The sequence below is a fragment of the Polynucleobacter sp. UK-Gri1-W3 genome (assembly GCF_018881595.1).
In the GTDB taxonomy this organism is placed as follows: Bacteria; Pseudomonadota; Gammaproteobacteria; order Burkholderiales; family Burkholderiaceae; genus Polynucleobacter.
This window is the reverse complement of sequence record NZ_JACVQA010000002.1, coordinates 56,474-285,771: the sequence shown is the minus strand read 5'-3', so window position 1 is coordinate 285,771 and position 229,298 is coordinate 56,474. Positions and strand designations below refer to the sequence as shown.

The window sequence follows — 229,298 nt, the reverse complement described above, 5'->3', positions numbered from 1 at the left end:
GGTCGAGGCAGAATAGGCGCCATCAATTTTTAGAACTGTTTTGGCCAACTGTTCGCTTGGGCTGAGTATTATTTTTGGTATTTCCATAATTGTCTTTTACAGTTTAGCTAGCTAAAGTACCGTAGCCAAAAAATCACTTCCTCATAAATTTAATTAATAAGTTTTTAACAAAACTCAATTGCGCCTCAGCAGAAGTTTCATTACGCGTTGCAGCTTTAATGATGTCAATTTTCTGACCCTTAAATTCCAACAAGCCAAATTCACTAGGAATCTGCTTGGCTCCCACTTTTGGGTCGTAATCGTGAAAGGTAACCCACACGAAGTCAAAATAGGAGCTAACCTTTTTTAAGGTGTCAAATTTAGTTACAGGCGAATTATTTGATTTGATTTCAATGCCGTGTAATTCAATAGGGCCATCTACATTCATTTGAACTATTGCAATCGCATCGATGTAATAGAATTTAGACTCAGAGATGGCTAAGCGAGCTACCTCGCCCCTTAGAAGTTCAAAGTGAAATGGTTTTGGTGTTTTGAGCCAAGAACCTGCACTTTGAGAGAGGGCAGTAAACACATGCGCTTCTAATAAGCTGTCATGTTGGGCCTTATCTTTTAAATCTACTCTAGGAATAGGCATGCCCATACCCCTAGCTGTTCTTCCCTCAAGAATGGGGCGATAGATTAACCAAGTTTGTCTTAAAGAATCACGCGTAATTGCCGCGGAAATAACCTGGGCGGCTAATTTGATAAAAATATCATTGGGCATGACTCGTTCTAGCTTACCCAAAATTTCTATATTTTCAGGGCTGACCTTGGTGGGGAGTTCATTAAGGAGGGGATTGGTAATCTGATTTTTACTTAAAAGAGGCTGAAGCTCTTGATAGTATTTGCCCGCCCGATAGTAGCGCCAAATGCTACCTTCTTTAAGGCCAATGCTTTGCCCAAATGAAACAAGCCATTCAGTAAAGGAGCGATGACTGGCTTCCCAAAAGTTATTTTCTTCAACTTGTAAAACTATAAGAGCAATTTTTGTCCAGGCGCGAGCATCATCAGCGTTAAGACTTTTAATTGAACTTACAATTGTTTTGGTAATCTCTTGCTTGGACATATATATAGTGGTTTAAAGTAATTAGTTAAGCTTGTAGTCTAGCTCGCTAAAGTATTTATTGTCAAGTTAATAATAGAGATGCAGTGTTTATAAGGCTCGGCGGCGCTTGCACTTTATGGTCTCTCAACTTGCAGCTTATGGGGGGGGCAACTTGCACTTTATGCATGAACCCACAGATTATTTTCATCGACACATCCAAAAGACCTCCATGCCTATATAACTTTAATTTGCACGATAACAATAACAATGTTATCGTGTTTATATTATGTTAATTAATAGAGAATCCATCGCTCGCTACCTCACGAACACCTTGGGGATGGCCGATCTAGAGCTAACCGACTACCCAAAGGCTAAGCAACTACCTTACTTGCTTCAAGACCAGTTTGAGTTTTTGCAGATGAAATTTGCGAACCATTTCGTAATTTTGGCAATTCCAAAAAAGAATATCCCTTTACGTCAAATGAGAGATGCATTGAGGTATTTGCCCAGTGATCAACCACTGGTTATGTGCTTTGAGTCTTTGGCGTCTTATGAAAGGCGCTATTTGATCGAGCAAAAAATTTCATTTTTAGTGCCAGGCAATCAGCTCTATCTTTTGGATTTAGGCATTGATTTGCGTGAATACTTTCACCGTAAGAAACAAGCACCGGTTCGTGCACTCAACCCTGCGACGCAGGCAATGTTGTTATGGTTTTTGCAAAACCATCAATTGACAACGGAGTGGGCTCCCAGTGAGGTTGCAACTACTTTGAAATATACAAGCATGACAGCTTCTAGGGCGGTTGCTGAATTAGTGGAATTGGGGTTGTTCGAGGAATTTAGCCGTGGCCGTCGTAAATATTTGCGAGCTAACGATAGTCATGAGCAAATTTGGCAAAAAGCTAAACCGTATTTAAGAAGTCCCGTGAAGCAGGAGATCTGGACTCGTGAGCCAGTTTACTTGCGCCCGTCAGAAATTTGTTTGGCAGGGATTTCAGCTCTGTCTAAGTTAACTACGATTAATTCCGATCAAGAGACTTGTTATGCTTTGTCTCCTCAGACTTGGCAAGAGATTAAGCGGGACCTTGTCCCTTTGCCTGAAAAAGAGCCGGGGGCTAGCTGTTACCAAATTTGGGCATATGAGCCCAGAATGTACCGAGAAGGTTCAATCTCATCAGGCGCGTCTTGTGTAGATGCCCTTTCACTGTGGTTGAGTTTCAGAGATAGTTCTGACCCCAGAATTGAATTGGCACTAAGTGATCTAGAAAAGGAATTTAGATGGTAAGGGGTTTGGATGTTTTTACACAATGGTTTAAAGAGTTCTCTGAACAATATGTATTGATTGGTGGAACAGCTGCATCCTTGGCTATGAAGGAGTTTGGCGTACCATTTCGAGGGACTAAAGACTTGGATGTGGTGTTGCACTTGGAGGCATTAACGCCGGAGTTTGGCGAGATTTTTTGGAAGTTTTTCGATGCGGGTGGCTACGAAGTTAAGCAAAAGAGTGATGGCAGTCCTCGGTTATATCGCTTTAAGAAGCCAAAGGATGAAAATTTTCCGTGGATGGTAGAGCTATTTTCAAGGTTGCCTGAAGGCGTTGAGTTATTTGAGGGTAGTCGTTTGAGCCCCATTCCCATGGGGGAAGACATTTCGGACATGTCTGCGATTTTGCTCGACCGGGATTATTACGATTTTGTGATGAGTGGGCGCAAGACGCAGGAGGGTCTGACGTGGATTGCTGAAGATCGCTTGATCCCCTTGAAAGCATTGGCTTGGCTCAATTTAACCCGAAGTCAGGAGGCCGGAGCACCTATTCGTCCTGGCGATATTCGCAAACACCTAGACGATGTGGTTAATTTATCCAATCTATTGAGCCCTCAATTGAGGATTAGTTTGGGATATAGAATTTCGGCTGATTTACAGGAGTTCATCGCCAATGTTAATGTAGATGCGTATCCTGATTTTGTTCAAGTTAAAGGGCGTTTGGTCTTGGCTTATGGTCTTGAGTAGGTTATGTACTATTTTGGTTGCTTGAAATCAATATCAGATCAAGAAACATCTGAACGTTAAAATTTATCTTGAGCCGATATTGATATTTTTGCCCTCTATTGCGCAGACTATTGGCTAGAATCTTACTCTTCCCGATCAAGCTCATCTTCTTCAGTCATTAATAAATCAATCTGAGCTTTTAAACGACTTTTATCTGCCTCATGAAATGGTATTGGAATATATAACCATGCCCGCCTTCCACCAGACAATCGTACCGGAATCTTGTCAACATTGATTGGCTCTGAGGACGGCTGAACTGGCTGCTCGGATAAATGGTCGGCAGCTTTTATTTCTACCACCTGCTTTTCAATTGATTCGGCTTGAGGGCATGATGTTTCAACATTGCTATCAATCGATACATTTTCTAGGATTGGATTGCTCACGCTATCAAAGTACCCAGCAAATTCAACTGATTTACGAAAGACCGTTAACGCTGTTTCTGCTGTGTTAGGAGCAAATCCACGTTGAATGAGTTCAAATTTTAAATTGGCATCCGAAGGTAACCCTGAGCTATAACGCTCTAATAACTCAGCGTATAACTGGGGTCGACGTAAAAACCCAATCAGCAAAGAGTGCTTCATGGCTTCATCTGGCGCAAATTTATATGCCTCAACCTCTTTAGTTACCACTAAGAATCCATCCTTTGGGCGACTGAGTAAACCAAGGTAGCGGAGTGAGGCGAGGAGGGTGAGTGCAGCACCATTATTTGCATTCTTATATCCCAGCGCTTGCGCCACTACATCGGTTGGAGCTGGGTGCAATCTTTCTGCCTCATAAATTTGGAACACGCGATCTAACGCTTCATTTAGTGCTACTCCTGGTGCACGAGGACTTCTTTTTTTAATATTTGCTTCCATATAGCTAACCTTCAAATGAGCGTTATTTGCACTGATCTATGTACAAGGTATTTAGTATGAATTAACTTATACTAAAAATATATACTTTTTAACATTCTACATACAAAAAAATAATTTTATATCCTAAATATTAGGCTTTATTGAAAATATGGTGTCAAGTATTCTGCATTCTTGAATTTAGAATGATTGTCTTTTTTGGCTATATTAGGTAGAATTCTAAATTCAAGAATACAGAATACTTAGCTGGAGATACGAATATGCGCTCTAAACAGCCCTTGCTTAAACCCCAAGATTTGGTAGTTGCATTAAAAATTGCTGCAAACCGAGAGCGTAATTTTACCTTTAATCAATTGGCTCTGGAGTTAACGATGCCAATTTCTGAAATCCACGCTGCTTTTCTTAGGGCCGAAAAGTCTCGCCTTGTTTCAAGATCAAACGGGAAAATGGAGTTTATCGGTCCAGCTTTGCGTGAATTTATAGAGTATGGGGTTAAATATGCGTTTCCAGCAGTCATTGGCGCTACTGAGCGCGGTGTACCTACTGGAGTCAATGCAGCGCCACTGAGTCAATATTTTGTGGGGAGCAATGAAGCCCCCTTGGTTTGGCCTGCCCATGAAGGGTCTGTAAGGGGGCAATCTTTGTTACCCCTGCATCCCTCAGTGACTCAAGCGGTTAAAGTAGATTCTGGGCTATACGAATTGCTGGCTCTTGTGGACGCCATTCGTGCTGGCGCCGCTAGGGAACGTGAAATGGCTATCTCTGAAATTGGAAAACGGTTGTGAACCTAAAAAATGATCCCAATATTGCCAACATTGAGCGTATTGCCCAAGCATTAGGCGAACTTCGCAATAGCGTTGTGCTCGTTGGCGGAGCGGTGGTGGGTATTCTCATTACCGATACCAATCGACCGGCGGCACGACCGACTTTGGATGTTGATTTAGTGACAAAGGTATCTGGCCGGGCAGAGTACTACCGAGTGTGCGAGGTTCTGCGCAAAGCAGGCTTTAAGGAGAATGATCAAGTAATCTGCCGCTGGACAAAAGATGGCGTGTTAGTTGACCTTATGCCGACTGACCCCACCATTCTAGGGTTTAGCAACCGCTGGCACGAACTTGCCATGCAAACATCCATTCCCATGACGCTACCTAGTGGTCTGGTTCTGCGACATATTTCGGCGCCACTATTTATTGCAAGTAAGCTTGAATCGTTTCATGATCGTGGCAAGGGCGATTATGCTCATCACGATATTGAAGACATCATTAATTTAGTAGATGGGAAGTCAGATTTGAATAGTGAATTAGCCCAAGCCTCAGCAGAGGTTCAGTTATTCATCCGCGAAGAAATCGAAGATCTGCTACTAGAACCAGACTTTATGGCGCAAATACCATGGCATTTAAATCCAACAGCAACAGAGCAAGACCGCTCAGCCATTATTATTGGGCGACTAAGATCATTAGCGGGCTTGTAAGGCGGGTAAACTATTGAGCGCCCGTTACTATGAGGGCTATTCTCCGCATATTTTGCGGAGAAAGGATCGTTAATCACCGCATGAACTATTCCAGCGCCTAATGTCAGGTCGGTGATATTAGTGCGAGCTCTTATTGTTTGGGTTTTTAAAGTGCTGTGTCCACGCTACTTTCGATTGAGTAAGCAAAGATGATTCAAGAGTAAAAAAAGCGTGTCCACGAACTTTTCAAAAAATAGATTGATTTTAAAAACTTCATAATTCAGAAAATGTATTCAAAACTTTTCGATTTTTTAAAGCGAAAAATTGATTTTTGAAGCGCGTTTTTTGTTCTGAAATCGGAAAATAAACCCAAATCATTTCTCGACCCTGGGTCTTCTAAAACCAATTCTCAGAAATGTGACTTTGCCATGGGTCTATATGGTATATGGCTCAGATGGTAGCTAGGCCTGCTAACACCATAAATACACCCTAAATAAATACATGTATTTAATGTTATACATACGATACAATATCCAAATTGGTGCTTTTTAGGAGAAAAATCATGGCTGTTTCAATTCGGCTTGATCCAGAGATCGAGCAAAGATTAGATCAATTGGTTGCCCAAACCGGTAGGGCTAAATCGTATTATTTGCGTGAGCTTATTGAGGGCGGGTTGGATGACCTTGAGGATTTTTATTTGGCTGACGCAACAATGGAGCGAGTGCGTAGAGGCAGCGAAAAACTATTAGATGCTACCCAGGTAAGGAAAGATCTTGGCCTGGATCATTAAGTACGCGGAGTCTACAAGTAAGCAGCTCAAAAAATTAGATAAGCAAACTGCATTACGCGTAGTTGATTATATGGATGAGCGCGTTGCGGCGTTAGATGACCCACGTTCTTTGGGTAAAAATTTAAAAGGCCCCAAGATAGGTGAATATTGGCGGTACAGAGTGGGCGATATTAGAGTGATCTGCAATATCGTAGACGGACAGATGATGGTCTTAGTGATCGAGATTGGAAATCGTCGTGAAGTCTATAGATGAGTGAAGTTACTTAATGCATCACATCATGGAGTGCATCCAAAAATTTCAGGCACTCAATGAGCAGCTTGAAAATATAAAACAAGAAGTGGTAAAAATCGGCTTAGACTATTACGTTCAGGTTGCAAGGCTAGCAGCCCTGGACTCGATACAAATGAATAGGGCAGCTACAGCCAATTGGAAACGTTGACCTAAAAGACTTAAGCTCGCTAACTCAATGTATCGGGTGCCTGATTCAGGCAAATAGAGTATTTACACCCATTGCCTACTGCTATATACTATTGCTATATACATAGGAGTAAGTGATGACAATAGCGATTACAACGGTGTTTACCAACAATCGAAGCCAGGCAGTCAGAATGCCTGCTGAGGCGCGTTTGCCTGATGAAGTGAAAAAGGTAATCGTGCGTATTCGAGGTCGCGAACGGATCATTACTCCGATTGAAAATACCTGGGATAACTTTTTCCTAAATGGTCCAGCGGTATCTGATGACTTTATGAATGAGCGCGGAATACAAAAACTAGTTGAGAGGGAAAGCTTGTAATGCTCAAGTATTTTCTCGATACCAACATTGTCATTTATGTTCTAAAGCGTAGGCCTAAGGAAGTGCTGGAAATTTTTAATACGAATGCCAGTCGCATGGCGATTTCTAGCATTACCTTATCGGAATTAATTTACGGTGCAGAAAAAAGTTCCAACGGGGATAAAAATTTAGAAGCAATTGAAGAGTTCATCAGTCATCTTGAGGTTTTGCCTTATGACGCAAAAGCATCGCAACAATATGGTCAAATTAAAGCAGCCTTGGAGAAGAAAGGGGAAATCATTGTTGAGAATGATATTCATATTGCAGCCCATGCTATCAGCCAGGGCTTGATGCTGGTTACCAACAATTTGCGAGAGTTTAAAAGAGTTCCAAATCTAGCACTGGAAAATTGGGTATTGTCATTATGAAAATTGAAGAAGCTCAGAATTTGTTTTATGAACTCTTAGATCAATGGACTGCTTATCACAAGGTAGCTGGTGAGCTTAGATCAAAGGTGACCGAAGCATTCACTAATGTAGCAAAAGGTGGCACAGAAAATCCAAGTCTTGAAATATAGACCATCCTTGAGGTGACAGAGGAGTCTGAAAAAAGACTTCAAGAAAAGATGGATGAGATTATGAGCTCGATTGATAGGTAATCCGCCCGCTATGGGGGTAATAGTATTACATCATTGAGCTGCATATTTCTGGTGACCCTATAAAAATCTAAATCTATTTTATTGGATGCATCCACCCTGGCGTTCTAAAACTCACAATTCTCTTATAGAGCCATACATAACTCAAGATGTAGAGAACAAAAAATCCAATCAAAATAGGGGTTGATTGCCACCAAAGAATTGCTGGAACAATAGCGAAGCTGGTGAGGACCCAAAGGTAAGGAGATGTTTTGGCGTTATCAGTAAACCAGTCTGTCTTTTTTGTGCCGCTATGATTTGAGTTGAGAACGCGTCTAAAAATCAACGAATGAAAGTGAATGCCATCTGGCTGCCCAGGACTTTTACCTTGGTGAATTTTTCTTCTGTAGATAGTAAAGAGGGTTTCTAGAATAGGGTAGCCATTGACAAGTAATGCAAACCATGGAGATACGTTGTCATGTCTTGATACCAGCATGATGCTGATGATGGCAATCCAAAAACCAATTAAATAAGCGCCACCATCCCCCAAGAAAACAAGTCCTCTAGGGTAATTCCAAACAAAGAAGCCCAGTATTGCCGCAACCATCATGAAGCTTAAAGAAATCATGAGCGGATCTGCAAGTACATAGCTCATATATCCAAGTGCCATGAGCGTAATCATTCCCACCATGCTAGAAAGGCCATTGAAGCCATCAATGATGTTGTAAGCATTTGACAGTCCAGTAACTGCAAAAACAGTAAATACAATTGCGATTGGCGAAAAGCCCAAGAGGTAATCTATTCCGGGTATATCCAGCTTCGTAATTTGAATGCCTAAAAGATTGATCGCCATGAGCGCGCCTATTGCGGTAAAAAACAGCCTCATACGTACACTAATCTTTTTAGTGAGGTCTTCTGTTAGTCCAATCGCAAATACTGGGATAGCACAAACAAGCAGGGTGATTTCAATAGTGGAATTGGCCTGTACTTGCAGCTTTAGAAGTAACGCAATCAATACGCCCAGGGCTATGCTTACTCCGCCAATTCTGGGAACGGCATTCTTATGAAATTTTTGGGGTCCTGATAAATCAGAGTCTGCAGAAAGATGGCTGTGAAGATGCTCAAAGCGAATAATGAGCAAAGTCGCAATAAAGGATGAAAAGAAGGCGGACAGTAAACTGATCATAGGCTAATTATAAGTTCTAAAATCAATTTTTTTAGATAATTGACGTCAATACTGTTGCTGTAATTATGCAATATCGCTAATAAATATTAAAAATAGACTATTGAGAATGCGAATGGCGTTTAGATTGCGCTTTGTGATCATTGATTTTTTATATTGGTCACGAGCGAATCATCTGTTTCTTTCAAAACAATACGTAATTGGCTGGTAATGAGATATTGAGATTGGTTTACGCTTATTAGCTGAGCAAATTCCAAGGAAGACTTCAATGCTATCAATTGAGTACGTTAATAAAAGAGTGCGCCTATTCCGAATAGAGTTAAGTCCCTTGGTTTTAGCTATTCTTGCACTTGTAATGCTCTTGTGGCAACTCCTCAGTTTCTTGAGAATGATTAAATGATCTTTGCCAGGCGTATCTCATTAAGAATAGATAAACGATTCTGATGAGTGGATGACCAAACAAGTTTTTTGGCAAATTGCTACCTTTGCTATAGCTGCTTTCTGATTACGGTACCAAGCTTAAGAACAAATATTCCAAGAAGATGATGATGTGAACTACGCCTTGTAAGAGGGTAGTTCTACCAATCGCTAGTGTTAGTGCCCCAATAAAGAATGACAAATACATCAGTGTCATATTGAGATCACTGATTCCCAGGCTGAGGGGGAGATTAAAGAAGATCGCAATGGCTGCAACAGTGGGGATGGTTAAACCAATACTGGCCAATGCAGAACCCAGAGCCAAGTTCAAACTACTTTGCAATCGATTGGCCTTGGCTGCTCTAACAGCCGCAAAGCCTTCTGGCATTAATACCAGTAGTGCAATGGCAATGCCCACAATCGTTTTAGGCGCACCAGCAGCAGCAACACCGCGCTCAATGGCTGGACTCAGTAGCTCCGCAAGGCCTACTACGGTAATTAGAGAGAGTATCAGCAGTGCTCCACTAACCGCAGTCTTCATATTGCTAGGTTTGAGAGCATGAAAATTACTATCCGTTTTTTTATCTTCTGCCTTAGGAAGGTAGTAGTCACGATGACTGACTGTCTGGAAGAAGAGAAATGCAATATAAAGAGCAAATGAAGCGATGCCTGCAAATGCTAATTGGCTCTTGGTGAAATCTGGCCCAGGCGTACTCACAGTAACAATTGGCATGACCAAGATAAAGGTTGCAAGAGCAGTTAGTACCGCTAATGCTGAATTCGTCCCTTCATTGCGGAAAGTCATCTCATGATGCGTTAAGCCACCCATAAATATACAGAGGCCAATCACACCATTAATCACAATCATGACAGTGGCGAATACTGCATCTCTGGCAATGAACTCAGATCCTTCATGACCGGCAAGCATCATCGAGATGATGAGGGATACCTCAATAATGGTGACGCTAATCGACAGTATCAGTGTGCCAAATGGCTCACCAGTTTTATGGGCAATCACTTCAGCATGGTGAACGGCTGAGAGAACTGCTCCAATCAGCGTTACGCTCATGAGTGCGATGAACCAAGTTTGACTGAGTAAGTTAGTCATAGGCTGTCTGATCTGATCTTCAAAATAAGGTTAAGCTATCGGTTAAAGCATATTAATGAGAGTGTATAGCCATCTATGAAAGCCATTATCTTGTTTGGGCACGGTGCCCGTGATAACCGCTGGCGCGAGCCTTTTGATCGTTTGGCTGCTTTATGGCAAGAGCAGCATCCCAGCACACCTGTAGAGTTGGCTTTCTTGGAAATGATGCAGCCATCATTAGAGGGGGCGGTGACTTCTTTGGCTGCCGGTGGTGCCACTCAAATTACTGTAGTGCCTGTTTTCTTTGGGCAGGGCGGTCACCTGCGAAATGATTTTCCAGTATTGCTGGAAGAATGCCGAGGTAAATTCCCCAGCATTCAATTAGGCGCTACGCCTGCTGTTGGTGAGGATTTGGCTGTCTTGCAGGCGATTGTCGATTTTGGGGGGCGAAATATAGGGTTGTAATCATTAAAAGTCAGGCCTGTGCTTGAATCCTTAATTGAACGAGAAACATTTAAGTTAAAGGCAGGTAGCGGTGGTGGTGTTTTGAGCTTTGAAGTGTGGGGTTATATCAGTGAGGGTAAAACAGTAGTGACTCGCTATAACCTGGCATATATGAATCGGTTGATTTGCCAAAAAGATAATGGCAGAGTGCTTGGATTTGACAATGCTCATGACTATCACCACAAGCATTACATGGGTAAGGTTACCCCAGTAACTTTTGTAAGCTATAAAAAAACATTAGAACGTTTTGAAAAAGAATGGCAAGAAATTATCAAGGAAGTAAATAAGGATAAAAAATGACAAAGATGATAATTCGTACCGATACGGTTGAAGGTTTCTTTGATCGCGCTAAAAAGGTCGCCCAAAAAAGTGATCGTGGAGAGGCGCTCAAGAAATCGGCCACCTTTTCGTTTGAAGACCCGCAAGAGATGTTTATGGTGCTATCTGAGGCGCGTAGACGTCTAATGCTGGAAGTGATGAATGAGCCCAAAACTATTACGCAATTAAGTCATAAATTGCACCGTGATCGCTCTGCTATCAATAAAGATATTGGACTGTTAGAAAAGATTGGCCTTTTGGTGTCACAAAAGATTAGTAACCCAGGACATGGTATCGAAAAGATGGTTCAAACAGTTGCACCCAAGATTGAAATGATTGCAACTTTAGGTTAACCCTTCTAACTTGCTTTCTGCAGGCATTCATCCATTTTTTCCTCAGTAGTATCTGAGGCCAATGTGCGAGAGGTTCTCAAAGCCTAACCAATTATGATGAGGGCAGGCGATGCGCTATCAAACCATTGATCTGCTTTGCTTGCAGCAAACTGTTGTAAGGTGCTCGTCCATAAACGCTCGCGTGCTATGCCCACTGCTTCCAAGGTTTGTACCGGCGTGTTTTGAATTTTGCGCAAGAAGCATTTAGTTTGTTTGAGGCAATTAGGCCTTAATTAAGACCTTGCTAAATGTAATGATATACATTACAGTGTAATTAGATACATTACAATAAGAGATTGAGTGTTAGAGGTATTAATGATCCAATCTTTTAGTCATCGAGGTTTAGAACTCTTTTTTTCAAAAGGAAGTTACAGGGCAATCCCAGCGCAGCATGCCGCTCGCCTCATTCGCATACTGGATAGACTGGATGCAGCAGTTATTCCTGAGGATATGGATTTGCCGGGTTATCGCTTTCATCAGCTGCAGGGTAAAAGAAAAAAGACTTTTGCTGTACTTGTTTCTGGTAACTGGCGGCTGACATTTAAATTTGATGGTGAAAATGCAGTGTATGTAGATTTGGAGGATTATCACTAATGAAGAAATTAATGAAGAGTTTAAGAAATACAAATCGTAGGCCTACGCATCCCGGAGAAATTCTCCGTGAAGATGTATTGCCGGCTCTTGGCGTTACCCAAGCGGTTCTTGCAAGTCACCTAGGGGTGAGTCGTCTTACTGTTTCAGAGATCCTGCATGAGAAAAGAGGTATTAGCGCAGAAATGGCCGTACGTATCGCGCGAGTGATTGGCGGAACACCTCAGAGTTGGCTGCACATGCAAGAGGCAGTTGATATTTGGGAGGTGGAGCAAAAATTCCAGCAGCATCCAGAATCGGCACCTACTGCCATTACCTTATTGGCACTCGCGGCGTAAAGAGCTTGTATTAAGCTGCTTTGCTCTTTGGAATGGTTGGGGCCACAAAAGTTAAGGTTGAATCGTTTGGCACCTGTTTATAACTCATGTTGCGCCCTGCAAGTGCCTCACCAATCATGATCAGGGCAGGCGATGCGCTATCAAACCATTGATCGGCTTTGCCAGCAGCCAACTCTTCCAAAGTGCTTGTCCATAGGCGCTCACGTGGAGTGCTCACAGCCTCTAATATTTGTACAGGCGTACTGACATTCTGATTGGGGCTTTGTTCGATCAATTGCTGCGCAATACGCGCCGCATCTTTGCGACCCATGTAATACACCAAAGTGTCAGCAGTAGGATTGGAAATGGGCTGCCCTGGGGCGACATTCTCGGCGCCCTGAGCTAAGGTGATAAATGCCACGCTACGGGATACTCCACGCAATGTCAGCGACTGTTGAATGCTGGCTGCACCAGCCAGTGCGGCAGTGATCCCAGGCACAACCTGAATTTCAATCCCAGCGGCTTTGAGAGTCTGGATTTCTTCGTCGGCACGCCCAAACAACATGGGATCGCCACCCTTGAGACGCACAATCACTTGATGTTTCTGGGCGGCATCTACTAAGCGTTTATTAATAAACTGCTGTGCTGAAGATAGCTTGCCGCAACGCTTACCGACTTCGATCTTCTCGGCTTGTGGACATAGTTTCAGCATCTCAGGGTCAACCAAAGCGTCGTAGAAAACAATATCCGCTTGCTCCAATAGTTTGGCGCCACGAACTGTAATGAGATCTACAGCACCAGGACCTGCGCCCACTAAATACACTTTGCCAAGTGTATTGTTGTTATTGGTAGAAGGTTTATTCATGTTCTCTGTTGCCTACGCGCTTAAGGTGGCGCGTTTATCCCGCCAGCTATTTTGAGTAGTGACTGTATACAAATCGAACTGTTTTAAAGCTACATCTAAATTTTGATCAGGGCGTAAAGCAAAGCTATCAAAGCCAACACGAGCACCTTGCAAGAGCTGGTCAATCAATACATCGCCAATAGCGCGGATTTCTCCTTCCCAAGCAAAGCGATTTCTGAGTAGGGCTGCGGTACTAAAACTACGGCCATCTCTAAAGATAGGGAAGTGCGCTGCTACGAGAGGCCAGACCTTTTTACCTGCCTCGATAACATCAGCATGCTTAAGAATGTCATCATCAGTAGCAAACCACACACCAATCTGACCATTCTTAGCCAGTGCCAAGATATCAGCCTCATGATGATGCTCAAGCCACCAAGTAAATGGTACTAATACTTTATGAGCACCATGTTCCAGATCCGGTAGGCCGCCTTCGTCCTGGCTGCCGCCCCACACTTGCCAGTCATTAGAGGCTAAAGCAGGCCTGCCATCTTTTGGAAAGTGCACAATTTCGGAATGGGAGGCGATATTGAGTTGACTCATGCGGCACCTCCTTCAATTGCCTTCTCGGCCTGCCCTTTTTTCTTAGCAGCTTCATTTTTATCTTTGCCTTTATCCTTATAGGCCGCTTCTTTGAATGGAGTAACTCCTAAGCGACGATAGGCCTCGATAAAGGATTCATCTTCATTGCGCTGTGCCACGTAGGTGTTGATCACATTGGTGATGACATCTGGGATTTCATCAGCATAGAAAGAAGGGCCAATTACTTTGCCGATAGAGGCATCGTTGCCTTGCTCGCCACCTAAGGTGATTTGATACCACTCTTCGCCGTCTTTATCGACACCGAGCACGCCAATATTGCCAACGTGATGGTGGCCGCAGGAGTTAATGCATCCAGAGATATTGAGACTAATGTCTCCTAAATCAAATAAGTAATCTAAATCATCAAAGCGCTCTTGAATAGCTTTGGCGATAGGTAAGGATTTAGCATTTGCAAGAGAGCAGAAATCACCACCAGGGCAGGCAATGATGTCAGTCAGTAAACCAACGTTTGGCAGGGCAACCTTTTGCTTTTTGGCCTCTTGCCAGAGTTCATATAACTTAGCTTTCTCAACATCAGCAAGTACCAAGTTTTGTTCATGAGTCGCACGCAATTCACCAAAACTATATTGATCAGAAAGATCGGCAATGGCAATCATTTGCGCAGTGGTGGCATCACCGGGCGCGACCGTACCGTGCGGCTTGAGCGACAGAATCACGCTGGCATAACCAGGCACTTGGTGCGGTTTGACATTACGCTCTAGCCAACGAGCAAATGCTGCTTGCTCAGTTTGGGCGGCAGTATGAATAATTTCTTCGTTACTTAACGTAGGCAATGTTTTGTATGCCGGCTTTGTAAAGTGCTTAGCAACGCGATCCCACTCCGCTTGCGTAAAGTTGTCATCGCTATTTTGAATATGAGCCCACTCGCCTTCAACTTGGCGAGCAAATTCTTCTGGACCCAAGGCTTTTACTAAGATCTTGATGCGGGCTTTATAGAGGTTGTCGCGACGACCAAAGCGGTTATATACACGCAGCAAGGCTGTGAGGTAGCTAGGTAGGACATTCCAAGGAAGCCCTTGCTTAATGAGTGAGCCTAATATTGGCGTCCGACCCATACCACCGCCGGCATAAATATCGGCAGTCAATTCTCCATTATTAACATTCGGATTTTTCTTCAGCTCAATACCGACATCATGACAAAGCAATACAGTGCGATCTTCTTTAGCACCGTTCACTGCAAACTTAAACTTACGTGGCAAGTGTGCAAATTCAGGATGAAGGGTTGACCACTGACGTAGGAGCTCGCAAATCGGACGAGTATCAACATATTCATCCGCAGCTACACCAGCAAAGGCATCACTCGTAATATTGCGAATGCAGTTACCTGAAGTTTGAATAGCATGCATTTCTACTTTGGCAAGTTCAGCCAAAATATCTGGGGTGTCTTCTAGCGTTACCCAGTTGTACTGAATGTTCTGGCGTGTAGTGAAGTGGCCATAACCACGGTCATACTTTTCAGAGATGAGTGCCAAGGTACGTAATTGCTTTGCACTAAATAAACCATAGGGAATGGCAACGCGCAGCATGTATGCATGGCGTTGGTGATATAGGCCATTTTGTAGTCTTAGAGGGCGGAATTCTTCCTCGGCTAAGCTGCCATCCAAACGCCGGGCAACCTGGTCCCTAAATTGGGCAACCCGTTGATCTACAAGGGTTTGGTCGATAGAGTCATATTTATACATAGCCTTCGATTGTCATGTATTTTCAATATTCCTTCAAATACTCAAAAATCTATTCTATATATCCAAAATCATATAAAAGAGCCCAAAATTACATATTTTGTGAAAACTCTGCTTCAATAGCTTCAGAGAAAGCTAAATTCCCAAGAATTGCCATTAACAACAATAAAAAGTGGAGACAGTATGAGAAAAATGCAGGCAACCAGCCTTATTGCTGGTTTATTAGTTAGTGCAAGTCTATTTGCAGCCGATGCATCAAAAGCGCCATTGCCCCTCAGCGCAACCCCGGGGCAAGGATTTAGCCAAGAGGGTCTGAAAAGAATTGATGCTTTCTTTGCTGATCAGATTGCAGCCAACAATATGGCTGGTGCCGTTCTAGCAGTATCCAAAAACGGCAAACTGACTATTTTTAAACCTTACGGGTATTTAGATAAAGAAAACAACAAGCCGATGACTACGGATGCCATTTTCAATTTGGCGTCGATGACTAAGGTTATGGCATCGGTAAGTGCGCTCACTTTTTATGAAGAGGGCAAGCTTCCATTAAATGCGCCGATCTCCAATTGGTTGCCACAATTTAAGGATATGAAAGTCGGTCAAGTTGATGCCGACGGAAAGCTCAATCTAGTTCCTGCAAAAAATCCAATCACTATCCAAGACTTGATGCGCCATACCAATGGTCTTACTTATGGCGGTCGTGGCGCCACTCCAGTTCATAAGACCTATCCAGCTGGATCTGCACCAGCAGCGGTGCAATACACCGCTCAAGAATTTATCGACAAGTTAGCTAGTAATCCCTTGCTCTATGAGCCAGGCACTGCTTGGGACTATGGTTTTGGTCTAGATGTGCTCGGCATTATTGAAGAGAAGATAGCAGGCAAACCCCTGGGTGCAGTAATGCAAGAGCGCATCTGGAATAAGGTCGGAATGCCAAATACCACTTTTGACCTCGCCGAAAAAGATCGTCCTCGTTTAGCGCAACCATTACCATTAGATCCATTGACTGGCAAATCACAGAAGGTCGATATCCATACACAGAAAGTAAAGTTTGATTGCGGTGGTTCATGCGCGTACTCAACGGCTGGTGATTACATTCGCTTTGGTCAAATGTTGCTCAATGGTGGAAGTCTTGATGGCAAGAGAGTGCTAGGACCTCAAACAGTTGCCTTTATGACATCAAACCATCTCAACAAGGACATTAAAAATAATGTGAGCGGCACTGAGCCAGGCCGTATGGGTTATGGATTCGGTTTGGGTGTAGCGGTACGCACTGACAGAGGTCTATCAGCTATCAATGGTAATGTTGGCGACTTCACATGGAATGGCGCCTATGGAACCATCTTCTGGGCTGATCCAAAAGAGCAAATGGTAGTGGTGATGATGGGTGTTGCACCAGGAGAAATTCGCAAGGTGCATCGTGAGCAACTCAATGCTGTTATTTATGGAGCCTTAGAAAAATAACCAACTTGAGAAATCATTGCTTGAGTATGGTATTAGGGGAATTAAGAAGGCTGACATATTGTGCGCAACCACGCATCAATAAAGTCGAATTTTAATTCCCCGCTTTCAAACATGCCGATAATCTTGATATGCAATGTCTTAGGTGTGGCTTTGATGCGAAAGCCGTTTAATCGTAAAAAAGTATCCATGACAGCAAACGCAATTCTTTTGTTGCCATCAACAAAAGGATGGTTAATTGCAAGACTTTCAAACAGTGCGGCTGCTTGACTAATTACATCCTTGTAATACCCAGATTGCGGGCGATTTAGGGCTGATTCAAGCGCGGCAATATCTCTGATGCCTGCTGAACCGCCGAATTGATGTATCAAGACGCCATGCATCAACATGACCTCTTTGGTTGAAAGATAAAACACTACTTAGCAAGCTCTTTATAGAGATCTTCGAATTCTTGAAGGCTTTGAGCAAAGTGTGACATCGCTATGCGGCTATTGATTGAAAAACCTTTTTTATTGAGGTAATCGCGGAAAGCCTCATCCAAGACAGCATGAAACTTACGGCCCTCGGCATCAGCTATCTGGTGCAGGCCATTCAATACATCAGGGCTGGCCTGGGATGAGAATTTGCTTAAATTTAGGTTTCCCATGGGATTTTCCTCGCTTTTCAAGATTATTCTTGAAATTTCATGCAAAATCAAGAAAAGCTAGTTACCAACATTGATTATTTCTAAATATTGTTTCTTAAAGTTTACAAATATTCATAAATGTATATAATGGGAAACATTATGACTATACCTCCCAATAATCAAACTATACAGAATCTACCTGTCCTTGTGCGCTTGGGAGGGCAGATTACCGCTAGAAGAAAGGCCTTGAAAATTCGCGCTCAATCATGTGCTGGGGCGGCTGGTATTTCAAGGGTCACATTGCACCGCATTGAGAGGGGTGAGTCAACCGTCAATATGGGCGCCTATCTGCAGGTATGCGAGGTGCTGGATTTGCATTTGGGCTTAGTACCACTGGGTAATCAAGGGATTGAGGAGTGCGCAAAACAAATTGCGGGCCCTGATACTCCACACCTTCGAATTAAAGACTATCCGCAATTAAAGACATTAGCTTGGCAGTTGGATGAGGAGGGGTATCTAACGGATGCTGAGGCAATATCAATTTATGAGCGGAATAAACGTTTTTTGGATTTGGAGCATCTCGAAAATCATGAAAGAGAGTTAATGCAAAGACTGACTATCAATAGAGGTATGGAGCAGTTGTTTGTTTAAGCGTAAACACCATCAAAACATTGAACATGTTTTGGCTCAGTTAAATCATCATTTATTAAAAGAGCATTGCTGTTACTTTGGTGGCGGCACTGCGATTGCGCTATTACAAGATGAGTACCGTGAGTCCGTAGATATTGATTTTTTAGTTTCTGATGTGAATGGCTATCGAAATCTACGCCAACTTCTGACTGGACCTGATGGTATTCATGCAATTAGCAGCGATGGTAGCGATCTGATACTGGTCCGCGAGCTTAGGGCTGACCAATATGGAATCCGCACAATCATTCAGTCAGGCGAAAGTAAAATCAAATTTGAGATTGTTTTGGAGGGGCGCATTTTATTTGACGACCCCGGCCCCAAAGATCGAATTGGTAATATTTTTACATTAACGAGAGTTGATTTGTTGGCAAGCAAGTTACTAGCTAACTCTGATCGCTGGAATGATGATGCGGTGTTCAGTAGAGATGTAATTGATCTTGTCATGCTTAACCCACGTATTTCAGAGTTAAATGATGCACTTGAAAAATCGTATGCTGCTTATGGAGATAGTATTCATAGGGACCTCCAGAAGGCTATAGATGCTTTGTTATCTCGTGAAGGTAAGCTTGAGAATTCAATGAAAAAATTACAAATAAATTTACCAAGAGCATCGTTATGGCAAAAGCTCGCCGACTTAAAAACAAATCACAATCAATACTTGAATGATCGGCAAAGCTAATTTGTTAAAATCTAAACTCTCGATAGTGCCTATAGAGGTTAGCGATCGATGCAAATCCAAGAACGACAATCAGCACTGCAAATAAGTACTCTGTAGTGAGGTAAGTGAAGATACCCATCTGAATCAATACAGCCGCACCAATAAAGGCTGCAATCGCACCAAATACAACGAGTTCGAAATTAGGGATGAAGGCACCCAAAGTAATTGCAATAAATACCAAGTAAAGGTCAGATACCAATTGATCAGCCGTGACAAAAATACTATTGGTCAGCTCTGGATTGGTAAATTTCCCCAACACGGCAATCACCAAGATGGCAGCTAAGATCGCAAAGTTGAGCTTTGCCTTAAGGAGAATGGTTTTAAGTTGATCGCTCATGCTGATGTTGATATTTTATGAAGCGCTACCGTTAAATACGAGGCTCATGCCAATCCACAAAATAACAAATGCCACTAAAACAGTTGAGCCAATCTTTTTGAGGAAATATTCAAGGGTATCCATATAGGCCTCATCACCTCTACCAAAGTAATGATCAAAGCGTTTCCAGAAAAGACGACCCACAACCAGGGGAAGGAGTATTGCAACGATTCCTAAAATAACAGTGAGTACGTTATCCATAATGATTTTTAATCTCTCTTACTAAATTCATAAATGTAGACCTGTCTCTCATGTTTTAGGGATTTAGGTCCTCTAGCTTTTGAGGGCTAGAAAGTCATACAGAATACAGGGGTTATCGACCAATATCGAATTTCTGAGGCTAGTATCTTGAACCCAAGATCCTAGAAGGTCACATAGATCAGCATCGTGCGGCATTTGCTTCTTGACCATGACGTGCGGCCAATCACTTCCCCAGATTAAGCGATTGGGATTTGCCTTGATGACAGCATCGTTAAATGGACGCATATCCACATAAGGAAGATCGCCATCACAGATACGATAAGGCCCTGTCATCTTGACCCAAGCACGTTGATGCTTCATTAAATCGAGAAGCCCCTGAAATCCCTTATCAGCAACACCATACTTTGCATGGGTATAACCAAAGTGGCCAAACACTAAATCTACCGGAAAATCTTCGAAGGTCTTAGCAAGATCGGGGTATTCATTCACGTGCATCAGTAGCTCTAGATGCCAGCCAAAAGGTTGAATCCGTTTCGCTAGGTTTTTTAGTTGCTCTATTGGGAGCCCAGCTGATTTATCAGCGATATCGACAATATTGCAACGCAGTCCTCTCACTCCGGCCGCATGCAAGTTTGCAAGATCTTGATCCGTTGCTTTATGGGGATCGTTAGAGATAACCGCAACACCTCTCAATTGCTGGGGATTGGATTTCAGCGCAGCAAGCATCGCGCTGTTATCTGTGCCATACACACTAGGCTGCACTAAAACTGCACGATCCACCCCTAACATCTTTAAGAGTGCTTGATAGCTTTCAAGGGTGGCATCAGGCGGTGTATATATGCGCTCTTGTGCATACGGAAATTGCGTAGCAGGACCGCATACATGTGCATGACAGTCCACAGCCCCTGCCGGGAACTGGATCAGGGGTGAGCGTACTTCACTGCTCGGAGCTTGGCATAGAGGCGCCAAATTACTGGGGTTCAATGGCTGCTTCTTTGGCGATCTTTTGATATTTACCCATTTCTTCGCGAACAAACTTTGTAAATTCTGCGGGACTCATTGGGGTTGCCTTGATACCTTTGCTTTCATAGGCATTTTTGACTTCAGGGTCTTGCATTGCTTGATTAATATCTTGATTAATCTTTTTCACAATTGCAGGTGGCGTGGCTGCTGGTGCCCACACACCAAACCACAAACCAATTTCAAAATTGGCATAGCCTTGTTCGGCAACACTCGGAATGTCGGGAACTGCAGCATTGCGAGTTTTGCTGGTGACTCCTAAGGCGCGTAGTTTGCCGCCTTTGAGTTGACCAATGGCAGTATCCAAAGGAGCCATATAAAAAGCGGTGCGCCCAGACATGGTGTCCTGAATAGCTTCAGGCGATCCCTTGTAAGGAACGTGAATGAGTTTGATTCCCATGACTTGATTGAAATATTCAGCAGCAAGGTGGGTTGAACTGCCAACACCAGCAGATGCAAAAGTAATTTCATTAGGTTTGGATTTGGCTGCAATGACAAGTTCGCGAATAGATTGATAGGGACCATCTGCGGCGGTAATCATCACATAAGGTGTTTGTCCCAAAATAGCTACATCAACCAAACTCTTTAGCGGGTCATATGGCAGCTTTTTGTATATTGCTGGATTGGCAGCATAGGAGGCTGATTGAACTAATAGGGTGTATCCATCGGGTTCAGAGTTCACAACCACTCCAGTGCCAATGAGTCCTCCAGCACCAGGCCGGTTTTCAACAATGACGGGCTGTTTCCAGGTCTCAGTGAGGCTTTTGGCTACAACCCGACCTGCAATATCGGCACCTGAGCCTGTAGTTAGAGGCACGATCATTTTTACGGCGCGGTTAGGATAGCTTTGCGCGTTGGCAAGGCTCACCCCAAAAGCAAGGCATAACGCTAGGATAAGATTATTGCGCTTATGGGTGCCTCTCCCGCACTTGGGTGTTGTAAGCATCTTGTCTCCTTAGTATTTTTATAGTTTCGTTGGATAATCTAACATGCTCTGACAAATAGATAAATAGAACTTGAGATAGGGTGGAAATAAATGACTCAAATGCAGGATCAGAAAATCATTAAGGTAAATGGTGTCGATGTTGCCCATCGCTTTGATGGCCCCAAAGACGGCCCCGTTTTACTAGTCGCCAATAGTTTGATGGCTAATGGCAGCATGTGGGATGGTAACGTTCCTGCATTAGCAGATCGCTATCGCGTATTGCGCTATGACAAAAGAGGGCATGGGGGCTCTGGTCTTAGCGCTGGTCCTTACACCATTGCTCAATTAGCGGATGATGCTATCGGATTGCTAGATGCTCTTGGCATTCAGAAAGTGCACTTCATGGGTTTATCGATTGGCGGCATGATCGGTCAGCAGCTAGGAGCTCGCTTTCCTGACCGCATCCTCTCGTTGTCACTTTGTAATACCGCTTCAGAAATGCCACCACGCAGTTTGTGGGAGGAGCGTTTTGAAATTGCGCGCTCACAAGGGATTGCTGGATTGGTAGAAGGCACGATTAAGCGCTGGTTTACCGCTCCATTTATTGAGCGTGCCCCTCAAGAAATTGAGAAGGTGCGCCAAATGATTTTGGGTACCAACGTTGACGGCTATATGGCTTGCGGTAGTGCGGTACGCGATATGGCGCAAAGTACAATGTTGCTTAAGATTAAGACGCCCACCCTAGTGCTGTCAGGGCGTGATGATCCAGCTTGTACAGTTGATCAAGGTATTGTTTTGCATCGCTTAATAGATCGCTCCAAAATGGTGATACTGGAGGAGGCGGCACATTTATCGAATATTGAGCAGCCAGAAGCTTTTAACAACACGGTGCGTCAATTTATAGATTCCGTTGAAGACGCTTTGTAATTGCTTAGCATTATTTAGATTTTATTAACAACATTCATTTAGAAAAAAGGTACCTTTATGGCCGAACTATCAAATGCTCAGATTCAAGAGCTCCGTGCAAAAGTATTGGGTGCAGCAGCAAAAATTCCCGGCGCATTAATTGGCCTTGGAATTTTATTCATCGTATTAGGCATGATTGGCATCGCAGGCCAAACCTTGTTTTCTTTTATCTCGGTTAATGTCTTGGGAATTTTCTTGTTCGCGGGCGGTATTCTCCAAGGTGCGCATGCTCTTAAATCACAAGGTTGGAAAAGCGTAGGTATTCAACTGATATTGGCAGCGCTTTATATTGCTGCAGCGATCTTTACCTGGGCGTTTCCAATTCCAGCGCTTGAGGCAATTACTTTATGGCTAGCTGCAATCTTTTTTGTGACTGGTGTACTGCGCTTGATCTCAGCATTTCAGCATCGTCATTTTCGCGAATGGTTCTGGTTGGTTTTGTCATCAGCAATTTCCATCTTGATGGGCGTTCTCATCATGAACGGCTATCCAGACTCTAGCCTTTGGCTTCCAGGTATGTTGATTGCGATCGAGTTGCTATTGCAAGGTTGGTCATTGTTGTTTATGGGTTTGGCAGCACGCTCACTCACGAAATAACTAACCAAGTAAATAACTAAGTAAATATCTAAGTAAATAACTTAGTAAGCAAATAAGTAAGTAATTTGATCAAGAACAGGAGACCTTCATCATGACAATGAAAAAAACAGATCTCTATAAAAACTTGGCTTTGAAAACTGCGCAGGGAATGAAAAACGCTGCTAAGAATCCTAAGTTGGGTGCAGATGAGAAGGCAAAATCCAAAAAAGAACTAGCAAGCGCCAATCCCTTGCTAGCTTCTCTGATGGGCAAGACTAAGTCTAAGTAGTTGCCTGCTTAGTTATCTGAAATGCGTCAAGGGGCACTCTCCAGTTTTTGTCTTTTGACGCTTATTTTGCTCGTTCCGCAGTATGGGGCGATTGCACAAGTTGCGCCACCTCCGGATTACGATCAAAAGCTCAGTGATGTTGTTGTCAATGCAACGCGTTCAGGTACTCCGCTTGATCAGATGTCCTTAAATACCACCATCCTGACTAAGGAGGTTTTAGAGGCCTCTCCTGACCAAACAATTGACCAAGTACTTAAGAATGTCCCTGGGGTTTTTCTAAATGATGTGCCCTACTATCAAAAAGATCCAACAGGGCAGAGCATTAATGTGCGTGGCTTGGGTTACGGTCGTACCCTTGTCTTAATAGATGGACTACCGGCGAATGATGCCTTCTACGGAACGGTGCAATGGAATTTGGTTCCCATGTCCTCAATTGAATCTGTGGAATTTGTGCGTGGTGGCGTTTCTAGTTTGTGGGGTAACTATGGCATGGGCGGTGTCATTAATATTAATACTAAGACACCCAAAAATAGCTCCCAAGATGTATCTGCTAGCTACGGATCGTTTGCCACTGGCAATGTTGCAGCATCAAAAGATTTAATTGTTTCAGATGCCATGCAGATGCGTTTCTCGGCAGACTATTTCTCGAGCGAAGGTTTTCAGAATTACGCCACGATTTCACCGGGATCGCCAGGTAATATTAAAAATGGCATGGGTACAGATGCCGTCAAGAATTCGAATATCCGCTTACAAAATTACTTCAAGCCCACTCAAGATACGAATGCCTTTTTGAGATTGGGCTACAGCACGATGGCAGATTTAAGTAATAACTATGCGATTGCTCCTAATTTGATTCAGATGGCAGATGTAGCGGGAGGCTCTACTACTAATCTGGATGTCAATAAAAAAGTGCAGGTCAATGTTTACTACCAAGCAACCAATTTCTACAAGCAAACTGCTAACAATTTAGCGGCACCATCGTATAAACCATATATCAATGCCAATTACACGGATCCTTATTCCACGGTAGGTGCATCAGCGCAATATACGCATGATCTAAATTTTGCTGGAATAGACCAATATATCGTAGGGCTTGATGCCAGAAATATTTCCGCATCAAACCAGACGAATAATCTTGTTGCATCAGGAGCTGTGAACTCTGTAAGTTATGCGCAGGGTCAGCAAAACTTTTATGGTTTATTGGGCCAGATTAAATCCAGTGCAAGTGCAATTCCTCTTGAGACAACCCTAGGCGCACGTGTTGATTCCTGGAACAGCCAAACCCCAACTTCATACAACGCTGGCGCCAATGGCATAAACCCTTTGTACCAAGCTATACCTAACCAGAGTAAAACGCAATTGAGTCCATCTTTGGGATTGCTCTATAAGGCAACATCTAATTGGGATTTGCGCGGTGCTGCTTATCAAGCCTTTCATGCACCTAGTATGAATAACACTCTACGCAGTTATGGCAACTCTGTGAGTGGTTACTCTCTAGCAAATCCGAATTTGACGCCTGAAACGATGACGGGTTATGAAGTTGGAACGGACTATCGGTGGAAGAGTGGTTTTGCGCAATTAACTGCTTTTAATAACTACATTCAAAATGCAATTGCCAGTTACAAGATCACCAATGCAAATGCAGCTTTTGCAACTAGTCTATGTGCTGCGGTAGGTATTTCAGGTTGTAGTGCGAGTACGGGTGGCTTCACAAACGTCAGCTACTACACAAACCAGCAAAATTTATTAAGTCGCGGTATTGAGCTGCAGTATCACCACGATGTGAATGCGCAGTGGGCTTTGGATGGTGGTTATAGCTACACCAATACCATCCTGACTTGGAGTGCTACAACTGACCCTATTAATACCCAGGTTGGCGGTGTTCCAAAAAATATGGCTAATGCTGGCATTACTTATTACCCAGTTCCGCAAGCCAGCCTCACCACAACAGTTCGATATGTCGGTAATTCTTGGATGTCTACGGGCTCACTGCCGGTACCTGCTTATGCGGTTGTAGGTATGAGAGCCAACTATCAAGTAACACAGCAGGCCTCTGTTTATGCTTCAGTGGTTAACTTATTTAATCGGCAGTACGTGACATTTAATATCGCCTCTCAAGCATCAGCCTATCAGGCGGGTATGCCGCAAGCAATTACTGTGGGTGCTCGACTTCAGTTTTAAGTTGCTAATTTGTTGCGCTGCAGTAGATTGAATGGGTTAAATTAGATACACAAAAATGCTATAGCATTGCTTTATCCAAAAAATAAACAAAATCATGGGAGATTCAGAATGAAGCACAACACTCTTTACGCGCTAATGTTTGCTGCCGGTATGGCAGTTGTTAGCATTGCGGGCGCGCAGGCTCCGGCCGCTCCACCAGCTAGCGGTATTCCGCCAACCTGGGCCCAAGGTAGAACGGCTGATGGTATGAATCCTTCATTGGCGCCTAATCCTCCTGGTATCTCTGCGATGCCTGCGGATGAGATCCCTGTTAGCAAGCTCAAAGTTCCTGCGGGCTTTAAGGTAGAGCTGTGGGCATCGGGCATGCCTAATGGCCGCTCCATGACTGAGTCTCCAAGTGGCACTGTTTATGTGGGTACTCGCTTTACTGGAAATGTTTATGCGGTAGTGACAAAAGACGGCAAACGCGAAGTGAAGACAATTGCCAAAGGCTTGCATCGTCCTAATGGCGTTGCATTTGTGAACGGCTCACTTTATGTTGCTGAACTATCACGCATTATTCGCTATGACAATATTGAAAAGAACTTAGATAATCCACCGGCACCAGTGGTGGTATTCGATGCACTCCCTAAAGATGAGCCGCATGGTTGGAAGTTCATGACATTAAGCCCTGACGGACAGTATTTGTATTTCCAGATCGGTACGCCAGCTAATATTGTTGTACCGCCAGCTACTCATGCTGCGATAGTACGCTTGAACTTGAAAACTAATATTTTGGAATACGTGGCTACTGGTGTTCGTAATAGCGTTGGCATGGATTTCCAAAAGGGTACGAAAGAGCTTTGGTTTACCAATAATGGCCGTGATTGGGTGGATGAGAGCCTACCAAACGACACCTTAAATCGATTGGCTCATAAAGGGATGAACTTCGGCTATCCGTTCTGCCATCAAGGCGACTTCTTGGATCCTGAGTTCGGTAAGGGCCGTTCATGCGATGAGTTTGATAAGCCAGAAATGAAACTAGGTGCTCACGTTGCTGCTTTGGGTATGCGTTTTTATAACGGCAATATGTTCCCAGCAGAATACAAAGGCAACATTTTTATTGCTGAGCATGGCTCTTGGAATAAAACGAAGAAATCCGGCTATCAAGTGGTACGCGTAGTTTTGGATGGCAAGAACAAACCAGTCAAGCTAGAGCCATTCATTACCGGTTGGCTTGAGGGTGAAAATTTCTGGGGTCGTCCAGTAGATGTCCAAATGCTCAAAGACGGATCGATGCTGGTATCGGATGATGAGACTGGTGCAATCTTCCGCGTGTCATACGGCAAATGAAATTCGTAATTAGTACTAAGGCCATCCTCGTGGTGGCCTTTTTCAATCTCTCTTTTCTGTCGTTAAATGCGTCTGCTGCGCCACCTGATGCTGCTGTAGGTAAAGTCAAAGCACAAAGCTGCTTTGCTTGTCATGGCGAAAATGGGATTGGCATCTCTCCAGAGATTCCGAATCTTGCTGCACAACCGCCCCTCTCAATAACGTATCAACTGATTCAGTTTAGGGGGCAACAGCGTAATGGTGGGGCAATGGCAGCGCTTGCGGCCGGCTTAAGCGACCAGGACATGCGCGATATTGCTGCTTACTATGCTAGCTTGCCTGCGCCGCCTGCAAAATCAGGTAACGCCGATCAAATTGCCAAAGGGCAACAAATCTCTAGTACCCAGTATTGCAACTCCTGTCATGGTCCGCAGTTTCAGGGTCAGAAACACATTGCACGATTGGCTGGGCAATCCAAGGAATACCTCGTTACTCAACTGAAGAATATTCGATCTGGTGCGCGAATTGATATGGATGGCACAATGGGAAGTGCGGCACGTGGCCTCAGCGATGATGATATTGATGCCTTGGCTACATATGCTGCTTCTTTGAAGTAGTTTTAGCAGTCCCTAATTAACTCTTTACTCAATATTCTCATTGCAGTCCAAAAACCATTTTCTTCTCGTCGATTTTTTAAAGACCTTCGCAGCCTTAATCATCATCCTGCATCATTTCTCGAGTTATGGGCAAATTGCAGAAGATGCACGGCTGCTACTCCCGGTGGCAATGACTTGGTTATTTGAGTATGGTCGTTACGCAGTGCAAATCTTTTTAGTGATGGGCGGCTATTTGGCAGCCCAATCATTGACTCGTTCCACTGACCTGAAGAATGTCCGCAATGTGTTGAAGGTAATCTTTAATCGTTACCTGCGATTGTTTGCACCCTATGTAGTAGCGCTGATTCTAACGATTTTGTGTGCCTGGATTGCGCGCTTTTGGGTTCAAGATGAATTTGTTGGTGAATCAGAAACACTGGGGCAGTTCTTAGCCCATTTATTTTTTCTACAAGGGATCTTAGGTTTAGATTCGATTTCTGCTGGCGTTTGGTATGTGGCAATTGATTGGCAGCTTTATGCCATTCTGGCAATCATGTTGAGCATGTTCTCCAGTTTTCGTTCCCTGATATGGATTCTGTTGGTGCTCTGCGTAGCATCCTTACTATTTTTTAATCGCTCTGGTGCTTATGAAAACTATTTCATTTACTTTATGGGAGCTTATGGACTTGGGGTACTGGCACAGCTTTGTAAAAACTATCCTGACCCTAAAGTAAATCGATTTGCCAAAATGATGTTTGTAGGGATTGGTGTAGTTATCGTTATTTCAAGCTTTCACCAATTTTGGCTCAGAAATATATTGGCCTACATAGTCGCCATTGCTCTTATCCTATGGGGGGACTCGGCTTACAAAGATCAGAAGCAAGATCAGAAGCGTCCTCAACATCAGTCTAGAAAACATAAGCTAGTAAATGTCATTCTCTGGGGAAGCAGAAGATCGTACTGCGCTTTCTTGATTCATTTCTCGTTTGTATTGCTGGCAAATACGCTATATATCGCCTGGGGAATGAGTCGTCCTCATGATGGTGTCATGGCGCTTGCTTTGATGTTGGTTGCTGTAGTAGCTAGTTGGTTAGCAGCAACCTATCTTTATCGCTGGGTCGAAGTACCAGCCCGCAAGATTAAACTTTAAAGACCCATATCTTTAAGAACGCGGAAAATTTCGCGGTAGGCCTTAGGTGGCTTGTTTAGTTCTTTCTCGCGACGTGCATTTCGAATTAAAGTGCGCATATTCTGAATATCCATATCGGGATATTGTTCAATCATCTTGGTGAAGGCTTCATCGTTTGCAATGAGTCTATCGCGATAGCTCTCTAAAAAATGTAACTTAGCGGTCTCAGCTTTACTAACACCCTGAATCGCATCCAAACGTTTCTGAATCGCATCTAATTCTTCATCATCCAAAAAACGCATGAGTTTGCCAAGATATTGCTTATGACGACGAATCGCCTCAAAACTCTTAATTTTATTTGTCTCGGCAATAGCGGTTTTAATTGCCTCATCCAAGGGGATGGTCTTTAAGGCGTCGCTACTCAGGGCAGCCAAAACTTCTGCCAATTTCTGGCGCTCTGTCATTTGGCGCTTTAGCTCAGACTTGCTGGGCCCTTCATCAGCCTCAACTAGCTTGGGAGTGCGATTTTTCTCATTAATATGCATACCCTCATTTTAGACTGCTATTTGCAGCGCCTATAGGGATGCCTAATTTGCAAGATTGGTAAATAATAGGCGCTCAGGGCGAGGAATCCTGCGAACCATTGAATAACGCCTTATTAGACGCATACAACATGACTCAAGCAAATATTTACGACTACATCATTATTGGGGCAGGCAGTGCCGGCTGCATGTTGGCAAAGCGTTTAACTGAAAATCCCAACAAGAATGTCTTGTTGATTGAAGCTGGCAAAAACGACAACTACATCTGGATCCATATTCCAGTTGGATACTTGTATTGCATTGATAACCCAAGGGCGGATTGGCGCTTTAAAACGGCTTCTGAAAAAGGCTTGAATGGTCGCTCGTTGTTGTATCCCCGTGGGCGCGTTTTAGGTGGGTGCTCGTCGATTAATGGCATGATTTATATGCGCGGCCAGGCGGGTGATTATGAGTCTTGGGTGCAGGCAACTGGTGATGAGTCTTGGTCTTGGGAAAACGCACTGAAGCGCTACAAATCATTTGAGGATTACCACAGCGCTGCAAATGAGTGGCATGGCAAAAGTGGTGAGTGGACTGTTTCTAAGCAGCGCTTACGTTGGCCCATCATGGACCGATTTAAGGATGCTGCAGTTCAGGCAGGCATTCCGGCTTCAGAGGACTTCAATTGCGGTGACAACTTTGGAGTCGGTTACTTCGATGTGAGCCAACGTGCTGGTTGGCGCTTAAATACTTCCAAAGCTTTTTTAAGGGATGCTGCCAAGCGTAGCAATCTCACTGTGATTACTGAAGCCATAGTGACTAAACTCAAAATTGATCCTGTTACTAAAAATTGTCTTGGGGTTGAGTATTTAAAGAATGGGATTGCTGGCGAAGCGCTTTGTGCAATCGAGCAGGGTGGTGAAGTATTGCTCAGTGCTGGTGCAATTGGTAGCGTGCAAATTCTAGAGCGCTCCGGTGTTGGAGCGTCTGCACATTTAAAGCAATTGGGCATCCCCGTCATTGCTGATCTCCCTGGAGTTGGTGAGAATCTCCAAGACCATCTTCAGTTACGCATGGTTTATAAGGTGAATGGTATTAAGACCTTAAATACCAAAGCCAATACTCTTTGGGGCAAGATGATGATTGGCTTGGAGTATGTGCTCAAGCGTTCCGGACCAATGTCGATGGCACCATCACAACTCGGTGCATTTGCCTTTAGTTCACCAGAACAAAAACGCGCCAATGTGGAATATCACGTACAACCTTTGTCATTAGAAAAGTTTGGTGAAGACTTACATTCGTTTAATGCATTTACTGCGAGTGTCTGTAACTTGCGTCCGACTTCGCGCGGTAGTGTGCACATCAACTCAATTAACCCAGAAGCGCCACCAGTAATTAGCCCCAATTATTTATCAACAGATGAAGACCGTAAGGTAGCAGCAGAATCTTTGCGCCTTACTCGCAAGATTGTGGAACAGGCTGCGTTGGGACCATACACGCCAGAAGAATATAAGCCTGGTGCGCAATATCAAACTGATGCGCAATTAATCAAAGCGGCTGGTGATATAGGAACCACCATCTTTCATCCAGTTGGCACTTGCAAAATGGGTCGTGATGACGACCCCATGGCAGTGCTTGACTCAGAATTACGCGTGAAGGGTATTCATCATCTTCGCGTAGTGGATGCCTCAGCCATGCCAACAATTACCTCGGGTAATACCGCAGCACCTACGATGATGATTGCGCAGCGTGTCGCAGAATTGCTGACGAGTGCCTAAGACTTCGCAGAAGGTTTACTCGCTGCCAGCCAGTCATTTATTGCTGGCACTCGCTATCGTGGCAGTGTGGGGCACGAACTTTGTAGTGATCAAGTTATCGCTTGGCGCATTTCCACCATTTTTATTTGCTGCTCTTCGCTACACCTTTGCCTTTTTGCCTTTAGTGTTTTTTATGCCCAGACCTAAAGTGTCTTGGGTCAATTTGTGTGTATATGGCTTAGCAGTAGGGGTAGGGCAGTTCGGCATTTTGTATTTTGCAATTGACGGTCGCATCTCTCCAGGCCTAGCTTCGCTAGTCATCCAGACGCAGGTATTTTTTACCATCGGCTTTGCAATGTTTTTTGCCAAAGAGCGATTACGTACTTATCAAACGCTTGCAGTACTGGTAGCTATGACTGGTTTAGGAATTATTGCGCTGCACACTGATGCAAGTACTACCTTCCTCGGTTTGGCACTGGTGGTATTTACAGGTTTTTCTTGGGGTGTGGCAAATACAGTCAGTCGCAGGGCAGGTTCTATCAACATGCTTTCCTATGTGGTTTGGGCCAGCGCTTTTGCAATTCCACCTTTATTTGCCATTTCCTTTCTGTTTGAGGGTGGATGGGAGCACATGAATACCTCATTAACCTCAGCGCCTGTAGGGGCATGGGCTGGAGTTCTTTGGCAGTCTTGGGCAAACACCATCTTTGGATACTCGGCTTGGGCCTGGCTACTTTCTAAGCATCCCGCGGCTGTAGTGGCCCCTGCACCCCTATTGGTGCCTATCTTTGGCATGGGGGCAGCCGCTTATTTCTTGGCTGAGCCCTTGCCGCTATGGAAGATCTTGGCGGCAGGCCTGGTCATTGTCGGATTGGTTATTAACCTCTTTTGGCCAAATATTGAACGCAGCCTTAAGAGGCGGCTTTCCTAAGTCCTTGAGGCTAATGTAAAACCCTAATACAAAGCTCTTTTTTTGCCTTTGTATTAACAGTAAGATAACTGTTCATTGTGTTTTACCTATAAAAAAGTATTTATTCATTAGCAATTTTTAGTCATGGAGACTTTATGAACATTCGTCGTCACATTTTTGCAGTAGCAGCTACTGCAATGCTCTCAACCGGTGCTTATGCTGCCGATATCAAGCTTGGTGTTGCAGGTCCATTTACTGGTGGTTCATCCTCAATGGGTGTCAGTATGCGTGACGGTGTTCGCCTTGCTGCAAAAGAAATTAATGCTGCTGGTGGTATCAACGGCAACAAAATCGTTTTGGTTGAGCGCGATGATGAAGCGAAAAACGAGCGCGGAGTACAAATTGCACAAGAATTGATTAACAACGAAAAGGTAGTTGCTACTTTGGGTTACATCAACACTGGTGTTGCATTGGCTTCACAACGCTTCTATCAGGAAGCAAAGATTCCGGTATTTAACAACGTTGCTACTGGCTCTTTAATTACTCATCAGTTCCCAAATGCCGCTGAAAACTATGTTTTCCGTAATGCTGCTGCTGACAATATTCAAGCACCAATGATCGCTAAAGAAGCGGTTGAGAAGCGTGGCTTGAAAAAAGTAGCCATTTTGGCTGACTCAACAAACTACGGCCAGTTAGGCCGCGAGGACTTAGAGAAGGCATTGAAAGGTTACGGCGTAACTCCAGTTGCAACTGAAAAGTTCAATATCGGTGACGTTGATATGACTTCACAATTGCTCAAGGCAAAGAACGCTGGTGCAGATGTAGTTTTGACATACGCAATTGGACCTGAGTTGGCACAAATTGCTAACGGTATGGCGAAGTTGGGTTGGAAAAAACCAATGATTGGCAGCTGGACATTGTCTATGGCTAGCTTTATTGATACAGCAGGTAAAAATGGTGATGGCGCAACAATGCCTGAGACTTTCATTCAACAGCCTGCAACAACTCCAAAGCGCAAAGCTTTCGTTGATGCTTACTTGAAAGACTTCAAACCTAAGAATGGCATCATTGCTTCTCCGGTTTCTGCTGCTCAAGGATATGACTCTGTTTATTTGCTGGCTGCCGCTATCAAGCAGGCAAACAGCACAGAGGGACCAAAGATTTTGGCGGCATTGCAAGATCTGAAGACTCCTGTTGAAGGCGTTGTGATTACTTATAACAAGCCATTCACTGCAACAGACCATGAAGCCATCAAGTCAAAAGACGTAGTGATGGGTGTAGTTGAAAGTGGCCGTGTTCAATTCTTGAATGCTGAGGACGCTACAGCGAAAAAGAAGTAATTTAAGTTCTAGGGCAGGCAATCTAAATCTATTTTGCACTGCAGCATTAGATAAAACAAAACGCCGCCCACAAGCGGCGTTTTGCTTACAATGTTGGATTCGTTAATAAAACAGTTTTTAGAATATTTAGGCCAATAACATGGACATGTTTGCACAAATCCTCTCGAGCGGTATCGCGGTGGGGATGATCTACGCGGTCATCGCCTTCGGTTTCCAGCTCACTTTTGCCACATCTGGCACCTTGAACTTCGGTCAAGGTGAAGCTTTGATGCTTGGCGCTTTGGTAGGTTTAACCTGCGTTGACACTTTTGGCATGAACTACTGGGTAATGATTCCTGTAGTTTGTTTATTCGGCATGATCCAAGGTAGCTTCGTTGAGTTAATTGGTGTGCGTCCTGCAATCAAGATTAAATCCGAATTTGGTTGGATTATGTCCACCATTGCACTCGGTATTATTTTCAAGAATGTAGCTGAAAACATCTGGGGACGCGATGCATTGCCCTTCCCATCACCATTGCCAATGGAGCCAATGAATTTCTTGGGCGCAAATATTCTCCCAATGGAAATTTTGGTTGTAGTTGGTGCATTGGTCATGATGTTGTTGGTGGAGTTCTTTAACCGTAAAACGATTTACGGTAAAGCGGTTGTTGCTACTGCAAACGACCGCGATGCAGCTGGCCTCATGGGCATCAACACTAGCGTAGTCATTACATTCTCTTATGCGCTTTCTTCTTTGACAGCAGCGTTCGCAGGTGTGTTGATTGCACCTCTAACCTTAACTGGTGCGACTATGGGCGGCGCCTTAGGTTTAAAGGCTTTTGCGGTTGCGATTATTGGCGGCTTGTCTAGCGGCCTCGGAATTATTGTTGGTGGTTTGATTCTGGGTATTGTTGAGACAGCAACTGGTTTCTATATTTCTACTGGTTACAAAGATGTTCCAGGTTTGATTTTGTTATTGCTTGTTTTGGCATACAAACCATCTGGTCTCTTCGGCAAATCTGCAATTAAGAAAGTTTAATGATGAAATTGAAGTCTCTATTACCCATATTAATTGCGATTGCGGGGCTATTCGTATTGCCCCTATTTATCCATAATCCTTATTACATTCACTTAGTTGAAACCATTCTGATCTACACCATTTTGTTATTTGGTTTGGATATTGTGGTGGGTTATGTAGGTCAGGTCTCTTTGGGGCACGCAGCCCTTTTTGGCATCGGTTCCTATACCGCGGGTGTTTTGTATTTCCACTTTGGCTTCCCAATTTGGATCAACATTCCAGCCTCCATTATTGTGACTGCGATCTTTGGTGGAATTTTGGCTTTGCCAGCACTGAAGGTAATTGGACCTTACTTGGCGATGGTGACCTTGGCGTTCGGTACGATCGCCCAGATTCTGATTAACGAAATGACTTGGTTGACTGAAGGTCCTTTGGGGATCAAGATTCCTAAGCCTGAGTTGATGGGTGTGCCAATGACCAAAGCAGAGTATTTCTGGTTGGTTTCCATTGTTTTGATTATTTCCCTCATCGTAGTTGACCGTTTTGTGAAGTCTCAAATCGGTCGTGCATTTGAAGCATTGCGCGATTCCCCAATTGCTTGTGACTGTATGGGTGTATCCGTGTATCGCTTTAAGGTGATTGCATTTGTGATTAGCGCTGGCTTTGCTGGTTTGGCTGGTTGCTTGTATGCCTACTCAGAGCAATATATTTCACCAAACACCTATAACAATGAATTGGCTGTTCTGTTCTTGCTCGGCATCATCATGGGCGGACGTAAGTCACGTTTAGGCGCGGTGATTGGCGCTGCCATCATTGTGTTGTTGCCAAAACTACTGGACGATATCTTCTTGTTCCGCATTGTTGCTTCGATTATTGCAATCGTTGTAGTAGCGGGTGCTGCTATGGCCTTGTCTAAGCAGGCAACCACCCCAAGACGTGTTGCAGTTCCTATTGCGGGTGTTGTTGGCTTGGCTGCATTCTCATTCTGGCTCAATAGCATCTCTGACTGGCGCTTGAGTATTTTTGGCTTCATGATTTTGTTAGTGGTTTACTACTTGCAAAACGGTATCGTTGGCTTTACTAAGACCTTCTACCAAACTATCGTTGGTAAAGCTAAAACCACTCGTGGTGGTGATGCTGAAGCGGTGGATGATTCCATCAGCTTTATTAGCACGGTTGCCAATCAAAATACCGGTACTGAACTCCTCAAAGTGGACTCTGTATTGATGCAGTTTGGCGGCTTGAAAGCTTTGAACAACGTTGATCTGAGTATCAAGCGCGGCACTATTCATGGTTTGATCGGCCCTAACGGTTCCGGTAAGAGCACCATGATGAACGTGTTGACTGGTATTTACGTACCCACAGCGGGTAACGTGTTGTACGCTGGTGAAAGCGTGGTTGGTAAGACTTCTTCTGACATTGCCCTATCCGGTATTGCACGTACCTTCCAAAACGTTCAGCTCTTCGGTGAGATGACAGCGATCCAAAATATTTTGGTTGGTCTGCATCACACCTTTAAGTCAAACATGGTGGAAATTGCATTGCATTTGCCACGCTATAAGAAAGAAGAAGCTGAAGCACATGCTCGTGCAATGGCTTTGCTTAAATTCGTTGGTCTTGATGATTTGGCGAATGAAGAAGCTCGTAACTTGCCATATGGTAAGCAGCGTTTGCTTGAAATTGCTCGTGCCTTGGCATTAGATCCTGAGTTACTCTTGTTAGATGAGCCAGCTGCAGGTTTGACAGCTCCTGACATTAAAGAGCTCTTGCGCATTATTCGTAAGATCCGCGATAGCGGTATTACCTTCATCCTGATTGAGCATCACATGGATGTGGTGATGTCAGTTTGCGATACCGTTTCTGTATTGGACTTCGGTCAGAAGATTGCAGAAGGTAAACCAGCTGAAGTTCAGGCAGACGAGAAGGTGATTCATGCCTACTTGGGTACTTAATCACTAGAACATATTGAATCGGTAAATACCATGTTATCTATTAAGAATCTTGAAGCAGGCTACGGCAAAGTAAAAGTCCTCCATGGCATCAATATTGATGTTCCTAAAGGGCAGGTAATTACTTTGATTGGCTCAAACGGTGCTGGTAAAACCACCACCATGCGCGCTATTACTGGCATGATTAAGCCAACGGCTGGCGAAGTCACCTTGGGCGGCGAAAAAATTGATGGTTACGACTCTCATAAAATCGCACGTTTGGGTTTAGCCCACAGTCCTGAAGGTCGCCGTGTGTTTACAACAATGTCTGTAACTGACAATCTGTTGCTTGGCGCATTTCCACGCTTTACAGGTAGCCGTCCTAAAGGCGACATCAAGAACGATCTCGAGAAATCACTCGAAATGTTCCCACGCCTCAAAGAGCGTCGCAATCAGTTGGCCGGAACACTATCGGGTGGTGAGCAGCAGATGTTGGCCATGGCCCGTGCTGTGATGCTGAATCCTGAGATCATTCTCTTGGATGAGCCATCCATGGGTCTTGCACCAATCTTGGTTGAGGAAGTGTTTAAGATCATCTCTAACCTCAAGTCACAAGGCGTAACGATGTTGTTGGTTGAGCAGTTCGCTGCTGCAGCCTTGAATGTAGCGGATTACGGTTATGTACTTGAGAACGGTAAGATTGCTACACACGGACCTGCTGCTAAGCTCAAAGACGACCCAGCTGTGAAAGCAGCTTACTTAGGTGGTGCTGGTGGCCACTAAGTAGCGCATCAAGCAGATCACTAAACTGTAAGTAATAAAAAAGCCCTTAGTAATAAGGGCTTTTTCTATTTCAGTGCAACTTAATTTGAAATTAGCTTAATGGCCTCGCGGATCAGGAGTGCTCGGTAGCCCATATATATTGCTACCAAGGTAAATCCAAATAGAAAAAGCTTGGGAATCAGAGCGCCTTCGGCAACCAATTCGCTATTGAATAAGCCAATTGCTACTATAAAGAAGAATAGGGCGCCTAAGACCAGTACGATCCAATTTTCATTACTAGTGACTTGCTGTGTTTGATTGTTATAGGCAAGAACTTGAAAGGCACTATCTTTCAGATATCCCGACACGGTGATTTGATCGCCTTCAGCAATCTTCATTGGCATTGAAAACTTTGCTTCGATTGCTTTATCGCCCAAGTTAAATTTGGAGATAAAGAAGCGCTTGTAATAGACCGAGGAATGATCATGTGTAGGCTTTTCGGGATTAACGTATTCAAGTAACTCATTATTGAGATTGCTAACGGTCCCAGATATAGAGTTGATAGAGGTGGATAACAAAGAGCTAGATTTAGATATCGACATCAGTAGAGCTCCTAACATGATGAATACAAGAATATAGATAAAAGATGCCAATGGCCTTCTCATAGACTATTAACGCCTTTGAGAATGAGGCTGATAGCCACGACAAACGTCAATACAGAAAAAATTTGTTGCAATCTTGGCCCGCTGAGATTTTTACCAAATCCTCTGCCAATCAGTAAGCCGAGTAGGGCTCCTAATGCAAAAGGCGCTGCAATCACTAGGTCAAGATTTCCGGACATGGCAGAGAAAAGAGTGCCACCCCCCGCAATAATGGCAAGCACACCCAATGATGTAGCAACTATAGAGTTGATGGGTAAATCGGTATAGCGCTTGAGTGCTGGGACAATCACGAATCCACCACCAACGCCTAATAGCCCAGAAAGCAAGCCTGCCAATCCGCCGGAAAACATAAGGGCTCGTGCACAGGGAATGTTCCAAGCTAACTTCCCCCTGGAGGAATCAAGTAAACATGGAGGTGGAGGCTTTCCTTCAAAATCAGGTATGCCATGAATTTCTTTATACGCCTGCCTATAGAGGCGAATGGATACATAGAACAGTGTGCAGCTAAATAGAATTAATAGCGGAGCATTGGGAATGCGTTGTGATGCCCATAATCCTATTGGAGAAAGTATCAGCCCAAACATCGCCATAAATGCAGCAGCTTTGTACCGAAGAATCTTATTTCTTAGCCCTAACAAGGCGCCAACCCCTGCAGAGAGCGCAATTGCTGAGAGGGAAATTGGAGCTGCTTCCGCTACCGGCAAATGCAGGATAAAGACCAGTAAAGGAACTGATAGGATCCCGCCGCCAGCACCGGTTAGGCCCATTAATAAGCCCACAAAAAGACCTAAGCAGGGGCTGATGAAGATTGAGTAGTCCATTGCAATTAATTTTATATTAAGATAATATATAAAAATATATACCATTTACTCCTTTTAGGAATAAATGCGCTATTGCCAAGAAAGGTCTTTGTGAATCCAAGCCCTCATGCTGATGTTAAAGCATTCTTTGATCCAGAAACCTGGACTTTTACCTACGTCGTTTATTCGGGTAAGCAAAGCCCATGCGTAGTCATAGATTCAGTGATGAACTATGACCCTAAATCAGGTCGAACCTCCACAAAATCTGCTGATGAAGTCATTGGCTTTATAAAGAGTGAGCAATTACAGTTAACTTGGGTTTTAGAAACCCACGCTCATGCCGATCATCTAACAGCAGCTCCTTACATTCAAAGTCGGTTGGGTGGAAAGATTGTGATTGGGGATCACATCACTAGTGTACAAAACGTTTTTAAGAGTGTTTTTAATCTAGGTGATCAATTTGCCGTTGATGGCTCTCAATTTGATTATTTATTGCAAGATGGTGAATCGCTTACATTTGGAAACCTCTCCTTAAAAGCGCTGTATGCGCCAGGACATACTCCTGCTTGTATGGCTTATGAGATTGGCGACGCTTTATTTGTTGGAGATACTCTATTTATGCCTGATGTTGGGACAGCGCGTTGCGACTTTCCGGGGGGTAGCGCTCAGGCTTTGTATCGGTCTATTCAGAAAGTATTCAGTTATCCCGATGAGACAAGGTTATACATGTGCCATGACTACCCGCCCACTGAACGTGCTGCGGCTTACTGCACAACAGTTGGGGAGGAAAAGAAGTCCAATATTCATGTGCACACAGGCGTTAGCGAAGAGCAATTTGTGCAAATGCGCAATAAACGTGACGCTACCTTAGATATGCCCAATCTCATACTGCCATCTATTCAGGTTAATATTCGCGCAGGCCATCTTCCTGAGCCAGAGGCCAATGGCAAATCATATTTAAAAATTCCCTTGAACGCTCTTTAATATGACTATTACTAAATCAGAACTTAAAAAAATGCAGGCTTCTGCGGATGAGGCTTGCAAGCTAATGAAAGTTTTGTCTAATAGCGATCGAATGATGTTGTTATGTGAAATCGGGCAGGGTGAAAAATGCGTTAGTGAGCTTGAGGTTGCATTGGATTTGCATCAGCCAACGTTATCCCAGCAATTAACGGTATTACGGAAAGAGAAATTAGTGAAGACACGTAGGGAGGGAAAGCAAATTTATTATTCCCTGGCTAGCGAGGTTGCAGTAGCGGTAATGAGCTTGCTCTACAAATACTATTGCAAAAGGTAGTCATTCAAACATCATCATTTAAGTCATTTTTTAATAAAGTGAGTTCAATATGAATTGCATCAATGCCCTTTAGCTATGAGTACTAAAGACGATGGCTATTAATATCTAGCTTAGTAAATACATGCAGTATAAAAATGGCAAAAAATAGGAGGCCCACTATCCAGTGGGTGTCTATAACTGCATCCCTTATCTCTTGAGGACCGTAATACAGTAGGGCTCCAGAAATAAGTAGTACGGCAAGAAAACCCAACTGACTAAAACCACTCCACCACTGCTTTTTGGACTTGTAGCCCGCCTTGATATGAAAGGGCAGAACTGAGCCTATAGCTAAGGTAGCTAGTATTGCCGCAATTCCATGGGCTGCCAAGATGCTATGCGTACCAAGAGTCGATCTTTGAATTTGGAATTGATGACCTAGTAGATACATGAGGCCTGTAATGGAACAAGTCATTAGGCCGCAGATGACAAAAGTTCTTTGCCAGTTCGGCATCTTTCCAAGGCGACTCATGCTGCAATCCTCAGTGCTTGTGCCGAGAAACGACTAAAGCAGGGGTGATGCTCATCATTGGATAAAGCCAAAACCTTAGTGAGTGCATCTGCATAAACACACTCTTTAGCAAGAATTGAGAATGATCCCGAAACCTCGGCATGCACTTCAGAATAATGCTGAGCTAAGGGATTAATGATGTGACTCTTCTGATGATCTCTTTTTGCAAAGTAAAGACTACTCGTGGCAATAGCCCCATCTTTTAAGGATCCAATTTCAATTAACTCGTCAGGCGTCTCGGGATGGCGAATTTGAATGGGAAATGAGGTATTTCCGAATACCCGCATATCTCCACCAGCATTCACTGAGCCGGATGTGATGCCATCTGATATTAAGACTCTCACCGCCATATCCACTGCAAACCCTTTAGCAATTCCACCAAGATCTAGGCAGACTGGGCGCGAAGACTTTATCAAGTCAGGTGCTAAGAAGTGAATATCTTCAATTCCGCCAAGATCATGATTGGCAAAGGTAATATGTTGCGGCAATAAGCCTGCAGCAACTAAGCGATGACCGATACCGCAATTAAATAGGCCATCGGATTCAAGGTGAACCTCTTTCGCAATTCGAATCACTTGCGCAGTCCATGGATGAATTTCAACTGCTTGTATATGGGCGCGTTGATTGATTTCGCTGAGCTCACTTTTAGGGCTGTGAAATCCCATGAGGTCATGAACATGTTGAATAGCTGTAAAAGCATTATCAATAGCTATATGCCCATCTTCTTGGGTCACGGAGATTTCAACAAATGTTCCAAGGAGGGGTTTACAACGAATCATTTTGCTTTGGATATTTGAGCTGGAGCTATTGATGGGGGGCTATTCTTCAGAGCTAGGTCATATAAAACCGTTATCCGCTTCACACCATCGGTGAGATGCTTGCAGGATAGCGTGGCACCTCCAATATTTTGAATGTCTTGATTAAGCTTAATGGGATCAGATGCACTCTTGCCTACAAACTGTTTGCGCCATTGTGCTTCTGCTACTTCATATCCATAAGACTCAACGTATTCCAAAATCTCTATGCCAGCAACGCTGCCATTGGGGTTGATCGCAACAGCATAGGTAATCATTTCATGCTTTCCAACGACTTCATCAATAACTAGCCAGCTACCATCAGGCGCCTTCCAGATGCGATTACCTTGAAAGGGGTGCCGGATGCTAGAGGCGGAGCGCATCTTTTCTTGTAGATCATCTGTAATGATGATGGGATTTTTTGTGAGTGTTTTGTTGGGGAAAAGGATTTTTTGCGCCTGCTCAGTAGAAACATAAATTTTTGCATGGGCAATGATTGGTGCACTAATCATTGCTATACCAATAAGCGCTAAAGGGTTAGGTTTCCAGATCATCATTTCAATTTAGCTAGTAAGTAATTCATTGGCTTCATTACAAAGCGTTTGGATGTCAGGGTTAACGCCTTTGAGGTTAGAGAGTGTCTCGAACATCATTAATGCTCTCTCTTTGGCTGTTTGGCATTGGGTGGCTTGAAACTTCAACAGGTGAGTCAGAGCTGCAACTAATAGATTCTGAGTTTCCATAAGTTCTTTCGTATAGTTGTTAGAAATTAGTTATTAGTTGAGGGGGAATCCAACTTTGACAATGAATTCATTTACTGAATGACTATCCCAAACGCGTGCGTTAGAGCACTCTGCCTCGCCACCACCCATACAGGTCCCGCCTGCCAGTTGATAGCGCCATGCGCCTGTAACCCACCAGTCTTTGGCTGCGTAGTGCATATTGGGGCCTATAAAAGTAGCTCTTTGTACTTGATTGCGTAAGTTCAACTCTGAATAATCGTTATGAAAGCGCGCCTCAACGCCGGCAGACCATTTAGGGGCGAAACGATAGCTAGCTCCAACTAGAAAATCCAACATCGACTCAGGTACGTTTCCATTCTCAATAAATTTCAAGCGCTCATTTGCAACTACGACGTTACCTGCCAGAATCAAGCGGTCGTCGATAAAATTGGATTGCAACAATAATCTTGCTTCTAATTCATCTTTATTTCTGCCCCATGTTGGTTCGAGATACAGCCCTACACCTACTGGCGAAGTCACTGGATTGGTGATGCGATAGATTGCCTCTAGAGAGCCACCTTCAATCCCACTTTTCTTATAGGCTGTCGATGGATCATGTGAGGAAGGGACTCCATAACCGCCTGTACAAGTTGGTGAGTCTCCACATGCTTCTGGATTGGTGTAATTTTGATTGGCGCTTGTGTAGTAGGAGTTGATATAGCCGGCTACTTGCAGGTCATTAGTCAAACCATATTCCAGCTCGGTCCTGGCAGTTAACGCATCGTAAGTGCCTGCAGCTTGCTGTTGATTGAGTTGTAGTCGCTGCTCAAACTCCACCTTACCCTTGGGCTGCAAATCCAAGGTGTATATCCAGCCAAATGCACCCTCACCAGCGTGAACAAATGAGCAATGAAGTGTGGCTACTAATAAAAGGCTAAAGGCGAGAAGTCTATTAATGGTCAATTTCTTGGTCTCTTAAGGTTGATGGTTAAAAATCTAAATGAGAATGGTTCTCAATGTAACATTAAATGAGAATGATTCTCAAATAGACAAATGACCATTTCCTTAAAAATGGCGAAATCTTTAGGTCTATTCCTCTTTGCTTGTAAGATTTCCCCCCATGAACGCTGAGTCCTTGGAAAAATTGGTCTTAATGAAGATGCCCTTTGGAAAGCATGCGGGCCGAGCATTGGCTGATTTGCCTGGAAACTACCTAGCGTGGTTTGCTCGTGAAGGTTTCCCTAAAGGCGAGCTTGGTGAGCTGTTGGAATTAATGCATACCTTGGACCACAATGGTTTACGTGGACTGTTGGCCCCGATTCAGAGGGCTCATGGCCTGCAAGCGAAATCTAAATTACTTTGAGTGAATGATCAGCGTAACGCGCTTGCGTTCATAAGTCACCATTGGCGAATCAGGCGGACTGCTTTGGATGGAGCTTGCCCTTAGATTCGTTTGAGAGTCAATTTGAGTGGCTATCTGTTTTGCAAGGCTTTCATTTAGATCATACTGAATCTGAATGCTTGCTACCTTGCCTGACTTGATATTGTTGATGATTTCGTTTAGTTTGCTTGGGACGTATTCATCAAAAAAGACGGGATACCATCCACCAAGCAATGGCTTCTGAGCCTTTGTTTTTATTGGTTCTGTCGATATAAGGGGTGGTTTATTGGTATTACCATCCACCGGCAAATGAAAATCAATTCCTGTTTTTTGTACCAACTCTTGATAGGAGATTGGTGCACTCATTCTTGCTTCATTGGTGTTTTCAATCCAATAGCCCCACGCAGTATTTTTATGGGGGTCGTAAACCAGTTTATATAGATAAGTGGGAATGGTGACCTGTCCTCTGCCAATGCTCCCACCATTGCCAACTGATCCTGTAAATACATAAACATCGCCATCAGCTCTTTTGACATAAGCCCTAGTTGGTTCTTCTACGTTTTTAGCCCAGATGCCCTGATTGTTCTGCCTAGCTTGAGGCATCATGTTGGCCAAAGAAAATGATTGAGCCATGGAGCGTTCATTGTTCATATCCCCGGCCGGAGCGTTATGACCGCGGTCATAGCCACTGCCGCGGTAATCTGAGAGCAAAGCTCTTTCCGAAAAAGGTAACCTGGCACCCTCGTAGAACTGGTTAGTTCTACGAGGGTGCGGAGCAGAAAGCTCTTCTTTGTTGAGCTTCTCTACTGTATAGATTGGCTTCTTATCTCGCGGGGAGTAGTAGATTGCAAAACTATCAAAGCAAAGGTCTCGCCCTGCCTGCGGACTGGTTGGTATTTGCTGGGCTGGAAACAGGTCCTTGCAGTCTTCAAAAGCTGCCAGCGCATTGAGAGAGGCGGAAATTGCTAGAAAAGCAAGAAGGCTACGAAGGAATTTCATGGGTTCTCAGTGTATGACCTCTGCCTCAGGTATTGCCATCTTTTGATCGTGAGCTAGCTACAGAGCTAATAAGAATCAGAGGCATCTCGACGTTTTTCTAGAGCTAAGAATCTATTTTTTAACCCAAAGTCTTCGGTAAATAGGGGCTCGCAATAAGCATGGGCTTGCTACTACCCCTAGAAAATAAGACGAGTTAAAGCACTAGATGTACGGTTTTTAGGGCTGATTTTTTGGCCTAAATCGTAAAAAAGTCCCTTTTTGATCAATTTTTTATAGAGTGAAATTAGTAACCCCTAACTTCCATAAGTGATTGATTTAAATGATTTATATATGATTTTTAGGAGGCACCTAAGGGATCTCCCGGATTTCTAGATCAATAAGTTATGGCTTTCACATTCTTTATTCTTGACTTGATATAAGAAACTTCTTAGGATGACCCATGTTTTTAAGATATTGCAATGCAGCATAAAACGGTAGTCTCGTTTTTTGAGGTCTTGCAAACAATGAATGAGTAAATGTTTAACTAACAATTTGAGCGACATGCAGAATGCGCAGCCAACAATGTTGACTGCCAAAGAACTGCTAGCACACGCCATGGCTCCAGTCTATCGAGTCATTAATGGCGTGATCGTTGTTACCGTATTTATGGTCGTAGGTCTTTGGCTCTCAGGTAACGGCACTAATGCCGGTCCTTTTGACTTGGCCCGCATCCTAGTCCCTGATGAAGCTCGTCACATGGTTTGGAGCAATGGCTTTGGCATGCTTAACCAATATAAAGATTCAAGTGAGGCTTCAGTGAACCAAGTTGCCGATACTGAGATCGCTGCGGTTATCTACAGCAAATCTAAAGCGCCATCCACTACTGGTTTAGCGATTGCTAAACAGCAAACAGTTGCTCTGTTGATGCCTTCTGTAGCCCAAATGCAGGTGAAGTCAATCTCACACTTGTCAGATCGCATCCCGGCTTCGAAGATGGATCCTCAGGCTTTGGATAGTAATTTGATGGGCTCTATTCAAAATCAACGTGCGGTTGCAGACTTTTTCGAAAAGAAATACAGCTTAGATCGCGCTAAGATTGAAGAGTATGTATCGAACACCATTTTGATTGCAAAAGAAGTCAACATTGATCCAGTACTTTTATTGGCTGTGATCTCAGTTGAATCTAATTTCAATCCAAACACCAAGAGTCATGCCGGTGCTGAGGGGCTCATGCAAGTAATGACTTCAGTGCATAAAGATAAATATGCCATCTTTGGGGGAACTTCCGAGGCTGCTAAACCGGAAGTCAATATTCGTGTTGGTGCTTATATCCTCAAATACCTTATTGCTACTGCAGGCTCATTGCGTAATGGCTTGAAGTATTACGTTGGCGCTGCCAATGCTGATGATGATGGCGGTTATGCCGACAAGGTTATGGCCGAAAGAAATCGTCTTATCGGCTTATGTCAAAACCGCTCATCTAATCGCTTAACATTAAATGGCAAGGATCTGCGCTCTTAAGTAGCTAAAGTTTTGCTTATTCGCGGAATAGAAATAGCCACCCTAGGGTGGCTTTTGTTTTACTGCTATACCTCAATGTGCCTGAATGCTTAGTTAACGCCGTGTAACTCCACATCGAATACCAGAGTGGCATTTGGAGGAATCACACCACCTGCGCCGCGTGGACCATATCCCATTTCAGAAGGAATGATGAGGGTGCGCTTGCCGCCGATTTTCATGCCAGCTACGCCTTCGTCCCAGCCCTTAATCACATGCCCAGCACCCAAAGGGAAGCTAAACAATTGACCGCGATCTAGTGAGCTATCAAACTTCTGGCCTTTATGATCGGGCGCTTTCTCATCAAAGAGCCAGCCGGTGTAATGCACGTCTACATGGTTGCCTGCCACAGCTTCTTTACCTTCGCCTACAACAGTGTCTATTTTTTTGAGTTCACTCATGATGTTTTCCTATTTCACACAAATTGAGCGGCTAGTATATTCTGAGCTCTATAAATTCTTACGGTAAGCTTGATTTAGCTAAAACGCATGACAAATTATTGGCCCAATTCTGCATATAGCACTCTAGAAATCAGTCCTGATCATCAGTTGTTGGTTACGGATGACTTTTTGCGAACTTATATGGAAAGACCTGAGCTTGCATTAGTTCCTGAATCTTGCTCTATTGAGCGGTCATTACATCAACGACTGACCGAAAACCCCCGAGCTGAAGTGCTTGAAAGTGACATTGTTGGAATGACTGATGAGGATATTCAGGAGAACTATCGGGTTTGGTTGCGTTATCGGTCGCGTTTATTAGCTTCAAGCTCATTAGAAAGCTTTTATATGAGCTTGTTTAAGGGTGAAGGTGTCGATGTCCCGCCTTTATTTATTACTCAGCTTGCTCAGATTTTCATAAGACATATTCTGGGGGATCAAGCCCATCCATTAGAGGTGCGCATGGGCGAACTTTTTTTTAGAACTCAGAAAATCAGCGTTATCGAAGACGGTATTGTGATGGGTGCAGATGAAGAGGCTATTGCACGCAATGCGCAGGCCAGTGATACGGGCAACATCATGGATTTGCTCAAAGGTAAATCCATGACCATACGCTCAGCTGATCTAGATGTCCTCCATGAAGACAATGCGGAAACTTACTGGACTCGAAATGAAGATTTTGATCTAGCGGTTCAGTTGAACTTCGGACATGAACCTATTAATTATTTTTGCCGTGCTTTAGAGAAGTGGATAATGCATTTTCTAGGTGTTAGCGTACGCATTACACCAATGCAGCAAATTACCGATCCTAAGTGGTCATGGCATGTTGGCTTGGATGCAGCAGCTACTGAAATACTAAATAAGCTATATAACAAAGAACTAGTTGAAGCTGACGAGTTACAAAAAGTGATTTGTTTATTCCGTCTGGACTTTATTGATGAGGCTGCTGTAGCCAAGACTCAGGCTGGCAAACCGGTGTATATGGCCATTGCTATGAATGACCAACAGCAACTGAAGTTAAAGCCTCAAAATCTATTATTTAACTTGCCACTAGCAAAAACTTCTTAAGATTTAACATGCAACAATTTGCGCTGTTGGGCGAGCCAGTAAATGGCTAGTCCGCTAACGACCACGGGAATGAGTGATCCCCAATTAAGGATGCTCCAGCCTTGAGATGTGATGAGGGCTCCTGAGCCAAAAGAAGTGAAAGCCATCGTGCCAAAGACACAGAAGTTGATGGCAGCCTGTGCCTTGTCGCGTTCATTGGGTTGATAGGCAGTCATTGCCAAAGAAGTGGCGCCTGTAAATAAAAAGTTCCAGCCCACACCAAGCAAAAATAAAGCGATGAAGAATTGATGAAGATCGGTGCCGGTCAGGGCAATAGCAATGCAAATAAAGTTCAGCACAACTCCGATCCCCATAATCTTTAATACTCCAAATCTTTGGATGAGCGAGCCTGTAAAAAATCCAGGAGCAAACATGCCAATCACATGCCACTCCAAAACTAGCGCAGTGTCAGAAAATGGTAGTCCACAAATTTGCATTGCTAAGGGTGTTGCAGCCATCAGTAGATTCATAACGCCATAGCCCAATGCCGCGCCGATGATGGCAACCATGAAAGCGGGTTGCTGAAGAATAATCTTTAGGGGGCGTTCATCAGTCAGCGCATGCTGGGTCTTAAATTCTTGAGGAAAGTGAATGAACTGCATCACGAAGATGCCGATGAACCCGGCGATGGATAGCGTTAGGTAGGCCCCAAGAAAAGCAGTGTCAAACAGGTCTCGAGTCCAAGATGCCAGATTAGGCCCAATAACCGCGCCAAGAATGCCTCCAGCTAACACCCAAGAGACTGCTTTATCGCGTTGACTGACATCTGTCAGCTCTGCAGCGGCAAAGCGGTAGAGTTGGCCATTAGCGCTGTAATAGCCGGCAATAAAAGTGCCTAAGACCAAAAGCCAGAAGTTCTTGCTCAAGGCAGCATAAGCGCATAACAAAGCAGACAACATTGCCACCAGCAAGCCAAATTGGAAGGAAATCTTGCGCCCAAAGTAGTTTTGGGATTTGGCCACAATCGAAGTAGAAAACGCTCCGCCCACTACATAACCCATAACGGGCAGGGTGGCCATCCAGCTGACTGGCGCTAGACTCAGACCCACCAAGCCATTAATAGCAATAAAAGTGACGTTATTGGTTAGGAACAGCCCCTGACAAATGATCAGCAACACCAGGTTTTTATTGAGTAAAGGATGTTTGCTGGTCATAGCGTGCAGTTTACGGCGAATTGTGTGCTCAAGTTACCTTGGTGGATTCCCTTAAATTGCCCCATATCGGGGGTTTTCAGGTGCAAAACCGCCATTTATGCCAAGTCCGATGATTTAAAATAGAAGACTCGCCTCATTGGCAAAGGTGCGCTAAAAGCGACTTGCTCGATGTGGATTTGAGGGCGACAGGGTAAAAACCTGACTCTGTAATTTTTTCAATATTGAGGAAACATTCATGGCTTCAGAGAAATCAAAGATTATTTATACGCTGACAGATGAGGCGCCGCTTTTGGCCACCTGTGCATTTCTGCCAATTGTTCGTACTTTTACGGCACCTGCTGGCGTAGAGATTGTGACAAGCGACATTTCTGTTGCTGCTCGTATCTTGGCTGAGTTTTCTGATTGCCTTACCCCTGAACAACAGGTACCCGACAACTTAGGCGCGCTGGGTAAGATGACTTTATTACCTGACACCAACATCATTAAGTTGCCAAACATTAGCGCCTCTGTTCCTCAGTTGTTAGCGGCCATTAAAGAGTTGCAAACTAAGGGCTACAAGATCCCCGATTTCCCTGAAGATCCAAAAACCGACGAAGAGAAATCTATCCGTACCCGTTACTCCAAATGTTTGGGTAGCTCGGTTAATCCAGTATTGCGCGAAGGTAACTCTGACCGCCGCGCGCCTCCTGCAGTAAAACGTTACGCTCGTAAAAATCCACACTCCATGGGTGAGTGGAGCCAGGCTTCCCGTACGCACGTATCTCACATGCACGGCGGCGACTTCTACTCAAGTGAGAAGTCAATGACGATGACTAAGGCATGTGATGTAAAGATGGACTTGGTTACCAAGAGTGGCAAGACCATTGTGCTTAAACCAAAAGTCTCTTTATTGGCCGGCGAAATTATCGACAGCATGAACATGAGCAAGAAAGCGCTCTGCGAGTTTTACGAAAAAGAAATCGAAGATGCTTATAAGACTGGCATGATGTTGTCATTGCACGTTAAGGCAACGATGATGAAAGTGTCTCATCCAATCGTATTCGGTCATGCGGTAAAGATTTTCTACAAAGACGCTTTTGAAAAACATGCCAAGTTGTTTGAAGAGTTAGGCGTCAATGCTAACAACGGTATGAGCAGTCTGTATGAAAAGATCAAAACTTTGCCAGAATCTAAACGCGAAGAAATCATTCAAGATTTGCATGCATGTCACGAGCATCGTCCAGCGTTGGCGATGGTGGACTCTGCAAAAGGTATTACCAACCTCCACTCTCCAAGTGATGTGATTGTGGATGCTTCAATGCCTGCGATGATTCGTGTTGGCGGCAAGATGTGGGGTGCCGATGGTCGCTTGCATGACACCAAGGCCGTGATCCCAGAAAGTACTTTTGCCCGTATCTATCAAGAAATGATTAATTTCTGTAAGACGCACGGTAACTTTGATCCAACGACGATGGGTACAGTACCTAACGTAGGTTTGATGGCCCAACAGGCTGAAGAGTATGGTTCACACGATAAGACTTTTGAGATTCCTGAAGCCGGTGTAGCGCGTATTGTTGCTGATGACGGCACAGTATTGCTTGAGCAAAATGTTGAAGAGGGTGATATCTGGCGTATGTGCCAGTGTAAAGATGCGCCAATTCGCGACTGGGTCAAGTTGGCTGTAAATCGTGCTCGCCTTTCAAATACTCCTGCCGTGTTCTGGCTCGATGAGTATCGTCCACACGAAGCCGAGTTGATCAAAAAGGTCAATACCTACCTCAAGGACTATGACCTCAATGGTGTAGATATTCAGATCATGTCTCAGACGCGTGCAATGCGTTACACCTTAGAGCGTGTGATTCGTGGCAAGGATACTATTTCTGTGACTGGTAATATTTTGCGTGACTACCTTACTGACTTGTTCCCAATTATGGAATTGGGTACTAGTGCGAAGATGCTTTCTATCGTGCCTTTGATGGCTGGTGGCGGCTTGTTTGAAACTGGTGCAGGCGGCTCTGCTCCTAAGCACGTTCAACAGTTAGTAGAAGAGAATCACTTGCGTTGGGATTCACTGGGTGAGTTCTTGGCTTTGGCAGTTTCTCTCGAGGATATCGGTGATAAGACGGGTAATAACAAGGTAAAAATCTTGGCACGTACTTTGGATGAAGCTACTGGTAAGTTATTAGACAACAACAAGTCACCTTCACCACGGACTGGTGAGTTGGATAACCGTGGTAGCCAGTTCTACCTGGCAATGTACTGGGCAGAAGCATTGGCTGCTCAATCTGAGGATAAAGAATTACAAGCTTACTTTGCGCCTTTGGCAAAATCGTTGATCGAGAATGAGAAAAAGATTGCTGACGAGCTCAAGGCAGTACAGGGTAAGCCAGCAGATATCGGTGGTTACTTTGTTGCTGATTCAGAGAAGTGCAAAGCAGTAATGCGTCCTAGCGCCACCTTCAATGCCGCTTTGAAAGCAGCAAGAGCGTAATAGGTATAAGCGATAAGTACCTAATTTTATCAATTAGGTTTAGCATCAAAAGGCAAACTTTCGAGTTTGCCTTTTTTATTCATAACCCCCGTTTACATTGTTTGAGTGATGCCAAAACCAAAAGACCTGGTTGAATTGAGTTATCTGAGCGAAGCAGTCTCCGACATGTCTTTTTTGGGTCTGATGCGATTGTTAAAATCTGCGCGTGCCTTCAATCAAAAAAATGGGGTTACTGGCATTCTCTTGTATGACAACCAGCAGTTTGGTCAAATTATGGAGGGTGAGCGTTCTAGTGTGATGCGGGCTTGGAAGCGAATTCAGGAAGATAAGCGTCATCACCGTGTCGAACTCTTGGAAATTCGTGAAATTACTGAGCGCAACTTTCCAGACTGGTTATTGCGCTTTTATGGTGGTGAAACGCTTACTCGAGACTATCCCCATATAGTTGAAATGGTGGGTGGAATGGATAAGCATAGCCTTGCCTTGATGAATAAAATGCGCAATAGCCAGTCTTAAGCAAGAAATTCCCATCGGTAGCAAAATAGGTTTATTACTTTTATCAGGGGGTGCGGCATGCGTTTTATAGACAAAACAATCCTTGCAAGCGATATCACTCCAAAAGAGATTTTTGAAAACCGCCGCGCCATCATCAAAACGGCAGCTGCCGGGGGTTTCGGAATGGCTTTGGCTCCTTGGTTTTCAAGAGGGGCGCTTGCTTCTACTCCCGAAAAATTAGCTGCTGCGCTAAATCCTGCCTTTGCGGATAAAGATGGGCTAACCCCTTATAAATTCGTTACTAGCTACAACAACTTTTACGAATTCGGTACAGACAAGGGGGATCCTGCTGCTTATGCGGAGACTTTGCAAACTCGTCCTTGGACAATATCCATTGAGGGCTTGGTAAAAAAACCAATGACGCTAGATATAGATGCTCTCCTGAAGTTGGCTCCCATGGAAGAGCGCATATATCGGATGCGATGTGTTGAAGGTTGGTCTATGGTCATTCCTTGGGATGGTTATTCACTTTCCAAGTTGATTGCCAAAGTTGAGCCACTGGGATCAGCAAAGTATGTGGAATTTATTTCTCTGGCGGATCGTAAGCAAATGCCAGGGGTCAAAAGCAACATCATCGATTGGCCCTATCGCGAAGGTCTGCGTATGGATGAGGCAATGAATCCATTGACCTTACTCACCTTTGGTTTGTATGGTGAAGTCTTACCTAAGCAAAATGGTGCTCCAGTACGCATTGTGGTGCCTTGGAAGTATGGCTTTAAGAGCGCCAAGTCCATTGTCAAAATTCGCTTCACAGAAGAAATGCCTAAGACTAGCTGGAATCAATTTGATGCACGTGAATACGGGTTCTATTCCAATGTGAACCCTCAGGTAGATCACCCGCGCTGGAGTCAAGCAGTTGAACGTCGCATTGGCGACCCCAAAGGAATGTTTGCGCCTAAGATCAAAACCCAAATGTTTAATGGCTATGGTGAACAAGTAGCCAGCATGTATTCAGGCATGGATCTGAAGAAGTACTATTAGTAATGAAGAAAATTTACTCGGTATTTTTTTGCGTCTGCATTTTAGTTTTTAACTTTTCCGCTTACGGGCAGGCAAACGATGTACCGGTAAAGACGATTCCATCGCTAGATGTACAGCGTTATCTAGGGACTTGGTATGAGATTGCCAAATACCCGAACTGGTTTCAGAAGAAATGCGTCAGTAATACCAAGGCGGTCTATTCGGCTAAGGCTGATGGAACTTTGAAAGTCTTAAATAGCTGCAAAACAGCTGATGGAGAAGTTTCAGAAGCAGAGGGAACAGCTCGTCAGATCGGATCTAAGGATTCTCCAAAACTAGAGGTTCGCTTTGCACCTGCTTGGCTAGCCTTTATTCCAATGGTATGGGGCGATTATTGGGTGATTGATTTGGATCCTCAGTATCAAGTAGCAGTTGTAAGTGATCCACGTCGTGAATACCTTTGGATTCTGTCTAGAACTCCGCAATTAGATAAAAAAGTTTACGAAGATACGCTGCAGCGTTTACACGCGCAGCAGTTTGATACGCGCAAGCTAGAGATCACTTCTCAAGCAAAGTAAATAAGGTATGACAACGCATTTATTACCACCTGGCATCGAAGTATTTGAAAGAGGTTGGCTCTCAGCCAATAATATCTTTCACTTTGGCACTGAGGATGTCTCCTTGGTGGACTCTGGATATTGTGCCCACCAAAACCTCACTGTAGATTTGGTTCGCAACGCTCTGCACAAGCATGGGTTACCAAATTTAAATAAGTTGGTAAACACACATCTTCATTCAGATCACTGTGGAGGCAATGCTGCCTTAGCTAAAGAATTTAATTGCCAGGTATATATCCCTGCTGCCGAAGAGATTGCTGTCAAAAACTGGGACAGCGCCTTATTAAGCTATGACAACCTGGGTCAAGAGTGTCCACAGTTTGTCCATCAGAAGGTGTTAATCCCAGGCGAGGATATCTTGCTGGGGCGATATATTTGGAAAATATTAGCGGCTCCAGGACATGATCCCCATTCGATCATGTTGTATCAGGCCGATCATCGTATTTTGATTTCTGCAGATGCATTGTGGGAAGAAGGCTTCGGGGTCATTTTTCCTGAGCTATGGGGTGAGGCTGGTTTTGAAGAGGTAGCGCAAACTCTAGATTTAATTGAGACATTCCCCGTGAATCTTGTAATACCGGGGCATGGCGCACCGTTTACTGATGTTGCAAAATCACTGGCTACTGCACGATCAAGATTGGATTATTTGGCATCTGATCCAGACCGTAATGCGCGTCATGGCGCTAAAGTATTGTTGAAATACCGCTTATTAGAATGGCGTAGTCGTGATGTTTCTCAGGTAAACGATTGGATTGCCAATACACCCGCACTCATCAGTGCAGCAAAATTACTTAATATGGATATCAATGAGTTTATTCAGTGGCTACCTAAAGCACTCGTGAAATCAGGCGCTGCAAAACTAGAGGATGAGACCTTGATTGATCTTGCCTGATAACTTGCTTTAAAAGCTTAGCGAAACTTTTCCGTAGACAGTCCAGTTGTAGAGTTGATACGTTTGAATAACTTGCTTAGCTCCACCTATGGCTAGTAAAAGATTGTTATTGATACGATGGGTCACCATGGCATCAATTGGTACAAACCAGCCACCACCCGCAGAGTTATAAACAGCGCCATTCTCATCCCAAAAACGAAGCTGGGTACTAGAGCCTAGATTTAGGCCTACTGTTGGATAAAGCTCGAGATGATTATCAAGCGGAGGTAGGCTGGAGCTAGTAGGCGCCTTGCGATTAAAACCCATCATGTATCTGGCTAGAGGTGAAATATCTGAAAGAATATTTTGTCCGCTATCTGCTGGCCTAAAGGATGTGCTTACTTGAGGCCCTGCTAGCCACTGACCTGTATTACCCAGCGGCACAAAAACTCTCGCTCCAACATTTGCAAACCAGTCTGCTTGACCACCCCAAATCGTGAGCATTGCATTATTAGGCGAGAAGGTGCCAGTCGATTGTGCCGGTAGCTGCGGTCCGTAGGTGGCGGTATAGGCAGTGTCTAGTCTCATGGTGCCATGCCAGCTGCCAAGATTTAAAGGGTTGTAATAGCGTAATTTAAGCGTATCAGCATCATTTCCGGCGCCCTGGGAAACGTGGTAGCCCCAGAACTCAAGTATGTGATCTTGCGATCTTTCTTGAGATGCGTTCACAAGCCCTAAAATAAGGGCAGGGGAATATTGCTCGACGGCCCACACTAAAGTGGCGTGTATGCATAAGCAAGCAAATGTCAGTACGCGCAGGAATCCCATATAGGCATTAATATTAAATTACAAACCATCATTTACTAAAGATTTGAAGAGGAAGTATGAAACATACCGTATTAGTTACTGGCGCTACTGCTGGATTTGGTGAGGCGACTGCCCGCCGTTTTTTGGCCAATGGCCATCAGGTTGTTGCTGTTGGTAGAAGGGCGGAGCGTTTGGAGTCTTTAAAAAACTCCTTACCAGCTGAGCAACAGAAAAAACTACTCACGATGGTGGTGGATGTTTGCGACAGTGCTCAAGTCGATGCCCTGGCGAGCGCCCTGCCGGCAGACTTTTCTAAGGTGACTGTATTGGTGAACAATGCTGGCCTAGCTTTAGGGTTAGAACCGGCTCATAAAGCCTTTCTGAGTGATTGGGATCAGATGATTGATACCAACATTAAAGGGCTTGTTCATATGAGTCGTGCATTTTTACCAGGCATGGTGGAGCGCAAGTGTGGTCATGTCATTAATTTAGGTTCTGTGGCTGCAAACTACCCTTACCCAGGTGGTAACGTTTATGGCGGTACCAAAGCATTTGTTAAACAATTTAGTTTGAACTTGCGTGCCGATCTCATTGGCACTCCAGTACGCGTGACATGCATTGAGCCTGGTATGTGTGCTGGTACTGAGTTCTCGAATGTTCGCTTTAAAGGCGATGATGAGAAGGCGGAGAAGGTCTATACCGGCGTTCAGGCTTTAAGTGCTGATGACGTAGCTGAGACTATCTATTGGTCGGCTACCTTACCAAGTCATATTAATATCAATGTCTTAGAGGTAATGCCAGTACAGCAAGCCTTTAATGCATTTAATGTGCACCGTGGCGAGTTTTAAGTTTTAGATTTATTCCACTGATAGAACTTGGGATACACACGCATAACTACGGGACCATCAAAGTCCCAGGATTTGCAGGTGCCCAAGTACAGTGGCGGTTTATCACTATCTGGATCAAAGAAGGCGCCTGGAACAGATTGATAAGCAGCCGTAGCAAGGCTGATTAGAAGCTCGCGCAAATGAGTGCAGCCCTTGATGCCGCCAAGGTGGGTATCTATTGTTTTGCGCCAGCCTTTGCCTATCTGTGACCCAATTAAAGCATCCATTGGTGGAATAGCGGTTGTGCATTCTGCATGAGGTTGGCCATCCATCACAGCTTCAATATCTTTGATGAAAAACTCTTTATCAAGTGTGACTCGCACCCACATGTCATGAAAAGCTTCACCCGGCTGCCAAGTTTTTGCACTCGTTTGAAAAGGGTTCGTTTTGAAGTCTTTAAGGTGCCCCTCGATATCCCAAAGACCATCCTCTCTTGCATACCCGTGAAAAGTAATTTCTCTAGTATGTAAAAGGGATCGGGGTTTTGGTGTGGAGAGCATCGTAATAGCGTCTGTAAATAGCGGGAATACCCAATCATAATGAATTGTAGGAAATAAACGTTCAACTCAGCGCAAACCTCCTCTGTAGTATCCTTTTAAGCATATGGCAAAACCGATCTCCTTAGAAAAAATACTCTTTAGCCAAGGCTTTGGTACGCGTCGCTACTGTAGTGATTTAGTCTATGCCGAGCTCGTGAAGGTCAACGGCGTGTTAGCCGAAGATCCTGAAGAAAGAATTGCCACTGAAAGTCTGATACTCAATATAGAGGGTAAAGACTGGGAGTATCACGAGAAGGCTTACCTTGCTTTTAATAAGCCAGCCAATTACGAGTGCTCACATAAAACGACACACCATCCTAGTGTTTATAGTTTGTTGCCCAGCCCTTTTGTGGAAAGAGGTTTGCAATGCGTAGGTCGTCTTGACTATGACACCACTGGCTTACTTTTGATTTCGGATGATGGTCAATTTATTCATAAGATGACAACTCCCAAGAAAAATATTGGAAAAGTTTATGAGATCACTACGCCCGAGCCAATTACACAAAAACAAATCGATCACTTAATGAATGGTGTCGTGCTTGATGATGATCCTAAGCCTTGCTTTGCTTCGGCATGCAAGCAAATTTCTGATCATGTGCTAGCTATGACAATAGTCGAAGGTCGATATCATCAGGTGAAGCGAATGATGGCTGCTGTTGGCAATCATGTTGCCAAATTGCATCGCACTGAGATTGGGGCTTATCAAATGCCCAGTGATTTGGCTGAAGGTGAATGGCGTTGGCTCTATCCAGAAGATTTAAAACAACTCTCACAAAGCGTTCTTAATTAAAGGTAATTTGTCTTAATGGTTAATAACTTCAATTTAGAGCAAGAAGTACCTCTCTGGTCACTAGATAGGAGTGGTAAAAAGATTGCGCGTGAGTTTGTTTTTGTAGACTTCAAGCAAGCTTTTAGATTTATGACGCTCTGCGCTCAATATGCTGAAGAGATTGGTCATCATCCCGATTGGTCAAACTCTTGGAATAGGGTGATGGTGGAATTGAGCACCCATTCGGCTGGGGCTTTGACTAAATTGGATATTCAGTTGGCAAAGGCAATGGATGCCTTTGCTTCCGAGGTGTAGCGCAACAAATTAGTGCTCGTCTCCTTCATGTTCTTCCTCATTCATGCTCATGAGGATAGTAGCTAACAAGCCATAAACCACTTCGGTGGAGATCATTCCATCTTCATCCAAATCATCAATTAAGTCGTTTAGACGGTCCTCAGTTGGCTCGTTGAGCAAGGTCATTGCACACTCGCACCCATAGTCAAAATCTTCGTCGTTTTGGGTTTGGTTTTCTTCGGTCATATTTATCCTTAATTAAGCACTCAGAATAGCAAATTACAGCGTAATTCGGTAGGGTTTTGCCTTAGGCTCAGACATTTATGTGCGAGCGCAAAAAGCCCAGAATGATTTATAGTCTTTTGAAAAGAAAAACCATAGGAGACGGCATGCAATTAGATATTAATGGTCAGGTTCAGAATATTGATGTGGAGCCGAATATGCCCTTATTGTGGGCTATTCGAGAAGTGGTTGGGCTTACTGGAACCAAATATGGTTGTGGTGTGGCGCAATGTGGTGCCTGTACTGTCTACCTCAATGGTGAGCCAGTACGTTCTTGCTCTATTCCAGTGTCTGCAGTCGGTAAAGCCAAAATTACGACTATTGAAGCACTCTCGAAAAATAGCACGCATCCAGTTCAGCAAGCTTGGATTGCACTGGATGTACCCCAATGTGGGTATTGTCAGTCTGGTCAAATAATGGCTGCGGCCGCTCTCTTAAAAAGAAATCCAAAACCAACCGACGCAGATATTGACAATGCAATGGGTAATCTTTGTCGTTGCGGAACTTATCAGAAGATCCGGGATGGAATTCATGTGGCCTCTGGTCAAAAGAAATTAGTAGATGTTTTGGCGCAGTACAGCGCCACTCCTGCGACTCGTGGTTAAGGAGAAAACATGACAACAAAAAATCAAACTCTTCAATTGGGTAATTTATCCCGCCGTGATTTCATCATCAAGGGAACAATGTTAGGTGGAGGACTTGTGCTGGGTATTGGTGCTCTGCCTGATTTAGCTTTGGCACAGGCAGGTGCAAAGTATGACCCGAATACACCTACACAAGTAGGTGAGGCTGAAGTGAATGCCTGGGTCAGCATCAAGCCAGATGACACTGTTTATATCAGAATTGCCCGCTCAGAGATGGGTCAGGGCACACGTACCGGTCTTGCTCAGTTAGTTACTGAAGAGCTCGAGTGCAATTGGAAGAAAGTCAAAACACAGTCAGCTACTCCAGGCCAAAGTTTGGCACGCAAGCGTGTTTGGGGTGAGCATGGTACTGGTGGAAGTCGTGGCATTCGGATCTCTGAAGACTATGTACGTCGTGGCGCAGCAGCAGCGCGCATTATGTTGATGCAGGCAGCCGCCAATCAGTGGAATGTACCCGTTTCAGAATTGACTGTAGACAAGGGTGTGATCACCCATACACAAACCGGACGTAAAACGACTTACGGTAAGGTAGCTGAGTTGGCTTCAACTTTAACTACGCCTGATCCTAAATCAATCACCCTGAGGGACCCAAGAAATTGGAAAGTGGCTGGACAACCATACGCACGTATAGATACCGCCAATAAGGTCAATGGCTCAAAAGTCTATGGCATTGATTTGCAGTTTCCTGGCATGCTCTGCGCATCCGTAAAAGCTTGCCCAGTCTTTGGTGGCAAATTAGTAAGCTATGACGAAGCCAAGATCAAGGGTATGCGTGGGGTGAAGGGCGTTGTCAAGATTGATGACGGCACCCTTGCGGTAGTGGCTGATACCTGGTGGCATGCAAATATCGCACTGAATGCGTTACCAATCGTTTGGGATGAAGGCAAAGCCGCTAGCGTTTCACAAGACGGCATTAACAAAATGTTGCGTGACGGCTTAGATGAGCAGGGAGACTTCTGGCAGCGTAAAGAAGGTGACGCACCTGCCGCAATTAATAGCGCCTCTAAGAAAGTTGAAGCTATTTATTACACACCTTATCGTGCGCATGTCACGATGGAGCCTATGAATGCTACCGTCAAGATCACAGGCGATCGTGCGGAGGCTTGGGTGCCAACGCAAAATGGCGAGGGCTCACATGCAGCCTTATCTGAGGCAACTGGATTCCCGCTCGCGAATTGCGAAGTATATAAATTAGATTCTGGCTGTGGTCTAGGTCGTCGTGGTTCAACACAAGACTTCACTACTTTTGCTGCCAAAGTGGCGCAAAAATTTCCGGGTGTGCCTGTGAAAGTCATTTGGAGTCGTGAAGAAGATATGACTCACGATTACTACCACCCCATAGCGATGGCAAAGATGACTGCTGGTATAGATGGCACTGGTAATTTAACAGGCATGCATATTAAGGTGGCTGGTCAATCGATTAATGCCACGTTGGCACCACAGGCCATCAAGAATGGTAAAGATGAGCGTCAACTCCAAGGCTTTTATGAGAATGGCCCTGATGCTCAACTAGGCTATACCTTCCCAACACTCTTAACCGAGTATGTGATGAAGAATACGCATGTGCCGGTTGGCCCATGGCGTGGCGTGAATACCAATCAAAATGGTATCTTCATGGAATGCTTTATGGATGAGTGCGCTAACGCAGCCGGTAAGGATCCAGTGAAATTTAGGCAAGCACTCATGCAAAGCCATCCAAAGCATCTAGGTGTTCTCAATGCTGCCGCCAAGAAAGCGGATTGGGATAAGCCATTGCCAGCAGGAACGTATCGAGGTGTTGCTCAGTTCATGGGCTACGCCAGTTACTCTGCATGCGTAGCGGAAGTCACTGTGCAAAACAATGTAGTGAAAGTCACGCGCTTGGTATTTGCCTTAAATTCTGGACATGTTGTTAATCCTTACTTAACTCGAGAACAAATTGAAGGTTCTGTAGCCATGGCATTAGGGGCAATCTTCTTGCCAGAGATCTCTGTGGAAAATGGCCGCATCAAGCAGCAGAATTTGGATACTTACCCACTCCTAAAGCTTTCTGCGACACCAAGGATTGAAACAGTCTTAGTCCCGAGTTTTGATTTTTGGGGTGGGGTAGGTGAGCCAACAATCTGCGTAGTTGGCCCGGCTGTTGCAAATGCTATTTCTGCTGCTATCGGTAGACCGGTGCGAAACTTCCCATTAAGCAAGGAAGGTTTGAGCTTGGCTTAAGTTTTAACCTGATGGCAAGCGATTAATGACCCCATTGATTTTGAATTAATGGGGTCGTTTAATATGTCTTATGAAGTTTATTAAGACAATCGTCTTTTTCCTATCCCTCGCTCCCTTAGCCCGTTTAATCTGGCTAAGCGTTCATGAGGGTTTGGGTGCTAATCCCATTGAATTCATCACCCGTTCAACGGGCACTTGGGCGCTAGTCTTTCTATGCATTACGCTTGCAATGACGCCTTTGCGCTTGATTACGGGCTTGACTACTTGGATCAAGCTGCGTCGGATGTTAGGTCTCTTTTGCTACTTCTACGCCGCTATTCATTTTTCAATCTGGTTTTGGTTGGATCAGAACTTAGATCTTCAATCAATGTGGAGTGATGTCGTCAAGCGGCCCTTTATTACAATGGGCTTTTTGAGCTTGGTGCTACTGACGCCCTTAGCATTAACATCAAATCAGTGGGCAGTACGTCAACTTGGTAGACGTTGGACTTTATTGCACAAGCTTGTGTACGTCATTGCATGTACTGCAATAGTTCACTATTGGTGGCACAAAGCAGGTAAGAACGATTTAGGAACGGTCTCTATTTATGGAGTCATTATTTTTCTATTGCTAATTTTCCGTATCCCAACGGTTAGAAATTTTCTCCAGAGCTACCGAAGTAAATTGACTTAGAGCTCGACGGTATAGCGCACAATAAAGCGGCGCGTTTCGACAAATCCATTCTTGATTTCCATGTCGCGCCCATATTGAAGGCTGATTCTTCCAAATGGGTAATACGCCAATGCGCTTAATAAAAAGCGTTGAGTATTCATGACATTACTTTGATAAGTATTGCCAATCGTGGTGGCGCCACCTGCTACATAAAAGTATGAGGCGCCTAGGGTGTAGATCTGATTGATCTTGTAGATTGGACCAAGCTGCGTAGTTGTTAGTGGCTTTTGATTGAGGGAGGTGTTGTTTGCAGAGAAGCACGCTGCAGCGCACTGACTATTACCCCCGAACCACATCGTATCAACAGCAATCATGCCATCCAGATTTTCAACAATGGGTTGTTGATAGCCCATCTGAATATCAGAGCGATAACGGTTCTCACTCGCATTAAAAACTTGCTGGCTGTTATAGCTACCAGTTGGTGCCGTGAAATAACCCGCTACGCCAAAATATCGCCTTTTTTCTCTATCGGAATATGGCCAGAACGCTGTAGCTAAAGTGAGATCTCCAATGCCGGTACTTGAAGAGTAGGAGGCTAATGATCCTTCGGGCTTAATGGTGCTGTACGGTAATTGAAGATAGGAGATTGCTGGTAAATCTTTCACTGCGTAGCTAGTGCTAACACGAAGAATGGCGCTTTGAGTGCCAATATCTGGGCTGCCAAATGGTTTTCTTGAGACGACTGCACCATTCTTATAAAAAGTACCGCTCTCTGTATTGAGATAGCTGATCATCGCGTGGCTTTTGCCTGGTAGTGGCGCGATAATATCGTTAGGCTGCAAATCAACTGCAAAGGCGGCCGACGGTAGAGTCCATAAAGTGAGTGCCATGAAACGACGTAAATTCACGCAAGTATTGTAATTAATATAAAAAGAAGTGGTATTGCGTACTAACCTACAATGGCTCTTATGAAAACATTCTTCTCGAAATTAAGCCCACTTCTCATATTGGCGGGTGTTTCAGCTTGTACTCAAGCCCCTCCCCAGCCCCCTGGGTCGACAACGTATTCCCCATATTCTCCTCAGCAGATCAAGGAGTTTAATAATCAAACTCTTTCTCCGGTTGAGGGGCCATTTGGCCCAGTGGATCCGAGAGCGGAAGATCTTCGTATAGCCAAAGAACGGGCAGTAGATTCAAAATTTTACAGTCAGCCACAAGGTGAAGAAGAGGCAGAGGCGATCGAGACTCAGTCTGCCGATCCTTATCAAGCTACGAAACCTATTATTACTTTCTAGGCAGGTATTTAGCCAATCATTAGTTCTGGAATAGAGTCCAGCTGTAGTAATTCTTGAGCTTCTTCTGGCGTGGCATTAAGCCATGCATCAAATAGTTCAGGGCGTAATGGAACCACTGTACGTTTTTCATCCTCAGGTTTGTGCATGCGCCGCATTACAGAGTGTTCGCTAGCATTGATGGTGAGCATAGAAAAAGAAACAATGAGCTCACCAGTTTCAGGTTCGGTCCAGGTATCCCATATTGATGCAATCGCCATAGGTTCTTGATTGGCTTGTTTGATGGCGGTACGCACTGCTTTGCCTGACTCATAACAAGGCTCATAAAAAGCATCAGCTAAAGCGAGGGCGTAATGTCGACTTTTCCAGGCGTGCTTATAAGAAGGTTTCTGAGCAACTGTTTCCGCTCTGGCGTTATATGTTTTTCTACCAAAAGCTTCCTCTTTGGCCCAAGACGGCAATAAGCCAAAGCGTGCTAAACCAATGGCAGTACGGTCAGTATTATGGCTTTTGAGAACAATAGGTCCTGGGTAGGTCGGAAAGACATCATGGGCATTAGATGCCGGTAAATCTACATCAAAATGGGTTTTAACCCAATCAGGATTGACGGTAGTGAGGTATTGAATGCACATGATTTAATTTTACTGCTGCTTATGACTGTTTAACCTTGGCCTACTGGTAACATTGAGGCTAAATTTTAGAAAGATACCTTCCCTATGAAACCTTTTGCTTCTGTATTAAATCCAATGGTAGTTCGCTTTATTGCCGCCGGCTTATTGGCGGGCGTGTTTGTAGGCGGCGCCTATGCGCAACAAAGTGGTTTGCCAATTAATGCTGCAGCATCAGTGAATGGCGTCATTATTACCAATGACATGGTAGAGCAAGGCATGAAGGTTGCTATTTCTCAAGGGCAAAAAGATTCTCCAGAGCTGCGCAAAATAGTGATTGAAAAGTTTGTTGAGGTTTTACTGCTTTCTCAACAGGCCGAGAAAGATGGCTTGGCTAATTCTGAGAAGGCGAATAATCAACTCATGATGATTCGTCAAAACTACTTAGCAGACCTTGAGTTGTCTACCTACATGTCTAAAAACCCAATTACTGATGCGGATATCCAGGCTGAATACAACAAGGAGATTGCATCTTTAGGGCCACAAGGCATGATTACAGAATATAAGGTCAGTGATATTGCGGTTGCTAGTGAGGCTGATGCTCAGGCAGCCTTGGCGCGCATTAAGAAAGGCGAGCCGTTTGATAAAGTTGCCAAGAGCGTTTCTTTGGCTCCCAATAAAGTTCAGGGTGGCGCTGTAGGATGGGTTCAGGCTTCGCAGGTAAGCCCTCAATTAGCCTCAGCGTTGACCTCGCTACCTAAGGGCCAAGTTACAGCCCCAATCCAGATGCAGCAAGGCTGGTATCTAATGAAGTTGGAAGATAAAAAATCGAGCAAGCCACCATCATTCGAACAAGCAAAGGCTGCTATTCGTGCTGGTATGACACAAAGAAAGCAATATGAGTTCTTAGGTCAGATTGCAAAAGATGCAAAGATTGTGGTTCAATAAAAAGTAATAGCGGGACCGTGCCCTAGAAAAAAGGACTCCTCGGAGTCCTTTTTTACTTGCGCTCTAAAGTAATAAAACTAAAAGTGATATCACCTTCCGAGCCGGGAGTGCGTTCAATCTCTTTCCAAGAGGCCGGATTAGGCACTTCAAAGAAGGTATCGCCGCCTTTGACATCTAAATCGATTTCAGTAATGTAGAGGCGATCTGTTTTGTCAAAGGCTTGCTTAAATAGTTGTTCGCCACCGATTACAAAAACGCGTGGGAACTCACTTAAGTTCTTCAATGCTTCATCTAAAGATCCTACTAATTCACCACCAGTGGCCTGATAGCCCGCATTACGGCTTACTACGATATTGCGACGTCCAGGCAGAGGACGTCCAATAGATTCCCAGGTCTTGCGACCCATGATGACTGGAAAACCCATAGTAACGCGCTTGAAAAACTGTAAATCAGCAGAAATCTTCCAAGGCATTTGGTTATCGCGACCGATGACGTGATTGCGCGAGCGAGCAACAATCATGGAAATGGCAGGTTGTGTCATAAGGGTTGGGATTCTTAAATAGCTACAGGAGCTTTAATGGGAGGGTGAGATTCATAACCAAGAATTTCGAAGTCTTCAAATTCGTAATCAAATATTGAATCCGGTTTACGCAAAATATTGAGTTTGGGTGGTGGGAAAAAATCGCGCGACAACTGAAGCTCTACTTGTTCAAGATGATTGCTATATAAATGGCAGTCACCGCCGGTCCAAATAAAGTCGCCTACTTCTAAATTGCATTGTTGCGCCATCATATGCGTCAACAATGCATAGCTAGCAATATTAAATGGGACACCCAAGAAAATATCTGCACTGCGTTGATAGAGTTGGCAGGACAACTTGCCATCAGCTACATAAAACTGAAAGAAAGCATGACAAGGCGCTAAAGCCATGCGTGGAATATCCGCTACGTTCCAAGCAGAAACAATAATGCGGCGTGAGTCCGGATTATTCTTGATTGTCTCGACTACTTCTGAGATTTGATCGATGTGTTGACCATTAGGAGCGGGCCATGAACGCCACTGATAGCCATAGATCGGACCTAAATCACCATCCGGTGCAGCCCACTCATTCCAAATAGAAACGCCGCGCTCTTTCAGCCAATTATTGTCGGTGCTGCCCTTGAGGAACCAGAGTAACTCATAAATGATCGACTTGAGATGTAACTTTTTAGTGGTCACCATTGGAAAGCCATCTGCCAAGTTAAAGCGCATCTGGTGCCCAAATACGGATACCGTGCCGGTACCAGTCCTATCGGACTTTTGAACCCCCTTGGCGAGGACTTCTTTCATGAGATCGTGATATTGACGCATATATATTGGCTAAAAGAGGTTATGTATTAACGAATTAGGGATAGCTTACTCGAATGTAGGCGACTTCACTCCTAGGACCTTGTGAAGCTTGGGAGAGGTAGTCGTATATTGCAGTTGAATCTGCTTTTCAGGGTTTAAGTACTCCGCAGCCGCAAAGGCGGCTAGGGCAGCCTCATGAAATCCAGACAAGATGAGCTTTTTCTTACCCGGATAAACATTGATATCGCCAACGGCATAAATTCCGGGGATGCTAGTTTGGAATTTAGCGGTATCAACACAAATTTGTTTACGATCGATATTCAGGCCCCATTCTGCAATTGGCCCTAGTTTAGGAGAGAGTCCATAAAACACTAAAAGATCATCCAACGGGATTTGTTTGGATTCGCCATCAGTATTAGTAAAGGTTATATTGCTAATTTTTTGATCGTTTACTTCGTAATCAGTAACTTGTCCGATCAGAAGTTCCATTTGATGATTAGCACAAAGCTCTCGCATTCTCGCGATAGACTTTGGCGCGGCTTTGAATTCATCGCGACGATGAATTAAGGTAACGCTATCTGCAATTTCAGAAAAATGAATTGCCCAATCTAGAGCTGCATCACCACCGCCGCAAATCACAATTCTTTTATCAGCAAATTGCTCTGGATTTTTTACGTGATAGAAGACTTGCTTGTTGACGTACGCATCAATACCTTCGAGGCTGATGGTGCGTGGCTGGAAAGCGCCCACGCCACCAGCTATAAAGACAGTTTTGCTCAGAAAGTGATTGTCTTGTGAGGTAGCAATCAGAAACCGGCCATCGGCTTGTGGCTCAAGCCTACTAACCTCTTGACCAAGATAAAACTGGGCGCCAAAAGGCTCAATTTGCTTTAATAAGTTATTGGTGAGTTCACGCCCAGTGCATACTGGGATCGCAGGAATATCGTAGATAGGTTTATCTGGATAAAGCTCAATACATTGACCACCAACTTCTGGAAGTGAGTCAATTACATGGGCTTTGATTTCTAGTAAGCCTAATTCAAAAACCTGAAAGAGGCCCACAGGACCGGCACCAATAATTACGGCATCGGTTTCTATGGGCGAGTGCGACACGAATGTATTTAGCTAGAAATTACTTTACTAGCTGGTCGAGTTTATTTTTAACATCTTTCCACTCTTCAGCATCTGGAAGCGCTTCTTTAGACTTGGTAATCGAAGTCCACGAGGGGGATAGATCGGCATTCAATTTAATGAATGCTTGTTGGTCACCAGGTACGTCGTCTTCAGCATAAATTGCATTTACTGGGCACTCAGGTACGCAAACTGCACAGTCAATGCACTCGTCTGGATCGATCACTAAAAAATTGGGGCCTTCGCGAAAGCAGTCAACTGGGCAAACATCAACACAGTCGGTGTATTTGCAACGGATACAGGCTTCGGTAACAACGTAAGTCATGGTGGTTTTGTTTCATGAGCCCCAAAAAGCCGGGTGCTAAGTTATAAAAGCTCAATTTTAGCCGAAATAGCCTATTTTTCAGGCAAAACCCTTTATTTACTTAAGGTAAAGTTCCCACTATGAATACACAGTCCAATTCCCAGGCAGGGATGCAAAAACCGAGAATTTTAGTGGCGAGAGCCATTTTTCCAGAGGCTTTAGCCAAACTGGAGGAATCCTTTGAAGTTCGATCTAATCAGGAGGATCGGATTTTTAGCCCCGAAGAGTTGCAAAAAGAACTCTCTGGTGTTGTAGGGGCTTTAGTGGCAGGTAGCGAAAGAATTGATGCCAATGCCTTAGCCCGTGCCAAGGATTTGAAGGTGGTGGCTAATATCTCTGTGGGGTATAACAATTTTGATATACCGGCAATCACTGCTGCCGGTGTAATGGCAACGAATACGCCAGATGTTCTGACTGATACAACGGCGGACTTTGGCTTTGCCTTGCTTATGGCAACAGCAAGACGGATTACTGAATCCGAACATTGGGTGCGAGCGGGTCATTGGGATAAGTGGTCAATTGTGAATAATCCCCTTGGCATAGATTTACATCACAGTACTATCGGCATTATTGGTATGGGGCGTATTGGTCAAGGTATTGCTAAACGCGCTTTGGGTTTTGGTATGAATGTGATTTATCACAATCGTAGTCATTTATCAGATGCTGATGAAAAAGCGTGCGGTGCAAAGTATGTTTCTAAAGAAGAATTGCTACGCACTGCTGATCATGTTGTCTTGGTCCTGCCTTACAGTGCTGAGAGCCATCATACAATTGGTGCCAAAGAAATTGCCCTCATGAAACCGATGGCAACCCTTATAAACATTGCCCGCGGCGGCATTGTGGATGATGCTGCGCTAGCTCAAGCACTCAGGGATAAAAAAATCTTTGCTGCTGGCCTAGATGTATTCGAAGGTGAGCCTAAGGTACATCCTGAGTTATTGAAATTGAGCAACGTGGTACTTGCTCCGCACATTGCTAGCGCCACAGAAAAAACACGTAGAGCAATGGTAGATTTAGCTGTAGATAATTTACGTGCAGCACTTGATGGCAAAAAACCGCCTAGCCTCATTAATGCAGAAGTTTTTAAAGGCTAGTGGATTACTAAATTCGCTAAGGAGTAAAAAAATAAGGCCGAGGAAAACTCGGCCTTATTACTTATAGCAGCGCTTCGAATTAATATCAATCGCTAAGTTACCTACTCAGCATCAATTTCTTCTGGAAGGTCCCGTAAGGCTAATTCGATACCACCGAATTTTCCAGCAACCCAGTTATAGACTTTGCAGGCAATCCACAACAATCCAAAGCCGAGTAGGGCATTGAGAACAAGCGCTGACAAAACTGTGAATCCGGGGATAGCACCATCACGAATGAAGGCTACAAATAGCGCCAATAAAACTATCGGAAAGGAGAAGCAGAGGTAAACCAAAACTAAGGTTTTGGCGGTATGCATTGGGTCTAGAAAGACGAGTTCTTTTTTGCTAAGTTTCATGATGACGCAATCTTAAAGCAGTCCATCAAAAAGCGCTATATCTACCCAGTCTCCAGCAGCAACACTTCCTTGTTCGTGACCCAGGATGACAAAGCAATTGGCCTCACTCATTGAGCGCAAGATTCCCGCACCTTGGCTACCAGTGAGCCTGACCGTTGGTTTGCCATCAGAACTGCGTCCCAAAATAGCGCGTTGAAATTCTGTACGACCTGGCTTTTTCCGAATGGGCGCTTCAGTAATGGCCTGGGTAAGAGGCGGTTCAGTTTGATTGGCGCCATTCAGCTGCAGAAGGGCTGCTCGAACAAATTGGTAAAAAGTCACCATAACTGCCACCGGATTTCCTGGTAAACCAAAGAAAAGGGTTTTGCGAGGTGATGATTTTCCGGCAACAGGCTTAAGAACACCAAAGGCCATGGGGCGACCTGGACGCATAGCAATTTTCCAAAAGCCGACATCGCCTAACTCTTGCATGATCTGTTTTGTGAAATCTGCTTCACCAACAGATACACCTCCAGAAGAAATCAATACATCTGCTTTGCTCGCTGCTTCAATAAATGCTTGCTTCAAGGAGGCGGGGTCATCGCGCACAATGCCGCAGTCAATGATGTCCAGATTTAAGCGATTGAGTAAACCAGTCAGGCTATAGCGATTGCTGTCATAAATACTGCCCGCATCCAATGCTTGGCCTAACGCACGCAACTCATCGCCTGAAGACAGAATAGCAACCTTGAGTTTGCGTTTGACGGGTAATGAGGCGATACCAAGTGAAGCAGCTAAACCGAGATCAGAGGGGCGCAATAAACGACCGGCCACAATTGAGGGCTTTCCTTTTTGAAGATCCTCGCCACGTAAACGCCTATTCTCACCAGGTTTTAATTGATCCTGCTTGAATGCAATGGTCAACTCATCTTTGGTAGTTGTGAGCTCTTGCGGAATAACAGTATCGCAGCCAGCAGGCATCACCGCGCCAGTCATGATCCTAAGGCATTCTCCCGCACTAATACTGCCTTCATAAGGTTTACCAGCGAGCACTGTACCAACTACTCGTAACTCAATAGTTGCGTCCTTGGTATTGAGGCATTGACCATTAAATGCAAAGCCATCCATTGCAGAATTGTCTGCAGCTGGAACATCGATTGGTGAAAGTAGGTCTACCGCCAGAATTCGATTGATCGCCTGATCCAGCGCAACAGTTTCAGTATCACTAGAATCATTAAGAGCGGTCGCTTCTGCCAGAAGATCGTTGACTAATTGAGTAATTGCCTTACGTGCATCATCTACATGAAGTGATGAAGTCAGGAGAATGGGTTGGTTTGGGGAGTTACTCATGCTGATACTTTTTCTAGCGACTTTAATTCTTCAGGGGTATTTACATTGGCGAAATCTTGAGGGTCTTCAAAAATTACGGTACTGCTTCGTAACTCTTTAAACCAGCGATCAATTTTGAGATCGCCCTTCTGTAAAAAATTAGCGAGAGAGTCTTGTAGATTTGTGTGCATTAAGCAAAATACCGGTTGTGCCCATACTTTGCCATCAGCCTCTCTGCTGGAGGCATAAACTAATTCAAAGTTACCTCGCTCCATCTGCGCACCCAATGCCTCAGCAAGATTATTGGGCAGTAAGGGCGAGTCACACGGTGAGGTAAGGAGATAAGGGGTTTTACAAGCCTTTAGGCCTACAGAGAATCCAGCTAAGGGGCCTGAAAAATCCGGCGTCTCGTCCATGATGACGGGGTATCCATAGCCTGCATACTTTGTAATGTTGCGGTTGGCATTAATGATGATAGATTGTGTCTGATTCTTTAGCTTGGCAATTGCCGATTCAATCAGGGGCTTGTTATGAAAAGGAATTAAACCTTTATCGATACCACCCATACGTTGGGCACGGCCACCAGCAAGTATTAGTCCAGTAATGTCTTTAGTCGAAATCATTAGCCGCCAATATAGGACATTTCAACCTTGCGGTTGCCGGAAGAAAGGTTGGCGGTATGTGAGCCGCGAATTTCTGAATAGTGATCATCGCGAGTTGACCAAGTATTTATGACGGCATTAGCGATTTCTAAATCACTTTTCTCTGAACGCAATAAAGTTTTGAAATCAAATCCTTCATTCGCAAAGAGACAGAGATACATTTGCCCATCGGTTGAGATACGTGCTCTCGAGCATTCGTGACAGAAGGTTTGGGTAACACTGGAGATCACGCCAATCTCACCTGAGCCATCGACATAACGCCAGCGCTGAGCAACTTCGCCAGCATAGTTAGCCTCAACTGGCTCCAGTGGACACATTTCATTAATACGGGAAATGACTTCTTTGGAGGGAAGGACTTGCTCCATATTCCAACCATTCGAACTGCCCACATCCATAAACTCAATAAAACGCAGAATAATTCCGCTGCCTTTGAAGTGTTTGGCCATCGCAACAATCTCATGATCGTTAGTGCCTTTTTTAACCACCATATTGACTTTAATATTCTCAAAGCCAACCTCTTGCGCCGCTTTAATTCCATCGAGGACATCTGCTACTGGGAAGTCGACATCATTCATCTTTTTAAAGATAGCGTCGTCTAGGCCATCAAGGCTGACTGTCAAGCGATGCAGGCCAGCGGCTTTTAATGCAGCAGCCTTTTTGCGTAAGATGCTGCCGTTGGTAGTTAGCGTGAGGTCTAGTGGTTTGCCTGCGGTCGTCTGGATTTTGGTCAGCATCTCAATCAGTACTTCTAAGTTCTTACGCAGCAAAGGCTCGCCACCAGTGAGCCTAATTTTTTCAACGCCTAGTGTGGCAAATATAGAAGTGAGACGAGTAATTTCTTCAAAGCTCAATAACTCTTTGTGAGCCAAGTAAGGGTAGTTTTGGTCGAACACTTCTTTAGGCATGCAATAGTTGCAGCGGAAGTTGCAGCGATCTGTGACGGAGATGCGAAGATCTCTAAGGGTGCGTCCGCGGGTATCTTTGGTGTGACTATGGGGTGTGATCAGCTGCGCGCCAATAGATGGCGACAGGCCTTTGCCTTCGTCAATACGGATGGGAATTACTTTGGGGATTGCTTTTTCAACCATGGTCTCAATTATGGCTGTGAAACGGGGTTTCTGCCAAACCGCCAAGTATCCTTTTGGGATAAAAGGCGGTCTGGAGAAAAAGCTTAAATAAGCGTTAAACCGTTTTTTCTTGGCCGCCGGTTTCAACTAAAACCATAGGACCATCATGAAGGCTAGCAGCCGGTTTGGGTGCTCTACCTAAGTTATGAGCAACAGGCTCCGCCTGAATCTGGTTCTGTGCTTCAGCATGCTTTGAAGAGTCGGTAGCGACCCAGATCATGCCGGCTGATTGCACAACGCTATGCAAAGGGGTTTCTTCAAGCGCCTGGAAGGCAACCTTAGGAAGCTCAGGTGCAGGCTTAGCAATCACTTCTAACTTTGGGGCCGCTACAGCAACAGGCGCTGGAGTGGTTGTAGGTATAGGAGCTGATGTAGGAGCAGAATTTTGCGCAGGGCGATTGGATTGACGTGGAGGACGTGGAGTACGTGGAGTACGCTCTTGCCTTTCTTGTTTCTCTGCAACAGGTTTTGCATTGCCAAAACTATTGACGATGTTCTGAATCGGCATTGAAGAAGATGCGCCGCCCATTCCAACTGGAGGACCTGTAAATGGACTTGCAGATGCTGTCGTTGCTGGTGCATTAGTTGATGTGCTTGCTGCGTCATTACCACCTTCAGTGCGCTCACCACGTTGACCACGACCACGACCTCGACGGTTGCGACCACGACCACGACGCTCTTCACCATCCGCTGCTGGAGCAGTTTCGCTACCGGGAGCTGCTTCAGTTGCAGGTGTTACTGCTGCTGGGTTAGCTTGGCGTTCTGGTTTAGGACCATTTTGATTGCCTTGGTTACCATTGCCGTTACGGTTGTTGCGGTTGCGACTGTTGCCAGTACCTTCTGCTGGGGTGCCTTCAGCCGCATTTGCTACTGGGCGCTCGGTGCGCTCAGTACGTTCACCACGACGGTTGCGTCCACGATTGCGGTCATTACCGCCACCGTTGCGTCCTTGATTGCGACCACGTGGATTACTTGGAGCAGGCTTTTCTTCAACCGCTGGAGAAGATCCAAAGAGGCTCTTAATAAATCCAAAGAAACCACCAGTGCTTTCTACTTTCGCAACTTTTTCAGTGCGTGCAGGGCGTGGTTGGCTAATTGGCGCCGGTTGCGTTGGTGTAATTCCTTTAACTGCTGCCTCTGGACGTACTTTTATGTCAGCATCTTTTTTGCTAACTGTTGTGTCTGTTTCGAGTTCACGAGCAGCTTCTTCTGCCATCACGTAGCTAGCTTTTTGATCATCAAGACGAGGGTCGTCATGACGCAAACGCTCTAGCTTGTAATGTGGAGTTTCTAAATGCTTGTTTGGAACCATCAAGACATTGACTTTGAAGCGAGTTTCAATCTTGATCACTTCAGCGCGTTTTTCATTCAAAAGAAATGCAGCCACTTCGACCGGCACTTGAGTATGAATCGCTGCTGTATTTTCCTTCATTGCTTCTTCTTGGATGATGCGCAGAACTTGCAATGCAGAAGATTCGGTGTCACGAATATGGCCTGTGCCGTTACAACGTGGGCAGGTTACATGGCTACCTTCAGATAATGCCGGGCGCAAGCGCTGACGAGACATTTCCATCAAGCCAAACTTAGAGATCTTGCCCATCTGAACACGAGCGCGGTCATGACGCAGAGCGTCACGTAAGCGATTCTCAACATCTTTCTGAGCTTTGCTCGATTCCATATCAATGAAGTCGATCACAATCAAACCACCTAAGTCACGTAAACGTGCTTGACGGGCGATTTCATCGGCAGCTTCTAAGTTGGTGCGAGTAGCGGTCTCTTCAATATCAGAGCCACGGGTTGCACGTGCCGAGTTGACGTCTACAGAAACCAAGGCTTCAGTGTGGTCGATAACAATTGCGCCGCCAGATGGCAATGGCACAGTGCGTGAATAAGCAGTTTCAATTTGATGCTCAATTTGGAAACGAGAGAACAAAGGCACATCGTCTTGATAGCGCTTTACTCGTGGCAAATTGTCAGGCATCACTACAGACATAAATGCTGCAGCTTGTTCGTAAATGTCATCGGTATCGATGAGAATCTCACCAATATCAGGCTGGAAGTAATCGCGAATCGCGCGAATCACTAAACTTGACTCAAGGTAAATCAACAATGGGGCAGAGTTGCCTTTGGCAGCTTCATCGATCGCTTTCCATAACTGCATGAGGTAACTTAAGTCCCACTGCAATTCAGTAGCGTCACGACCAATACCAGCGGTACGAGCAATGATGCTCATGCCATCTGCCACTTCTAATTGAGCCATCGCTTCGCGGAGTTCTTGGCGGTCTTCACCTTCAATACGGCGGGAAACGCCGCCTCCACGTGGGTTATTCGGCATGAGAACCAAATAACGGCCTGCTAAGGAGACAAAGGATGTGAGGGCTGCCCCTTTTTGGCCGCGCTCTTCTTTTTCTACTTGAACAATGATTTCTTGACCTTCGCGTAAAGCATCCTTAATGGAAGCATTACGGACGTCGATACCTTCTTTAAAGTAACTGCGGGCTACTTCCTTGAATGGCAAGAAGCCATGGCGTTCTTCGCCGTAATTGACAAAGCAGGCCTCAAGGGAAGGTTCAATGCGGGTAATGACACCTTTGTAGATATTGCCTTTGCGTTGTTCACGGCCGGCAGCTTCGATATCGATATCAATGAGTTTTTGACCATCAACGATGGCAACTCGCAACTCTTCTTGTTGAGTTGCATTAAACAACATGCGTTTCATAACACTCTCCTATGGGGGAGGGCGTCGTTGCGCGCTGCGTTAGGGGACAAGTTAGATACCACTTGGGACTAAGCCCAAGGCGGTTTATGAGTGTGGATCATGCAAATCTAGACATTTTTTGCCTAGCTCACCAGCTTAACTGTTGGTTAATTTGGTGCCACACCTGACGATCGCCGCAGAGACCTCCCTTAGGTCATCAATGCAGGCGCGCGCCTGAAAACTGTCTTCTAATCGCGGGTCGCGGCATACGGCACACCAACCCTGCGCCTCATTAAACGGGGGAGGGGCAACCCCGGGAGTCTTTTAAAGGGCGACTCCAAGCTCCACGATTCAAACCTGACTTCAGGTTGGTCTCGGGCCAATAAATTGGCTAGAGCGTTGATTATACGGCACAAGTTGCGTGACAATGGGGTATTGTTGAGTCCCTTGTCGTCCCCCGCCGGGGTCACAAGAGAGATAAATCATGAAATCCGAACCTATTTCCACGCCTTTAAAGGCAAAAATGCCCAATACTTCAGCACCTGCTGCGGTGCACCTTCAGACCATTGGTCCGGAAGAGGCTGGCCAACGCCTGGATAACTACCTATTACGCTGGGCCAAAGGAGTTCCCAAGAGTCACGTTTACCGAATTATTCGATCTGGGGAAGTCCGGGTAAATAAAAAGCGGGCTGAGCCCACAACTCGACTGATTGAGGGTGATGTAGTGCGCGTTCCCCCGGTCCGAATTGCTGAACCGGCCCAAATGGCGGCTGTAAATTCAGCCCAGACCAAATCTCGGGCCCATGGCTATTCGGACAAAATGCCTATTCTTTTTGAGGATGAAGCACTCTTAATAGTGAACAAGCCAGCGGGTTTGGCTGTCCATGGTGGATCAGGTATTGCTCTTGGGGTAATCGAAACCTTAAGGATTACTCGTCCCGAGCTTAAGTTTTTGGAATTAGTGCATCGCCTTGATCGAGATACCTCAGGAGTTTTGCTCTTAGCCAAAAAGCGTAGCGCCTTAGTGGAATTACATCGTCAAATTCGTGAAGGTCAAACCGATAAGCGCTACTTCTTGCTTGCACATGGTGAAATTGTTCAGGGCGCGCAAACCATGCAGCTTAAGTACCCACTTCATAAGTATCTTTTGCCGAATGGTGAGCGTCGAGTTCGGGTTGATCCAAATGGGGTGCCGAGCCATACGGCCCTGCGAGTAACCAAGACACTCAAGCGTGAAGATGCCGCTATCACTTTAGCTGAGGCTCAACTGAAGACAGGACGCACCCACCAAATCCGAGTGCATTTACAAAAACTAGGGCACGCGATTTTGGGCGATGATAAGTATGGATTCGAAGAATTAGATAAATTGATTAAATCAAAACGCTTATATTTGCATGCCCATCTGGCAGGATTTACCCATCCCCGTACTGGTGAAAAGATGCGGATTGAGTCACCATTGCCGCCAGAATTTACCGCCATGATGAAAAACTTTGAACAGTAAAAAGAAGAATGTCTCAAGCCAATAAATTGAATCGACCGTACGACATGATTGTTTGGGATTGGGATGGAACCATTATGGATTCCACGCCAACCATCGTGCATTGCATTCAGCAAGCATGCCGTGATTTAGGCTTTAAAGCACCGGACGACACTTTGGCGAGCTCGGTCATTGGCTTGGGCATTCAGGATTCATTGCGTAGAGCGGTACCTTGGGTTGAGCCGATTCATTTTCAAAAACTCACCGAGCGCTTTCGTTATCACTACTTGGCTAAAGATCATGAGCTTGATTTGTTTGTTGGGATCAGAGAGCTTTTGCAAGAATTGCATGCGCAACAATATTTACTCGCTGTAGCCACAGGTAAATCTCGTGTCGGTTTAGACCGCTCGCTTAAGCATCATGAGATTGGTCATCTCTTTCATGAGACTCGTACTGCAGATGAATCCTTCTCCAAGCCGCATCCAGGGATGTTGTTAGAGTTATCAGATGTGACCCAAGTGCCGACTCGCCGCATGCTGATGATTGGCGATACAACACATGATTTAGATATGGCGGCAAATGCGGGTGTGGATGCAGTGGCAGTAACTTATGGCGCCCATCCCCCGAGCACCCTGAAGGAATCGCCATCACTAGTGCATGTTGATGATGTAGCGCAACTTTCACAATGGCTTAAACATAATTTATAACGTGATTAGCAATACTAAGGAATTCATAGATGGAAAATAATCCAAATCCTCATTGGGAGCGCCAAGCTCTTGAGCATCTCCTTTTGGAGAATTTGAAAGAGACTCGCAAAGCACGTCGTTGGAAAGCAGTATTGCGTGTGCTTACCTTGTTAGTCATTGTGGGTGCGTTGCTGGCGATATTTGATTTTCATCTGCCGGGAAAAGGTATGGGGGTTGAAAAACATACAGCCTTAGTAACTCTCGAAGGAGAAATTTCTTCCAGCTCAATGGCCAATGCAATGGATATCAATTCTTCGTTGCTATCTGCATTTGAGAATGAGAATAGTGCTGGTGTTGTATTGCGCATCAATAGTCCCGGAGGATCTCCTGTGCAGGCTGGCATGATTAATGATGAGATTCATCGTTTGCGTACGCTCTATCCAAAGAAACCCTTTTATGTTGTAGTGGAAGATATTTGCGCATCAGGCGGTTACTACGTTGCGGTGGCTGCGGATCAAATTTTGGTTGATAAAGCCAGCTTAGTGGGATCCATTGGCGTAATCATGGAAGGCTTTGGTTTTACGGGCCTAATGGATAAGCTAGGCGTTACGCGTCGCATGATTACCTCAGGCTCTAACAAGGGCATGATGGATCCGTTCAGCAAAGAAAATCCAAAGCAAGTAGAGATGGTTAAGACCATGATTGATGAGATTCATCAGCAATTTATTGCAGTGGTGAAAGAGGGTCGTGGCGAGCGCTTAAAAGATGTGCCAGATTTATTTTCTGGGCGTATTTGGAATGGCGAGCAAGCCGTCAAGATTGGTTTGGCTGACGGATATGGCACGGTCGACACAGTGGCGCGCGATATCTTTAAGGCGCCTGATATTTTGGACTACACCATGAAAGAAAACTTTGCCGAGCGCGTTGCTAAGCGCTTTGGCGCAGAGGCTGGTGCTGCTGCTGGTAAAGCTTTAGTAAAGACACCAGATCTAAAGTAATTAAGTAAAACTAAAGTATAAAAGGCCTAGGCCAATAGTAGAAATACTGTTGGCCTATTTTGTAATGGAGCACAAGCGGCTTCGTTCGGGTAGCGTTTGCGCCAGTCAGCAATAGATAGCGTGGCGATCATTTCTGATGGCAGACTAAGGTCTACCCCAAGACACAGCAGGCTTTGCGGCGCTAGCGAATTGATACAGGCCATGAGCATAGCGGTGTTGCGATAGGGTGTCTCAATCCAAATTTGAGTCTGTTGTAATTTTCTGGACTCTACCTCTAACTGTTTTAGCCTTGCCGTGCGCTCATGAGTGTCATGAGGAAGATAGCCCTGAAATGCAAAGCGTTGACCATTCAGTCCGCTTGCCATCAAGCCTAGCAAAATAGAGCTGGGGCCAACTAACGGCTTTACTTTGGCGCCGAGCTTATGTGCTGCTAATACTAATTCTGCACCAGGATCTGCAACCCCAGGTACGCCTGCTTCAGACATTAAGCCCATATCATTTCCAGCAAGCAAAGGCTTAAGTAAATCAGCAGGCTTCACCGCATCGCCATACTTGGCATTACGCGCTGCGCCACGCCATTCGCTCATCTGCATTTCTTGAATGGTGCATGCTAATGGTGAAGCGGAATCGATTGCTTTTAATAGTGCCCGCGCCGTCTTGGCATCTTCAACAATCCAGTGTTTTAACTTGGCTGTTTGCGTAATCGTTTCTGATGGAAGCACCCAAGGTAATTGCTCAACACGAGCATCATCACCCAAAGTGTTGGGAACTAAATATAGAGTGCCGAGTTTGCTCATGGAGAACTTCTTTTATTTTTTTATTGCTTAGTTTTTAATGGAATTGCAAACCCGGCATCACGTAATAAGCCAGTTAATGCAATCAACGGCAAACCAATTAAAGCTGTTGGGTCATCACTCTTGATCGACTCTAGCAGGCTGATGCCAAGTCCCTCTGACTTGGCGCTGCCGGCACAATCATAAGGCTCTTCAGCAAGCAGGTAAGCCTCTAGTACGCTATCCGGAAGTTTGCGAAAAGCTACTTCAGTCGGAATGCAAATAGTTGTTTGGATTTCGCCCTTCATCAAACAAAGCGCTGTTTGAAAAGTCACTACTTGACCGCCCATGAGTTGTAACTGGGCTAACGCTCTTTCAAAGTTACCGGGCTTTCCAATCGCTGCACCACAAAGATCGGCAACTTGATCAGAGCCAATCACCCACGCATCTGGAAACTGTTTGGCAACCGCAGCTGCTTTTGCATGCGCAAGGCGCAGGGCTAAATCGAGAGTGCTTTCACCGGTGAGTGGCGTCTCATCTACTTTTGGTGAAACCACTTCAAAAGGAATGCGTAGACGCTCTAAAAGTTCACGACGATATTTGGATGTAGACGCCAGGATAAGAGGTGAGTTTTGGGGCGCATTGTTGGAGGTGCTCATAGTTTGTTGTGCTTTCTGATGCGGCTTCATTTAGACTGATGCTATGAATCGTAATCAAGTTTTACCTCAAGTTGAGCTATCTGCCGAGCCAAGTGCTTTAAAGAAGGTGGATTTTTGTGCTCCCCAATCTTATAAAGGTGCTGGTTTTTTAAGCATGTCAGATATGCCAAGATTGGCTGAGGAGGCTTCAACAGTCAATCCAGCCGATGGCTTTCATTGGTCAGTGAGCACTCATTTTGAGAATTCCCCAGGCAGTGAACCTCACCAAATTCTGGAATTAGGCCTTAAGGGGCGTCTACACCTGGTTTGCCAGCGTTGTTTGCAGGATTGCGCAGTAGATTTAGACGAAAAACGTCGATTTATTCTTGTTTTGACAGATTCCGAAGCCGATGGATACCCGGTGGAGGATGAAGAGCAAGAGCCCCTGGTCATAAATCAGCATTTCAACCTCCTGGAAACCATTGAGGACGAGGTTTTACTGTCATTGCCCCTGATTCCAAAGCATCCAGATGGGTTTTGTGAGCCCCATGCTTCTACCTTTGTGGAAGATGGTGAAGAAGAGGTGTCAAATGAGCGTGAAAATCCCTTTAACATATTGAAAAATATGAAGAAAAACTGAATTTAGGGGTCTAGCATCAGGTGTTGTTTTGAGTATCTTTTGTCAATAAATCAAGCATTTAGGTGCTTTTCCATGCTAGAATATTGCCTTGCTTAGGAGTTCAATATGGCCGTTCAACAAAACAAAAAATCACCTTCCAAACGTGGCATGCACCGTGCGCACGACTTTTTGACCGCACCTGCTACGGCTGTTGAAGCCACAACTGGTGAGGCTCATTTGCGCCACCACATTTCACCTAACGGCTACTATCGTGGTCGTAAAGTTGTTAAAACTAAAAACGACTAATTTTTTAGTCTAAACAGATAGAAGCGGCTCCAGTAAAAGCCGCTTTTTTCTTGGATAAATCACTTGCAGCAATCAATGAGCTTATGAGCGTTACTCTTGCTATTGATGCCATGGGCGGAGATCATGGGGTCGTCGTGACGGTTCCTGCTGCCTGCGATTTTTTAGAAAAACACGCAGATGTGAAGATTACCCTTGTAGGTGATCCCGATTTAATCAAGCAAGTCTTGAGTAAATCTCCCAAAGCTCCTATGGAGCGCATTCAAATTATTACCGCTAGTGAAGTTGTCTTGATGGATGATCCCATTGAGATTGCCCTACGTCGCAAAAAAGACTCTTCTATGCGCGTTGCCATTATGCAAGTGAAGGAGGGCGCTGCCGATGCAGTGATCTCTTCTGGAAACACTGGCGCACTCATGGCGATTTCTCGTTACATTCTAAAGACGCTCGATGGTGTTGACCGTCCCGCAATAGCTACCGCTATCCCTAATGAATTAGGGCTTGGTACGACGATGCTTGATCTGGGCGCTAATGCTGACTGCGAACCGATGCACTTAGTACAGTTTGCCCAGATGGCAAACGTAATGGTGCAAGTGGTAGATGGTAAGCAAAATCCTTCAATTGGCCTTCTCAATATTGGTGAGGAAGTCATTAAAGGCAATGAAGTAGTTAAGCAAACTAGTGAACTACTTCGTCAAACCTCTTTAAACTTTTATGGCAACGTAGAAGGTAACGATATTTTTAAGGGCACGACCGATATTGTTGTCTGCGATGGTTTTGTGGGCAACGTAGTTCTCAAAGCGAGCGAAGGCTTGGCAAAAATGATGAGTGGTTTAATTCGCAAAGAATTTAATCGCTCATGGCTTACCAAGTTAATGGCGATTTGCGCTATGTTGCCATTGCTGAGAGTTCGTAAGCGCGTTGATCATCGTCGTTATAACGGCGCGGTATTGTTAGGTTTGCGTGGTTGCGTGATTAAGAGTCATGGTTCTGCTGATCGCTTCGCCTTTGGCTTTGCTTTAGATCGCGCGTATGAAGCGGCTAAGAATCGCATGGTGGAGCGCATTGCTGCGGCCTTTGTGGTGGAGACAAAAGAATGAGTATCTTTGCAAGAATAGCTGGTACCGGAAGCTATCTTCCGGAGTTACGCTTAACCAATCAGGATTTGGTCGAGCGCCTTGCCAAAACTGGTTTAGAGACTAGTGATGAATGGATTAAAACGCGCAGTGGAATTTCTGCACGCCATTTTGCGGCCGAGAATGAACTTACCAGCGATCTGGCGGTGAAGGCCGCACACGCTGCATTAGCCAGTGCAGGCATGACCTCTGAAGATTTAGACCTCATTATTTTGGCTACTTCTACCCCTGACCATTTAGGCGGCTTTCCAAGCACGGCTTGTGTAGTGCAAGACAAATTGGGCGCACATAATTCTTGCGCAGCCTTTGATGTGCAGGCAGTTTGTGCAGGCTTTACCTACGCACTTGCTATTGCAGATGCATTCATTCGATCTGGCAGCTATAAAAAAGTATTGGTGATTGGCGCTGAGACCTTCTCACGTATTCTCAATTTCGAAGACCGTGGAACTTGCGTCTTGTTTGGTGATGGCGCTGGAGCTGTTGTACTCGAGGCTTCTAAAGAGGCGGGTATTTTGTCTACAGCGCTTCATGCAGACGGTAGTCAACGCGATATTTTGTGCGTTCCTGGACGCGCTGGTAATGGCGAAGTACATGGCTCTCCATTTATGACAATGGATGGTCCGGCGGTATTTAAGTTGGCCGTTAAGGTCTTGGAGCAAGTTGCTCACGAAGCGCTTGAAAAAGCCAATCTCAAGGCCGAGCAAATTGATTGGTTGGTACCGCATCAAGCCAATATTCGCATCATGGAAGGCACTGCCAAGAAGATGGGGATGTCGATGGATAAGGTGATTGTTACCGTGCATGAGCATGGCAATACCTCTGCCGCTTCCATTCCATTGGCATTAGATTCTGGTGTACGCTCTGGGCAGATCAAACGTGGTCAACATCTTTTATTAGAGGGTGTTGGTGGTGGCTTTGCTTGGGGTGCAGTTGCCATCAAGTACTAATGGCAGGTAAAACACCCCCCAACAATCTATTCATTTCTTTAATTATTTAAATTAGCGAATTAATCACATGACATTTGCATTCGTATTCCCTGGTCAAGGCTCTCAATCAGTTGGGATGCTCAATTCGATTGCGCAGCGTCCAGAGGTGCACGCAACATTGCAAGAGGCTTCTGAGGCTTTGGGTGAGGATGTTGCAAAGTTAATTGCAGATGGGCCTGCTGAGGCATTGTCATTAACTACTAATACGCAGCCTTTGATGTTGACTGCTGCCATTGCCTTTTATCGTGCCTGGTTGGCTGCTGGTGGACCCGCTCCTAAAGTGATGGCTGGCCATAGTCTTGGTGAGTACTCTGCCTTAGTTGCGTCAGGCGTCATTTCTTTTAAAGACGCTGTTCCATTGGTACGTTTTCGTGCTGAAGCAATGCAAAATGCGGTACCTGTCGGTACTGGTGGCATGGCCGCTATTCTGGGTTTAGATGATGCAGCGGTAATTCAGGTTTGTGCTGAAGCAAGTGCAGCATCCGGTGGTGTTGTCGAGGCTGTTAATTTCAATGCCCCTGGTCAGGTAGTGATTGCGGGCGCAAGTGACGCTGTTACTAAAGCATGTGAGTTGTTGAAAGCTGCTGGCGCAAAGCGTGCTTTGCCATTGCCAGTATCTGCACCATTCCACTCTTCTTTATTGCAGCCTGCTTCTGAAAAACTCAAAGGCTACTTGGCGAATATTGAATTTAAAGTCCCGACTATTTCAGTTATCAATAACGTGGATGTTGAAATCTTGAATGACCCTGTAGCAATTAAAGATGCATTGGTGCGTCAAGCTGCCAAGCCTGTGCGTTGGCATGAAACTATTCAGGCTATGGCAGGACAAGGTATCACTCAGGTGGTGGAATGTGGTCCTGGCAAAGTATTGGCGAGCCTGACTAAGCGCATTAATGATCAAGTCACTGGTGTGCCAGTGTTTGACGAAGCTAGCTTAAATGAAGTTCTGGCTAGCTTCAAATAAAATCAAGATACATAAATATAGAAAATAGCGGAAGACAAATATGAATCTCGACTTAAGCGGACAAATTGCCTTAGTAACTGGCGCCTCGCGCGGCATCGGTCAAGCGATTGCGGATGAATTAGTGAAGTGTGGCGCCAAGGTGATTGGCACTGCAACATCCGAGAGTGGCGCAAAAGCGATTGATGAACGTTTAAAAGCTTCAGGTGGTGCCGGCAAAATATTGAATGTCACTGCGCCAAATGCTTGCGAAGAAATTATCGATGTGATCGTGAATGAATATGGCGGCATCAATATTTTGGTGAATAACGCTGGTATTACTCGCGATAACTTATCGATGCGCATGAAGTCTGATGAATGGACTGATGTGATTGATACCAACTTAAGCTCTGTCTTTCGTCTTTCTCAAGCGGTGATGCGTCCAATGATGAAGGCTCGTGGTGGTCGCATTATTAATATCACTTCTATTGTTGGTCATATGGGTAATCCTGGTCAGGCAAATTACGCCGCTGCAAAAGCAGGTGTTTCAGGGATGACTCGAGCTTTGGCCCGTGAAATTGGCAGCCGTAATATCACCGTGAATTGCGTTGCACCTGGATTTATTGATACTGATATGACCCGCGCCTTGAGCGAAGAGCAACAAAATGCCCTAAAAGTGAACATTCCTTTAGCGCGTTTAGGCAGTCCTGAGGATGTGGCCCAGGCGGTGGCATTTTTGGCCTCCCCGGCAGCTGGTTACATTACAGGCAATACCCTACACGTCAATGGCGGACTCTATTTAGCCTAACGACAAAGCAAGGATTTGGTCATTTTTAGGCGAATTTGCTAATTCGGTCCGCCAAACTGATAAAATTCTTTCATCGTTTTTTACAACCCCTGGGGAAATTAATGGACAACATCGAACAACGCGTTAAGAAAATCGTCGCTGAGCAATTAGGCGTCGCAGAAGGAGATATCAAAAATGAATCTTCTTTCGTGAACGACTTGGGCGCTGACTCTCTTGACACTGTTGAACTGGTAATGGCTTTGGAAGATGAATTCGGCATCGAAATTCCTGATGAGGAAGCTGAAAAGATCACCACAGTTCAGCTCGCAATCGACTTCGCTACATCAAAAGCTCAGGGTTAATTCCCTAGCCTAGGTATTACTGTGTCAGCATCAAATGGCCGACGCCGGGTAGTAGTCACCGGCCTTGGCCTCATCTCACCTGTTGGTAACTCAGTTGATGTAGCTTGGTCTAATTTGCTCGCGGGCAAATCAGGCATCGCTACCATCACGAAGTTTGACCACACTCCGCTTAGCGTTCATTTCGCTGGAGAGGTGAAAGATTTCAATGTCGAAGAATATGTTTCTGCCAAAGAAGCTCGCCATATGGATACGTTTATCCATTACGGCATCGCTGCTGGTGCACAAGCTATTCGAGACAGTGGTTTAGAGATTACAGAACAAAACGCCGAGCGCGTTGGTGTCATGGTTGGCTCGGGTATTGGTGGCCTGCCAATGATTGAGGAAACAGGCGCTGAGTTATTGGCTCGCGGCCCCCGTCGTATCTCACCATTCTTTGTTCCCGGCTCAATCATCAATATGATTTCTGGGCATCTCAGTATTTTGTTTGGCCTTAAAGGTCCAAACGTTGCTGCTGTAACTGCCTGCACCACTGGTTTGCATAGCATTGGTTTAGCTGCCCGCTTAATTCAGTATGGCGATGCGGATGTCATGGTTGCTGGCGGTGCTGAGTCAACTATTTCTGCTTTAGGTGTTGGTGGCTTTGCTTCAGCAAGAGCGCTTTCTACTCGTAATGACGATCCTGCAACGGCATCACGTCCATGGGACAGAGACCGCGATGGTTTTGTTCTTGGCGAAGGCGCTGGAGTCATAGTGCTTGAAGAATATGAGCATGCCAAAGCACGCGGCGCAAGAATCTACTGCGAATTACTTGGCTTTGGTATGAGTGGTGATGCGTATCACATGACCGCACCAAATATGGATGGTCCACGTCGTTGCATGGTTAATGCAATGCGCGATGCAGGTCTCAATGCTGACCAGATTCAATATATCAATGCTCACGGCACTTCTACACCGTTGGGTGACAAGAACGAAACTGGCGCCATCAAGGCGGCTCTTGGCGATCACGCTAAGAAGACTTTGATTAATTCCACAAAGTCCATGACCGGCCATCTTTTGGGCGGCGCCGGTGGTCTAGAGTCTGTTTTTACAATTTTGGCTCTTCATAATCAAAAATCGCCACCTACTATCAATATCTTCAATCAGGATCCTGAGTGTGACTTGGACTACTGCGCCAACACCGCTAGGGATGTGAAGATTGACCATGCAGTCAAAAACAACTTTGGCTTTGGGGGTACTAACGGTACCTTGATTTTTGGCAAACTGACCTAATATTCTTAATATCTTCATTGTTGGTTTTCACCAAGTAGGTCTATAGCATTATGAAAAAGTACTTAATTGCGCTCTTGGCTATTTTTAGCTTGAGTCAACTTGCGTTCACTCCTTCTGCATTCGCGCAAACTCCTCGAGTCAGCATTCCTGACTTCGCAGATTTGGTTGAACGTGCGAGTCCAGCTGTAGTGAATATTCGTACTACTGAAAAGGTAGCGGTGCAGCAAGCTCAAGGAGGCATTCCTGGAATGCCTGAAGACCAAGCTGAATTCTTCCGCCGTTTCTTTGGTGTGCCAATTCCTGGAATGCCAAGTGGCCCTAAACAGGCGCAACCAAATCCCGGCAAGCCACAAGAGGCGGATCGTGGTGTGGGCTCTGGTTTCATTATTGAATCCAATGGATTAATTTTGACCAATGCTCACGTTGTTGAAGGCGCTACCACTATCTATGTGACTCTGACTGATAAGCGTGAGTTCAAAGCAAAGTTACTCGGTATGGATAAGCGTACTGATGTTGCGGTAGTCAAAATTGAAGCGCGTGATTTACCAAAGCTACCTTTGGGTGATTCATCCAGGGTACGAGTGGGTGAATGGGTGCTAGCGATTGGCTCCCCGTTTGGTCTTGAGAACACGGTGACTGCAGGTATTGTGTCAGCCAAGAGTCGTGACACGGGCGACTACTTACCTTTTATTCAGACTGACGTTGCGGTGAATCCTGGCAACTCTGGCGGTCCGTTATTAAATACTGCTGGTCAAGTGATTGGCATTAATTCGCAAATCTTTAGTCGCTCTGGCGGCTACATGGGAATTTCATTTGCGATACCGATCGATGAGGCAATGCGTGTTGCGGATCAATTGCGCACCAATGGCAAGATGACGCGTGGTCGTATTGGTGTTGCTTTGGGTGAGATGACAAAAGAAGTAGCTGAGAGTTTAGGTTTAGGAAAGCCTCGTGGCGCTTATGTGCGCAATGTTGAACCAGGCGGACCTGCAGCGGCTGGCGGTATTGAAGCAGGCGATGTGATTCTCAGTTTTAATGGTCGCGATATCTCTAAATCAACCGACTTACCAAGAGTGGTTGGTGAAACTAAGCCGGGTAGCTCGGTGCCTGTGCAAGTTTGGCGCAAGGGTGGTACTCGCGACTTAACGGTTACTGTTATAGATGCGGAATCTACTTCAACGGCCAATAAGAAGTCAGAGACACCTGCGGCAAACAGCAATGGTGCCAATACCTTAGGGGTTGCTGTAAGCGAGCTTTCGGATGCCAAAAAGAAGGATTTGAACATCAAGGGCGGCGTTGAAGTGACTGGTTTAGGGGATGGCCCTCTGGCTAAAGCTGGAATTAGGCCTGGAGATGTCATTATTCGGGTTGCGGATGCCGATATCACAAGCGTTAAGCAGTTTGAGGCCTTGGTGAAGGGCTTAGACGCTTATAAGGCTGTTCCGGTCTTTATTCGCCGTGCTGACAGCACTTTGGTAGTTCCTGTAAGGCCTAAATAACCCTATTTTGGCCCTGAAAATGGGGTTTGGCGCTATTTGGGCGCCACCCCATTACAATCACTCTAAGACGACTTTTTGCAGCGCATCATCGTGGTGCGTTCTGACAAGGCGTTTTTTGAATGACCTTTTAAGACGCTATGGATTTAATCCGCAATTTTTCTATCATCGCCCATATCGATCACGGCAAATCGACTCTTGCTGATCGCATTATTCAACTATGTGGTGGCCTCTCCGATCGTGAAATGGAAGCCCAAGTTCTTGACTCAATGGATATTGAGCGTGAGCGCGGCATCACCATTAAGGCGCAAACCGCAGCTTTAAATTACAAGGCCAAAGACGGCAAGATTTACAACATCAATCTCATTGATACCCCGGGCCACGTTGACTTCTCCTATGAAGTAAGTCGTTCATTGTCAGCCTGTGAGGGCGCGCTCTTGGTGGTGGATGCTAGTCAAGGTGTTGAGGCGCAAACAGTTGCGAACTGTTATATGGCTTTGGAGTTGGGCGTTGAGGTTGTGCCAGTACTCAATAAGATTGATTTACCTCAAGCTGACCCTGAGCGCGCTAAAAAAGAAATTGAAGACGTCATTGGCATTGATGCATCTGAAGCCGTTACATGCTCAGCCAAAACAGGCTTGGGTGTTGCTGATGTGATTGAGGAAATGATTGCAAGGGTGCCTCCGCCAAAGGGTAATGCGACAGACCCGTTGCAGGCTTTGATTATTGACTCTTGGTTTGATAACTACGTAGGCGTTGTTATGTTGGTGCGCGTTGTGAATGGCACCTTAAAACCAAAAGAAAAAATTACCTTAATGGCCAATGGCTCAAGCCATTTAGTCGAGCATGTGGGTGTGTTTAGTCCAAAGTCAGTAGACCGTCCAGAGCTATCTGCTGGTCAAGTAGGCTTTGTGATTGCTGGTATTAAAGAGTTAAAAGCAGCCAAGGTAGGCGACACTGTTACACATACCCCTGGACAGCAAGGCAGAGTCCCTGCTTCTGAACCACTTCCTGGTTTTAAAGAGGTAAAGCCACAGGTCTTTGCTGGTTTATATCCAGTAGAAGCGAGTGAATATGATCAATTGCGTGAATCTCTTGAGAAGCTCAAGCTAAATGATGCTTCGCTCTTGTATGAGCCAGAGGTATCTCAGGCTCTTGGATTTGGATTCCGTTGCGGCTTCTTAGGTTTGTTGCACATGGAGATCGTGCAAGAGCGTTTAGAGCGTCAGTACGGCATGAATCTCATCACGACCGCTCCAACGGTAGTGTATCAAGTAGAGCAATCCGACGGCACACTGATGATGGTGGATAACCCGTCGAAGATGCCTGAGGCCAGCAAGATCAATACCATTCTTGAGCCGATTGTGACGGTCAACTTATACATGCCACAAGAGTATGTAGGGGCGATGATTACATTGTGCGTTGGTAAGCGCGGTATTCAGATGGATATGAACTATCTAGGTCGTCAAGTTAAGCTGACTTACGAGCTACCAATGGCTGAGATTGTTTTGGACTTCTTCGACAAAATGAAATCGATCTCACGCGGTTATGCGTCTATGGATTACGAGTTCAAAGAATATCGCTCGGCAGACGTAGTCAAGGTCGACATCCTCATTAATAGTGAGCGGGTTGATGCCCTCTCAGTGATTGTTCATAGAAGCAATAGCCAACATCGTGGGCGCGAAGTAGTTGCCAAGATGCGCGGCATTATTCCTCGTCAAATGTTTGATGTAGCGATTCAGGCGGCAATTGGTAGCAATATCGTTGCGCGTGAAAACGTCAAAGCTTTGCGTAAAAACGTTTTGGCTAAATGCTATGGCGGCGATATTTCACGTAAGCGTAAGTTATTAGAGAAGCAAAAAGAAGGTAAGAAACGTATGAAGCAGGTTGGCAACGTCGAGATTCCACAAGAAGCCTTCTTGGCTATTCTGCAGGTGGAGGATTAATGAACTTTGCTTTAGTCCTCTTCATCTTGGTGATTGTTTCTGGGATCGCTTGGGTTGCTGACAAACTACACTTTGCCCCACAAAGACGTTTGGCCGGTAATGACCGTATGCCTTTATGGCTTGAGTACACGGCAGGGTTCTTTCCAGTTATTTGCGCAGTGTTTGTGTTGCGCTCCTTTATTGCCGAGCCTTTCAAGATTCCTTCTGGCTCAATGATTCCAACATTGCAAATCGGCGATTTCATTTTGGTAAATAAATTTACCTACGGAATACGTTTGCCAGTACTGAATCAAAAGGTAGTTGACTTAGGTTCACCTAAGCGTGGCGATGTGGTGGTATTCCGTTATCCGCGTGATGAATCAGTTGATTACATCAAGCGCGTAGTGGCATTGCCAGGTGATGTAATTACTTATGAAAATAAGCGCCTGACCATTAATGACCAACCACTGCAATATAGTGGTGGCGAGCCTTACCTTGATCCTGAGAATATGCGTTATGCGAAGCGTTTCACAGAAACCTTCCCAGCAGACTTGGGTGGCAATCGTCATGACATCCTCAATGATCCTGATCGTCCAGCTAGCGTATTCCCGACTGAGCGTTTCCCGGGTTCTGAGTTCTGTCAGTACCAACAGTCTGGTGTGACTTGTAAGGTGCCACCAGGGCATTATTTTGCAATGGGTGATAACCGTGACAATAGTGCAGATTCACGTTACTGGGGATTTGTACCCGATAAAAATATCGTTGGCAAAGCCTTCTTTGTTTGGTTGAACCTCGGTAATCTTGGCCGTGTAGGCGGATTCGAGTAAATATCATGAATGCGCGCGCCGTTATCGAAACTGGACCGCTGCAAGAGCGCCTTGGCTACACCTTCAAGAAGCCAGAGTTACTAAATCAAGCCTTGACTCATCGCAGTCATAGCAAGAAAAACAATGAACGCCTTGAATTTCTTGGCGATTCTATTCTGAATTGCGTTGTTGCTGAAATGCTCTATGAGCGTTATTCCGATTTAGATGAAGGCGACCTCTCCCGTGTGCGTGCGAACTTGGTAAAGCAACAGGCTTTATACGAAATCGCGCAAACCTTATCTTTATCCGACTACTTGCGCTTAGGTGAAGGTGAGTTGAAGAGTGGTGGATTTCGGCGCCCCTCAATTCTGGCTGATACCTTAGAAGCAGTGACAGGCGCTATCTTTATGGATGGTGGTTTTGAAGCGGCTAAGGCAAGCTTGCGTAAGCTCTATTCCATTATCTTGGCGCACGTTGATCCCAAAACCTTGGGCAAAGACGACAAAACATTATTACAAGAGTGCCTGCAGGGCTATCAATTGCCTTTACCAACCTATAACGTTACTGGCACTACTGGTGCTGCTCATAACCAGCAGTTTGAGGTTGAGTGTCTAATACCTAGCCATAAGGTGGCAGTCAAAGGTGAGGGCGCTTCACGTCGTGCTGCTGAGCAGGCGGCAGCTAAGTTGGCCTTGATTGCCATGCTCAAAGCATTGCCGCAAGAATCTCGTAAACCCAAGAAGACTCGGTCGGCCAAAAAGAAGGCTGCAAAAAAAGAAGCGACCGAAGAGCAGTTCAATCTTAAGCTGAAGGGCTAATCGTGTTTAGATGCGGCACCATCGCCATTGTTGGGCGTCCTAATATGGGTAAATCAACACTCCTTAATGCATTGGTTGGTCAGAAGATCAGTATTACTTCTCGTAAGGCACAAACTACTCGTCATCGGATTTTGGGTATTCAGAATCGTGAAGAAGCCCAGTTCATTTTTATCGATACACCAGGCTTTCAAACGCGTTTAATAAATACATTAAACAAAGCCTTAAATCGTACGGTGACTACCGCCCTACAAGATGTGAATGTGGCTTGCTTTGTGGTTGAGGCTGGATACTTTGGCGAAGATGACAAGAAGGTATTGAAGTTGTTGCCAGATGACTTACCGGTTGTCTTGGTTCTGAATAAATTAGACCTGTTTAATAGTCGCTTTCAGACGCCATCCGAGCGCGATCTAGCCCTGCTGAGCTTCATTAAAGAAATGGCTCGCCCTTGGTGTGAATTAGGTGGTCACGAAGACCAGAAATGTGAGTTTGCTGAAATCGTACCGATGAGCGCCAAGAGTCCTGGTGATATCGAGAGATTGCTCGATGTGCTGGAAGGTTACTTGCCTGAAGCCGAGGCTGTCTATGATGGCGATACGATCACCGATCGTAGCGAGCGTTTCTTGGCAGCCGAGATTCTGCGTGAAAAAGTATTTCGCTTTACCGGTGAAGAATTGCCTTACACCAGTACGGTAGTGATTGATCAATTTAAGATGGATGGCAAGATGCGTCGTATTGCGGCAACGATTTTGGTTGATCGTGATAGTCATAAGGCGATGATCATTGGGCAAAAGGGTGAGCGCCTTAAAAAGATTTCGACAGATGCCCGCATCGATATGGAAAAGCTCTTTGATGGCAAAGTCTTTTTAGAGACTTGGGTGAAGGTCAAGCGTGGCTGGGCAGACGATCGTGCCGAACTTCGGGCACAAGGGCTGGAATAAGTTCCGATGGCTTCGATTCGTATTGCTGACGAGCCTGCTTTTGTATTGCATAGCATTCCCTATAAAGAGACCAGCTTAATTCTAGATGTGTTTACTCGGCAGTATGGCCGCATGGCTTTAATTGCCAAGGGCGCAAAACGTCCTCACTCAACACTGAGACCTGTATTGCAACGTTTTCAGCCACTACTAGTTTCCTGGAGTGGTAAATCAGAATTGCGCACCCTTACAAAGTCCGAGTGGGTTGGTGGCACACCTTCCTTGGTAGGTGATGCGCTTCTTTGCGGCTTCTATCTCAACGAGTTGCTTGTGAAATTTTTAGCGCGTGAGGATGATTATGAAAGACTCTATGATCGTTACGCCGAGACTATTAACGCGTTATCCAATCTAGAGTTCGAATCCAAGGGTCTAGAAGAGATCCTGCGGCCATTTGAGTTATCGCTATTACAGGAGACGGGCTATGCGGCTGCCTTGGATCATTGTGTTGAAACCAATGAGGCGCCGCTAGCTCAAGAGCAATATGTTTATCAGCCAGAACGTGGGGTGCGTCCTATTCAAGTGGATGATCCCGGGCACTGGCCTGTTCTTACGGGTAAATCTCTTTTGGCGATTGCAGTCGGGGATTTTTCAGATCCAGAGACACTTTCTGAGAGTAAGCAATTGATGCGTTTTCTGCTGGGCTTGCATTTACAGGATCAGGTATTGACTACCCGCCAGATTTTGATTGATTTGAAGAAAATCTAGTAATCTATATAGATGAGCAATTCCCAAGCACCTGAACTAGGTATCAATATTGACCACGTTGCCACTTTGCGTAATGCGCGTGGCACGATCTATCCCGACCCGCTGAGAGCGGCAGCTTTGGCTGAGGAAGCTGGCGCTGATCTCATTACTTTGCATTTGCGTGAGGACCGTCGTCATATTAAAGATGCAGACTTGCTGGCATTGCGCCCACTGATTAAAACCCGCATGAATTTAGAGTGTGCAGTGACGCCCGAGATGATTGATATTGCATGCAAGGTCAAGCCACACGATGTGTGTCTAGTTCCAGAGAAGCGTGAAGAAGTCACGACTGAGGGTGGCTTAGATGTAGTGGGTCACTTTGATGCGGTAAAAGCGGCCACTAAGAAATTAATTGATGCAGGTATTCGGGTATCCCTATTTATTGATCCAGAAGAGAAGCAAATTCAGGCAGCTAAAGAAGTTGGCGCAACCGTAGTGGAATTACATACCGGTCGTTACGCAGATTTATCTGGTGCTGCGCAGGCAACAGAGCTTGAGCGTATTCGAAAGGCTGCTAAATTTGGAAAAAGTATCGGCCTCAGAGTGAATGCTGGCCACGGTTTGCACGAAGGCAATGTGAAACCTATTGCCGCAATAGCCGAATTATCTGAGCTCAATATTGGCCATGCCATTGTTGCCGAAGCTTTATTCAAAGGCTGGCAAAAAGCAATTATCGACATGAAAGCCTTGATGGTTCAGGGTAGAGCAAGCTCTTAAGAGTTGATACACAACATCATTTACATCGCATGATCATCGGCATCGGCACTGACATTCTGCAGATTGAGCGCTTACAGGCAGCTTACGATCGCACTAATGGCCGTTTAGCTGAAAAAATTCTGGGGCCAGACGAGATGCTGGTATTTCAGCATCGCCTTGCCAGAAACCATAAGCGGGGCATTGCATTCTTGGCTACGCGTTTTGCAGCCAAGGAGGCCTTCTCAAAAGCGATTGGCTTGGGAATGAGAATGCCAATGACCTGGCGCTCACTCCAAACTTTGAATGAGCCTAGTGGCAAACCTATCACGTCATACCTGGGTGCCTTGGCGCAATTCATGCAGGAAAAAAATTGGGAAGCTTACGTCACTGTGAGCGATGAACAAGATATGGCAATTGCGCATGTAATTGTCACTCAGAAATCAAGAATAAAACAGAGGAAGAAATGAGTAAGTCCACGATGGCCCCAGGCCCAGTTACCCTAGATGTAGTTGGCCTTGAATTAAATGCTGAAGATCGCCGCCGTATTTTGCATCCGCTGACTGGTGGTGTGATTTTGTTTGGCAGAAACTTCGCCAATCGTCAGCAACTCACCAAGTTAACTGCTGCTATTAAGAAACTTCGCCCCGATGTCCTGATTTCTATTGATCATGAGGGTGGTCGAGTGCAGCGCGCTAAGACCGATGGCTTTACCCATTTGCCTGCGATGCGTAAGCTGGGCGAGCTCTGGGGTGCAAAAAATAAATCCAAGCATTCTGCGGAGTCTGCTGCTATCGCAATGGCTGCAGCAACCGCTTGTGGGTATGTACTCGCCGCTGAGTTACGTGCTTGTGGCGTTGATTTCAGTTTTACTCCAGTTCTGGATTTAGATTTTGGTCGCAGCGGTGTGATTGGCGATCGCTCATTTAGTCGTGATCCACAAATAGTCTTTGCTTTGTCAAAGAGTTTGAATGAGGGTTTACGTCTCGCAGGTATGGCCAACTGTGGCAAGCACTTTCCTGGACATGGTTGGGCTGAAGCAGATTCGCATGTCGCTATTCCGGTGGATGAACGCTCCTTAAAAGAAATCTTGAATGATGATGCCAAGCCTTACGAGTGGTTAGATCTCAGCTTAGCTTCGGTCATGCCAGCCCATGTGATCTATCCAAAGGTAGATAAGAACCCAGCTGGATTTTCAAAGATCTGGCTCCATTCCATCTTGCGTCAAGAGTTGGGCTTTGAAGGCGTGATCTTTAGTGATGACCTTTCCATGGAAGGCGCCAGTGTTGCAGGCTCTGTAGTGAAGGGTGCGGAGATGGCGCTGGAGGCTGGTTGCGATGCGGTTTTAATCTGCAATCGTCCTGACCTTGCTGACCAGCTATTAAGTAAGCTAAAGGTATCAAAAGCTAAGCAAGAAGAGTCAAAAGCGCGTTTAAATAAGCTAATGCCGACAGCGCTTGCATTGGGTTGGAATGAATTACAAAATGAAGCTCAGTACCAGCATGCCAAGGGCTTGCTTGAGCAGTTAAAGCTAATTGCATAAAAAATTATTGTGACAATAAAAAAGCCCGGCATGCCGGGCTTTTTAACTGCTGTAGTTTGCTAGTTACAAATTAGTTAGCGCGGCTACGATATTCACCGGTACGAGTATCGATCTCGATCTTGTCACCAGTATTACAGAACAATGGAACTTGCAATTCATAGCCAGTTGCTAATTTTGCAGTCTTCAATACCTTACCAGAGCTGGTATCGCCTTTAACTGCTGGTTCTGTATAAATGATTTCACGAACCAATGAGTTAGGCATTGCTACTGAGAGTGCCTTACCTTCGTAGAACACCACTTCACATGGCATGCTTTCCTCAAGGTAGTTCAATGCATCACCCATGAACTCAGCTTCAACTTCGTACTGGTTGTATTCAGTATCCATAAATACATACATTGGATCTGCGAAATAAGAGTAAGTACATTCTTTCTTATCGAGAATCACAACATCAAACTTGTCATCCGCTTTGTAAACACCTTCGTTAGGTGCGCCGGTTAACAAATTCTTAAATTTCATTTTCACAACAGAGGAGTTGCGGCCAGAGCGGCTATATTCGGCCTTTAAAACGACCTGAGCATCAGTACCAATCATGACTACGTTACCAACGCGGAGTTCTTGTGCTGTTTTCATCTTGCTATTCCTGGGGGCAGAGCTAACTTTCTGCGGTTTTTATCAAAAACAAGATTGTACCCGCCCGCAAGCCTTTATTGCTTGGGATTAGGCGACAAAGCGGATTAAACGCGCTGGCAAGCCGCCATCGGCTTGTTTTTCAAGTAAATGGGTGCGCCAATGCTTGGCATGAGCATCCCAGGCGCTTAGGTCTTTAAACCATTCACCGGGCATTGCCCAGGTCATGGCGGCAATGGTGGCTAACCTCAGTTCTTGGCTAGTCTCTTCCAGATATAGATCCAGAAATGCTGCTAATTTCACTTCATGGGCGCGATCTTCTTGGGGGTAGATGTGCCAAATAAATGGTTTGCCCGCAAGCTGCGCTCGCACAAAAGAATCTTCTCCTCGCACAATATTGAAGTCGCATTGAGATAACACCCAGTCATAGTCATCCTGAGATACGAATGGCATGGAAAGTAATTGAATATTTTTCGGTAATGAGATCGGTTGCTCACCATAGAGATTTAGCTGTTCCGCATGACCGTGAGCAAGAATGATGTCGACATTCTCGCCAAGACGCCCTAAGTCAGCCAGCCATTTTTTAAGAGGTGCTCCAGGGTAGCAAAAGACACTGATCCGCTTTGCTCCTGGTCGTAATTGAGGCCAGATAGCTTTTAGATCTTTTGGAATATTATTTTCAACGAGATAACCTTCTGCTGGAATGGGGTCGAGTAATAGTCCACCCACCTCGTCTTGAAAACCAGGGAAGAAGAAATATTTCGGAATACCGTGAGATTGAGGTGAGGCCTTGCCATGAAATTCAGCCACCCAAGGCTCTGCACTGAGATACTCCAAATTGAGGATGATGGGCTTGATGGGTGCAATAAAGAGACCGGCCAAATAGCGCTCGGGTAATTCACAGCCAAACGCTTCAATCACAGCACCGGGTATTTGTACTGGATGGCGGGCATTCGTATGGCTAGCCTCCCATGGCTGCAAATCGATTTTTTGCTTAATTGATGGTTCTACTCCTGATGCGAGTAAATTAAGGGTTGGCAGGTCATCGCAAAAAATACGAACCTCTTGCCCATGAATGCTTGATAAGCTTCGGGCTAGACGCCAGCAAACACCGGCATCACCATAGTTATCGACGATTTGGCAGAAAATATCCCAACGCATGTGTAATTCGCTTTTCGAAACCCTTCAGCAGGATGTTAAACGGCTACCCGGATTGCCGGGGGTATATCGCTTTTTTGATGAAGCGGGACATATTCTGTATGTAGGCAAGGCTCGCAACCTTAAAAAGCGTGTCTCTAGTTATTTCCAGCGTACTCAGTTATCACCGCGTATCGAACTGATGGTGGGCAAAATTGCCCGCTATGAGACAACGGTAACACGGACTGAAACTGAAGCCCTCATTCTAGAGAACAATCTCATTAAAGAGTTGGCTCCGCCATTCAATATTTTGTTTCGTGATGACAAGTCTTATCCCTACGTGATGTTAACGGGGAACCAGTTTCCTAGGCTAGCCTCATATCGCGGCAAAGTGGATAAGCGCAATCATTACTTTGGGCCATTTCCGAATAGCTGGGCAGTTCGTAACTCAGTGCAGATCTTGCAGAAGGTATTTCGTCTGAGGACTTGTGAGGATTCTGTATTCAAGAATCGTAGTCGGCCTTGCCTTTTGCATCAGATTCATCGTTGTAGCGCCCCTTGTGTCGGCCGCTTGAGCGTTGAACAGTACGGGCAAGACGTCGCTCAAGCCACTCGATTTTTAAAAGGTGATCACAGCCAGGTGTTATCCGAGCTTGAAAGAGAAATGCACAAGCATAGTGAGGCGATGGAGTTTGAGATGGCAGCAGTATTGCGGGATCGCATCGCAGATCTATCTAGCGTCTTGCAACAGCAGTCGATGGATACCGTTGCTGAAGGTGAGGGTGATGTAGATGTTATTGCCGTAGCGCAAATGGAGGGTATGGTTTGCGTTAATCTGGCCATGATCCGTGGCGGACGTCACTTGGGCGATAGGGCTTATTTCCCTAAAGGATTGCGCTCAACTTCCGGTGAATTGCCATCCCCTGCAGAAATACTGGAAGCTTTTATTACTCAGCATTACTTGGAAGAGCATACGGATGAAACTGCAGCCAACTTAATACCGCCAGTGTTGGTTTTAAATCATGCCTTGCAATCAGCGAGTGATGATCTTACCCAATTGAATGAATCTCCACCCGAAGATTTACATGAGTTACTCAATGCACAAGCTGGAAGGAAAATTACTTTTTTACATCAGCCCCAAGGACAAAGACGTCATTGGCTTGCGATGGCAGAAGGTAATGCGAAGATTGCCTTGACTAAGCGCCTTGTAGAGACGGGTGGACAGTTGGCAAGAGTGCGTGCATTAGCTGATGTATTAAGTCTTGAATTAGAAAGTCTTGAGCAGTTACGTATAGAGTGTTTTGATATTAGCCATACTTCTGGCGAAGCAACCCAAGCATCTTGCGTGGTGTATACCAAAAATGCGATGCAATCGAGTGAGTATCGACGCTTCAATATCAATGACATTACTCCAGGTGATGATTACGCAGCAATGCGTCAAGTGTTGCAGAGACGTTATGCCAATTTCCAAGAGCTGCCATTAGAAAAAATCCCTCAAGTGATTTTGATTGATGGTGGTAAAGGTCAGGTGGAAATGGCTCGTCAGGTCTTATCTGAATTTGGCATGGACATTGGGTTAATTGTGGGGGTAGCTAAGGGTGAAGGTCGTAAAGTTGGACTTGAGACTCTCATCTTTGCAGATGGACGTGAACCATTAGAACTAGGGATTGATAGTGCAGCTTTGCTATTGGTAGCTCAGATAAGAGATGAGGCACATCGCTTTGCTATTACTGGTATGCGAGCTAAACGCGCCAAGGCAAGGACCATCTCTCGTTTAGAGGAGATCGAGGGCATTGGCGCTAAGCGTCGACAAAAGCTGCTTGCTCGCTTTGGCGGCTTAAAAGGTGTCTCTAATGCCAGTATTGAAGAGATTGCCAGTGTGGAAGGTGTCTCATTAACGCTGGCCGAGCAGATATATCGCCAGCTTCACTAGGAGCATTGACCGTTCTTGGTTTATGCTTATCGAATGCCTTTTAATATTCCGATCGCCTTAACCTGGTTACGTGTTGCAGCGATTCCGCTGTTGGTAGTGGTTTTTTATCTTCCCAATTCCTGGCTTACTCCGTTTGAAAAGAATTTGATTGCAGCAATCATCTTTATCTCAGCCGCAATTACCGATTGGTTAGATGGTTTTCTAGCGCGTCGTCTAAAACAAGAATCTGCTTTCGGTCAGTTTTTAGATCCAGTAGCAGATAAGCTCATTGTTGCTGCCGCTTTATTGGTGCTCTTAAATATGGACCGTGTTCAGGTTTGGGTAGCACTCATCATTATTGGTCGCGAAATTACGATTTCTGCATTGCGGGAATGGATGGCCTTATTGGGAGCTGGAAAAAGTGTGGCAGTACATATGGTCGGCAAGCTCAAAACGACCGCTCAGTTAGTAGCTATTCCGTTTTTGCTGCTGAATGACACTTTGTTTGGTTGGCTAAATTGTGCGCTATTAGGTACCTGGTTAATTTGGATTGCCTCCTTTTTAACGCTTTGGTCGATGTTTTATTACATGAAAAAAGCCTTACCGCAGCTCGCTGGAAAAATTGACTAAGCGTCATAAACCCCAGCCAGTTAAGACTTATGGGGCAGTTCAATTCCTTTGTATCTGAGGTTTTGCAAGGAATAATGCTTTCTTGGCGATTGTTTGTTAAACTACCGCCCTGTTATGCGGGAATAGCTCAGCTGGTAGAGCGATACCTTGCCAAGGTATAGGTCGGGAGTTCGAACCTCCTTTCCCGCTCCAAGTTCGATGGGAAGCCCTTAAAAGCTTCCCATTTTTGATTCAAGAGAGTATGGCGCGTTGGCCGAGTGGTTAGGCAGGAGCCTGCAAAGCTTCGTACGGGGGTTCGATTCCCTCACGCGCCTCCAGTAATTTGTCTTGACGAATTAGGTGCATCACCTAAAATACTTTTTAAATATCGTAAGTAAAAAGCGTCCACTACCTCAAACAATTAAAGAACAAATGATCGCAATCCAAACCCTTAAAGTTAGCGCTGTTACATTATTTGTAGCGGCACTCATGGGTGCATGTGCTAGTTCAGGAGATTCTCCTACCGGCACTCCAGCTGAGGTCCAGGAAATTCAGAATCAGCTTTTAGGAGATATGCCCCTGCCTCAGGGTGCAAAGATTGCAGGATCTGATTCGATCATCATTGGAAGTGGTAATCAGTGGGTTGGTAGAGCAGTAGTAAATGCATTGCAAGGCGCAACTGACGTTTACGCTTTTTTTCAATCAGAATATCCAAAGGGTGGTTGGACAATTGTTACTGCTGTTAAGGCAAAAACGAGTATTTTGGTTTTTACAAAAGGTGATAGAACTGCGACAATTGAAGTGGTTGATGGATCACTCGGTGGACCAAAGTCGGTCATCGTCATTACTTCATCACCGAAAAATGCTAACGTAGTTGCTCCCACTCGCAAGTAGTTTGATGAAGCAGCTGTAGTAAATAAAAAAGGCCTCTAACAAGAGGCCTTATGCTTTAGGGGGCGTAGCTTATAGTCCTTCAGCCCTGATTAGGCCAACAGCTTGACCTTCAATCGCAAAGTTTGGTTGACGATCGTCTACCAAAATGTTTTTGAAGTCAGGATTTTCTGCTTGTAGTTCGATGATCATGCCGTTCGCAGTTTTCTTTTGCTGCCAGCGCTTCACGGTGACTTCATCATCAAGACGAGCAACAACAATGTCACCATTGCGAACTTCAGTCGTTTTTCTAACGGCCAAATAATCGCCGTCCAAAATTCCGGCATCGCGCATGCTCATACCTTTTACTTTGAGTAAGTAATCGGCGCCCTTGCTAAATAAGCTTGGATCAATCGGAACATGCTTCTCAATATGTTCTACCGCCATGATTGGTGAACCAGCAGCAACTCTTCCGATCAATGGAAGGGTGAGTTGTTGTAATGCGCCAGAAGGCAAAGAGAGCTGACGATATTTATTGCTGTTGTGCGACTGATTAAATCGTTGCGGAATACGAATGCCGCGTGAAGTTCCTGGCGTTAATTCGATATAACCTTTTTTCGCTAGCGCACGAAGATGTTCTTCGGCCGCATTGGCAGAAGCAAATCCTAATTGAGTGGCAATCTCAGCTCGAGTTGGTGGAAGACCACTCTCATCGATGGCTTTAGTGATCAACTCCAAAATCTCATTCTGACGTGGAGTGAGCTTGGGGAGGGCAGTCAGCCCCTCCGGAAAATCGACTGTGTTTATGTCCATACTGGGATTGTATACAGCAGTATTTGAGAGATCAAGCTATTTAAGAGTGATAATGAGGGATGAGCTCACAACAAGACGCCCCAGAAACTTCACCCCATATCTTGGTTTTGGGTATGGGAGGCACGATTGCTGGCTTGGCATCGAGTCCAGATCAGAATCCTATGCAATATGAGGCTGGTCAGCTTGAGGTAGCCTCATTATTGGCCCACATTCAATCTGCTATCCCCGGCAATGTTAAGTTGGTTTCAAAGCAGGTTGCCAACATCAACAGTCGCAATTTGACTGAGTCCTTGTTAACGCTTTTGGGCGATGCGGTGAGAGAGGCCCTTGCTAATACCTCGGTTAAAGGGGTAGTGGTCACTCACGGAACGGATACGATTGAAGAGACGGGCATCTTTTTGCAGCTGACTTGCGGCAAATATGCTCAAAATTTAGGCAAAAGAGTGATCTTGACGGGCGCGATGTTGCCGGCAAATGCTCCGAAGGCGGATGGTCCGTCCAACTTGCTTGATGCCATTCGTTGGGCTTCTACCCCAATTGATAACTGCCCTGGTGGTATTTATGCAGTTATGGATGGCAGGGCTTGTTTGGCTATGGATCTGGCAAAACGCCACGGTAGCGCTCTCAATGCGCCCATTCAAGCATCTCCAAGTAGCTCGGCTGGTCTGATTAATCCATCCTGGTTATCAGGTGTGAAGGCGGTTCAAGCCCTTTGGACTGAGGATTTGCCAATTCCTAAGGAGGGCGAATGGCCTTGGGTAGAAATATTGACTAGTCATGCTGGCGCCCGTTCAGAAACCATTACTCATTGGTTGAACTCTAAGGTAAAGGGCCTGGTCATTGCTGGTTCTGGCATGGGGGGTTTCCATGACGCATGGAAGGATTCCCTGGTTGCAGCGGTAAAACATGGTATTGCCTTGGTCAGGACTACTAGAACCGGTGCAGGCGAAACCCTGCCAGATTTGCCCGAAAAGGACATCTCCGGATGTTTGGCATCAGGAAGCCTTACTGCCCCCAGAGCTAGAATTGCACTCCAACTGTCTGTGTATGCAGAAAAACAGAATCAGACTGCTGGTAAATCCCTGACTTGGCAGGATTTTTTTGCTAGAATAGCGGTCTTGCCAGTAATTCGGTAAGCGCTGAAAAGCGGCTGTAAAAGTGTTGTAAGCAGTACCTACAATTTGTTACTACCTTGTCACACTGGCGCTGAGTTCACAACCATCAGAACTTAGCAAGACGCCCAGGTGACTCAATCCTTAAGGAGTGTTTGATGCGTCATTATGAAATCGTCTTTATCGTCCATCCGGACCAAAGCGAGCAAGTGCCAGCGATGATCGATCGTTACAAAGCTACATTAGCAGCTGCGGGCGGCAAAATTCATCGTATGGAAGACTGGGGTCGTCGTCAGATGGCTTACATGATCGACAAGCTTGCTAAAGCCCATTACGTTTGCATGAACATTGAGTGCGACCAGAAAACTCTGGAAGAACTCGAGCATGCGTTCAAATTTAACGATGCTGTTTTGCGTCATCTCATCATCAAGACTAAAAAAGCTGAAACAGAGCCTTCAATCATGATGAAAGAAGTGCAACGTGAAGAAGCGCGCAAATCAGCTCAATCCGACGCTCCAGTAGCAGCGGCTTAAGTTAGAAATTTGAAGAGGAATACACAGACTAGAAAACGTATCAGAGAAGCGGAGCGGCGTTGAATCATTTCACCCTCACTGCAATCTTGGTATCTAAAGACGCGATTCGATTTACACCAGCAGGAATACCGGTGATGCATTGCCAGCTAGAACATAGTGGCCAAGCAAACGAGGTAGGAGTGGCAAGGAAAATTCAGATGAACGTTGAAGCCATCACAATCGGTCCGATACAAAAGGATTTAGAGCGAATCGATTTAGGAGCTGAGGCAGTGTTTGAGGGATTCTTAGCACCCAAGACTCTACGTAATCAAAGACTTGTTTTCCACATTACCAATATTCAATTGAAAAATTAAAGAGGAAATCATCATGGCGTTTGGAAAGAAACCCGATTTCAAAAAGAAACCAGCTCAGAACCCATTGTTCAAGCGTAAGCGTTATTGCCGTTTCACTGTTGCTGGCGTAGAACAGATTGATTACAAAGATGTAGACACATTGAAGGACTTCATTGGCGAAAACGCCAAGATCACTCCTGCTCGTTTGACAGGCACAAAAGCTAAGTATCAGCGTCAGTTAGACACTGCTATCAAGCGTGCTCGTTACTTGGCTTTATTGCCATTCTCCGATCAACATAAGAAATAATTGGGAGCCCTCAATGCAAATCATTCTTTTAGAAAAAGTAACTAACCTGGGCAACCTTGGCGACGTAGTTCGCGTTAAAGACGGTTTCGCTCGTAACTTTTTAATCCCACAACGCAAAGCGCGTCGTGCAACTGAAGCAGCGATTGCTGACTTTGCTGTTCGCCGTGCTGAGTTGGAAAAATTAGCCGCTGAGAAATTGGCTGCCGCTGAAGTAGTTGGCGCTAAGCTCAAGGACTTGGTTCTTGAAATTGGTCAAAAAGCGGGTGTTGATGGTCGTTTGTTTGGTTCTGTAACCAATCATGACATCGCTGATGCTTTGAAAGCTAAAGGCTTCACAATTGAGAAGTCTTCAGTTCGCATGCCTACTGGCCCATTGAAAATGGTTGGTGATCATCCTGTAGCGGTTGCTGTTCACACCGACGTAGTTGCAGATATCACTATTCGTGTAGTTGGCGAGCAAGCTTAAGTTTTAGAACTGTAAATAAGCCTCATGGCTGAATCCCGTTCACGTTCCGTTACGCTGAATCCCGGCATGATGGGTTCTGGGGATCCAGTTGTGCAGGCTTTAAAAGTTCCGCCGCATTCTGTAGAAGCCGAGCAATCTTTGCTCGGCGGTCTACTGATCGATAACTCCTCTTGGGATAACCTAGGTGGAGTTTTAAACGATAAAGATTTCTATCGCCCCGAACATGCTTTGATCTACAAAGCAATTGCTCGTTTGGTTGGCGACAATCATCCCGCTGACGTCATTACTGTTCATGATGCAATTAAGTCTGAGCAGGGTGGTGATTTGGTTGGTATTGATTACCTTAATTCATTAGCGCAAAACACACCCAGTGCAGCGAATATTAAAGGCTATGCCGACATTGTTCGTGATCGCAGTATTTTGCGTCGCTTGATCGAGGTTTCAGACAGCATCGTCAATTCTGCATTCGTTCCTGAGGGACGTACTGTTAGAACGCTGTTGGATGAAGCTGAGTCACGCATTCTTCAGATTGGTGAAGAAGGTAGCCGCAAAGCCGACTATCTTGAGATTGAGCCTTTGCTCAAAGCTGTTGTTGCGCGTATTGATGAGCTCTATAACCGCCAAGGCGGTAGTGACATCACCGGTATTGCTACAGGCTTTATTGATTTAGATAAGCAAACTAGTGGTCTGCAAAAAGGTGACTTAGTGATTATTGCCGGAAGACCATCGATGGGAAAAACGGCGATGGCGCTGAACATTGCTGAAAACGTAGCTTTAGCTGAAGGTTTGCCAGTAGTTATATTTTCCATGGAGATGTCGGGTGAGCAATTAGCCGCACGTCTATTGGGTTCAGTAGGGCGCGTTGATCAAAGTCGCATGCGTACTGGTAAGTTACAAGATGATGAGTGGCCACGTGTCACAGATGCTATTGCTCGTTTAAGTAACACCCAAATTCTGATTGATGAGACTGGCTCTTTATCAAGCTTAGAATTGCGTGCACGTGCACGTCGTATTGCCAGAAACTTTGGGGGCACACTTGGTTTAGTGGTGATTGACTATCTGCAGTTGATGAGTGGCTCTGGTTCTGAAAACCGCGCAACCGAGATTTCAGAAATCTCACGCTCACTCAAATCACTCGCAAAAGAATTGCAGTGCCCAGTCGTTGCGCTCTCACAGTTAAATCGTGGTCTTGAGCAGAGACCTAATAAGCGTCCAATCATGTCAGACTTGCGTGAGTCAGGCGCTATTGAGCAAGATGCAGACTTAATTATGTTCATCTATCGTGATGAGGTTTATCACCCAGATACCACTACTGATAAAGGTATAGCTGAGATCATCATCGGCAAGCAGCGTAATGGCCCAATTGGAACTATTCGGGTAAGTTGGCAAGGTCCATATACTAAGTTTGATAACTTAGCGATGGGTTCTGTTGGTTACTCTTCTGGTGGATACGAGCCGTTCTAAGTACAGAAATAAAAAGATAAAGAAAAAGCCTCACAGTGTGAGGCTTTTTTAATGCAGAAATGAATCAGATCATTTCGTGATGCACATAATGAATCTTATTTACCGCCTTCACATTTCTTGATTGAAGCTGCCTTAGCTGCGCCATAGAGTGGCTTGCCATCCTTGCTTACTGCCTTAGCTTCGCAATCATTCGGCTTGGCATCACCCATGCATTTCTTGATTGAAGCATCTTTAGCTGCGCCATAGAGTGGCTTACCTTCTTTGCTTACTGCTTTAGCTTCGCAAGCTGCTTGATCAGCAAAAGCGTAAGTAGGAAGTGAAAAACTCAGTGCAATGCTTAAAGCGATGATGATTTTTTTCATACTCATTCTCCTTGGTGGTGGGGATTATTTCTGTTGCAAATTGGTTTTATCAGTAAACCATTATTCATCATATATAGGGTATTCGCCTAATGGCTAATAGTTTGTAGGTGGGTTACAAAGGAAAATCTTATATCTTTTTGAATTATTTAATAAATTTCTCAGTATTGTCATTTGCATGAAACCATCATATTTGTGTCGAGTCTTTTTATTTGGTACCTTATCCTTTGCGGCAGCTAATGTTTATAGTCAACAAACGTGTGCAAACAGTGTGTCTGCGGATGGAACCATTACCGCGTCTTCTGTAACGTGTACTGCTAATTTCACGGGTCGTTTAGGCGCATCCGGTACGCCCCCTAGTGGTTTTACAAGTGGTGCACCTACGCAAGACAACATTACCGTAAATACTGGTAGTGGTAATACGATCAGTTTGGATTCCGCAATATTTGGTACCAATACTGCCACCATCCTATTAAAAGATAATGCGCGTATTAATGTTGGTGCAAATTCAACTGTCACTAGTCCAAGCAGTGGTGCCGGTGTAAATAACGAAGCTATCTTTGTGAATAATGGAGCAATTATTAATATCGGCGCTGGTGCTACGGTGATTAACTACGCCACTGGTGGTAGTGGACCCCCCACGATTAATGCGGGTAATAACACGATTGAGATGGGTTCAAATAATAACTTAACCATTGAAGCAGGTGCCAAAGTTTATGCGGCTGGCACCTCCGTATCTTCAGAGGCAATCAATCCAACTGGTAGCGGCAATACGATTACCAACTACGGCACCATTCAATCAAAAACGGGTAGTGCCATTTGGTTTCAGACGGCAACTCCTGCTGGTGCGCCTAATATCGTTAACAACTATGGCTCTATCATTTCGGAGCAAGCCAATCAAACAGTGTTTGGTGGCAATGGAAGTGTTAATTTCACAAACCAAACAGGTGCATCTGTTGTCGGAAACGTGGCTTTCTCTAATGGTGTAAATACTGTAACGCTCTATACGGGCTCAAGCATTACGGGCTTTATTAATGGCGGCCCAAGTGGACAAAATACTTTCTATTTAGAGGGTAATGGCGGAAGTACTCTAGTTAAGCAAATCATTAACTTCAGTACCCTGAACAAAAATGGTACTGGCTTTTGGACAATAGATAATCCATTACCTACCAAGATCACTATGAATGTGAATCAAGGTACATTGCAACTGAACGGTGATAACACTGCTTATACAGGGACCGCAGTGATTAATCCTGGAGCTACTTTGCAAGGTGCAGCAGAAGGAGTAGTCGGCTCTACGGGAAACGGCAAGTTAACCAATAATGGCACTATTTCATTTATTGATAGTGGTGCCGGCACTTATTCAGCGCCTATTGTTGGGTCTGGTGCAGTCGCCATGAATGGAGCTGGTTCAATCACGCTTTCTGGCGCCAATACCTATAGCGGTGGTACTGCAATCAATACTGGAACATTGGTTGCTACAAATAATTTATCCATTGGTAGCGGTGTATTGACAATTAATGGCGGTGCTACATTGCAGGCTGCTGCGCCAGTTTCATTTGCTAATTCGGTTGCATTAACCGGTCAGGGCAATATTGATACCAATGGCAACCCCATTGGTTTGTCTGGACCTATCTCAGGCTCTGGTGGTTTTAACAAGGTTGGAGCGGGTGCTTTGATGCTATCAAATACCAATACATACACTGGTGATACCAATATCAATGCCGGTACTGTCATCTTGACTGGCTCCACAACCTCCAATACCAATGTTGCTTCTGGAGCAACATTGCAAGGTAGTGGCGTTATTAATGGGAATCTTACAAATGCTGGTGTGGTTGCTCCCTCATTCAATGGCATCCAAACCAATTTAACAGTGAATGGCAACTACATTGGTAATGGCGGCAACTTTGTTGGTAGCGTATATGCTCCTGCCTCTGCTCCCGTATCCGACACCTTGACTGTCACTGGTAATACCACTGGCTCTACTGGCGTTACCGTAACGGACAAGGGTGGTCTTGGCAATCGCACGGTCGGCAATGGTATACCTGTGATTATTGTGAATGGTACTTCCACATCGAATGCATTTGCTTTAAATCAACGTGTGGCTTCTGGTGTCTACGAGTACAAGCTTTACAAAGGTGATCCTTCAGGCGCAGGTAACTCTTGGTACTTAAGAACTGATAATGCTGGGCAAGCATCCAGCACGTCAACTCCTGCACCAGTCATCACTCCTGCTGCTGGTGAGCGTATTGAGGTTGCGGTATATCCAGCCGTTCCTTCATTGGTGCAGTTGTATGCGCAGACAGCAGTTGACACATTAGATCAACGTCGTGGCGATCTTAACTTGGTTGATCCACAGGGTGGTGCTAAGAAGAGTTCTAATGATTGGGCGCGCATTATTGGTAAGACTGGAGCTTCTACTCCATCCTCTGTAGATAACGGCCCGAAGATGAATTTCAATGCCTATGCTTTGCAGTTGGGTGTAGACGTGTATCAGAATGAAGAGCAGGGTGGCTCTAGATCTTATGTCGGCCCTTACGTCACTATCGGTAGCGCTAATGCCAATACTTCCAGTCAGACAGGCAGTATCTCTACCGGTAGTATTAATGGTATGCAGGCTTACTCATTGGGTTTGTATGGCACCCACTTTGCTGCTAATGGCCTCTATGTAGATGCGCTTGCTCAAGGTACTCGTTACCTCAACGCTGGAGCTGGCTCTGTACAAGGCGCTCAGTTACGCACCCAGGGCTCAGGCTTTACAGGCTCCATTGAAGGTGGCGGTCGTTGGAATGTGGATAAGTTCTTAATTTCTCCGCAAGCGCAAATCGTATATGACGCCATTGGCATGAATAATGCAACCGATGCTTATGGTCAAGTAAACTTTAACAAGAGTGAAATGACTCGTGGCCGCTTAGGTTTATTGGCGGGTCACAAGGATGTTGTTGGTAGCACCCCCATCTTTGCGTATTTGCGTGCTAGCTATTGGAGCATCTTTAATGCAGGCACGAGCACTACTATGGCTTCACTCTATGGCGTCAACCCAATCACTTTCCAGTCACAAGCAAATTCACGCTGGATGACTGTGGATGCTGAATTAAATGCCCGCATCACAAAAGATACCAATTTGTTCTTGAACTTGGCGGTGGATAATTCCTTGGTAGGCACCTATCAAGCTTACTCTGGAAGAATTGGTCTGCAGACTAGGTTCTAGGAAAGCTTGACTTAAGTCTTGTGTGTTTACTGTGGCACCATGCGACGTGCTTCAGTAAATTTAGCTGCCCAATAGGGTGCTGTAATGTAATCTAGGCGCACGGTTCCTCCGGCGCTAGGGGCATGAACAAATCTGCCTTGCCCAACATAAATTCCGGCATGGGAATATTTCTCACCGGTAGTATTGAAGAACACTAAATCGCCCGGAGCAGGAGGTTGGCCCTCAATGCTTCTGCCTTTGGTGCTCATCAGTTGTATGGTGCGCGGGAGTTTGACTCCAGCTGCCTTGTTGTAGACATACACAATCAACCCACTGCAATCAAAACCACCTTTTGGGGTATTTCCACCATACCGATAAGGTACATCTACCAAGCCTACCGCTGCAATGGAAATATCTTCGGTGCCAACACTGGTGTCCTGTTTGAATTGAGAAACTTTTGTAGAGTTTGGTTTGCTGCTGAATGTGCTACATCCGCTCAGGATGAGTAAGCTGCAAATAAAAATGCCGCACCCCAGAAGAGTGCGGCATGAGAGGGATTGCTTAGAGTGCGTCGGCTGCATGATCCGCAAGACGTGAACGCTCACCCCGAGCTAATGTCACATGTCCACCATGACGCCAGCCTTTGAAGCGATCCACCACATAAGTTAAGCCAGAAGAGCCCTCTGTTAAATAAGGCGTATCAATCTGAGCGATATTACCTAAGCAAATAATTTTGGTTCCAGGGCCTGCACGAGTTACCAAGGTCTTCATTTGTTTAGGAGTGAGGTTTTGCGCCTCATCAATGATGACAAACTTACTCACAAAAGTTCTGCCGCGCATAAAGTTCATGCTCTTTACCTTAATGCGTGAACGAATCAACTCTTGAGTTGCAGCGCGACCCCATTCACCGGCGCCACCATCTTCGTTGCGTTGGAGTACTTCAAGGTTATCGTCAAATGCACCCATCCAAGGCTGCATTTTCTCTTCTTCGGTACCTGGGAGGAAGCCAATATCTTCACCGACTGGCACAGTGGCACGAGTAATAATGATTTCGTTATAGCGTTTGCTGTCGAGTACTTGCTCAAGACCAGCGGCTAATGCCAGCAAGGTTTTACCGGTTCCCGCTTGACCTAATAAGGTCACAAAATCTACATCTGGGTTCATGAGCAGGTTCATGGCAAAGTTCTGCTCACGGTTGCGCGCAGTAACACTCCAGACATTATTTTTCTGATGAGAAAAGTCTCTCAATGTTTGCAGGAGAGCAGTCTTGCCATTAATCTCTTTCACCTGTGCGTAAAAGGGTGTAGAGCCATCAGGATTTTCTTGATAAACAAACTGATTGACCAGCATGCTGTGCACAGATGGTCCGGTTACTCTATAGAACATGGTTCCAGATTTGGAGTCAGCCCAGCTTTCCATATCCTTGCCATGTTTTGGCCAAAAATCTGCTGGCAATGACATCACGCCGGCATACATCAGATCACGATCTTCTAATACCTGATCGTTGAAGTAATCCTCCGCAGGCAATCCAAGCGCACGGGCTTTAATACGCATATTGATATCTTTGGATACCAACACCACTTCTTGACCTTTGCGAGTTTTTTGCAATTCACTGACAACTGCCAAAATCATGTTGTCACCCTTACCTTCAGGTAAACCTTCAGGCAATGCTTGTGTAGAGAATTTGGTTTGGAAGAAGAGGCGCCCAGTTACATCTTGGTTGCCCAGCTTATTTAAGGGGATGCCTTCATCCAGGGTGCCGCTAGTTCCAGCAATCAGTTGATCCAGGGATCTGCTAACGGTACGAGCATTGCGGGCTACCTCGGTCATACCCTTTTTATGGTTGTCCAACTCTTCTAGAGTGGTCATTGGCAGATATAGGTCATGTTCGGAGAAACGGAACAAGGAGCTTGGATCATGCATTAATACGTTGGTATCTAGCACGAATAAACTAGGAGGCCCAGTGCGAATAAGCCGTTTAGGTTTTGCTGGTGCAGCCGCTTTGTTCTCGTTACGCTCACTACGCTGATTATGAGTAGGTCGATGATCCGCTTTAATCTTTTCGAGAGCTACTTCTGCTGCAGATAAATCTTCCTCTGCATCATTAGTCCAATCAACAGATTCCACTACCACTGGTTTTGCTTGAGCAGGACGTTTCTTCAAGTCGGGAGTATCTTTGCGACTGAGCTTCACTTGATCAGCAATTTGAGTGGGGATTGGGGGCAGTGGCATGTACTCTCCTAAAAGAAAAAACCGCCAAGCGGAGTGCGTTGACGGTTTATTACGAAACTAGTTGCAGTGGTACTGAAAAAACGAAGGGGGTTGCTCCCCGTACCTGATCTGAGATATTCAGGTTTCTGATTCAAACGGATTGTCAGACTTTCCCGTCGTTTACGGTGCATATGAATCACTTTACCCCAAAATTCGGGGTTTGCAAGCACCTCAGATCAAATTGTTGTAAAAATTATTTAGTAGCTTGAGCCGCTTGTAATACCTCTGTCACATGACCTGGAACCTTAAGGCCGCGCCACTCTTTCACTAACTTGCCTGAGGAGTCAAACAAGAAGGTGCTACGCTCTACGCCGCGGACTTGCTTGCCATACATATTCTTCATCTTCATGACGCCAAAGATCTGACACAGCTTTTCTTCGGTATCAGCTACCAGCTCAAATGGGAGCTCTAGTTTGCTGCGGAAATTGTCATGTGACTTGAGGCTATCCCGGGAAACTCCCACCACCAGGGTATTGGCTTTCGTAAAGGCTTCAATGTTATCCCTAAATTCACCTGACTCAGCAGTACAGCCTGGAGTCATATCCTTTGGATAAAAATACAGAACCAGTTTTTTACCCTTAGCGGATGATGGTGAAAACATCAATCCGGAAGTCGCTGGAATCGCGCACTGTGGCATAGGTTGACCAATGGCTACTGTCATGATGATCCTTTGTTATTTGTCTCTAAGTTTTACTGAATTAGTTGTTTTGAATAATTAAATCACCGCTACGATTGGGTATCTCACCCCAGCTTAGTGGTAGTACAGCTATTTTATCTAGTTGCTTGGTGGCTGCCCAAGATTGATGAAGCTCTCCCATCGTGACAAGGTCGTGGCCTTGATTTAGCCATCCAGCCAATAGCTGTTCGAATGCGGGCAATAGCTTTTGACCTTCTAGTTCAGCGTGTAGCGTGAAGACTTGATCATTTGGATTACTTTGGGTAATCTCCAATAGCTTTTTGACCGCACCAAATTCATCTGCGCCATCGATGCCAATGAGCTCATCAAAGGTGGGGAGTGTAGTCGGGTATTGAACGTGCTTGGCTTTGCCTGAGGGTAAGGCAAGTCGATAAGGCATGAGATTGGGTTCAGCTCTCCCATCGGATGAGTAGGTAATTCCCCACTGATCTAGTTGCTCAAAGGCAGTTGTATTCATTTGCCATCCGGCAGCACCATAAGTGACTGGTGTATGACCAAATATTTCTACAAAACGATCCCAACTTTTTTGCATCATCGCTTTTGTCCAAGCAGCATCTTGATTACGCACTGCGTCTTGCCACGCAACGTGATCCCAGGTATGAATACCTGTCTCATGGCCGGCTTTATCAATTGCGCGCATTTCTGCTGCAGCTTTTTTGCCGATGTCTGGTCCAGGAAGGAGAACGCCGTATAGCAAGGTCTTAATGCCGTAGTGCTCTACAACAGAGGTACGGCTAACTTTCTTCAGAAAACCTGGGCGGAAGACGCGTTTTAAGGCCCAGCCAGTATGGTCAGGCCCAAGACTAAATAGAAAGGTCGCTTTAAGACCAAAACGATCTAGAGTGCGAGCTAGGTTAGGGACACCTTCCTTAGTGCCGCGTAAGGTATCTACATCAACCTTGAGAGCTATCTTAGCCATGTACCTTTGTTTACTTTTACTTATTCTTTGTCAACTAGGGTACGCGCTTTTTCAACATCTTCACGATAGGCTTCGAAAATGTTCTTGAGTGCATCAGTCATGGTTGTAGTTGGCTTCCAACCTAATTCACTCATCGTATTGTCAATTGCGGGAACGCGATTTTGAACGTCTTGATACCCTTCGCCGTAGTAAGCGCCAGAAGTGGTTTCTACAATCTTCACTTCATTAGCAGTCTTTGCGTACTCAGGAATGCTACGAGCAATTTCTAGCATCTGATTCGCTAGTTCGCGAATAGAGTGATTATTTTTTGGATTGCCAATGTTATAGATCTTGCCATTAGCAATGCCATCTTTGTTATCGATGATGCGCATCAAGGCATCAATGCCATCATCAACATAGGTAAAGGCGCGTTTCTGGGCGCCACCGTCAACAACATTGATTGATTCGCCACGAACGATATGACCTAGGAACTGAGTCACTACCCGGGAAGAGCCTTCTTTTGGTGTGTAGATGCTATCTAGACCAGGGCCAATCCAGTTAAACGGGCGAAAGAGGGTAAAGCGCAAGCCTTCCATGCCATAGCCCCAGATTACGCGATCCATGAGTTGTTTTGAGCAGGCGTAGATCCAGCGCGGCTTATTAATTGGGCCGTAAACCATATTCGATTTAGCGGGATCAAATCCGGCATCTTCACACATTCCATAAACTTCGGATGTGGATGGGAATACCAAATGTTTTTTGTATTTGACTGCAGAGCGCACGATGGGGAGATTGGCCTCAAAGTCGAGTTCAAATACTTTGAGTGGTTGCTGTACATAAGTTGCAGGCGTTGCAATCGCAACCAATGGCAGGATGACGTCACATTTACGGATGTGATACTCAACCCATTCTTTATTGATGGTGATGTCACCCTCAAAGAAATGCATGCGTGGATGATTGATTAAGTCACCAAGGCGATCGTTTTGCATATCCATGCCATAGACATCCCAGTCGGTTGTCTCGAGAATGCGCTTGGAAAGGTGGTGTCCAATAAAACCATTAACACCAAGAATGAGTACTTTTTTCATCTTTACTGCCTCGTTTTAATCTAATAAGTGTTGCTGCTCAGTTGCCATTTAATTGCTAGCTGGAAACCATTCCAATACTTCCACTGCTTGATGGTCGCCGCAAATGCCGAATACCCGATTATCAACCACTTGGATGCCACAAACCCCAAGATCGAGATTGACTGGAAATGGCCCTTTTAGGCTGGTGCGGGCCACGATCATGGTCTTGCCATCATGTGCCGTAAAGGCCCCTGGATAAGGGGGCGCAACCGCCCTAACCAGGTCATGGACCCGTTTAGCAGTCTGATTCCAATGAATTTGCCCATCCGCAGGCTTTCTGCCGCCAAAATAACTGCCTTTTTGGAGTTCATTAGGCTGACGAGGAACTATTCCCGTTAACAGGCTGGGCAAGACTTGATCAATCACGCTCACGGCCGCTTGACTGACTTTGCCAAATACCTCGGTAGCGGTTTCGTCTGGGCCGATGCTGACGGCCGCTTGCCCAACAATGTCTCCTGCATCTGGTTTTGCTTCCATCACATGCAAAGTTGCACCAGTCTGCGTTTCACCATGCAGAATTGCCCAATTAACCGGTGCACGTCCACGGTATTTGGGAAGCAGCGAGCCATGCATATTGAGTGCAGCAATTTTTGCGCATTGCAAAATCTGCTCCGGAATCATGAAGCGATAGTAGAAAGAAAAAATATAGTCAGGAGCTAAAGCTTGAAGTTTTGGAATTAAATTTATTAATTCGTTAGCATTAGGAGAGATGTAAGAAATATTCTTTTCTTGGCAAAGTTTTGCAACGCTGCCAAACCATACATTCTCATTGGGATCGTCTTGATGAGTAACAACTAGATCAACCTGAATACCTGCATTAAGAAGTGCTTTGAGGCAGTTGACGCCAACATCGTGATAAGCAAAGACGACTGCGTGCAATTATTTTTTCTCTAAAACGGTTTGCACAACATAGCGAGGACGCTTGCGGATTTGCTGGTAGATGCGACCAATATACTCACCCAATAGACCGAGTCCAAAGAGCATCACGCCAATCAGGAAGAAGGTAAGAGCGAAGAGTGTAAAAACACCCTCAACCTCAGCGCCTAGAACAAAGCGGCGCACTAGCAGGTAGACAAACAAGCTACCAGCAGCAAGTGAGAGAAGCATGCCGAGTATTGAGAAAATCTGCAAGGGCATGACAGAAAATCCAGTTACTAGGTCAAAGTTCAGACGAATCAATTGATACAAACTATATTTAGATTCACCAGCAAAACGCTCTTCATGCTTAACAGTAATCTCTACTGGATTTGCGGAAAAGGTATAAGCCAGCGCTGGAATAAAAGTATTGCTTTCGTCGCATTGACGAACCAGATCAACAATGCGGCGACTATAGCCACGCAACATACAGCCCTGATCAGTCATAGTGATGCGAGTAATATTTTCACGCAAGCGATTCATGGCGCGTGAAGCAAATTTTCTAAAGAAACTATCACGGCGATCGGCGCGAATAGTGCCGACGTAATCATGACCTTTTAAGAGTTGCTCAGTCAGCACATCAATTTCTTCAGGAGGATTTTGTAGGTCCGCATCTAAAGTGATAATGTGTTCGCCTTTGGCGTACTCAAAGCCAGCCATGATCGCCATGTGCTGGCCAAAGTTGCTGTGGAATAAAACAGCACGAGTCACATCGGGACGCAATTCCACTTGCTTAGAAAGAATGCCAGCAGAACGATCTTTACTGCCATCATTTACGAATACGATCTCGTAGCTAATCTTACGTTTGGCAGCCAGGGCATCTAATGCTGGATAGAGGCGATCAAATAGAGCCTTTAATCCGTCCTCCTCGTTGTAAACGGGGATAACAATGCTGAGTGTTGGGTTGGCAACTAAATTTGCAGTCATGACGCAATTTTGCCTGATTCTGTAGGCTTAACCCAAGAACACTAGTTTTTGCGGTATTTCTGCAAAATTCCGACCAATCCACTGGCTATGCGGCCAATATCCTCATCTGCCATTGCGGGAAACAGAGGGAGGGTGAGAATGGATCTGCCAATGCGTTCAGAGATTGGGGTATCGGATGTTTTGTAACCTTGATTTTTATAAAGCGTAAATCCAGTAATTGCAGGGTAATGAACGCCAGTGCCAATACCAAGATCTTTTAACTCGGTCATCACTTGGGCGCGGTCTGTATTTAATTGATCGAGTGGCAAAACAACCTGAAACATATGCCAGTTGCTATCAGTAAAGTTTTCTACTGGGAGTTCCAAGGTCAAGCCCTCTAATCCAGCAGATTTCAATTCAGAGCGAATCGCATCAAAGTATTGACGAGCAAGTGCAGTACGACGCGCTTGATATGTTGGCAACTGCTTGAGTTGCTCAAGGCCAATTACTGCGTTTACATCTGTCAAATTATCTTTGCCGCCTAATACATCAACATCTATACCGTCCATGCCTTGGCGGGTTAATCCCTGGAGGCGGAACTTCTCGGCAAGCTTTGCTTCCTCATTATTGTTGAGGACAAGACAGCCACCCTCAACGGTAGTGAGATTTTTATTGGCCTGAAAGCTAAAGCTCACCAAGTCACCAAAGCTACCAATCTTTTTACCTTGCCATTGAGATCCAAAGGCTTGTGCCGCATCCTCAATCACGCGAAGCTTATGTTGTTTGGCTAGTGCGTAGAGCTGATCCATATCCACAGGTAGACCAGCTAAGTAGACTGGCATGATCGCGCGAGTGTTAGGTGTGATTGCAGCAGCAACTTTATTCAAATCAATGTTGCGTGTTACTGGATCAACATCGACAAATACTGGTTTTGCGCCAACACTTAAGATGACGTTAGAAGTTGCTACCCAAGAAATTGGAGTGGTAATAACTTCATCGCCAGGACCAATACCTGCAACTTGCAATGCAATCTTCATTGTTGCGGTGCCATTTGCAAAACAGCGCACCGGACGATCACCAAAGTACTTACTTAAAGTAGATTCAAACTCCACCAACTTTGGTCCCGATGTCACCCAGCCTGAGCGCAGTACTTCCGAAACAGCATCAATTGTTTCTTGATTAAAGCTGGGGCGTGTAAAGGGGATGAATGTGGGGCTGTTTGACATGATGCTTCTTATATTACTTCACTGCGTTACTGTGTCACGTTCGATGCATCTGGATGTTTCACAATCACTCTACGAGAGTCGCGATCAACTTCCTGCATAGGAAGGTTTTTGGCTTTTAGCGCATCAAATTGCTCTGGAACCATTAAGGCGTAGGCCGTTTGATCTTCTTGCCAGCGGGTAATAAAGGCGTCTAAGGTCGGCATCCAAAGCTCTGGCTCTTGATTGACTCCAAACTCGAGTTCATCAGGAGATTCCACCATGATCATGGTTCTGCCCAAGTAAAAGGGCACTGTGTGATCTAAAAGACGTACTGAATAGAAGTTTACTTTTTCAGGAATGGAGGCTTTTACTCGCTCAACTAAATCGATGCCCGAGACAGCACGACCCAAAGTCTCATGGCCTGTTCCCGCGATGATGGCGCACAGAAAAAATCCACAAGCAAAACTCACAATACTTTGAGTGCCATTACGTTTGCTTTGCCATGCAGCGTATGAGCTAAAACTCACTACTGCAACCAATGCTGCAATAACCCAAAAGGTATATTGCGCATACGCTTCAATTTCATCAGGCCTTGCTTGCTTACCAACCGCATCCAAAAAGAAAAATCCAACGAGACCGAGGATTGCAAATCCAAGGGTCTGTAGTTTCCACGGCAACGCCATAGTGTTGGTGTGGCTAAGTAAGCGATCTAAACGATTGCCAATAATCAAAGCAACTGCAGGGAATACAGGGATGATGTAGCCAGGTAACTTTGAGTGAGACATACTAAAGAATGCAAAGATCACGGCAAACCAACACACTAGTAACCAGCCCGCAGAAAACTCGCGACGGCGCTCACTCCAAGCTTGTGCAAGGGCTCCAGGTAATTGCAGTACCCAAGGCAGTAGGCCAATCAACAGAAGTGGCACGAAGTAATAAATGGGACCTGTTCGGCTATGCGCATCTTGTGTGAAGCGTTGCAGGTGCTCATGAATAAAGAAGAATTCTAAAAATTCAGGATTACGTTGCGCAACCAATAGGAACCAAGGTGCGGTGATTGGTAAGAATAAAATACTTCCGCTCAATATATGCAATCGAGTCCAAATTTTCCAATCCCAAGTGCTAATGGAGTACGCAATAAAAACCATTGCAGGAATTGCTGCGCCAATGACACCCTTGGATAAAGTAGCAAGCCCCATGAAAGCCCAGCAAGCCCACATCCAATTTCGACAACTATCTTTATTACGAGAAGTTTGCGCAAGCAGGAGACTACATAGTGCAGCAACTAAAAAGGCAGATAGGCCCATGTCCAACGAATTGAGGTGGCCACTGATGACCCACATCGGACTTGAGGCCAATACAACTGCTGCTAACCATCCTGCCCTGGCGTTATAAATTCGAGCGCCAGTAAATCCAACCAAAAGAATTGTCAGGAAGCCAGTTAATCCAGTCCACAATCTTGCTTGCCAATCGCCAATACCGAAGGCTTGAAAAGTTGCAGTAGTCGCCCATGCTTGTAACGGCGGTTTTTCAAAATACTTGTAGCCGTTGTAACGAGGTGTAATCCAATCACCAGTGACCAGCATTTCCCGGGCAATTTCTGCGTAGCGTCCTTCATCTGAAGGAATAAGGTGACGGTAGTTAAGTGTGCCAAACCAAAGTAGGGCATAAATGATGACCAACAGCAAAATCTTGCCTGGATGCAGGGCTGAAGACTGCCGAATTTGGCCAAATTGCACTAAACGGGCTCCACAATCAGGGCTAACAAGACCTGACGACCCTCGCCGACCAGGATGTTATAGGTGCGGCAGGCCGCCTGGGAATCCATGATTTCGAAGCCAATTTTGGCGGAAATCAGGGTTTTTAGAAGCTCTGGTTTAGGAAATCGCTGGCGGCTACCGGTCCCAATCAGGACTAATTCTGGTTTTAAATCAACCATTTGGGCGAAATGGCTAGCCTCCAGGTTGTCAAAAGTTTGGGCGGACCAATCGGTGATGGCGCCATCCGAACTCAGTAGGACTGCATGGGCGTAGGGGACCTTATTAATCTCTACGTAGCCATCGCCATAGCCTGTGATCGTATTCGCGCCGGAGTGGGGGTCAGATTGAAGCTTCAAGTGGACTCTCTGTCATAATTATATGGATTATAGCTAGCTGTTTTTTCTCATATTTCAAGAACTTACCCTTAAATTTATTGTGAAACCGATCCTAAAGTCCCAAAAGCTCAATAACGTCTGTTACGACATACGTGGGCCAGTGCTTGAGCTTGCTCAGCGCATGGAGGAAGAGGGCCACAAAATCATCAAATTAAACATTGGAAACGTAGGGGTTTTCGGTTTTGATCCGCCTGAAGAGATTCAGTTGGACATGATTCGCAATTTAAGCAACGCTTCAGCTTATTCTGATTCCAAAGGAATCTTTGCTGCTCGCAAAGCCATCATGCAGTATTGCCAAGAAAAAGGCATCCAAGGCGTAACTTTGGACGATGTCTATACAGGCAATGGCGTTTCTGAACTCATCGTTCTCTCGATGAATGCACTCTTAAATGATGGCGATGAGGTTTTGGTTCCAATGCCAGATTACCCACTATGGACTGCTGCTGTGAGTTTATCGAGTGGCACGCCTGTGCACTATCTTTGTGATGAGTCTAAAGAATGGGCCCCAGACTTAAATGATTTGCGTAAAAAAATTACGCCGCGCACAAAAGCAATTGTGGTGATTAATCCAAACAACCCAACTGGTGCAATTTATTCCAAAGAAGTATTGATGGAGTTAACGCAAATTGCACGCGAACATGGTTTGATTTTGTTTGCTGATGAAATTTACGACAAGATGTTGTATGACGGTGAGAAGCATCTCTCATTAGCCTCTTTATCTACAGATGTAGTCATCATCACCTTCAACGGCCTGTCTAAGAATTACCGCTCATGCGGCTACCGCGCTGGCTGGATGATCGTTTCGGGCGATAAAGAAATGGTTCGCGACTATATCGAGGGCCTCAATATGTTGGCCTCGATGCGCTTATGTGCGAACGTGCCGGGTCAGTATGCAATTCAAACTGCGCTGGGTGGTTATCAAAGCATTGATGACTTAGTGAGTGAGGGTGGTCGCCTTGCAAAGCAACGTGATCTGGCTTGGAAACTCATTACCGATATTCCGGGCGTCACTTGCGTCAAACCAAAATCCGCTTTGTATTTATTTCCAAAACTCGATCCTGAGATCTATCCGATTGAAGATGACCAGCAGTTTGTTGCCGATCTCTTGAAGGAAGAAAAAGTATTGTTAGTGCAGGGCTCTGGTTTTAACTGGGGAAAACCTGATCACTTCCGTGTAGTGTTCTTGCCTCACGAAGATGTGCTGAAGGAAGCTATCAGCCGCCTTGCACGTTTTCTGGAGCGTTATCGTAATAAACACAGCCGTAAGGCATCTTCAACTGCAGCAAAGGCATCATGAAACCGATTCAAGTAGGTCTGTTAGGTATTGGCACCGTTGGTGGTGGCGTATTCACTGTTCTCGAGCGTAACCAGGATGAGATTACCCGTCGTGCTGGGCGTGGTATTCGCATTAATACGGTTGCTGATTTAAATGTAGAGCGCGCTAAGGAGTTGGTTAAGGATCGTGCACAAGTGGTCAATGATGCTCGTGCCGTGATCAATAACCCAGAGATCGACATCGTTGTTGAGTTGATCGGTGGTTATGGCATTGCTAAGGATTTGGTTCTTGAGGCTATTGCTGCTGGTAAGCACGTTGTTACAGCAAATAAGGCATTGATCGCCGTTCACGGCAATGAGATCTTTAAAGCAGCGCATGCTAAAGGGGTAATGGTTGCCTTTGAGGCTGCTGTTGCAGGCGGTATCCCCATTATTAAAGCCTTGCGTGAAGGTTTAACTGCAAACCGTATCGAATGGATTGCCGGCATTATTAACGGTACAACCAATTTCATCTTGTCAGAGATGCGCGATAAAGGTTTGGATTTCGGCACCGTGCTTAAAGAAGCACAACGATTGGGTTACGCAGAAGCGGATCCAACTTTCGATATCGAAGGCGTTGATGCAGCACATAAAGCTACCATCATGAGTGCGATTGCATTTGGTATTCCAATGCAGTTTGAAAAAGCACACATTGAAGGCATTACTAAATTAGATGCGATTGATATTAAATATGCCGAACAATTGGGCTATCGCATTAAGTTACTTGGCATTGCTAAGAAAACTTCATCAGGTGTTGAATTACGCGTGCACCCAACCCTCATTCCTTCCAAGCGTTTGATTGCTAACGTTGAAGGTGCTATGAATGCCGTTCAGGTATTTGGCGATGCTGTAGGCACTACTTTGTATTACGGTAAAGGTGCTGGCTCAGAACCAACGGCCTCAGCAGTGATTGCCGACTTGGTGGACATCACTCGTTTATTAAGTGCTGATGTAGAACATCGTGTACCTTACTTGGCTTTCCAGCCAGATGCTGTGCATGACACGCCAGTATTACCAATTGGCGAGATCACTACTAGCTACTACTTGCGCTTGCGTGTAGCTGATCAGGCTGGGGTGTTAGCGGATATCACAAAGATCTTGGCATCACACGGTGTTTCCATCGATGCGCTCTTACAAAAAGAGGCTGATGAAGGTGAAAGTCAAACTGATTTGGTAGCCCTCACTCATGAGACCAAAGAAAAGAACATGCTTGCCGCAATTAAAGAGATTCAAGCTCTCAAAACTGTCGCTGGTGAAGTAGTGAAGATCCGTTTAGAAAATCTGTCTTAAGTAAAACTTAGCAAAATACATGCGTTACCAATCTACTCGTGGCAATAGTCCACAACAATCATTCTTAGAAATTTTGTTGGGTGGATTGGCGCCTGATGGCGGCTTGTATTTACCTACCCAGTACCCAAAAGTCACCGCAGCGCAATTAGATTCTTGGCGTGGCTTGTCGTATGCCGATCTCGCCTATGAAGTATTGAGTTTGTACTGCGACGATATTCCTGAAGCAGATTTGCGCGCACTCTTGCGAAAAACGTATACAGAGCAGGTTTATTGCAATGGTCGTGCGCAAGACAATGCTAAAGATATTACGCCTTTGCATTGGTTAGGCGAGGAACATGGAACACGAATTGGTCTCTTGAGTCTCTCAAATGGACCAACGTTAGCCTTCAAAGATATGGCCATGCAATTGCTAGGCAATCTTTTTGAGTACGCCCTCAAGAAAAAAGGTCAGCAGCTCAATATTTTGGGTGCCACATCTGGCGATACTGGTAGTGCGGCTGAATACGCGATGCGTGGCAAGGAGGGTGTGAAGGTATTTATGCTTTCACCACGCGGCAAGATGAGCGCCTTTCAGTCAGCGCAAATGTATTCCTTACAGGACCCCAATATTTTTAACTTAGCAGTAGCTGGCGTCTTTGATGACTGCCAGGATATTGTTAAAGCGGTAAGTAATGATCACGCCTTCAAAGCAAAGAGCCAAATAGGTACAGTGAACTCGATTAACTGGGGTCGTGTAGTTGCTCAAGTGGTGTATTACTTCCAGGGTTATCTATTAGCTACTAAATCTAGCTCTGAGAAGGTCTCATTTACCGTCCCTTCCGGCAACTTTGGCAATATCTGCGCTGGTCACGTTGCCCGCATGATGGGTCTGCCGATTGAGCATCTGATTGCTGCCACAAACGAGAATGATGTGCTTGATGAGTTTTTCCGCACCGGCGTCTATCGTGCGCGTAAGTCTGCTGAGACGCTGCATACTTCTAGTCCATCCATGGACATCTCAAAAGCAAGTAACTTCGAGCGTTTCGTATTTGACTTTATGGGTAAAGATGGCAAAGCAACTGCAGCTATGTTCAAGCAGGTTGATGAAGTTGGTGGTTTTGATATCTCGAAAGATATAGTCTTTAAAGAGCTTGGTAAATATGGCTTTCAGTCTGGCCGCAGCACCCATGAGAATCGCCTAGAAACTATTCGTGACATTGATAAACGCTACGGCGTCATGATTGATACGCATACTGCTGATGGCATTAAGGTAGCTCGCGATCATCTGCAGGCTGGTATTCCGATGATTGTGCTCGAGACAGCACTTCCAATTAAGTTTGAAGAAACTATTGAAGTTGCTTTAGGTCGCCCTGCAGAATGTCCGCCTGCTTTCAAAGACATTAAGTCCAAGCCGCAGCGTGTAGAAAATATCGACGCAGATGTAAATCAAGTAAAAGATTTCATCACAACGCATCTCAATTAATGCTCGCCGAGCAATACAAGCCGCTATGACTAAGCCACCGATGTTGACTGCGCAGCAGACTTTAGATCATTTGCTTTCTCATGCTCAAGCAGTCATTGAGAATGAGAAGGTTGCTATGCAGGCCGCTTTAGGTCGCGTGCTCTCTGAAAACGTGAGTAGCTTAGTTGATGTGCCTCCATTGGATAACACCTCGATGGATGGTTATGCCGTGCGCACTGCGGATACTCAAACTGCTGGAAGTATTCTCAAGATTGCTCAACGTATTCCAGCTGGCTCTATGGGCATGCAACTGGAGCCCGGTACTGTTGCCAGAATTTTTACTGGTGCTCCCGTTCCTCCTGGTTCTGATGCAGTGGTAATGCAAGAGGATTGCGCGACAGACAGTGAGACTAATCAAGTAACCATCAATATTGCGCCAACATCAGGTCAGTGGATTCGTCGCAGAGGCGAAGATTTAACAGCTGGCAAAACTTGTTTGACTGCTGGCACATTCTTGCGCCCACAGGAGTTAGGTGTTGCTGCTTCAGCCGGATTGACTCATTTAAACGTTAAGCGTCGGGTAAGGGTGGCAGCATTTTTCACTGGTGATGAGTTGGCGCTTCCAGGTGAGCCCTTAAAACCAGGCGGCATATATAACTCTAATCGCGATACTTTATTGGCTTGTCTCAAGTCTTTAGGTTGTGACGCGACCGATTTAGGCATTGTTCCAGACCGCCTAGATGCAACACGCGCAGCATTGCGTAAGGCCAGTAAAGATCATGATTTGATCATCACTTCCGGCGGTGTTTCAGTTGGTGAAGAAGATCATATTAAGCCGGCAGTTACTGCTGAGGGTAGATTGGATCTGTGGCAGATCGCCATTAAGCCTGGTAAGCCGCTGGCCTTTGGTGCAGTTCGCAAATCAGATGAGCCCAAAGATGGTGAGGCCTGGTTTATTGGTTTGCCAGGTAATCCAGTTTCTAGCTTCGTTACCTTCCTGTTGTTCGTGCGTCCTTTCATTTTGAAGTTGCAGGGGCGCGAAGCCAAGCTTCCTCAATCCTATTTCATGCGCGCTGATTTTGATTGGTTAAAAGCTGATCGTCGCAATGAGTTTTTACGTGTCAAGATTAATGATCAAGGCGGCTTAGATTTATTCCCCAATCAAAGCTCTGGCGTCCTCACAAGCGCCTCTTGGGGTGATGGTTTGTTAGATTGCCCACCAAACCAGCCAATTAAAACTGGTGATCTAGTGAAGTACATCCCTTTTGATGCGCTTCTCAAATAATCGGTTTACGATAAGCTCATGAAACTCGAATTACGATTCTTTGCCTCATTGCGTGAAGCCCTTGGTGTCTCGCAAGAGAGTATCACTATTCCCGCAACAATCAAAACCATTGCCGATCTTAGGTCGCATCTTATCGAGCGCGGTAGCCCTTGGGCTGAGGTCTTAGCAGAAGGTAAAGTATTGCGCTGCGCTTTGCATCAGCATATGGTTGATGCAAGCACTCCATTGCAAGATGGTGCTGAAGTGGCTTTCTTTCCTCCGGTAACTGGAGGCTGATATGCCGATCAAAATCCAAGAAAGTGATTTTGATGTCAGTGAAGAAATAGCCTCACTACGCAAAGGTGACCCACGTGTTGGTGCGGTAGTGACTTTCTTGGGTACCGTCCGCGATATGAATGACGGTAGCCAAGTAAAAGGCATGACGCTTGAGCACTACCCCGGCATGACTGAGAAGGCTTTACAGGAAATTCTGGATCAAGCCAAGGCCCGCTGGGATATTTATCAAACCCTAGTAATTCATCGTGTTGGTCCTTTGTTGCCCGAAGATCAAATCGTGCTGGTAGCGGTCGCTAGTGCACATAGAGGTGAAGCTTTTGCTGCTTGTGAGTTCATTATGGATTACCTCAAAACAGCAGCGCCATTCTGGAAAAAAGAAGACACCCCTGATGGTGCTCGCTGGGTTGATGCCCGTGTAACTGACAATGTTGCAATGGCTCGTTGGAAGTTAAGCTGACTTCACTTTCCTTGATGTATTAAATCCTCATTCGAGGTTTTTATTGGTGCATCAAGCTGCATCAAAATGTGTGCTTCTGCACCATTTCAGGGAATATATTGGTGATTACCCGCAAATTTAGATCAAAATACAACAACAAAAGCAATTAAGAAATTTTGATTCAACAAAACCCTGGAGATTCTCATGACAGCAGCAGCATTGAGCACGGAAAGTGCTAGTAGTAACCCCTTAAAGTCGAAATGGGTGCAATTGGCTTTGGGTGTCATTTGTATGATGTCCATTTCTAGCCCGCAATATGTATGGGCTTTATTCACGAAGCCGATCATGGGTCAGCTTGGCGTTACTTTGACCGAATTACAAATAACATTTTCGATCTTGATTGTGTTGCAGACTTTTTTCTCACCATTCCAAGGTTATTTAGTGGATAAGTTTGGCCCCCGCCTTTTGTTATCTATTGGCACCATTCTGACGGGCGCAAGCTGGGTTCTTTCAGCGAACCTGACCACCGTATCTAATCTTTACCTCACCTACGGTGTATTAGGTGGCCTGGGTACCGGTATTGTTTATATCGGCGTTGTTGGCTTGATGGTTCGTTGGTTTCCAAATAATCGTGGCTTTGCAGTAGGTATGGTTGCTGCTGGTTACGGCATCGGTGCATTACTGACGACTTTCCCAATCTCGACTAGTTTGACTGATACAGGCATTCAGGGCACGTTGACATTCTTTGGATACATTATTGGTGCTGTTGGCTTATTGGCTGCACAAGGTATTCGCGTTCCTCACGCTGATCGCGTGCAAACAGCCGATCAAATGGCGGCTGCTGCATCTGGAGTTGCGCCAAAGGTAATGTTAAAGACACCAGTTTTTTGGCTCATGTTTTTGATGATGTCCATGATGTCTACATCCGGATTGATGGTGATCTCACAGATGGGCGCATTTGCAAAAGATTTTGGTATTACATCAGCCATGGTTTTTGGTATGGCCGCCTTGCCTCTGGCCTTAACCATTGATCGCGTTACCAATGGTTTAACTCGACCAATATTTGGCTGGGTATCTGACCGCATTGGACGTGAATATACGATGACCATCGCTTTTGGTTTGGAAGCTGTTGCCATGTCTGCTTGGGTGATGACACGCTCTGATCCTGTGATGTTCGTATTGCTCTCAGGTATTGTGTTCTTTGGTTGGGGTGAGATTTTCTCCTTGTTCCCATCTACTTTGACTGATACCTTTGGTCAAAAGCATGCCACCACAAACTACGGATTCTTATACATGGCTCAAGGCGTTGGTTCCATTATCGGCGCTCCAGTTGCAGCTTATATTCATGGTGTGACTGATAGCTGGCTACCAGTATTTGCCATCATGATCGTGTTGGATGCTACTGCAGCTCTCCTAGCGTTCTTCGTATTACGCCCAATGCGTGCTAAGTACATGAAGACACTGACTGCATAAGTTAAAAAATATTGCATAGAAAAAAGGCTACCAATTAGGTAGCCTTTTTTAATTTCACAAAATAATTGTTCAATACTAAAATGAGCTCACTGCGCCATCGCTTCTAGGGTCCCATCCGCCTTGCAATATTCCGGATGGGTTGCGAATAATGCAACCTGCATGACCAACGGTTTCATCAAAGGCGTCTAACATTTCAATTTCATGGCCTAAGGCATGAAGTTCTTTTGCGACTTCTGGACCAAAGCGTGATTCTAGTTTTAAGCTATCACTCGTTTGTCCCCAGGTGCGACCCAGTAACCAGCGTGGGCGACTAATAGCATCCTGTGGGTCAAGGCCATAAGTTGCTGTACGAGTAAATACTGCGCACTGGGTTTGTGGTTGACCATCACCACCCATCGTTCCATAAACCATTGAGCGACCATCTTTAAATAAAGCCATCGCTGGGTTAAGGGTGTGAAAAGGCTTACGATACGGCTCAAGGTGATTGAGTGTGTTTGGATCGAGAGAAAAGCTGCAACCCCGGTTTTGCCAGTTGACACCTGAGGTAGGAAGCACAATGCCTGCGCCAAACTCATGGTAGATGCTTTGAATGAAAGAAACGCAATTACCATCACCGTCAATAACGCCCATCCAAATGGTGTCTGCAGGACCTTTACCTTGGCCCCATGGAAGTGCTTTGTTGGGGTCAATATTCTTGGCTAACTTTTTCAGGAATGCAGGCGATAAGAAGGTTTGCGCATTCTCTGTCATATACGCAGGATCTGTTACAAACTGATCGCGTATCTTAAATGCTTGCTTGGTGGCTTCAACGCAGTGGTGAACGTATTCTGGGCTATCTACTTTGAAGCGTTTTAAGTTCAATTGATCCAAGATGCCAATGATCATCAATGAGACAACGCCTTGTGTAGGTGGTGTCATGTTGTAAACATTACCCATGCTATGTTTTAGCTCAAGAGGGTCTATGAGTTTTGCCTTGTGACGGTGCAAGTCATCTAATCTCAGTGGGCTTCCTAGCTCTGCGAGTTCTTTAGCTAATGATTCAGCCAGTTCGCCGCGGTAATAATCATCAGTCCCTTTTTTAGCAATCTGACGCAATGTTTTTGCGAGACGTTCTTGTTTAAAGATACTGCCAACAGTAGGCGCTTTGCCATCCACCAAAAAAGTCTCTGCAAAGCCAGGAATAGGGCTGAGTTCCTTACGCTTCTTTTCGGTGAGGCTTGATTGGCTGAAGGTAACCGGTGTGCCAGCTTCTGCATAGTGAATCGCATCTGCCAGCAGACGGGACAGCGGTAGTTTGCCTCCTAACCCCTGTTTTGATAACTTGTGTGCTGCGCCCCAACCGGATATGGTTCCAGCAACCGTATTGGCCGCTACTGCACCACGAAAAGGGATTGCTTTGGTAATGCCGCGTTCTGCGTACCATTGCTTTGTCGCTAAACCAGCAGCTGCGCCACAGGCATCAATTCCACCCATTGCTTTGCCAGGAGAATGAATAACCCAGAAGGAGTCTCCGCCTATGGAGTTCATATGGGGGTAGACCACAGCAATAGTTGCTGCTGCAGCAATCATTGCTTCTAAGGCGTTCCCGCCTTCTCGTAAAACAGCTAAGGCTGATTCTGATGCTAAGGAGTGTGGCGCGACCGCCATTCCTCGAGTTCCCCATTTTGGTTGCATGATTGGTCTCCAGTTCAATAATTGGTTTTTTATGCCTATATTGTAGGGCTCATGCATGCAGTTAACTGACTTGTCATGCACAAATTTGGTTAACCTCACATGGCCAATGAGTACTTCTAATTCTGAAAGAAAGTCAGCTTTTGGGATCGCGGCAAGCTCTTTAGGCGAAGCTCGGCTTTCGATGCCTCAGATCGATTAGGGTGCTCTTGAGTGGCCAAGAGGACAACTGGTCTGCGCGCTCTTGTATAGCGAGCGCCTTGCCCTGAGTTATGGGCTTCTAAGCGATGCTCCATACGATTGGTGATGCCGGCATAGTAGGTGCCGTCAGCGCATTCAAGAAGGTAAACAAGCCAGGTCAAAATAGGAAAAATTAGGGTTAAAAGTGGGGTAGATGCTTGAAATTATTAATATTGCCCTTATATTCTATAAATAGATATAGATGGAGTTGATTGGGTACAAAAAATGAGAATAGATAAATTAACAACCAAATTTCAAGAGGCCTTAAGTGAGGCCCAAAGCATTGCTTTAGCTAAAGATAATCAATACATCGAGCCAGCCCATCTGCTGTTGGCGATGTTGCGAGATTCTGATGGTAGCGCCAAGAGTTTATTGACTCGAGCTGGAGTCAATGTTCCCGGTCTAGAAAAAGGCGTTGAGAAGATTATTGGCAATTTCCCTGAGGTGCAGGGTACTAGTGGAGAAGTGCAGGTTGGCCGTGATTTGAGTAACTGGCTAAATCTTTGTGAAAAAGAAGCCAATAAGCGTAATGATCAATTTATCGCAGGCGAATTGTTCTTGCTGGTAGTGGCCGATGACAAGGGTGAGCTCGGTAAAGTTGCCCGAGAGAATGGATTAAATCGCAAATCGTTAGAAGCGGCTATTGATTTAGTGCGCGGAGGAGAATCAGTGAATAGTGCAGATGCTGAAGGCCAACGTGAAGCCTTAAAGAAATACACAGTAGATTTGACTGAGCGGGCTCGTATGGGCAAACTCGATCCAGTCATTGGTCGTGATGATGAGATTCGTCGCACCATTCAGATTTTGCAACGTCGCGGTAAGAATAACCCTGTACTCATTGGTGAGCCTGGTGTGGGTAAGACTGCGATCGTTGAAGGTTTAGCGCAGCGCATCGTTAATGGCGAAGTGCCTGAGACTCTGAAAAATAAGCGCGTCCTAGTCTTGGATATGGCCTTACTTCTAGCTGGTGCTAAGTACCGCGGTGAATTCGAAGAGCGCTTGAAAGCAGTTCTCAGTGATGTCGCTAAAGATGAAGGTCAAACCATTATCTTTATTGATGAGATTCATACGATGGTTGGTGCTGGTAAAGGTGATGGCGCAATGGATGCCGGCAATATGCTCAAACCCGCCTTGGCCCGTGGTGAATTGCATTGCATCGGGGCAACGACTTTGGATGAGTACCGCAAGTACATCGAAAAAGATCCTGCTTTGGAGCGTCGTTTTCAAAAAGTGATGGTGGAAGAGCCTACCGTTGAGGCAACTATTGCCATCTTACGTGGTCTTAAAGAGCGATATGAACTGCATCATGGTATCGAAATTACTGATCCAGCGATTGTTGCGGCTGCTGAGTTATCGCATCGCTACATTACGGATCGTTTCTTGCCAGATAAGGCGATTGATCTGATTGATGAAGCGGGTTCGCGCATTCGAATGGAGATCGACTCTAAGCCTGAAGTGATGGATAGGCTGGAGCGTCGCATGATTCAATTGAAGATTGAGCGTGAAGCGGTTAAGAAGGAAAAAGATGATGCTTCGCAAAAACGTCTAGGCCTCATTGAAGATGAAATTAAACGTCTGGGCGCTGAGTATGCTGATTTAGAGGAGGTTTGGAAGGCTGAGAAAGGGGCCGTGTTGGGCGCAGCTCAGCTGAAAGAGGAGATTGAAAAAGTAAGAGTAGATATTGCAAAGTTACAACGTGATGGCAAATTAGAGCAGGTTGCTGAGTTGCAATATGGCAAGTTACCTGAGCTCGAGGCTAAGTTAAAGTCTGCTGCTGCTGCAGAAGCCAAGGGCGATAAAGATGGCCTTGTGAAAAACAAATTACTACGCACTCAAGTTGGCGCAGAAGAAATTGCCGAAGTAGTTTCTCGTGCGACGGGTATTCCGGTATCCAAGATGATGCAGGGCGAACGCGATAAATTGCTCAAGATGGAAGAGTTATTGCATAAGCGCGTGGTTGGTCAAGAAGAGGCGATTCGTGCAGTATCTGATGCAATTCGTCGCTCCCGCGCTGGTTTGGCAGAAGAGAATCGTCCTTACGGCTCATTCTTATTCCTTGGGCCAACTGGTGTTGGTAAGACTGAGCTTTGCAAAGCATTGGCTGGCTTCTTGTTTGATAGCGAAGATCATTTGATTCGGATTGATATGAGTGAATTCATGGAGAAGCATAGCGTTGCCCGTTTAATTGGCGCGCCTCCTGGCTATGTAGGTTATGAAGAGGGCGGTTATTTAACTGAGCAAGTTCGTCGTCATCCTTATAGCGTGATCTTGTTCGATGAGATTGAGAAAGCGCATCCAGATGTATTTAACGTGCTCTTGCAAGTGCTTGATGATGGCCGCTTAACTGATGGTCAAGGCCGCACTGTGGACTTTAAGAACACTGTCATTGTGATGACCAGTAATATTGGTTCGCATTTGATTCAGTCAATGGTAGATAAGAAGCAAGCAGAAATTAAAGAAGCGGTATTTGAAGAATTAAAAAATCACTTCCGCCCTGAGTTCTTGAACCGTATTGATGAAATCGTTGTATTCCATGGTCTGGACAAAGGCAATATTGCCAATATTGCGAAGATTCTGCTTAAAAACTTGTCAGATCGTTTGGCTAAGGTCGATATGCAGCTTGAGGTCAGTGACGCCGCTCTGAATAAGATTGCCGAGGTGGGCTTTGATCCAGTCTTTGGAGCAAGACCGCTTAAGCGGGCGATTCAGCAGCATATTGAAAACCCAGTCTCCAAGATGATTTTGGAGGGCAAGTTTGGGCCCATGGATGTAGTGCCTGTCGATGTCGATAAGGCAGGTGAGTTTAGCTTTAGCCGTCAGGTTCATTAATTAGTCCTAAGTAGCAAATACGTAGTTCAGCAGGAATATTCCTGCCCTAGTAAACTCGGTACATGACTGTTGCGCTTAGTAGGCGTGCCAGTGATGTCCGGGTTATTGGTCTCATTAGCCTAGCTCACGGCAGCTCTCATTTCTTTCATTTAGTGCTACCTCCCATGTTCCCATGGTTGAAGGATGCTTTTGCATTGAGTTATGCCGAACTCGGTTTACTCATGTCAGTCTTTTTTGTCGTGTCTTGTATAGCTCAAGCTACATCTGGTTTTTTAGTGGACCGTATTGGGGCTAGACCAGTTCTCTTCGGTGGTGTTGGTTTGCTTGTACTTGCAGCGCTGGTATATTCACAAAGCAATGGTTACGCCATGCTGTTACTGGGCGCGGTCATTGCTGGTTGCGGTAATGGTATTTTTCATCCTGTTGATTACACGCTTATCAATCACAAAGTATCACCACCCAATCTTCCATACGCCTATTCAATGCATGGTGTCACCGGGTACTTGGGTTGGGCAGCTGCGCCAGCCTTCATGGTGGCGATTGCTCAATTAGCTGATTGGCGGATTGCATTCTTGTCTGCAGCCCTGCTAGAGGCTTGTGTCTTGGCGATTCTTTGGGTTAATAAAAATGACCTCTTAGATAATGTCAAAGAGCGTCATGAGAATACGCATGAGAGTGCGCAGGCTGCCAATCCTGGCGTGGCTCAGGAAAGTCCATTTGCGTTCTTGCGTTTGCCAGCGGTTTGGTTATGTTGGGCCTTCTTTTTCTTTAGCATGGCATCTACATCCAGCCTGCAATCTTTTGCACCAAGCGCGCTCTTTAGTATTTATGAGATTCCTTTGAATGTAGGCAGTTACTACATCACGCTTCTGGCCTTAGGGAGTGCTGGAGGGGTTTTATTTGGGGGTTACTTAGCGGCAAAGTTGCAGGCACCAGAAGGAATTGTCTCTACCTGTCTCTCAATTACGGTAGTAATGTGCTTATTGCTATCTACAGGATTTATTTCAATTGATCTCATTCCCATCATTTTCTTTGCTCTGGGATTCGGGTATGGAGTGGTGGCACCTTCACGAGATCTACTGGTGAAAAAGGCGACTCCACAAGGTGTAGCTGGACGGGTTTACGGAATCGTCTATTCGGGGATTGATTTAGGCGCGGCAGTTGGCCCATTTATTTTTGGCTTCTTTATGGATGCTGGTTTGCCCAAAGCCTTGTTCCTTGGAATCGTTGTATTCCAGCTCATGATTATTCCAACCGTTTTTCAGGTGAAATCAAAAAGCCGGCAAGCAGCCTAAAGTAATGCGGCTTTAATCTTTTTCGCAAATTCAACCGCACGCGGATTGTCGCCATGAATACACAGGGTATCGGCCTGGATTTTGATTTCACTACCATCAATTGCAATCACTTTCCCATTCCTTGACATATCGATCGCTTGGTTAAGTGCTTCGGATTCATCCTCAATGACAGCGCCCGCCTGACTTCGTGGAACCAAAAAACCTTCTTTAGTGTATTTGCGATCTGCGAATACCTCTTGCCATACCGGCACATTCAATTCTTTTGCAGCATCGATCATACAGCTTCCTGCTAAACCATATAGAATGACTTCGGGGCCTAAATCTTTTACGGCCCGTGCTATTCCTCTAGCAAGCTTCATGTCCTTAGCTGCTTGGTTGTATAGGGCACCATGGGGTTTGACATGATGTAATGTAGTTCCGGCGGCCTTAACAAAAGCTTTTAAGGCGCCAGCCTGGTAGAGGACATAGTTGTATGCATCTTGCTCAGATATAGCCATCTCTCGCCTTCCAAATCCCTCGAGATCCGGAAAGCCAGGGTGCGCCCCAATATGCACACTCTTTTGGGTTGCCATTTCAACCAATTTCTTCATGCGGGCTGGATCACCAGCATGCCATCCACAGGCGATATTGGTGGATGTAATGTAGTTAAGTAATAAGGCATCGTTACCCATTTCCCAGGCACCAAAGCCTTCGCCCATATCGCTATTAATGTCCATTATGTATTTCCACTGGTTTGAATCATTGTTTGAATCGAGTTAATGGTTGATTGTTGTAACTTTAACGCTTCCGTATTCAAAAGATCTGCCTCCTGAATATCGATAGGGATAAATTGTATTTTTTCGCCTGGTCTAACTTGCGCTAGCTTCACCATATCGGAGCGAATAATTTCGGCTAAGCGTGGATATCCACCGGTGGTTTGGTGCTCTGCAAGCATCACAATAGGTTCATGTGATGGTGGGAACTGTAAAGTTCCAAACGTAATTGCTTGCGATGGGATATTGGGCAAATCCTTTTTTACCTTGAACTCACCTTGAAGACGCAGGCCCATGCGGTTACTTTGATTGCTCACAGTCCAAATAGTGGACCAAAATAATTCTCGCTCTTGAATCGGGAGGAGGGATAAATGCGGGCCTGCTAAACAATGGACGGGGGTAACCGCTCTTAGAGGCACAAAAGGTGATCTCACATGCCATTTTGTATAGCATGGCAATTGATCTTCTTTGAATAGAGGTTTCAATAAGGTAGATTTGAGTGGCGCATGAGGATTCGTGAGCGATAAAATTTGACCTTTTTCTATACGCTTTGGTCCGATATCTGCACTGATGTGTGATCCTGAGCGACCTAAAATCTCTGGTAACTGTAGCCCACCGCCGATCGCTAATACCGCACGGAATCCGGAGTTGAACGGCAAGAATTTAAGCGTACTTCCCTTTGCTAACCAAACGGGTCGATTCCCAGGGATGCGTTGACCATTCACAATGCCATCGCAATCTGCTCCAACCCAGGCGATACAAGTTGCTTGATGAAATAGAAGGGTTGGACCGCTAGACGTCATTTCTATAGCAGCCATTCCTATTGGATTGCCCACTAAAGCATTGGCAAGATGCAATGAGGATAAATCGCAAGCACCTCCAGGGCCCACTGCCCAATGTGAAAATCCCAATCTTGGCTCATCTTGAATGCTCGTAAAAGTTCCCGACTGTAATACTTCAATAGATCCTTCAGCATTGTTTTTATCTAGTGCGCGGATAACTTCCTGATGTGAATTTTTCCGATCTAATTTTTGAAACTCATCCAATGTAATTTCTTCAATCTTCATTTGGTCGCCCGCCATGAATAATCCTGGCGGATGATTTTGAATATCAAACATTTGATTGGGGGATCTACCAATCAGATTCCATCCCCCAGGTGTAGTTCGTGGATAAATTGCGGTTTGTAACTCTGCAATTGCCACGCTACCTTTCGGGACTGCTGGCCGGGGAGAGGGCAGGCGAGGTAGGGCCAACTTGGGGTTAAGGCCACTGAAGTACGCAAACCCAGGCATAAAACCTAGAATATCTGCCGTATAAAAATTGTTTTTATGAAGATAGATTGTCTCTTCAGTGGATAGTTTGCAGGCCTTAGCGATGGCGTGTAGATCTAATGCAACATCTGGGTGATAGCAAACTTGAATGCGGTGAATCTTGGCTGGATAAGCCGAATGCTTCTTTTGCTTTTCTCCTTGCTTGCTGATTTTTTCTAGGTCTGCGAAAGCTTGCTGGCGCGTTAAGCTTGGCTCCTTAATTCCACTCTGCAATTGAATAACCAATGAATCCAATCCGGGCACGACTTCAGCAGCCCATAAGGGTTTTTCGGCTAAGAGCAATTTGCTAAGCTCATGAATATCTTTTAAAGCTTGCTTTGATTTTGAGAAATCAATCGATATGCTGTGGTCGCCAATTAGTGTGCAGTGCATCATGATGGAGTGTTAAGGGTTTTCTCTAGTTTGCCCTGCAGCAGGAGTAATTGAGTTATAAAGATGGTACTCATTCATTAATTTAAAGCCTAAAAAATAAAGGAGACAAAATGAGTCAACAACCAGATACCAGTCTGACTGGTTTTTACAAAGTCATGAATCCCAAGGAGAAGAAAACCTTTTGGGGTTGCTTCTTAGGCTGGGCATTAGACGGCATGGACTTCATGATTTACCCTTTAGTAATTGGAACCATTATTGCAGTATGGCAGGTTGATCGGGGTATGGCCGGTCTTGCAGTAACCGGAACTCTTTTAGCCTCTGCTTTTGGTGGATGGTTTGCAGGTTATTTAGCCGATCGAATCGGTCGTGTTCGCACTCTTCAGTTCACGATTCTTTGGTTCTCTAGTTTTAGTTTGATTTGTGCATTCACACAAGACTTTAATCAGCTCATGATTGCTCGCGCACTCTTGGGTTTTGGTTTCGGTGGTGAGTGGGCAGCTGGCGCAGTATTGATGGGCGAGACTATTCGTGCTGAATATCGTGGTCGTGCTGTAGGTACTGTGCAATCCGCGTGGGCAGTAGGTTGGGGCGCTGCAGTTCTCTTACAAGCCATTATGTTTAGTTTATTGCCGGCAGATATGGCCTGGCGCGCAATGTTTGTTGTGGGCTTCTTCCCAGCATTACTTTTGCTCTATATCCGTCGTAATGTAGAGGAGCCTGAGATTGCGAAGATTGCTCGTGAAAAAGTAGAGGCAGCCGGGGAATCACCATCTATTTTTGAAATCTTCAAGCCTGGTATTTTAAAAACAACTATTCTTGCTTCTTTGTTAACCATGGGTGCACAAGGTGGTTACTACGCTATTACTACTTGGGTGCCAACCTTCCTAAAGGCTGAGCGTAAATTGACAGTGGTTGGTTCCACTGGTTACTTGGCATTCTTAATTGTTGGTAGTTTTGTTGGTTATTTAGTTGGCGCTTGGATGGCTGATCGCTTTGGCCGCCGGAAACTCTTTACGACTTTCTCATTGGGTGCAATTGTTTTGGTGTTGGCTTATACCCAGTTAGAAATCACGAATGAAATGATGATGTGGCTTGGCTTTCCTTTAGGATTTTTTGCCAGCGGTTATTTCTCAGGTATGGGTGCATTTTTAACTGAGTTATTCCCAACACGTTTGCGTGGATCTGGTCAGGGCTTTTGCTACAACTTTGGTCGCGGTATCGGCGCCTTATTCCCTGCTTTAGTTGGTTACTTCTCGGCTCAATATGGATTGGCCATGGCGATTGCGATCTTTGCAGTCATTGCTTACGGCGTTTTCTTTATAGCCGCAGTAATTCTTCCCGAAACTAAAGGACGCGAATTGCAGGCTAACTAACGGTTTTTTGTGACAAAAAAAGATATTCCGTTTTGCCCAGGACCGCCCGATCATCAGGGCGGTCCTTTTCCTTTCAAGATGCCTGTAGGTGCCGTAGACACTCATGCACACGTCATTAGCGCTGCTAGTTTTGTGCCTGATCGTTCTTATACCTCTCCTGAGGCAACAGAGGAGCAATACATCCGAATGCTTGATGAGGTTGGGATGACCTATGGCGTGCTAATTCAAGTCAGTGTAAATGGTCAAGATAACGAGCCAATGCTGAAGGTGTTGAAAAATTATCCGCATCGCTTGCGTGGAGTCGCGGTACCGTTGCTTGGTCAAGCGGATTCTTATTACCAGCGAATGAAAGATGCCGGCGTAGTGGGTATTCGTATGAATCTGATGTTTTCCGGTGGCGGTTTAGATATCTCAAGGCTTGAAGAATGTGATGCGCTAGCAAGGGATTGGGGATGGCATATTCAATTTTTGTTAGATGCAAATGATCTTCCAGTGTTAATGCCGCGCATGCAAAAGTTAAAGTCCACGCTAGTGGTTGATCACATGGGCTACTTAAGAACTTCTGTTGGTCTGGATTCACCTGGTTTTAAAGCACTCGTTGATTTGGTGCGAGAGAGGGCATGGGTCAAGGTGTCAGGTGCATATCGATTAACTGATCAATCACCCCCTTATCCAGATGTGGTCCCTTATGCAAAGGCATTAATTGATGCCGCGCCTGATCGTTGCCTCTGGGGTTCTGATTGGCCGCACGTGGCCAATTGGGGTGTTATGCCAACTGTGGCGCAGATGCTTGAAAGCCTCGCTTTGTATGCGCCAGATGAGTCCATTCGCAATCGCATCCTCTGCACCAATCCGCAGACGCTTTACTTTTCATAATGTGAAATTGCATTACGCTGCGTAAAATGCACTGCAGCAAGTTACCCCTTGTTTTATTCCAAGCAATGGATGTGCATTCCGCATTGTAAAAATAAGAACATAAGTTATTGAATTTAAATAACTAAATATTTTCAAAAATATCTCAAATTTCTCTTGCGTGCTTTATCGAACTGTCTAAACTCTTATATAAGACATAAGACTTGAATGGGTCTTAAAGATTTTCAAATTTTGAAGTACTTATTTAACTTAGGGAGAAAAACATGGCAGATCGCAAAGCAGAAATCGCAGCATTACAAAAAGACTGGGATACCAATCCACGCTGGAAAGGCATTACTCGTGGTTACACAGCTGAGGACGTCGTGCGTCTTCGCGGCTCATTGAAAATTGAGCACACTTTGGCTAAGCATGGCGCTGAGCGTCTCTGGGAATTGGTAAACAACGAAGCTTACGTTAACTGTTTGGGTGCCTTGACTGGTGGTCAAGCAATGCAACAAGTTAAAGCTGGCGTACAAGCAATTTACTTATCTGGTTGGCAGGTTGCTGCTGACGGTAACTCATACGCAGCGATGTATCCAGACCAATCTTTGTATCCAGTAGATTCAGTTCCTAAAATGGTTGAGCGTATTAATAACTCATTCCAACGTGCTGATGAAATCCAAACAGCCAAAGGTATCAACAAAGGTGACGCTGGCTATATTGAATATTTCGCTCCTATCGTTGCTGATGCTGAAGCTGGTTTTGGTGGTGTATTGAATGCATTTGAATTAAGCAAAGCATTGATCAAGCAAGGTGCTGCTGGCGTTCACTTCGAAGACCAATTGTCTTCTGTTAAGAAGTGCGGTCACTTGGGCGGCAAAGTATTGTTGCCTACTGCTGAGTCTGTTCAGAAATTGATCTCTGCACGTTTAGCTGCTGACGTTATGGGCGTTTCCACCATCATTTTGGCTCGTACTGATGCAGAAGCCGCCGATTTATTGACATCTGATTACGATGCAAACGATAAGCCATTCTTGACAGGTGAGCGCACACCAGAGGGGTTCTACAAAACACGTAAGGGCTTGGATCAAGCGATCTCACGTGGTTTAGCTTACGCTGCTTACGCTGATATGGTTTGGTGTGAAACTGGTACACCTGACCTTGAGTTTGCTCGTCAGTTTGCTGAGGCAATTCGCGCGAAGTTCCCAGGCAAGATGTTGGCTTACAACTGCTCACCATCTTTCAACTGGAAGAAAAACTTGGACGATGCAACGATTGCTAAATTCCAACGTGAATTAGGCGCAATGGGCTACAAGTATCAGTTCATCACATTAGCTGGTATCCACTCTATGTGGTACAACATGTTCGACTTGGCTCAAGACTACATGCAGCGCGGAATGACTGCATACATCGAGAAAGTACAAGAACCTGAATTCGCTGCTCGTGACCGTGGTTATACATTCGTTTCACATCAGCAAGAAGTAGGTACTGGTTACTTCGACGATGTAACTACCGTGATTCAAGGCGGTAAGTCTTCTGTAACAGCATTGACTGGTTCTACTGAAGAAGAGCAGTTCCATTAAGCCTTAATAGATCCCTAAGTAGTCAGTAGTAAGCAGTAATACACCAATACTGCCTCGGCACCTAAATGACCCCACAAGGGTGACTTAGGTGCCGTTTTCGTTTACATTCTTCTCATGACTAATTGCGTACTCTGTAAAGACGAACTCAAACCCGAAGAAGGGCAGCTTATTTGGCGTGGAGATGACTGCCGTGTCATTCTGGTGAACGACCCTGATCTACCTGGTTTCTGTAGAGTGATTTGGAATCGACATGTAGCCGAAATGACCGATCTTGGCCATGGAGAGCGAGATCATCTGATGGCTTTGGTGTTTGCTGTGGAAGAAGCTATTCGCCACGTCATGCATCCGAATAAGGTCAATATCGCCGCTCTAGGCAATATGGTTCCTCATATTCATTGGCATATCATCCCTAGATTTAAAGATGATGCATTCTTCCCGGGTTCTGCTTGGTCTCAGAAAACCCAAGAAACACAACCGACTGTATTGGATGCTAGAAGAAGTAAAGCCCAAGAACTGCCTATAGCCATTAAGGCTGCAATTGCTAATCTATCTTAAAGATTTAATGCGTAAGTTATTTTTTGTTTCTTTAATACTTGTAACCAATGTATTGTCGGTTGGTTTTGTCCATGCAGATGAGATTCGGGTTATTACTTCAGGCGCATTTGCGGAAGCGTTGAAAGACTTGGTCCCTGAGTATGAAAAGCAATCGCCAAACAAGGTAATTATTTCGTATGGCTCATCCATGGGGGCTGCACCAGATTCCATTCCCTCTAGATTGGCCAAGGGTGAGCAATTTGATGTGCTTATTTTGGCTGCACCTGCCTTAGATGGGTTTATTAAAAACGGCGTAGTTCAATCAGGGACTAGGGTAGATCTGGTGGAATCGGTCATGGGTGCAGTAGTAAAGGCTGGCGCACCAAAGCCAGATATCAGCACTATGAGCGGGCTTAAAGCTGCCCTGTTAAACGCTAAATCAGTTGCCTATTCAGCAAGCGCTAGCGGCGTTTATTTATCGACAGAGCTTTTCCCAAAAATGGGTATTTCTGAGCAGATGGATAAAACTGCAAGAAAAATATATAGCGAAAGAGTTGCTTCAGTTGTAGCTAGAGGAGATGCAGACTTGGGCTTTCAGCAAGTAAGTGAGCTGCTTCCGATTCCTGGCGTAACCTTTATTGGTGAGCTGCCGCAAGAAGCGCAAAAGACAGTATTATTTTCTGCAGGCATTACGAGTAACACCCAAAATGTACATGCGTCAAAAGATTTAATTATGTTCTTAGCATCAACAAAGGCAGCGCCAACCATTCAAAAGGCAGGATTGAAGCCGGTATTGCCGACATTACCTTGGTAGGATAAATAGGAAAATAAAATGAAGTTTTTTTCGAGTGTTGTTCTGGTTGCCCTTCCCTTTTTAGGTCTTAACTCGGCATTTGCTGCTGATCCTTGGCCTAATCACCCAATTAAATTTGTTGTTGGGTTTGGTCCTGGTGGTGCTAACGATACGGTTGCAAGAGTGGTTGCTGAAGCGGCTTCAAAGCAATTGGGTCAACCCATCATTGTTGAGAATAAGCCAGGGGCTGGCTCTGTATTGGGTGCAGACTTTGTAGCAAAGAGCGCGCCAGATGGTTACACCTTCTTTGTTAGTGCCGGCGGAATCGTGACCAACCCAATGATTAAGTCATCCATGCCGTATAAGGAAGGGGATTTAGTACCGGTTGGAATGCTTGCTATAAGCCCATCCATTATTGTTGTCTCGGCAGATTCAAAAATTAATAATATGAAAGATCTGCTGGTGTTGGCGAAAGACCCAAAAGGCCTAAACTTTTCTACTGCCGGTACTGGAAGTACTCCACACTTTGTCGCCGAAATGTTGAAGGTGAAGGGTGGCGGCAAGTATGAAATCATTCCTTACAAGAGTGGTTCCGAAGGAATGGTAGCTGTTATCTCTAATCAAGTTGATGCAACCTCAGAGGCCAGCGTTGTAGTAATTCCGCAGATTCAGGGCGGCAAATTAAAAGCAATTGCCTCCACCTGGAATAAAAGAATTACTGCTCTACCTGATGTTCCAACAACGAAGGAGCAGGGATATCCTGAAGTTTTCATAGGCCACTGGGCCGGTGTTTTTGCCCCTAAAGGTACGCCAGATGCCATATTGGAGAAAATGAATCAAGCAATCAATGCAGGGCTAAAAACTGCTGCAGTACAAAGTCGTTTGACTCCGCAGGGCATTGAGCCATCACCAGGAACAAGGGCTTCGTTTACTAAATTTTTGGCGGATGAAAAGACAAGGCTGGAGCCTATAGTGAAACGCGCCAATATGAAAGAGGATTAAACCAATTTCTTGAGGGCTTCGAGATACTTCTCTGGATTGAGTGCTTGTCCCTCACGCTGTGCTTCCCACATAACTTGGCCTAAGCATTCCATGATGACATGTTGTGCTTCATGCATTGAACCTAGTTTTTGTGACAGCTTGTCTGCAATCTCTTTAATGCCAGGAGGTTGATTAATAGAGATCTGCTCGCTGATCGACAAATGCATTGATAAATGTAGGAATGGATTAGTCTCGCCGCGCTCTGGTGTGTAGTCCTGTCCTAGAGCACCCTCTGGGTCCGCTAGTAGGTCGTGATATTCAGGATGCTCAACCATCCAATCGCTTGCGAGTGTCTCCATCGGATCAAGAATGTGATTCTCGGTCTTCTTTTTCCAGGTATCACAGAAAAAACGCCGCACTTCTTCACGAGTTGGATTAAATATCGCCACGAACTTTTCCTTTGCCAGTTTTTTGTTTAAAGCCGCATAGTGGTTCTACTATGCATTGTGCACAATCCGGGTTGCGCGCCTTACAGGTATATCGACCATGCAAAATAAGCCAATGATGTGCGTCTAATAAATATTCCTTGGGTACACGCTTAAGCAATTGCTGCTCCACTTTGAGAACATCCTTGCCTGGCGCTAGGCCAGTTCTGTTAGACACTCTAAAAATGTGAGTATCAACAGCCATGGCAATTTTTCCAAAAGCGGTATTGAGGATGACGTTAGCTGTTTTTCTGCCAACACCTGGAAGAGCTTCTAATTCTTCACGGGTTTGAGGAACTTCACCACCATGTTTTTCCAGGAGTAGTCGACAGGTCTCCTGAATATGCTTGCCTTTGGAGTTGAATAAGCCAATATGCTGAATATAGGGTCTAACGCCTTTCTCACCTAAGTCCAGCAGGGCTTGCGGGGTATTTGCAACCTTATAGAGCTCGCGTGTACCCTTGTTTACAGAAATATCAGTCGCTTGTGCGGATAGTAGTACTGCAATTAATAACTCAAATGGCGAGCTATATTCCAGTTCAGTTTCTGGCTTAGGGTTATTGGCTTTAAGCTGCTCGAAAAAAGCACGACGCTTTTCTGGATTCATCATTTCTTTAGTTGGGCTCTTGCGATGGCTGCAGCAATAATGGCGCGTTTGCGTTCTTGCTCTTTTAATTCATCGGCAGAGGAAGAAATTTCTGCATTAACCATGGATAATTTTGCCGCAGCCTTTTTTGCCAAGCGATCATCATTATCTTTTTGCTCTCTATCAAGACGTTGTTCGCGATCGTGATAACGCTGACGAGAAGCATTAGCTAACTCCTGAGACCAAGCTTCCCAGCCGGTTTTACTTTCAGTGACATCAATCATGCTGATGCAATCGACTGGGCACGGTGGAATGCAGAGGTCGCAACCCGTACACCACTCAGCCAGCACCACATGCATCTGTTTGGATGCACCAACGATCGCATCAACAGGACACGCCTGAATACATAGGGTGCAGCCAATACACTTTTGTGGATCTATAAAAGCAACCGGCCTAGGGCGTTCAACTCCGCAGTCTGGATCAATGGTTGAATGGAGATCAAAGGCATCTTGTGGGTAAATAGGTATAAGCACCTTACTCAGACGCTGAATGCCTTCTATGCCACCGGGTGGGCATCGATTGGGTAGTGCATCACCAGAGGCCATTGCCTCTGCGTATCCACGGCAATCTGGGTAGCCGCATTTAGTACATTGCGTTTGCGGAAGAATGTCCTCAAGTTGTTCGATGAGGTTACTCGTCTGGCTCATAAAAATTACTTCTAGATAGCTTCTTAAAATTAAAGGCTCCGAAGAGCCCTTAATTTATGCAGACTTAGTAGTCCGAGTAGCTGTTTTTTTCGTATTTTGATGTTCACGAATAAACGTTTTAATCTTTGGATACACCTTCTCGCGCCAACGACGACCAGCAAAGATACCGTAGTGACCAGCACCAGCAACTTCGTAGTGATCTTTGTTCTCTTTTGAAATGCCGGCGCACAAACCGTGTGCTGAGCGTGTTTGACCACTTCCAGAAATGTCGTCCAACTCACCTTCAATGGTGAGTAGAGCAGTCTTTTTAATGTCTTGTGGTTTTACGAGTTCACCAGCAACTTTCCAAGTGCCGTTTGGCAATGAATAGTCTTGGAAAACAGTCTTGATGGTGTCTAAGTAGAACTTAGAATCCAAATCCAATACCGCGTTGTACTCATCATAGAAGCGGATATGTGATTCAGCATCCTGCTCATCGCCGCGCACTAAGTTTTGGAAGTAATCCCAATGAGATTGCAAATGGTTTTGCGGGTTCATGGCAATAAAGCCAGTGTGCTGCAAGAAGCCTGGATATACACGACGACCTGCGCCTGGATAGTTAGGCGGCACGTTATAAATCACGTGACTCTCAAACCACTCAAAAGACTTTTGATCGGCTAGGTTATTTACTGCAGTCGGTGATTTGCGTGCATCAATGGGGCCACCCATCATGATCATGGAGGCTGGAGTGGCTTCACCAGCTGATGCCATCAATGAGATTGCACCTAATGTTGGAACGGTGGGTTGGCAAACTGAAATCACATGTAAATCTTTTGCGCCAATGGTGCGAATGAATTCTTGAACGTAATGAACATAGTCATCAAGGCCAAACTCACCATCTTCTACTGGAACTAAGCGAGCATCGATCCAATCGGTGATGTAAACCTTGTGGTCTTGCAAGAGGGTGCGTACGGTATCGCGCAATAAAGTGGCATGGTGTCCAGACATTGGAGCGACCACTAATACAGATGGATCTTCTTTGAGGCTCTTGATGGTTTCTACATCATCAGAAAAGCGCTTAAAACGAATCAGGTTGCAGAAAGGCTTTGAGACGACTGTTCTTTCATGAATCGCAACTTCGTGACCATGTGCTTTAACAGAGCGAATACCAAATTCCGGTTTTTTGTAATCCTTGCCTAAGCGATAGAGGAGTTCGTAGCTGGCAGCCAATCGATCTGACCCCGGAACTTTAGACGCGGGATTAGAAGCGTTAATAAATGCTTCAGAAGCAGCGCGTGCCCATGAGCTAACTGGTTGAAGTAGGGCTTTTTGAAATTCATGTAACTGATATAGCATGGTACCTCCGGTAATTCAGTGTATCCGCTTATTACGCTTTAATTAAGCCAATACGCGGGCGATTGCTTTGGCCACTTTATCAATATTTTTGGTATTGAGGGCTGCAACACAAATGCGTCCAGTAGAAAGGGCGTAAATGCCATCTTCTTTCTGTAAGCGCTCAACTTGCTCAGCCGTCAAGCCTGAGTAAGAAAACATTCCACGTTGCTTCTCGATAAAAGCGAAATCTTGCTTTACACCAGCAGCAGCGAGTGTTTGAACGAGACCTTGACGCATCGCTTTAATGCGATCGCGCATTTCAGCCAACTCATCTTCCCAGAGCTTACGCAATTCTGGTGAATTCAAAACAGCAGCAGCAATTGCAGCGCCGTGAGTTGGAGGGTTCGAATAGTTTGTGCGAATTACGCGCTTCAATTGTGAGAGCACGCGAGTAGATTCATCTTTGTCTTGTGTAACGATAGACAAGGCGCCAACACGCTCACCATAGAGTGAGAATGATTTGGAAAAAGAGCTTGATACAAAGAAAGACATGCCTGAAGCTGCAAAGAGGCGGACCGCAATACCGTCCTGCTCAATTCCATCAGCAAACCCTTGGTAAGCCATATCCAAGAAGGGGATCAGACCTTTGTTCTTGCAGATATCAATTACTTGGCGCCATTGCGCTTCAGTAATATCTGCACCAGTTGGGTTGTGGCAGCAAGCATGCAACAACACTGTGGTGTTCTTTGGGAAAGACTCTAAAGACTTGACCATGCCATCAAAATCTACGCCGCGTGTTTTACCGTCGAAGTAGGTGTACTCAACCACTTCAAAGCCAGCGGATTCAAAAATGCCACGGTGGTTCTCCCAAGTAGGATTGCTAATGGCACATGGTGCGTTTAAGTTCAGGCGTTTAATAAAGTCAGCGCCAACGCGCAATGCACCTGTTCCACCAAGGCACTCAGCTGTTACAACGCGGCCATCTTTAATGAGTGCAGAGTCGGCACCAAACAATAAATTTTGTACTGCACTGTTGTATGGGTTTGGACCTTCAATGGGGATGTAGCTACGAGGGGAGTGCTTTGCAACAATTGCCTCTTCTGCTTTCATGACCGCTTTGAGAAGTGGTACCTTGCCTTCGTCTGTGTAATACACGCCAACACCTAAATTCACTTTGTCAGCGCGCTGGTCTGCAACGTAGGCTTCTGTGAGGCCAAAAATAGGATCTTTAGGGGCTAATTGAACTGAGGCAAACAGGGTCATTTGAGGTCGAAAGTGTTGGTTAGGGGGTAATTAGGGACGGTTTTGTTTGTAATTGACGTTAGATTCAGTTTAATTGTCGGTTTTTGAGGCCAGAATCAACTATTTCCTAAGAAAAACGGCAAAATCATTGTTTGTACAAAATTCTCTGTGAAGAAGTCTCACAGGTGAAATGATAGCCGAGATGCCCCCTAAGTTGCCTAAAACTGGTCCAAATTCTGAAGTAAAAGTGGTAAATAAAAGCCCTGCGGCAGATCCGTTGGGCGAAGCTGGCCACGACCTCGATCCGGCCAAGTTTGTCACCTTCCCGGACTCCCCTTATTTCCTCTATCAGCCCTTTGCTCCCGCTGGAGACCAACCCCAGGCGATTGATGCCCTGGTTGAGGGTATTGAGGATGGGCTTACCTTTCAGACTCTATTGGGGGTAACTGGGTCTGGAAAGACCTTCACAATGGCCAATGTCATTGCTAGAACAGGTCGTCCAGCCATCATTTTTGCCCCCAATAAGACCTTAGCGGCTCAGCTTTATAGCGAATTTAGGGAGTTTTTCCCGAAAAACGCGGTTGAGTACTTCGTCAGCTACTACGACTATTACCAGCCTGAGGCCTATGTTCCTCAGCGTGACCTCTTTATTGAAAAAGATTCTTCCATTAATGAGCACATCGAACAGATGCGTTTGTCCGCAACAAAGAGTTTGTTAGAGCGTCGTGACGTCATCATTGTTGCTACCGTATCGGCAATTTACGGCATTGGTAATCCAGGCGACTATCACAGCATGGTGATGACATTACGTCCGGGTGACAAGATGAGCCAGCGCGATATATTGATGCGCCTCATTGCGATGCAGTATGACCGCAATGAAACGGACTTCAAGCGTGGTGTATTCAGGGTGCGTGGCGACACGATTGATATTTTCCCTGCTGAGCACAACGAGTTAGCAGTACGCGTTGAACTATTTGATGATGTGATTGAGAGCTTGCAATTCTTTGATCCACTAACTGGAAAAATACGTCAGAAGATTCCACGCTTTACTGTTTATCCAAGTTCGCATTACGTTACGCCACGCGATACCGTTCTGAAAGCAATTGAAACGATTAAGACAGAGTTGCGCACTCGTTTGGATGAGTTTGTTAAAGATGGCAAGCTGGTTGAGGCGCAACGTCTCGAGCAACGCACGCGTTTTGATTTAGAGATGCTCAATGAATTAGGTTTCTGTAAAGGCATTGAGAACTATTCTCGCCACCTGTCTGGCGCCGCTCCAGGCGAGGCACCACCTACACTGGTGGACTACCTGCCCAATGATGCCCTCATGTTCCTGGACGAGAGCCACGTCCTGATTGGCCAGCTCAATGCCATGTACAACGGAGATAAATCTCGTAAACATACTTTGGTGGAATTTGGTTTTCGCTTGCCTTCAGCGATGGATAATCGTCCGCTCAAATTTACTGAGTTTGAAACTAAGATGCGTCAAACTATTTTTGTTTCGGCAACTCCTGCCGATTATGAGAAAGAGCATCAAGGTCAAGTGGTTGAGCAGGTTGCAAGACCTACTGGATTGGTGGACCCCGAGATTGAAGTTTTACCAGCTAGCACACAGGTAGATGACTTGTTAGATCAAATTCATGCGCGTGTCAAAGTACATGAGCGCGTTCTGGTAACTGTATTGACCAAACGCATGGCTGAGCAATTAACAGACTATCTTTCTGATAATGGTGTCAAGGTACGCTATGTTCACTCAGATATCGATACAGTAGAGCGTGTAGAAATATTGCGTGACTTACGTTTGGGCGTCTTCGATGTATTGGTTGGCATTAATTTATTGCGTGAAGGTTTGGATATTCCTGAAGTTTCTTTAGTGGCAATTTTGGATGCTGACAAAGAGGGCTTCTTGCGTTCAGAACGAAGCTTGATTCAAACCATTGGTCGTGCCGCTCGAAACGTGCGCGGTAAAGCCATTTTGTATGCCGATCGAATCACGGACTCCATGAAGCGCGCAATGGGGGAGACTGAAAGACGCAGAACTAAGCAGGTAGCCTTCAATAAACTCCATGGGATTGAGCCTAAGGGGGTTAAAAAGCGCATCAAGGACATTATTGATGGCGTCTATGACGTCAAAGAGAAGCGTCAGGAGATGGAGATTGAGCAGGAGCGGGCTCACTATGAGGATATGGGCGAGAAGGACCTGGCATCTGAAATCAAACGTCTGGAGAAGCAAATGAATGCTGAAGCCAAAAATTTGGAGTTTGAAAAGGCTGCTAGTACCCGGGATAGGCTTACTAAAGTGAAAGAAATGGCTTTTGGGGCTAGGTCTAGGGACTCCGTCTAGGGGCTCAAACAGTTAATTCCTGACTTACAACGCGGTTTTTTGGGATAATTCCCGAGCAATTTGCTGGGGAATATGGTAAAGTTGAGTGGAATGGTTGGGTATTACCCGCCCGACTGTTAGCTGTCCATAACAATCCATTACCAAGGTGACATATGAGACTTACAACCAAAGGTCGTTTTGCAGTAACCGCAATGATTGATTTAGCCCTGCGTGAAACGCATGGTCCTGTAACTTTGGCCGGAATTAGCCAAAGACAAAAAATTTCCCTCTCTTACCTCGAGCAATTGTTCGGCAAATTACGCCGTTTCAATATCGTGGAGAGTACTCGTGGACCTGGCGGTGGATACACCCTGGCGCGACCATCCTCTGAAGTGAGCGTTGCTGACATCATTGTCGCAGTCGATGAGCCTCTCGATGCGACTCAATGTGGCGGCAAGGGCAACTGCCATACCGATGAAGAAAATCAGGGTCGCTGTATGACTCATGATCTCTGGAGTAATCTCAACTCCAAAATGGTTGAGTACCTCAGTTCAGTGAGCTTAAAAGATTTAGTTCAGCAACAAGAAGGTCGCGGTATTGTCATTCAAGACATGCGACAAAAGAAAATTAAGGTTGAAAGCACTAAGGCAGATAAACCTGCCCCAGCCCTTGCAGCCAAAAAAGAAGTACCCCCTAAAGCGCCATTAATTAATTCAGTATTCAATTTGGCGCGACAGAGTTAATAACCACATTACCTATAAATAAGTACATCATGAACGCACCACAAGCATTACCGCAACAACCGGTTCCAATGTTTAGCCCTGAACACTTTCCTGTGTATATGGACTACTCATCTACCACGCCGATTGATCCTCGCGTGGTTGACAAAATGTTGCCTTACTTGCGTGAGCAGTTTGGTAATGCCGCTTCACGTAGCCATGCGTATGGCTGGGCCGCAGAAGAGGCGGTTGAGTGGGCGCGTTCTGAGGTTGCTCAATTAGTGCATGCCGATCCAAGAGAGATCGTATTTACTAGTGGCGCTACTGAAAGTATTAATTTGGCTTTGAAAGGTGCTGCGCATTTCTACAAAGATCGTGGCAATCACATCATTACTGTGAAGACCGAGCATAAAGCCACCTTAGATACTTGCCGTGAGCTTGAGCGCGAAGGTTACGAAGTTACTTATTTGGATGTGCTGCCGAATGGTTTGATTGATTTTGCACAGCTTGAAGCTGCGATGAAGCCTGGCACGATTTTGGCTTCAGTGATGTATGTCAATAATGAAATAGGCGTAGTTCAGGACATTCCTGCAATTGGTGACTTATGCCGTTCGCGCGGTGTGATTTTGCATGTGGATGCAGCTCAGGCAACCGGCAAGGTAGAGATTGATCTCGAAAAGATCAAAGTCGATTTGATGAGTTTTTCTGCGCATAAGACTTATGGCCCTAAAGGTATTGGCGCTTTGTTTGTGCGTCGTAAGCCCCGTATTCGTATTGAGGCACAGATTCATGGCGGTGGTCATGAGCGCGGTATGCGTTCAGGAACTCTTGCGGTTCATCAGATCGTAGGTATGGGTGAGGCATTCCGGATTGCCCGTGTTGAGATGGTCGAAGAGAATGCGCGTATTCGTCGGTTGCGTGACCGCTTGCTCAACGGCTTAAAAGATATTGAAGAGGTCTATGTCAATGGTGATATGGATGATCGTGTTCCACACAACCTGAACATCAGCTTTAACTATGTTGAAGGCGAATCCATGTTGATGGCCCTCAAAGATTTAGCGATCTCCTCTGGTTCAGCTTGCACCTCTGCATCTTTAGAGCCTTCTTATGTTTTGCGTGCCTTGGGTCGCAATGATGAGTTGGCGCATAGCTCGATTCGCTTTACCTTGGGTCGCTTCACGACTGAAGAAGAAGTGGATTTCACTATCAAGTTAGTAAAAGAAAAGATTGCCAAGTTGCGTGAGCTATCTCCGCTCTGGGAAATGTACAAAGATGGAATCGACATCAGCACGATTCAATGGGCTGCACACTAAAACTAATACATAGAAATTAAAGAGGAAATACCATGGCATATAGCGATAAGGTCATTGACCACTACGAAAATCCCCGCAACGTTGGTTCATTCGAGAAGGGTGATGACACTGTAGGTACGGGTATGGTTGGCGCACCTGCTTGTGGCGACGTAATGAAGTTGCAAATTCGCGTGAATGATCAGGGCGTAATCGAAGACGCAAAGTTCAAGACTTATGGCTGTGGCTCTGCGATCGCCTCATCTTCTCTGGTAACGGAGTGGGTTAAGGGTAAGACTTTGGACCAAGCGCTTGAGATTAAGAATTCGCTCATCGCTGAAGAGTTGGCTTTGCCCCCTGTAAAAATTCACTGCTCCATCTTGGCTGAAGATGCTATCAAGGCAGCGGTAGCGGATTACAAAGAGAAGCACCCAGCGAAATAAAAGCTGAAATAAAGAACGAAAAAATACGAAGTCAAAACTATGGCAATTACCTTAACCGACAAAGCAGCTGCACACGTAAACCGCAACCTAGAAAAGCGCGGTAAAGGTTGTGGCTTGCGCTTGGGTGTACGTACAACAGGTTGTTCTGGTTTAGCTTATCAGCTGGAGTATGTTGATGAGCCTGCAGCCGAAGACCAAGTCTTTGAGTCCAATGGCATTAAGGTATTCATAGATCCAAAAAGTTTGGCCTACTTAGATGGTACGGAGCTAGACTTTGTGCGCGAGGGTTTGAACGAAGGGTTTAAGTTCCAAAATCCAAACGTAAAAGATGAGTGTGGTTGTGGCGAATCCTTCCGCGTCTGACGATTACTTTCGCTTCTTTGGATTAAATCAGCAATTCAATATCGATTTGCCTGCTCTAGAGCAGGCCTACCTTGCCATTCAAAAGGAAGTACACCCTGACCGCCATGCGCGCGGGAGCGACGCTGAGCAACGCCTTGCTATGCAAATGGCAACCCTAGCTAATACTGCTTTGCAGACCTTGAAGAGCCCGATTCAGCGCGGTCTTTATATTTGCCAACTCCATGGTGTTGATGCCAAGTTGGAAACCAACACGGCGATGCCTGCTGCTTTTCTGATGAGGCAGATGGACTGGCGTGAAAGCTTGGATGAGCAAGCAGAAAATTTACCTGCATTAGATGCTTTGATGACTGAAGTGGAAGAATCTAAGCAGGAAACACTTGCAGAAATTGCTCAAGCCATTGATGGTGCCAAGAACTATGCGCGTGCCGCAGAGCTACTTCGCGGTTTACTGTTTATCGATAAGTTTGCCGTTGAGCTTGATGACACTATTGCAGCCTTAATCTAGCCCTCACTCAAGCTAAACTCATTACCTATGGCCTTATTACAAATCTCCGAACCCGGCAAATCACTTGCGCCCCATCAACGCCGCATTGCTGTTGGTATTGACCTGGGAACCACCAATTCTTTAGTAGCGATTGTGCGTGATGCGTTGCCAAAGGTCCTAGCGGATGCGCAAGGGCGCGTGCTGCTTCCTTCAGTCATTCGCTATTTGCCAAATGGCAGAACGCAAGCCGGCTTTGAGGCGCTTGAGAGTGCCGTGATTGACCCAAAGAACACCATTGTTTCCGTTAAGCGTTTCATGGGCCGTGGCTTGCTCGATGTCGAGAATATTGAAAGTGCCCCATACGACTTTGTTGACCAGCCTGGGATGCTGAAGCTAAGAACGGTTGCAGGTGATAAGAGTCCAATCGAAGTTTCAGCAGAAATCTTGGCGCGTTTACGTCAACTGGCTGAAGATTCTGTGTCTGAAGACATTGTTGGCGCTGTAATTACTGTCCCCGCATACTTTGATGACGCGCAGCGTCAGGCAACTAAAGATGCTGCTAAGTTGGCTGGTATTGAAGTTTTACGTTTATTGAATGAGCCCACTGCTGCTGCAATTGCTTACGGATTGGATAACGCCACTGAAGGTATCTATGCAGTCTATGACTTAGGCGGCGGTACTTTTGATATCTCCATACTTCGTATGAGTCGTGGTGTCTTTGAAGTACTGTCTACTGGCGGGGATTCTGCACTGGGCGGTGATGACTTTGACCATCGTTTGTATTGCTGGGTGATTGAGCAAGCTAAGCTTCCGCCGCTATCGATTCATGATCATCGAACACTCTTGCAGGCTTGTAAGCATGCCAAGGAGTTGTTAAGTCATAACCCTCTAGCACGAGTACATGAGACTCTTGCAGATGGTACGGTAGTGAATGTGGGAGTTAGTCAGGCGCAGCTCTTTGAGATTACTCAAAATCTAGTAACTAAGACCCTGATGGCTTGTAAAAAAGCTTTGCGTGATGCAGGCCTAAAGGCTGAAGACGTTAAAGGCGTAGTGATGGTTGGTGGCTCAACCCGTATGCCGAATGTGCAACGTGCTGTAGGTGAATTATTTGGTACGCAACCATTGAATAATCTCAACCCCGATCAAGTAGTTGCATTGGGCGCAGCAATGCAGGCTGACTTATTAGCAGGCAATCAAAGTAAAGATGATGAGTGGCTCTTGCTGGACGTCATTCCTCTATCGCTTGGTATTGAAATGATGGGTGGTTTGGTGGAAAAAATCATTCCGCGTAATACGCCGATTCCAGTGGCTAGAGCACAAGACTTCACAACCTTTAAGGATGGTCAGACTGCTCTGGCTATTCAGGTGGTACAGGGCGAGCGTGAGCTTGCACAAGACTGTCGCTCATTAGGTAAGTTTGAGTTACGTGGCATCCCAGCAATGGCTGCAGGTGCAGCGCGTATTCGAGTGACCTTTCAGGTGGACGCAGATGGATTGCTATCTGTGAGTGCTACTGAGCAAGGCTCTGGCGTGAAAGCTTCTATAGACATCAAGCCTTCTTATGGTTTAACTGATGCAGAAATTACGCGCATGTTGCAAGATGGCTTTGCCTCAGCAAAAGAAGATTTACTTTCTAGGTCATTGCGCGAAGAGCAGGTAAATGCCCAGCGTTTGCTCGATGCTGTTCAAACCGCCCTTGCAAGTGATCGCTCTTTATTGAATCCAGAAGAACAGCAAGCAGTTGACCAGGAGATGGCAGCCTTGCAAAAGATTTTAAATGAAGAAACCGATAGTGCGATTGTTCGTAAGGCAGTAGATCACGCCACCAAGGCTACGGATGACTTTGCACAAAAGCGCATGAATGCCAGCATTCAGAGGGCTCTGTCTGGTAAAAATGTTGCGGAAATTTAAGTAAAAAACAAATTCAATATAAGTAGAAAAGAAATATGACTCAAATCGTTGTACTACCGCATAGTGAATACTGTCCTGAAGGTGCAGTTGTTGAAGTTGCCCCAGGCACTTCAATTTGTGAAGCTTTGCTCGAGAATAATATTCCGATTGAGCATGCTTGTGACATGGTTTGTGCCTGCACTACTTGTCACGTGATTGTGAAAGAGGGCTCTCAAAGCCTAAATCCTCCTGATGAGAATGAGGAGGATATGCTTGATCGCGCATGGGGCTTAAACCCGCAATCGCGTTTGTCTTGTCAGGCCATTGTTGCTAAAGAAGATTTGGTGATTGAGATTCCTAAATATTCAATCAACCATGCCAAAGAAAATCATTAATGCACCAAAATATTGCATTCATGCTTAGAATCATGCGCATCTAATAAAGAGAGGTTTCTGGTGGGGCTAGAAGTTGTTGTTCATTCTTTAGATAGTGCCTCCAAAAAATCTTTTAAGCCATCCTTCGGGGTGGCTTTTCTTTTACCATCTGATAAAGAAAAAGCCTCGCAGTACGAGGCTTTTTTGTGTGATGCTAGATCAATATTTACTGCGCTATTGCCTCACGAATCATGCCTGCAGCGACCGTATGATTTGTGGCCTCATCGATCAAGATAAAGGCACCAGTGCGCTGAGATTGATCAAACAAGTCAGCAACAATCGGCTTTTGCAAAATAAAGTCTACTCGGCCGATCTCATTGGTAGACAGTCCATGCACATCACTTGCCTGAGACAATGTCTGCACATCTAGCACTTGTTGAATACCCTTCACTTTTGCGCCAACAGTATTGGTAGTGTGTCGCAAAGCATATTTACGACTCAATGAGAGTGGTTCGCTATCTAACCAGCATAAATCAGCAGAAAGTTGTTTGCTCAATACTGGTGGATGACTATCTTCAGCGCTAATAAATAAAGAGCCGCGTGAAACATCAATGTCTTCAGATAATTGGATCGCAACAGCTTGACCAGTTTGCGCAGAATCTACGGCATTATTGCCGTTGGTTTGCTTGCTGCTGGAGCGATTGCCCAAATAAATCTCAGCAATAGTTGCCTCATAGCCGCCTGGCAAAACCTTAATCTTTTGTCCCTTGCGAATACTGCCTGACTCGATTTCTCCAAGGTAGCCACGGAAGTCATCAGAAGCGCTGCCATCTTGGCGAGCCACATATTGAACGGGGAATCGTAGTGACAGTTTTTCTGACTCTGGGCTAGTGTCTAAACCCTCTAGCCACTCTAGGAGAGTAGGGCCTTTATACCAAGGAGTATTTTTGCTTGCAGTAACCACGTTAGCGCCAAGCAATGCAGAGATCGGAATCAAAGTTGGCTGAGGTAGGCCAATCTTTTGGGTGAGATCCTCAATAGCAGTCTTGATGGTATTGAAAACTTTCTCATCAAACTCATATAAGTCCATCTTGTTAACGGCAAACACTACATGACGTAAGCCTAATAAATGCACAATGGCGGCGTGACGTTTCGTTTGCGCTAGCAAAGTTGCAGGAGTAGTGCCGAGATCAACGCGGGTTGCATCAACCAAGATCACGGCGACATCCGATTGAGAGGCGCCAGTAACCAAGTTGCGGGTATATTGCTCATGGCCCGGGGCATCAGCAACAATAAATTTACGCTTTGGGGTAGAGAAGTAACGATAGGCAACATCAATCGTGATGCCTTGCTCACGCTCTGCCTCCAAGCCATCGGTGAGGAGGGCTAAATCCACACCTGCATCAGAGGAGGTAACGCGAGCATGCTTGGTCTTTGAGAGTGACTCCAATTGATCTACCAAAATAGACTTGGTGTCATAGAGCAAGCGCCCAATTAAAGTACTCTTGCCATCATCTACGCTACCTGCAGTAATGAAGCGAACGACGTTTTGATTTTGATTAGTAGTCATCAGAAGTAACCTTCTTTCTTACGGCGCTCCATAGAGGCCTCATTGGTTTGATCATCCATGCGAGTAGCGCCACGCTCAGTAATTTCAGAAATAGCAGTTTCAGCAATGATTTCTAATGGAGTTGCTGCAGTACTGAGAACTGGGCAGGTACAACTGATATCACCAACAGTGCGAAAACGTACGCTCAGGACCTCGCTAATATCATCAGCCGATTTTGGTGTGACGTTAGTCACTGGAACTAATAAATTATTTTTCTTCACTACTTCACGCTGGTGTGTGTAGTAGATGCTTGGAAGTTCTAGTTTCTCGCGAGCAATGTATTGCCAAATATCGAGTTCAGTCCAGTTCGAGATTGGGAAAACACGCATATTTTCGCCTTTAGCGATTCGTGCGTTGTAGAGCTTCCAAAGCTCAGGACGTTGTGCTTTGGGATCCCATTGACCGAATTCATCACGGAAAGAAAATATACGCTCCTTAGCGCGAGCTTTTTCTTCGTCGCGGCGGGCGCCGCCCATGAGGGCATCGAATTCATACTCCGCAATTGCCTCGAGCAAAGTCACTGCTTGGGCAGCATTGCGAGAATCCGTTTCCTTACGTAAACGTACAGTACCATTTTTGATGGAGTCTTCAACGTGACCCACAATCAGCTTGACACCAGTCTTTTGCACTACAGCATCACGATAGGCGATCACTTCTGGGTAGTTATGTCCTGTATCAATATGCAAAATTGGGAAAGGCAATTTCACTGGGCGATCACCGAATTGGAATGCCTTACGTGCTAAGTGAAACATCACGATGGAGTCCTTGCCACCAGAGAACAGCATGGCTGGATTGGAGCACTGCGCTACCACTTCGCGGATGATGTAGATCGATTCGGCCTCAAGCCAATCTAGGTGATCGTCAAGTAATTTTTGTTCTGACATTCTATAAGTTGTTTCTAGTAAGTTTTGACGATTGGTTATTTATTGACGTGTAAGCCACATTCTTTGCTATCACTTTGTAGCCACCACCAGCGACCAGCCCGTATGTCTTCACCCTTCTTAACCTGACGGGTGCAGGGTTCACAGCCAATGCTGGGGTAGCCCTTCAGGTGTAGCGGGTGAATAGGAACGTTTTCTTGTTTGATATAAGCCCAGATATCCGCTTCACTCCAATCAAACAAAGGATTGAATTTTGAGATGCCCCGTGCATCATCAAGTTCCTCCAAATTAAGCTCAGTACGAGTAGTTGATTGCTCGCGTCGCTGGCCAGTGATCCAGGCATCAGCACCAAGCAGTGCAGCATTGAGGGGTTTGATCTTGCGCGCCCCACAGCAAGCTTTCTTTGGCTCTTCACTGTCGTAAAAGCCATTCATGCCATATTGATCAATAAACGCTTGAACGTCACTATCTTGCGGATAGACTTTTTGAATAGATACGCCGTAATGATCTTCAGTTGTTTTGACCATGGCTACGGTTTCTTGATGCAGACGTCCAGTCGCTAATGTAAATAACTTAATCTTTGCGCCAGCCTTAGCGATAGCATCGGTAATCACCATGTCTTCTGCCGCTAAGCTAGTTGCAAAGCGAACGTCAGAAAAGCACTTGGAAATATTAGCCAAGCGCTGCTTTAAAACAGCGGACTTTTCAGCAAGCTCAGCTGGTATAAGGGTGCTTGTTGGGATCACCCAAAATTCTGGAGCAATCATGAACAAACTAATTTAATGCCCACCAAAAACAGTGTGGCTGCAAGCGTTGCTCTGGTAATGCGCTCTGACAATATGCTGGATAGTTTTGCGCCCAACCAGATCGCTGGAACCGATCCAATCAAAAGCCCAAAGAGCAGGTCAAAATGAACGTTTCCAAGCCACCAGTGACCAATGCCAGCTAAAGCCGTGAGCGGCACTGCATATGCAATATCTGTTCCTGCGACTTCTGAAGGCTTAAGGTGTGGATACAGTAAAAGGATGAGTGTTGCGCCAATAGCACCAGCTCCAATAGAGGAGATGGTGACCAATACCCCAATGACTGCGCCAACAACTATGGTTGCTAGTTTAAGACGTGACCCAGCAGGTAAGAATGTTGGATTATCTTGAACCCATTTCAAAAGTTTTGCTCTAAAGATAAGGGATACCGCTGTTAAAAGGACTGAGATGCCGATAGAGAGGCTGATGAAGTGATTGAAGTTTTTAGAAACGGGGCCAATGATTTTTAGTGCCAAGATGGAAATAATAGCAGTAGTAATGCTGCCAATACAAAGTAGGCGAACAATATCCCAACGCACATTACCATGAAGTCTATGTGCTGCAGTACCAAAGCCTTTGGTAATTGCTGCAAATGCTAGATCGGTTCCAACCGCCGTGGTGGGGGCGACACCAAAAATAATGGTTAGCAATGGGGTCATTAGTGAGCCACCACCAACGCCAGTCATGCCCACTAGTAAGCCTACTAGCGCACCAGAAATAATGAAGTGAGAAGAATCTAAGAAAAATTGCAGCATTTATTGGTTCCTTTTTTGCCTAAGCAAAAGACTGTTCAAACTCTTCGAGCTTGATGGCATTCATGAGGAACAGAATTTGACGTTGAAAACTTTTGCGCTCAGCTACCTTCTCATGGGGGAGGCGGTCATGTTCGCGTAATAGTTGGGTGATAACAGGGTTGTAATGTTCACGTACGGGTGACATCGAAATTCCTTGGTAAATATCTTGTTAAGAAGAATTTACCAAGGGCTCTATATATCCACAAGGAATATATAGCGATATCTAAATTACTTTTAGGTATAAAGAATTTACCTTACTTCTCTACGAAAGCACGTTCAAAGACGTAGTCGCCCAATTGGCCAAGGCTTGGAGAGACCTTAAAGCCTTTGGCATCGAGCATCTCAGAGGTTTCTTTGAGCATGGAGGGGCTACCGCAAATCATGGCGCGATCTACTGCTGGATCGAGCGGCGGAAGACCAATATCTTTGAAAAGTTGACCAGTTTCAATTGCAGTAGTGAGGCGACCCGTATGCTTGAAAGCTTCACGTGTCACGGTTGGGTAGTAGATCAGTTTTTCGCGAATCAGTTCGCCCAAGTATTCATCTTGAGTGAGCTCATTTTTAATGTAGTCCTCATAAGCCAACTCGCTTACTAAGCGCACTCCATGAATGAGAACAACCTTCTCAAATTTCTCATAGGTTTCTGGATCGCGAATGATGCTCATGAACGGTGCAAGGCCAGTCCCGGTGCTGAACAAGTACAGATGCTTGCCCGGATTTAAGTCATCTAACACTAGAGTGCCTACAGACTTCTCGCTGACAAGAATTGGGTCGCCAACTTGAATCTTCTGTAAACGTGAAGTCAAAGGACCGTCTTGAACTTTAATGCTCAAGAACTCGAGATGCTCTTCATAGTTTGGACTGGCAACGCTATAGGCGCGCACCAAGGGTTTGCCTTCAACCTCAAGACCAATCATCAAAAAGTGACCGCTACGAAAGCGCAAGCCCTTATTGCGGGTGGTAGTAAAGCTGAAAAGAGTGTCATTCCAGTGGTGAACTGACAGAACGGTTTCGGTGTTGTATGCGGCCATAAATGCGTATGAATTAGAAGATAGCAAAACAATGATTATCCCATTCTTGAAGCTCTAAATTGATGCCAAAACTCGAAAAATTAGGACTCTGTAGTGATATAGATCGGACTTTTAGTAATATAGCCCCGGTTTATAGGGGCTTGCCCGTCTATTGGCTATCATCTAGTGATGAAAAGATCCCAGTACCTATTCCTATCCATTTTCAGTTTGAGCCTAGTGCTATTTGCCGTCATCTTGCAGCAAATGGGGTACCAAGGCGTTAGTTTTCTGCCATGCCCTTTATGTATTTTGCAAAGAGTAGGTTATCTTGGAATCGCTCTTTTCTGTCTTTTGGCTGCCGGCATTTCACCATTCAGAAAACTATTTCATGGCTTCGCTATTTTGGCTGCCGGGTATGGGGCGGCAGTAGCTGGTCACCATGTTTTGCTCTTATCTCATCCCAGTGAGTCTTGTGGAATTGACCCTTTAGAGACTTGGATTAATCAGTTTCGGTTGGCCAATAATCTGCCCTGGCTATTCAAAGCGGATGGATTGTGTTCGGCGAAACTACCTGCCATTTTAGGATTGCAAGTTCCCGAATGGTCTTTAGTTTGGTTCACAGTATTGCTGCTCGTTCTACTTATCACTTTCTTCAGAAAATCTCCTACTGAATGATCCATAGAATTTTTGGTACTTAACCAATAACTATCCAATCTTTTACAAGCCTTGCTTTAACCCATAAGATCACTATCAAACCCATTTTTTGGAATAAGGAATACTGATGACTTACTTCACAGATAACTCACAAACTATTGGCAAGACCCCTTTAGTTCGACTGAATCGCGTAACGGATGGCGCTAAAGCGACTGTTCTTGCGAAGATTGAAGGTCGTAATCCTGCCTACTCCGTTAAGTGCCGTATAGGTGTTGCCATGATTAACGATGCTCAAGAAAAAGGCCTTCTCGGTCCTAGCAAAGAACTTGTGGAGCCTACTAGTGGCAATACTGGTATTGCTTTGGCCTTCGTGGCAGCAGCGCGCGGTATTCCTTTGACGCTTACCATGCCAGAAACGATGAGTATGGAGCGTCGCAAATTGCTCACTGCCTTAGGTGCGAAAATTGTTTTAACTGAAGGTCCAAAAGGTATGAATGGCGCTGTTGCTAAGGCTAAAGAAATTGCGGCATCTGACTCTAAATATGTCTTACTGCAGCAATTTAGCAATCCATCGAATCCTGCAATTCATGAGAAGACGACTGGCCCAGAAATTTGGGAAGACACCGAAGGCAAGATTGATGTGTTCGTTGCTGGTGTTGGTACTGGCGGAACGATTACTGGCGTAGGTCGTTACATCAAAAATACTAAAAAGAAAAATATTGAAGTGGTAGCAGTAGAGCCAACTACAAGCCCAGTGATTACACAGAAGTTAAATGGTGAGGAAATTAAACCGGCACCCCATAAGATTCAGGGTATTGGCGCTGGATTTATTCCAGATAACCTAGATTTGTCAGTAGTGGATAAGGTAGAGCAAGTCTCCAATGAAGAAGCTATTGAATTTGCTCGTCGTATTGCGAAAGAAGAAGGCATTTTGGTAGGTATCTCCTGTGGCGCTGCAGCTGCAGTAGCTGTTCGTTTGGCCAAAAAGCCTGAATACGCAGGAAAAACGATTGTGGTTGTACTGCCTGATACTGCTGAACGTTATTTAAGCTCTCCATTATTTGAGGGCGTATTTGATGAAAAAGGTTTACCGGCGTAACGCAATACTGACTACCTTGATTGGTAATAAAAAAGGCACCCTAGGGTGCCTTTTGTTTATTTCGGGAATGATTACTCTTCTTCACGACGTAAGTGCGGGAACAGAATCACATCACGAATATTTGGCGCATCAGTCAGCAACATCACCAAACGATCGATACCAATACCGCAACCACCAGTTGGGGGCATGCCGTACTCGAGGGCGCGGATAAAGTCATGATCAAAGTACATCGCCTCTTCGTCACCCGCTTCTTTTTGCTCTACTTGCTTGCGGAAGCGATTAGCTTGATCTTCGGCATCGTTTAACTCTGAGAATCCGTTAGCAATTTCACGGCCAGTAATAAAGAGCTCAAAGCGCTCAGTAATGCCTGGTCGGGTATCGGATTCTCTTGCAAGTGGGCTTACTTCAATTGGGTAGTCAATGATGTAAGTTGGCTCCCAAAGGTGCTCTTCGGCCACTAATTCAAAGAGTGCAAGTTGAAGTGCGCCGATACCTGCATTCTTGAGAGTAGGGGCATCTGGATTCTCGCCACCTTTTTTTAATTCTGTGCGAATGAAGTCGATATCTTTAAGTTGGGCTGCTTCATAAATCTTGCCAGACTGACCACAGTGCTTGAGGATGGCCTCAGTAATGGTCAAGCGTTGAAATGGCTTGCTCAGATCAAGCTCACGACCTTGGTGAGTTAATACAGCAGTACCTTGTGCATCCATTGCTGCCGCACGAATTAAACCTTCTGTGAAATCCATTAACCAACGATAGTCTGTATAGGCCGCATAGAACTCCATCATGGTGAATTCTGGATTGTGCCGTGGGCTCACACCTTCGTTGCGGAAGTTACGGTTAATTTCAAAGACACGCTCAAAACCACCAACGACTAAACGCTTGAGGTAAAGCTCAGGTGCGATACGCAAGAACATTTGCATGTCGAGTGCATTGTGATGGGTAATAAATGGTTTGGCTGCTGCACCACCTGGGATTGGGTGGAGCATCGGCGTCTCTACTTCCATAAAGTCAGCATCCAACATATGGCGGCGTAATGAAGCAATAGCATTGCTACGCGCCTTAAAAGTATTGCGACTTTCTGGATTAACAATGAGGTCTACATAACGCTGGCGATATTTAGTCTCAAGATCTGATAAGCCGTGGAACTTGTCAGGCAATGGACGTAATGATTTGCTGAGCAGGCGTAAATTACTGCACTCAACAGACAATTCACCTTTATTAGTTTTAAAGAGATTGCCTTCAGCGGAGATGAAATCACCCATATCCCAATGCTTGAAGGCGCCATGGACATCAGCGCCACTTAGCTCATCATTGATATAGAACTGAATTTGACCACTGCGATCTTGAATGGTGGCAAAGCTTGCCTTACCCATCACGCGCTTAAGCACCATGCGGCCAGCAACTTTGACATGAACCTTCTTCTCGGCCAACTCTTCTTTAGTTAAGCTGTCATAGTGAGTATGGAGGTCAGCTGCTAAATGAGTGGGAACAAAGTCATTCGGAAATGCAACGCCACCAGCGCGAAGTTTGGCAAGCTTTTCACGGCGCTCTGCAATGATGTGATTTTCATCAACTGCTTCGGTGACAGGGGGTAAATTCGTTTTATCGTTCATATTCGTGATTAATTAAACGCCTTGCTTCAGGCTGGCTTCAATAAAGGCATCCAAATCTCCATCTAGTACTTTTTGGGTATTAGAGATTTCGACGTTAGTGCGTAAGTCTTTAATGCGGCTTTGATCCAAAACATAGGAACGGATCTGATGACCCCAACCTACATCCGTCTTGCTAGCTTCTAATTTGTCTTGCTCAGCGCGGCGCTTTTGCATCTCATGCTCGTAAAGGCGAGACTTGAGCATGCTCATCGCTTCAGCACGGTTACGGTGTTGACTTCGGTCGTTCTGACATTGCACCACTATCCCAGTTGGGATATGGGTTAAACGGACAGCCGAGTCGGTTTTGTTAATGTGCTGACCACCGGCGCCAGAGGCGCGGTAGGTATCGGTACGAATGTCAGCAGGATTGACGTCAATCTCAATGGAGTCGTCAATTTCTGGATAAACATAAATAGAGGCAAACGAAGTATGGCGACCATTAGAGGAGTCAAAAGGAGATTTGCGCACCAAGCGATGCACTCCTGTTTCTGAACGCAGATGGCCATAAGCGTATTCACCATCGACTTTGATGGTGGCGCTCTTAATGCCTGCGACATCGCCATCGGACTCTTCTAGAATTTCAGTTTTGTAACCCTTGCGTTCGCAATACTTGAGATATTGGCGATAGAGCATGCTGGCCCAGTCACAGGCTTCAGTACCACCTGCACCAGCTTGAATATCGATAAAACAATTACATGAATCCATCTCGTTATGAAACATGCGGCGGAATTCTAGGTCACCGATAATCTTGCTGTAGTTTTCAACATCTTGCTCAATAGCACCGATGGTTTCAAAATCACTTTCTTCCTTGGCCATGTCAAACAGCTCAAGAGCGCTAGTGATGTTGGTATTGAGATCGGTAAGGGTGGCAACTACGCCATCGAGCAATTTCTTTTCTTTGCCCAGCGCTTGTGCTTTCTTTTGATCATCCCAGATGGTGGGATCTTCCAGAATTGAATTAACTTCGGTAAGGCGACGTGACTTTACGTCGAAGTCAAAGATACCCCCGAAGAGCTTGCTCACGGGTGAGCAGATCGGACAAGGTATTCGAAATAGTATTTAGTTGTTCAGCTTCCATCCCCTAATTATAAGGGGGTTATTGCGCTCTACCCTCAGGGGGTGGCTGCCTCATCATGGGCTTCAATCATGAGTTGGATGCGGGCCTGTCCCTGATAGCGGTCGGTAACTAGGCGGTAGGCTAATTTAGCTTTAGCCGGCAGGCTTTGCGTGCGGTTGAACCAAACGGCGGTAATTGGTTTGTCAGTTGCCTTGATTTCAGAGCTTCCAATGGGGCGAACCATCAGTCGTAAATGCTTTTCTTTCATGAGGCTTTGCTGGGCAATCTCAAATTCTCCATAGAAAACCGGCTGAGGGAAGCCTTGGCCCCAAATCTCTTCAGCGAGTAAGTCGCCGATTTCGGGGGTAAATTCAGAGAGCTCCAAGGCGCCATCATGAGCATGGCGACGTTCTAGTAACTCATCAGTCAGCAAGTCAGATGCCACCTTCTGAAAGCAGGTATCAAACTTCTCAAAATCACTTTTCCGAATGGTTAATCCTGCAGCCATTGCATGGCCACCAAATTTCAAAATGAGTCCAGGCTCACGCTTTGAAACCAGATCTAGCGCATCCCTTAGATGAAAGCCGGTAAGTGAGCGACCTGAACCACGTAACTCTTCACCGGTACTGCCATCGGCTGGGGCAAACACAATTGCGGGTCGATTGAATCGTTCTTTCAGGCGGGAGGCAACAATACCAACAACACCTTGATGCCACTCTGGGTTCCACATACAAATGCTATTGCGCTCAGACATAGTGCCTGCAAGTTGATCTTCGGCAAGATGGGAGAGAGCAGTTTCTTGCATGCCAGTTTCAATCACACGTCGTTCGCGATTGATGCGATCAAGTTCATGGGCCAAAGTCGTGGCTTCGTCGGTGCTATCTGAAATAAGCAAACGAATGCCCAAGGTCATATCTGCTAGACGACCAGCAGCATTGAGTCTAGGGCCGATAGCAAAGCCTAGATCAAAGGTATTGGCTTTGCGTGGGTCGCGGTTTGCAGCTTGAAATAGTGCCTGAATGCCTGGCTGTGATATCCCAGCACGAATACGCTTTAGACCATTAGAAACTAGCACTCGATTATTGCGATCGAGCTGCGCTACGTCAGCAACAGTTCCTAAAGCCACTAGATCGAGAAGATTCTCTACTTTGGGCTGAGTCTCATTAGTAAATTTTCCACGCTTACGAAGTTCTGCACGCAATGCAACTAGCATATAAAACATCACGCCAACACCAGCAAGTGCTTTGCTCGGAAAGCCGCAACCAGGTTGGTTGGGATTTACGATGGCTAGTGCTTTGGGTAAATGGTCTCCAGGAAGATGGTGGTCAGTCACAATAACTTCCATGCCTAGCTCACGGGCGCGATCAACACCGGCTTCGCTAGCAATACCGTTGTCCACGGTGATGAGGTATTTAGGTTTCGGATTTTGTTGTGCGGCTAATTCCACAACTTCAGGCGTAAGGCCATATCCCATCGTAAAGCGATTGGGAACCAGAAACTGAACCGGAGTTTGCGGACCACCCAGCATTCGTAAGCCTCGAAGGCCTACAGCGCAAGCTGTGGCGCCATCGCAGTCATAGTCTGCAACGATGAGCATCGGCTCATTTTTCTCAAGGATATCTGCAAGTAAAGAGGCGGTACTGATGCAATTCTTCAGCTCAACTGGTGAAAGCAGTTGCTTTAAATCAAGAGAAAGCTCTTCAGGGGATTGCAGGCCTCGAGCTGCATAGAGTCTAGCCAGTAGCGGATGTAAACCGCTCTGCGCTAACCAGGTAGCAGTGCGTTCCGAGAAGGGGCGTTGAGAAAATAAACTCATACAAAATTCATGCGTAACTCATGCCTGACTAATTTCTTTCCAAGTAAGCGGCTCTGACTTTTTCCAGAATGCCCATGATTTTTTATTGAGGTCTTTAGCAACAAAGACGCGTTCGCGAACCTTTCCTTTTGGAAAGTCAATGATGACTAATTCATCCAATTGCTTGTCGTGTAGTGCTGCACTTAATTGTGACCATACCAACTTTGGTTGTTCAAGCCAGGCGAAGACTCCAGCCAGATTATTCTCATCCAAATCTATTTGATGCGGGATGCTTAAAAGCTTGGCTAGGCCAGTCATTAAGGGGTGGGCGCCTATCAGGCGCTGAGATTGATTTAATACTGCAGGTATTTGTACGTCTTGGAGCTTACCAATACCGCTTATCCAGATTGAATTAATGCTGGGCATGCCGCGTTGTTCGCGCTCCTCATTAACCGGACCAATATGCCAGAGCATCTGAATTTCATTTTGGAGTTTGCGCCAAAGCTTAGCGATACCATCTTTGTCGGTATCTCTCGGCATCCACCAGTCAATATTGCGTCCATGTGCTTGGTCTACGCTGTAAGTTGCTAAGCTTGAAAATGGGCCGGCAGGAACAAACCAATAATGCCGATCATGAAAAAGTACGGAGCCTTGAAAATCCTCTTCAATAAAAGGTAGGGCTGCCTTGAGCAGTTGATTGGATTCTTCTGCTGTCAGATCGATCTGGTTTTGCCCCATCAAAATAAGGTGATCTCGTGTGGCATGCAGATGAACTGGTTGAAGGCAGGCAATAACTTGCGCAGGATCAACGTATTGAGTGGACTGTCCAAGCAGTAAAACGGGAGCTAGGGGGACTAATTCTCCAAGTAAAAACTGCTCATGAGGCAGTCCTTGGCTTGGGCCAACTCTGCTATCAAGCTCATCTAAGACATCTTCCCCAGAAAGCATCAGGGTAAAGCGTCTCAGCGCAGCTTTGGAGGGGGTGGAATTTGCAGTCATTTCCCTGATTTTAGGTGGCATTTAGATATTCCATCCGTTTGTCCGTGCGATTCACTAAACTGTAGTTATGTTGAGACTTCCTATAGAGCTAGAAATTGGCCTACGCTACACCCGATCCAAGCGTCGTAAGACGGTAGGGAGGCGCGATGGCTTCCTATCCTTTATCTCTGGGATTTCGACCGCTGGCATCGCTTTAGGTGTTGCTTCGTTGATTGTGGTTTTATCGGTGATGAATGGTTTCCAGAAAGAAGTGCGCGACCGCATGTTGTCGGTGTTGTCACATGTAGAAATCACTGCGCCTGACGGCTTGGCAAATTGGGAGCCTCTGGCCCTGAAGGTTGCAGCTCAACCTCACGTTGTCGGGGTGGCGCCGATGGTGAGCTCACAAGGATTGTTGACTCGTGAGGGCATGATGCGTGGCGTAGCTATTCGGGGCATCTTGCCGAGTGAAGAAGGTAAGGTTTCGGATTTACCAAAACAATTTGTTGCGGGCAATATTGATGATCTCAAGCCAGGAAGTTTTGGTGTTGCTCTAGGTGCACAACTTGCAGCGATGGTTGGCGCACACGTTGGTGATCGCATTAATTTAATTGTTCCTGAAAGTGATTTAACTCCGGCAGGTGCAATGCCGCGTATGCGAACTTTGCAGGTGGTGGGTATCGTTGACAGTGGCCATTATGAATACGACAGCTCATTAGCCATCATGCACTGGCAAGACGCTGCCGCCTTATTGCGCTTGCGTGATCCGTCTGGTCTTCGTGTCAAAGTAGATGATATGCAACGGGCCCCTGAGATCGCTAATGAGTTAGCGGGTATTGTTCCTCAGGCGCTTTGGGTTACTGACTGGTCAAGATCAAACCGCAATTGGTTTGCAGCAGTACAGACTGAAAGAAAAATGATGTTCATCATTCTGACTTTGATTATTGCTGTGGCTGCATTCAACTTAGTCTCTACCTTAGTAATGACGGTCAATGAGAAACAAGCTGATATTGCAATACTGAGAACCATGGGTGCAAGCCCTGGATTAATTCAGAGAATATTTTTAATTCAAGGATTGGCGATTGGACTTCTGGGCTCCTTGATTGGTGTTGCCCTAGGTTTATTGATTGCGCTAAACATTGATGTCATCGTGCCGGTAATTGAGGCCATCTTCCGAGTGCAGTTCTTGCCGCGTGAGGTGTATTTCATCAGTGAGTTACCTTCAGATGTCAGAGCAAGTGATGTGCTGACAGTAGGCTTAATGGCTTTTGGCCTTTCGGTGTTGGCTACACTTTACCCAAGTCGTCGTGCTGCAAAAGTACAGCCTGCGGAGGCTCTTCGTTATGAGTAATTTAGATCAGTTAGTTCTCAAGGCCAGAGGTTTGGCCAAGACTTATGGTCAAGGGCCTACTGCAGTTGAGGTGCTTAAGGACATCGATTTAGATGTATTCCCATCAGAGAAGGTGGCTATTGTTGGTTCTTCAGGGTCTGGCAAAAGTACTTTGCTGCACCTATTGGGTGGTTTGGATAGCCCCAGTACTGGTTCTGTCATTTTGGCCGGCTCCAATTTGAACAATTTATCAGTCAAAAAATTAGATCAGCTTCGCAATCACAGCCTTGGGTTTATTTATCAGTTCCATCATCTCTTGGATGAATTTAGTGCTGCAGAAAACGTAGCATTGCCTTTGCGTATTCGGGGCTTGGGTAATGACGAGTCCATGGAGCGTGCTAGCAAGATGCTTAAAGCAGTGGGCCTATCTGCGCGTGAACTGCATACTCCTGGAGAGTTATCGGGCGGAGAGCGTCAACGTGTTGCTGTAGCTCGTGCCTTGGTGGGTAATCCAGCTTGTGTTTTAGCGGATGAGCCAACGGGTAATCTGGATACCGAGACTGCTGATGGAGTATTTGATTTGATGTTAGATATTGCTCGTGATCAAGGCACAGCCTTTGTGATCGTGACGCATGATCCGGTACGCGCCAAACGTTGCGATCGTATTTTGCATTTAGAGCGTGGAGTACTAAAGACGTTTTCAGTGTGAGTGGGCATCCCATGTGGATCGATACCCATTGCCATCTAGATGCTCCTGAGTTTGCGGGCATGCTCGATGCAGTTATTCAGAGGGCTGCTCAGCAACAGGTCAGTGCAATTCTGTTGCCGGCTGTAAAGGCGGCAGACTGTTCTGCCGTAAAAGCACTTACTCATCAATATAGTCAAACAATTCCTGGGCTGGTCTATACGCTCGGGATACATCCGCTTTATATCAATCAATCTGAAGAGGGTGATATCGAAATTCTTGAGAAACATATTGTTGAATCACTTTCCGACCCTCGATTTGTTGGCGTTGGTGAAATTGGTCTAGATTATTTTGTAGAGAATTTAGATCCTCATAAGCAAGAATTCTTTTTCAATGCGCAATTGGATTTGGCGCAGAAATATCAATTACCTGTGATCATGCATGTGCGGCGCTCGCAAGATGCCATTCTGAAGTCCTTACGTCGTCGTAATATTTCTGGTGGTATCGCGCATGCTTTTAATGGTAGTTTTCAGCAGGCAGAGCAATTTATCGAACTTGGGTTTAAGTTGGGCTTTGGTGGTGCCGCTACTTATGAGCGAGCCCTCCAAATTCGCAGGCTCTTAAAAGAGTTGCCGCTAGATAGTATTGTTACTGAAACCGATGCCCCTGATATTCCACCTGCATGGCTCAGGGAAGAGGGCATTCCTTTTAATGAGCCTGCTTTTCTGCCGAGAATTGCAAAAGAACTTGCCTTGGTTAGAGGGGTCGGTGAAGCCGAGTTTGCTTCTGCTGTCTGCAATAACGCTATGCAGGCATTGCCTCGCTGGTCTGCATTATGCGCAGATATTCCAAGCCTTAACTTAGCCTCTTAAATCTTTGCGCTTAGCTATTACGGCGTTTATCGCCGGGGGATCACTCCTTCTCTTTTTGCCACACGTGCCAGAGTATTGGTTGTTTGTATGCATCGTAGTTGGCACCTCTTGTTTATTTGCATCCTATTTAATTACCCAACAATCTCCACTCAAAAAGTTTGCGGTAATTGGCTTGCTATTCACCATGGGATTTGCATGGAATGCCCGATATGCAGAATATCGCTTGGAGAATATTCTTGCCGTAGAGTTAGAGGGTAAGGAGTTAATCTTGGAGGGTAGGGTAGCAGCGCTTCCACAAAGCAGTTCATCGGGTGCCAAATTTGCTTTTGAGATAGATAAGATGAGTGTGGGAAGCAAGTACCTCAACCACTCACCAAAAAGAATCTACCTAAGTTGGCAGCCTGCCTGGAGAAATCCCCAAGCAATTCCTGAAGTTATTCCTGGACAGCGCTGGAAATTCAAAGCAAAGTTAAAGCGTCCTTATGGATCACTAAATCCCTATACCTTTGATTTTGAGCGCTGGTCCTTTCAGCAGGACTTCGGTGCAAGTGGATCAATCAGGTTTGGAGAGTTGCTGCTAGATAAAGATATTGCCTGGACAGAGTTTGAGTTGCGCATGGAGTATGCCCGCTGGCATTTACGTCAAAAAATTCAAGCAATGCTACCAAGCGATGCGCGGTATGCAGGGGTTTTGATTGCATTGGTAATGGGCGACCAAAATGCAATTAATCAAGATGATTGGCAAGTATTTAATGCAACTGGTATTGGGCACCTTATCTCAATCTCAGGACTTCATGTCACCATGTTGGCAGGTTTTGGCGCCTCTCTCGCTGCGTTTATCTGGCGTCGACGTACATTGCCTCTTATTGCTCCGGTAGGCAAGGTTGCGGCAGCCTCTGGATTCTTGACTGCATTCATCTATGCCTGGTTGGCAGGCTTTCAGATTCCCGCGCAAAGAACCATGTATATGGTTGGGGTCGTGGCCTTTGCTTTATTGACCGGCAGAAATCCTCGATCATTTGATATTTGGTGGTGGGCTCTAGCTTTTGTATTGCTGATAGATCCTATGGCTGCCTATACACCTGGCTTTTGGTTATCTTTTGGAGCGGTAGCTGCCATTCTGTACGCAATGGGTAACTCCACCGGCTTGTTAGGCATTCCCACCGGGAAAGAATTAGAAGTTCATTGGAAGCTACGCATATTCCAGGCGCTGCGTGAGGCATGTCGCGTGCAAGCTGTAGTCACGCTAGCATTGCTGCCATTTACTTTGTATTGGTTTTATCAAGTTTCTGTTGTTTCGCCATTGGCCAATGCATTTGCTATTCCATTAGTCAGCTATATCGTCACACCACTGGCAATTGTTGGAGCCTTGCTACCGGAATTTATGGGTAGATGGCTTTTATGGCCAGCCCATGCATCTATGGAGTATTTGGGAGTTGTACTTGAGTGGATGGCTGGTTGGAGTTGGGCTGTTATTTGGTCAAGACAGCCTGATTGGTGGATGCTTGCTTTATCTGGAGTGGGGATTGTGTATGCCATTCGTCCGGGTGATATTGGCGACTCGTGGAAGCGAAGATTGTTGGCTATCGCTCTATCTGCCCCCTTATTTATTTGGCCAACTACATTCATTAGAAATGCTGATCTCTCCCAAGGTGAATTTAGGGCGAACGTTTTGGATATTGGCCAAGGTACTGCAGTTCTGATTGAGACTGCTAACAGAAGATTGTTATATGACACTGGACCCATTCAAGGCAAGAAAGATGATGCGGGGCAGAGAGTCATTCTTCCTTATCTACGCGGCAGAGGAATCAATCATGTTGATCGGATGGTGATTAGTCATAGCGATAGCGATCATGTAGGAGGGGCTGCAACACTTCTAAAGCAGATTCGATTTGATTCTATGATGGGGTCCTTACCTAAATCCAATCCTTTGCTACAAAATTTGCAAGCAAGAAAGATTCCTGCTATCCCCTGTCGCTTTGGTCAGCGCTGGGCATGGGATGGAGTGGATTTTGTAATTTGGCACCCTAATTCAGAAACGGTATTTGCAGATCAATATCCTGGTAAGCCCAATGAAATGAGCTGTGTGCTTGAGGTAAGGAATCAACAAAGTTCGGTTTGGTTAACGGGCGATGTTGAGAAGCAGGGGGAAGCTGATATTACAGAGAGGCTAGACGCTAAAGCGCTAAATGAAATTGGTGACAGGGAATTAATATTCATGGCCCCGCACCATGGCAGCAAAACATCTTCTTCTTTAGCTCTATTAAAAAGATTAGAACCCCATCAAGCTTTTGCCCAAAATGGTTATCAAAATCGATATGGTCATCCACACCCAGATGTGACTGCACGATATAAAAATTTGGATATTCCTTTTTATCAAACCCCTCAAACAGGAGCGCAGACTTGGTTGTTTAAAAATAATGCAAAGTCTTCGACACAATTTTGGAGGCATGATATAAAACGAATATGGCATCGAATGATGTGAGATCAAATAAAAGGATTTGTATATGAATAAGCTACTTGCCCTATGTTCTCTGGTTATCGTCGTAACAGTCGGATGCGCTGGAGCAAATGTACGCCCTTTGGTTGATATGAAGGGTGTAAATGAGGCTAGCTATGAGAGTGATCTCAAAGATTGCCAAAACTATGCGCAACAACAATCGGGTATGGGCTCTACTGCTGCAAAAGGGGCGGGTGCCGGTGCGGTAGTAGGTGGTTTATTGGGATTGGTTACTGGCGGTAATGGCTCAGGAATTGCGCAGGCTGCTGGAGCGGGTGCTGTTATCGGCGGAGCTGGCGGCGCATTTTCCGGCAATCAAGCCCAGGAGGCAGTGGTTAAGAGGTGTTTAAGTGGGCGCGGCTATAAGGTGCTGAACTAAAACTGCCCTGATATAGCTTAAAAGCCCGATAAATCAGGCTTTTTAATGCCCCAGAAAAGCAAAAAACCCTTAAAAATCAAGGGCTTAATACGTAATTCTTGGTTGCGGGGGCAGGATTTGAACCTACGACCTTCGGGTTATGAGCCCGACAAAACGACCAATTTCAGCCCCTTATAAAACCTCAACTTCGCAGTAAGTATAAGGCTAAACCTAATAATTACCGGCTTTATAGGTTATTTATAAATATTCCCCAATTTTCCCAAATATTGCTAGAATTTGCCTACGACCTGCCTACGAGTAAGAAATAGACCAAATTCATGGAAACCACCTTTAAATTCACCCTAGCGACCACTAAAGACCTGAAATGCCTAGAGGGTAGGCAACAGACCCTTTACTGGGATACCAATATACGAGGGCTAGGCTTACGAATCTCCCAAACTGGTAGGCGGTCTTTCTTCTTTGAAAGGCGATTGCACGGCAATACGATTCGCTTCCCCATCGGTGATATTCCCTTCGATAAGGTTCAAGAGCTTGCCTACGACCTTCAGCACAAATTTGCCCTAGGCATCGATCCTCGCCAAGAGAGAGAAGAAAAGGGAATTGCTCAGGCGAAATTAAAAGAACAAACGAAGGCTAAAGAGGATAGAGAACGCCTAACTGTTGCACAGGCATGGGATGACTACATCGAGCACCAAAAGTCTTTAATGCCACTCAAGGGATTAGCTAAGGGTAAGAAGTGGGGCGAGCGTCATCTACAAGATCATCTCGTACTAGCCCAGCAAGGTGGCATACCTCATAAGAAGGGCAAAAAGGTTACGGTTCAAGGAGTGCTTTATCCATTGTTGCAGTTAAAGCTAGCGCAGATCACTCCCCAAGTCTTGAAAGATTGGCTGAATGATGAGCGCAAGACAAGACCAAATAACGCAAGACAAGCATTTGAGAAATTTAGAACCTTTTGGAATTGGTGCTCTAAAGACTTTCGCTATAAAGCCGTGGTTAATGCTCAAGTAGTGGCAGACGATGGCTTGCTTGCAATCATCCCGAGCAAGAACAGTAAGAAGGATGGCGATGTCTTACGAAGAAACAATATTGCCGATTGGTTCAATGCCGTTGGTAAGGGTTCTAACAAGATCATCTCCACTTATCTGCAATGCCTTCTTCTAACAGGCGCAAGGCGGGGCGAGTTGATCGCTTTAAAGTGGTCGGATGTGGACTTCAAGGCTAAGACCGTATGGCTAAAGGATAAGATCAAGACCGAGGGGCGATATATTCCCTTGAACCTTTATATGGAGCAGTTGATCGATTCATTGCCCAGGAGAAATGCTTTTGTCTTCTCAAGCCTAGAAGCTAAAGACGGCTACATTACCGAACCACGGATAGCGCATAACCAAGCCATCGCCTTGGCTGGTATTCCTCACTTATCCATTCATGGATTAAGAAGGTCTTTTGCTTCCTTGTTTATATGGGCAGAACAACCCGATGGAGCAGGGGCACGCATCCAAGGACACGCCCCGCAATCAATTCGAGATAAGCATTACTTAGATATTCCCATTGAGCTATTAGCTAAGTGGCACGATGGCTATGTGAATTGGCTATTAACCGAAGCTGGCATCCCATTGCCAGTTAAAGAAAACAATGGATTAAAGGTGGTGAACCAATAGAACTTGCCTAGCCTGACGGGGCGAAAACCGAGAACCTTTCACTCGACTGGCAAGGTCTTTGAAATGAAAGCGCATTAGAAAGAAATGCAAATGAGTAAAGATGCAGAAAATAAGGCTCTTCGCTTCATAGCTGGAGCAACCATCATAAGTAGGAAGTTGGAAAAGGCTCGTCAGGAGCTTGAGCGGGGTCAGGCTAGAAATGATTTAGACAAAGCCATTGCTAAGGTTGCTTCCTATAACAATGCCAATCCTAAAGAGGGTAAGCCCGACTTTGTTATTGAAGGGCGCATTTATGCAAGAAAGCTAATGGATGAGGGCAATAAAAAACCATATTGCTATACCCAGAATGGCATTGCGAGAGAGGTAGTTAAATATCTAAAGGCTAAGAGCATCAAGACCAAGACGAATAAAGAAGTTACGGAAGGTAATTTTATTCGTGAAGCGTTTGGTTCGGATGGCTGGTGGGCTGAGAATAATGACTGGAAACCACCCAAAAACTAATCGGGGAATCGGGAAACTAAAAAAAGATTATTTCTCCCGATCTAATCCTGCCATCTTAGTCAATTGATATATAGGTTTATCAACACTCGACATATTCTTGTCGGGAAAAATTCCCCTTGTCCTAATGGAATCATCTTAACGATGAGGTGTTTCCATGATTATCGAAGTCGAACAAAATAAAAACGAAGTAGCAATACCTGAAGGCTTAAAGCACACGGCTAATGGCAGAGATATTTTGCCGTTAGACGAAACGGCTCAGGTAACCAATAACGCACCTCAGACGCTAAGAAAGCATATCTGCCTATACGGGCATTTTCATGGAGCGAAGCCACTCAAGATTGGTGGGAGGTGGAATTTCTTTGTGACGGACATCGCGAAGCTGATGGCTAGAAGTTGATAGCCCCCACAAAAGCTGAGAGCCGATTAGCTAGAACTAATCGACCCCCTTTAGACCTTCATCCAGTTGCCACCAAACAAAGATTTGCATATATGAATTCTACCGACTGCCTAAATAATAGGCAACAAATTAAGCCTGTATTTGTATCGGGTTATGGGCAATTCCATACCAACGAAGCAGACCCAGCTAAGCCATCGAAACGGCTCACCCCTTACGAGTTACTCAGCAGACAAGACATCGAAGCGATGGTTGATAACCCAGCCAATGAGCCTAAGTCACTCGCCCAATGGATGATTGCTTCAAGCTTGAAAAGCCGAGTATTTGCCGAGCAAGAAAAGAATGGTTCGTTTCAGGCGATGGTTAATGACTTTGACAATAACCCGACAACCTTAGAGAACTTAGCGAGCATTGTTGCAAGCGAACTTCATTGCAATGTCGAACTCTATACAACCAAGAGCGCAACGCAAGATAGGCAGAAAGCCCGACTAATTATTTTCTTGGCTAAGCCATTGACGGGTGAGCAATATCTGATTTGCCAAGGGCTCATGGTGGACTTATTTAATAAGCATGGGATTGAATCAGACCCAAGAGTTTTAGAAGCGGGACAGCTTTTCTATTTGCCTAACCGTGGTGAGTTTTATAAAAGTATCTCTGTTAGAGATTTAAACGACTTCGATCCGCTAGAGCATTGGGCTTTAGAAATCGATTTAAAGCGAACAGAGCGCATTAAGGCAGAGCAAACAGCCAAAGCCAAGCAAGAGGAAGCAAAGAAGCGTAGAGAAGCGTTACAGGCTTCTAGCGATACCAGTTGTAAGAGCTTGATAGTGCAGTTCAATCGATGCTTTGAAGTTGAGGACATATTACTGGGGGCTGGTTACTCACAGCATGGCAATAACTTTCGACATCCTCATTCTGAATCGGGTTCTTTCTCTGCATCGGTAAAGGGTGGGCGAGTGTATTCACTCAGTCCTAATGACCCACTCTATACGGCTAATGAATCCAATGGTGCTCACGATGCCTTCTCTGCCTTCACTTTGATTTATCACGGTGGTAACACATCGGATGCCCTAAAGGATGCTGGCGATAACTGGCTCAAGGTGGGCGGTGAATCTTTTAACAAGGCTTGCCAAAGATCTTATATACAAGAACGAGAAAACAACGGCTTAGGCATGCTCTCAAACTCTCTCGCCCAGTTTAGCCCATCGATTGATCCAGTAACGGGCGAGCTCATCCCACTTGAAAACACAAACGACCCCTTTTTGGACTTAATGACCATGGAAGTGACTAAAGAAACCGTTGAGAAATTAGACGATGCCAAATTCATTTATAGCAAGCTGATAGTAGCGGGGCACTTTATTGTCTTTTGTGCCAAGGCTAACGGTGGCAAGACCACGATCATGGTTTATGTAAGCGCAGAGTTAGCTAAGTCAGGCTATCGAGTGCTTTATATCAATGCGGATGCTTCGGCATCGGATTTAAAGACCTATGCAGAGCACGCACACGACAACGGCTATACCTTGCTCAATCCTGACTTAACCAACGGATCAGCCGAGAAGGTGATTGCAAGCCTAAAAGGTATGAGCCAACAGCTGGATGCTGACTACTCTAAGACCGTTCTAGTGCTCGATACCTTAAAGAAGTTTGCGGACTTGATGCAAAAGAGTAAGGCAAAAGAGTTCAATAATATTTTGCGGGCTTTGACATCCAAGGGCATGACCATTGTTTGCCTAGCCCATACCAATAAATACAACGATGCCGATGGCAAACCTATCTTTGAAGGCACGGGAGATCTACGGAACGATGTCGATGAGTTGATCTACTTCATTCCCGTTAAGAACGAAGACGGAACGATGACCGTATCAACCGAAGCCGATAAGGTTCGGGCTAAGGTGGACAACATGAGCTTTTCTATCTCAGCAGACGGGGAAGTGTCTGTTCTCGATGGTTATGTCGATACCTTATCCATCGCCCATGAGCAACAGCAATACAAGGAAGACGAAAGCATTATCGAGTTCGTTCAAGAACAAATCAAAACTACTTCTAAGACAGTATCCGAACTTTATCAGCTAGGAAAGGATGACGGCATTACTAGAAGAAGACTGCAAACAGTTCTCAACAGATATGTCGAGGGTAGAAGCAAAAATCCTAAATGGCTAACCTTGAAAGTACCTACTCACGGATGCAGATATGGGCTGATGGCTGACGGCTATTTGAGTGAAATCCTTAAAAAAGTTGGTGGGGGGTGAAAAGTGGAAAGTTGGAAAGTTTCATTTTGGTGCATGGCATTTTCTACCTAACCATCGACCCGTTGAGCCATATAGAAAGGGAACTTCCCAAACTTCCCAAACTTTCCATAGTTTCCATACTTTCCTAACTATCCGTTTGCAGGGTGCACCAAATCATTTTTTGACTTATCTAACTTCCCAAGAATTAAACACACTCGATGGCTAAAGAATTATTTACAAAAAGGAGCAATACATCATGGCAATAACCTATATCCCGATCAATGTCGAAAGGCTGGCACTAGTAGCAATCTACCAAGGCTTAGATAAAGACGGCAAGCCCCAATTTGAGCAAGTCGAAGAACCCATCATTGCATGGCGGGCTGAAGTTGATGGTGAGGAAACTACGATCACCCCCTTAATTGCAGGGTATCAGCGAACAGACTTGGGCACGATCCGAATTGCTATTTACAACTATGACGGCACGATCACTTGGAATGGTCGGCAATTTGAGAATCTTGATAGCTTTATGACTGACTTTAGTGCGCTGGCTTTGTATATGGAAGATAAGTCTAGGGACTAATTTTTTGACAGCTATATCAATAACCCCCAAAATGGATAGGTCTGGAGTGATGCACAGACTTAACCAATACGAGTGCATCGCTATGAGTGAAGACAAAAAACCTAATGATCTGCAAGAGCAGAAAAAAAGCAGAGGAAAGCACCTTTTCCAAAAAGGACAGAGTGGTAATCCTGCTGGCAAGAAGAAGGGTGCGGGAATTCAAGGTGAGCTTAGGAAAAAGCTCAATCAAAACCTACCTGCCATTCTTGATCTATTGATTGAACAGGCTTTAACGGGCGATCTATTAGCCATCAAGTTATTAATGGAAAAGGGCTTCCCCAATAAGAGAGCCGAATCCTATATTGATCTTGATATTCCCGAAGACCTAAGCATTGCCGATAAGGTTGAATACGCTCTTAATGCCGTAACCCGTGGCGAACTATCAACCGAGCTAGCGAGCGACTTAGCTAAGACTGCCGTTCTTTCTAATACATTGAAAGACAACTCAATCGGTGGCACGAAGGTTATTGAACTCAATATGGGCTCATTAGTTGATCCCGACATGACCTTGGAAGTTAAAGAGCCAAAAGAAGAACAAGACAATGGTTAACCCAAGAGTAAATCTGCCTAGCCTTCATCCAGCGCAAAGAAGAATTGCGGATCATCCAGCACGATTTAAAGCAGTTTGCCTAGGTCGCAGGGCTGGAAAATCTGCCCTCATTACCAACCTTGTATGCAAGGGTGCAGTTAATGGAAAGAGCATAGGCGTATTCGTGCCCCAATATCGAATGATTAGTGAGATATGGCAAACCATCGTCTTACTTTTGAATGAGATCAAGATCGAAGCCAATAAGACCGAGGGCATTATTCGATTGCCCGATACAGGTGGGCGAATTAAGTTCTTTAGCCTTGAGAATGAAACAGCAGGGCGGGGCGAGAAGTTTCACGAAATCTATTTAGACGAGATCGCTTTTGCCAAGGACAACTTCGAATTTCAATGGAGTACGGCAATAAGACCAACCCTCACTGATTATGCGGGTAGTGCTATGGCTTGCTCTACGCCTAATGGCATTAGTGATGAGAATTTCTTTAATCGGATTTGCAACGATGCCGATACCTACTGGACAGTCTTTAAAGCCCCCAGTAGTAGCAATCCCTATTTACCTAAAGATGAGCTTGATCTGATTAAAAGGCGCACTTTGCCACTAATCTGGTTGCAGGAATATCAAGCGGAATTCTTAAATATGAATTCAGCGACCTTTTTTCCATTGGAATATTTTCTTGGTGAGGGCGGTATCCCAGAGCTATTGCCTGAAATGTTTGGTGGAATGTTTGCAGTAATTGATACTGCATTAAAGGCTTCGGTGAGCCATGATTCAACAGCAGTCTTATATTGCGCCTATCAACCACCCACGCACTTACAACCCCAAAAAGTATTTATCGTTGATTACGATATTCGACAAATTCATGGGTCACTGTTAATTGATTACTTACCTGAGGTGCAAGCAAGATTAGAAGAATGCATTCGTGAGCACAAAGCGAAATGGGGTAATTTGGGAATTTTTGTCGAAGATAAGGGGAGCGGGACTGTATTGCTGGGGCAATCAATTCGAACTGGAGTAGAAACTAAAGCAATTCCTAGTCATATAACTGCCTTAGGTAAAGATGACCGAGCTATGGCGGCATCTCCTTATGTAGCAGGTGGACAAATCAAAATAAGCCAGTATGCCTATAACAAAATGATTGATAACAAAGGTAGCTACAAGAATCATTTGCTATCTCAAATAATGAATTTTCGTATTGCAGATAAGGCTAGCCATACTAGAAGTGATGACCTTTTGGATACGCTAACTTATGCAGCCATATTGGCTTGTGGAACGGGGGACTATTTCTAATTTGATAGATCTGCTATCTCTTGATCTCCTTATCAACGTATTGCATTAATTCTGACAAGCTCAAGTTAAAAGCTTTGGCTAGTTTTGCAATGGTAGTGATCGAGGGCAATTTTTGATCTAGTTCGATTGAGCTGATGTAAGCCCTAGTTAGCTCTGATTCAAACCCTAGCTCCTCTTGGGTTAACCCCTTGGCAATTCTGAGTTTTCTTATTGCCAGTCCAAATGCACTTGATGCTTCCATTTTTTCCCCAAGTAATGGGGGATTGTTCGGTTTGGGCTAATATAAGTCTTCGCACTATAGTGCGAATTAATTACCACCCTAAAGAAAAAAGATGAATAAAGCCATATCAGCCACTTTTCTATATTTACTACTGAGTGCTATATCTATTGCTGCGCCAATAGATGATGGCTCAGCAGCATACAAATCTGGGAATTACTCTGAAGCCTATAAATTTTTTAAATTGGCAGCAGATCAAGGCAACGCTGGTGCAATGAATAATTTAGCTGCCTTTTACATGAATGGTTTAGGAGTTTCAAGAGATTACTCGCAGGGAATTAAATGGCTCAAGATGGCTGGCGAAAATGGTTTTGTTAGTGCACAAGTAAATTTGGGACAAATCTATTCGAAGGGCGAATATGATCAGAAAAAAGATTACCCTCAGGCGTTGAAGTGGTTCAAGATGGCTGCGGCTCAAGGAGATCCCAGAGGTGAGTTTTTGCTGGGTTTAATGTATTGGGATGGGCTGGGAACTCGAAAGAACCTGGAGGAAGCAAAAAAATTATTGAATGCTGCAGTTAAGCATGGGGAGAAAGATGCCAAAGATGCTTTGATTGAGTTGGAAAGAGAATCTTCTCAAAGAAAAACCAGTAGTTCGTCAGTTGATCCCATAAAGGAAATTCTTTCACCCACAAAAAACCCAGATATCTACCCTTATGAAGCTGTCGTTTCTTGTTTAATCTTTGGCACTACACCATCCATGCCGGAAGCCTGTTTCTCTGATCGCCTTGGCGGAACGCAGCTTGAGGTGAGAAGTGGTCAAGACTATCAGATGTATACCGCTTTTAATTTATTAAGCGCAGGCTCATATACTAATGAAGGCTTAGTCATAAAACTTCACAAAGATTTTGTAATTAATGCTCAAAATGCTGATGAAAACATGATTCTAAATATCAAGATTAGAAATTCGAAAACTGGAGCAATCATTTATCAGAAATCTGCGGGGCAGTATGGCTATATAAGAATTAGAAATTAGTTGATTTTGATAGTAATTGAATCGCATGAAAAAGGTTTGATCATCTAAAGGGGGGGGGTAAGATGTCAATAGATAGTCATATTGGAATTACTTTAAATGCCTAAGCAAGCTATTAACTGGGATAAAGTGCCCGATGAGTTTGTTGTATTCGATCTAGAAACTACGGGGCTATTGCCGAGTAATTCAACCATTCTTGAAATTGGCGCAATCCGTTTTTCTAAGGTCGATTACCTAAAAACTGGGCAGGTAGATACATTTCAGGTTTTTGTAAAACAGGACGAGCCAATTCCTGCTGAAATTACAAAAATTACATCAATTACTGACAGCATGGTTGCAAATGGTGACCCCTTAGATGTTGCACTTAAAGATTTTTTTAAGTTCGTTGATGGTAGAAACCTAATTGCCTATAACGCAGAGTTTGACGAGAAGTTCATTCGCACTTGCTCCAGACGAGCTAAAGTTGAATTGCCTAGCTGGTTCAGAACAGAATGCGCTCTAGAGTTGGCAAGGAAAAAGCTTAGAGGTGTTCAAAACTACAAACTAGTAACTATCGCTAAAGCCTTTGGGATCGATACCAATGGGGCGCATAGATCATTAAACGACTGTCTTATGACGATGCATGTTTATGTTAATTGTTTGCATGTTGAGAAAACCATTACTCACGGCAAGAAGTATTCAAAGACATCATCACAAAAAAACGAAATGCCCTTCGAGTTAGAGCCGATATATAAAATTTATTCATTTATTGCTGATTGGATTGGAAAGAATAGGATAGCTTCAATCATTATTTTGATTGTGCTAGTTAATGTTATTTCTCGCATCCATCTTTAAGGCGGTGAGTTATGATTAGGTTATTCAAGTTTAGAATTGACTTTAATAATTAAGGCAGACATGGAAACCAAGCCAAGCACAATTGTCAAGAATTACTACGGAGATTCTGAAAAAGCACCTGAAGAATTTGAAGCTCATGCTGTTGTAATGGCGAAAGAGGGTTATTACCCCATCTCGACATCGTGGGCAGACGGCTCTTATAGTCCACTGAATTTTTTTGTGGCTCTTATGCTATGTCTTATTGTTATTGGTGGGATAGCACTTCTCTTTATGCTTCTCGTTAAGCCTGCTGGCACGCTTACAGTAATTTATGAATATCGCCCTAAGTCGATTCAATAAAAATGTCGGATGTCCAATTCTTCTCTAAGGTAAGCACACAACGGCTAACCAGCCTAGACGAAGACCATAAGGCAGAGCAAAAGCAAATCCTAGAAGATCAAGCGCATTGGGCTAAATACGGCACTAATCGCCCAAGAAGGGGATCACCTAGCAAGACCGAACTCATGGAGCAATTAAGCCGTGAACGATTCCCTGAGGATGACTTTTGATGCTTTTAAATAAATACGGAAAGGTCGCTTACAAAGACTTGCCCGCCAAACTTCAAGAAACTTACAACTTTCAAAAGGCTTCAGCCATTCTTGCTGATTATGGCTTCATTACCAACCTATTGAAATATGACTGGCTTGGTGCTGACTTTTTAGCACAGCACAAGGATGGCGATTGGCTGAAGGTGCAGTTAAAAGGTAGGCTGACCACTAGCCCCGAGTACGAAGGCAAAGATCTTTACATTATGTTTGAGGATAAAGAAGCGGGCGAGTGGTATCTATACCCCCATGACGAATTAACCGCTTTTTATCGTGAGAACTTCTCTGATAAATCATTTAGCCAAAATGGTCACTCAAGGGGAAGACCCTCTAAACCTCAAAGGGAGTGGCTTGAAAAGTATCGAATTGCCAATGACGGATCTACAAAAGAAGACTAAGCCATCGTTAGAGAGCCTATTAGCCACTAGCCAAGTGGTGACTGGTAAGCAGGTGATCGAGATGCAAAAGGCTAAAGCCAAACAGCTAGAGGAGTTTGCTCAGGCGATGGAGTTTGAGATGAGAAATAAGATGTCGGGTAAGTTGAAATGAACTTCTACACTTACGCACATAAAAAACCTGACAGCTCAATTTTTTATATTGGACAAGGTTCTGCAAAATATGATCGTGCCCACAGCACCAAAGGTCGAAATAAGTATTGGCACAATGTAGTCAATAAATATGGCTATGAGGTTGAAATACTTGCTTACTGGAATACTTCCGAAGAAGCAAAGAAGCATGAAGTTGAACTTATTTCATATTTCAAAGGGCTAGGTGTAAATTTAGTAAATATGACTGAGGGTGGCGAGGGAACAGTTGGATTTTTCCCCTCAGAGGAAACTCGCAAAAAATTAAGCGAAATTCAAAAGAAACTTCAAAATTCTCCCGAAAGAAAGGCATTTACTAGCAGACTACATACTGGTCGTAAGCGCCCTGAAGAAACAAAGCAAAAGATGAGCCAAGCCATGAGGGGGAACATAAATGGTGAAGGCGGTAGGGGCAGATCTTTCTCGGATGACCATATAGCTAATTTGAGTTCTTCTCACAAAGGTTATGTGATGCCCGAAGAGCAAAAAGCCAAGATTAGGGAATCAACAAAAAAGGCTAGAGCGGGCATAAAAACGCTAGGAATGACTGGAAGAAAGCATTCTCCTGAAACATTGGAAAAAATGAGATTGTCTGCAAAGGCTAGGGAAGCTAAAAAGAAGGAATTAGGCGGGTGATATTCCCACAAAATGCCTACGATACGCCTACGAGGGCTTAGAAAAGTAAAAAGACTTTCAAGCCGATTGACCTGAAAGCCTTATATATACTGGTTGCGGGGGCAGGATTTGAACCTACGACCTTCGGGTTATGAGCCCGACGAGCTGCCAGACTGCTCCACCCCGCGTCTGAAGCTTAAATTCTAACATTTTTTGGGGGTCTCTGTCGAGGTATTCCTGTAAATAACGCATAAATGAGCAGTTTTATTAAGGAAAATCTAGATTTGATGGGCATCGTTAAGGAGTAACATATCGCCACGCATTAAGTTGAACATTTGGCCTATAAAAGGATGATTCATGTCAGTTAGCAATCCCGAATTTTCGCACTCAGAGATATTGCGTCCGGTTGAAATCCAGGGTCAAGATCATCATCAAAAGGGCGGCCTAGCGACATTAGCGCTGGGCGCAATTGGTATTGTCTTTGGCGATATTGGCACTAGTCCACTTTATGCTTTAAAGGTTTGCTTTGATCCACAAAATGGCATTCCGATGACCACTGAATCTATATTTGGCGTCATTTCTATGATTTTTTGGTCATTCATTTTGGTGGTATCGCTCAAGTATCTATTGTTTGTCATGCGAGCAAATAACCATGGTGAAGGCGGCATTCTTTCTTTGATGGCGCTTGCTTTGCGCACTGCTAAAACGAAATCTAAGCGATCCATCGTTATTATGGTTGTGGGGGTTTTGGGTGCTTGTCTATTTTATGGCGATGCTGTTATTACTCCTGCTATTTCAGTGCTCTCTGCCATCGAGGGCACTACAGTTGTGTCTGATAGCTTTATCCCGTACGTTATTCCAATTACGATTGGAATTTTGTTGTGCTTATTTTTGTTTGAGAAAAAAGGTACTTCAGTAGTTGGTGCACTCTTTGGGCCTGTCATGTTGGTGTGGTTTGGATCTTTAGCTTTAATGGGCTTCAACCAAATTCAAGATGCACCGCAAATTATTGGTGCTTTGAATCCTATTCACGCCCTTCAATTTATGACTCAGGATGCGGGCATCGCATTTGCAGTGACAGGCTCCATCTTTTTGGTTCTTACTGGTGCCGAAGCTTTGTATGCAGATATGGGGCATTTTGGAATACGTCCGATTAAATACGCCTGGTTTTTATTGGTAATGCCTTGTTTATTGATTAATTATTTTGGGCAAGGAGCAATGCTCCTGGCTCATCCAGAAACGGTCTCAAACCCCTTCTTTTTGATGGTGCCTGAATCATATACATTTGCTTTAGTGGTATTGGCTACCCTGGCAACGGTAATCGCTTCTCAGGCTTGTATCTCCGGTGCTTACTCAATGACTAGCGAAGCTATTTTGCTCGGCTTTTTGCCCCGCATGAAAATCGCATTTACTTCGGCCAAGGAAAAAGGGCAGATCTATGTTCCTTTTATCAATTGGGTTCTTTGCTTTGTTGTGATTGGAATTGTTTTAGCTTTCAAGAAGTCTGAAAATTTAGCTAATGCATACGGCGTTGCTGTTTCAACCACAATGCTCTTAACAACTTTGTTGGCTGCAGTGGTGATGAAGGCTTTATGGAAGTGGAATTCTATTCTTGTAGCCATCATCATTAGCTGCTTCTTAGTTATTGATGTCGGCTTCTTTACCGCAAACCTGGTCAAGTTATTTGAAGGTGGTTGGTTCCCAGTAGTGATTGCTTCGATTTGCTTCTTGCTAATGATGACTTGGTACCAAGGTCGTCAAATTGTTCGCGAACGTGTTTTGAATGACGGAATTCGGCTAGATACTTTTATCACTTCTTTATTGCTAAACCCACCGCACAGAGTAGAAGGTACTGCTATCTTTCTCACTGCCCATGTAGATTACTTGCCTGTTTCTTTTTTGCATAACCTTAAACATAACCATATACTTCATGATCGTGTCTTTTTCTTAAAGTGCAGTATCTGGGATGTGCCCTATGTGAGTGATGAGCAAAGACTTACTTTAAAAGAGCTTGGTCCCAATATTTATGTGGTGCGCGCAGTTTATGGATTCAAAGAGACTCCTGATACCAATCAAATTTTGGCTTTGCTTGAGAGTCAGTTTGATCTGAAATTTGATTTAATGAACACCTCATTCTTTCTCTCAAGGGATACTATTGTTCCCACTACATTGCCAGGTATGGCAATCTGGCGTGAACGTCTATTTGCTTGGATGTATCAAAATGCTGGACGTCAGTCGGACTTCTTTAAGATTCCTGCAAATCGCTTGGTTGAGTTGGGTGCAAAGGTCGAGATTTGAGAAAGAGTCTTTTGCTCCAATCAAAAATATTTATTTCAATATTTTTATTGGCTACTGCATTCAGTGGTGTTGTGCTTGCTACTCCAGCAGAAGAGGCAGAGCTCGAGCAATTGGACAAGATTGAACAAGAGTTGGAGCTTCAGCGTGAATGGTCTAAGTACCGCTGGGGTAAAGCATCTGCCGAGTGTTATCAGAAGTACTGGGTCAACTCTTGTTTAAGGGATGCGCGTGCAGATTATCGTAAGGAAATCGATCCCATTCGTGAGCAAGAAGTTGCTTTACATGAAGCACAACGAAAGCTTCGTGAAAGCATCAAAAACCAAGATGATATTAAGCGTGCTACTGAAAGGGCATCACCCGAAAAAGCGGCTGAGCGAGATGCCAATCAACGTGATTTTGAGCAGAAACAAAAAGATGCTGCAGCAAGAGCGGCGGATCTAGAGCAGCGTCGTAAAGATGCTCCTAAGCGAGCTCAAGAAAATAAAGCGGGCACTCAGCTCGATTAATTTTTTCCAATTTAATTTTTATTTAATTAGGTAATCCTTGGCTAAAGTCAAATCGATTTATATCTGTCAGTCTTGTGGCGGTACCTCTGCTAAGTGGCAGGGCCAATGTCCATCTTGTCAGGCCTGGAATACTTTGGAAGAAGGCTTGCCTGAGACAAGCCAAAATGCTCGTTTTCAGGGCTTGGCACAATCATTGCCAAGACAAAAGCTATCCGCTATCAGCGCTGAAGATCTGCCAAGATTTAGTACGGGTGTTGAGGAGTTTGATCGCGTGCTGGGTGGCGGCTTGGTTCCAGGCGGTGTAGTCCTCTTGGGCGGTGATCCGGGTATTGGTAAATCTACTTTGCTGCTGCAAGCATTGGCAGAAATGAGTTCGGCTGGTATGAACGTGCTCTATAGCAGCGGTGAAGAATCCGCTGCGCAGATTGCCTTACGTGCAAAACGCATTGCATTGGATGCGCCGCAACTTGAAGTGTTAGCAGAGATTCAGTTGGAAAAACTCATTTCCATTATGGACACCGTTAAGCCACAAGTATTGGTGGTGGACTCTATTCAGACTTTATATTCAGAAGTATTGAGTTCTGCTCCTGGCTCTGTAGCCCAAGTGCGAGAGTGCGCAGCCCAGTTAACACGGGCTGCTAAATCGAGTGGCATATGTATATTGATGGTGGGTCACGTAACAAAAGATGGTCACCTTGCTGGCCCTCGGGTTCTTGAACACATTGTGGATACCGTCTTATATTTCGAAGGTGATACTCACTCTTCTTTCCGCTTAGTGCGCTCTATTAAGAATCGTTTTGGCGCAGTGAATGAATTGGGCGTCTTTGCGATGACCGAAAAAGGTCTGCGTGGCGTTACCAACCCATCAGCTATCTTTTTGTCGCAACATGAGCAAATGGTTCCAGGTGCCTGCGTTCTGGTTACGCAAGAAGGTAGTAGACCTCTGTTGGTAGAGATTCAGGCTTTGGTAGATACAGCGCATGTTCCTAATCCCCGCCGCTTAGCAGTTGGCTTAGAACAAGCTCGGCTAGCAATGCTTTTAGCGGTGCTACATCGTCATGCTGGTGTTGCTTGTTTTGATCAAGATGTTTTCTTGAATGCGGTTGGTGGCGTCAAGATTTCTGAACCTGCTGCTGACTTGGCTGTATTGTTAGCAATTCAATCATCGATTCGTAATCGGGCCCTACCAAAAGAGCTGATTGTCTTTGGTGAGGTTGGCTTGGCTGGAGAAATTCGTCCTTGTCCTCGTGGTCAGGAGCGTTTGAAGGAGGCTGCAAAGCTTGGCTTCACGATAGCGATCATTCCTAAAGCGAATATGCCGAAGACCAAGATTCCAGGATTAAAGGTGATCCCCGTAGAGCGCATTGACCAAGCAATTGCCGCTGCTGCAGAGTTAAGTTAACTTTTCTTCGCTTAACGCAAATCTTCTGCCTGAATTAGTAAGACTTGTTCTTCCCCAGCAGAGACTTCTATCCAGATTGCCGAAATTTGCGGGAAAGCTTTTTTGAAATTCTCATACTCATTACCAATCTCAATCAGAATGGCTCCGCGCTCAGATAAGTAATCCGGCGCTAAATCAATAATGCGCCTAATTAAATCCATGCCATCATCTCCGCCAGCCAAAGCCAGCTTAGGTTCGGCGTGATACTCAGCAGGAAGTGCATCCATTGAGGCAGCATTGACATAGGGCGGATTGCAAATAATCAGATCAAAGAGGTTATCTTCATTGGGCTCTGGCAAAGCATCCCAGAGGTCTCCATCCAATAACTCTATTTGAGAACTTAGGCCGTGACGATCAACGTTACGAGCCGCTATGGAGAGTGCAGACATGCTGATATCACAGGCACTCACATGAATATCTGGGCATGACAGAGCCAATAGGATTGCCAGTGAGCCATTACCCGTGCAAAGATCAAGCGCTTTGCCATCGGCAGGCAACCAAGGCTCTAGCGAGCCATCAACAATGAGTTCTGCAATCCAAGAGCGCGGAACAATACTTTGTTCACTGCTGAAAAAAGGTACGCCCATGAGCCAAGCTTCACCCAAGATATAAGCAAGTGGCTTGCGTGTAGAAATTCTGGTGTCAGCGATAGCGGATGCTTTTTGCTGTTTCTCTTCGGTGATTGCATCATCCAAGTGATCGAGCGCTTCTGCTGGGCTAAGGTCAAGTTGTTTGCTGACAATCCACAAGGCTTCACTTTGTGCATCGATTGCCCCATGGCCGTAATGCAACTTTGCTGCTTCAAGTTTTTGTGCAATCTGATCGATGCACTGATTTACTGTAAGGTGTTGCTGAGACTCAGGGTCCATGATGGAGAATTTTTTAGGGAAAAGGGCGCGTGACGAAACTGTACTTAAGCAATTAATTGCTCGAGAGTCTTGCGGTAGATATTTTTAAGAGGCACCACATCATCAACAATGACGCATTCATCGATTTTGTGGCTAGTTGCATTGAGGGGGCCAAATTCGACAACCTCGTTACAAATCTTAGCAATAAAACGTCCATCACTGGTGCCGCCAGTGGTGGATAGTTCTGTATCAATATTGGTTTCTGCTTTGATGGCCTTGCGTAATGCTCCAGCCAAATCGCCATCACCAGTAATGAATGGACTGCCGCCTAATACCCAATTAATCTCAAATTCAAGACCTGCGTCTTTCAGAATCTTTTCTAGACGCTCACGCAATTGTTCTGGCTTACTCTCTGTGGAAAAGCGAAAATTAAAGTCGATAACCAGCTCACCCGGAATGACGTTATTTGCACCTGTACCCGCATGCACATTGGAGATCTGAAAACTAGTAGGCTGGAAATATTCATTGCCTTTATCCCACTCAGTTTCTACCAATGCAGAAATTGCTGGTGCGGATAGATGAATGGGATTCTTACCGAGGTGAGGGTAGGCAATGTGCGCCTGAATACCCTTTACTTTAAGCTTGCCTGATAAGGAACCACGGCGACCATTTTTAATCATGTCACCAAGTTGATCAACTGAAGTTGGTTCACCAATCACACAATAGTCCAAGCGCTGGCCCTGTTTTTGCAAGCGATCACACATGATGACTGTGCCATCGTTAGCGGGACCCTCTTCATCACTAGTGATTAAGAATGCAATAGAGCCTTCGTGATCTGGGTGTGCTGTAACAAATTCTTCTGTAGCAACAACAAAACCTGCGAGAGAAGTTTTCATATCCGCTGCGCCACGCCCATAGAGCATGCCGTCACGGATAGTTGGGGTAAAGGGATTGTTTGTCCACTTCTCTAATGGGCCTGTAGGCACTACGTCGGTATGGCCTGCAAACACCAAGACTTTGCCTTGATCGCCAGCCTTACCTTTTTTAATTGCCCACAAGTTGGTGACCTGAAAACTTTCAGGACCACTCACCATGCTCTCAGTATGAAAACCAATTGCTTGCAATCGCTTGGCAATTAAATCTTGGCAGCCACCATCAGCCGGCGTTACGGAATGGCAGGAGATGAGAGCTTGTGTAAGCTCAAGTGTGGCGCTCATGGCTTTAACTTAGTCGCGAAGTAATTCGTTGATGGCGGTCTTTGCTCTAGTTTGAGCATCAACTTTCTTAACGATGATTGCTGCATAAAGGCTGTACTTGCCACATGCAGAAGGAAGGGAGCCTGGAACAACTACTGAGCCAGCTGGAACACGACCATAGTGCACTTCACCAGTTTCGCGGTCATAGATCTTGGTGCTTTGACCGATGTAGACGCCCATAGATAAAACAGCGTTTTCTTCGATAACGACGCCTTCGACTACCTCGGAGCGGGCTCCGATAAAGCAGTTATCTTCAATAATGACTGGGCCTGCTTGAATTGGCTCCAAAACACCGCCAATACCAACACCACCGGAAAGATGTACATTTTTGCCAATTTGGGCGCAAGAACCTACGGTAGCCCAGGTATCAACCATTGTGCCTTCGCCTACATAAGCGCCAATATTGACGTAAGAAGGCATTAAAACGGCGTTTTTACCGATAAATGAGCCACGGCGGGCTACGGCAGGGGGAACTACGCGGAAACCACCGGCAGCAAAGTCGGCTGCTGTGTAGTTTTCAAACTTACTAGGAACCTTATCGTAGAACTGGGTAAATCCCCCGGCGCTCACAGGTTTATTGTCTTCTAGGCGGAAAGAGAGCAAAACAGCTTTCTTAACCCATTGGTTTACCTCCCACTTGCCAACATCGCGGCGCTCGGCCACGCGAATAGTGCCGGCATTAAGGCCTTCTAAAACGGCATTTACGGCATTACGGACATCCCCAGGGGCGCTATCTGGAGACAGGTTTGCGCGGTTTTCCCAGGCTTGTTCAATGATGTTTTGTGGTGATTGGCTCATGCTTTTTAGTTAACTATCAGATTGTTAAGGGATTTTGCCCCTGGAGGTAGATTCATCATTATATAGATGGGCCAAAAACGCGTCCAAGCAGGCAAGAGCTTGCTATCATCTTCCCACTTTAGCTTTAATTTTTACCCCTTTATTTGAACCTCTTTTTTCCCTGCAAAGTACGCCGTGCAACTGAAATCAATCAAACTTTCCGGCTTTAAGTCTTTCGTAGACCCAACCCATTTTGAAATGCCTGGCCAACTTATTGGCGTTGTAGGTCCTAACGGTTGCGGAAAGTCGAACATTATTGACGCCGTCCGTTGGGTTTTGGGTGAATCACGCGCCAGCGAATTGCGTGGCGAATCTATGCAGGACGTTATTTTTAACGGCTCTGGTTTGCGTAAACCAGCTGGCCGAGCAAGTGTAGAACTCATTTTTGATAACACTGAAGGTCGTGCTCAAGGTCAGTGGGGTACTTTTGCAGAATTGGGTATTAAACGTGTTTTGACACGTGATGGAAATTCTAGTTACTACGTGAATAACCAAGTGGTTCGTCGCAAAGATATTCAAGATATTTTCTTGGGTACTGGTATGGGTCCGAGAGGCTACGCCATTATTGGTCAGGGTACGATCAACAGAATTTTGGAATCAAAGCCAGAAGAGTTGCGCGTGTTCTTGGAAGAGGCGGCTGGCGTTTCTAAATATAAAGAGCGTCGCAAAGAAACTGCTTCACGCTTAGAAGACACCGTAGAAAATTTAACTCGCGTTGAAGATATCTTGCGCGAACTCGATCAACAGTTAACTCGTTTGGAAAAACAAGCGACTGTAGCTGAGCGTCACGCAGAGCTATCTACGCAGATGAAATCACAGCAACAATTATTGTGGTTTGTGCGTCAGACTGAGGCTGGTAAAGAACAAGAGCGTCATGCAAACGGTATCCGTGACACACAAGTAGGCTTAGAAGAACAGACCGCTAAGCTCCGCCATGCTGAGGCTGAGCTAGAAACAATGCGTACGCAGCAATATGCATTACAAGATAAAGTTTCAGAAGCGCAAGGTGATTTATATCAAACAAACTCTGACGTTAGTCAGGTTGAAGCGCAGATTCATTATGTGCAAGAAGCACGTCAACGCTTGCAACAACAAACTCAAGACTTGCAAGCTCAGCTGCAACGTTGGACTGTGCAAGAAACAGATGCAGCACAAGCGCAGCGCACTACTGAGTATGAGTTGTCTTTGGCTTCTGAAAAAGAACAAACACTCTTGGCAGATTTAAATGGCTTGCAAGAGCAAATGCCAAGCCGTGAAGAGACTTACCAAACTGCCTCACGTGAATTAAATAGCGCACGTGATGCGCTTGCTTCAATTGAGCAGCGCTTAGCAAGTTTGGGCGAGCGTCTTCGTTCAATGTCTGCTCAGTCAGATGAATTGAAGGGGCGCGAGACTCGTCTAACTGGTGAATTCGATGGTTTACGTCGTCCTGATGCTGAAGCGCTGCAGACGGCAATTGATCGTCAAGTAATGGCTGCTCGTAAAGTTGAGGAGGCCAAGCATCGCGCTGCTGAGACTCAACAACGTGTTCCTGCTGCAGATGAGGCTCGCAATACTGCGCAACAACAAATTCAAGTAGCAAATCAAGATCTTGCTCAAACTGAAGCCAAGTTGACAGCATTGACTGCCTTGCAAGCAAGCGTACAAGCCCAAGGCAAGATTGGTCCTTGGTTGGAAAGTAAGGGCCTTAAAGAGAGTAAGCGTCTCTGGCAAGAACTCAAAGTCGAGAGCGGGTGGGAATCTGCCTTGGAATCCGTATTGCGTGAGCGTTTGGCAGCTATTACGGCAAAGAGCGTTCAAGAGACATTGGCTTTGGCTAATGAGGCTCCTCCAAGTCGTTTAGCTATTTTGCTCACAGAGGAAATCACTCCCGCACATACCGCTGCTCCAGCTGACTTCACGCCATTGTTGAGCCGCGTGCAAAGTGCGGGCCCTGCAAGGCTCACATCTGTTTTGCAGGAGTGGTTGGATAACATTTACATCGCTAGCAGTCTTGAAGATGCCTTACATCGCCGTGAAAAATTACCCGCTGGTGGCGCATTTGTTACTCAACAAGGGCACTTAGTAAGCCGTGTTGGTGTGCAGCTCTATGCCGCTGACTCTGAGCAGGCTGGTATGTTGGCGCGCGCTCAAGAGATGGAAAGTCTTGAAAAGCAATTGCGTGCACAACAACTCATGCAAAGCGAACTCAAAGGCGAGCTAGATCAGTGCGTTGCAAACTATCAAGCGGCACATCAAGCTGCTGAACAAGCTCGTGAAAACGCTGAGCATGCTGTTCAAGAGGCGCATGGTTTTGAAGTGGAAAGAATGCAGTTGACTCAAGCTGAAGAGCAATACAGTCAACGCGCAGCGCAGATTCAGGGTGAGTTGAGCGAGTTGCGCCAGCAAATGGAGCAATTAGCGCAAACTCAAGAGCAATCTGCTGCTGAGTTGCTTGAGTCTGAAGAATCTAAGCAAGCCTTGCAAGAGGCTTTGCAGGTAGCGCAAGAAAAGCTAGAGCGCTCCACCGAAGAGCGTGATCGTTTGCGTGAGTCACTCCGTGCGGCCGAGATGTCTGCTCAAGAAGCTGCATTTGCAGCCCGTTCTTTGCAACAACGTATCGCCGATCTACAGCGCGATCAAAGTACTGCGCGTACTCAGATCATGGAGATTCAGGATAAGCATGATGCTGCCGCTCAAGAATTAGAAACTTTGAGTGACGAAGAAGCTCAAGACAAGTTACAAGGCTTATTACTTGCTCGTAGCGCACGTGAAGCTGCTTTAGCAAATGCGCGTACCGAGCAAGATGCTTTATTGCACCAGTTGCGCGAAGCGGATGAGTTGCGTATGCAGGTAGAGCGTAGCCTCCAGCCTATGCGCGATAAAGTGGTTGATCTGCAATTGCGTGAACAAGCGGCTCGTTTGAACTTTGAACAATTTGCGACATTGCTATCTGATGCAGAGGCAGATCTCATTGCGCTTGAGGCGAACTTCAGTGCAGATCTGAAGGTTGGCGCGCTGCAGAGCGAGGTCAATCGCTTAAATACCGAGATTCAGTCTTTAGGTCCAGTTAATATGGCTGCTTTAGATGAACTATCAAGCTCCCGTGAGCGCAAGCAGTTCTTAGATGCGCAATCAGCTGACTTGAACGAAGCGATGCAGACTCTGACAGATGCGATTGCAAAGATCGATGCCGAAACTCGCGATCTATTGCAGGGTACTTTTGATCAGGTTAACAGCCACTTTGGAAAACTCTTCCCTGAATTGTTCGGTGGCGGTCATGCTGAATTGGTAATGACTGGTGAGGAGATTTTGGACTCTGGCGTTCAGGTCATGGCTCAGCCTCCTGGTAAGAAAAACAGTTCTATTTACCTCCTGTCAGGTGGCGAGAAGGCTTTGACTGCGATTGCCTTGGTGTTCTCACTCTTCCTATTGAACCCAGCCCCATTCTGTTTATTGGATGAGGTTGACGCTCCTTTGGATGATGCAAATACCTTGCGTTATGCCCAGCTAGTTGCCAAAATGTCTGATAAGACACAGTTTTTGTTTATTTCACATAACAAGATCACTATGGAAATCGCACATCAATTGATTGGTGTCACGATGCAAGAGCAGGGCGTATCCCGTATTGTTGCGGTGGATATTTCTTCTGCCGTTTCAATGGTGGAGGCTGCCTAAGTGTACGTAGAACAAATCATGACGATGTTAGGTTTGTCTGATTTGCAGTTGGCGTTAGCTGTCATTGGTCTATTGATTCTGATAACAGTCGCTATTCTGAATATTAAGTACGCTCGTGCTCGCCGTAAGGCAAAAGAGCTAAGTGAATATTCCCTAGATGATCGCTTTGGAAAAGTGCCAAGTTTTGCTCAGGCTTTTGCAGATAGCAATACAGGCCGTACCGAGCCCAGTTTCGGTGAAGCGATCACAACAATTACGGCGCCAGAAAAGTTCGCCATTGATCCACGGATTGATTGCGTCATCACACTTCGTTTTGATGAGGGTATTAGCGGTGCAGAAATCCTGGCAGAAATTAATGCTTGGACCGATCTTGAGGCTCAATCGACCGTACGCTGGATGTGTGAAGGCTTAAATGCCAACCTAGACGTTGCTGAGGATTGGGAAGAGTTACATCCTGATTCCACGTATTCTGATTTGCAGTTGGCTATTCAGCTGGCAAGCCGTAAAGGTCCTATTGGCGTTTTAGAGTTATCTGACTTTTGCTCTCGCGCACAAGCGCTTGCTGATACCTTGGGTTCCCAAATTGATATGCCGAGCGTGAGTACGATGTTGGAAGGCGCTAAAGAATTGGATGTCATGGCGGCAGAAAGTGATATTCAATTGAGTATTAATGTGCTGTTTGATGAGCCATGCCCCTGGGGTAACTTTGATGCCCTCATGCGTCAACGTGGTTTTAAGCTAGCTCGTAACGGACGACATTACGAATACCTCAGCAAAGGTATAGTACTGTTTAGTAGCACTGATTTGGATCCAAATAGATTGGTAAGCCAAGCCACCCTATTGCTTGAAGTTCCCTTAGTACCACAAGACGAGCGCGCATTTGAAAGAATGCTTGCCGAAGGTATTGAGATTGCACAAGCGGCACATGGTCGCTTAGTGGATGACAATGGCATCAATCTGAGTGAAGCGGCGGTAATTAGTATTCGTCAGCACCTCGATATTCTCTATGCCAATCTTGAGAAATCTGGCGTTCCCGCTGGATCTTCTACAGCTAGCAGACTATTTAGCTAGGAAATCACTTTGTCGTCTAATATTCCGACAAATTTAGCGGAGCGTTACGCATTCTTGCAAGCAGAGCTTGCTCGTCTAGAGCATGCCTATTACGTTCTAGATAATCCGCTGCTACCTGATATTGAATATGACCGCCTTTTTCGGGAATTGCTCGAGATTGAAGCTGCCCATCCCGAATGGATTACCTCGGAATCCCTATCTCAGCGCGTGGGTGGTACGGCTTTAAAAGAGTTTGATTCGGTTACTCATGCAGTGCCAATGCTTTCTTTAAATAATGCATTCGAAGATGCTGAGCTGATTGCTTTTGATCGTCGTTGCCGCGAGGCGCTCCATGTTGACCATGTAACCTATGCAGGTGAATTGAAGTTCGATGGCCTTGCGATTTCTCTTCGTTATGAAAATGGCTCACTAGTAACAGCGGCAACTCGAGGTGACGGTGCTAGCGGGGAAGACGTCACAGCCAACATTAAAACGATTCGCGCTATTCCACTAAAGCTTACCGGAAAGAATATTCCGAATGTTTTAGAGGTTCGTGGTGAAGTCTTTATGTATCTCAAAGACTTTGAGAAAATGAATAGACAGGCAGCAGAGTTAGGTGAGAAAGAATTTGCTAACCCTCGCAATGCGGCAGCAGGCAGCCTTCGTCAACTAGATTCGAAGATTACAGCTAAGCGCCCTTTATCTTTCTTTGCTTATGGCATAGGTGCTCTAGAGCCCCAAACTTGGTTACCTAAAACCCATGAAGAATTACTCAATGCTTACGCAGAGCTAGGCTTACCGGTTTGCTCAGAACGCAAGGTATTGCATTCTGTGGAAGAGATTCTGGCTTTCTATAACGAGATTGGTGCTAAACGGGACTCACTGCCTTATGACATTGATGGCGTGGTCTACAAAGTTAATTCCTTTGCCGAGCAAGCCAAGTTGGGATTTGTTTCAAGAGCCCCTAGATTTGCACTCGCCCATAAATATCCAGCACAAGAAGCCCTAACTACCGTTCTTGGTATTGATGTGCAAGTAGGGCGTACTGGAGCGATTACTCCAGTGGCGCGACTTGCTCCTATGGAAGTTGGTGGTGTCACCGTTACCAATGCCACGCTACACAATGAAGATGAAGTCAAACGGAAAGATGTGCGTATTGGTGATACCGTTTCAGTGCGAAGAGCGGGCGATGTCATTCCAGAGGTTGTCTCTGTGATTAAGGATCGACGCCCAGCCGATGCAACGGAATTTGTAATGCCTACGAACTGTCCAGTATGCGATTCGCATATCGAGCGTTTGGCGGATGAGGCGGTGGCGCGTTGTAGTGGCGGACTGTTTTGTGGCGCGCAGCGCAAGCAGGCCTTAATTCACTTTGCCCACAGAAGAGCGTTAGATATTGAAGGTCTAGGTGAGAAGATTGTGGATCAATTGGTCGATCACAACCTTGTTAGAACTCCCGCAGATTTATACAAGTTAGGCTTCACGGCACTAGCCAACCTAGAACGTATGGGTGAGAAGTCTGCAGACAATCTTATTCAAGCCATTAATCAGTCTAGAAACACAACCTTAGCTAGATTTATCTTTGCTTTGGGTATTCGTCATGTGGGTGAGACTACAGCCAAGGATTTGGCGAATCATTACCAGTCGATGCATGCTCTCATGGATGCAAATCTCGAAGATCTGCTCACAGTAAAAGATGTAGGTCCAGTTGTTGCAGACTCCATCACGAGCTTTATGCAGGAGGCGCATAACCGCGAAGTCATTGAGCAGCTCTTGGCATCGGGAATGCAACTTGCCGTAGAAGAAAAAGTCATTAGCGCTGCCGTTGCAGGCAAAACATTTGTCCTGACAGGTACATTCCCGACGATGACAAGAGATGAAGCTAAAGACCTTCTTGAAAAAGCGGGAGCAAAAGTGGCCGGATCAGTCTCTAAGAAAACCGACTATGTCGTTGCAGGCACAGATGCCGGTAGCAAGCTTACCAAAGCTGAAGAATTGGGTGTTCAGGTAATTGATGAAGCAGCAATGCTGGATTTATTGAAATAATATCTTTCGGGATGGATATTTTTTCAGCAATTATTGTTCAGGCGAGCAATACCATTCACCATACTAAGTGTGAGGTGATTCTTGCTTCCTCAAATCCATTTTCTCGCTCAATAACCCAAGGCCATATCACTGCTAGTGGCCTAGTCATCCGTGATGGCAAAGCACTCTTAATTTTTCATCCATATATCAAGCGGTGGTTTCAACCTGGGGGCCATGTGGATGAAGGTGAATCTCCAGTTGATGCGGCGATACGAGAGGTTTACGAGGAAACTGGTTTTGTTTGCGAGTTAGACCCTGATAACCAGGACCCTATTGATATTGATATTCACGAGATTCCTGAAAATCCCAAAAAAAGTGAGGGCGCCCATTTGCATATCGATCTACTCTATCGCTTGCGGGTCTTGCGAGAAGAGCAATCTCTAGAGGATATTGAGCATAAGTGGTTTGCTTTTGCTGATGTTGAAAGCATTCGCATCCAACGTGCTTTAGCTAAATTGGCTTAAGCCCCTAAAGCCTCAAGCAATTCTGTCTCCAGCTGGATCTGTAACTTGGGATTCTTGCCCAAGCTTGCGGCGTCTAAGAGCAGGATATCTTCTACTCTTTCTCCCAGCGTATTAATTCTGGCTGTATGAATGGATACCTGATGCTTCGCTAACACTCTAGAAATTGTGTAGAGCAGGCCGGTACGGTCACTTGCAGAGAGTGCCAGCGTGTAGTACCTGCCGCGATCGTCTGGGACCATGTGAACGCGTGGTTGAATTGGGAAAGTGCGTGATTGCCTAGAGAGGCGACCCATGCTTGGATTGGGTAGTGGCTCTACATTTGTTAAGGCCTCTGTCAGCTCAAACTCTACCAATTGAATGATGTCACGATAGCTACCACCCTCATCTACCAAGTTGCTGCCAGAGATCTGAAAGGTATCTAGAGCGTAACCATGACGTGTTGTATGAATACGCGCATCCCAAATGGAGAAACCGTGCTTTTCAAAGTAGGCACAAATTCTGGCAAAGAGATCTTCTTGGTCTTTGACATAAACAGCAACTTGCAAGCCTTCGCCAATGGGAGACAGTCTTGCTCTCACAATAGGTTGATCGCTATTTACCTTGTTATATAGATGGCGTGTAAGCCATGCAATATCAGAGGGGTCTTGCCTTAAGAAGAAGGCAACATCCAACTGCTTCCACAAATCTTCATAAGACTCGTCATTGATACCGTACAGCCTTAATTTAGCTTTAGATTCTTCTTGGTGTTGTGCTAATTCTGAAGAGGCATCCGGTTTTGCACCACCCAATACCCTGAGTGTTGCGCGATAAAGATCCTCTAAGAGCTTGCCTTTCCAGGCATTCCATACCTTGTGACTGGTCCCTCGGACGTCAGCAACAGTTAATAAATACAGTGCAGTGAGGTGCCGCTCATCACCCATCTTCTTGGCAAAAGCGCGTATTACTTCAGGGTCAGTGATGTCTTGCTTTTGTGCAAATTGACTCATATTGAGATGTTCAGCCACCAGCCAGACTAGTAGCTCAGTATCTTTTTTATCTAGGCCATGCTCTCTAGCAAACTGACGCATGTCAGCTTTGCCTAGTTCTGAGTGGTCGCCACCACGTCCTTTAGCAATGTCGTGGAAAAGGGCGGCAATGACCAGTAACCACGGCTTTTCGAAGTTGGCAATTAAGCGACTGCAGAACGGAAATTCATGAGTGTGTTCAACCACCATAAAGCGTCGGACATTACGCAAGACCATCAGAATATGCTGATCAACTGTGTAGATATGAAATAAATCATGCTGCATTTGGCCAACTATTTTTCTAAATGCAGGTAAGTAGCGACCAAGCACGCTAGTGCGGTTCATTAACTGAAATGCACGACTGACTCCATCGGGCTCTTTCAGAATCTCCATAAAAAGCGCTCGATTAACTGGGTCTTTGCGCCATTGGCTATCCATTTTCTGGCGCGCGTTATAGAGCGCTCTGAAAATGGTGGCTGATAAGCTTTTAACATTCGCAGTTTGCGCAAAAACCAAGAAGGTACGCAGAATTTGCTCGGGATGTTTCTGAAAGAGTTCTGGGTCAGTTATGTCCAACACACCTTGGCGTTCAATGAAGTGTTCATTGCCTTCACCGGGAACGGAAAGGATTGTCTTAGACTCTTGCGGAAAGAGAAGGGCTTCAATGTTCTGCAATAGAACGTCATTTAGCTGTGTAACTGCTTTAGCCGCCCAGTAGTAGCGACGCATGATGGCTTCACTCGCTTTACGTGAGGATTCTTCCGTGATTCCCATTGACGCTGCTAATGCGGCCTGCAAATCAAATGCGAGAACATCTTGTCTGCGCCCTGCAAGTAAATGCAAGTTAGCGCGCAGTGTTTCTAGGAATCGTTGATTACGGTTGAGTTCAGTTAGTTCGCGCTTCGTAACTAGGCCAGCCTCATTGAGGTCCTTAAAGGTATTGCCTAATAATGCGGCCTTACTCACCCAGGAGATCACCTGCAAATCACGTAATCCTCCAGGACTCTCTTTGCAATTAGGCTCTAAAGCGTAAGGAGTGTCCTGATACTTGTAATGACGCTGAATCTGCTCTGCCTGCTTAGCTTGGAAGAACACTTTTGGATCCATGGCAGATTCAAATGCTTTAGCGAAGTCTTTAAGCAATGACTTATTGCCGCAAATCAATCTCGCCTCTAAGAGGGATGTGCGCACCGTAATGTCTTGCTCAGATTCTGACATGCATTCAGCCACGCTTCTGACTGAAGAGCCAATCTCTAATCCGGTATCCCAGCAGCTAGCAACAAATTGCTCCACTTGCTTAGATAAAGCTTGCGCTTTTTTTTCATCGTCTGGCAACAGAATCAAAATATCAATGTCAGAGTAAGGGAATAAAGCACTCCTACCAAAGCCGCCAACCGCAACTAGTGTGGCCTCATTATTTAAGCCGCAGCTATTCCATAAATGGCTGAGGAGTTGGTCACTCAGTTTAGAAAGTTGCTTAGTTAATTTGCCTACAGACTGTGTATTTTTAAATTCTGCGTAAGCTATTTCTCGAGCTGCACGCAGGCTGGCTGCATCAGTAATATTGCTAGCGGCCAGCGACTCACCCATCGTATTAAGCGCTTACTAATGTAGGTCTAAATGAAAGGCCTTTAACGCAATCAGGAGGTGGGTTGCTGCCTTCTGACCAGGTAAGCACTTCAACACCAGTCTGAGTAACAAGGAGTGTGTGCTCCCACTGGGCTGACAGGCTCCGGTCTTTTGTTTTCACTGTCCATTGATCAGGCATTGTGCGAATATCGCGTTTGCCAGCGTTGATCATCGGCTCAATCGTAAAGGTCATGCCGGCTTCTAGTTTTTCGCCGGTACCTGGGCGACCATAGTGAAGAATCTGTGGATCTTGATGAAACACTTTTCCAATACCGTGACCACAGTATTCACGCACTACAGAGTAACCTGCTTTTTCTGCATGTGTTTGAATCACGTGACCGATGTCACCAAGTGATGCGCCTGGTTTAACTTGCGCAATTCCTAGCCACATACATTCAAACGTAATTTGAGTGAGGCGTTTAGCCATGACGGAAACTTCACCCACCATAAACATGCGACTGGTATCGCCGTAGTAACCATCGGGAGTAATGACAGTGATATCTAAATTGACTACATCACCAGTCTTGAGAACTTTGTCCCCCGGAATACCGTGGCAGATCACATCATTTACTGAAGTGCAGATGGATGCTGGAAATGGAGGGTATCCAGGCGGCTGATAGTTCAATGGGGCTGGAATCGTTTTTTGGACGTTGCGCATGTATTCATGGCAAATCCGATCTAGTTCGCCCGTAGTCACCCCAGCTTTGACGTGAGGGGCCACATGATCAATCACTTCGCTAGCTAAGCGGCCAGCTTCACGCATCCCGAGGATGTCTTTTTCTGCGGTAAATACACTATTCATGCCTTGATTATCAACGACTTGGAGAGTTTTAGTTTGCCCATAATGCTCAAAAATTGGGCATTTCTGCCCTTTATAAGGCTTCTAGGGATCATTTTGGGGTTTGGGCTGCCTGTTTAGGTGGGGGTGGAGCTAGCTAGAGCATTGATATTTAAGCTATAATTTTGGTCTTAGGTCTATTTTTGGCCTGAAATCGCGAGTTGAGCCTTCCAGGGTGGCGTTTTTTAGCGCAGCTAGGACTCAACTTTAGAAATAACCCTTAGGAGAAGTTATGTCAGTAACTATGCGTCAAATGCTGGAAGCCGGTTGCCATTTTGGTCACCAAACCCGTTTCTGGTCCCCAAGAATGGCCCCTTACATTTTCGGCCATCGCAACAAAATCCACATCATCAACTTGGAAAAAACATTGCCAATGTTTCAGGATGCCCTGAAATTTGCAAAGCAAATTGCTTCCAATCGTGGCACTATTTTATTTGTTGGTACTAAGCGTCAATCACGCGAAATCATTGCTGAAGAAGCTGCTCGTGCTGGTATGCCTTACATCGACAGCCGTTGGTTGGGCGGCACACTCACCAACTTCAAAACTGTTAAAGGTTCCCTCAAGCGTTTGAAAGACATGGCAGTTGCTAAAGAAGCTGGCGACTGGGAAAAGCTTTCTAAGAAAGAAGCTTTGACTAACGACCGTGATCTCGACAAGTTGCAAAAAGCACTTGGCGGTATTCAAGATTTGAACGGTGTTCCTGATGCGATTTTCGTGGTGGATGTTGGCTATCACAAGATTGCTATTACCGAAGCTAACAAGCTTGGTATTCCAGTGATCGCTGTTGTAGATACCAACCACTCACCAGAAGGTGTTGATTACATCATCCCTGGTAACGATGACTCTAGCAAAGCTGTTCTCCTTTATGCACGTGGCATTGCTGACGCAATCCTCGAAGGCAAAGCCAACTCTGTTCAAGAAATCTTGACAGCAGTTAAAGAAGGTGAAGAAGAGTTTGTTGAAGAAGGGAAGGCTGAATAATGGCCGCTATTACCGCTGCAATGGTTGGCGAGTTACGCGCCAAAACTGATGCTCCGATGATGGAGTGCAAAAAGGCTTTGACTGAAGCTGATGGTGATATGGCTCGTGCAGAAGAGATTCTGCGTGTAAAGCTGGGTAGCAAAGCTGGTAAAGCGGCTTCTCGTGTAACGGCTGAAGGTATCGTTGCCACTTCTATCAATGGCACTACTGGTGCTTTGCTAGAAGTGAACTGCGAAACTGACTTCGTTTCTAAGAACGACGACTTCTTGGCGTTTGTAAATGACTGCGTGAAGTTGGTTGCTGAAAACAATCCAGCTGACGTTGCTGCATTGTTAGCCCTGCCATTGAATGGTCAAACTGTTGATGAAGTTCGTAGCGCACTGATCGGCAAGATCGGCGAGAACATCATGCCGCGTCGTTTCAAGCGTTTTGCTGGTAGCAACAAGTTGGTCTCATACCTCCATGGCGCACGTATTGGTGTGATGGTTGAGTTCGAGGGTGACGAAACTGCTGCTAAAGACGTAGCAATGCATATTGCCGCAATGAAGCCAGTGGCTTTGTCGATGGCTGACGTTCCTGCCGAAGCAATTGCCGTTGAGCGTAGCGTTGCTGTTCAAAAAGCTGCTGAATCTGGCAAACCACCAGAAATCGTTGAAAAGATGGTTGAAGGTTCTATTCAGAAGTTCCTTAAAGAGGTTTCTTTGTTGAATCAGACTTTCGTGAAGAACGATAAGCAAACTGTTGAGCAAATGCTCAAGGCTGCAAATACAACAATCAAGGGTTTCACCATGTTTGTTGTAGGCGAGGGTATTGAGAAGCGTCAAGATGACTTTGCGGCTGAAGTAGCTGCACAAGTGGCTGCCGCTTCTAAAGCAACAGCTTAATAGGCTAGTTTGGGGCTTGCCCCACTGGTTGGTAATACCCAAAAGGGCATGGAAACCTTAGTTTCTATGCCCTTTTCTTTGATCCCCCTCAAGCCCTTTATAATTTGGCAGAGATATTAAAAAGTGCTTAAAGATCAATAAGCTAAGTAAGTAAATTACTTGGCAAATTACGGAAAATAAAAAACATGCCAGCCTACAAACGAGTCCTTCTAAAACTATCTGGTGAAGCCCTTATGGGCGATGATGCTTTTGGCATCAATCCAGTCACTATCGATTCCATGGTTAAGGAAATCGCTGATATTGTGAATATCGGTGTGGAGCTAGCAATTGTGATTGGCGGCGGAAATATTTTCCGCGGTGTTGCCGGTGGCGCAGCGGGCATGGATCGTGCAACTGCCGATTACATGGGTATGCTGGCTACCATGATGAATTCCTTGGCATTACAAGATGCCTTACGCCAAAAAGGTGTGGAAGCGCGAGTGCAATCCGCACTCCGCATGGATCAAGTAGTCGAGCCATATATTCGTCCACGTGCAATTCGTGCGATGGGTGAGGGTAAGGTCGTTATTTTTGCCGCTGGTACAGGTAATCCATTTTTCACTACTGACACTGCAGCTGCTCTGCGTGGGGCTGAGATGGGTGTTGAGATCATGCTCAAGGCAACCAAGGTAGACGGAATCTACAGCGCTGATCCAGTAAAAGATCCAACAGCCACTTTATATAAAACCATTACGTTTGATGAAGCATTAATCAAAAATCTACAGGTTATGGACGCAACTGCATTTGCATTGTGCCGTGATCGCAAATTACCAATCAAAGTATTTTCAATTCTCAAGCCAGGTGCATTAATGCGTGTAGTGCAAGGTGAGCCTGAAGGTACTTTGGTACACGTTTAATAGGAGGTCAGATGTCTGCAGCAGAAATTAAAACCAATACCGATCAAAAGATGCGCAAGTCTATTGAGGCTTTGAAAACCAATTTAGCCAAGATTCGCTCTGGCCGTGCTAACCCAGGAATTTTGGAGCACATTCAGGTGGATTACTACGGCAATCCCACCCCATTAAGTCAGGTTGCTAGCTTAGGCTTGGCGGATGCGCGCACCATTAATGTTCAGCCCTTTGAAAAGACGATGGTTGCAGTGATTGAAAAAGCAATTCGTGACTCTGACTTAGGCTTAAACCCAGCATCCCAAGGCACGGTAATTCGCGTGCCAATGCCTGCCTTGACTGAAGAGCGCCGCCGTGACCTCACTAAGGTTGTTAAGAATGAGGGTGAAGAAACCAAGATTGCTGTTCGTAATTTACGTCGTGACGCAAACGAGCATTTAAAGCGCCTTACTAAGGATAAAGAAATTTCCGAGGATGAAGAGCGTCGCGCTACAGATGAAATTCAGAAGATGACTGATAAAGCAGTGATTGATGTTGATAAGATCGTTTCTGAAAAAGAAAAAGAGATCATGACGGTTTAAAGCCGTCCTGAATTTTTAGCTTTTCATGACTCAACATTCCAGCTCAACTCTAGCCATTCCAGAGGTCAGTGCTGTACCGCGCCATGTTGCCATCATTATGGATGGCAATGGGCGCTGGGCTAGCAAGCGCATGATGCCGCGTGTTGCTGGTCACTCCGAAGGATTGAGTGCGGTGCGCAAGATTGTTGAAGAATGTCGCAAGCTTGGTGTCGAGTACTTAACGGTATTTGCCTTTAGCTCTGAAAACTGGCGTCGCCCACCAGAAGAAGTGGGTTTCCTGATGAAGCTTTTTCTAAAGTCACTCAAAGGCGAAGTCTCGCGTTTGGCTGAGAACGATATTGCTTTGCGATTGATTGGCGACTTGAGTCGATTTGATTCTGCTATCCAAGAGATGGTGGAGTTTTCCGAAAAAAAGACCGCTGGCTGCAAAGGACTCACTTTTACGATTGCTGCTAACTATGGTGGTCGTTGGGATATTTTGCAGGCCATGCGTAAATGCCTTGCTGCCAATCCCAATTTAAAGCCAGAGCAGGTTTCTGAAGAATTACTTCAGCCTCATCTTTCGATGGCTTATGCTCCAGAACCTGATTTATTTATCCGCACTGGCGGCGAGCAGCGTGTGAGCAATTTCTTACTATGGCAATTGGCTTATACCGAGTTGTATTTCACAGATATCTTGTGGCCTGACTTTGATGAGAAAGAGCTACACAAGGCGTTTGACTGGTTTAGCCAGCGCGAGCGCCGCTTTGGTCGTACTAGTGCTCAGCTTGCATCGCAAGCTACGAGCGATGCAGTTTGATGTAGTTCATTACTAGGCACACTCTCCATGCTAAAAACCAGAGTCATTACTGCCCTTATTTTGTTGGCGGTATTGCTGCCTATATTGTTTCTGCTTCCCCAAATTTATATCGGCGCTTTCTTCTTAGTAGCTTTGTTAGCTGCTGCTTGGGAGTGGAGTCGCTTACTGGCTCCAGGCGCAGGACGTGCCGCTTGGGTATACGCATTATTTTGCCTTGCCATCATTTTGCTTTTACTGGGCATACAAAATGCCTCATGGCAATTTGCCTTATTGCTTCTGGCTGTGATTTTCTGGTTCTTTATTGCCCCCTTTGTATTAGCCAAAGGCATGAATCTTTCTATTGAAAAGTTAAGGCCTTTTTATGTAGTGCTGGGTTTAATTATTTTGCCGGCGACTTGGTTTGCGTTGGTGTTCTTGCGTGAGCTGGGTCTCATCTTTTTGCTCAGCACCATGGCACTTGTATGGATTGCAGATATTGGCGCTTATTTTGTTGGTAAAGCATTTGGCAAGCACAAGCTTGCAGCGCAAATTAGCCCCGGGAAATCTATCGAGGGCGCTATTGGTGGCTTAATACTTTGTTATGTATATGCGTTCTTGTGCGTGTATTTTTTCTCTTTTGAATCGACTTTATTTGGTGCATGGGCTATCCGCTTTGGCTGGGTTCCAATGTTCTTGATGGTTACGGTGTTAACTGCATTTAGTATTTTTGGTGACTTATTTGAGTCTCAGCTAAAACGATTAGCCGGCGTTAAGGACTCCAGCCATTTGTTGCCTGGTCATGGTGGAGTATTGGATCGCGTAGATGCTTTGATTCCAGCGATGCCAATCGCAGCACTCTTGGCAGGATTGGTCTGATGTCAATCAAGCAAGTTGCCATCCTAGGTTCTACTGGGTCTATCGGCGTCAATACGTTAGATGTCATTCGTTCACACCCAGATCGCTTTAAGGTAGTAGCACTTACTGCGGCAAAACAAGTTGATCTGCTTGCACAGCAGTGCATTGAATTTAAACCTGCGATTGCCGTAGTAGCAGATGCGGATGGTGCTACTCGCTTAAGTAAACTTTTGCTTGAGAAGCAAATCAATACTCAAGTTTTGTATGGCCCGCAAGCTTTAGTTACTGCCATTACTGAATCTCATTGCGATACTGTGATGGCTGCCATTGTTGGTGCTGCAGGATTGGTTCCAGCTTTGGCCGCCGCAAAAGCAGGCAAAAGAGTATTGCTTGCCAATAAAGAAGCGTTAGTGATGTCTGGCGATTTATTTATGCAGGCAATCAAGCAGGGTGGGGGTCAACTACTTCCTATTGATAGTGAACATAATGCAATCTTTCAATGTCTCCCAAGTCAATTTTCTATAGATCCGCATTCTGCATTGGGTGTTGAGGAGCTTTGGTTAACTGCATCAGGTGGACCCTTTAGAAATACACCTCTTGATCAGTTAGCAAGTATCACTCCAGAGCAAGCTTGTGCGCATCCTAATTGGGTGATGGGTAGAAAGATTTCTGTAGATTCGGCAACGATGATGAATAAAGGTCTTGAGGTTATCGAGGCTTTTTGGTTGTTTGGTTCGCCTTTAGAGAAAATTAAAGTGTTGATTCATCCGCAAAGTGTGGTTCATTCAATGGTGCGTTATCGCGATGGATCCGTGTTGGCTCAGTTAGGTCAACCAGATATGCGCACTCCAATCGCTTATGGTCTGGCATGGCCAGAACGCATTGATGCAGGTGTAGCGCCATTGAGTTTGACGCAGTTGGCGACATTAAGTTTTTCTGAGCCCGAGCTAGAGCGCTTCCCGTGCCTTTCTTTGGCATTTGCTGCTGCTAATGCTGGTGGTACTGCACCCACTGTTCTGAATGCTGCAAATGAAATTGCAGTCGCCGCATTCTTGGATGAGGGCTTGCCTTATTTGCAGATTCCAGCCGTAGTGGAGAATGTGTTGAATGCGATTCCCTCAGTTAATGCAGACTCACTAGAATTAATTTTGGATGTTGATGCACGTGCCCGTCAATCTGCACAAGCAATAGTGAAGGATGTTCTTTGCAAGCATTAATTACTCTTGCGGCATTTTTGTTGACCCTGGGAATATTGGTCAGCTTTCATGAGTTTGGACATTTTTTTGCAGCTCGGTGTTGTGGTGTTCGTGTGCTGCGCTTTGCAGTTGGTTTTGGTAAACCTTTGTTTACTTATCATGCTAAAAATAAAACTGAGTGGGTATTGGCATCCATTCCTTTGGGTGGCTATGTCAAGTTGCTCGACGGTCGAGACCCTCAGCAATTAATTACTCCGACCGAGGAATCCCAAGCCTTTGATCGAAAGCCGCTATGGCAGCGTTCTTTGATTGTGGCTGCCGGCCCCTTCGCTAATTTTTTTCTAGCGATTATCTTTTTTGCCCTCATCTATATATCCGGCGCCCCTCAATTGCCGGCAGTTTTGCAAAATCCTCCTGAGCATTCTGTTGCCGCCAAGCTTGGGTTGACTGGAGGAGACCGAGTGATTGGTTGGCAGGATTTAGGCTCTGAACAGGATAGCGTGCCCCTTTTTGGTGATTTTTCGCCAATTCCCAGCTGGAATGCCTTGCGTTGGAGTTTGATGGACGCTCTTACTGGGGAGAATGGTTTTGCTCTAGAGCTGGAAACCCCTACTGGTGGCAGCTCAGTAAAGTCCTTTTATGCCAAGGATTTACCTAAAATCAGCCCTGATAAGGATCCAATGATGGCGCTGGGCATATTGCCTGCACCTACACCCCTGGCAGAGTGGCAAGACTTGAAATTAGGCCCAATAGATGCGCTTGTATTTGCATCCAAAAGGGTCTGGGTAATTACCAAGGTTTCAGCAAGGCTAATGGCTGGATTATTTACCGGAAACACCTCCCTAAAGCAGTTGGGCGGACCCATCAGCATTGCTGACATGGCGGGCAAATCCGCTCAGGTGGGGTGGCAGCCATTTTTAGCTTTTTTAGCACTCATGAGTATTAGCATTGGCTTGCTCAATTTGCTCCCTTTTCCGATGCTAGATGGGGGTCAGCTACTGTATGATGCATGGGAGTTGGTAGCCGGTAAGCGGATTTCGACATCGATGCAGGAGCAACTCCAAAAAGTGGGCTTCTTTCTGCTGATTTCTATGTCATTGCTGGCCTTGTTTAACGATTTACAACGCTATATTTCGCCTTGAATTCTCTGACACATTCTTTCCGTTTTTTTGCCCGCTTCATTACCCAAATCTTGGCAGTTTTTGCGCTTGGGTTGAGTTTGAATGCATCTGCAGCAGACTCATTTGTGGTGAAAGACATTCGTGTTGAAGGTTTACAGCGTGTTGAGCCTGGAACGGTGTTTAGCTACCTGCCTGTTCAGGTAGGCGAAACCTTTACCGACGAAAAGGGTGCGGAGGCGATTAAGGCCCTCTATAGCACTGGTTTTTTTAGGGACGTTCAGATTCAAGCACAGGGTAATGTGCTTATTGTGATCATTGAAGAGCGCCCAACCATTTCTCGTATTGAATTTACAGGAATGAAGGAGTTTGATCCCGAGATTATTCGTAAATCATTAAAAACAGTCGGCGTAGCTGAAGCGCGTTTCTATGACAAAGCCTTAATTGATAAAGCAGAGCAAGAACTCAAACGCCAATATGTCGGCAAGGGTATGTATGCTGCTGAAGTGGTCGCAACGGTAACGCCTGTTGAGCGTAACCAAGTAGCCGTTTATTTCAACGTTGACGAAGGCCCTGTAGCTAAAATTCAAGAAATTAATTTCATTGGAACATCAGCATTCAGTGAGAGCACTTTAAAGAGTGAGATGCAGCTCAAAACGGGCGGCTGGCTTTCTTGGTATAGCAAAGACAATCTTTACTCCAAGCAAAAATTAACTGCTGATTTAGAGTCGATTCGCTCGTACTACCTTAATCGCGGTTATTTAGAATTTGTAATTGAATCTACTCAGGTATCCATTACTCCAGATAAAAAAGGTATTTATCTCACTATCAGTATTAGCGAAGGTAAAAAGTTCACTGTTAAGGATGTGCGTTTAGCCGGTGAAACTCTTGGTAAAGAAGCAGAGTTGATGCAGTTGGTAGTTCTGAAGCCAGGAGATACGTTCTCATCGGCTCAATTAACAGAGAGCACTAAAGCAATCGCTGAGATCTTGGGTACTTATGGTTATGCATTTGCAACGATTAACCCACAACCCGATATTCGCCGCGATCTAGCTGAGGTAGACCTTACTTTAGTGATCGATCCTGGGCGCCGCATATATGTTCGCCAAGTGGCCATTTCTGGTAATGCTAAAACTCGTGACATGGTGATCCGTCGCGAGATGCGTCAGTTTGAAAGCTCATGGTTTGATAGCGACAAGATTGATTTATCTAAGAAACGTTTAGGTCGCCTTGGTTACTTCACGGAAACCGACATCACCACCGAGGATGTTCCCGGATCTCCCGATCAGGTTGATGTTAATGTCAAGGTTACTGAGAAGCCGACGGGCGCGATTACTGTTGGTGCCGGATTCTCCTCAACCGAGAAATTGATTTTATCTGCCGGTATCAATCAAGATAACGCGTTCGGTACTGGTACTGCGATTGGCTTAAATGCATCGCTAGGTAAGATCAATCAGAATCTGACCCTATCTAATTACGATCCATACTTTACGGAAGATGGTATTAGTCGATACACCGATCTGTACTATCGATCATCCAAGCCTTTGTACTACGTTGGCGACACTGAATACCAAATTAAATCTGTGGGCTCCAATATTAAATTCGGCGTCCCTTATACCGAGGTTGATAGAGTCTTTTTTGGAACTGGAGTTGAAGCATTTCAAATTCAGACTTCCAGCAATACCCCGCAGCCTTACTTAAATTACGCCCAAAGCTATGGGGTTGCTGCCCCTGGTTATCCTGCTACCTTGACTACTTATAACGTGCCATTGACTGTTGGGTGGTCGCGCGATGGTCGAGACAGTACGCTCATTCCGTCCTCTGGTTCCTTGCAGCAATTGTCAGCGGAAGTGGGAACGCCTGTCGGTAATATGACTTTTTATCGCTTATATGGCCAATACCAAAAATACCACTCGTTCTCAAAGGGTAACATCCTGTCCTTTAATGGTGAGGTTGGTTACGGTCAGGCTTATGGCAATAATCCATTCCCGATTACCAAAAACTACTATGTAGGCGGCATTGGTTCTGTTCGCGGCTATGCGCCTGGTTCTTTGGGGCCCCAGTACTACAACACTGTGATTGGTCAATATCAGCCAATAGGCGGACAGTCTAAGATCGTTACAAACGTGGAATACACCTTCCCTGTCCCTGGCTCTGGCGTCGATAAAACCCTGAGACTATTTACCTTTGTGGACGGCGGTAATGCTTTCGGGGAAAACATGAATTTAGTTCTGAGATACTCTTATGGATTGGGTTTATCATGGATATCACCGTTAGGACCTTTAAAATTCAGCTATGGTATGCCGTATAAGCCTTATCCAAATGCCAATGTTCAGCGTTTACAGTTCCAGGTAGGTACAGCGTTTTAATTGTTTAAGGAAAGTTTTATGAAGCTTTATCAATCTTCTAAATGGATTCAAATCGGCTTAATTGCTGCGGTGACGACAATTGCTGCTGCGCCAGTATTCGCTCAGGATGCCGGAACGCGTGTTGCTGTTGTAAATTCCGAAAAGGTGTTCAACGAATCTAATCTGGCAAAAGCAATGCAAACGCGTTTGCAAAATGAATTTACTAAGCGTCAGAACGATTTGCGCGATAGTGCTCAAAAAATTAAATCTGCAGCTGAAAAGCTCGATCGTGACGGTGCTGTAATGAATGAAGCAGAGCGCGTACGTCGTCAACGTGAATTGGCTGATCAAGATCGTGAATTGCAACGCAAACAACGTGAGTTCACCGAAGATCTCAATCAGCGTACGTTCGAAGAGCGTGCCAAGATTGCAGAAAAAGCAAATGCAGTATTAAAACAAATTGCAGAGCAAAGAAAAATTGACATCATCGTTCAAGAAGCAGCTTATGTAAGCCCCAAGGCAGACGTAACCGATGATGTTATCAAGGCTTTAAATAGCCAGAAGTAAGCTTTATGCCTACCGCCATTGAGCTGGCCGAACAGTTTCAAGCAAGCTTAGTGGGGGAGGCTTCCCATGGTTTTACAGGCCTCGCTCCATTAGAGCGGGCGCAACCTGATCAGATCTCTTTTCTCTCCAATCCACTATATAGACAGCAGGCTAGCGATAGTGCTGCGGGTGCGTTGATTGTTAGTCAGTCTGATTTAGAGTTTTTGCATGCGAACCCCAGTGTCAATTCTGCCAAACGGGTGTACTTTGTTTCAAAAAACCCGTATGCCACTTTTGCCAGAATGGCTCAGCACTTTGCAAAAGCAAGTTATCCAACCTATCCAGCCGGAATTCATCCAAGTGCGGTAATTGATTCCACTGCGATTGTTCCGGCCTCATGTCATATTGGCCCATTTGTCCAAATTGGTGCTGGGGTAAAGCTGGGTGAGCGTGTTTCAATTCTGGGAAATACCAGTATTGCTAAAGATTGTGTGATTGCAAGCGATAGCTTGATCTACCCATCGGTCTCCATTTACTACAACACGCAAATTGGCGAGCGCTGCATTATTCATAGTGGCGCAGTGATTGGTGCGGATGGTTTTGGTTTTGCTCCCGATTTTTCTGCTACCGGTGGTGAGTGGGTGAAGATACCCCAGACTGGTCGAGTAGTAATTGGAAATGATGTGGAAATTGGTGCTTCTACAACGATAGACCGTGGCGCGATGAGTGACACTGTTATTGGTGCAGGGACCAAGATAGATAACCAAGTTCAAATTGCCCACAATGTTGTCATTGGTAGTTGCTGTGTTGTAGCTGGATGCGCTGCAATTTCTGGTAGCACCAAGATTGGTAATTTCTGCATCATTGGTGGCGCAGCAAATTTTGCCGGTCATCTCACGATCGCTGACAGAACCACAGTTTCAGGTAACACCTCTATTATTCGCTCCATTACTGAGCCGGGCCAGCACTTCACAGGTGTTTATCCATCGATGCTCCACAGTGCATGGGAGAAAAATGCCGCTATTTTGCGTGGCCTAGATAAAATACGTCAGCGCTTGCGCTCACTGGATAAAAACAAAACCACAGAGTCATAAGATTCTGTAATCTAAAACGAATATTTACTTTTCAGCAGGTCATTTATGAGCACACCAATCGCAATCGATATCAATAAGATTCTGAAATTGCTGCCGCATCGTTATCCATTCCTCTTGGTGGATCGCGTGCTAGAAATCACACCGCGTGAGAGTATTACTGCGTTAAAAAATGTCACTATGAATGAGCCATTCTTTCAGGGTCATTTCCCAGATTTTCCTGTAATGCCTGGCGTGTTGATTATTGAGGCTTTGGCCCAAACGGCTGCCTTACTTACTTTCTCTGAAGAGCGTGCAGAAGACGCGATTTATTACTTTGCTGGTATTGATGGCGCACGCTTTAAGAAGCCAGTGTTGCCAGGTGATCAGCTCATCATGACCGCAACGCTAGAGCGTGGTCGCGCTGGTATTTATAAGTTTGCTGTTAAGGCTACCGTGGATGGTGAGATTGCCGCAGAGGCGAATATCACTTGTGCGGTTCGTACGAAAGGCGCGTAATGACTCGGATTCATGCATCTGCTGTAGTAGACAGTAAGGCTGAACTGGCCAGTGATGTTGAAGTTGGCCCATATTCTGTTATTGGCCCTAACGTCAAAATTGGCGCTGGTACTAAAGTAGGTTCTCATACTGTTATTGAGGGCTACACCACCATCGGCAAAGAAAATACCTTTGCCCATTTTGCTGCTATTGGCGGCCCTCCACAGGATATGAAATACCGTGGAGAGCCGACTCAATTAATCATAGGTGACCGCAACACGGTTCGCGAGTTCACGACGATTCATACGGGCACATCTCAAGATGAAGGCATTACTCGCATTGGTAACGATAACTGGATCATGGCCTATGTTCATATTGCCCATGACTGTCAGGTGGGTAATCACACGATCTTCTCAAGTAATGCGCAAATTGCTGGGCATGTACAAGTGGAAGACTGGGCAATCATGGGTGGTATGTCTGGAGTGCATCAGTTTGTTCGCATAGGTCAGCATGCTATGTTGGGCGGTGCCTCTGCCTTAGTACAAGATATCCCGCCGTTTGTGATTGCTGCTGGAGATAAGGCGTCTCCGCACGGTATTAATGTTGAGGGATTAAAGCGTCGCGGTTTCTCAAGCGAAACAATTTCTGCTTTGCGACAAGCTTACAAGGTGCTTTATAAAGATGGCCTGAGTTTTGAGGAAGCTAAAGTAGAAATTCAGAAGATGGTGGTTGCATCATCCGCTGATGCCGCTACTACTGAAAAGCTAGCGCAGTTTCATGATTTTATTGCCGCCTCTACCCGCGGCATTATTCGGTAACGGAATTACTTTGCCAAAGTTAGCTTGTGTAGCTGGCGAACCTTCTGGTGATCTATTAGCGGCGCCAGTTCTTAGCGCGCTAAACCAAATACCCGACATGTCTGGTCTAGAGGTCTATGGCATTGGCGGTCCCCGCATGCAGGCCGAGGACATGCGCTCTGATTGGCCTATGGAAACCTTGAGTGTGCGAGGTTATGTTGAAGCGATTAAACAACTACCAGCCATTCTCAAACTTCGTAAAGAACTCATTCGAAACCTTCTTAATGAAGGTCGCCCTGACGTCTACTTAGGAATTGATGCGCCCGACTTTAACTTGGGCGTTGAGTTGGAGTTGCGCAAGGCAGGTATTCCGACTTTACATTTCGTGTCTCCCTCAATCTGGGCTTGGCGTGCAGGACGCATTAAGAAGATCTCTCAAGCAGTAGAGCGCATGCTCTGTATCTTCCCCTTTGAAACAGAGATCTATGACAAAGCTGGTGTTGCTTCTACTTATGTGGGGCATCCATTGGCTAGCGAGATTCCACTTGAGCCTAATACTCATCAAGCGCGAGAAAAATTAAGCCAACACCTCCAAGTTCCTGCTGCATCACTTGAAGGATTGGTCATTGCTGTCTTGCCTGGAAGTCGTGGTTCCGAAATTGAATTGATTGCCCCAGTCTTTTTTGAAACCATGCAGCTATTGAGCAATAGACTAAAAGGTCAAAAGCTGAACTTCTTAATACCAGTAGCTACTCCTAGATTGCGTGAGCCTCTTGAGCAGCTTTTGCTCGAGGTAAAAAATAGCAATCCCGATATTCAGATTCATTTGCTTGATGGCATGGCTGATGAAGTGCTTGAAGCTTCCGATGTAGTGTTGATCGCCAGCGGCACAGCCACTCTACAGGCAGCTCTATGGAAAAAGCCGATGGTGATTTCTTATAAGGTACCTTGGTTGACAGCTCAGATTATGAAGCGCCAGGGTTATTTGCCTTATGTGGGTTTACCAAATATTTTATGCGGCGAGTTTGTTGTTCCAGAGCTTTTACAGCATGATGCTACGCCTGAAAAATTGGCTAATGCTGTACAAGAATGGATAGAACATCCGACTAAAGTTGCCAAACTCAAAGAACGTTTCGCACAAATGCACGAAACTTTGCGCCGTCCCACTGGTCTATTGGTTGCGCAAGCAGTAGCGCAAACGATTGCCAATCAACGCAAGAACAAATCAAGCGTATGAGCCTCATCTGGGTTTGCGGTGTTGATGAAGCAGGGCGCGGACCATTGGTTGGCGCAGTGGTTGCTGGTGCGGTAGTGCTTGATCCCAGTAATCCTATTGAGGGTCTAAAGGATTCGAAGAAGTTAACTGCTACCCGCCGTGAGTATCTCTATGAACAAATCATGGAAAAGGCAAAAGCTTGGGGTGTAGGCGAGGCTAGTCCAGCTGAGATTGATGAGATTAATATTTTGCAAGCCACGATGCTGGCAATGCGCAGGGCAGTTGAGGATCTCACTACTCGCTTAGGTGCTTGGCCTGAAAAGGCGCTGATTGACGGCAACCGTTGTCCAGAATTGCCGATTGCTGCAGAAGCGATTGTGAAGGGTGACTCTAAAGAGCCGGCAATTTCTGCGGCATCGATCATTGCTAAAGTCACCCGTGATCGTCAGATGCAACTTTTGCATGAGTGCCATCCAGAATACGGTTTTTCACAACATATGGGTTATCCGACGGAAGCCCATTTTGCAGCCCTTAAGCAATTTGGCGCATGTGATCAACATAGAAGAAGTTTTTCGCCGGTGCGAAAGGTTCTAGAAAACCAAAACTACTAAGCCATGAACTTCGATCTCATTACCTCTAAAGAGAATCCGCTATTTAAGGAGATTCGCAACCTACAGGCTACTGGCTCTAAAGGGCAGAAGGCTAGGCTAGCGAGTGGCCAAGTCTTATTGGAAGGTATTCATCTAGTCCAAACTTGGGTGGGCGATCCAGCTTTAAGAATCCTCCTAACTTCTGAAGTGGGCTTGAAAAATGTAGAAATCTCCCAAGCTGTATATGATCACTTAGAAATTTGTCCTGAGACTAAAGTATTTCAGTTGGATAGTACTCTCTGGGATTTGCTGAGTGACTTAGTAAATGCGCCGCATATTGCTGGTCTCATAGATCTTCCTAAATCAACGATTGCTCCACCGCAATCGATTTCGACACTTGCTGGTGATGTGGTGATATTGGATCGAGTACAGGATGCTGGAAATGTAGGATCGATTCTGCGAACCGCAGCAGCTGCTGGCTTTACCCAAGTGATTGCTCTATCCGGATGCGCCCATCTATGGTCCACCAAAGTATTGCGCGCAGGTATGGGTGCCCACAAACTACTAGATTTATATGAGGGCTGGTCTAACCAACAAGTATTGAGTGCAGTCACTGCACCCTTATTGGCAACTACCGCAGATGCAGAACAAGATCTTTACTCTCTCAAAAAAGAACTATTGCATCCAGTTGCTTGGGTAATGGGCAGTGAAGGGCAGGGCGTATCTGAAGACTTGCTTGCCCAAGCCAAAGGCATCTCCATCCCAATTGATCCAAGGGTGGAATCGCTCAATGTCTCAACGGCAGCGGCGGTATGTCTATTTGAGACTGTGCGTGTTAGGCGTACTTAAACTACAAACCTAAAACTTAGCCCAGTATTGTTTTATCTGACTTAATGGCCTGCAGCACTGTGGTGGCAATTTCTTCGATGGACTTACTGGTAGTGAGCACCCAAGGAATGGATTGTTTTTTCATCATCGCTGTTGCTTCATTAATTTCATAACGGCAGTTTTCAAGCTTGGCATAGTTACTGCCTGGCCTGCGTTCATTACGTATTTCTGAGAGTCGCTCTGCATCAATCATCAGGCCAAAGATCTTCTGGCGATAAGGCACTAAATCTTTAGGCAGATGCCCGCGTTCAAAGTCCTCTGGAATGAGTGGGTAGTTCGCTGCCTTGAGTCCATATTGCATTGCCAAATAAAGACTGGTTGGTGTTTTACCTACCCGAGAGATGCCAATCAGAATGACGTCGGCTTCAGCCAGGTTTTGATTAGATTGACCATCATCATGGGCTAATGAATAGTTAATCGCCTCAATCCGGTTCTTATAGGCTTCGGTATCGGCATTGTGGTGGAGGCGGTTCATGGCGTGGGTCGATTTCATGCCCAAAGCGGCTTCCAATGGGGCCACAAAAGTCTGGAACATGTCCAAGATCAGGCCATTTGCCTTGCCAACAATGGCATTGAGCTCAGAGTTCACCAAAGTGGTGAAAACGATCGGTTGCACCCCATATTTAGAAGCCGCCTGGTTGACGCTGCTAACGGCATCGTGGGCCTTATCCACGCTATCCACAAAAGGCACTCGAATATGCTTAAAAGTGGCCTCAAATTGGGCCAAAATCGACTGGCTGAAGTTCTCGGCAGTAATGCCGGTACCGTCAGAGACAATAAAAACAATGCGGGTTTCGTTAGACATGGATTTAGCTTAAAAGTCTGGGGTCAGCACTACAATAGAATCATATTAAAGCATGCCCCGTTTAGGGTGGCCGCTACACCAGTTTCCTTATCTTTTGAGAGTATTTTATGTCCAACCAACAGCAACAAAATAGCAGTATGGCTGATGCCTATGTTTTGCCTTTTGAGCAACTTCGCATGACTGATGTCGAATCAGTCGGCGGTAAGAATGCTTCCTTAGGAGAGATGATTTCTCAGTTAGCGTCTACTGGGGTTCGTGTTCCTACAGGTTTTGCAACGACTTCGTTAGCGTTCCGCGACTTTCTGAAGCACAACAATCTGACTGAGCGCATTCAACAGCGTTTGGAAGGTTTGAATATTGATGATGTGCGTGCATTAGCGCAAGCTGGTGCAGAAATTCGTGGCTGGATCGAAACAGCACCATTTCAGCCAAAGTTGGATGAAGAAATTCGTAAAGCATTTTTAGTATTGGATGACTCTGGTAAAGGCTCATTTGCAGTACGTTCATCAGCTACTGCTGAAGACTTACCAGACGCTTCTTTTGCTGGTCAGCAAGAAACTTTCTTGAACGTTGAAGGTATTGATGATGTTCTGAAAAAGATTCGTGAAGTATTTGCTTCCCTGTATAACGATCGTGCTATCTCCTACCGTGTTCATAAGGGCTTTGCCCATGCTGAAGTGGCCCTATCCGCTGGTATTCAGCGCATGGTGCGCTCTGATTTGGGCGCTGCTGGCGTGATGTTTACGCTCGATACCGAGTCTGGATTTGAAGATGTTGTTTTCATTACCTCAAGCTACGGCTTGGGTGAGACTGTTGTGCAGGGCGCAGTTAACCCTGACGAGTTTTATGTATTCAAAACCACTTTAGCCCAAGATAAGAAGGCAATCATTCGCCGCTCTTTAGGTTCTAAGTTAATTCAGATGCAATTTGCACCAAAAGGCTCTGCAGAAAAAGTGCAGACAGTCGATGTCACTCCAGAAAAACGCAATCGCTTTTCTTTGGAAGACGCAGACATCACTGAGTTGGCTAAATATGCAGTGATCATTGAGAAGCACTATGGTCGTCCAATGGACATCGAGTGGGGTAAAGATGGTCAAGATGGTCGCATCTATATTCTTCAGGCGCGTCCTGAGACCGTGAAGAGTCAAGCGGCTGGTCAAGTGGAGATGCGCTACAAGTTGAAGGGCAGCTCTAAGGTATTGGCAAAAGGTCGTGCGATCGGTCAAAAGATTGGTGCAGGTCCAGTCCGCATTATTCGTGACCCAAGCGAGATGGATCGCGTTCAGCCAGGTGACGTATTGGTTGCCGATATGACTGATCCTAATTGGGAGCCAGTGATGAAACGTGCTTCTGCGATTGTGACTAATCGTGGTGGACGTACTTGCCACGCAGCAATCATTGCCCGTGAATTAGGCGTGCCTGCAGTGGTTGGTTGCGGTGATGCCACTGAGCACTTGCAAGACGGCATGATGGTGACGGTTTCTTGTGCTGAAGGTGATGAAGGCCATATTTACGATGGCTTAATCGAAACCGAAGTCACTGAAGTGTCTCGTGGAGTATTGCCTGAGATTCCAGTGAAGATCACTATGAATATCGGCAATCCTCAGTTGGCATTTGATTTCTGTCAAATCCCCAATGCGGGTGTTGGCCTTGCCCGTCTCGAGTTCATTATCAATAACTATATTGGTGTACATCCACGCGCAGTATTGGAGTATCCAAATATTGATCCAGATCTGAAACGTGCAGTAGAGAGTGTGGCTCGTGGTTACGCTAGTCCACGTCAGTTCTATGAAGATAAATTGGTCGAAGGTGTGGCAACGATTGCTGCAGCATTCTATCCAAAGCCAGTCATCGTGCGCCTATCTGATTTCAAATCAAATGAGTACAAGAAACTCATTGGCGGCTCACGTTATGAGCCAGATGAAGAAAACCCAATGCTAGGTTTCCGTGGCGCATCACGTTATGTTTCAGAAGATTTTGGCGAGGCGTTTGCTCTCGAGTGCGCGGCAATGAAGCGTGTTCGCGAAGACATGGGCTTAGATAACGTTGAGATCATGGTTCCATTCGTGCGTACCATTAACCAAGCTAAGCGCGTGATCGACATGATGGAGAAGTTTGGCCTCAAGCGTGGTGTAAATGGCCTGCGCCTCATCATGATGTGCGAGATTCCATCGAACGCAATCTTGGCCGATCAGTTCCTCGAGTACTTTGATGGTTTCTCCATCGGCTCAAACGATATGACTCAGTTAACCCTGGGTCTAGATCGTGACTCCGGTATGGAATTGTTGGCTATCGACTTTGATGAACGTGATCCAGCGGTAGAGTTCATGATTGCCCGTTCAATTGATGCTTGTCGTAAGCAAAATAAGTACGTTGGCATTTGCGGCCAAGGCCCTTCAGATCACCCAGACTTTGCTCGTTGGTTGGTTGAGAAAGGTATTACCTCAATCTCATTGAACCCAGACAGCGTAGTGGCTACTTGGGAAATGTTGGGTAAGAACTTAAAAGCCTAAAAAACAATGGTGGTAAAGCAAAAGGCCTAGATTTTTTCTAGGCCTTTTTATTTATAAATGCAGCTAGTACTTCATCATTATTGGAGACTTACTTTTTCTTTACGGCTACCTTCCTCGGCACCACTTTCTTTACTGCCTTCTTTACGGGAGTGGCTTTAGTTGTTCTTGTAGCCTTTTGAGCTCTTGCCTTAGATGGCGGATGATTGATTGGAACAATCCCCATTTTTTTGGCGGGAGTAGAGATATCACTCGACTTATGAGCGCCGCTCCAACTCGGTTCCGCAATAGAATTAAAAGCTTCGCGTAGTTTCTCGCCCCACGCTTGATGAATCATTGCGAAATAAGGATTTGCATCATCCAGGGTAACTAGCTTGGTGGCTTTCAGAGAATTTTTTTCATAAACCAGCATATCCAGAGGCAGCCCAACTGAAATATTACTTTTCAGAGTCGAATCCATGGAGATGAGGGCGCACTTGGTTGCAAGGTTAAGTGGTGTATTGAAATTGAGTACTCGGTCTAAGATGGGCTTGCCATATTTGGATTCGCCAATCTGGAAATAGCAAGTCTCGGGTGTAGCCTCAATAAAGTTTCCCGCCGAGTAAACATTAAATAAGCGAGGTTTTTCGCCTTTCACTTGACCACCAAAAATCATATTGCAATTAAATTCTAGCCCAGCTTTTTCAAGGGCAGTATGATCGCGTTCATACACTTGTTTGATGGCGTCACCCACAACAACTGCAGCTTCATATGAGTTTTTGGCTGTCCAGAGATTTTTGCCCTTAAAAAGCTGTCCTTGAAGCAGGATTTCTTTAACGGACTGAGTAATGGCTAGATTACCTGCACTCATTAATGTAAAGAAGCGATCCTTGTTTTGAAACAAGGTCATTTTTCTAAATGTGCCAATTTGGTCTACACCAGCATTGGTGCGTGTGTCTGATAAAAATACAAGACCATCGTTAAGGCAAAGCCCGATGCAATACGTCATACCTAAATCCTCTTCATTATTTCTTAGAATTATCTCTTAAATAACCCAGAGGGTTGCTATGGCAACTGTTGAATCGAAATGTTGGCGCTGAGTTCTTCTCCCTCGCCGCCAGAGCGCACCCCTTTAACAGGAGCGGCAGAATAATAGTCTCTACCAATGGCAAGGCGAATATGACGTGAGTCAACTAGGCAGGCATGGGTGATATCTACGCCAGTCCAGATGCCTTTATCGATATCGCTGCAAAAGTCGATCCAAGCATGGCTAGCAAGATTTGGAGACTCCTCTGCAAAGAAATAACCGCTAACATATCGCGCTGGAATTCCAGAGGCGCGGCATAGACTCAGCATAATGTGCGCATGATCTTGGCAAACACCCGATTTCATGGCAAAGGATTGGGCTGCAGTCGTGGCAAAGTTCGTTTGGCCAGGAGAGTACACAATCAAGCCTTGAACTGCCTCAGCAAGTTTTAGCACTTGATCAACAGAATTTTTCTTTGGAATGCCATACGAGAAATATTCCAACATTTCATCTGTAGGCTCAGTAAGATTCGTTTGCTGCAAAAGATAGTAAGGCGAAACTGCTTTAGCATCATCGACAAACTCAAATGCATCTTGTGTATGCACTTCACCTTCAGCCTCAATCATCATTGAGGTGTAAGGATTTTCCTGCACAAAAACACTGCAAAGATTGCCAAAAGTATCTATAGAGCTAGATGCTTTAATTGGCGTGCTAACTCTCCATTTATCTACCTGTTGACCTGCTAGAGTGGGAGGCGTCAAGCGCAATTCCTGTATTGAATAACGCACCGGTGTTTCATAGCGATATTCTGTGCGATGGCGAATTTTAAGATGCATATAGTCTTTGTGATTTCTTAGGCAACAGCCAGTGGAATGAGATAAGCGCTACTGAACTCATCAGCCACATGATTGATGCGCTCCAAGAAGCTTTCAATAAATTCTTCTAGACCTTGTCCAAATACCTCATCAATATCTGAATAATCTAAACTTGCCTTGAGTTTGCCAAGTAAGCGCTCAATTTCTTTAGATTGCTGATTCTTTACTTCTGAAATAAGAGGAATGAGTTCATTCACACAGCACACTAGGGAGCGTGGCATTTGTTTATTGAAGATCAGCAGTTGTGCAACTTGTTTTGGTGTGACTTGATCGGAATAGATTTGGCGATAGATCTCAAATGCGGAGACTGAGCGCAGCAACGCAGCCCAGTGGTAAAAATCAAAGAATTCACCATGAGTGCCATCATCCAAGGACTTCTTGCCAGCAAAATCCTTCAGCGTGGCTTGATCCTCATATTTGGTCTCCAAAATACGGGCGGTATTATCGGCGCGCTCGAGCAGCGTTCCGATGCTGATGAAGTCAAAGGCTTCGTTCTTGAGCATCGTTCCATAAAGCACGCCTCTAAATAAATGGCAGCGGTGTTTAACCCACTCCAGCAGGCGGCTAGGATCGGCTTGATGTCTTGCTTCTAAGATACGCTGTAGCTCAAGCCAGGTGGTGTTCTGGGTTTCCCAAACTTCAGAAGTAATCTTGCCACGAATAACGCGCGCATTTTCTCGGGCAGCATATAAACAGGAGACGATGCTGGAGGGATTACTGGTTTCATAAATCATGAAATCCAGGACATTCTCGCGATTCACGACATCATATTTGCTAAGAAAAGCTTCTTCTAACTTAGAAATCGTCAATAATTTTTTCCAGCTCTGCTCTAAAAACTCTGCGGGCTGTGGCAGTAGTGATGTTTGATGATTTACATCGAGCATCCGGGCAGTATTTTCTGCACGTTCGGTGTAGCGGGCCATCCAGTAAAGACAATCAGCGGTACGACTTAACATGTTTACTCTTCCCTTATTTCTCTAACACCCAGGTGTCTTTAGTGCCACCACCTTGGGAGGAGTTCACTACTAAAGAGCCTTCTTTGAGTGCAACCCTGGTTAGTCCACCCGGAACCATCTTGATGGTTTTTCCCGAAAGAACAAAGGGTCTTAAATCAATATGTCTTGGCGCAACACCAGACTCTACAAAAGTAGGGCATGTGGATAGTGCCAAAGTAGGTTGAGCAATATATTTATCTGGATTAGCAATCAGATGGGTTCTAAATTCTTCAATCTCTGCTTTGGTAGATGCTGGGCCAACTAACATGCCATAACCACCGGCACCATGTGTCAGCTTCACCACTAACTTATCTAGGTTAGCTAAGGTGTAGGCTAAGTCATCAGGCTTGCGGCACTGAAATGTTGGTACGTTATTGAGAATTGGTTTCTCACCAAGATAAAACTCGATCATCTCCGGAACGTATGGGTAGATGGATTTGTCGTCAGCGATACCAGTACCAATGGCATTGGCCAATGTCACATTACCGGCACGATGCGCAGATAAAAGTCCAGCAACACCTAAAGTGGAATCGGAGCGGAATGCCAATGGATCTAAGAAATCATCATCAACACGACGGTAGATCACATCTACTCGCTCAGGCCCTTGAGTGGTACGCATAAAGACTTGCTCATTCTTCACAAATAAGTCTTTACCCTCTACTAGCTCAACGCCCATCTGCTGAGCAAGATAGCTGTGCTCAAAGTAAGCGGAGTTATACATGCCGGGCGTCAGTACAACAACGTTTGGTTTTTTAACGTCATCCGGCTTAACAGACTTCAGACATTCCAATAAAAGATCTGGGTAGTGCTCAACAGGGGCAATACGATATTTCTGGAAGAGATCAGGGAAGAGGCGCATCATCATTTTGCGGTCTTCAACCATATATGAGACGCCAGATGGAACACGCAGGTTATCTTCCAATACATAGAACTCGCCTTCACCAGCGCGTACTATGTCAATCCCGGCAATTTGCGCGTAGATGTCGCGAGGCACGCTGACATTGCGCATCTCAGGACGATATTGCGCATTGTTATAAATTTGTTCTGCGGGAACAATGCCTGCTTTAATAATTTCTTCATCGTGATACACGTCATAGATGAAGCGATTGAGTGCTTTTACACGTTGACGTAATCCCGCTTCAAGCTGCTCCCATTCTTTGGCAGTAAAAATGCGGGGCACTTGATCGAAAGGGATGGTTCTTTCTGAGCCAAGGTCATCACCATAGACGGCGAAGGTTATACCTACTCGTCTAAAGATTAAGTCGGCTTCAGCGCGCTTGAGACCCATGAGGGATTCACTTTGCTGCTTCAGCCAATTGTGAAAAATTTCGTAGTGGGGACGCGCTTTGCCTGCGGCGTCGAGCATTTCATCAAAAGGCAATTTCATAGTTACTAAAATAATGCCTTTGCAGAAGTTGGATTGACCGATTTGAGGCTGCTTGGTGCTAAATTGCACCATAAAAGTGCATAAATGCTCAAATCTTCAGAATTAAGGCAGTCTATCCCGGTATTTAAGGGCTTAGATGGGAAATTAGGCGTTTAGATCGCCTCTGGCGATTCGGCCTTTTTGGACCTCCCACTCACGCTCTTTAGTGGCCGCCCGTTTGTCATGTTGCTTTTTACCTCTGCCAAGGCCAATTTCACATTTGACGTTGCCCTTAGAGAAATGCAGGTTCAATGGCACAAGGGTGTAGCCCTTTTGCTCCACCTTGCCAATAAGCTTGCGGATCTCAACGGCATTCAGAAGAAGCTTTCTGGTGCGAGTGTTTTCTGGAAGGATGTGGGTAGAGGCTGATAGCAAGGGGGTGATATGGCAGCCGATCAAAAATAGCTCCGCCTGGCGAATGACAACATACGCTTCTTTGATGTGCACGCGACCTGCGCGGATGGCTTTTACTTCCCAGCCTTCCAGTACAAGCCCTGCTTCAAAGCGTTCCTCGATAAAATAATCAAAGAAGGCTTTTTTGTTATCGACGATACTCATATTTATTTAGCTCTCAAGAACGATTATGGCAGACGTCTACAAGACCGTTTTAATTGGCCAATCAGCCGACCGCATGTACGGCTTAGTGACCGACGTCGCCCGTTATCCTGAGTTCCTGCCTTGGTGTGGCGGGGTAGAAATTTTTGAGCAGACCGAGATAGTGCTCGACGCCAAAATCAACATCCATTTCAAGGGCATTACCCAATATTTCCATACGCGTAATGTCAATCACCGCCCAGAAACGATTGATATGGTCTTTGTGGATGGCCCGTTTAAGCATTTTTCTGGGCAGTGGAACTTTATCCCCTTGCGAGAAGATGCTTGCAAAGTGGAGTTCAAGCTTCATTGGGAGTTTAAGAGCGTTATTCTGGACAAGATTATTGGCCCAGTATTTGGTCATATCGCCGGCACCTTTGTCGATTGCTTCGTAAAGCGTGCTGAGGATCTCTATGGCTGAGCGATCGCTCGATCTGATTCTCTGTGATGCTAGGCAGGGCGAGCCAGAGCTCAAGCCCTTCAAGTTGATAATTACTGCGGGAGAGTCGGCAACAGTTGGTTTGGCCTTGGTTAAAGCAGGTTTTGCCCACGGTCCGGATGACCCTGTTTTAGCCAGAAAGGGCTGCTTTGGGGTCTTTGGCAAGCGCAAGGATTGGGATAGCCCGATTTATGCTGGAGATCGCTTAGAGCTCTATTCCCCGCTATTAATCGACCCCAAGACGGTTCGACGTAAGAAGGCTAACCAGAACCAGGATGCCAAATTCCAGGCTGCCGCAGCTAAAAGAAAGGCCAGGAGGCTATAATCGTTTTTTGTGACTAGGGGTTTTGCATGCGACTCATTCAAAAAGCACTCACTTTTGACGATGTGCTCCTCGTACCGGCCTATTCATCGGTGCTCCCTCGAGATGCCAGCTTGGCAAGTAAGTTAACTCGAGATATTTCACTCAATACACCATTGGTGTCCGCTGCTATGGATACTGTTACTGAAGGTCGTTTGGCAATTGCCATGGCCAGCGAAGGTGGCATTGGTATTGTTCATAAAAACTTAAAGCCTGCTGAGCAAGCTCGCGAAGTGGCTAAAGTTAAGCGTTATGAATCTGGCGTACTACGCGATCCAATCACGATTAGTCCAGATGTCACTTTGCGTCAGGTGATTCAACTTTCTCGTGAACATGGTTTCTCAGGATTCCCAGTTCTGGTTGGCAAAGAGGTTGTCGGAATTATTACGAATCGCGATTTGCGTTTCGAAGAAGATTTAGATGCACCAGTAAAAACTAAGATGACTCCACGTGAGCGTTTGATTACCGTAAAAGAAGGCTGCTCATTAGAAGAAGCAAAACGCTTAATGAGTCAGCACCGTTTAGAGCGCGTACTAGTTGTCAATGATAAGTTCGAATTACGCGGCCTCATTACCGTTAAAGACATTCTTAAAGCCACTGAACATCCTAACGCTTGTAAAGACAGCGAAGGTAAGCTGCGTGTTGGCGCTGCCGTTGGTGTTGGCCCTGATAACGATGAGCGTATTGAGTTATTAGTGCGGGCAGGCGTAGACGTAATCGTTGTAGATACTGCACACGGCCATAGCCAAGGTGTATTGGATCGTGTGAAGTGGGTTAAGAAAAACTATCCTCAAGTGCAAGTCATTGGTGGAAATATTGCTACTGGTGATGCTGCTAAGGCATTGGCTGATCATGGCGCTGATGGCGTGAAGGTAGGTATTGGCCCAGGCTCGATTTGTACTACTCGTATTGTTGCTGGTGTAGGTGTTCCACAAATCACTGCGATTGTGAATGTCGCAACTGCACTTAAGGGCACTGGTATTCCATTGATTGCTGATGGTGGTGTGCGTTACTCCGGTGACGTCGCTAAAGCATTAGCAGCTGGCGCGAGTTCAGTCATGATGGGCGGCATGTTTGCTGGAACTGAAGAAGCTCCGGGTGAAGTGTTCTTATATCAAGGTCGTTCATACAAGAGCTATCGCGGCATGGGTTCTTTGGGCGCGATGGCGGATGGATCTGCTGATCGTTATTTCCAAAGTGACATTGTTGCAAATGCAGAAAAGCTAGTGCCAGAGGGTATTGAAGGTCAGGTACCTTACAAAGGGAGCGTGTTGGCAATCTTGCATCAGCTTACTGGCGGCATTCGTTCTTCCATGGGTTATCTCGGCTGCAAAACCATTGATGAGCTTCATGAAAAAGCTAACTTTGTAGAAATCACTTCAGCTGGCGTGCGTGAGTCGCATGTTCATGATGTGAAGATCACTAAAGAAGCGCCAAATTACCATATTGATTAACAATTAAAAAAAGCTGAAATAAAGGCTGATCTTTTCGTGCACGACAAAATACTGATTCTCGACTTTGGTTCACAAGTAACTCAATTAATTGCTAGGCGTGTGCGCGATGGGCGTGTGTATTCAGAAATCCACCCCTATGATTGCGATCCAGAATTTATTCGCAAGTTCATTCAAGAGCAAGGCGGCAAGGGCATCATTCTTTCTGGTGGCCCAAGTTCAGTAACTGAAAACGGCAGCCCCCGCGCACCCCAAATTGTTTTTGAGCTTGGCGTTCCTGTTTTGGGTATTTGCTACGGTATGCAAACTATGGCTACTCAATTGGGTGGCGCAGTAGCCTCTGCAGAGTCATTGGGCAAAGCCCGTGAGTTTGGCTATTCAGAAGTACGTGCACATGGTCACACCAATTTACTCAAAGGTATTCAGGACTTCTCTACCAGCGAAGGTCATGGCATCTTGAAAGTATGGATGAGTCATGGAGACTCTGTCACCACATTGCCGTCATCATTTAAGTTAATGGCCTCGACTGAGTCTTGCCCAATTGCCGGCATGGCCGATGAAGAGCGTCGCTTTTATGCATTTCAGTTTCACCCAGAAGTAACTCATACTATTCAAGGCACCGCAATCATTGAGCGCTTTGTCCATGAGATTTGCCATTGCAAGCCTGACTGGGTGATGGGTGATTACATTGCAGAAGCGGTTGAGAATATTCGTAAACAAGTCGGTGACGAGGAAGTCATTCTTGGCTTATCTGGCGGCGTTGACTCTAGCGTTGCCGCAGCGTTAATTCATCGTGCGATTGGTGATCAGCTCACTTGTGTATTTGTGGACCATGGCCTACTGCGCTTGAATGAAGGCGATATGGTGATGGAAATGTTCGCACGCAATTTAGGTGTGAAGGTAATTCGCGTTGACGCTAAAGAGAAATTCATGGGCGAGCTGGCTGGAGTTGCAGATCCAGAAGCAAAGCGCAAGATCATCGGCAAAGAATTCGTGGAAATTTTCCAAACTGAGTCTGGAAAAATTAAAAATGCTCAATGGCTTGCCCAAGGAACAATCTACCCTGACGTCATTGAGTCAGCTGGCAAAGGTAAAAAGGGTGCACACACCATTAAGAGCCACCATAACGTAGGTGGCTTACCTGATGACATGCATCTCAAATTGCTTGAGCCATTGCGTGAGCTTTTTAAAGATGAAGTACGTGAACTTGGTGTTGCCTTAGGTCTCCCGCGCGAGATGGTGTATCGCCATCCATTCCCAGGCCCAGGCCTTGGCGTTCGCATCTTAGGCGAAGTGAAGGCAGAATTTGCTAACTTACTACAACGTGCTGACGCTATCTTTATCGAAGAATTGCGCAATACGATTGATGAAGCAACTCAGAAATCCTGGTATGACCTCACGAGCCAAGCCTTTGCTGTTTTCTTGCCAGTAAAGTCTGTTGGTGTAATGGGCGATGGCAGAACCTATGAGTATGTTGTTGCACTCAGAGCGGTGCAAACCCAAGACTTCATGACAGCCCATTGGGCCCATTTGCCGCATGAACTTCTTGGTAAGGTATCTAACCGCATCATCAATGAAGTGCGTGGTATTAACCGTGTCGTTTACGACATTAGTGGAAAACCACCTGCAACGATCGAGTGGGAATAAGGAATAGGCGATCTAAGCCTATCAACACCCATGCTTGAGTTACGCGAAGCTGCACTCGCAATCTTGGCAAGTGATGATGCACAAGACAAAGTAAGTCGCTTACTTAAGTTGTTTGATGAATATCAAAATCAACACATCACTCTCGATGTTGCTCAAAAAATTGATGCTCAAGACCTTGATCTTCCAGGGCGTCCATTAAAGCCCGAGCTAGTGTTACCTAAGCTTGTTCCCAAAAGAAGAATGGATACGACTGAAGGCAGGGCAGGTTTATTGCACTCACTTGCGCATATCGAATTTAATGCCATGAATCTTGCCTTAGATGCAATTTGGCGCTTCCCAGATATGCCTAAGGAATACTATGAGGATTGGCTCAAAGTCGCTAAAGAAGAGGCTTATCACTTCAGCTTGGTAAATGAGCATTTGCGCTCACTAGGTTTTTCGTATGGTGACTTTCCCGCGCACAATAGTTTGTGGGAGATGGTTGAGAGAACTACTGATTCTGTCATTGCCAGAATGGCACTTGTACCCAGAACAATGGAAGCCCGGGGATTGGATGCCGTACCTTCGATTCGGGATCGCTTTAAGCAAATAAAAGAAGTTCGTGCGGTTGAGATGCTGGAGATTATTCTCAATGATGAAATCGGTCATGTACTGATTGGTAATCGCTGGTTTAATTTCTTATGTTCTAAAGATAAGCTTTCCCCAATTTCTGCTTATCGAGAATTAGCCGCTCAATATCGTGCGCCTGTTCTAAAAGGACCATTTAATATGGAGGCTCGTAAACAGGCGGGGTTTTCAACGGAAGAGTTGGATCTTCTTGGAGCATAGTGAATGAGTGTGAAGGTATTAAGCCTCATCCCTCCTATGACTCAGCTGAATACGCCGTATCCATCTACGGCTTACATCACAGGGTTTCTGAGATCGCGCGGAATCGATGCTGTTCAAGAGGATCTCGCACTTGCTCTTGTGTTGAGCTTTTTTACTCCAGAAGGCATGACCGAGATTCGAGTCGAAGCGCTTCGTGTTCCCGAAGAAAATCGCAGTGCTAGCGTGAATTTTTTCTTGGATCACTTCGATTCTTATCAAACTACCATCTCACCAGTAATTCATTTCTTGCAGGGTCGTGACAGCACCTTAAGTCATCGTATTAATACCCGTGACTTTTTGCCTGAGGGCCCCCGCTTTACTGCACTCGATGTATTTGAAGATGAGGAGTCTTCTGATTCATTGGCTTGGGCCTTCGGCGCTCTGGGCTCACAGGATAGGGCTCGTCATTTAGCAACCTTGTACCTCAATGATTTATCTGATGTGCTGCGCGATGCAGTGGATGATCGCTTTGAATTTGTGCGCTATGCAGAATCGCTTGCAAGTAGTCAGCCGACCTTTACGCCGTTAGCCGAGGCACTCAAAGCTAGTCCGACGCTCATGGATTTGCATTTACAGGCGCTTGCTACCAGGGCTATTGAGCGTCATCAACCAAGCTTGGTACTTTTGTCTGTCCCTTTTCCTGGTGCGATGTACGCTGCTTTGCGAATAGCCCAAGTGATTAAAGATACTCATCCAGAAATCAAAATTGCCTTGGGCGGTGGATATGTCAATACGGAGTTGAGGGAGTTATCCGACGTTCGTATTTTTGATTATGTTGATTTCATCACACTAGATTCTGGCGAGAGGCCGCTACTTGCCTTGCTTGATCATCTCCAGAGTAAGCGCTCAGCAGAACGCTTAGTTCGTACCTTTATACGCAATTCAAGCAATCGGGTGCAATACTTAAATTGGCAAGAGCCCGATGTGCCTTTTGAGGAGGTCGGCACCGCTACTTGGGATGGCCTTCCTCTTGATGCTTACCTATCGCTTCTGGATATGTTAAATCCGATGCATCGCTTATGGAGCGATGGCCGCTGGAACAAGTTAACTGTTGCGCACGGATGCTATTGGAAAAAATGTAGCTTCTGCGATGTGTCGCTTGACTATATTTCTCGTTATGAAACTGCTTCAGCTAGTTTATTAGTAGATCGTATTGAGCAAATTGTTGCCGAGACTGGGCAGACAGGTTTTCATTTTGTAGATGAGGCCGCACCCCCGAAAATATTAAAAGCTTTGGCTAAGGAGCTTATTCGTCGTAAGGTGCTCATCTCCTGGTGGGGCAATATACGTTTTGAGAAAACCTTTACCCCTGAATTAGCTGACCTTTTAGCACGGAGTGGTTGTATTGCTATGTCTGGCGGACTTGAGGTGGCTTCTGATCGCCTTCTGAATCTAATGAAGAAGGGTGTATCTGTGGAGCAGGTAGCCCAAGTAACTAAAGGATTCTCGGATGCTGGCATTTTGGTACATGCGTATCTGATGTATGGCTTTCCTACTCAAACTGTTCAAGAGACGGTGGATGCTTTGGAGTATGTAAGGCAGCTTTTTGAGCATGGCTGCATCCAAAGTGGTTTCTTTCACCGCTTTACTTGTACCATGCACTCTCCCGTAGGTATGAATCCTCAAGAGTACGGAATTGAGTTAATTCCATTGCCAGAAACCACTTTTGCTAAAAATGATGTGCTCTTTATTGATCCTACCGGGGTTGATCATGATGCGCTGGGACAGGGCCTAAAGAAGGCTATATATAACTATATGCATGGCGTAGGATTTGATATTAAGGTCCAGTCCTGGTTTGACTCCTTGGGTATTGCCATTCCCAAGACACAGGTGCCAAAGAATTTTATTGAAAACGCCTTATATCGATAGCGTTTAATAATAAGTCAGATATACAATTATTTTG

239 protein-coding genes, 3 tRNA genes and 1 pseudogene (1 of these 243 cut by a window edge) are annotated in these 229,298 nt (G+C 45.4%); 155 read left to right on the top strand and 88 right to left on the bottom strand.

Translation table 11 applies throughout. The annotated features are described in order from the left end of the window. Both ICN36_RS04200 and ICN36_RS04195 read right to left on the bottom strand, forming a co-directional pair. Positions 1-87 carry the start of a tyrosine-type recombinase/integrase gene (locus ICN36_RS04200; RefSeq protein WP_216227132.1) on the bottom strand. The gene continues 837 nt to the left of window position 1, outside the view, so only the first 87 of its 924 coding nucleotides appear in the window; it begins with the start codon at positions 85-87; the stop codon falls past the left edge of the window. Positions 88-133: 46 nt separating this feature from the next. Beyond that, complete coding sequence (locus ICN36_RS04195; RefSeq protein WP_071467095.1) at positions 134-1,105, bottom strand: hypothetical protein; 972 nt, start codon at positions 1,103-1,105, stop codon at positions 134-136. A gap of 265 nt (positions 1,106-1,370) precedes the next feature. On the opposite strand from ICN36_RS04195, the gene ICN36_RS04190 reads away from it, so the two are divergent. Together ICN36_RS04190 and ICN36_RS04185 are read left to right on the top strand one after the other, a co-directional pair. Further along, complete coding sequence (locus ICN36_RS04190; RefSeq protein WP_216227131.1) at positions 1,371-2,369, top strand: winged helix-turn-helix domain-containing protein; 999 nt, start codon at positions 1,371-1,373, stop codon at positions 2,367-2,369. Positions 2,370-2,374: 5 nt separating this feature from the next. After that, complete coding sequence (locus ICN36_RS04185; RefSeq protein ID WP_216227130.1) at positions 2,375-3,094, top strand: hypothetical protein; 720 nt, start codon at positions 2,375-2,377, stop codon at positions 3,092-3,094. Positions 3,095-3,216: 122 nt separating this feature from the next. Here the strand turns inward: ICN36_RS04185 and ICN36_RS04180 are convergent, their stop codons facing one another. Then, positions 3,217-3,990, bottom strand: a complete 774-nt coding sequence (locus ICN36_RS04180) for a hypothetical protein (protein ID WP_216227129.1) — start codon at positions 3,988-3,990, stop codon at positions 3,217-3,219. 257 nt (positions 3,991-4,247) lie between these two features. Between ICN36_RS04180 and ICN36_RS04175 the strand changes: the two genes are divergently transcribed. From ICN36_RS04175 to ICN36_RS04145, 7 genes are all read left to right on the top strand, one after another. Next, a complete protein-coding gene (locus ICN36_RS04175) occupies positions 4,248-4,772 on the top strand; it encodes a hypothetical protein (RefSeq protein WP_216227128.1) in 525 nt (174 codons plus the stop codon). Further along, positions 4,769-5,458 (top strand): hypothetical protein, encoded by a 690-nt coding sequence (locus tag ICN36_RS04170; RefSeq protein ID WP_216227127.1) that lies wholly within the window; start codon positions 4,769-4,771, stop codon positions 5,456-5,458. Before ICN36_RS04175 ends, ICN36_RS04170 begins: the two co-directional genes overlap by 4 nt. A gap of 541 nt (positions 5,459-5,999) precedes the next feature. Beyond that, on the top strand, positions 6,000-6,227 hold the full coding sequence (locus tag ICN36_RS04165) for a ribbon-helix-helix protein, CopG family (protein ID WP_215313943.1): 228 nt from the start codon (positions 6,000-6,002) through the stop codon (positions 6,225-6,227). Next, positions 6,211-6,480 (top strand): type II toxin-antitoxin system RelE/ParE family toxin, encoded by a 270-nt coding sequence (locus ICN36_RS04160; protein WP_216227126.1) that lies wholly within the window; start codon positions 6,211-6,213, stop codon positions 6,478-6,480. The genes ICN36_RS04165 and ICN36_RS04160 overlap by 17 nt, the downstream gene beginning before the upstream one ends. 302 nt (positions 6,481-6,782) lie before the next feature. Then, complete coding sequence (gene vapB / locus ICN36_RS04155; RefSeq protein WP_216862028.1) at positions 6,783-7,022, top strand: type II toxin-antitoxin system VapB family antitoxin; 240 nt, start codon at positions 6,783-6,785, stop codon at positions 7,020-7,022. Further along, complete coding sequence (gene vapC, locus ICN36_RS04150) at positions 7,022-7,429, top strand: tRNA(fMet)-specific endonuclease VapC (RefSeq protein WP_216227125.1); 408 nt, start codon at positions 7,022-7,024, stop codon at positions 7,427-7,429. Before vapB ends, vapC begins: the two co-directional genes overlap by 1 nt. After that, the gene (locus tag ICN36_RS04145; RefSeq protein ID WP_216227124.1) at positions 7,426-7,578 is read left to right on the top strand and encodes a hypothetical protein; all 153 of its coding nucleotides are present in this window, start codon (positions 7,426-7,428) and stop codon (positions 7,576-7,578) included. Before vapC ends, ICN36_RS04145 begins: the two co-directional genes overlap by 4 nt. A gap of 154 nt (positions 7,579-7,732) precedes the next feature. Here the strand turns inward: ICN36_RS04145 and ICN36_RS04140 are convergent, their stop codons facing one another. Together ICN36_RS04140 and ICN36_RS04135 are read right to left on the bottom strand one after the other, a co-directional pair. Further along, the gene (locus tag ICN36_RS04140) at positions 7,733-8,821 is read right to left on the bottom strand and encodes a glycosyltransferase family 4 protein (protein WP_216227123.1); all 1,089 of its coding nucleotides are present in this window, start codon (positions 8,819-8,821) and stop codon (positions 7,733-7,735) included. 502 nt (positions 8,822-9,323) lie between these two features. Then, positions 9,324-10,343: a calcium:proton antiporter gene (locus ICN36_RS04135; RefSeq protein ID WP_216227122.1), complete on the bottom strand. Its 1,020-nt coding sequence runs from the start codon at positions 10,341-10,343 to the stop codon at positions 9,324-9,326. Between the two features lie 75 nt (positions 10,344-10,418). On the opposite strand from ICN36_RS04135, the gene ICN36_RS04130 reads away from it, so the two are divergent. Genes ICN36_RS04130 through ICN36_RS04120 form a run of 3 tightly spaced genes read left to right on the top strand, consistent with a single transcriptional unit; the run spans position 10,419 to position 11,497 of the window. Continuing rightward, positions 10,419-10,787: a sirohydrochlorin chelatase gene (locus ICN36_RS04130; RefSeq protein ID WP_216227121.1), complete on the top strand. Its 369-nt coding sequence runs from the start codon at positions 10,419-10,421 to the stop codon at positions 10,785-10,787. An 18-nt stretch (positions 10,788-10,805) separates the two neighbouring features. Further along, complete coding sequence (locus ICN36_RS04125; protein ID WP_216227120.1) at positions 10,806-11,126, top strand: DUF6516 family protein; 321 nt, start codon at positions 10,806-10,808, stop codon at positions 11,124-11,126. Next, positions 11,123-11,497, top strand: a complete 375-nt coding sequence (locus ICN36_RS04120) for a hypothetical protein (protein ID WP_216227119.1) — start codon at positions 11,123-11,125, stop codon at positions 11,495-11,497. Before ICN36_RS04125 ends, ICN36_RS04120 begins: the two co-directional genes overlap by 4 nt. An 83-nt stretch (positions 11,498-11,580) precedes the next feature. Here the strand turns inward: ICN36_RS04120 and ICN36_RS04115 are convergent, their stop codons facing one another. After that, positions 11,581-11,733, bottom strand: coding sequence for a hypothetical protein (locus ICN36_RS04115; protein ID WP_216227118.1), 153 nt, complete (start codon positions 11,731-11,733; stop codon positions 11,581-11,583). A 118-nt stretch (positions 11,734-11,851) separates the two neighbouring features. On the opposite strand from ICN36_RS04115, the gene ICN36_RS04110 reads away from it, so the two are divergent. Beyond that, positions 11,852-12,130, top strand: coding sequence for a type II toxin-antitoxin system RelE/ParE family toxin (locus ICN36_RS04110; protein WP_216227117.1), 279 nt, complete (start codon positions 11,852-11,854; stop codon positions 12,128-12,130). Between the two features lie 11 nt (positions 12,131-12,141). Then, positions 12,142-12,465 (top strand): HigA family addiction module antitoxin, encoded by a 324-nt coding sequence (locus ICN36_RS04105; RefSeq protein ID WP_215322255.1) that lies wholly within the window; start codon positions 12,142-12,144, stop codon positions 12,463-12,465. A gap of 10 nt (positions 12,466-12,475) precedes the next feature. On the opposite strand, the gene cobA is transcribed toward ICN36_RS04105, so the two are convergent. The 3 genes from cobA to ICN36_RS04090 are packed head-to-tail and all read right to left on the bottom strand — an operon-like array spanning position 12,476 to position 15,630. Further along, on the bottom strand, positions 12,476-13,309 hold the full coding sequence (gene cobA, locus ICN36_RS04100) for a uroporphyrinogen-III C-methyltransferase (RefSeq protein WP_216227116.1): 834 nt from the start codon (positions 13,307-13,309) through the stop codon (positions 12,476-12,478). A 12-nt stretch (positions 13,310-13,321) separates the two neighbouring features. Further along, positions 13,322-13,888 (bottom strand): DUF934 domain-containing protein, encoded by a 567-nt coding sequence (locus ICN36_RS04095; protein ID WP_216227115.1) that lies wholly within the window; start codon positions 13,886-13,888, stop codon positions 13,322-13,324. Beyond that, entirely contained in the window at positions 13,885-15,630 is a 1,746-nt protein-coding gene (locus ICN36_RS04090; RefSeq protein WP_216227114.1) for a nitrite/sulfite reductase, read from the bottom strand. The genes ICN36_RS04095 and ICN36_RS04090 overlap by 4 nt, the downstream gene beginning before the upstream one ends. A 180-nt stretch (positions 15,631-15,810) precedes the next feature. Between ICN36_RS04090 and ICN36_RS04085 the strand changes: the two genes are divergently transcribed. Then, positions 15,811-17,088, top strand: coding sequence for a serine hydrolase (locus ICN36_RS04085; RefSeq protein ID WP_216227113.1), 1,278 nt, complete (start codon positions 15,811-15,813; stop codon positions 17,086-17,088). 41 nt (positions 17,089-17,129) lie between these two features. On the opposite strand, the gene ICN36_RS04080 is transcribed toward ICN36_RS04085, so the two are convergent. Further along, complete coding sequence (locus ICN36_RS04080; RefSeq protein WP_370623410.1) at positions 17,130-17,501, bottom strand: type II toxin-antitoxin system death-on-curing family toxin; 372 nt, start codon at positions 17,499-17,501, stop codon at positions 17,130-17,132. Then, positions 17,501-17,731, bottom strand: coding sequence for a hypothetical protein (locus ICN36_RS04075; RefSeq protein ID WP_215321531.1), 231 nt, complete (start codon positions 17,729-17,731; stop codon positions 17,501-17,503). The genes ICN36_RS04080 and ICN36_RS04075 overlap by 1 nt, the downstream gene beginning before the upstream one ends. Before the next feature lie 138 nt (positions 17,732-17,869). On the opposite strand from ICN36_RS04075, the gene ICN36_RS04070 reads away from it, so the two are divergent. Together ICN36_RS04070 and ICN36_RS04065 are read left to right on the top strand one after the other, a co-directional pair. Further along, complete coding sequence (locus tag ICN36_RS04070) at positions 17,870-18,361, top strand: helix-turn-helix domain-containing protein (protein ID WP_216227111.1); 492 nt, start codon at positions 17,870-17,872, stop codon at positions 18,359-18,361. Further along, positions 18,354-19,079 (top strand): nucleotidyl transferase AbiEii/AbiGii toxin family protein, encoded by a 726-nt coding sequence (locus ICN36_RS04065; RefSeq protein ID WP_216227110.1) that lies wholly within the window; start codon positions 18,354-18,356, stop codon positions 19,077-19,079. Before ICN36_RS04070 ends, ICN36_RS04065 begins: the two co-directional genes overlap by 8 nt. A gap of 4 nt (positions 19,080-19,083) precedes the next feature. Here the strand turns inward: ICN36_RS04065 and ICN36_RS04060 are convergent, their stop codons facing one another. The 4 genes from ICN36_RS04060 to ICN36_RS04045 all read right to left on the bottom strand — a co-directional run bounded on the left by ICN36_RS04060 (position 19,084) and on the right by ICN36_RS04045 (position 21,661). Next, positions 19,084-19,455, bottom strand: a complete 372-nt coding sequence (locus tag ICN36_RS04060) for a hypothetical protein (RefSeq protein ID WP_216227109.1) — start codon at positions 19,453-19,455, stop codon at positions 19,084-19,086. 15 nt (positions 19,456-19,470) lie between these two features. Then, positions 19,471-19,695, bottom strand: a complete 225-nt coding sequence (locus tag ICN36_RS04055) for a hypothetical protein (RefSeq protein WP_216227108.1) — start codon at positions 19,693-19,695, stop codon at positions 19,471-19,473. 72 nt (positions 19,696-19,767) lie between these two features. Further along, positions 19,768-20,679: an amidohydrolase gene (locus ICN36_RS04050; RefSeq protein ID WP_216227107.1), complete on the bottom strand. Its 912-nt coding sequence runs from the start codon at positions 20,677-20,679 to the stop codon at positions 19,768-19,770. After that, complete coding sequence (locus tag ICN36_RS04045; RefSeq protein ID WP_216227106.1) at positions 20,666-21,661, bottom strand: tripartite tricarboxylate transporter substrate binding protein; 996 nt, start codon at positions 21,659-21,661, stop codon at positions 20,666-20,668. The genes ICN36_RS04050 and ICN36_RS04045 overlap by 14 nt, the downstream gene beginning before the upstream one ends. Before the next feature lie 90 nt (positions 21,662-21,751). Between ICN36_RS04045 and pcaD the strand changes: the two genes are divergently transcribed. The 7 genes from pcaD to ICN36_RS04010 all read left to right on the top strand — a co-directional run bounded on the left by pcaD (position 21,752) and on the right by ICN36_RS04010 (position 28,709). Then, positions 21,752-22,567: a 3-oxoadipate enol-lactonase gene (pcaD, locus tag ICN36_RS04040; RefSeq protein WP_216227105.1), complete on the top strand. Its 816-nt coding sequence runs from the start codon at positions 21,752-21,754 to the stop codon at positions 22,565-22,567. Positions 22,568-22,624: 57 nt separating this feature from the next. Then, entirely contained in the window at positions 22,625-23,203 is a 579-nt protein-coding gene (locus tag ICN36_RS04035; protein ID WP_216227104.1) for an HdeD family acid-resistance protein, read from the top strand. 91 nt (positions 23,204-23,294) lie between these two features. Further along, on the top strand, positions 23,295-23,471 hold the full coding sequence (locus ICN36_RS04030; protein WP_215359267.1) for a hypothetical protein: 177 nt from the start codon (positions 23,295-23,297) through the stop codon (positions 23,469-23,471). A gap of 21 nt (positions 23,472-23,492) precedes the next feature. After that, the gene (locus ICN36_RS04025; RefSeq protein ID WP_216227103.1) at positions 23,493-25,652 is read left to right on the top strand and encodes a TonB-dependent receptor; all 2,160 of its coding nucleotides are present in this window, start codon (positions 23,493-23,495) and stop codon (positions 25,650-25,652) included. Between the two features lie 108 nt (positions 25,653-25,760). Next, positions 25,761-26,984 (top strand): sorbosone dehydrogenase family protein, encoded by a 1,224-nt coding sequence (locus ICN36_RS04020; protein ID WP_255531226.1) that lies wholly within the window; start codon positions 25,761-25,763, stop codon positions 26,982-26,984. Continuing rightward, positions 26,981-27,580, top strand: coding sequence for a cytochrome c (locus tag ICN36_RS04015; protein ID WP_216227102.1), 600 nt, complete (start codon positions 26,981-26,983; stop codon positions 27,578-27,580). Before ICN36_RS04020 ends, ICN36_RS04015 begins: the two co-directional genes overlap by 4 nt. Positions 27,581-27,620: 40 nt before the next feature. Then, a complete protein-coding gene (locus ICN36_RS04010) occupies positions 27,621-28,709 on the top strand; it encodes an acyltransferase (protein ID WP_216227101.1) in 1,089 nt (362 codons plus the stop codon). On the opposite strand, the gene yjgA is transcribed toward ICN36_RS04010, so the two are convergent. Further along, entirely contained in the window at positions 28,706-29,233 is a 528-nt protein-coding gene (gene yjgA / locus ICN36_RS04005; protein WP_216227100.1) for a ribosome biogenesis factor YjgA, read from the bottom strand. The two genes, ICN36_RS04010 and yjgA, sit on opposite strands and share 4 nt — an antisense overlap. Before the next feature lie 128 nt (positions 29,234-29,361). Between yjgA and ICN36_RS04000 the strand changes: the two genes are divergently transcribed. The 6 genes from ICN36_RS04000 to ICN36_RS03975 all read left to right on the top strand — a co-directional run bounded on the left by ICN36_RS04000 (position 29,362) and on the right by ICN36_RS03975 (position 36,924). After that, positions 29,362-30,987: a GMC family oxidoreductase gene (locus ICN36_RS04000; RefSeq protein WP_216227099.1), complete on the top strand. Its 1,626-nt coding sequence runs from the start codon at positions 29,362-29,364 to the stop codon at positions 30,985-30,987. Positions 30,988-31,009: 22 nt separating this feature from the next. Continuing rightward, complete coding sequence (locus tag ICN36_RS03995) at positions 31,010-31,897, top strand: EamA family transporter (protein ID WP_216227154.1); 888 nt, start codon at positions 31,010-31,012, stop codon at positions 31,895-31,897. A 134-nt stretch (positions 31,898-32,031) separates the two neighbouring features. Next, positions 32,032-33,216 (top strand): ABC transporter substrate-binding protein, encoded by a 1,185-nt coding sequence (locus tag ICN36_RS03990; RefSeq protein WP_216227098.1) that lies wholly within the window; start codon positions 32,032-32,034, stop codon positions 33,214-33,216. A gap of 139 nt (positions 33,217-33,355) precedes the next feature. Further along, positions 33,356-34,234, top strand: a complete 879-nt coding sequence (locus ICN36_RS03985; protein WP_216227097.1) for a branched-chain amino acid ABC transporter permease — start codon at positions 33,356-33,358, stop codon at positions 34,232-34,234. 2 nt (positions 34,235-34,236) lie between these two features. Continuing rightward, positions 34,237-36,165 (top strand): ATP-binding cassette domain-containing protein, encoded by a 1,929-nt coding sequence (locus ICN36_RS03980; protein ID WP_216227153.1) that lies wholly within the window; start codon positions 34,237-34,239, stop codon positions 36,163-36,165. Positions 36,166-36,195: 30 nt separating this feature from the next. After that, positions 36,196-36,924 carry an ABC transporter ATP-binding protein gene (locus ICN36_RS03975; protein ID WP_215348454.1) on the top strand — a complete coding sequence of 243 codons (729 nt, stop codon included), beginning with the start codon at positions 36,196-36,198 and terminating at the stop codon, positions 36,922-36,924. 80 nt (positions 36,925-37,004) lie between these two features. On the opposite strand, the gene ICN36_RS03970 is transcribed toward ICN36_RS03975, so the two are convergent. After that, on the bottom strand, positions 37,005-37,505 hold the full coding sequence (locus ICN36_RS03970) for a hypothetical protein (RefSeq protein ID WP_216227096.1): 501 nt from the start codon (positions 37,503-37,505) through the stop codon (positions 37,005-37,007). Positions 37,506-37,564: 59 nt separating this feature from the next. Then, positions 37,565-38,386 carry a sulfite exporter TauE/SafE family protein gene (locus ICN36_RS03965; protein WP_216227095.1) on the bottom strand — a complete coding sequence of 274 codons (822 nt, stop codon included), beginning with the start codon at positions 38,384-38,386 and terminating at the stop codon, positions 37,565-37,567. Positions 38,387-38,476: 90 nt separating this feature from the next. Here ICN36_RS03965 and ICN36_RS03960 point away from each other — a divergent pair, with 90 nt between their 5' ends. Both ICN36_RS03960 and ICN36_RS03955 read left to right on the top strand, forming a co-directional pair. Further along, entirely contained in the window at positions 38,477-39,349 is an 873-nt protein-coding gene (locus ICN36_RS03960; RefSeq protein WP_216227094.1) for an MBL fold metallo-hydrolase, read from the top strand. Between the two features lies 1 nt (position 39,350). Continuing rightward, positions 39,351-39,662 carry a metalloregulator ArsR/SmtB family transcription factor gene (locus ICN36_RS03955; protein ID WP_216227093.1) on the top strand — a complete coding sequence of 104 codons (312 nt, stop codon included), beginning with the start codon at positions 39,351-39,353 and terminating at the stop codon, positions 39,660-39,662. Positions 39,663-39,744: 82 nt separating this feature from the next. Here the strand turns inward: ICN36_RS03955 and ICN36_RS03950 are convergent, their stop codons facing one another. The 5 genes from ICN36_RS03950 to ICN36_RS03930 are packed head-to-tail and all read right to left on the bottom strand — an operon-like array spanning position 39,745 to position 42,688. Continuing rightward, positions 39,745-40,170, bottom strand: coding sequence for a hypothetical protein (locus ICN36_RS03950; protein WP_216227092.1), 426 nt, complete (start codon positions 40,168-40,170; stop codon positions 39,745-39,747). Continuing rightward, positions 40,167-40,988, bottom strand: coding sequence for an FAD:protein FMN transferase (locus ICN36_RS03945; RefSeq protein ID WP_216227091.1), 822 nt, complete (start codon positions 40,986-40,988; stop codon positions 40,167-40,169). The genes ICN36_RS03950 and ICN36_RS03945 overlap by 4 nt, the downstream gene beginning before the upstream one ends. Further along, positions 40,985-41,560: an FMN-binding protein gene (locus ICN36_RS03940; protein ID WP_255531225.1), complete on the bottom strand. Its 576-nt coding sequence runs from the start codon at positions 41,558-41,560 to the stop codon at positions 40,985-40,987. Before ICN36_RS03940 ends, ICN36_RS03945 begins: the two co-directional genes overlap by 4 nt. Positions 41,561-41,566: 6 nt before the next feature. Then, on the bottom strand, positions 41,567-41,746 hold the full coding sequence (locus ICN36_RS03935) for a hypothetical protein (RefSeq protein WP_216227090.1): 180 nt from the start codon (positions 41,744-41,746) through the stop codon (positions 41,567-41,569). Positions 41,747-41,779: 33 nt separating this feature from the next. Continuing rightward, positions 41,780-42,688, bottom strand: a complete 909-nt coding sequence (locus ICN36_RS03930; RefSeq protein ID WP_216227089.1) for a DUF6662 family protein — start codon at positions 42,686-42,688, stop codon at positions 41,780-41,782. A gap of 157 nt (positions 42,689-42,845) precedes the next feature. Between ICN36_RS03930 and ICN36_RS03925 the strand changes: the two genes are divergently transcribed. Further along, positions 42,846-43,088 carry a DUF3820 family protein gene (locus ICN36_RS03925; RefSeq protein ID WP_215359302.1) on the top strand — a complete coding sequence of 81 codons (243 nt, stop codon included), beginning with the start codon at positions 42,846-42,848 and terminating at the stop codon, positions 43,086-43,088. Here the strand turns inward: ICN36_RS03925 and ICN36_RS03920 are convergent. After that, on the bottom strand, positions 43,080-44,105 hold the full coding sequence (locus tag ICN36_RS03920; RefSeq protein WP_216227088.1) for a DNA/RNA non-specific endonuclease: 1,026 nt from the start codon (positions 44,103-44,105) through the stop codon (positions 43,080-43,082). The two genes, ICN36_RS03925 and ICN36_RS03920, sit on opposite strands and share 9 nt — an antisense overlap. Before the next feature lie 507 nt (positions 44,106-44,612). Here ICN36_RS03920 and ICN36_RS03915 point away from each other — a divergent pair. Beyond that, positions 44,613-45,605 carry a transglycosylase SLT domain-containing protein gene (locus tag ICN36_RS03915; RefSeq protein ID WP_216227087.1) on the top strand — a complete coding sequence of 331 codons (993 nt, stop codon included), beginning with the start codon at positions 44,613-44,615 and terminating at the stop codon, positions 45,603-45,605. An 89-nt stretch (positions 45,606-45,694) separates the two neighbouring features. On the opposite strand, the gene ICN36_RS03910 is transcribed toward ICN36_RS03915, so the two are convergent. Continuing rightward, the gene (locus ICN36_RS03910; RefSeq protein ID WP_216227086.1) at positions 45,695-46,042 is read right to left on the bottom strand and encodes an FKBP-type peptidyl-prolyl cis-trans isomerase; all 348 of its coding nucleotides are present in this window, start codon (positions 46,040-46,042) and stop codon (positions 45,695-45,697) included. Positions 46,043-46,129: 87 nt separating this feature from the next. Between ICN36_RS03910 and ICN36_RS03905 the strand changes: the two genes are divergently transcribed. Then, the gene (locus ICN36_RS03905) at positions 46,130-47,146 is read left to right on the top strand and encodes a DUF6352 family protein (protein WP_216227085.1); all 1,017 of its coding nucleotides are present in this window, start codon (positions 46,130-46,132) and stop codon (positions 47,144-47,146) included. Here ICN36_RS03905 and ICN36_RS03900 read toward each other — a convergent pair. After that, entirely contained in the window at positions 47,143-48,339 is a 1,197-nt protein-coding gene (locus tag ICN36_RS03900) for an MFS transporter (protein WP_216227084.1), read from the bottom strand. The genes ICN36_RS03905 and ICN36_RS03900 overlap by 4 nt on opposite strands. A 235-nt stretch (positions 48,340-48,574) precedes the next feature. Here ICN36_RS03900 and ICN36_RS03895 point away from each other — a divergent pair, with 235 nt between their 5' ends. The 5 genes from ICN36_RS03895 (at position 48,575) to ICN36_RS03875 (ending at position 53,833) form a co-directional block, all read left to right on the top strand. Next, entirely contained in the window at positions 48,575-50,809 is a 2,235-nt protein-coding gene (locus tag ICN36_RS03895) for an NADP-dependent isocitrate dehydrogenase (protein WP_216227083.1), read from the top strand. A gap of 108 nt (positions 50,810-50,917) precedes the next feature. After that, positions 50,918-51,325: a BLUF domain-containing protein gene (locus ICN36_RS03890; protein ID WP_216227082.1), complete on the top strand. Its 408-nt coding sequence runs from the start codon at positions 50,918-50,920 to the stop codon at positions 51,323-51,325. Between the two features lie 57 nt (positions 51,326-51,382). Further along, positions 51,383-52,345, top strand: coding sequence for a protein-methionine-sulfoxide reductase catalytic subunit MsrP (gene msrP, locus ICN36_RS03885; RefSeq protein ID WP_216227081.1), 963 nt, complete (start codon positions 51,383-51,385; stop codon positions 52,343-52,345). Positions 52,346-52,347: 2 nt separating this feature from the next. Continuing rightward, positions 52,348-52,902: a lipocalin family protein gene (locus ICN36_RS03880; protein ID WP_216227080.1), complete on the top strand. Its 555-nt coding sequence runs from the start codon at positions 52,348-52,350 to the stop codon at positions 52,900-52,902. Between the two features lie 7 nt (positions 52,903-52,909). Beyond that, positions 52,910-53,833, top strand: coding sequence for an MBL fold metallo-hydrolase (locus ICN36_RS03875; RefSeq protein WP_216227079.1), 924 nt, complete (start codon positions 52,910-52,912; stop codon positions 53,831-53,833). Between the two features lie 9 nt (positions 53,834-53,842). On the opposite strand, the gene ICN36_RS03870 is transcribed toward ICN36_RS03875, so the two are convergent. After that, positions 53,843-54,541 carry a hypothetical protein gene (locus ICN36_RS03870; protein WP_255531224.1) on the bottom strand — a complete coding sequence of 233 codons (699 nt, stop codon included), beginning with the start codon at positions 54,539-54,541 and terminating at the stop codon, positions 53,843-53,845. Between the two features lie 155 nt (positions 54,542-54,696). Between ICN36_RS03870 and ICN36_RS03865 the strand changes: the two genes are divergently transcribed. Then, a complete protein-coding gene (locus ICN36_RS03865; protein ID WP_216227078.1) occupies positions 54,697-55,467 on the top strand; it encodes an SDR family oxidoreductase in 771 nt (256 codons plus the stop codon). Here ICN36_RS03865 and ICN36_RS03860 read toward each other — a convergent pair. Further along, positions 55,464-56,006: a DUF2889 domain-containing protein gene (locus ICN36_RS03860; protein ID WP_216227077.1), complete on the bottom strand. Its 543-nt coding sequence runs from the start codon at positions 56,004-56,006 to the stop codon at positions 55,464-55,466. The genes ICN36_RS03865 and ICN36_RS03860 overlap by 4 nt on opposite strands. A 103-nt stretch (positions 56,007-56,109) precedes the next feature. On the opposite strand from ICN36_RS03860, the gene ICN36_RS03855 reads away from it, so the two are divergent. Both ICN36_RS03855 and ICN36_RS03850 read left to right on the top strand, forming a co-directional pair. Beyond that, entirely contained in the window at positions 56,110-56,835 is a 726-nt protein-coding gene (locus tag ICN36_RS03855) for a pseudouridine synthase (RefSeq protein WP_216227076.1), read from the top strand. Positions 56,836-56,850: 15 nt separating this feature from the next. Beyond that, the gene (locus ICN36_RS03850) at positions 56,851-57,129 is read left to right on the top strand and encodes a 4a-hydroxytetrahydrobiopterin dehydratase (RefSeq protein ID WP_216227075.1); all 279 of its coding nucleotides are present in this window, start codon (positions 56,851-56,853) and stop codon (positions 57,127-57,129) included. A 9-nt stretch (positions 57,130-57,138) separates the two neighbouring features. On the opposite strand, the gene ICN36_RS03845 is transcribed toward ICN36_RS03850, so the two are convergent. Beyond that, positions 57,139-57,354: a hypothetical protein gene (locus tag ICN36_RS03845; protein WP_216227074.1), complete on the bottom strand. Its 216-nt coding sequence runs from the start codon at positions 57,352-57,354 to the stop codon at positions 57,139-57,141. Between the two features lie 143 nt (positions 57,355-57,497). On the opposite strand from ICN36_RS03845, the gene ICN36_RS03840 reads away from it, so the two are divergent. The 3 genes from ICN36_RS03840 (at position 57,498) to ICN36_RS03830 (ending at position 60,909) form a co-directional block, all read left to right on the top strand. Then, positions 57,498-57,995 (top strand): (2Fe-2S)-binding protein, encoded by a 498-nt coding sequence (locus tag ICN36_RS03840; protein ID WP_216227073.1) that lies wholly within the window; start codon positions 57,498-57,500, stop codon positions 57,993-57,995. Positions 57,996-58,004: 9 nt separating this feature from the next. Next, complete coding sequence (locus tag ICN36_RS03835) at positions 58,005-60,236, top strand: xanthine dehydrogenase family protein molybdopterin-binding subunit (protein WP_216227072.1); 2,232 nt, start codon at positions 58,005-58,007, stop codon at positions 60,234-60,236. Between the two features lie 70 nt (positions 60,237-60,306). Further along, entirely contained in the window at positions 60,307-60,909 is a 603-nt protein-coding gene (locus ICN36_RS03830) for a sulfite oxidase heme-binding subunit YedZ (protein ID WP_216227071.1), read from the top strand. Here the strand turns inward: ICN36_RS03830 and ICN36_RS03825 are convergent. Beyond that, a complete protein-coding gene (locus ICN36_RS03825; RefSeq protein WP_216227070.1) occupies positions 60,906-61,796 on the bottom strand; it encodes a transporter in 891 nt (296 codons plus the stop codon). The two genes, ICN36_RS03830 and ICN36_RS03825, sit on opposite strands and share 4 nt — an antisense overlap. Positions 61,797-61,856: 60 nt before the next feature. Here ICN36_RS03825 and ICN36_RS03820 point away from each other — a divergent pair, with 60 nt between their 5' ends. Beyond that, positions 61,857-62,183 (top strand): hypothetical protein, encoded by a 327-nt coding sequence (locus ICN36_RS03820; RefSeq protein WP_255531223.1) that lies wholly within the window; start codon positions 61,857-61,859, stop codon positions 62,181-62,183. A gap of 8 nt (positions 62,184-62,191) precedes the next feature. On the opposite strand, the gene ICN36_RS03815 is transcribed toward ICN36_RS03820, so the two are convergent. Further along, positions 62,192-62,812, bottom strand: a complete 621-nt coding sequence (locus tag ICN36_RS03815) for an SOS response-associated peptidase (protein ID WP_216227069.1) — start codon at positions 62,810-62,812, stop codon at positions 62,192-62,194. A gap of 84 nt (positions 62,813-62,896) precedes the next feature. Between ICN36_RS03815 and ICN36_RS03810 the strand changes: the two genes are divergently transcribed. Beyond that, positions 62,897-63,736, top strand: a complete 840-nt coding sequence (locus ICN36_RS03810; RefSeq protein ID WP_255531222.1) for a peptidyl-prolyl cis-trans isomerase — start codon at positions 62,897-62,899, stop codon at positions 63,734-63,736. A gap of 52 nt (positions 63,737-63,788) precedes the next feature. Here the strand turns inward: ICN36_RS03810 and ICN36_RS03805 are convergent, their stop codons facing one another. From ICN36_RS03805 to fdxA, 4 genes are read right to left on the bottom strand one after another with little or no spacing between them, the layout of a single operon-like run. Continuing rightward, positions 63,789-64,277 carry a dihydrofolate reductase gene (locus tag ICN36_RS03805; protein WP_216227068.1) on the bottom strand — a complete coding sequence of 163 codons (489 nt, stop codon included), beginning with the start codon at positions 64,275-64,277 and terminating at the stop codon, positions 63,789-63,791. A gap of 14 nt (positions 64,278-64,291) precedes the next feature. Continuing rightward, positions 64,292-65,086, bottom strand: a complete 795-nt coding sequence (locus ICN36_RS03800) for a thymidylate synthase (protein ID WP_216227067.1) — start codon at positions 65,084-65,086, stop codon at positions 64,292-64,294. A gap of 45 nt (positions 65,087-65,131) precedes the next feature. Beyond that, positions 65,132-66,178: an FAD-dependent oxidoreductase gene (locus ICN36_RS03795; protein WP_216227066.1), complete on the bottom strand. Its 1,047-nt coding sequence runs from the start codon at positions 66,176-66,178 to the stop codon at positions 65,132-65,134. A gap of 19 nt (positions 66,179-66,197) precedes the next feature. Continuing rightward, positions 66,198-66,521, bottom strand: a complete 324-nt coding sequence (gene fdxA / locus ICN36_RS03790; RefSeq protein ID WP_215392159.1) for a ferredoxin FdxA — start codon at positions 66,519-66,521, stop codon at positions 66,198-66,200. A gap of 149 nt (positions 66,522-66,670) precedes the next feature. Between fdxA and ICN36_RS03785 the strand changes: the two genes are divergently transcribed. After that, positions 66,671-67,654: a D-glycerate dehydrogenase gene (locus ICN36_RS03785; protein WP_216227148.1), complete on the top strand. Its 984-nt coding sequence runs from the start codon at positions 66,671-66,673 to the stop codon at positions 67,652-67,654. Between the two features lie 101 nt (positions 67,655-67,755). On the opposite strand, the gene ICN36_RS03780 is transcribed toward ICN36_RS03785, so the two are convergent. From ICN36_RS03780 to ICN36_RS03760, 5 genes are all read right to left on the bottom strand, one after another. Then, positions 67,756-68,049 carry a hypothetical protein gene (locus ICN36_RS03780; RefSeq protein ID WP_216227065.1) on the bottom strand — a complete coding sequence of 98 codons (294 nt, stop codon included), beginning with the start codon at positions 68,047-68,049 and terminating at the stop codon, positions 67,756-67,758. 12 nt (positions 68,050-68,061) lie between these two features. Beyond that, positions 68,062-69,378: a gephyrin-like molybdotransferase Glp gene (glp, locus tag ICN36_RS03775; protein WP_216227064.1), complete on the bottom strand. Its 1,317-nt coding sequence runs from the start codon at positions 69,376-69,378 to the stop codon at positions 68,062-68,064. Further along, complete coding sequence (gene mobA, locus ICN36_RS03770) at positions 69,375-69,980, bottom strand: molybdenum cofactor guanylyltransferase MobA (protein WP_216227063.1); 606 nt, start codon at positions 69,978-69,980, stop codon at positions 69,375-69,377. The genes glp (ICN36_RS03775) and mobA overlap by 4 nt, the downstream gene beginning before the upstream one ends. Next, complete coding sequence (moaA, locus tag ICN36_RS03765) at positions 69,980-71,107, bottom strand: GTP 3',8-cyclase MoaA (RefSeq protein ID WP_216227062.1); 1,128 nt, start codon at positions 71,105-71,107, stop codon at positions 69,980-69,982. Before moaA ends, mobA begins: the two co-directional genes overlap by 1 nt. 94 nt (positions 71,108-71,201) lie before the next feature. Then, positions 71,202-73,865 carry an Rne/Rng family ribonuclease gene (locus ICN36_RS03760; protein WP_216227061.1) on the bottom strand — a complete coding sequence of 888 codons (2,664 nt, stop codon included), beginning with the start codon at positions 73,863-73,865 and terminating at the stop codon, positions 71,202-71,204. A 463-nt stretch (positions 73,866-74,328) separates the two neighbouring features. Between ICN36_RS03760 and ICN36_RS03755 the strand changes: the two genes are divergently transcribed. Genes ICN36_RS03755 through sppA form a run of 3 tightly spaced genes read left to right on the top strand, consistent with a single transcriptional unit; the run spans position 74,329 to position 77,005 of the window. Further along, a complete protein-coding gene (locus ICN36_RS03755; protein ID WP_216227060.1) occupies positions 74,329-75,345 on the top strand; it encodes an RluA family pseudouridine synthase in 1,017 nt (338 codons plus the stop codon). A gap of 8 nt (positions 75,346-75,353) precedes the next feature. Beyond that, positions 75,354-76,028 (top strand): HAD-IA family hydrolase, encoded by a 675-nt coding sequence (locus tag ICN36_RS03750; RefSeq protein WP_216227059.1) that lies wholly within the window; start codon positions 75,354-75,356, stop codon positions 76,026-76,028. Positions 76,029-76,057: 29 nt separating this feature from the next. Next, positions 76,058-77,005, top strand: a complete 948-nt coding sequence (sppA, locus tag ICN36_RS03745) for a signal peptide peptidase SppA (protein ID WP_216227058.1) — start codon at positions 76,058-76,060, stop codon at positions 77,003-77,005. A gap of 26 nt (positions 77,006-77,031) precedes the next feature. Here sppA and ICN36_RS03740 read toward each other — a convergent pair whose 3' ends face one another. Then, positions 77,032-77,802 carry an SAM-dependent methyltransferase gene (locus tag ICN36_RS03740; protein ID WP_216227057.1) on the bottom strand — a complete coding sequence of 257 codons (771 nt, stop codon included), beginning with the start codon at positions 77,800-77,802 and terminating at the stop codon, positions 77,032-77,034. A 20-nt stretch (positions 77,803-77,822) separates the two neighbouring features. Then, positions 77,823-78,437: a Maf family nucleotide pyrophosphatase gene (locus ICN36_RS03735; RefSeq protein WP_216227147.1), complete on the bottom strand. Its 615-nt coding sequence runs from the start codon at positions 78,435-78,437 to the stop codon at positions 77,823-77,825. A gap of 43 nt (positions 78,438-78,480) precedes the next feature. Between ICN36_RS03735 and ICN36_RS03730 the strand changes: the two genes are divergently transcribed. The 17 genes from ICN36_RS03730 to nagZ all read left to right on the top strand — a co-directional run bounded on the left by ICN36_RS03730 (position 78,481) and on the right by nagZ (position 93,817). Beyond that, complete coding sequence (locus tag ICN36_RS03730; RefSeq protein WP_216227056.1) at positions 78,481-79,056, top strand: DUF177 domain-containing protein; 576 nt, start codon at positions 78,481-78,483, stop codon at positions 79,054-79,056. Positions 79,057-79,161: 105 nt separating this feature from the next. After that, complete coding sequence (gene rpmF, locus ICN36_RS03725; protein ID WP_011902241.1) at positions 79,162-79,341, top strand: 50S ribosomal protein L32; 180 nt, start codon at positions 79,162-79,164, stop codon at positions 79,339-79,341. A gap of 83 nt (positions 79,342-79,424) precedes the next feature. Beyond that, positions 79,425-80,438, top strand: coding sequence for a phosphate acyltransferase PlsX (gene plsX, locus ICN36_RS03720; RefSeq protein ID WP_216227055.1), 1,014 nt, complete (start codon positions 79,425-79,427; stop codon positions 80,436-80,438). Then, positions 80,435-81,421 (top strand): beta-ketoacyl-ACP synthase III, encoded by a 987-nt coding sequence (locus tag ICN36_RS03715; RefSeq protein WP_216227054.1) that lies wholly within the window; start codon positions 80,435-80,437, stop codon positions 81,419-81,421. Before plsX ends, ICN36_RS03715 begins: the two co-directional genes overlap by 4 nt. 67 nt (positions 81,422-81,488) lie before the next feature. Further along, positions 81,489-82,424 (top strand): ACP S-malonyltransferase, encoded by a 936-nt coding sequence (fabD, locus tag ICN36_RS03710; protein WP_216227053.1) that lies wholly within the window; start codon positions 81,489-81,491, stop codon positions 82,422-82,424. 40 nt (positions 82,425-82,464) lie between these two features. Then, positions 82,465-83,208 (top strand): 3-oxoacyl-ACP reductase FabG, encoded by a 744-nt coding sequence (gene fabG / locus ICN36_RS03705; protein WP_216227052.1) that lies wholly within the window; start codon positions 82,465-82,467, stop codon positions 83,206-83,208. Between the two features lie 101 nt (positions 83,209-83,309). Then, the gene (gene acpP / locus ICN36_RS03700) at positions 83,310-83,549 is read left to right on the top strand and encodes an acyl carrier protein (protein ID WP_011902246.1); all 240 of its coding nucleotides are present in this window, start codon (positions 83,310-83,312) and stop codon (positions 83,547-83,549) included. Between the two features lie 21 nt (positions 83,550-83,570). After that, on the top strand, positions 83,571-84,818 hold the full coding sequence (fabF, locus tag ICN36_RS03695; protein ID WP_216227051.1) for a beta-ketoacyl-ACP synthase II: 1,248 nt from the start codon (positions 83,571-83,573) through the stop codon (positions 84,816-84,818). Between the two features lie 50 nt (positions 84,819-84,868). Next, positions 84,869-86,317, top strand: coding sequence for a DegQ family serine endoprotease (locus ICN36_RS03690; RefSeq protein ID WP_216227050.1), 1,449 nt, complete (start codon positions 84,869-84,871; stop codon positions 86,315-86,317). A 137-nt stretch (positions 86,318-86,454) separates the two neighbouring features. After that, positions 86,455-88,260 (top strand): translation elongation factor 4, encoded by a 1,806-nt coding sequence (gene lepA / locus ICN36_RS03685; RefSeq protein ID WP_216227049.1) that lies wholly within the window; start codon positions 86,455-86,457, stop codon positions 88,258-88,260. Further along, entirely contained in the window at positions 88,260-89,066 is an 807-nt protein-coding gene (gene lepB / locus ICN36_RS03680; RefSeq protein WP_216227048.1) for a signal peptidase I, read from the top strand. The genes lepA and lepB overlap by 1 nt, the downstream gene beginning before the upstream one ends. Positions 89,067-89,071: 5 nt before the next feature. Continuing rightward, positions 89,072-89,863: a ribonuclease III gene (gene rnc, locus ICN36_RS03675; protein WP_216227047.1), complete on the top strand. Its 792-nt coding sequence runs from the start codon at positions 89,072-89,074 to the stop codon at positions 89,861-89,863. 44 nt (positions 89,864-89,907) lie between these two features. Continuing rightward, positions 89,908-90,801 (top strand): GTPase Era, encoded by an 894-nt coding sequence (era, locus tag ICN36_RS03670; RefSeq protein WP_216862026.1) that lies wholly within the window; start codon positions 89,908-89,910, stop codon positions 90,799-90,801. A 6-nt stretch (positions 90,802-90,807) separates the two neighbouring features. Next, positions 90,808-91,542 carry a DNA repair protein RecO gene (gene recO / locus ICN36_RS03665; RefSeq protein WP_216227045.1) on the top strand — a complete coding sequence of 245 codons (735 nt, stop codon included), beginning with the start codon at positions 90,808-90,810 and terminating at the stop codon, positions 91,540-91,542. A 12-nt stretch (positions 91,543-91,554) separates the two neighbouring features. Further along, positions 91,555-92,298, top strand: a complete 744-nt coding sequence (gene pdxJ, locus ICN36_RS03660; protein WP_216227044.1) for a pyridoxine 5'-phosphate synthase — start codon at positions 91,555-91,557, stop codon at positions 92,296-92,298. A gap of 29 nt (positions 92,299-92,327) precedes the next feature. After that, positions 92,328-92,744, top strand: coding sequence for a holo-ACP synthase (gene acpS, locus ICN36_RS03655; protein ID WP_216227043.1), 417 nt, complete (start codon positions 92,328-92,330; stop codon positions 92,742-92,744). After that, positions 92,741-93,817 carry a beta-N-acetylhexosaminidase gene (nagZ, locus tag ICN36_RS03650; protein ID WP_216227042.1) on the top strand — a complete coding sequence of 359 codons (1,077 nt, stop codon included), beginning with the start codon at positions 92,741-92,743 and terminating at the stop codon, positions 93,815-93,817. Before acpS ends, nagZ begins: the two co-directional genes overlap by 4 nt. 70 nt (positions 93,818-93,887) lie before the next feature. Here nagZ and efp read toward each other — a convergent pair whose 3' ends face one another. Next, the gene (gene efp, locus ICN36_RS03645; protein ID WP_215392183.1) at positions 93,888-94,448 is read right to left on the bottom strand and encodes an elongation factor P; all 561 of its coding nucleotides are present in this window, start codon (positions 94,446-94,448) and stop codon (positions 93,888-93,890) included. Positions 94,449-94,535: 87 nt separating this feature from the next. Further along, entirely contained in the window at positions 94,536-95,606 is a 1,071-nt protein-coding gene (earP, locus tag ICN36_RS03640) for an elongation factor P maturation arginine rhamnosyltransferase EarP (protein ID WP_216227041.1), read from the bottom strand. On the opposite strand from earP, the gene uvrC reads away from it, so the two are divergent. The 5 genes from uvrC to ICN36_RS03615 all read left to right on the top strand — a co-directional run bounded on the left by uvrC (position 95,605) and on the right by ICN36_RS03615 (position 98,997). Next, positions 95,605-97,515, top strand: a complete 1,911-nt coding sequence (gene uvrC, locus ICN36_RS03635; RefSeq protein WP_216227040.1) for an excinuclease ABC subunit UvrC — start codon at positions 95,605-95,607, stop codon at positions 97,513-97,515. The genes earP and uvrC overlap by 2 nt on opposite strands. 33 nt (positions 97,516-97,548) lie before the next feature. Continuing rightward, positions 97,549-98,124 carry a CDP-diacylglycerol--glycerol-3-phosphate 3-phosphatidyltransferase gene (pgsA, locus tag ICN36_RS03630; RefSeq protein ID WP_216227039.1) on the top strand — a complete coding sequence of 192 codons (576 nt, stop codon included), beginning with the start codon at positions 97,549-97,551 and terminating at the stop codon, positions 98,122-98,124. Positions 98,125-98,240: 116 nt separating this feature from the next. Then, positions 98,241-98,316, top strand: a tRNA-Gly gene (locus ICN36_RS03625). A gap of 51 nt (positions 98,317-98,367) precedes the next feature. Continuing rightward, a tRNA-Cys gene (locus ICN36_RS03620) sits at positions 98,368-98,441 on the top strand. A gap of 94 nt (positions 98,442-98,535) precedes the next feature. Continuing rightward, positions 98,536-98,997 (top strand): hypothetical protein, encoded by a 462-nt coding sequence (locus tag ICN36_RS03615; RefSeq protein ID WP_216227038.1) that lies wholly within the window; start codon positions 98,536-98,538, stop codon positions 98,995-98,997. 69 nt (positions 98,998-99,066) lie between these two features. Here the strand turns inward: ICN36_RS03615 and lexA are convergent, their stop codons facing one another. Beyond that, complete coding sequence (lexA, locus tag ICN36_RS03610; RefSeq protein WP_216227037.1) at positions 99,067-99,786, bottom strand: transcriptional repressor LexA; 720 nt, start codon at positions 99,784-99,786, stop codon at positions 99,067-99,069. A 59-nt stretch (positions 99,787-99,845) separates the two neighbouring features. Between lexA and ICN36_RS03605 the strand changes: the two genes are divergently transcribed. From ICN36_RS03605 to dnaB, 6 genes are all read left to right on the top strand, one after another. Continuing rightward, a complete protein-coding gene (locus tag ICN36_RS03605) occupies positions 99,846-100,922 on the top strand; it encodes an asparaginase (protein WP_216227036.1) in 1,077 nt (358 codons plus the stop codon). A gap of 134 nt (positions 100,923-101,056) precedes the next feature. After that, positions 101,057-101,431 carry a 30S ribosomal protein S6 gene (rpsF, locus tag ICN36_RS03600; protein ID WP_068322189.1) on the top strand — a complete coding sequence of 125 codons (375 nt, stop codon included), beginning with the start codon at positions 101,057-101,059 and terminating at the stop codon, positions 101,429-101,431. A gap of 59 nt (positions 101,432-101,490) precedes the next feature. Next, a complete protein-coding gene (gene priB / locus ICN36_RS03595) occupies positions 101,491-101,784 on the top strand; it encodes a primosomal replication protein N (RefSeq protein WP_216227035.1) in 294 nt (97 codons plus the stop codon). 13 nt (positions 101,785-101,797) lie between these two features. Further along, positions 101,798-102,070, top strand: coding sequence for a 30S ribosomal protein S18 (rpsR, locus tag ICN36_RS03590; protein ID WP_011902267.1), 273 nt, complete (start codon positions 101,798-101,800; stop codon positions 102,068-102,070). A gap of 13 nt (positions 102,071-102,083) precedes the next feature. After that, positions 102,084-102,536 carry a 50S ribosomal protein L9 gene (rplI, locus tag ICN36_RS03585; RefSeq protein WP_072583119.1) on the top strand — a complete coding sequence of 151 codons (453 nt, stop codon included), beginning with the start codon at positions 102,084-102,086 and terminating at the stop codon, positions 102,534-102,536. A gap of 24 nt (positions 102,537-102,560) precedes the next feature. After that, positions 102,561-104,000: a replicative DNA helicase gene (dnaB, locus tag ICN36_RS03580; protein WP_370623405.1), complete on the top strand. Its 1,440-nt coding sequence runs from the start codon at positions 102,561-102,563 to the stop codon at positions 103,998-104,000. A gap of 95 nt (positions 104,001-104,095) precedes the next feature. On the opposite strand, the gene ICN36_RS03575 is transcribed toward dnaB, so the two are convergent. Then, positions 104,096-104,362, bottom strand: coding sequence for a hypothetical protein (locus ICN36_RS03575; protein WP_216227034.1), 267 nt, complete (start codon positions 104,360-104,362; stop codon positions 104,096-104,098). Between the two features lie 175 nt (positions 104,363-104,537). Here ICN36_RS03575 and ICN36_RS03570 point away from each other — a divergent pair, with 175 nt between their 5' ends. Continuing rightward, on the top strand, positions 104,538-107,570 hold the full coding sequence (locus tag ICN36_RS03570) for an autotransporter outer membrane beta-barrel domain-containing protein (RefSeq protein WP_216227033.1): 3,033 nt from the start codon (positions 104,538-104,540) through the stop codon (positions 107,568-107,570). A gap of 32 nt (positions 107,571-107,602) precedes the next feature. Here ICN36_RS03570 and ICN36_RS03565 read toward each other — a convergent pair. From ICN36_RS03565 to ICN36_RS03520, 10 genes and pseudogenes are all read right to left on the bottom strand, one after another. Further along, a pseudogene (locus tag ICN36_RS03565) lies at positions 107,603-108,085 on the bottom strand (C40 family peptidase); the annotation flags it as partial. A gap of 25 nt (positions 108,086-108,110) precedes the next feature. Next, entirely contained in the window at positions 108,111-109,781 is a 1,671-nt protein-coding gene (locus tag ICN36_RS03560; RefSeq protein WP_216227031.1) for a PhoH family protein, read from the bottom strand. Between the two features lie 232 nt (positions 109,782-110,013). After that, entirely contained in the window at positions 110,014-110,481 is a 468-nt protein-coding gene (locus tag ICN36_RS03555; protein WP_216227030.1) for a peroxiredoxin, read from the bottom strand. 37 nt (positions 110,482-110,518) lie between these two features. After that, complete coding sequence (locus tag ICN36_RS03550; protein WP_216227029.1) at positions 110,519-111,436, bottom strand: polysaccharide deacetylase family protein; 918 nt, start codon at positions 111,434-111,436, stop codon at positions 110,519-110,521. A 20-nt stretch (positions 111,437-111,456) separates the two neighbouring features. After that, positions 111,457-112,503, bottom strand: a complete 1,047-nt coding sequence (locus ICN36_RS03545; RefSeq protein ID WP_216227028.1) for a bifunctional UDP-4-keto-pentose/UDP-xylose synthase — start codon at positions 112,501-112,503, stop codon at positions 111,457-111,459. 48 nt (positions 112,504-112,551) lie between these two features. Continuing rightward, complete coding sequence (locus tag ICN36_RS03540) at positions 112,552-113,421, bottom strand: formyltransferase (protein ID WP_216227027.1); 870 nt, start codon at positions 113,419-113,421, stop codon at positions 112,552-112,554. Then, positions 113,422-114,384, bottom strand: a complete 963-nt coding sequence (locus ICN36_RS03535) for a glycosyltransferase (RefSeq protein WP_216227026.1) — start codon at positions 114,382-114,384, stop codon at positions 113,422-113,424. A gap of 41 nt (positions 114,385-114,425) precedes the next feature. Beyond that, on the bottom strand, positions 114,426-115,589 hold the full coding sequence (locus ICN36_RS03530) for a DegT/DnrJ/EryC1/StrS aminotransferase family protein (RefSeq protein WP_216227025.1): 1,164 nt from the start codon (positions 115,587-115,589) through the stop codon (positions 114,426-114,428). A gap of 26 nt (positions 115,590-115,615) precedes the next feature. Then, positions 115,616-117,307: a phospholipid carrier-dependent glycosyltransferase gene (locus ICN36_RS03525; RefSeq protein WP_216227024.1), complete on the bottom strand. Its 1,692-nt coding sequence runs from the start codon at positions 117,305-117,307 to the stop codon at positions 115,616-115,618. After that, positions 117,307-117,684 (bottom strand): Mth938-like domain-containing protein, encoded by a 378-nt coding sequence (locus tag ICN36_RS03520; protein WP_216227023.1) that lies wholly within the window; start codon positions 117,682-117,684, stop codon positions 117,307-117,309. Before ICN36_RS03520 ends, ICN36_RS03525 begins: the two co-directional genes overlap by 1 nt. Positions 117,685-117,763: 79 nt before the next feature. Here ICN36_RS03520 and ICN36_RS03515 point away from each other — a divergent pair, with 79 nt between their 5' ends. The 7 genes from ICN36_RS03515 (at position 117,764) to oxlT (ending at position 125,238) form a co-directional block, all read left to right on the top strand. Further along, positions 117,764-119,020, top strand: coding sequence for an aminotransferase class I/II-fold pyridoxal phosphate-dependent enzyme (locus tag ICN36_RS03515; RefSeq protein WP_216227022.1), 1,257 nt, complete (start codon positions 117,764-117,766; stop codon positions 119,018-119,020). After that, on the top strand, positions 119,017-120,327 hold the full coding sequence (locus tag ICN36_RS03510) for a homoserine dehydrogenase (RefSeq protein ID WP_216227021.1): 1,311 nt from the start codon (positions 119,017-119,019) through the stop codon (positions 120,325-120,327). The genes ICN36_RS03515 and ICN36_RS03510 overlap by 4 nt, the downstream gene beginning before the upstream one ends. Before the next feature lie 19 nt (positions 120,328-120,346). Further along, on the top strand, positions 120,347-121,789 hold the full coding sequence (gene thrC, locus ICN36_RS03505; protein WP_216227020.1) for a threonine synthase: 1,443 nt from the start codon (positions 120,347-120,349) through the stop codon (positions 121,787-121,789). Between the two features lie 40 nt (positions 121,790-121,829). Next, on the top strand, positions 121,830-123,053 hold the full coding sequence (gene glp, locus ICN36_RS03500; RefSeq protein ID WP_216227145.1) for a gephyrin-like molybdotransferase Glp: 1,224 nt from the start codon (positions 121,830-121,832) through the stop codon (positions 123,051-123,053). An 18-nt stretch (positions 123,054-123,071) separates the two neighbouring features. Then, on the top strand, positions 123,072-123,329 hold the full coding sequence (gene moaD / locus ICN36_RS03495; RefSeq protein WP_216227019.1) for a molybdopterin converting factor subunit 1: 258 nt from the start codon (positions 123,072-123,074) through the stop codon (positions 123,327-123,329). A gap of 1 nt (position 123,330) precedes the next feature. Next, positions 123,331-123,786 carry a molybdopterin synthase catalytic subunit MoaE gene (moaE, locus tag ICN36_RS03490; RefSeq protein WP_216227018.1) on the top strand — a complete coding sequence of 152 codons (456 nt, stop codon included), beginning with the start codon at positions 123,331-123,333 and terminating at the stop codon, positions 123,784-123,786. Between the two features lie 183 nt (positions 123,787-123,969). After that, the gene (gene oxlT / locus ICN36_RS03485; protein WP_216227017.1) at positions 123,970-125,238 is read left to right on the top strand and encodes an oxalate/formate MFS antiporter; all 1,269 of its coding nucleotides are present in this window, start codon (positions 123,970-123,972) and stop codon (positions 125,236-125,238) included. A gap of 75 nt (positions 125,239-125,313) precedes the next feature. Here the strand turns inward: oxlT and ggt are convergent, their stop codons facing one another. Together ggt and ICN36_RS03475 are read right to left on the bottom strand one after the other, a co-directional pair. Beyond that, positions 125,314-126,912 (bottom strand): gamma-glutamyltransferase, encoded by a 1,599-nt coding sequence (gene ggt, locus ICN36_RS03480; protein ID WP_216227016.1) that lies wholly within the window; start codon positions 126,910-126,912, stop codon positions 125,314-125,316. A 116-nt stretch (positions 126,913-127,028) separates the two neighbouring features. Next, on the bottom strand, positions 127,029-127,271 hold the full coding sequence (locus tag ICN36_RS03475) for a GIY-YIG nuclease family protein (RefSeq protein ID WP_083564245.1): 243 nt from the start codon (positions 127,269-127,271) through the stop codon (positions 127,029-127,031). A gap of 103 nt (positions 127,272-127,374) precedes the next feature. Here ICN36_RS03475 and clpB point away from each other — a divergent pair, with 103 nt between their 5' ends. Together clpB and ICN36_RS03465 are read left to right on the top strand one after the other, a co-directional pair. Continuing rightward, positions 127,375-129,978, top strand: a complete 2,604-nt coding sequence (gene clpB / locus ICN36_RS03470; protein ID WP_216227015.1) for an ATP-dependent chaperone ClpB — start codon at positions 127,375-127,377, stop codon at positions 129,976-129,978. A gap of 62 nt (positions 129,979-130,040) precedes the next feature. Further along, positions 130,041-131,273 carry an MFS transporter gene (locus ICN36_RS03465; RefSeq protein ID WP_216227014.1) on the top strand — a complete coding sequence of 411 codons (1,233 nt, stop codon included), beginning with the start codon at positions 130,041-130,043 and terminating at the stop codon, positions 131,271-131,273. On the opposite strand, the gene ICN36_RS03460 is transcribed toward ICN36_RS03465, so the two are convergent. Then, positions 131,270-131,989: a 5-oxoprolinase subunit PxpA gene (locus tag ICN36_RS03460; protein WP_216227013.1), complete on the bottom strand. Its 720-nt coding sequence runs from the start codon at positions 131,987-131,989 to the stop codon at positions 131,270-131,272. The genes ICN36_RS03465 and ICN36_RS03460 overlap by 4 nt on opposite strands. After that, on the bottom strand, positions 131,989-133,731 hold the full coding sequence (locus tag ICN36_RS03455) for a 5-oxoprolinase/urea amidolyase family protein (RefSeq protein ID WP_216227012.1): 1,743 nt from the start codon (positions 133,729-133,731) through the stop codon (positions 131,989-131,991). The genes ICN36_RS03460 and ICN36_RS03455 overlap by 1 nt, the downstream gene beginning before the upstream one ends. 107 nt (positions 133,732-133,838) lie before the next feature. Here ICN36_RS03455 and ICN36_RS03450 point away from each other — a divergent pair, with 107 nt between their 5' ends. The 6 genes from ICN36_RS03450 (at position 133,839) to ICN36_RS03425 (ending at position 139,865) form a co-directional block, all read left to right on the top strand. Continuing rightward, positions 133,839-135,101, top strand: a complete 1,263-nt coding sequence (locus ICN36_RS03450) for an MFS transporter (RefSeq protein WP_216227011.1) — start codon at positions 133,839-133,841, stop codon at positions 135,099-135,101. 9 nt (positions 135,102-135,110) lie between these two features. Continuing rightward, positions 135,111-135,977, top strand: a complete 867-nt coding sequence (locus tag ICN36_RS03445) for an amidohydrolase (protein WP_370623402.1) — start codon at positions 135,111-135,113, stop codon at positions 135,975-135,977. Positions 135,978-136,237: 260 nt separating this feature from the next. After that, a complete protein-coding gene (gene aceA / locus ICN36_RS03440; RefSeq protein ID WP_072583092.1) occupies positions 136,238-137,536 on the top strand; it encodes an isocitrate lyase in 1,299 nt (432 codons plus the stop codon). Between the two features lie 114 nt (positions 137,537-137,650). Then, positions 137,651-138,091, top strand: a complete 441-nt coding sequence (locus ICN36_RS03435; protein ID WP_216227010.1) for an HIT family protein — start codon at positions 137,651-137,653, stop codon at positions 138,089-138,091. A gap of 7 nt (positions 138,092-138,098) precedes the next feature. Then, a complete protein-coding gene (locus ICN36_RS03430) occupies positions 138,099-138,884 on the top strand; it encodes a substrate-binding domain-containing protein (protein WP_072583196.1) in 786 nt (261 codons plus the stop codon). Positions 138,885-138,902: 18 nt separating this feature from the next. Beyond that, positions 138,903-139,865 (top strand): tripartite tricarboxylate transporter substrate binding protein, encoded by a 963-nt coding sequence (locus tag ICN36_RS03425; RefSeq protein ID WP_216227009.1) that lies wholly within the window; start codon positions 138,903-138,905, stop codon positions 139,863-139,865. Here the strand turns inward: ICN36_RS03425 and ICN36_RS03420 are convergent. Genes ICN36_RS03420 through ICN36_RS03400 form a run of 5 tightly spaced genes read right to left on the bottom strand, consistent with a single transcriptional unit; the run spans position 139,862 to position 144,199 of the window. Continuing rightward, positions 139,862-140,293: a DUF1841 family protein gene (locus tag ICN36_RS03420; RefSeq protein ID WP_216227008.1), complete on the bottom strand. Its 432-nt coding sequence runs from the start codon at positions 140,291-140,293 to the stop codon at positions 139,862-139,864. The two genes, ICN36_RS03425 and ICN36_RS03420, sit on opposite strands and share 4 nt — an antisense overlap. Further along, positions 140,280-140,936 carry an endonuclease III gene (gene nth, locus ICN36_RS03415; RefSeq protein ID WP_216227143.1) on the bottom strand — a complete coding sequence of 219 codons (657 nt, stop codon included), beginning with the start codon at positions 140,934-140,936 and terminating at the stop codon, positions 140,280-140,282. Before nth ends, ICN36_RS03420 begins: the two co-directional genes overlap by 14 nt. Continuing rightward, complete coding sequence (gene rsxB, locus ICN36_RS03410; RefSeq protein WP_370623415.1) at positions 140,936-141,652, bottom strand: electron transport complex subunit RsxB; 717 nt, start codon at positions 141,650-141,652, stop codon at positions 140,936-140,938. Before rsxB ends, nth begins: the two co-directional genes overlap by 1 nt. 24 nt (positions 141,653-141,676) lie before the next feature. Next, on the bottom strand, positions 141,677-142,957 hold the full coding sequence (locus tag ICN36_RS03405) for a polyhydroxyalkanoate depolymerase (protein ID WP_216227006.1): 1,281 nt from the start codon (positions 142,955-142,957) through the stop codon (positions 141,677-141,679). A 42-nt stretch (positions 142,958-142,999) separates the two neighbouring features. Next, entirely contained in the window at positions 143,000-144,199 is a 1,200-nt protein-coding gene (locus tag ICN36_RS03400; RefSeq protein ID WP_216227005.1) for an amino acid aminotransferase, read from the bottom strand. A 169-nt stretch (positions 144,200-144,368) separates the two neighbouring features. On the opposite strand from ICN36_RS03400, the gene uvrB reads away from it, so the two are divergent. The 8 genes from uvrB to fdx all read left to right on the top strand — a co-directional run bounded on the left by uvrB (position 144,369) and on the right by fdx (position 152,087). Beyond that, a complete protein-coding gene (gene uvrB / locus ICN36_RS03395; RefSeq protein WP_255531221.1) occupies positions 144,369-146,522 on the top strand; it encodes an excinuclease ABC subunit UvrB in 2,154 nt (717 codons plus the stop codon). A gap of 152 nt (positions 146,523-146,674) precedes the next feature. Beyond that, positions 146,675-147,244, top strand: a complete 570-nt coding sequence (locus tag ICN36_RS03390) for a Fe-S cluster assembly transcription factor (RefSeq protein WP_216227004.1) — start codon at positions 146,675-146,677, stop codon at positions 147,242-147,244. Positions 147,245-147,273: 29 nt separating this feature from the next. Then, positions 147,274-148,533, top strand: a complete 1,260-nt coding sequence (locus ICN36_RS03385; protein ID WP_216227003.1) for an IscS subfamily cysteine desulfurase — start codon at positions 147,274-147,276, stop codon at positions 148,531-148,533. Between the two features lie 32 nt (positions 148,534-148,565). Beyond that, positions 148,566-148,952, top strand: a complete 387-nt coding sequence (iscU, locus tag ICN36_RS03380) for a Fe-S cluster assembly scaffold IscU (protein WP_216227002.1) — start codon at positions 148,566-148,568, stop codon at positions 148,950-148,952. A 39-nt stretch (positions 148,953-148,991) separates the two neighbouring features. Continuing rightward, positions 148,992-149,315: an iron-sulfur cluster assembly protein IscA gene (gene iscA, locus ICN36_RS03375; protein WP_215359479.1), complete on the top strand. Its 324-nt coding sequence runs from the start codon at positions 148,992-148,994 to the stop codon at positions 149,313-149,315. After that, positions 149,293-149,820, top strand: coding sequence for a Fe-S protein assembly co-chaperone HscB (gene hscB, locus ICN36_RS03370; RefSeq protein ID WP_370623400.1), 528 nt, complete (start codon positions 149,293-149,295; stop codon positions 149,818-149,820). Before iscA ends, hscB begins: the two co-directional genes overlap by 23 nt. 27 nt (positions 149,821-149,847) lie before the next feature. After that, positions 149,848-151,713, top strand: a complete 1,866-nt coding sequence (gene hscA / locus ICN36_RS03365; RefSeq protein ID WP_216227000.1) for a Fe-S protein assembly chaperone HscA — start codon at positions 149,848-149,850, stop codon at positions 151,711-151,713. 35 nt (positions 151,714-151,748) lie between these two features. Continuing rightward, on the top strand, positions 151,749-152,087 hold the full coding sequence (fdx, locus tag ICN36_RS03360) for an ISC system 2Fe-2S type ferredoxin (protein ID WP_216122189.1): 339 nt from the start codon (positions 151,749-151,751) through the stop codon (positions 152,085-152,087). 205 nt (positions 152,088-152,292) lie between these two features. Here fdx and ICN36_RS03355 read toward each other — a convergent pair whose 3' ends face one another. The 6 genes from ICN36_RS03355 to ICN36_RS03330 form a co-directional block, all read right to left on the bottom strand. After that, positions 152,293-153,636, bottom strand: a complete 1,344-nt coding sequence (locus ICN36_RS03355) for a sulfate adenylyltransferase subunit 1 (RefSeq protein WP_216226999.1) — start codon at positions 153,634-153,636, stop codon at positions 152,293-152,295. Continuing rightward, the gene (cysD, locus tag ICN36_RS03350; protein ID WP_216226998.1) at positions 153,636-154,559 is read right to left on the bottom strand and encodes a sulfate adenylyltransferase subunit CysD; all 924 of its coding nucleotides are present in this window, start codon (positions 154,557-154,559) and stop codon (positions 153,636-153,638) included. The genes ICN36_RS03355 and cysD overlap by 1 nt, the downstream gene beginning before the upstream one ends. 35 nt (positions 154,560-154,594) lie before the next feature. Beyond that, positions 154,595-155,323, bottom strand: a complete 729-nt coding sequence (locus ICN36_RS03345) for a phosphoadenylyl-sulfate reductase (protein WP_216226997.1) — start codon at positions 155,321-155,323, stop codon at positions 154,595-154,597. After that, positions 155,320-156,114: a sulfite exporter TauE/SafE family protein gene (locus ICN36_RS03340; protein ID WP_216226996.1), complete on the bottom strand. Its 795-nt coding sequence runs from the start codon at positions 156,112-156,114 to the stop codon at positions 155,320-155,322. The genes ICN36_RS03345 and ICN36_RS03340 overlap by 4 nt, the downstream gene beginning before the upstream one ends. Positions 156,115-156,133: 19 nt before the next feature. Next, entirely contained in the window at positions 156,134-156,298 is a 165-nt protein-coding gene (locus ICN36_RS03335) for a hypothetical protein (protein WP_215360502.1), read from the bottom strand. 109 nt (positions 156,299-156,407) lie between these two features. Beyond that, entirely contained in the window at positions 156,408-157,184 is a 777-nt protein-coding gene (locus ICN36_RS03330; protein WP_216226995.1) for a ferredoxin--NADP reductase, read from the bottom strand. 168 nt (positions 157,185-157,352) lie between these two features. On the opposite strand from ICN36_RS03330, the gene ICN36_RS03325 reads away from it, so the two are divergent. Further along, a complete protein-coding gene (locus tag ICN36_RS03325; protein ID WP_216226994.1) occupies positions 157,353-157,838 on the top strand; it encodes a disulfide bond formation protein B in 486 nt (161 codons plus the stop codon). Between the two features lie 106 nt (positions 157,839-157,944). Beyond that, positions 157,945-158,916, top strand: coding sequence for a cysteine synthase A (gene cysK / locus ICN36_RS03320; protein ID WP_216226993.1), 972 nt, complete (start codon positions 157,945-157,947; stop codon positions 158,914-158,916). 71 nt (positions 158,917-158,987) lie between these two features. Here cysK and lysS read toward each other — a convergent pair whose 3' ends face one another. The 4 genes from lysS to ICN36_RS03300 form a co-directional block, all read right to left on the bottom strand. After that, complete coding sequence (gene lysS / locus ICN36_RS03315; protein WP_216226992.1) at positions 158,988-160,532, bottom strand: lysine--tRNA ligase; 1,545 nt, start codon at positions 160,530-160,532, stop codon at positions 158,988-158,990. Between the two features lie 12 nt (positions 160,533-160,544). Further along, a protein-coding gene (prfB, locus tag ICN36_RS03310; RefSeq protein WP_216226991.1) for a peptide chain release factor 2 occupies positions 160,545-161,649 on the bottom strand; the annotation gives its coding sequence in 2 pieces (ribosomal slippage) (positions 160,545-161,576 and positions 161,578-161,649; 1,104 coding nt in all). Between the two features lie 34 nt (positions 161,650-161,683). Further along, positions 161,684-163,444: a single-stranded-DNA-specific exonuclease RecJ gene (gene recJ / locus ICN36_RS03305; RefSeq protein ID WP_216226990.1), complete on the bottom strand. Its 1,761-nt coding sequence runs from the start codon at positions 163,442-163,444 to the stop codon at positions 161,684-161,686. A gap of 18 nt (positions 163,445-163,462) precedes the next feature. Beyond that, positions 163,463-164,422 carry a hypothetical protein gene (locus tag ICN36_RS03300; RefSeq protein WP_255531220.1) on the bottom strand — a complete coding sequence of 320 codons (960 nt, stop codon included), beginning with the start codon at positions 164,420-164,422 and terminating at the stop codon, positions 163,463-163,465. Positions 164,423-164,489: 67 nt separating this feature from the next. Here ICN36_RS03300 and ICN36_RS03295 point away from each other — a divergent pair, with 67 nt between their 5' ends. The 12 genes from ICN36_RS03295 to ICN36_RS03240 all read left to right on the top strand — a co-directional run bounded on the left by ICN36_RS03295 (position 164,490) and on the right by ICN36_RS03240 (position 177,405). Then, a complete protein-coding gene (locus tag ICN36_RS03295) occupies positions 164,490-165,752 on the top strand; it encodes a lipoprotein-releasing ABC transporter permease subunit (RefSeq protein ID WP_216226988.1) in 1,263 nt (420 codons plus the stop codon). After that, positions 165,745-166,440, top strand: a complete 696-nt coding sequence (locus ICN36_RS03290) for an ABC transporter ATP-binding protein (RefSeq protein ID WP_216226987.1) — start codon at positions 165,745-165,747, stop codon at positions 166,438-166,440. The genes ICN36_RS03295 and ICN36_RS03290 overlap by 8 nt, the downstream gene beginning before the upstream one ends. Before the next feature lie 11 nt (positions 166,441-166,451). Further along, a complete protein-coding gene (locus ICN36_RS03285) occupies positions 166,452-167,288 on the top strand; it encodes a TatD family hydrolase (protein WP_216227141.1) in 837 nt (278 codons plus the stop codon). Between the two features lie 4 nt (positions 167,289-167,292). Beyond that, entirely contained in the window at positions 167,293-169,773 is a 2,481-nt protein-coding gene (locus ICN36_RS03280; protein WP_255531219.1) for a DNA internalization-related competence protein ComEC/Rec2, read from the top strand. Between the two features lie 22 nt (positions 169,774-169,795). Next, positions 169,796-170,167 carry a glycine zipper family protein gene (locus tag ICN36_RS03275; protein ID WP_216226986.1) on the top strand — a complete coding sequence of 124 codons (372 nt, stop codon included), beginning with the start codon at positions 169,796-169,798 and terminating at the stop codon, positions 170,165-170,167. A 317-nt stretch (positions 170,168-170,484) separates the two neighbouring features. After that, a complete protein-coding gene (locus ICN36_RS03270) occupies positions 170,485-171,828 on the top strand; it encodes a tyrosine-type recombinase/integrase (protein WP_216226985.1) in 1,344 nt (447 codons plus the stop codon). 90 nt (positions 171,829-171,918) lie between these two features. Beyond that, positions 171,919-172,329, top strand: coding sequence for a hypothetical protein (locus ICN36_RS03265; protein WP_216226984.1), 411 nt, complete (start codon positions 171,919-171,921; stop codon positions 172,327-172,329). A gap of 154 nt (positions 172,330-172,483) precedes the next feature. Continuing rightward, positions 172,484-172,726 carry a hypothetical protein gene (locus ICN36_RS03260; protein ID WP_216226983.1) on the top strand — a complete coding sequence of 81 codons (243 nt, stop codon included), beginning with the start codon at positions 172,484-172,486 and terminating at the stop codon, positions 172,724-172,726. A 92-nt stretch (positions 172,727-172,818) separates the two neighbouring features. Next, complete coding sequence (locus ICN36_RS03255) at positions 172,819-174,972, top strand: ATP-binding protein (protein ID WP_216226982.1); 2,154 nt, start codon at positions 172,819-172,821, stop codon at positions 174,970-174,972. Between the two features lie 235 nt (positions 174,973-175,207). Then, positions 175,208-175,531: a hypothetical protein gene (locus tag ICN36_RS03250; protein ID WP_216226981.1), complete on the top strand. Its 324-nt coding sequence runs from the start codon at positions 175,208-175,210 to the stop codon at positions 175,529-175,531. 82 nt (positions 175,532-175,613) lie between these two features. After that, complete coding sequence (locus ICN36_RS03245; protein ID WP_216226980.1) at positions 175,614-176,120, top strand: DUF5681 domain-containing protein; 507 nt, start codon at positions 175,614-175,616, stop codon at positions 176,118-176,120. Then, the gene (locus tag ICN36_RS03240; RefSeq protein WP_216226979.1) at positions 176,113-177,405 is read left to right on the top strand and encodes a terminase large subunit domain-containing protein; all 1,293 of its coding nucleotides are present in this window, start codon (positions 176,113-176,115) and stop codon (positions 177,403-177,405) included. The genes ICN36_RS03245 and ICN36_RS03240 overlap by 8 nt, the downstream gene beginning before the upstream one ends. A gap of 13 nt (positions 177,406-177,418) precedes the next feature. On the opposite strand, the gene ICN36_RS12110 is transcribed toward ICN36_RS03240, so the two are convergent. Beyond that, positions 177,419-177,646: a helix-turn-helix transcriptional regulator gene (locus tag ICN36_RS12110; protein WP_216226978.1), complete on the bottom strand. Its 228-nt coding sequence runs from the start codon at positions 177,644-177,646 to the stop codon at positions 177,419-177,421. 91 nt (positions 177,647-177,737) lie between these two features. Here ICN36_RS12110 and ICN36_RS03230 point away from each other — a divergent pair, with 91 nt between their 5' ends. The 7 genes from ICN36_RS03230 (at position 177,738) to ICN36_RS03200 (ending at position 181,293) form a co-directional block, all read left to right on the top strand. After that, complete coding sequence (locus tag ICN36_RS03230) at positions 177,738-178,658, top strand: tetratricopeptide repeat protein (protein ID WP_216226977.1); 921 nt, start codon at positions 177,738-177,740, stop codon at positions 178,656-178,658. Positions 178,659-178,754: 96 nt separating this feature from the next. Further along, complete coding sequence (locus ICN36_RS03225; protein ID WP_216226976.1) at positions 178,755-179,489, top strand: PolC-type DNA polymerase III; 735 nt, start codon at positions 178,755-178,757, stop codon at positions 179,487-179,489. Positions 179,490-179,549: 60 nt separating this feature from the next. Beyond that, a complete protein-coding gene (locus tag ICN36_RS03220) occupies positions 179,550-179,828 on the top strand; it encodes a hypothetical protein (protein WP_216226975.1) in 279 nt (92 codons plus the stop codon). A gap of 2 nt (positions 179,829-179,830) precedes the next feature. Beyond that, positions 179,831-180,037 carry a hypothetical protein gene (locus ICN36_RS03215; RefSeq protein WP_216226974.1) on the top strand — a complete coding sequence of 69 codons (207 nt, stop codon included), beginning with the start codon at positions 179,831-179,833 and terminating at the stop codon, positions 180,035-180,037. Beyond that, entirely contained in the window at positions 180,037-180,471 is a 435-nt protein-coding gene (locus ICN36_RS03210) for a hypothetical protein (RefSeq protein ID WP_216226973.1), read from the top strand. The genes ICN36_RS03215 and ICN36_RS03210 overlap by 1 nt, the downstream gene beginning before the upstream one ends. Then, positions 180,446-180,622: a hypothetical protein gene (locus ICN36_RS03205; RefSeq protein WP_216226972.1), complete on the top strand. Its 177-nt coding sequence runs from the start codon at positions 180,446-180,448 to the stop codon at positions 180,620-180,622. Before ICN36_RS03210 ends, ICN36_RS03205 begins: the two co-directional genes overlap by 26 nt. Further along, on the top strand, positions 180,619-181,293 hold the full coding sequence (locus ICN36_RS03200) for an NUMOD3 domain-containing DNA-binding protein (RefSeq protein ID WP_216226971.1): 675 nt from the start codon (positions 180,619-180,621) through the stop codon (positions 181,291-181,293). Before ICN36_RS03205 ends, ICN36_RS03200 begins: the two co-directional genes overlap by 4 nt. A gap of 90 nt (positions 181,294-181,383) precedes the next feature. Here ICN36_RS03200 and ICN36_RS03195 read toward each other — a convergent pair. Then, positions 181,384-181,460 (bottom strand) — tRNA-Met (locus ICN36_RS03195). 169 nt (positions 181,461-181,629) lie between these two features. On the opposite strand from ICN36_RS03195, the gene ICN36_RS03190 reads away from it, so the two are divergent. Genes ICN36_RS03190 through radA form a run of 3 tightly spaced genes read left to right on the top strand, consistent with a single transcriptional unit; the run spans position 181,630 to position 185,478 of the window. Beyond that, positions 181,630-183,570, top strand: coding sequence for a potassium transporter Kup (locus ICN36_RS03190; protein WP_216226970.1), 1,941 nt, complete (start codon positions 181,630-181,632; stop codon positions 183,568-183,570). A gap of 11 nt (positions 183,571-183,581) precedes the next feature. After that, positions 183,582-184,076 carry a hypothetical protein gene (locus tag ICN36_RS03185; protein WP_255531218.1) on the top strand — a complete coding sequence of 165 codons (495 nt, stop codon included), beginning with the start codon at positions 183,582-183,584 and terminating at the stop codon, positions 184,074-184,076. A gap of 37 nt (positions 184,077-184,113) precedes the next feature. Further along, the gene (radA, locus tag ICN36_RS03180) at positions 184,114-185,478 is read left to right on the top strand and encodes a DNA repair protein RadA (protein ID WP_216226968.1); all 1,365 of its coding nucleotides are present in this window, start codon (positions 184,114-184,116) and stop codon (positions 185,476-185,478) included. A gap of 11 nt (positions 185,479-185,489) precedes the next feature. On the opposite strand, the gene prmB is transcribed toward radA, so the two are convergent. The 3 genes from prmB to dapD are packed head-to-tail and all read right to left on the bottom strand — an operon-like array spanning position 185,490 to position 188,419. Continuing rightward, positions 185,490-186,386, bottom strand: coding sequence for a 50S ribosomal protein L3 N(5)-glutamine methyltransferase (prmB, locus tag ICN36_RS03175; RefSeq protein ID WP_216226967.1), 897 nt, complete (start codon positions 186,384-186,386; stop codon positions 185,490-185,492). 44 nt (positions 186,387-186,430) lie between these two features. Next, complete coding sequence (dapE, locus tag ICN36_RS03170) at positions 186,431-187,582, bottom strand: succinyl-diaminopimelate desuccinylase (RefSeq protein WP_216226966.1); 1,152 nt, start codon at positions 187,580-187,582, stop codon at positions 186,431-186,433. A gap of 9 nt (positions 187,583-187,591) precedes the next feature. Beyond that, positions 187,592-188,419 carry a 2,3,4,5-tetrahydropyridine-2,6-dicarboxylate N-succinyltransferase gene (dapD, locus tag ICN36_RS03165; protein ID WP_216226965.1) on the bottom strand — a complete coding sequence of 276 codons (828 nt, stop codon included), beginning with the start codon at positions 188,417-188,419 and terminating at the stop codon, positions 187,592-187,594. Positions 188,420-188,593: 174 nt separating this feature from the next. Here dapD and smc point away from each other — a divergent pair, with 174 nt between their 5' ends. From smc to ICN36_RS03145, 4 genes are read left to right on the top strand one after another with little or no spacing between them, the layout of a single operon-like run. Further along, on the top strand, positions 188,594-192,115 hold the full coding sequence (smc, locus tag ICN36_RS03160; RefSeq protein WP_216226964.1) for a chromosome segregation protein SMC: 3,522 nt from the start codon (positions 188,594-188,596) through the stop codon (positions 192,113-192,115). Beyond that, on the top strand, positions 192,116-193,186 hold the full coding sequence (locus tag ICN36_RS03155) for a cell division protein ZipA C-terminal FtsZ-binding domain-containing protein (protein ID WP_370623397.1): 1,071 nt from the start codon (positions 192,116-192,118) through the stop codon (positions 193,184-193,186). Positions 193,187-193,195: 9 nt separating this feature from the next. Beyond that, positions 193,196-195,211: an NAD-dependent DNA ligase LigA gene (gene ligA / locus ICN36_RS03150; protein WP_216226963.1), complete on the top strand. Its 2,016-nt coding sequence runs from the start codon at positions 193,196-193,198 to the stop codon at positions 195,209-195,211. Between the two features lie 11 nt (positions 195,212-195,222). After that, positions 195,223-195,714, top strand: a complete 492-nt coding sequence (locus ICN36_RS03145) for an NUDIX hydrolase (RefSeq protein ID WP_216226962.1) — start codon at positions 195,223-195,225, stop codon at positions 195,712-195,714. Here ICN36_RS03145 and ICN36_RS03140 read toward each other — a convergent pair. Then, a complete protein-coding gene (locus ICN36_RS03140) occupies positions 195,711-198,308 on the bottom strand; it encodes a [protein-PII] uridylyltransferase (RefSeq protein ID WP_216226961.1) in 2,598 nt (865 codons plus the stop codon). The genes ICN36_RS03145 and ICN36_RS03140 overlap by 4 nt on opposite strands. A 4-nt stretch (positions 198,309-198,312) precedes the next feature. Next, the gene (gene map, locus ICN36_RS03135) at positions 198,313-199,149 is read right to left on the bottom strand and encodes a type I methionyl aminopeptidase (RefSeq protein ID WP_216226960.1); all 837 of its coding nucleotides are present in this window, start codon (positions 199,147-199,149) and stop codon (positions 198,313-198,315) included. Positions 199,150-199,417: 268 nt separating this feature from the next. Between map and rpsB the strand changes: the two genes are divergently transcribed. The 16 genes from rpsB to ICN36_RS03055 all read left to right on the top strand — a co-directional run bounded on the left by rpsB (position 199,418) and on the right by ICN36_RS03055 (position 214,380). Beyond that, on the top strand, positions 199,418-200,167 hold the full coding sequence (gene rpsB, locus ICN36_RS03130; protein WP_216226959.1) for a 30S ribosomal protein S2: 750 nt from the start codon (positions 199,418-199,420) through the stop codon (positions 200,165-200,167). Next, positions 200,167-201,051, top strand: coding sequence for a translation elongation factor Ts (gene tsf, locus ICN36_RS03125; RefSeq protein ID WP_216226958.1), 885 nt, complete (start codon positions 200,167-200,169; stop codon positions 201,049-201,051). Before rpsB ends, tsf begins: the two co-directional genes overlap by 1 nt. Positions 201,052-201,236: 185 nt before the next feature. Continuing rightward, positions 201,237-201,947: a UMP kinase gene (pyrH, locus tag ICN36_RS03120; RefSeq protein ID WP_215359535.1), complete on the top strand. Its 711-nt coding sequence runs from the start codon at positions 201,237-201,239 to the stop codon at positions 201,945-201,947. Between the two features lie 11 nt (positions 201,948-201,958). Beyond that, positions 201,959-202,519, top strand: a complete 561-nt coding sequence (gene frr, locus ICN36_RS03115; RefSeq protein ID WP_216226957.1) for a ribosome recycling factor — start codon at positions 201,959-201,961, stop codon at positions 202,517-202,519. A gap of 25 nt (positions 202,520-202,544) precedes the next feature. Beyond that, positions 202,545-203,318 carry an isoprenyl transferase gene (locus ICN36_RS03110; protein WP_216226956.1) on the top strand — a complete coding sequence of 258 codons (774 nt, stop codon included), beginning with the start codon at positions 202,545-202,547 and terminating at the stop codon, positions 203,316-203,318. Between the two features lie 27 nt (positions 203,319-203,345). Then, complete coding sequence (locus ICN36_RS03105; protein WP_216226955.1) at positions 203,346-204,173, top strand: phosphatidate cytidylyltransferase; 828 nt, start codon at positions 203,346-203,348, stop codon at positions 204,171-204,173. A gap of 5 nt (positions 204,174-204,178) precedes the next feature. Then, a complete protein-coding gene (ispC, locus tag ICN36_RS03100) occupies positions 204,179-205,369 on the top strand; it encodes a 1-deoxy-D-xylulose-5-phosphate reductoisomerase (protein WP_216227138.1) in 1,191 nt (396 codons plus the stop codon). Continuing rightward, positions 205,357-206,490 carry an RIP metalloprotease gene (locus tag ICN36_RS03095; RefSeq protein WP_216226954.1) on the top strand — a complete coding sequence of 378 codons (1,134 nt, stop codon included), beginning with the start codon at positions 205,357-205,359 and terminating at the stop codon, positions 206,488-206,490. The genes ispC and ICN36_RS03095 overlap by 13 nt, the downstream gene beginning before the upstream one ends. Continuing rightward, the gene (gene bamA, locus ICN36_RS03090; protein ID WP_370623395.1) at positions 206,487-208,835 is read left to right on the top strand and encodes an outer membrane protein assembly factor BamA; all 2,349 of its coding nucleotides are present in this window, start codon (positions 206,487-206,489) and stop codon (positions 208,833-208,835) included. The genes ICN36_RS03095 and bamA overlap by 4 nt, the downstream gene beginning before the upstream one ends. An 18-nt stretch (positions 208,836-208,853) precedes the next feature. Then, positions 208,854-209,381: an OmpH family outer membrane protein gene (locus ICN36_RS03085; protein WP_216226953.1), complete on the top strand. Its 528-nt coding sequence runs from the start codon at positions 208,854-208,856 to the stop codon at positions 209,379-209,381. A gap of 5 nt (positions 209,382-209,386) precedes the next feature. Then, complete coding sequence (lpxD, locus tag ICN36_RS03080) at positions 209,387-210,454, top strand: UDP-3-O-(3-hydroxymyristoyl)glucosamine N-acyltransferase (RefSeq protein ID WP_216226952.1); 1,068 nt, start codon at positions 209,387-209,389, stop codon at positions 210,452-210,454. Between the two features lie 45 nt (positions 210,455-210,499). After that, positions 210,500-210,949, top strand: coding sequence for a 3-hydroxyacyl-ACP dehydratase FabZ (fabZ, locus tag ICN36_RS03075; protein ID WP_215392257.1), 450 nt, complete (start codon positions 210,500-210,502; stop codon positions 210,947-210,949). After that, positions 210,949-211,746, top strand: coding sequence for an acyl-ACP--UDP-N-acetylglucosamine O-acyltransferase (lpxA, locus tag ICN36_RS03070; protein WP_216226951.1), 798 nt, complete (start codon positions 210,949-210,951; stop codon positions 211,744-211,746). Before fabZ ends, lpxA begins: the two co-directional genes overlap by 1 nt. Then, entirely contained in the window at positions 211,706-212,962 is a 1,257-nt protein-coding gene (lpxB, locus tag ICN36_RS03065) for a lipid-A-disaccharide synthase (protein ID WP_216226950.1), read from the top strand. Before lpxA ends, lpxB begins: the two co-directional genes overlap by 41 nt. Continuing rightward, entirely contained in the window at positions 212,959-213,552 is a 594-nt protein-coding gene (gene rnhB, locus ICN36_RS03060; protein ID WP_216226949.1) for a ribonuclease HII, read from the top strand. Before lpxB ends, rnhB begins: the two co-directional genes overlap by 4 nt. 3 nt (positions 213,553-213,555) lie before the next feature. Further along, positions 213,556-214,380, top strand: coding sequence for an RNA methyltransferase (locus ICN36_RS03055; RefSeq protein WP_216226948.1), 825 nt, complete (start codon positions 213,556-213,558; stop codon positions 214,378-214,380). A gap of 16 nt (positions 214,381-214,396) precedes the next feature. Here ICN36_RS03055 and ICN36_RS03050 read toward each other — a convergent pair whose 3' ends face one another. After that, positions 214,397-215,224, bottom strand: coding sequence for a pyruvate, water dikinase regulatory protein (locus ICN36_RS03050; RefSeq protein ID WP_216226947.1), 828 nt, complete (start codon positions 215,222-215,224; stop codon positions 214,397-214,399). A gap of 107 nt (positions 215,225-215,331) precedes the next feature. Between ICN36_RS03050 and ppsA the strand changes: the two genes are divergently transcribed. Beyond that, positions 215,332-217,737: a phosphoenolpyruvate synthase gene (gene ppsA / locus ICN36_RS03045; RefSeq protein WP_255531217.1), complete on the top strand. Its 2,406-nt coding sequence runs from the start codon at positions 215,332-215,334 to the stop codon at positions 217,735-217,737. Between the two features lie 88 nt (positions 217,738-217,825). Here the strand turns inward: ppsA and ICN36_RS03040 are convergent, their stop codons facing one another. The 5 genes from ICN36_RS03040 to smpB form a co-directional block, all read right to left on the bottom strand. Then, on the bottom strand, positions 217,826-218,722 hold the full coding sequence (locus tag ICN36_RS03040) for a peptidase (RefSeq protein WP_216226946.1): 897 nt from the start codon (positions 218,720-218,722) through the stop codon (positions 217,826-217,828). A 56-nt stretch (positions 218,723-218,778) separates the two neighbouring features. Beyond that, positions 218,779-219,576: a transglutaminase family protein gene (locus ICN36_RS03035; RefSeq protein ID WP_216226945.1), complete on the bottom strand. Its 798-nt coding sequence runs from the start codon at positions 219,574-219,576 to the stop codon at positions 218,779-218,781. A gap of 17 nt (positions 219,577-219,593) precedes the next feature. After that, positions 219,594-220,571 (bottom strand): alpha-E domain-containing protein, encoded by a 978-nt coding sequence (locus ICN36_RS03030; RefSeq protein ID WP_216226944.1) that lies wholly within the window; start codon positions 220,569-220,571, stop codon positions 219,594-219,596. 13 nt (positions 220,572-220,584) lie between these two features. Continuing rightward, positions 220,585-221,997: a circularly permuted type 2 ATP-grasp protein gene (locus tag ICN36_RS03025; protein ID WP_216226943.1), complete on the bottom strand. Its 1,413-nt coding sequence runs from the start codon at positions 221,995-221,997 to the stop codon at positions 220,585-220,587. Between the two features lie 144 nt (positions 221,998-222,141). Then, a complete protein-coding gene (gene smpB, locus ICN36_RS03020) occupies positions 222,142-222,594 on the bottom strand; it encodes an SsrA-binding protein SmpB (protein ID WP_216226942.1) in 453 nt (150 codons plus the stop codon). A 25-nt stretch (positions 222,595-222,619) separates the two neighbouring features. Here smpB and ICN36_RS03015 point away from each other — a divergent pair, with 25 nt between their 5' ends. Genes ICN36_RS03015 through ICN36_RS02990 form a run of 6 tightly spaced genes read left to right on the top strand, consistent with a single transcriptional unit; the run spans position 222,620 to position 229,264 of the window. Then, entirely contained in the window at positions 222,620-223,051 is a 432-nt protein-coding gene (locus tag ICN36_RS03015) for a type II toxin-antitoxin system RatA family toxin (RefSeq protein ID WP_216226941.1), read from the top strand. Further along, the gene (locus ICN36_RS03010; RefSeq protein WP_216226940.1) at positions 223,044-223,394 is read left to right on the top strand and encodes an RnfH family protein; all 351 of its coding nucleotides are present in this window, start codon (positions 223,044-223,046) and stop codon (positions 223,392-223,394) included. Before ICN36_RS03015 ends, ICN36_RS03010 begins: the two co-directional genes overlap by 8 nt. 26 nt (positions 223,395-223,420) lie before the next feature. Further along, positions 223,421-224,884: an IMP dehydrogenase gene (guaB, locus tag ICN36_RS03005; protein WP_216226939.1), complete on the top strand. Its 1,464-nt coding sequence runs from the start codon at positions 223,421-223,423 to the stop codon at positions 224,882-224,884. 36 nt (positions 224,885-224,920) lie between these two features. Further along, on the top strand, positions 224,921-226,528 hold the full coding sequence (gene guaA / locus ICN36_RS03000; protein WP_216226938.1) for a glutamine-hydrolyzing GMP synthase: 1,608 nt from the start codon (positions 224,921-224,923) through the stop codon (positions 226,526-226,528). 30 nt (positions 226,529-226,558) lie between these two features. Then, entirely contained in the window at positions 226,559-227,356 is a 798-nt protein-coding gene (locus ICN36_RS02995; protein WP_216226937.1) for a ferritin-like domain-containing protein, read from the top strand. A gap of 36 nt (positions 227,357-227,392) precedes the next feature. Further along, the gene (locus ICN36_RS02990) at positions 227,393-229,264 is read left to right on the top strand and encodes a radical SAM protein (protein WP_255531216.1); all 1,872 of its coding nucleotides are present in this window, start codon (positions 227,393-227,395) and stop codon (positions 229,262-229,264) included. Positions 229,265-229,298 lie beyond the last annotated feature (34 nt).

Coding starts and splice junctions, on each gene's coding strand:
- ICN36_RS04195 (WP_071467095.1), bottom strand. CDS start 1,105: ATGTCCAAGCAAGAGATTACCAAAACAATTGTAAGTTCAATTAAAAGT.
- ICN36_RS04190 (WP_216227131.1), top strand. CDS start 1,371: ATGTTAATTAATAGAGAATCCATCGCTCGCTACCTCACGAACACCTTG.
- ICN36_RS04180 (WP_216227129.1), bottom strand. CDS start 3,990: ATGGAAGCAAATATTAAAAAAAGAAGTCCTCGTGCACCAGGAGTAGCA.
- ICN36_RS04175 (WP_216227128.1), top strand. CDS start 4,248: ATGCGCTCTAAACAGCCCTTGCTTAAACCCCAAGATTTGGTAGTTGCA.
- ICN36_RS04165 (WP_215313943.1), top strand. CDS start 6,000: ATGGCTGTTTCAATTCGGCTTGATCCAGAGATCGAGCAAAGATTAGAT.
- vapB (WP_216862028.1), top strand. CDS start 6,783: ATGACAATAGCGATTACAACGGTGTTTACCAACAATCGAAGCCAGGCA.
- vapC (WP_216227125.1), top strand. CDS start 7,022: ATGCTCAAGTATTTTCTCGATACCAACATTGTCATTTATGTTCTAAAG.
- ICN36_RS04145 (WP_216227124.1), top strand. CDS start 7,426: ATGAAAATTGAAGAAGCTCAGAATTTGTTTTATGAACTCTTAGATCAA.
- ICN36_RS04140 (WP_216227123.1), bottom strand. CDS start 8,821: ATGATCAGTTTACTGTCCGCCTTCTTTTCATCCTTTATTGCGACTTTG.
- ICN36_RS04135 (WP_216227122.1), bottom strand. CDS start 10,343: ATGACTAACTTACTCAGTCAAACTTGGTTCATCGCACTCATGAGCGTA.
- ICN36_RS04130 (WP_216227121.1), top strand. CDS start 10,419: ATGAAAGCCATTATCTTGTTTGGGCACGGTGCCCGTGATAACCGCTGG.
- ICN36_RS04120 (WP_216227119.1), top strand. CDS start 11,123: ATGACAAAGATGATAATTCGTACCGATACGGTTGAAGGTTTCTTTGAT.
- ICN36_RS04110 (WP_216227117.1), top strand. CDS start 11,852: ATGATCCAATCTTTTAGTCATCGAGGTTTAGAACTCTTTTTTTCAAAA.
- ICN36_RS04105 (WP_215322255.1), top strand. CDS start 12,142: ATGAAGAGTTTAAGAAATACAAATCGTAGGCCTACGCATCCCGGAGAA.
- cobA (WP_216227116.1), bottom strand. CDS start 13,309: ATGAATAAACCTTCTACCAATAACAACAATACACTTGGCAAAGTGTAT.
- ICN36_RS04095 (WP_216227115.1), bottom strand. CDS start 13,888: ATGAGTCAACTCAATATCGCCTCCCATTCCGAAATTGTGCACTTTCCA.
- ICN36_RS04090 (WP_216227114.1), bottom strand. CDS start 15,630: ATGTATAAATATGACTCTATCGACCAAACCCTTGTAGATCAACGGGTT.
- ICN36_RS04085 (WP_216227113.1), top strand. CDS start 15,811: ATGAGAAAAATGCAGGCAACCAGCCTTATTGCTGGTTTATTAGTTAGT.
- ICN36_RS04075 (WP_215321531.1), bottom strand. CDS start 17,731: ATGGGAAACCTAAATTTAAGCAAATTCTCATCCCAGGCCAGCCCTGAT.
- ICN36_RS04070 (WP_216227111.1), top strand. CDS start 17,870: ATGACTATACCTCCCAATAATCAAACTATACAGAATCTACCTGTCCTT.
- ICN36_RS04060 (WP_216227109.1), bottom strand. CDS start 19,455: ATGAGCGATCAACTTAAAACCATTCTCCTTAAGGCAAAGCTCAACTTT.
- ICN36_RS04055 (WP_216227108.1), bottom strand. CDS start 19,695: ATGGATAACGTACTCACTGTTATTTTAGGAATCGTTGCAATACTCCTT.
- ICN36_RS04045 (WP_216227106.1), bottom strand. CDS start 21,661: ATGCTTACAACACCCAAGTGCGGGAGAGGCACCCATAAGCGCAATAAT.
- pcaD (WP_216227105.1), top strand. CDS start 21,752: ATGACTCAAATGCAGGATCAGAAAATCATTAAGGTAAATGGTGTCGAT.
- ICN36_RS04035 (WP_216227104.1), top strand. CDS start 22,625: ATGGCCGAACTATCAAATGCTCAGATTCAAGAGCTCCGTGCAAAAGTA.
- ICN36_RS04030 (WP_215359267.1), top strand. CDS start 23,295: ATGACAATGAAAAAAACAGATCTCTATAAAAACTTGGCTTTGAAAACT.
- ICN36_RS04025 (WP_216227103.1), top strand. CDS start 23,493: ATGCGTCAAGGGGCACTCTCCAGTTTTTGTCTTTTGACGCTTATTTTG.
- ICN36_RS04020 (WP_255531226.1), top strand. CDS start 25,761: ATGAAGCACAACACTCTTTACGCGCTAATGTTTGCTGCCGGTATGGCA.
- ICN36_RS04015 (WP_216227102.1), top strand. CDS start 26,981: ATGAAATTCGTAATTAGTACTAAGGCCATCCTCGTGGTGGCCTTTTTC.
- yjgA (WP_216227100.1), bottom strand. CDS start 29,233: ATGCATATTAATGAGAAAAATCGCACTCCCAAGCTAGTTGAGGCTGAT.
- ICN36_RS04000 (WP_216227099.1), top strand. CDS start 29,362: ATGACTCAAGCAAATATTTACGACTACATCATTATTGGGGCAGGCAGT.
- ICN36_RS03990 (WP_216227098.1), top strand. CDS start 32,032: ATGAACATTCGTCGTCACATTTTTGCAGTAGCAGCTACTGCAATGCTC.
- ICN36_RS03985 (WP_216227097.1), top strand. CDS start 33,356: ATGGACATGTTTGCACAAATCCTCTCGAGCGGTATCGCGGTGGGGATG.
- ICN36_RS03980 (WP_216227153.1), top strand. CDS start 34,237: ATGAAATTGAAGTCTCTATTACCCATATTAATTGCGATTGCGGGGCTA.
- ICN36_RS03975 (WP_215348454.1), top strand. CDS start 36,196: ATGTTATCTATTAAGAATCTTGAAGCAGGCTACGGCAAAGTAAAAGTC.
- ICN36_RS03970 (WP_216227096.1), bottom strand. CDS start 37,505: ATGTCGATATCTAAATCTAGCTCTTTGTTATCCACCTCTATCAACTCT.
- ICN36_RS03965 (WP_216227095.1), bottom strand. CDS start 38,386: ATGGACTACTCAATCTTCATCAGCCCCTGCTTAGGTCTTTTTGTGGGC.
- ICN36_RS03955 (WP_216227093.1), top strand. CDS start 39,351: ATGACTATTACTAAATCAGAACTTAAAAAAATGCAGGCTTCTGCGGAT.
- ICN36_RS03950 (WP_216227092.1), bottom strand. CDS start 40,170: ATGAGTCGCCTTGGAAAGATGCCGAACTGGCAAAGAACTTTTGTCATC.
- ICN36_RS03945 (WP_216227091.1), bottom strand. CDS start 40,988: ATGATTCGTTGTAAACCCCTCCTTGGAACATTTGTTGAAATCTCCGTG.
- ICN36_RS03940 (WP_255531225.1), bottom strand. CDS start 41,560: ATGATGATCTGGAAACCTAACCCTTTAGCGCTTATTGGTATAGCAATG.
- ICN36_RS03935 (WP_216227090.1), bottom strand. CDS start 41,746: ATGGAAACTCAGAATCTATTAGTTGCAGCTCTGACTCACCTGTTGAAG.
- ICN36_RS03925 (WP_215359302.1), top strand. CDS start 42,846: ATGAACGCTGAGTCCTTGGAAAAATTGGTCTTAATGAAGATGCCCTTT.
- ICN36_RS03920 (WP_216227088.1), bottom strand. CDS start 44,105: ATGAAATTCCTTCGTAGCCTTCTTGCTTTTCTAGCAATTTCCGCCTCT.
- ICN36_RS03915 (WP_216227087.1), top strand. CDS start 44,613: ATGAGTAAATGTTTAACTAACAATTTGAGCGACATGCAGAATGCGCAG.
- ICN36_RS03910 (WP_216227086.1), bottom strand. CDS start 46,042: ATGAGTGAACTCAAAAAAATAGACACTGTTGTAGGCGAAGGTAAAGAA.
- ICN36_RS03905 (WP_216227085.1), top strand. CDS start 46,130: ATGACAAATTATTGGCCCAATTCTGCATATAGCACTCTAGAAATCAGT.
- ICN36_RS03900 (WP_216227084.1), bottom strand. CDS start 48,339: ATGACCAGCAAACATCCTTTACTCAATAAAAACCTGGTGTTGCTGATC.
- ICN36_RS03895 (WP_216227083.1), top strand. CDS start 48,575: ATGGCTTCAGAGAAATCAAAGATTATTTATACGCTGACAGATGAGGCG.
- ICN36_RS03890 (WP_216227082.1), top strand. CDS start 50,918: ATGCCAAAACCAAAAGACCTGGTTGAATTGAGTTATCTGAGCGAAGCA.
- msrP (WP_216227081.1), top strand. CDS start 51,383: ATGCGTTTTATAGACAAAACAATCCTTGCAAGCGATATCACTCCAAAA.
- ICN36_RS03880 (WP_216227080.1), top strand. CDS start 52,348: ATGAAGAAAATTTACTCGGTATTTTTTTGCGTCTGCATTTTAGTTTTT.
- ICN36_RS03875 (WP_216227079.1), top strand. CDS start 52,910: ATGACAACGCATTTATTACCACCTGGCATCGAAGTATTTGAAAGAGGT.
- ICN36_RS03865 (WP_216227078.1), top strand. CDS start 54,697: ATGAAACATACCGTATTAGTTACTGGCGCTACTGCTGGATTTGGTGAG.
- ICN36_RS03860 (WP_216227077.1), bottom strand. CDS start 56,006: ATGCTCTCCACACCAAAACCCCGATCCCTTTTACATACTAGAGAAATT.
- ICN36_RS03855 (WP_216227076.1), top strand. CDS start 56,110: ATGGCAAAACCGATCTCCTTAGAAAAAATACTCTTTAGCCAAGGCTTT.
- ICN36_RS03850 (WP_216227075.1), top strand. CDS start 56,851: ATGGTTAATAACTTCAATTTAGAGCAAGAAGTACCTCTCTGGTCACTA.
- ICN36_RS03845 (WP_216227074.1), bottom strand. CDS start 57,354: ATGACCGAAGAAAACCAAACCCAAAACGACGAAGATTTTGACTATGGG.
- ICN36_RS03840 (WP_216227073.1), top strand. CDS start 57,498: ATGCAATTAGATATTAATGGTCAGGTTCAGAATATTGATGTGGAGCCG.
- ICN36_RS03835 (WP_216227072.1), top strand. CDS start 58,005: ATGACAACAAAAAATCAAACTCTTCAATTGGGTAATTTATCCCGCCGT.
- ICN36_RS03830 (WP_216227071.1), top strand. CDS start 60,307: ATGAAGTTTATTAAGACAATCGTCTTTTTCCTATCCCTCGCTCCCTTA.
- ICN36_RS03820 (WP_255531223.1), top strand. CDS start 61,857: ATGAAAACATTCTTCTCGAAATTAAGCCCACTTCTCATATTGGCGGGT.
- ICN36_RS03815 (WP_216227069.1), bottom strand. CDS start 62,812: ATGTGCATTCAATACCTCACTACCGTCAATCCTGATTGGGTTAAAACC.
- ICN36_RS03810 (WP_255531222.1), top strand. CDS start 62,897: ATGAAACCTTTTGCTTCTGTATTAAATCCAATGGTAGTTCGCTTTATT.
- ICN36_RS03805 (WP_216227068.1), bottom strand. CDS start 64,277: ATGACACAACCTGCCATTTCCATGATTGTTGCTCGCTCGCGCAATCAC.
- ICN36_RS03800 (WP_216227067.1), bottom strand. CDS start 65,086: ATGCGTCAATATCACGATCTCATGAAAGAAGTCCTCGCCAAGGGGGTT.
- fdxA (WP_215392159.1), bottom strand. CDS start 66,521: ATGACTTACGTTGTTACCGAAGCCTGTATCCGTTGCAAATACACCGAC.
- ICN36_RS03785 (WP_216227148.1), top strand. CDS start 66,671: ATGCAAAAACCGAGAATTTTAGTGGCGAGAGCCATTTTTCCAGAGGCT.
- ICN36_RS03780 (WP_216227065.1), bottom strand. CDS start 68,049: ATGAAACTTAGCAAAAAAGAACTCGTCTTTCTAGACCCAATGCATACC.
- glp (WP_216227064.1), bottom strand. CDS start 69,378: ATGAGTAACTCCCCAAACCAACCCATTCTCCTGACTTCATCACTTCAT.
- mobA (WP_216227063.1), bottom strand. CDS start 69,980: ATGATTTCGACTAAAGACATTACTGGACTAATACTTGCTGGTGGCCGT.
- moaA (WP_216227062.1), bottom strand. CDS start 71,107: ATGGTTGAAAAAGCAATCCCCAAAGTAATTCCCATCCGTATTGACGAA.
- ICN36_RS03760 (WP_216227061.1), bottom strand. CDS start 73,865: ATGAAACGCATGTTGTTTAATGCAACTCAACAAGAAGAGTTGCGAGTT.
- ICN36_RS03755 (WP_216227060.1), top strand. CDS start 74,329: ATGAAATCCGAACCTATTTCCACGCCTTTAAAGGCAAAAATGCCCAAT.
- ICN36_RS03750 (WP_216227059.1), top strand. CDS start 75,354: ATGTCTCAAGCCAATAAATTGAATCGACCGTACGACATGATTGTTTGG.
- sppA (WP_216227058.1), top strand. CDS start 76,058: ATGGAAAATAATCCAAATCCTCATTGGGAGCGCCAAGCTCTTGAGCAT.
- ICN36_RS03740 (WP_216227057.1), bottom strand. CDS start 77,802: ATGAGCAAACTCGGCACTCTATATTTAGTTCCCAACACTTTGGGTGAT.
- ICN36_RS03735 (WP_216227147.1), bottom strand. CDS start 78,437: ATGAGCACCTCCAACAATGCGCCCCAAAACTCACCTCTTATCCTGGCG.
- ICN36_RS03730 (WP_216227056.1), top strand. CDS start 78,481: ATGAATCGTAATCAAGTTTTACCTCAAGTTGAGCTATCTGCCGAGCCA.
- rpmF (WP_011902241.1), top strand. CDS start 79,162: ATGGCCGTTCAACAAAACAAAAAATCACCTTCCAAACGTGGCATGCAC.
- plsX (WP_216227055.1), top strand. CDS start 79,425: ATGAGCGTTACTCTTGCTATTGATGCCATGGGCGGAGATCATGGGGTC.
- ICN36_RS03715 (WP_216227054.1), top strand. CDS start 80,435: ATGAGTATCTTTGCAAGAATAGCTGGTACCGGAAGCTATCTTCCGGAG.
- fabD (WP_216227053.1), top strand. CDS start 81,489: ATGACATTTGCATTCGTATTCCCTGGTCAAGGCTCTCAATCAGTTGGG.
- fabG (WP_216227052.1), top strand. CDS start 82,465: ATGAATCTCGACTTAAGCGGACAAATTGCCTTAGTAACTGGCGCCTCG.
- acpP (WP_011902246.1), top strand. CDS start 83,310: ATGGACAACATCGAACAACGCGTTAAGAAAATCGTCGCTGAGCAATTA.
- ICN36_RS03690 (WP_216227050.1), top strand. CDS start 84,869: ATGAAAAAGTACTTAATTGCGCTCTTGGCTATTTTTAGCTTGAGTCAA.
- lepA (WP_216227049.1), top strand. CDS start 86,455: ATGGATTTAATCCGCAATTTTTCTATCATCGCCCATATCGATCACGGC.
- lepB (WP_216227048.1), top strand. CDS start 88,260: ATGAACTTTGCTTTAGTCCTCTTCATCTTGGTGATTGTTTCTGGGATC.
- rnc (WP_216227047.1), top strand. CDS start 89,072: ATGAATGCGCGCGCCGTTATCGAAACTGGACCGCTGCAAGAGCGCCTT.
- era (WP_216862026.1), top strand. CDS start 89,908: ATGGGTAAATCAACACTCCTTAATGCATTGGTTGGTCAGAAGATCAGT.
- recO (WP_216227045.1), top strand. CDS start 90,808: ATGGCTTCGATTCGTATTGCTGACGAGCCTGCTTTTGTATTGCATAGC.
- pdxJ (WP_216227044.1), top strand. CDS start 91,555: ATGAGCAATTCCCAAGCACCTGAACTAGGTATCAATATTGACCACGTT.
- acpS (WP_216227043.1), top strand. CDS start 92,328: ATGATCATCGGCATCGGCACTGACATTCTGCAGATTGAGCGCTTACAG.
- nagZ (WP_216227042.1), top strand. CDS start 92,741: ATGAGTAAGTCCACGATGGCCCCAGGCCCAGTTACCCTAGATGTAGTT.
- efp (WP_215392183.1), bottom strand. CDS start 94,448: ATGAAAACAGCACAAGAACTCCGCGTTGGTAACGTAGTCATGATTGGT.
- uvrC (WP_216227040.1), top strand. CDS start 95,605: ATGTGTAATTCGCTTTTCGAAACCCTTCAGCAGGATGTTAAACGGCTA.
- earP (WP_216227041.1), bottom strand. CDS start 95,606: ATGCGTTGGGATATTTTCTGCCAAATCGTCGATAACTATGGTGATGCC.
- pgsA (WP_216227039.1), top strand. CDS start 97,549: ATGCCTTTTAATATTCCGATCGCCTTAACCTGGTTACGTGTTGCAGCG.
- ICN36_RS03615 (WP_216227038.1), top strand. CDS start 98,536: ATGATCGCAATCCAAACCCTTAAAGTTAGCGCTGTTACATTATTTGTA.
- lexA (WP_216227037.1), bottom strand. CDS start 99,786: ATGGACATAAACACAGTCGATTTTCCGGAGGGGCTGACTGCCCTCCCC.
- ICN36_RS03605 (WP_216227036.1), top strand. CDS start 99,846: ATGAGCTCACAACAAGACGCCCCAGAAACTTCACCCCATATCTTGGTT.
- rpsF (WP_068322189.1), top strand. CDS start 101,057: ATGCGTCATTATGAAATCGTCTTTATCGTCCATCCGGACCAAAGCGAG.
- rpsR (WP_011902267.1), top strand. CDS start 101,798: ATGGCGTTTGGAAAGAAACCCGATTTCAAAAAGAAACCAGCTCAGAAC.
- rplI (WP_072583119.1), top strand. CDS start 102,084: ATGCAAATCATTCTTTTAGAAAAAGTAACTAACCTGGGCAACCTTGGC.
- dnaB (WP_370623405.1), top strand. CDS start 102,561: ATGGCTGAATCCCGTTCACGTTCCGTTACGCTGAATCCCGGCATGATG.
- ICN36_RS03575 (WP_216227034.1), bottom strand. CDS start 104,362: ATGAAAAAAATCATCATCGCTTTAAGCATTGCACTGAGTTTTTCACTT.
- ICN36_RS03570 (WP_216227033.1), top strand. CDS start 104,538: ATGAAACCATCATATTTGTGTCGAGTCTTTTTATTTGGTACCTTATCC.
- ICN36_RS03560 (WP_216227031.1), bottom strand. CDS start 109,781: ATGCCACTGCCCCCAATCCCCACTCAAATTGCTGATCAAGTGAAGCTC.
- ICN36_RS03555 (WP_216227030.1), bottom strand. CDS start 110,481: ATGACAGTAGCCATTGGTCAACCTATGCCACAGTGCGCGATTCCAGCG.
- ICN36_RS03550 (WP_216227029.1), bottom strand. CDS start 111,436: ATGGCTAAGATAGCTCTCAAGGTTGATGTAGATACCTTACGCGGCACT.
- ICN36_RS03545 (WP_216227028.1), bottom strand. CDS start 112,503: ATGAAAAAAGTACTCATTCTTGGTGTTAATGGTTTTATTGGACACCAC.
- ICN36_RS03535 (WP_216227026.1), bottom strand. CDS start 114,384: ATGACTGCAAATTTAGTTGCCAACCCAACACTCAGCATTGTTATCCCC.
- ICN36_RS03530 (WP_216227025.1), bottom strand. CDS start 115,589: ATGTCAAACAGCCCCACATTCATCCCCTTTACACGCCCCAGCTTTAAT.
- ICN36_RS03510 (WP_216227021.1), top strand. CDS start 119,017: ATGAAACCGATTCAAGTAGGTCTGTTAGGTATTGGCACCGTTGGTGGT.
- thrC (WP_216227020.1), top strand. CDS start 120,347: ATGCGTTACCAATCTACTCGTGGCAATAGTCCACAACAATCATTCTTA.
- glp (WP_216227145.1), top strand. CDS start 121,830: ATGTTGACTGCGCAGCAGACTTTAGATCATTTGCTTTCTCATGCTCAA.
- moaD (WP_216227019.1), top strand. CDS start 123,072: ATGAAACTCGAATTACGATTCTTTGCCTCATTGCGTGAAGCCCTTGGT.
- moaE (WP_216227018.1), top strand. CDS start 123,331: ATGCCGATCAAAATCCAAGAAAGTGATTTTGATGTCAGTGAAGAAATA.
- oxlT (WP_216227017.1), top strand. CDS start 123,970: ATGACAGCAGCAGCATTGAGCACGGAAAGTGCTAGTAGTAACCCCTTA.
- ggt (WP_216227016.1), bottom strand. CDS start 126,912: ATGCAACCAAAATGGGGAACTCGAGGAATGGCGGTCGCGCCACACTCC.
- clpB (WP_216227015.1), top strand. CDS start 127,375: ATGAGAATAGATAAATTAACAACCAAATTTCAAGAGGCCTTAAGTGAG.
- ICN36_RS03465 (WP_216227014.1), top strand. CDS start 130,041: ATGACTGTTGCGCTTAGTAGGCGTGCCAGTGATGTCCGGGTTATTGGT.
- ICN36_RS03460 (WP_216227013.1), bottom strand. CDS start 131,989: ATGGACATTAATAGCGATATGGGCGAAGGCTTTGGTGCCTGGGAAATG.
- ICN36_RS03455 (WP_216227012.1), bottom strand. CDS start 133,731: ATGATGCACTGCACACTAATTGGCGACCACAGCATATCGATTGATTTC.
- ICN36_RS03450 (WP_216227011.1), top strand. CDS start 133,839: ATGAGTCAACAACCAGATACCAGTCTGACTGGTTTTTACAAAGTCATG.
- aceA (WP_072583092.1), top strand. CDS start 136,238: ATGGCAGATCGCAAAGCAGAAATCGCAGCATTACAAAAAGACTGGGAT.
- ICN36_RS03435 (WP_216227010.1), top strand. CDS start 137,651: ATGACTAATTGCGTACTCTGTAAAGACGAACTCAAACCCGAAGAAGGG.
- ICN36_RS03430 (WP_072583196.1), top strand. CDS start 138,099: ATGCGTAAGTTATTTTTTGTTTCTTTAATACTTGTAACCAATGTATTG.
- ICN36_RS03425 (WP_216227009.1), top strand. CDS start 138,903: ATGAAGTTTTTTTCGAGTGTTGTTCTGGTTGCCCTTCCCTTTTTAGGT.
- nth (WP_216227143.1), bottom strand. CDS start 140,936: ATGAATCCAGAAAAGCGTCGTGCTTTTTTCGAGCAGCTTAAAGCCAAT.
- ICN36_RS03405 (WP_216227006.1), bottom strand. CDS start 142,957: ATGCTATATCAGTTACATGAATTTCAAAAAGCCCTACTTCAACCAGTT.
- ICN36_RS03400 (WP_216227005.1), bottom strand. CDS start 144,199: ATGACCCTGTTTGCCTCAGTTCAATTAGCCCCTAAAGATCCTATTTTT.
- uvrB (WP_255531221.1), top strand. CDS start 144,369: ATGATAGCCGAGATGCCCCCTAAGTTGCCTAAAACTGGTCCAAATTCT.
- ICN36_RS03390 (WP_216227004.1), top strand. CDS start 146,675: ATGAGACTTACAACCAAAGGTCGTTTTGCAGTAACCGCAATGATTGAT.
- ICN36_RS03385 (WP_216227003.1), top strand. CDS start 147,274: ATGAACGCACCACAAGCATTACCGCAACAACCGGTTCCAATGTTTAGC.
- iscU (WP_216227002.1), top strand. CDS start 148,566: ATGGCATATAGCGATAAGGTCATTGACCACTACGAAAATCCCCGCAAC.
- iscA (WP_215359479.1), top strand. CDS start 148,992: ATGGCAATTACCTTAACCGACAAAGCAGCTGCACACGTAAACCGCAAC.
- hscA (WP_216227000.1), top strand. CDS start 149,848: ATGGCCTTATTACAAATCTCCGAACCCGGCAAATCACTTGCGCCCCAT.
- fdx (WP_216122189.1), top strand. CDS start 151,749: ATGACTCAAATCGTTGTACTACCGCATAGTGAATACTGTCCTGAAGGT.
- ICN36_RS03355 (WP_216226999.1), bottom strand. CDS start 153,636: ATGACTACTAATCAAAATCAAAACGTCGTTCGCTTCATTACTGCAGGT.
- cysD (WP_216226998.1), bottom strand. CDS start 154,559: ATGTCAGAACAAAAATTACTTGACGATCACCTAGATTGGCTTGAGGCC.
- ICN36_RS03345 (WP_216226997.1), bottom strand. CDS start 155,323: ATGATTGCTCCAGAATTTTGGGTGATCCCAACAAGCACCCTTATACCA.
- ICN36_RS03340 (WP_216226996.1), bottom strand. CDS start 156,114: ATGCTGCAATTTTTCTTAGATTCTTCTCACTTCATTATTTCTGGTGCG.
- ICN36_RS03335 (WP_215360502.1), bottom strand. CDS start 156,298: ATGTCACCCGTACGTGAACATTACAACCCTGTTATCACCCAACTATTA.
- ICN36_RS03330 (WP_216226995.1), bottom strand. CDS start 157,184: ATGGCCGCATACAACACCGAAACCGTTCTGTCAGTTCACCACTGGAAT.
- ICN36_RS03325 (WP_216226994.1), top strand. CDS start 157,353: ATGAAAAGATCCCAGTACCTATTCCTATCCATTTTCAGTTTGAGCCTA.
- cysK (WP_216226993.1), top strand. CDS start 157,945: ATGACTTACTTCACAGATAACTCACAAACTATTGGCAAGACCCCTTTA.
- lysS (WP_216226992.1), bottom strand. CDS start 160,532: ATGAACGATAAAACGAATTTACCCCCTGTCACCGAAGCAGTTGATGAA.
- recJ (WP_216226990.1), bottom strand. CDS start 163,444: ATGAGTTTATTTTCTCAACGCCCCTTCTCGGAACGCACTGCTACCTGG.
- ICN36_RS03300 (WP_255531220.1), bottom strand. CDS start 164,422: ATGACTGCAAATTCCACCCCCTCCAAAGCTGCGCTGAGACGCTTTACC.
- ICN36_RS03295 (WP_216226988.1), top strand. CDS start 164,490: ATGTTGAGACTTCCTATAGAGCTAGAAATTGGCCTACGCTACACCCGA.
- ICN36_RS03290 (WP_216226987.1), top strand. CDS start 165,745: ATGAGTAATTTAGATCAGTTAGTTCTCAAGGCCAGAGGTTTGGCCAAG.
- ICN36_RS03285 (WP_216227141.1), top strand. CDS start 166,452: ATGTGGATCGATACCCATTGCCATCTAGATGCTCCTGAGTTTGCGGGC.
- ICN36_RS03275 (WP_216226986.1), top strand. CDS start 169,796: ATGAATAAGCTACTTGCCCTATGTTCTCTGGTTATCGTCGTAACAGTC.
- ICN36_RS03270 (WP_216226985.1), top strand. CDS start 170,485: ATGGAAACCACCTTTAAATTCACCCTAGCGACCACTAAAGACCTGAAA.
- ICN36_RS03265 (WP_216226984.1), top strand. CDS start 171,919: ATGAGTAAAGATGCAGAAAATAAGGCTCTTCGCTTCATAGCTGGAGCA.
- ICN36_RS03260 (WP_216226983.1), top strand. CDS start 172,484: ATGATTATCGAAGTCGAACAAAATAAAAACGAAGTAGCAATACCTGAA.
- ICN36_RS03255 (WP_216226982.1), top strand. CDS start 172,819: ATGAATTCTACCGACTGCCTAAATAATAGGCAACAAATTAAGCCTGTA.
- ICN36_RS03250 (WP_216226981.1), top strand. CDS start 175,208: ATGGCAATAACCTATATCCCGATCAATGTCGAAAGGCTGGCACTAGTA.
- ICN36_RS03245 (WP_216226980.1), top strand. CDS start 175,614: ATGAGTGAAGACAAAAAACCTAATGATCTGCAAGAGCAGAAAAAAAGC.
- ICN36_RS03240 (WP_216226979.1), top strand. CDS start 176,113: ATGGTTAACCCAAGAGTAAATCTGCCTAGCCTTCATCCAGCGCAAAGA.
- ICN36_RS12110 (WP_216226978.1), bottom strand. CDS start 177,646: ATGGAAGCATCAAGTGCATTTGGACTGGCAATAAGAAAACTCAGAATT.
- ICN36_RS03230 (WP_216226977.1), top strand. CDS start 177,738: ATGAATAAAGCCATATCAGCCACTTTTCTATATTTACTACTGAGTGCT.
- ICN36_RS03225 (WP_216226976.1), top strand. CDS start 178,755: ATGCCTAAGCAAGCTATTAACTGGGATAAAGTGCCCGATGAGTTTGTT.
- ICN36_RS03220 (WP_216226975.1), top strand. CDS start 179,550: ATGGAAACCAAGCCAAGCACAATTGTCAAGAATTACTACGGAGATTCT.
- ICN36_RS03215 (WP_216226974.1), top strand. CDS start 179,831: ATGTCGGATGTCCAATTCTTCTCTAAGGTAAGCACACAACGGCTAACC.
- ICN36_RS03210 (WP_216226973.1), top strand. CDS start 180,037: ATGCTTTTAAATAAATACGGAAAGGTCGCTTACAAAGACTTGCCCGCC.
- ICN36_RS03205 (WP_216226972.1), top strand. CDS start 180,446: ATGACGGATCTACAAAAGAAGACTAAGCCATCGTTAGAGAGCCTATTA.
- ICN36_RS03200 (WP_216226971.1), top strand. CDS start 180,619: ATGAACTTCTACACTTACGCACATAAAAAACCTGACAGCTCAATTTTT.
- ICN36_RS03190 (WP_216226970.1), top strand. CDS start 181,630: ATGTCAGTTAGCAATCCCGAATTTTCGCACTCAGAGATATTGCGTCCG.
- prmB (WP_216226967.1), bottom strand. CDS start 186,386: ATGGACCCTGAGTCTCAGCAACACCTTACAGTAAATCAGTGCATCGAT.
- dapE (WP_216226966.1), bottom strand. CDS start 187,582: ATGAGCGCCACACTTGAGCTTACACAAGCTCTCATCTCCTGCCATTCC.
- dapD (WP_216226965.1), bottom strand. CDS start 188,419: ATGAGCCAATCACCACAAAACATCATTGAACAAGCCTGGGAAAACCGC.
- ICN36_RS03145 (WP_216226962.1), top strand. CDS start 195,223: ATGGATATTTTTTCAGCAATTATTGTTCAGGCGAGCAATACCATTCAC.
- ICN36_RS03140 (WP_216226961.1), bottom strand. CDS start 198,308: ATGGGTGAGTCGCTGGCCGCTAGCAATATTACTGATGCAGCCAGCCTG.
- map (WP_216226960.1), bottom strand. CDS start 199,149: ATGAATAGTGTATTTACCGCAGAAAAAGACATCCTCGGGATGCGTGAA.
- rpsB (WP_216226959.1), top strand. CDS start 199,418: ATGTCAGTAACTATGCGTCAAATGCTGGAAGCCGGTTGCCATTTTGGT.
- tsf (WP_216226958.1), top strand. CDS start 200,167: ATGGCCGCTATTACCGCTGCAATGGTTGGCGAGTTACGCGCCAAAACT.
- pyrH (WP_215359535.1), top strand. CDS start 201,237: ATGCCAGCCTACAAACGAGTCCTTCTAAAACTATCTGGTGAAGCCCTT.
- frr (WP_216226957.1), top strand. CDS start 201,959: ATGTCTGCAGCAGAAATTAAAACCAATACCGATCAAAAGATGCGCAAG.
- ICN36_RS03110 (WP_216226956.1), top strand. CDS start 202,545: ATGACTCAACATTCCAGCTCAACTCTAGCCATTCCAGAGGTCAGTGCT.
- ICN36_RS03105 (WP_216226955.1), top strand. CDS start 203,346: ATGCTAAAAACCAGAGTCATTACTGCCCTTATTTTGTTGGCGGTATTG.
- ICN36_RS03085 (WP_216226953.1), top strand. CDS start 208,854: ATGAAGCTTTATCAATCTTCTAAATGGATTCAAATCGGCTTAATTGCT.
- lpxD (WP_216226952.1), top strand. CDS start 209,387: ATGCCTACCGCCATTGAGCTGGCCGAACAGTTTCAAGCAAGCTTAGTG.
- fabZ (WP_215392257.1), top strand. CDS start 210,500: ATGAGCACACCAATCGCAATCGATATCAATAAGATTCTGAAATTGCTG.
- lpxA (WP_216226951.1), top strand. CDS start 210,949: ATGACTCGGATTCATGCATCTGCTGTAGTAGACAGTAAGGCTGAACTG.
- lpxB (WP_216226950.1), top strand. CDS start 211,706: ATGATTTTATTGCCGCCTCTACCCGCGGCATTATTCGGTAACGGAATT.
- rnhB (WP_216226949.1), top strand. CDS start 212,959: ATGAGCCTCATCTGGGTTTGCGGTGTTGATGAAGCAGGGCGCGGACCA.
- ICN36_RS03055 (WP_216226948.1), top strand. CDS start 213,556: ATGAACTTCGATCTCATTACCTCTAAAGAGAATCCGCTATTTAAGGAG.
- ICN36_RS03050 (WP_216226947.1), bottom strand. CDS start 215,224: ATGTCTAACGAAACCCGCATTGTTTTTATTGTCTCTGACGGTACCGGC.
- ppsA (WP_255531217.1), top strand. CDS start 215,332: ATGTCCAACCAACAGCAACAAAATAGCAGTATGGCTGATGCCTATGTT.
- ICN36_RS03040 (WP_216226946.1), bottom strand. CDS start 218,722: ATGACGTATTGCATCGGGCTTTGCCTTAACGATGGTCTTGTATTTTTA.
- ICN36_RS03035 (WP_216226945.1), bottom strand. CDS start 219,576: ATGCATCTTAAAATTCGCCATCGCACAGAATATCGCTATGAAACACCG.
- ICN36_RS03030 (WP_216226944.1), bottom strand. CDS start 220,571: ATGTTAAGTCGTACCGCTGATTGTCTTTACTGGATGGCCCGCTACACC.
- ICN36_RS03025 (WP_216226943.1), bottom strand. CDS start 221,997: ATGAAATTGCCTTTTGATGAAATGCTCGACGCCGCAGGCAAAGCGCGT.
- smpB (WP_216226942.1), bottom strand. CDS start 222,594: ATGAGTATCGTCGATAACAAAAAAGCCTTCTTTGATTATTTTATCGAG.
- ICN36_RS03015 (WP_216226941.1), top strand. CDS start 222,620: ATGGCAGACGTCTACAAGACCGTTTTAATTGGCCAATCAGCCGACCGC.
- ICN36_RS03010 (WP_216226940.1), top strand. CDS start 223,044: ATGGCTGAGCGATCGCTCGATCTGATTCTCTGTGATGCTAGGCAGGGC.
- guaB (WP_216226939.1), top strand. CDS start 223,421: ATGCGACTCATTCAAAAAGCACTCACTTTTGACGATGTGCTCCTCGTA.
- ICN36_RS02995 (WP_216226937.1), top strand. CDS start 226,559: ATGCTTGAGTTACGCGAAGCTGCACTCGCAATCTTGGCAAGTGATGAT.
- ICN36_RS02990 (WP_255531216.1), top strand. CDS start 227,393: ATGACTCAGCTGAATACGCCGTATCCATCTACGGCTTACATCACAGGG.